Origin of the sequence: Streptomyces sp. NPDC056479 (assembly GCF_042795335.1) — a bacterium.
Lineage (GTDB): Bacteria > Actinomycetota > Actinomycetes > Streptomycetales > Streptomycetaceae > Streptomyces.
Map to the genome: position 1 here is coordinate 476,645 of NZ_JBHTRZ010000004.1, position 230,686 is coordinate 707,330.

The window sequence follows — 230,686 nt, forward strand, 5'->3', positions numbered from 1 at the left end:
CCCTCGCAGTCCTCGCAGGTGGTGGCCACGCTCTGCATGATCGCCAGGTCGGTGTAGATGACGCCGGCGCCGTTGCAGGTGGGGCAGGCGCCCTCGGAGTTGGCGCTGAACAGGGCCGGCTTGACACCGTTGGCCTTGGCGAACGCCTTGCGGATCGGCTCCAGCAGTCCGGTGTACGTCGCCGGGTTGCTGCGGCGCGAACCGCGGATCGCGGTCTGGTCGACGGAGACGACGCCCTCGGGGGCGGGGATGGAGCCGTGGACGAGAGAGCTCTTGCCGGAGCCGGCGACACCGGTGACGGCACAGAGCACACCGAGCGGGATGTCGACGTCGACGTTCTGCAGGTTGTTGGCGGTGGCGCCGCGGATCTCCAGCGTGCCGGTGGCCTTGCGCACGGTCTCCTTGACCTTGGCCCGGTCGTCCAGGTGCCGCCCGGTGACGGTGTCGCTGGACCGCAGGCCGTCGAGGGTGCCCTCGAAGCAGACGCTGCCGCCCGCCGTGCCGGCGCCGGGGCCGAGGTCCACGACATGGTCGGCGATGGCGATCGTCTCCGGCTTGTGCTCCACCACGAGCACCGTGTTGCCCTTGTCGCGCAGTCGCAGCAGCAGGTTGTTCATGCGCTGGATGTCATGGGGGTGCAGACCGATGGTGGGCTCGTCGAAGACGTACGTCACATCGGTGAGCGAGGAGCCGAGGTGGCGGATCATCTTGGTGCGCTGGGCCTCGCCGCCGGAGAGGGTGCCCGAGGCGCGGTCCAGGGAGAGATAGCCGAGGCCGATCTCCACGAACGAGTCGAGGCTGTGCCGGAGCTTGGCGAGCAGCGGCGCGACGGAGGGCTCCTTGAGCCCGCGGGCCCATTCGGCCAGGTCCCGGATCTCCATCTTGCAGGCGTCGGCGATGTTGATCTTGCCGATCTTCGAGGAGCGGGCGAGCTCGCTGAGCCGGGTGCCGTCGCACTCGGGGCACTCGGCGAAGGTGACCGCGCGGTCCACGAAGGCCCGGATGTGCGGCTGCATCGACTCGCGATCCTTGGACAGGAAGGTCTTCTGCAGCTTCGGGATCAGGCCCTCGTAGGTGAGGTTGATGCCGTTGATCTTGACCTTGGTCGGCTCGCGGTAGAGGAAGTCGTGCCGCTCCTTCTTGGTGTACTTCCGGATCGGCTTCTCCTTGTCGAAGAACCCCGACTCGGCGATGACCCGCACGACCCACCCGTCCCCCGTGTAGGTGGGGATGGTGAACGGATCCTCGGAGAGCGACTTCGAGTCGTCGAAAAGCTGGGCGAGGTCGATGTCGGAGACCCGGCCCCGGCCCTCGCAGTGGGTGCACATGCCGCCGGTGCGGCTGAAGGAGACCTTCTCGGTCTTGGTCTTGTCGGCGCCGCGGTCGATGGTGAAGCCGCCGCTGGCGGAGACCGAGGCCACGTTGAAGGAGTACGCAGCGGGCGGACCGATGTGCGGCTTGCCGAGCCGGCTGAAGAGGATCCGCAGCATCGCGTTGGCGTCGGTGGCGGTGCCGACGGTGGAGCGCGGGTCGGAGCCCATGCGCTGCTGGTCGACGGTGATGGCCGTGGTCAGCCCGTCCAGTACGTCGACCTCGGGCCGCGCGAGATTCGGCATGAAGCCCTGCAGGAACGCGCTGTAGGTCTCGTTGATCAGCCGCTGCGACTCGGCGGCGATCGTGTCGAACACCAGCGAGCTCTTGCCGGAGCCGGAGACACCGGTGAACACCGTCAGCCGGCGCTTCGGGATCTCGATGCTGACGTCCTTGAGGTTGTTCTCCCGTGCGCCGTGCACGCGGATCAGGTCGTGGCTGTCGGCAACGTGCGGCTCGGTCATCGTGAAAGTCTCCATCTGCAACTCGGTCGGGAACGTCGCCGGTGAGGGTGCGGGGTGGGCTCAGCCCCGCGCCTGGATACGGACCAGGTTGCCCGCGGGGTCGCGGAAGGCACAGTCGCGGATGCCGTACGGCTGGTCGGTCGGCTCCTGGACCACCTCGGCGCCACTGGCCTGCACCTTCTCGAAGGTGTCGTCGACGTTCGCGGTGGCCAGCAGGATCCAGCCGTAGGTGCCCTTGGCCATCATCTCGGCGATGACGCGGCGCTCGTCGTCGGTGACGCCGGGGTCGGCGGCGGGCGGCGCGAGCAGGATCGACGTGCCCGGCTGGCCGGCGGGGCCGACCGTGATCCAGCGCATCTTGCCCTGCCCGACGTCGGTACGGACCTCGAAGCCGAGGGCGTCGCGATAGAAGGCCAGGGAGGCTTCCGGGTCGTCGTGCGGAAGAAAACTGGCGTGAATCGAGATGTCCATGCCCGTCACGCTAGCCGTGGCACGGGGGCGGCGCTTCTCGATTCCTGACCGGACTCCGAGAGGCCGGACCGGAGGTTCTCAGTCGAGCCCGCGCGGCTTCTGCCGCGCCCTCGCGGCGATCCCGCGAAAGTGGACGGTCATCGCCCGCTGCGCCCCCTCCACGTCCCGGGTACGCAGGGCGGTCACGATGTCGCGGTGCCAACGGGCGGTGACATCGGGAGAGGGGTCGTCCGGGCGGCCGCGGGCGCCGTTCACCCGGCGGAACACCGTCCAGAAAGCGGCCAGCAGCTGCGGCACGAGGTCGTTGCCGAGACAGGCGTAGAGCAGCTCGTGGAACTCGCGGTCCAGGTCGGGAAAGGCCCGCCCCGCGCGCCCCGCCGCCTCCATCCGCGACACGACCACCTCCAGCCGGTCCAGCTCGGCCTCCGTCACCGTCGCCGCGACCCGCCGGATCAGCCCCTCCTCCAGCACCTCCCGCACCTGGAGGATCTCCGAGAGCGCCCCCGAGTCGTCATGGTCGTGCCGGGCGAGCGTGCGAAACGTCAGCCCGTCGATCAGCGGCGTGAGCGAGGCCTGGCCGACATACGTCCCATAGCCGTGCCGGATCTCCACGATGTCGAGGGCCTGCAGCGCCTTCAGCGCCTCCCGCACCGAGTTCCGGCTGACCCCGAGGTCCTCCATCAGCTCCGCCTCGGTGGGCAGGAGGGCGCCGGCCTGGAGCCTGCGGTCGATGATCAGCTGCATGACCTGGCGCTGGATCCGGCTGTTCCTGGACTCCTCGGACGTACGACTGTTCCTGGGCTGCCCGGGCATGCGGCGCATCGTACGCGCACCCGGACGTCCCACGTCCCATGTCTCCCGGAAACTCCCCTGACGGGGGGTCAACTCGCGCCATTTCACAGCGCCATTGGTCCGACCTGTGGCAGATGCGCCATTCGTGTGAGATCCCTTGACCGCCCCCATCACCCCACCTATGGTCGCGCTGACCGTCAGGACGTAGGACGTCGTATCTCCTCACCACTCAGAGATCGTTCCGAGATCGTTCCGAGCTCCCATCAAGCTCATATCCGCTGGAGGAACCGTGCGCGACGTGACCCACGACGTGCCGGCGCTGCACCGCCGGTCGTTCCTGAAGTACACCGGCGCGCTGGGCGCGGCCGCCGCCGTCTCCGCGTCCCTTTCGGCCTGCTCGTCGGGGCCGGAGTCCACCAACGAGACCGGCACGGGCGGTGGCCGGGACCGGACGCTCACCGCGGTGATCGGCTACGGCAACGACGGCAGCTGGGACCCCACCCAGACGGCGTCCGCCTTCTGCATGGCCGCCAACAACCACATCTACGAGGGTCTCCTCGACACCGACCCGATCTCCCGCGAGCCGTACGCCGCGCTCGCCACCCAGGTGCCGGCCGACCCGAATGCCACGTCCTGGAAGTTCACGCTGCGCGCGGGCGCCAAGTTCCACGACGGCAAGCCGGTCACCGCCGACGATGTGGTCTTCGTCTTCGACCGGATCCTCGACCCGAAGACCCAGACCCTCGCCAAGGGCTTCTTCGCGAGCTGGCTGAAGGAAGTCCGCAAGGTCGACGCACAGAACGTCGAGCTGGTGCTCAAGTTCCCCTTCCCGGACGGGCTTTCCCGGCTCACCCTCGCCAAGATCATGCCGAAGCACGTGTTCTCCCAGCCGGGCGGCTGGGACGACGCCATCAAGGGCAAGGCGATCGGCTCGGGGCCGTACCGGCAGGCCGCGCACCACCCGAAGTCCAACACCACGTTCGAGGCGTTCGCCGACTACAACGGCCCGCGCAAGGCGACCTTCAAGAAGATGAACTGGCTGACCATCGTGGACGCGGCACCGCGCGTGGCCAGGATCTCCGGGGCGAGCGCGGGCGCGCAGATCGCGGACAACATCCCGTACGCCAACATCGGCCAGCTGGAGGGCGGCGGGCTGATGGTCGCGGGCGGTGCCGGGATGAACAACCTCTTCCTGATGTTCAACACCAAGCACAAGCCCTTCGACGACGTACGCGTGCGCCAGGCCCTGCACTACGCCATCGACACCGGCAAGATGATCGAGGTCGCCCTGAAGGGGCACGGAAAGTCGTCGTCGTCCTTCCTCAACGAGTCCAACCCCAGCTACCGGCGTGCCAAGGCCGTCTACGACTACGACCCCGACAAGGCGAAGGCGCTGCTGAAGGAGGCCGGGGTCACTGGGCTGAAGGTCGAGATCCTGTCCGTCAACGTGAGCTGGATCGTGGACTGTCTGCCGACCGTCAAGTCCTCCTGGGACGCGATCGGCGTGCAGACCACCCTCAATCCGCAGGAGACGACGGCCGTCTTCACCAAGATGGACCAGAAGCAGGACTACCAGGTGGTCGCCGCCGCCTCGAACCCCAACCAGTTCGGCCTCGACGCGGACCTGATCATGCACTACAACTACGGTCCCGAGAACCTGTGGATGCAGTACACGCGGTGGGCCGACGACTCCGTCGCCAAGGCGCTCTTCAAGGACATGGACCGGGCGACCCAGGAACCGGACGCCGAGAAGAAGAAGGCGATGGTCCAGGACTACATCGACGTGGTCGCCGAGCAGGCGGTGCTCTACCCGGTCGTCCACAACGAGCTGATGACGGCGTGGGACCCGAAGAAGCTCAGCGGGATAAGGGCACAGCCGTACCCCGGCATCAACCTCCTCCAGGCCAAGTGGGCCTAGGAGCCCATACGTGGTCACCGTCGTCAGGATCCTGGCCCGCCGAGTCCTGCTGCTCGCGCCGCTGATGCTCGGCATCGTGCTGTTCGTGTTCCTGGTCATGCGCTTCTCGGACGTCGACCCGGCGTCCGCGTTCTTCCAGGGCGCCAACCCGACGCCCCAGCAGCTGCACGACTTCCGCGAGCAGAACGGCCTGCTGGATCCCCTCCCCGTCCGTTACGTGGCCTTCGTCGGCGACCTGGTCCATGGCGACATGGGCATCAGCACCCTGACCCGGGCGCCGGTCGTCGACCAGGTCATGACCGCGCTGCCGCTCACCATCCAGCTCACCTTCCTGGGCCTGGGCATCGCGGTCGTGCTGTCGCTGCTCGGCGGCGTCACCGCGGCCATCTACCGCGACCGCCTGCCCGACCAGATCATCCGCGTCGTCTCCCTCACCGGGGTCGCGGCCCCCGGCTTCTGGCTGGCGCTGCTGATGATCCAGTACCTCGCCGTCGACCTCGGCTGGTTCCCGACCGGCGGCTACATCAACCCGGGCGACTCCTTCACCGGCTGGCTCAAGACCATGACCCTGCCCGCCCTCGCGCTGTCGCTGCCGGTGGCGGCGCAGCTGACGCGGATCGTGCGCACGTCGGTGGTGGAGGAGCTGGACAAGGACTACGTCCGTACGGCGATCGGCAGCGGGCTGCCGCCGCGGGTCGTGGTCGGCCGGAACGTCCTTCGCAACGCGCTCATCAACCCGCTGACCGTCCTCGGTCTGCGCGTCGGCTATCTGCTCGGCGGTGCGGTGGTCATCGAGACGATCTTCTCCCTGCCGGGTATGGGAAAGCTGATGATCGACGCCGTGAAGAACGGTGACCCGGCCGTCGTCCAGGGCGTCGTCATCACCACGGCGATCGGCTTCGTGGTCGTCAACCTCGTCATCGACATCCTGTATCTGCTGGTCAACCCGCGACTGCGGGAGGCGACGTGACGTTCAACCGCAAGCGCCTGGCCGAGGCTCTGTCCCGGCCGGGCATCCGGCTGCGCGGCTGGCGCAAGCTGCCCACGCTGTCCAAGGTGGCCGTCTGCTTCGTGGCCGTCGTGGTCCTGATGGCCCTGTTCGCCCCGCTCCTCGCCCCGCACGACCCGCTCGACCAGCAGCCGCCGATCGACGGCACCGGACACCCGTCCGCCGAGCACTGGATGGGCCAGGACAGCCTCGGCCGGGACATCCTCAGCCGGCTGATGTACGGCGCCCGCTGGTCGCTGGCGATCGGGCTCGGCGCGACCGCGCTCGCGCTCGTCGTCGGCGCGCTGATCGGCGCCGTCGCGGCGACCTCGCGCAAGGCGGTCGACGAGACGCTGATGCGCTGTCTGGACGTGGTGATGGCGTTCCCCGGCATCGCCCTCGCCGCCGTGCTCGTCGCGGTCTTCGGCGGCGGCATCACCGTCCTGATCTGCGCGATCGCCTTCCTCTTCACTCCGCCGGTGGCACGGGTCGTACGGGCGAACGTCCTCGATCAGTACGGCGAGGACTATGTGACGGCGGAAAAGGTCATCGGCGCCCGCACCCCGCACATCGTCATCAGGCACGTGGCGATCAACTGCGCCGCCCCGGTGCTGGTCTTCTGCACCGTCCAGGTGGCGGAGGCGATCGTCTTCGAGGCGTCGCTGTCCTTCATCGGCGCGGGCGTGCGGCCACCCGACCCGTCCTGGGGCAGCGTCATCGCGGACGGCAAGAACATGGTGCTCACCGGCGGCTGGTGGGCGACCGTCTTCCCCGGGCTGCTGATGCTGGTGACCGTGCTGTCGCTGAACATCCTCTCCGAGGGCGTGTCGGACGCGTGGGCGGCACCTTCGGCGCGCGAGGTCGACGTGAAGGACCAGCACGACCGGCTTCAGGCACCGGAACCCGGCAGCGGCGAGGTGCTCCAGCTGCCGGGCCTGACGCAGGCGGCGGCCCGTCTGCGGTCACGGGCCCGGCCGTTGCCGCGGGGGCGGCAGCCGGTGCTGGCCGTGGAGAACCTGGCGATCGGGTTCGAGGGCCGGCACGGCGGCGTGGACATCGTCGACGGCATCAGCTTCGAGGTGCAGCCCGGTGAGGTGCTTGGCCTGGTCGGCGAGTCGGGCTGCGGCAAGTCGCTGACCGCGCTCACGGTGATGGGCCTCGAGCCGAAGGGCACCCGGGTACGCGGCCACGTCCGCTTCAACCAGCGCCAGCTGGTGGGCGAGCCGATGCGGGTGCGCCGCAAGCTGCTGGGCCACGAGATGGCGATGATCTACCAGGACGCCCTGTCGTCCCTGAACCCGGCGATGACGATCCGCTCGCAGCTCAAGCAGGTCGTGCGCCGTGGCGGCCGCCGCAGCCCCCACGAACTGCTCACCCTGGTCGGCCTCGACCCGGAACGCACCCTGCGCAGCTACCCGCACGAACTCTCCGGCGGCCAGCGTCAGCGCGTCCTGATCGCCATGGCCCTGTCCCGCGATCCGAAGCTGATCGTCGCCGACGAGCCGACGACCGCGCTGGACGTCACCGTGCAGGCGCAGATCATAGAGCTGCTGCTCAGGCTGCGGGAGGAGCTGGGCTTCGCCCTGATCCTCGTCTCGCACGACCTCGCGCTGATCTCGGACGTCACCGACCGGGTGGTGGTGATGTACGGCGGCCAGATCGTGGAGACCGGGGTGACCGCCGACCTGGTGGAGGCGCCGGCCCACCACTACACACGGGGCCTGCTCGGCAGCGTGCTGTCGCTGGAGTCGGCGCAGGAGCGGATGACGCAGATCAAGGGCGTCGTCCCCTCCCCCGCGGACTTCCCGGCGGGCTGCCGCTTCGCGGACCGCTGTCCGCTGGCGAGCGACGTGTGCCGGACCACGGCACCCGTCCTCGCGGGGACCCCGGCGCACACGGCGGCCTGCCATCACCCGGCGATCCTGCTGGCGCCGACGGATCGCTCGGAGACCGAGGCGGTGACATGAGCGCGGATGAGATGAACGCGGACGACGTGACCGTGGCCAAGGTGAGCGCGGGTGATCCGGGCGCGCCCGCTACCGGCACGCTGGTGGAGCTGTCCGACGCGCACGTCGTGCACAAGGCGCGCAGCGGCGGGCTGTTCACCCGGGACAAGGTGTACGCCCTGACCGGCGCCGACCTCACCATCGCGCCCGGCGAGACGGTGGGCGTCGTCGGTGAGTCGGGCTGCGGCAAGTCGACGCTGGCGAAGGTGCTGGTGGGGGTGCAGCGGCCGACGTCGGGGACCGTGGCGTTCCGGGGGCGCGACCTGTGGAACATGACTCCGGGCGAACGCAGGACCGCGGTCGGCGCCGGCACGGGCATGATCTTCCAGGACCCGTCGACGGCGCTGAACCGTCGTCTGCCGGTCCGCCAGATACTGCGGGACCCGCTGGACGTGCACGAGCGCGGCACCAAGCGCGAGCGCGAGGACCGGGTACGGGAGCTGATGTCCCTGGTGGGCCTTCCCAGCGCCCTCACCGACGCCCTGCCCGGCCAGCTCTCGGGCGGTCAGCGCCAGCGCGTGGCCATCGCGCGCGCACTGGCCCTGGACCCCGACCTGGTGGTGGCGGACGAGCCGACGAGCGCGCTGGACGTGTCGGTACGGGCCCAGATCCTCAACCTCCTGCTGGACCTGAAGGAGCGGCTCGGGCTGTCGCTGGTCTTCGTCTCCCACGACATCCAGACGGTACGCCGGATGAGCGATCGCGTGATCACGATGTACCTGGGGCGGATCGTCGAGGAGGCCCCTGCGGCCGATGTCACCGACGCCTCCCGGCACCCGTACACCCGCGCGCTCTTCTCCGCGACCCCCGGTCTGCTGGACCCCATCGACCCGATCCCGCTGGTCGGCCCGGTCCCGTCGGCGACGCGACCGCCGAGCGGATGCCCCTTCCGGACCAGGTGCTGGAAGGCGGACGGGGTATGTGCGGACGTGATGCCGGACTTCTCGGCCGCGTCGGGCCCCGAGCATCGTTACAGGTGTCACCATCCAGTGGAGGAGGGCGAGGCCACCCGCGACCTCGTACGACAGAGCCACAGTTCCAGGGAGCCTTGATCATGATCCCCACCCCGCTCACCGGTGTCGTCCCGCCCGTCTGCACGCCCCTGACACCGGACCGCGAGGTGGACGTACCGTCGCTGCGCAGACTGATCGACCACCTGACGGAGGGCGGGGTGCACGGGCTGTTCGTGCTCGGCTCGACGTCGGAGGTGGCGTATCTGACGGACCGGCAGCGGCGCGTGGTGGTCGAGGCGGCCGTACAGCATGTGGGCGGGCGGCTCCCGGTCCTGGCCGGGGTGATCGACATGACGACGCCGAGGGTTGTGGACCACGTACGGGAGGCAACGGAGGCGGGCGCGGACGCGGTCGTGGCGACCGCCCCCTTCTACGCCCGCACCCACCCCGCCGAGATCGCCCGCCACTACCGCCTGATCGCGGCGGCGTCGCCGGTCCCGGTGGTGGCCTACGACCTCCCGTCCGCCGTCCACACCAAACTCCCCGCCGACGTCGTCCTCGATCTGGCCGCGGAGGGCGTGCTGGCGGGCCTGAAGGACTCCAGCGGCGATCTGGCCGGTTTCCGTGAGGTCGTCATGGGCGTCCGCAACCAGCCCGGCCTCAAGGACTTCAGCGTGCTGACCGGCTCGGAACTCATCGTCGACGCGGCCCTCGCGGTCGGGGCGGACGGCGCGGTGCCGGGACTCGCCAACGTCGACCCCGCGGGGTACGTCCGCCTCGACCGTCTGCACCGCTCCGGCGACCTGGAGTCGGCGCGCGCCGAACAGGAACGCCTGTGCGCTCTGTTCGGCATGGTCACGGTCGGGGATCCCGGGCGGATGGGGGGCAGTTCGTCGGCGCTGGGGGCGTTCAAGGCGGCGCTGTATCTGCGGGGGGTCATCGACTGCCCGGCGACCGCGGAGCCGCAGGTGCCGTTGTCGTCGGAGGAAGTGGAACGGGTGGGGAAGTTCCTGGCCGGCGCGGGCCTGCTGTAGCCGGCTTCCCCGGCCCCCGTCTCCCCGGCCGCGGACCGGCCGGGGAACCTCTGGCGCCCGCTAGCTCAGATCGGTCACCGGCAGTCGGCGGAACTCGATCGTCTCGTACGTGCCCGACGCCCCCGTCTCGTACAGGATCCCGACCGTCTGCCCGTCGAGCCGCACCAGATCCGAGTACGCCGCCCGCCGCTGGGACAGCGTCAGCGCCTTGGTGAACGTCGCCCCGCCGTCCGTGCTGCGCCATACCGCCATCGACTGGCGGGCGGTGGGGACGGAGGGGCCGGAGAAGAGCAACGGGCCCTTGCTGCCCGGGAGTCGGAGGACACTTCCCTCCACCACGGGGACGTCGTTCAGGGACGGCTGGACGGTGTACGGGCGGTCCAGGGTTGCCCCGCCGTCGCTGGAGACACTGTCGAGTCGATTGCCCGCGCTCGTGCCCAGCTGGTCCCGCGAGTTGAAGTACACCCTCCCGTCGGGGAGTTCCGCGGCGGTGGACTCGTTGGCGTTGCTGTAGCCGTCGTACGTGGCGTCCACGAAGCCCAGCTGCCAGGTGCGCCCGCCGTCGTCGCTGTAGATGGCGTGGGCGCCGTAGTACTTCGCCTCCTGACCGGTGTCGGAGGAGCCCGGCGGCGGAGCGATCGAGTGGTTCGACGCAACCACCAGCCGCCCCGCGTGCCTGCCGTGCTGAAGCGCGATCGCATGACCGGGCCCCGTCGCGTACCACCGCCAGTTCGTCGGCTTCACCGCACCCGTGATGTCGCTGGGAGCCGTGAACGTACGGCCGTCGTCGCCGCTGCGCTGGACGAACACCCGGCGGCTCTGCGCCGCCGTGGCCTCGCCCCGCATGATCTGCGCCTCCGTCACATCCCCGCTGTTGTAGGAGGTGACCAGCACGACCGCGCCGGTGTGCGGATCCACCACCGGCGCCGGATTGCCCCGCGTGTCCCCCTCCCCGGCGGCGACCACGCTCAGCGGACCCCAGGTGCAGCCGCCGTCGGCGGACCGTCTGAGGACGACATCGATGTCGCCGGTGTCACCCGCCCCGTCGTGCCGGCCCTCGGCGAAGGCCAGCACCGTGCCCGCTGCCGTCGTGATCGTCGCCGGGATGCGGTAGGTGTCGTAGCCGCCCTCGCCGGAGACGTACGGGACGGAGGTGGTGCAGGCCGTGCCCGCCGAGGCATGGCCCGCGAAGGTGAGCGGTGTGGTCAGGAGTACTGCGGTGGCCAGGAGTGTGCGGCTCAGGATGGTCATCGAGCTCCTTTGACGGAGGGTCAGACATTGACCTGTCCGTCACAGGTTCCCCGGTGTCACCATCCCTGACTCATACGCCACGATGACCAATTGCGCCCGGTCCCGCGCCCCCAGTTTCCCCATGATGCGGCTGACGTGCGTCTTCGCCGTCAGCGGACTCAGTCCCAACGCCTCCGCGATTTCCGTGTTGTTGAACCCGCGTGCGACCAGCGTCAGCACTTCGCGTTCACGCTCGGACAGACATTCGGGCCCGCCCGCCGTGGGCGCGGAGGGGCTGCGCAGGAACCGCTCGATCAGCCGTGCGGTCGGCCCGGGGGACAGCAACGACTCACCCGCCGCGACCGTGCGGATGGCGTCGAGCAGTTCTGCCGGGCGGGTGTCCTTCACCAGGAACCCGGAAGCACCGGCCCGCAAAGCGTCCACGATGTTCTCGTCGGTGTCATAGGTGGTGAGGACCAGCACCCGCACCCCGGCCAGGCCCTCGTCTGCCGCGATCAGCCGGGTCGCCTCGATGCCGTCGAGGTCGGGCATGCGGATGTCCATCAGGACGAGGTCGGCGTCGACGCTGCGGGCCAGTTCGGCGGCCTCCCGGCCGGTGCCCGCCTGGCCGACGACCGCCATGTCCGGGGCCGACTCGACCAGCATGGCGAACGCCTCACGTACGAGCGTCTGGTCGTCCGCCAGCAGGACGCGGATCATCTCTCCCCCTCCGGCCCGGTCCCGGCCGGCAGTACGGCGCTCACCCCGAAACCCCCCTCGTCGCGCGGTCCGGCGTCGAGTGTGCCACCCACGCTGCGGGCCCGCTCACGCATGCCGACGAGGCCGTAGCCGGGGCTCGGCGATCCGGCGGCCGGGCAGGGGCCGTCGTCGGTGACCGACAGGTGCAGGGCGCCCCGCTCCTCGTACAGCTCGATGTGTATGGCCGGTTCGGGCCCCGCGTGCCGGACCGCGTTCGTCAGCGCCTCCTGCACGATCCGGTACGCGGCCGCCCCCACGACGGGCGGCGCCTCGCGCACCCGTACCGCCGACTCGACCCGCGCCCCCGCGAGCCGCGCCGCCTCCACCAGGTCCGGCACTCCGTCGAGCCCGGGGAGCGGGCCGCGTGTCTCGCCGGCGACGCCCGGTGCGCGCAGTACGTCCAGCGTGCCGCGCACTTCACCGCGTGCCGTGCGGCAGGTCTCGGCGATGTCGTCCAGCGCCTTCGCGATCGCCTCGCGGTCCAGCCGCTCCGGGTCCGCGGCCAGCACGTGCGCGGCCACCGACGTCTGCACGCCGATCAGGGTGATGCTGTGGGCCAGCAGGTCGTGCAGGTCGCGCGCGATGCGCAGCCGCTCCTCGGCGACCCGGCGGCGGGCCTCCTCCTCGCGGGTGCGTTCCGCGCGCTCGGCGCGTTCGACGATGGCGGCGACGTACTGGCGGTAGTAGCGCACGTCGATGCCGCAGAAGAGGAACGCGAAGACCCAGCCGGAGATCCGCAGGATCTCCACCGTCTCGTCGGGGTTGGTGAGGGCGTTGAGGATCAGTGTGACGCCGAGGACGGCGGCGCCGGTGAGCAGCGTGCGGCGCACGGTGCCGGTCGCCGCGACCGTGTACAGCACCACCATGGTCGCGAAGATGGGCGCGGCGTGGTTGTTCTCAAGGGCGTGGTACGGGGCGATGCAGACCATGACCGCGAGCAGGACCAGCAGCGGACGGTGGCGCCGCCACACCAGGGGTACGTGGGCCGCGAACAGCAGGGTCCAGCCGAGCGCGTCGGGGCGCAGCTCCTTGTCGCCGAGCAGGGCCATGACGGTGGCGAGAACGGCCCATGCCACGGCCAGCAGCGCGTCGTTGCGCGTGCGGTGCGGGGCGGTCAGGGGGTCGCGGTTGATCGCCGCCATGACCCGCTCGCCGACGCGGGGCCGCACCTGTGTCCTGTTCGACTGCACGGGCTCATCCTCCGCGATGGGGGCGCCCCTCCGGGAGGGAGGGGCGCCGGTCGGATCAGTGGGCGGAGACGGCCACGCGCTCCGGTTCCTTCGGCGGCACGGGCGGTTCGGGCACCCGGGAGAGCGGACCCGGCCACCACATCCGCCGCCCGAGCGCCACACTCGCGCTGGTGACCAGGTAGGTGCGGACGAGGAACGTGTCGAGGAGCACGCCCACCGCGATGACGAAGCCCAGCTCGACCAGCTGCACCAGCGGCATGTTGGTGAGCACCGCGAAGGTGGCGGCGAGGACCAGCCCGGCGGAGGCGATGACACCGCCCGTCGTGCGCAGCGCGGTGAGCGCGGCGGACGCCGGTTCGGCGCCGTTCAGGCACTCCTCGCGCATCCGGTGCATCAGGAAGATGCCGTAGTCGACGCCGAGGGCCACGAGGAACACGAAGGAGAGCAGTCCCAGCCCCGGGTCCGTGCCCTCGAAGCCGAAGACCGGCCCGAAGACGAGTCCGCCGATGCCGAGGGCCGCGCCCCACACGGCGACCACGGCCGCCACCAGGATCAGCGGCGCGACGAGCGAGCGCAGCAGGACGATCAGGATCAGCAGCACGGACAGCAGCACGATCGGCACGACGACCAGGCGGTCGCGGGCGTTGGTGTCCTTGAGGTCGATCTGCTGGGCGCTGGGCCCGCCGACGTAGGAGCCGTCGAGCTTGTCGCGCAGGGCCTCGATGGTGGCGGTCTCCCCGGCGGACTGGGGCGGTGCGGTGGCGAGGACGGAGATCTCGGTCCAGCCGTCTCCGGTACGGCCTTCCTGCGCACTGTCGACGCCGCGCGTGCCCCGGATCGACGCGAGGGTCGCCTCGGCGCGGGCGTCCGGCGTGATGACGCTGATGGGCTGGGTGCCGCGCTCGGGGTAGGCCTTGGCGAGCGTCTCCATCGCGGCGACCGCGTCGGGCTTGGAGGTGAAGGAGTCCTCCTGCTTGAGGTTGCCCGGCAGATTGAGGGTGCCGAGCGCGAGCGCGCCGAGCAGGACCGCGCCGCCGGCCAGGACGGTGAGGGGCCGGCGTCCGGCGGAGCCGCCCATCGCGGTGAACAGCGACCGGCGGGCCTTGGGCGTGCTGCCGAGGCGCGGCACGAGCGGCCAGAACACGCGCCGGCCTAGCAGCACGAGGACCGCGGGCAGCAGCGTCAGCATGGCGAACAGCGCGCACAGCACGCCGACGGTGCCGAGCGGGCCCATGCCCCGGCTGGAGTTGAGGTCGGCGGCGAGCAGGCACAGCAGGCCGGCGGCGACGGTGCCGGAGGAGGCGAGCACGGCGGGCCCGCAGCCCTTGAGCGCGGCGACCATGGCGTCGTAGGGCCGCTCGATGCGCCGTAGCTCTTCCCGGTACCGGGAGACGAGCAGCAAGGCGTAGTCGGTCCCCGCTCCGAACACGAGGATGGTCATGATCCCGGAGCTCTGGCCGGAAACCGACGTCCCGAACCACTGGTTGAGCCCGTAGGCGACGCCCATCGACAGATAGTCGGCCATGCCGGCCACGGCGAGCGGGACCAGCCACAGGAACGGGCTGCGGTAGATGAGGATCAGCAGCAGCGCGACGACCGCGGCGGTGGTGTAGAGCAGCGGCCCGTCCAGCGAGTTGTAGACCTCACTGGCATCGGTGGCGAGCGCCCCCGCCCCACCGACGTCGACGCTCAGCCCGTCGCTCCCCCGCGCGACGTCCCGGACGTCGTTGACGAGCCGGTCGCGCGCCTTCTCGTCGGTTCCCGGCTCGGTGCTCGCGATCGGGTACATCAGCGTGGTGCCGTCCCGGGACGAGACCCCCTCCGGTTCACCGGTGAGCTTGTGCGCGCCCGCGATCCGCTCGATCTGCTCGGCGGCGGCCGACTTGTCGGCGGAGGTCAGCCGGCCGTCCCGGTGGTATACGACGACCATCTCGGTGGCCTCGCCGCCCGGCAGCCGGTCCTGGATCCTGGCCACCTGCGTGGAGTCGGCACTGGCCGGCAGATAGTCGACGGCCCGGTCCCGCTGAACGTCCCCCAACTTCGACGCGAACGGCGACGCGATCGCCAGCACGGCGACCCACAGCCCGAGCACGAGCCAGGGCACGGCCCGCCGTCGCCGAGTACTTGTCCTTGCGGCCCCCATGAGTCGGGCCCCCCTCCGGGTCGGGTGTCTGGGTCGCTTCCAGACTTCCGGGGCGGAGGTGCCGATTCGTCGGGCGGGAGGGCGAGTTGGAGGCTACTGCCGGGGGTGGCCCACGGGCGGCCGTACTCCCTGGGGAGTAACGGCGGCCGTACTACGACGGAGTCCTGGCCGCCGCCGCCAGCAGCCGTGTCACATCCTCGCCGCAGATGGTGAGCGCGGCGCCGACCGTGGCGAGGACGTCCCGCTCGGCCGGGGTGTACGGGCCGTCGGCCAGGGCGATCCGGGCTCCCTGGAGAAGGATCGATTCGCGGCCGGCCGGGGCGAGGTGCGGGGCCAGGGGGTCCAGGGCCTCGTGGAGCTCTATGGCGAGGCCGGCGCCGCAGGGCTCGGAGAAGACCCGGCCGGTGTCGGCGGCGAGGGCCTCGACCAGTGCGTTCAGCTGGTCCTCGGTGCAGTCGTCGAAGCCGGCCGCGCGCACGGTGGCCGCGGCGGTCTCCAGGGAGGGACGCGCGCAGGTGCCGCCCGCCGCCAGGACCGCGAGGGCGACGGTGTGGACGGCGTCGCGGAGCATCGCGGAGAAGCGGGTGGTGGTCGGGTGGTCGAGGACGTCGGTGCCGAAGTGACGGCGGCAGGCCGCGCACTCCACGACCGGCGCGCTCTCGCCGCGCGGCAGCACGGGCACACCGAGGAAGGTGAAGCGGCGATGTCCGGTCAGCCGCTGGTAGTTGCGGTCGCCTCCGCAGCCGGGGCAGAAGAACTCCCCGTCGCCGACGGCCGACCATGCGGTGCGGGTGCCCAGGATGCGCGCAACCCTGACGGCACGGCCGTTTCGTCCCCGTCCTGGCAGCACGTCGCACCTCCGCGAAACCCCGCGGCAACGTCGCCGCGCTTGCGTGATGTTAGCCACATCACGGACGTGGAGTCAGCACCCCGGACGAGACCTTTCCGTGACCTGCACAGGTCAATGGCCGGAAATGAGCGGGCCCCGCCCACCGGAATCCGGTGAGCGGGGCCTTGAAACCGCCGGTCCGGCTGGTCAGCGAGCCGCTCGGTTGACGGCCGAGACGACCGCCTTCAGAGAGGCACGTGTGGTGTTCGCGTCGATGCCGATCCCCCAGAGGACCTTGCCGTCGATCGCGCATTCGATGTAGGAGGCGGCCTGCGCCGATGCACCCTCGCTCATCGTGTGCTCCTGGTAGTCCAGCAGCCGGGCGTCGATGTCGATCTTCGCCAGGGCGTCGAAGAAGGCCGAGATCGGACCGTTGCCGGTACCGGCCAGGACCGTGTCGACGCCGTCGACGGTGGCCTCGACCTTCAGCGTGTCCACGCCGTCGGTGTCCGTCGTCGACTGGCCGTTCTTGACCTGGATCCGACCCCACGGGTTCTCCGGGTTCGGCAGGTACTCGTCCTGGAAGGTCGCCCAGATGTCGCCGCCGGTGACCTCGCCGCCCTCGGCGTCCGTCTTGGCCTGGATGATCTTGGAGAACTCGATCTGCATCCGGCGGGGCAGGTCCAGCTTGTGGTCGTTCTTCAGGACGTACGCGATACCGCCCTTGCCGGACTGCGAGTTGACGCGGATGACGGCCTCGTAGGAGCGGCCGACGTCCTTCGGGTCGATCGGCAGGTAGGGGACGGCCCACTCGATGTCGTCGACCGTGACGCCCTTCGCCGCCGCGTCGGCCTCCATGGCATCGAAGCCCTTCTTGATGGCGTCCTGGTGGGAGCCGGAGAAGGACGTGTAGACCAGGTCGCCCACGTACGGGTGGCGCGGGTGGACCTCCATCTGGTTGCAGTACTCCCACGTACGACGGATCTCGTCGATGTCGGAGAAGTCGATCTGCGGGTCGACGCCCTGCGAGAACAGGTTCATGCCCAGGGTGACCAGGTCGACGTTGCCGGTGCGCTCGCCCTGCCCGAACAGACAGCCCTCGATGCGGTCGGCGCCGGCCATCAGGGCCAGCTCGGCGGCCGCCACGGCCGTACCGCGGTCGTTGTGCGGGTGGACCGACAGCACGACGTGCTCGCGGCGCGTCAGGTTGCGGTGCATCCACTCGAAGCGGTCCGCGTGCGTGGACGGCGTCGAACGCTCCACGGTGGCGGGCAGGTTGAGGATGATCTCGCGGCCGGGACCGGGCTGGTAGACGTCCATCACCGCCTCGCAGACCTCCAGCGCGAAGTCCAGCTCGGTGTCGGTGAAGATCTCCGGGCTGTACTGGTAGCCGAACTCGGTCTCCGGACCCAGCAGCTTCTCGGCGTACTCCACCACCAGGCGGGTGCCGTCCACGGCGATCTGCTTGATGTCGTCCTTGGAGCCACGGAAGACGACACGGCGGAAGACCGGCGCGGTGGCGTTGTACAGGTGCACATTGGCGCGCCTGGCACCCTTCAGCGACTCGACGGTCCGCTCGATCAGGTCCTCGCGGGCCTGGGTCAGTACGGAGATCGTCACGTCGTCGGGGATCGCTCCGGGCTCCTCGACGATCGAGCGCACGAAGTCGAAGTCGGTCTGACCGGAGGCCGGGAAGCCGACCTCGATCTCCTTGTAGCCCATCTTGACCAGTTGGTCGAACATCCGGCGCTTGCGCTCGGGCGACATCGGGTCGATCAGGGCCTGGTTGCCGTCGCGCAGGTCGGTGGAGAGCCAGCGGGGGGCGGCGGTGACACGCCGGCCCGGCCAGGTCCGGTCGGGGATGTCGACCTGGTCGTAGCGGCCGTACTTGTGGATCGGCATGGTGCTGGGCTGCTGGCGGTTCGCCATGTCTGCGGGGCTCCTCAGGATGTCCGGAAGGACGGCCGACGACGCAACGCGAAGCTCCGCGGGGAGGGAGTCGACCTGGACTACAGGCCCTCGCCGCGGCAGCTAAGAAGAAGCAGCCCGAAACGCATGATGCGAAGCATGCTAGCCGAGGCTCTCCGGATGCGGGGCGCTGTATCAGTATGCGGGACCCCAGAGACGAATAGGGCAAAACGTGCGCCATACCACTTCGTCACAGAGAGTGCGGCTCCCTATCCGCATATTTCACCAATCATGGTTGCGGCTAGTGACAGCAAGCTAACGCAGTGCAATGGTGCCGGACATGACGACCAACGGGGGCTTCGAGCCCGTCTTCTGCACCGTCGTACCACCACACGTGCTGGACAAACTGGCCCGCAACGACGACCCGGCACTCTCCGGCCCCGCCCGCCGCACCCTGATGCGCGACAGCGAGCTGCGCGGCAAGCGCCGCGTCACGACCGAGTTCGCCCTCGCGGCCACCCCGGCGGAGAAGGCACCGTCCGACCAGCCGCTGCGCACCATCTACGACGCCCAGCACCGCACGGCCCTGCCCGGCACCAAGGTCCGCGGCGAGGGCGCCGACCCCGGCCAGGACGCCACGGTCAACCGCGCCTTCTCCGGCCTCGGCGCCACCTTCGAGCTCTTCCTCAAGGCCTACCAGCGCCACTCGATCGACGGCGACGGACTGCCCCTGGACGCCACCGTCCACTACGACGAGAACTACAACAACGCCTTCTGGAACGGCGAGCAGATGGTGTTCGGCGACGGTGACGGCGAGATCTTCCTCGACTTCACCATCCCGATCGACGTGATCGGCCACGAGCTCACCCACGGCGTCACCCAGTACACGGCCAACCTCACGTACTACGGCCAGCCGGGCGCCCTGAACGAGTCCATGTCGGACGTCTTCGGCGCCCTCATCAAGCAGTACACGCTCGGCCAGACCGCCGCCGAGGCCGACTGGCTGATCGGCGCCGGCCTGCTCGCCCCCAGCGTCTCCGGCAAGGCCCTGCGCTCCATGAAGGAGCCGGGCAGCGCGTACGACGACGACGTCCTCGGCAAGGACCCGCAGCCCGCGACCATGGACGACTACGTCCGCACCGGCCGCGACAACGGCGGCGTCCACATCAACTCCGGCATCCCCAACCACGCCTTCTACCTGGCCGCCACCGCGCTCGGCGGCCACGCCTGGGAGAAGGCGGGCCAGATCTGGTACGACGTCCTGACCGGCGGCGAGCTGTCGGACCGGGCCATGTTCACCGACTTCGCGGGGCTGACCGTCAAGGCCGCGCGCGAACGCTTCAACGACGGCAGCGAGGAGCTCCAGGCCGTGTCGAAGGCGTGGGAGCAGGTCGGGGTGCGGATCTCCTGAGTCCGTACTAGACAGAGACCCATGCGTATTCAGGTACGGCGCACGGGCGGATTCGCGGGCATCGAGCGGCACGCCGAGGTGGACACCTCGGGGCGGCCCGACGCCCAGGAGTGGCAGGCCCTGGCCGAGAGCGCGGTGGCGTCCGGCCGGGGCACGCCCCCGATCGGGGTTCCGGACGGCTTCAGCTACCAGATCACCGTGGACGGCAGGACGGTGTACTGCTCGGATCCCCGGCTCACCGAGGAGCAGCGCAAGCTGATCTCCAGGGTGCTGAAGGAAGGAGCGTAACGGGCAGTTCACGCCGGGCCGTTGACTTCCGTTACCGCCGGTACGGATGATCCGGCGCATGGCGATCGATGAGCGCGGTGCGCAGAGCCCGATACCCCGTTTCCCGGCCGGCTTCCTGTGGGGCGTCTCGACCTCGGCCCACCAGATCGAAGGGGCGGTGGACGAGCGTGAGCGGTCCGTGTGGGACGCCTTCACGGCCGAGCCGGGACGGGTGAAGGACGGCTCCACGGCCGAGGTGGCCTGCGACCACTACCACCGCTACCGCGAGGACGTGGCGCTGCTGGCCGACCTGGGCGCCGGCGCGTACCGCTTCTCGATCTCGTGGCCGCGGGTCAACTCCCCCAAGGGCCTCGACTTCTACGACCGGCTGGTGGACGAGCTGTGCGCGGCGGGCGTACGGCCGGTGCCGACGCTCTTCCACTGGGATCTGCCGGTCTCCCTGGACTGGCTGGACCGGGACACCGCCGCCCGTTTCGCCGAGTACGTGTCTCTGGTCGCCGAGCGCCTCGGTGACCGCGTCCAGAAGTGGATCACCCTCAACGAACCCGCCGAGCACACCCTGCTGGGCCACGCCCTCGGCACCCACGCACCCGGCAGGCAGCTCCTCTTCGACGCCCTCCCGGTCGCCCACCACCAGCTGCTGGCGCACGGTCTCGCGGTACGGGCCCTGCGCGCGGCCGGCGCGACCGACATCGGGATCGCCAACTCGCACGGGCCGACCTGGCCGGCGTCGCGGGAGCAGGCGGACATCGAGGCGGCCGACTTCTACGACGTACTCCTCAACCGCCTGTTCGCCGACCCCGTGCTGCTCGGCCAGTACCCGGAGGGCATCGGCGAGTTGATGCCCGGCGATGTCGAGGCGGACCTGAAGGTCGTCTCGGAGCCCCTCGACTTCTACGGCGTCAACTACTACGCGCCGACCCGCGTGGGCGCCCCGCAGGGCACCGAGATCGATTTCGGCGGGGTGCGCATGCCAGCCGAACTCCCCTTCTCCGTGCGGGAGATCGAGGGAGTGCCGACCACGGACTTCGGCTGGCCGGTGGTCCCCGAGGGTCTGACGGAGCTGCTCACCGGCTTCCGCGAGCGCTACGGCGACCGGCTGCCGCCCGTGGTCATCACCGAGAACGGCTGCTCGTACGAGGGCGTCGACGACCAGGAGCGGATCGCCTACCTGGACGGCCACATCCGCGCCCTGCACCGGGCGGTGGAGGCGGGCGTGGACGTCCGCGGGTACTTCGTCTGGTCGCTGCTCGACAACTTCGAGTGGGCCGAGGGGTACGCGCGCCGGTTCGGGCTGGTGCACGTGGACTACGAGACGCAAGAGCGGACGCCCAAGGCGTCGTACGGCTGGCTGCGGGACGTGCTCCGGGCGCAGGGATGACGGTCGACGCCCTGGCCGAGCCCACGGACCGGGTCGGCCGGGGCTGGACCGCGGCGCTCTCGCTGGCCAACGTGGCGATCTGGGTGGGCTGGTACGGCCCGCTGCAGATCCTGCTGGCCCGGCAGTCGGAGGACTTCGCGCCCGGCACGGGGATGTCGAAGGAGACCCTGCTGGCCTGGGTGACGGGCGTGGGCGCGGTCGTGTCGCTGGTGGCGAACCCGCTCTTCGGCGCGCTGTCGGACCGCACCACGGCCCGCTGGGGCCGCCGTGCGCCGTGGATCGTGGCCGGCGCGGCGGGCGGCGCGCTGTCGCTGCTGCTGCTCGCCGGGGCGGACGGGCTGTGGACGATGGCGGTCGGCTGGTGCCTGGTCCAGCTGACCCTGAACGCGGCCTTCGCGGCGGTGACGGCGGCCGTGCCGGACCGGGTGCCGCGGCTCCAACGGGGCGTGGTGGGCGGCTGGTTGGGGGCGGCGCAGATCCTCGGGGCGGTCGTCGGTACGGGTCTTGCGACGGCGGCGGGCGGGATCGCGGCGGGGTATGCGGCGTGCGCGGTGTTCGCCCTGGCGGGGGTGCTGCCGTACGTACTGCGGTACCGGGATCTCAGGCTGGGGGTCGCGGACCGGCCGGTGTGGGACCGGCGTTCCTTCGTCCGCGGCTTCTGGCTGAGCCCGCGCCGCCACCCGGACTTCGGCTGGGCCTGGCTGACGCGCTTCCTGATCAACCTCAGCAACGCGCTGGTGATCCTCTACCTCCTGTACTACCTGCGGGACCGCCTCCACCACGACGACCCCGAGCAGGGGGTGCTGATCCTGACCGCGGTGGACAGCGTGGCTCTGCTGGCCACGGTCGTGGTGGGCGGCGTGTGGTCGGACCGTGTGGGGCGCCGCAAGCCCTTCGTGAGGTGGTCCGGGGTGCTGATGGCGGCGGCCACCGCGCTGCTCGCCGCCTGGCAGACCTGGGCGGGCGCGATCGTCGTGGCGGCGTTGCTGGGGGTGGCCCTGGGGGTGTTCATGTCGGTCGACTTCGCCCTGATGACGGACGTCCTGCCGAAGGCCCTCGACCGGGGCAAGGACCTGGGCGTCATCAACGTCGCCAACGCCCTGCCCCAGGTCGCCGCCCCCGCCCTGGCCGCGCCGATCGTCACCTACCTGGGCGGATACCGGGTGCTGTATCTGGTGGCGGCGGCGGTGGGGCTGGCCGGGGCGGTGCTGGTGGGGCGGATCAAGGGTGTGGACTAGGGGTGCGGACCAGGGATGCGGATCACGGTGCGGACCAGAGGGTCAGTCCACGAACTCCCCGTCCACATACACCCAGGCCCCGTCGACCCGCTCGAACCTGCTTCGCTCATGCAGCGAGCCGCCCCGGTAGGAGGCACGGAAGGTCACGGTCCCGGTGGCATGGAAAGCCGACCCGTCCGTCGTGTCCAGGATCTCCAGCCCGGTCCACCGCATCCCCGGATCGAGTTCCAGCCGCTCGGGCCGCGTCCGCGGATGCCAGGTCCGCAGCAGGTACGCCGCATCGCCCTTGACGAAGGCGCTGTAACGCGACCGCATGAGCGCCTCGGCGGTGGGGGCGGCGGTACCGGAGTGGTAGCGGCCGCAGCACTTGTCGTAGGGCTCGGGCTGCCCGCACGGGCAGGAACGCGTGGTCATGGCGGCCATTGTGCAGTGCGCTGTGCAGGGTGACGGGACCCTGACGGATGTCAGGGACCGCGGCACTCGCCGCCGCCGGAGCACTCGCCCTCGTGTTCACCACCGCTCAGAGCGCCGCGGCCGAGGGGCACGGCCGTGGTGGGTACGGCGTGTGGGCCGACGGGGTCGACATCCGCGACGTCAACGAGGGCAACCGCAACCCGTACTGGGTGATGGTCTCGCCGCGAGGCTGGGACAGGTACGGGATCATGTCCAGCTACTACATCGAGAACAGCACCGATTGGATCGACGGCGTACGCGGCCCGGACGGCTGCACGATGCAGGTCCGGTCAGAGCACTCCGGCGTCCCGGGCCGCATAGACCGACGGATACCGGGGCCGGTACCCCAGCTCCCGGCGGATGCGGTCCGTGGAGGTGATCACGAGCCACGGGTCGGGGTCCGTGCGGTCGTACAGTTCGGCCGGGACGTCGACGCCGTTGAGCTGGTGCAGCTCGACCGCGGTGACGGGGGCGTCGTCGGCGATGTTGTAGATGCGGCCGGCGATGCCCGGCGCGTGCAGGATGCGCAGCAGCGCCTGGGCGACGTCCGCGTGATGGCCCATCTGGAGCCGCTGGGTGGCCGCCCAGTTCCGGGCCCACATCAGGGACTGGGCGAGGTGCGGATCGCCCTCGCCGTAGACGAAGGGGAGCCGGCCGACGCGCACGTCCAGGCCCTCCAGCGCGAGCAGTTCCCGTTCGGCCTCCGCCTTGGACTCGGGGTAGGCGCCCCACATCGTCCCGCCGGGCCGGCTCTCGTCGTCCTCGGTCAGCGGGCGGCCCCGTCCGGTGCCGTACACGAGTCCCGTGCTGACCTGCACGAACCTGTGCACTCCGGCCGCCTGTGCGGCGCGGCCCAGCTCCACGGCCGCGTCCCGGTTGACCGCCCATGCCTCCTCGTCCGGCACTCCGCGGAAGGACGCGGCGACGTTGACCACCGCGTCGACCCCGGCCACGGCCTTGCCGAGCACCTCGGCGTCCCGCAGGTCGCCGACCACGACCTCGGCGCCGAGGTCGGCGAAAGGCTCGCCCCGCGCCGGGTCACGCACCAGCACGCGCACCCGCTCCCCCGGCCTGGACTGCGCCAGCAGCCTCGGTACGAAGCGGCGGCCGACCTGTCCCGTCGTACCTGTCACCAATGTCAGCATGATCTGCTCCTCTCGTCACCGACCACCCTCGGACGGGGCCGGTGCGAGCGGGAGAGACCTGTTGATCAGGGGATCGGCAGTCCCTGGATAAGGCGCGCGCCGTGCCGCAGGCTGGAGGGGTGAACCGAGCCGAACTCGCCGACTTCCTGCGCCGCGGCCGCGCCCGGCTGATCCCCTCCGACGTCGGCCTGACAGCGGGCTCCCGGCGCCGTACGCCAGGCCTGCGGCGTGAGGAGGTGGCACAGCTCGCGGGTATGTCGGTGGACTACTACACCCGGCTGGAACAGTCCCGGGGCCCGCGCCCGTCCCGCCAGATGCTGACGGCCCTGGGCCGTGCGCTGCGCCTGACCGACGTCGAGCAGGACCATCTGTTCCACCTGGCAGGCGAGGAGCCGCCGCGACGCGAGACGGCCTCGGCACATGTCCGCCCGGGGCTGCTGCTGATCCTGGACCGGCTGCACGACACCCCCGCGCAGGTGGTGAACGACTGCGGTGAGGTGCTCGCGCAGAACTCGATGGCCAGGGCGCTGGTCGGCGACGTGATGTCCCGCCCGCGGCGCGAGCGCAATCTCATGCGCCTGTTCTTCCTGGACCCGACCGCGCGCACGCTCTTCCCTCCTGAGGACCTGGAGGCCCACGCGCGCACCCAGGTGTCCACCCTGCGCGCGGTGGCCGCGGCCCGCCCCGACGACCCGGAACCGGCCGCGCTGGTCGCCGAACTGCGCGCGGGGAGCGAGGAGTTCGCCCGGCTGTGGGACGAGCACGAGGTGTCCCAACGCAACCGGGCGACCAAGCGGTTCGTGCATCCCCTGGTCGGTCTGCTGGAGCTGGACTGCGAGGTCATGGTCAGCCACGAGCACCACCACCTCCTGGTCGTCCACTCCGCCCGCCCCGGCACGGAGGCCTACGAACGCCTTCGGCTGCTGCGCGTGGTGGGCCTCCAGGACATGTCACCGAGCAAGGCCTGACGACCGGGCCGGCGGCTCGTTTCGGGGCGGTAGTTGACCCGTCGGTAGTTGAGGCCGGAAATCACCCTTGCCGACCCTCGCCCCACGCGCATCAATGGAACCGACGGTTTCCGACGGACCGTCAGATTCGGTCTCGGCTCAGTGTGCCCGCACCCACCTGCCGAGCAGCCCCCCCCACAGAGCACATTCCCCCACCCCCGAAAGGGAGCGATTCCCCATGAGACGAACGCGCATTGGAGCAGGTGCGGCCTTAGCGGCCGGGGTCCTCGCCGTCACCGGCCTGGCCTTCGCACCCGCCGCCTTCGCCGTCACCCCCGCCACCGCCACGATCACCGCCGACTGCGGCAGCTTCGGAGGCGGCGAGGCCACCCTCACGGCGACGCAGGACGGCACCGCCGCCACCGTCACCGTCAACTCCTCCGCGATCACCGCGCCGATCGCGCTCGGGGAGGACTCGATCGCCTCGACGCTCACCCTGGCGAAGGCGGGCGGCGGCACCGTCGCCTTCTCCGGCACCGAGAACCCGGCGATGGCCGCCGGCGACCCCGTCCAGGTCGGCCCGCTCAGCGGCACCGTGGCCTCCGGAGACAGCCTGGAGGCCTTCGGCGGCTCGCTGCAGATGACCGTCTTCGGCATCACCATCACCTGCACGGCGACCGGGCCGCAGTCGCCGGGCCCGTTCGTGTTCGACTGAGGCGCGTGACGCGCTGATGAGGCGCGGTCCCGACGCTGCTACAGCGCGTCGGGGCCGCGCTCGCCCGTCCGTACCCGTACGACCGTCTCGACCGGCACCGCCCAGACCTTGCCGTCGCCGATCTTGCCGGTCTGGGCGGCCTTCACGACGGCGTCGATGACGTCCTCGGCGGCCGCGTCGTCGACGACCACCTCGATGCGGACCTTCGGCACCAGGTCGACCCGGTACTCGGCGCCGCGGTACACCTCGGTGTGCCCGCGCTGGCGGCCGTAGCCGCTCGCCTCGGTCACGGTCAGACCGTGCACACCGATCTCCTGGAGAGCGGTCTTGACCTCGTCCAGCCGGTACGGCTTGACGATCGCGGTGATGAGCTTCATGCCTGCTTCTTGACCTTCTGGGCGGCGGGGACGGAGGAGGAGAGGGACGCGGTGACCGGGGCGCCATGCCCCAGGACCCCGTGATCGTAGGCGGTCTCGGCGTGCACCGTAAGGTCCAGGCCGCTGTGCTCCTGCTCCTCGCTCGCGCGAAAGCCCATGGCCCTGTCGATGACCTTGGCGATGCCGTAGGTGACGAGGAAGGCGTACGCGCCCACGGCCACGATCGCCACCAGCTGCTTGCCGAGCTGCGCGAGCCCGCCGCCGTACAGCAGGCCCTCGGCCCCGCCCGTCATGGTCGCCGTCGCGAAGACGCCGATCAGCAGGGTGCCGATGACACCGCCGACGAGGTGGACGCCGACGACGTCCAGGGAGTCGTCGTAGTTGAACTTGAACTTCCAGCCGACGGCGTAGGAGCAGACGACACCGGCGGCGAGGCCGATCACGAGCGCGCCGAGCAGGGAGACCGAGCCGCAGGAGGGCGTGATGGCGACGAGTCCGGCGACCGCGCCGGACGCGGCGCCCAGGGTGGTGGGGTGACCGTCGCGCTTGTGCTCGACGAAGAGCCAGCCGAGCAGGCCGGTGCAGCCGGCGGCGAGGGTGTTGAGGAACGCGGCGGCGGCGAGGCCGTTGGCGCCGAGGGCGGAGCCGGCGTTGAACCCGAACCAGCCGAACCAGAGCAGACCGGCGCCGAGCACGACCATCGGCAGGTTGTGCGGCCGCATCGCGTCCTTCTTGAACCCGAGCCGCGGGCCGAGGACCAGGCACAGGGCGAGCCCGGAGGCGCCGGAGGTGATCTCGACGGGGAGACCGCCGGCGAAGTCGAGGGCGCCGAGGTGTTCGAGGATCCAGCCGCCGGGGCCCCAGGTCCAGTGCGCGACGGGAACGTATACGAGCAGCGCCCACACCGGCACGAACACCACCCACGCCCCGAACTTCGCCCGGTCCGCTACGGCGCCGCTGACCAGCGCGGCGGTGACGATCGCGAAGGTGAGCTGGAAGGTGGCGAACAGGACGGTGGGGACGGTGCCCTGGACGCTGTCCGGTCCGAGGCCGGCCATGCCGACGTGGTCGAGGCCGCCGATGAGACCGCCGATCGCGTCGTCCCCGAAGGCGAGGGAGTAGCCGCAGGCCAGCCATACGACCGTCACCAGGGCGATGGCGACGAAGCTCATCATCAGCATGTTGAGGACGCTCTTCGTGCGGACCATGCCGCCGTAGAACAGGGCCAGGCCCGGGGTCATCAGCAGCACGAGGGCGGTGGCGGCGAGCAGCCAGGCGGTGTCGCCGGTGTCGACGCTTGCGGCGGCGAGGGGCACGGTGGTCTCCAACGGTGTGGGGGCTCGTCAGAGAGTCACGGGAGTGCGTTTCCGGTTGTGCACGAGTGTGTTTCCGGGGTGTTTCATTGCGCGAGGGTTTCCGGAGGCTCACAGGACGGGGGGTGGGTGGTCGCTCCCTTGTGCGGCAGGGCCTTGTGGATCAGGGAGAATGGGCGCCATGAGCGTTCGCAGCAAGTCATCCGAGTCGTCGGCATCGTCGGAGGCACCCCACCGCGCCGGCTTCGCCTGCTTCGTGGGCCGCCCCAACGCGGGCAAGTCCACTCTCACGAATGCTCTGGTCGGCCAGAAGGTGGCGATCACCGCGAACCAGCCGCAGACGACGCGGCACACCGTGCGCGGGATCGTGCACCGGACCGACGCCCAGCTGATCCTGGTGGACACCCCCGGACTGCACAAGCCGCGCACCCTGCTCGGCGAACGCCTCAACGACATCGTGCGCACCACCTGGGCCGAGGTCGACGTGATCGGCTTCTGCCTGCCCGCGAACGAGAAGCTCGGCCCCGGTGACCGCTTCATCGCGAAGGAACTGGCGTCGATCAAGAAGACGCCGAAGATCGCGATCGTCACGAAGACCGACCTGGTGGACAGCAAGACCCTGGCCGAGCAGCTGATCGCGATCGACCAGCTCGGCAAGGAGCTGGGCTTCGAGTGGGCCGAGATCGTCCCCGTCTCGGCGGTCGGCGACAAGCAGGTGGACCTGCTGGCCGACCTGATCGTCCCGCTCCTTCCGGAGGGCCCTGCGCTCTACCCCGAGGGCGACCTCACCGACGAGCCCGAGCAGGTCATGATCGCGGAGCTGATCCGCGAGGCCGCGCTGGAGGGCGTACGGGACGAGCTCCCGCACTCCATCGCGGTCGTCGTCGAGGAGATGCTCCCCCGCGAGGACCGCCCCGCCGACAAGCCCCTCCTGGACATCCACGCCTTCGTCTACATCGAGCGCCCCAGCCAGAAGGGCATCATCATCGGCCCCAAGGGCAAGCGCCTGAAGGACGTCGGCATCAAGTCCCGCAAGCAGATCGAGGCGCTCCTGGGTACGCCGGTCTTCCTGGACCTGCATGTGAAGGTGGCGAAGGACTGGCAGCGCGATCCGCGCCAGCTGCGCAAGCTGGGCTTCTGAGCCGGGCGGCGGCAGCACATATCGATACAGCCTCGGCCTGCATGTGAAGGTCGCCAAGGACTGGCAGCGCGACCCCCGACAGCCGCGCAAGCTGAGCTCCTGAGCCGCGCGGGCAAGGACGGGCAGCGCCGGCCGCGCGGCGGTAGCCGCACATCGATACAGCCTGGACCTGCATGTGAAGGTGGCGAAGGACTGGCAGCGCGATCCGCGACAGCCGCGCAAGCTGGGCTCCTGAGCCGGGCGGCGGCAGCGCATATCGATACAGCCTGGACCTGCATGTGAAGGTCGCCAAGGACTGGCAGCGCGACCCCGACAGCCGCGCAAGCTGGGCTCCTGAGCCGCGCGGGCAGGGACGGGCAGCGCCGACCGCGCGGCGGTAGCCGCACATCGATACAGCCTGGACCTGCATGTGAAGGTCGCCAACGGCCGGCAGCGGGATCCGTACAGCCGCGCAAGCTCGGCTTCTGAGAGCCGTAACCTCCTCGTCGAAAAGCCCTACGGCAGTGTCAGTCCTGCGGCGTACCCTTGAAATCGCCAGGCCGCCCCTGTGGCGGGCGAGTCGTATCGAGGAGGACGAGCAAGGCCTACGAGCCGGCCCATGACTCAGACACCCACAGCTCACACACCCGCGCAGGGACAGGCGAGAGCACAGTTCACCGTCCCCGCCCAGCACCCCATGGTGACCGTGCTGGGGTCCGGCGACTCCCTGCTGCGCGTGATCGAGAAGGCCTTCCCGGCGGCCGACATCCACGTCCGGGGCAATGAGATCAGCGCGGTCGGCGACTCCGCGGAAGTCGCCCTCATACAGCGCCTGTTCGACGAGATGATGCTGGTGCTCCGCACCGGACAGCCGATGACGGAGGACGCAGTGGAACGCTCGATCGCCATGCTGCGGGCGAGTGAGAACGGGGAGGGCGACGGCCAGGAGACCCCGGCCGAAGTACTCACACAGAACATCCTGTCCTCGCGCGGCCGCACCATCCGCCCCAAGACGCTCAACCAGAAGCGGTACGTCGACGCCATCGACAAGCACACCGTCGTCTTCGGTATCGGCCCCGCCGGCACCGGCAAGACCTACCTGGCCATGGCCAAGGCCGTCCAGGCCCTCCAGTCCAAGCAGGTCAACCGCATCATCCTGACCCGCCCGGCGGTCGAGGCCGGCGAGCGTCTGGGCTTCCTGCCCGGCACGCTCTACGAGAAGATCGACCCGTATCTGCGCCCGCTGTACGACGCGCTGCACGACATGCTGGACCCGGACTCGATCCCGCGGCTGATGGCGGCCGGGACGATCGAGGTCGCCCCGCTCGCCTACATGCGCGGTCGTACGCTCAACGACGCCTTCATCATCCTGGACGAGGCCCAGAACACCTCGCCCGAGCAGATGAAGATGTTCCTCACCCGCCTCGGCTTCGACTCGAAGATCGTGATCACGGGTGACGTCACCCAGGTCGACCTGCCGAGCGGCACCAAGTCGGGTCTGCGTCAGGTCCAGGACATCCTGGAGGGCCTCGACGACGTCCACTTCTCCCGGCTCACGTCCCACGATGTCGTACGGCACAAGCTGGTCGGCCGTATCGTCGACGCGTACGAGAAGTACGACAGCCGTAACGGCACGGAGAACGGCACCCACACGGGCGCCCGTAACAAACGGAAGTAGACCAGCGCGACCATGTCGATCGACGTCAACAACGAGTCCGGAACCGAGGTCGACGAGCAGGCGATCCTCGACATCGCCCGCTACGCACTCGCGCGGATGCGCATCCACCCGCTCTCCGAGCTCTCGGTGATCGTCGTTGACGCCGAAGCCATGGAGCAGCTCCACATCCAGTGGATGGACCTCCCCGGCCCGACGGATGTCATGTCCTTCCCCATGGACGAGCTGCGGCCCCCCTCGAAGGACGAGGAGGAGCCGCCCCAGGGGCTGCTCGGTGACATCGTGCTCTGCCCCGAGGTCGCCGCGAAGCAGGGCACGGAAGCGCCCACCCAGCACACCATGGACGAGGAGCTCCAGCTGCTCACCGTCCATGGTGTGCTGCACCTCCTCGGGTACGACCACGAGGAGCCCGACGAGAAGGCCGAGATGTTCGGCCTGCAGGCGGCCATCGTGGACGGCTGGCGTGCGGAGAAGGGTCTGACCGGCCCCTCCCCGGCCCCGACCGTGTCATGAGCCTCCCCCTCGTCTCCGGCGCCATCGCCCTGGTGGTCGTCGCCTGGCTCGCCGCCTGCGCGGAGGCGGGCCTGGCGCGTGTCTCCAGCTTCCGCGCCGAAGAGGCCGTACGCAGCGGCCGGCGCGGCAGCGAGAAGCTCGCGCTGGTCGCCGCCGACCCGACGCGCTATCTGAACGTGGCGCTGCTGGTGCGCGTGGCCTGCGAGATGGCCGCCGCCGCGCTGGTGACCTACGCCAGCCTGAAGGAGTTCGACAGCACCACCGAGGCCCTGCTGGTCGCGATAGCGGTCATGGTCCTGGTGTCGTACGTCGCCGTCGGGGTCTCCCCGCGCACCATCGGCCGCCAGCATCCGCTGAACACGGCGACGGCGGCGGCGTACGTGCTGCTGCCGCTCGCGCGGATCATGGGCCCGATCCCGTATCTGCTGATCCTCATCGGCAACGCCCTCACCCCCGGCAAGGGCTTCCGGCGCGGCCCCTTCGCCTCCGAGGCGGAGCTGCGCGCGCTGGTCGATCTCGCCGAGAAGGAGTCGCTGATCGAGGACGAGGAGCGCCGGATGGTGCACTCGATCTTCGAGCTGGGCGACACGCTCGTTCGGGAGGTCATGGTCCCGAGGACCGACCTCGTCGTCATCGAGCGCTACAAGACCATCCGCCAGGCCCTCACCCTCGCCCTGCGCTCCGGTTTCTCGCGCATCCCGGTGGTCGGGGAGAGCGAGGACGACGTCGTCGGGATGGTGTATCTGAAGGACCTGGCCCGCAAGACGCACATCTCCCGGGACGCGGAGAGCGAGCTGGTGTCGACGGCGATGCGGCCCGCGTTCTTCGTGCCCGACACCAAGAACGCCGGTGACCTGCTGCGCGAGATGCAGAAGGAGCGCAATCACGTCGCCGTCGTCATCGACGAGTACGGCGGCACCGCCGGCATCGTCACCATCGAGGACATCCTCGAGGAGATCGTCGGCGAGATCACCGACGAGTACGACCGTGAGCTGCCTCCGGTGGAGGAGCTGGGCCAGGACCGCTACCGTGTCACCGCCCGTCTGGACATCACCGACCTGGGCGAGCTGTACGGCCTCGACGAGTACGACGACGAGGACGTGGAGACCGTCGGCGGACTGCTGGCCAAGGCGCTGGGCCGGGTCCCGATCGCCGGGGCGTCGTCCCAGGTCGAGCTGCCCGACGGCCGCGAGCTGCGCCTGACCGCGGAGGCTTCGGCGGGCCGCCGAAACAAGATCGTCACGGTTCTGGTGGAGCCGGTCGGCCGGGCCGAGCCCAAGGAAAAGCGGGACGAGTGACGCATGACCCCTCAGGAACTGCGCACCCTCTGCCTGTCCTTCAACGCCGCCGTGGAGGACTTCCCGTTCAACCCCGAGACCTCGGTCTTCAAGGTCCTCGGCAAACTCTTCGCCCTGACCAACCTGGACGGGCGGCCCCTGACGGTCAATCTGAAGTGCGATCCGGAGGACGCGGTACGGCTGCGCGGGGAGTATCCGGGGCTGATCGTCCCCGGGTGGCACATGAACAAGCGGCACTGGAACACGGTGACGGTCGACGGCGAGCTCCCGGACCGGGTGGTCCGGGAGCTCGTCGAGGACTCGTACGACCTCGTGGTGGCGGGGCTACCTAGAGCCGAGCGGCTCCGTCTCGACCGTCCCTGAGCCGGCCGTCCGCCGGGTGCGCAGGCCGAGGGCGACCAGGGCCGCGGCGGTCAGGACGATCGCCGTGTTCAGGGCCATCACCGTGCGGGTGCCGGACAGCAGGTCGTCGGATGTCGTGGCGAGGACGCCCAGCAGGGGGATGCCGATGGTGAGGCCGAGCTGCTGGGTCGAGGTGACCAGGCCGGTGGCCAGGCCCTGTTCCTCGTCGGGGACGCCGGAGGTGACCGTCACGCCGTAGGAGATGATCGCACCGAGGTGGAACATGCTCGCCAGCGAGACGGCGGCCGTGGCGAGCCAGACGGACCAGGTGTGGGTGTCGAGGAACAGCAGGCCCGCGATGAAGGCGCCCTGGCCCGCGAGCGAGAGCACCAGGGTGCGGCGGGCGCCGAGGCGGCTGACGAAGCGCGGGGTGAGCATGCCCGCGATCACCGACAGGACGCCCTGGACGCCGAAGACCAGGCCCGTCTGCCAGGCCGACAGGTGCAGGATCTCCTGGAGGTAGAGGGTGAGGACGAAGATCACCGTCGACATCATGGAGAAGGTGATCAGGCCGCCCAGGTTGCCCCACGCCACCGTGCGGCGGCGCAGCATGGGCAGGGAGACCAGCGGTGCCTCGGTGCGGGACTCGACGACCACGAACGCGGCCAGGAGCGCGAGGCCCGCGATCAGTGTCGTGATGACGTCGGCGCGGCCGAAGCCGTGGTCGGCGGCCGTCGTCAGGGCGTAGATCAGGGAGAGCAGACCGCCGGTGACGGTGACCGCGCCCGGCACGTCCAGGTGCGGGCGCTGCGGGGTGCGGGACTCGGGCAGCAGGCCGGGCGCGAGCGGCAGCACGACCAGCGCGAAGACCGCGAGCAGGCCCATCGTGGAGCGCCAGCCGAGCGCGTCGGTCAGGATGCCGCCGGCCACCATGCCGATGGTGAAGCCGAGAGACATCAGCGTCCCCGAGATGCCGAGCGCGCGGTCGCGGGCGGGACCCTCGGCGAAGGTGGTCGTCAGCAGCGACATGCCCGTCGGGACGATGACCGCCGCGCCGAGGCCCTGCAGCGCGCGTCCGGCGAGGAAGGACGCCGGGCCCCAGGCGAACGTGGCGAGCACCGAGGCGGCGGCGAACAGGGCGAGACCGGTGAGGAACAGCCTGCGGCGGCCGTACAGATCGCCGATGCGGCCGAACAGGAGCAGGAAGCCGCCGGACGGCAGCGCGAACGCGGTGACCGCCCACTGCAGGGCCGACTGGCTCATGCCGAGGTCGGCGCCCAGCACGGGGAGGGCGACGTTCAGGACGGAGAAGTCGAGCGCGACCATGAACTGGGCGGCGCACAGGACGAACAGGACGAGTTTGTCGCGCGTCGACATCCGGGGGGTGTCGGGCGAGAGGGCGGGAGCGGGAGTGGACGTGGTGGTGTCGATCGCCATGGACAAGAGCCTGCGGGCACCGGAATAGCCGTGGGGAGCGGGAAGTTGTGCTGGTGGTGGTACCACCAGGCAACGGGATGAGGGGGATCCGTACGTGTCCGAGGGCGCGCTGAAAAGCCATCGGCGGCGCGAGCTGCGCGAGTTCCTGATGAGCCGGCGGGCCCGGGTGACACCGGGCGAGGCGGGCCTGCCCGACGGCGGGGCGCGGCGCCGTACACCGGGCCTGCGGCGCGAGGAGGTCGCGGTGCTCGCCGGGGTCGGCGCCTCCTGGTACCAGTGGCTGGAACAGGGGCGGGAGATCTCCGTCTCGCCGCAGGTGCTGGACTCCGTCGCCCGGGTGCTGCGGCTGAGCAACGCCGAGCGCCGCCATCTGTATCTGCTGGCCGGGCTGAATCCGCCGGTGGCCGAAGTGGCGCCCGAGAAGCAGGACATGTGCGACGGGCTGCGGCGGCTGATCGACGCGTGGATGCCGTATCCGGCACACATCATGGACAAGTACTACAACGGCGTGATGCACAACGACGCGGCCGCGACCGTGCTCGGCATGCGGCCCGGCAAGCGGTGGAACTGCCTGCTCGACTTCTTCACCGACCCGATGTACCGGTCGCGGGCGAGGAACTGGGAGGAGAACGCCGCCACGGTCGTCGCGCAGTTCCGCGCGGTCTGCTCGGCCAACCCCGACGACGAGGGCTTCCAGGCCGTGCTGTCCGAGGCGAAGGCGTCCAGCGGGGAGTTCAACGCGCTGTGGGAGCGGCGGGACATCGAGGACGCCGGGCAGATCCGCAAGGAGCTGGAACATCCGCTGGTCGGGCTGCTGTGCATGGAGTCGAGCGTGATGAAGATGCCGGTGCGCCCCGATCTGTCGATCGTCCTGCACACGCCCCTGGACGAGGCGAACACGGCGGCGAAGCTGGAGTGGCTGGCATCCCACGAGGGCCGGCGCGGGGCGATGTACCCCGTGGCCGGATAGGGGCGGTGGCGCTACGTATGCTCAGCTCATGACCGACAACAGCGCGCTCGATCCCGAGGACCGCAAGATCGTCACCCTGGCCCGTTCCGCGCGGGCCCGCAACGGCGTGCCCGAGGGTGCGGCGGTACGGGACGACACGGGCCGTACGTATGTCGCCGGGACCGTCGCGCTGGAGTCCCTGAAGCTGAGCGCGCTCCAGACGGCGGTGGCGATGGCGGTGGCGTCGGGGGCCACGTCGCTGGAGGCGGCGGCGGTCGTGACCGAGGCGGAGAGCGCGTCGGACGTGGACCGGGCCGCCGTGCGGGATCTGGGCGGGCCCGGGACGCCGGTGCTGGTGGCGGGGCCGGACGGGTCGGTGCGGTCGACGGTGACGGCGGGCTGAGGTTCGAAGCGCTGCGACGAACCTGACCGGCGTCTGCGAAATCCCCTCTGGCGTTTGAGGAGCGGGGTACCCGGCTCTGCGGAGGGGCGATCCGACGGGCGATTGTCAGTGCCCGGTGTCAGGCTGAGGGCATACCGGATCGGCGGAAGGGAATCGTCATGATCACCACCGACCAGGCCCCCGGCTCCCCCTGTTGGCTCGACCTCGGCGCCCCCGATGTGCGGTCCTCCGCGGCCTTCTACGGTGCCGTGCTCGGCTGGGAGTACGAGTCCATGGACGAGGGCGAGGAGTTCCAGGGCGGGATGTTCAAGAAGGACGGCAAAACCGTCGCCGGGCTCGGCAAGCTCACCGAGGAGGGGGCGCGGTCGGCCTGGATGATCTACTACACCGTCACCGACGCGGACGCCGCAGCGCAGGCCGTGCAGGGCGCCGGCGGCACGGTGCGGGTGGCGCCGATGGACCTGGAGGACTGGGGGCGGATGGCCCAGTTCACCGACCCGCTGGGCGGGCAGTTCGCCGTGTGGCAGCCGGGGAAGAACTCGGGCTTCGAGCTGGCGGACGAGACGGGCTCGCTGTCCTGGACGGAGCTGTACACGACCGACGCCGCGGCCGCGAAGGAGTTCTACGGCGGCATCTTCGGCTGGCAGTACAACGACATGGAACTGCCCGGCGGCGGAGGCGCGTACACCATCATCACGCCCGCCGGGCTGCCCGAGGAGCGTATGCAGGGCGGCCTCATGGAGCTGCCCGCGGAGAACCTCGCGCTGGCGGCCGGGCGGCCTTACTGGCACCCGGTCTTCAACGTCGACGACTGCGACGCGGCGGTCGCCAAGGTCACCGAGAACGGCGGAAGTGTGCAGATGGGGCCGGAGGACGCGGAAGGTGTCGGCCGGCTGGCGGTGTGCGTGGATCCGTCGAACGCGGACTTCGTGGTCCTGACCCCGGCGACGCCGAGCTGAGCCCGGCCGCCGCCGCTCTCAGGCCGACCGTCCGAAGCCGATCGTCGGCACCGCCCTGCGCAGCGGCCAGGGTCTCCCCGCCTCCTGTGGCACCAGGTCCGCCAGGAACGCGTACCGGCGCAGGGCCTCGGGGTCCTGCCGGTCCAGGGACCGGACCTGGCGCCACCACGCGCCGATCTCGGCCCAGCCCGGGGCGGACAGGGAGCCGCCGAACTCCTGCACAGAAAGGGCCGCGGTCAGGCCCGCGAAGGCCAGACGGTCCTCGAGGGGCCAGTCGGCCAGGGTGCCGGTGACGAAGCCGGCCACGAAGACGTCACCGGCGCCCGTCGGGTCCATCGCCTCCACGGCGATGGCGGGTACCTCGGCCGTCTCCCCGGTTCTGCCGTCCACCGCGTAGGCGCCCTCCGCGCCGAGGGTGACCACCGCCAGCGGGACGTGCGCGGTCAGGGCGTGGGCCGCCTTGCGGGGGCAGTCGGTGCCCGTGTAGCGCATCGCCTCCTGCGCGTTCGGCAGGAAGGCCTCGCAGTGCTCCAGGTCCGCGAGCCCCGCCAGGTCCCACGCCCCGGTGTCGTCCCAGCCGACGTCGGCGAAGATACGGGCGCCCTTGCTCGCGGCCTGGGCGATCCAGGGGGCGCGTGTGCCCGGCACCAGCGAGGCCACGGCGGCCCGCGCGCGGGGCGGGCACTCCGGCGCCGGCTCCTCCGGGGGTGGCTCGTGGCCGTGGGAGACCATGGTGCGCTCCCCCTCGTACGCCATCGAGACCGTCACCGGTGAGTGCCAGCCCGGGACCGTGCGCGACGGCGAGAGGTCGATGCCCTCGCCCTGCTCCAGCGCGTCCCAGCAGTAGTCGCCGTAGTGGTCGTCGCCGAAGGCCGCCGCGAGGGACGTCCGCAGGCCGAGGCGGGCCAGGGCGGTGGCCATGTTCGCCACACCGCCGGGGCTGGAGCCCATCCCGCGCGCCCAGGACTCCGTCCCGCGCACCGGGGCCGAGTCGAGGCCGGTGAAGATGATGTCGAGGAAGACCGTGCCCGTGAGATAGACGTCCCAGGGCGGATCGGCGGGCGCGCGCAGGCCGATGAGGGGGTCGACCTGGGCCCGGCGGTACGGCCCCGTCGCCTTGGCCGACGGCCCCTGGGGCGAGGGTCCCTTTCCGGTGGGCGCGGTGGGCGTGGTCACGGTGCGCTCCCTGACGTGGTGCTGATCTGGCCAGTGTGCACCACGCCACTGACAACGCCACCGCGATCTTGCCGAGCCCCTCGCGTCCCGTCAGCCGGAAAAGCCGCTCACCAGCGCGGTACCTCCGGCGTCACCCACCCCGGCTCGGCGACCCGCATCGCCGCCGCGTCGTCGCGGTCCCGGAGTGAGCCGTCGTCATCCAGCCACCGCCGGTGCAGCTCGGCGAGCCGGTCGCGGTCCAGCTCGACGCCGAGGCCGGGGGCGTCCGGTACGGCGACCCGGCCGCCGTCGAAGGCGAGGCGCTCGGTGAGGACGTCCTCGGACTGCCAGGGGTAGTGGGAGTCGCAGGCGTGGTGGAGGTTCGGGACGGTCGAGGCCACGTGGGTCATCGCGGCCAGGGAGATGCCGAGGTGGGTGTTGGAGTACATGGACACCCCGACGCCGAAGGTGCTGCAGACGGCGGCCAGTTGCCGGGTGTTGCGCAGCCCGCCCCAGTAGTGGTGGTCGGAGAGGACCACCTGCACGGCGTTCTTCGTGAACGCCTCCTTGATCTCCGCGAACGTCGTCACGCACATGTTGGTCGCCAATGGCACCCCGCTGCGCGCGGCGACCTCCGCCATCGCGGCCGTACCGAGGGCCGGGTCCTCCAGGTACTCCAGGACGTCCCCCAGCTCCCGCGCCACCTTCAGCGAGGTCTCCACGGACCAGGCCCCGTTGGGGTCGAGCCGCAGGGGGTGCCCGGGAAAGGCCTCCGCGAGGGCCCGGATCGCCGCGATCTCCTCGTCCGGCGGGAAGACACCGCCCTTGAGCTTGAAGGACGTGAACCCGTACCGCTCCTTGAACCGACGCGCCTGTTCCACCACCCCGGCCGGGTCGACGGCGGCACCCCAGTCGTCCTTCTCCGCGATAACGCCCGCCGGATGGCCGGCCCACTTGTAGAACAGGTACGCGCTGTACTCGACCGTGTCGCGCACCTTGCCCCCGAGCAGCGCGTGCACGGGCAGCCCGAGCGACTTGCCGAGGGCGTCGAGACAGGCCACCTCGAAGGCGGAGACGACGGACAGCCGCAGCTTGTCGGCGGTCTGCACGCCCCGCAGTCCGCCGACGTCGACCTGCCCGGAGACCCGGGTCCCGTCGACTGCCACGGCGTCGGCGACGACGAACAGCCCGTTGAGATCGGAGACTTGACGACCGATCAGCTTCTCGGCGAACGGCCGGGCGAGCTCCAGATACTTGGTGTCGCCGTACGTCTCCCCGACCCCGACGACGCCGCCCGCCGTCTCGACCTCCATGATCAGGCGTGGCGTGTACGGCTGGTGCACGCCCTGGGTGTTCAGCAGCGGCGGGTCGGCGACCAGGATCGGGGTCAGACGGACGTCCGTGATGGTGAGGTTCACAGCGCGGCTCCCACGAGGTGGAGTCCGGCGGTGAGCAGGGTGCGCAGGTCGGCCAGGTCGGCGGCCGACGGGTCGGTGAGCGGGGCGCGTACGGGGCCGACGGGGCGGCCGCGCAGCCGGGCCGCCGCCTTCACCAGGGACACGGAGTATCCGGGCACCCGGTCGCGCAGTTCGACGAACGGGACGTAGAAGTCGCGCAGCAGCTTGTCGACCGTGCCGTGGTCGCCGTCGGCGAGGGCGGCGAAGAAGGCGTTCGCGATCTCGGGGGCGAAGGCGTGCACGGCGGAGGAGTAGGCGGGGACGCCGACGGCCGCGTAGGCGCGGGCCTGGACCTCGGCGGTGAGGGCGCCGTTGAAGAAGAGGAAGTCCTCGGGGGCGGCGAGGGTGAGGCGCTGGAGGCGGTCGAGGTCGCTGTGGCCGTCCTTGAGGCCGATGACGCCCGGGATACCGGCGATGCGCTTCAACGACCCGATGGTGAAGGCGACCTGGCCGCGCTGGTAGGCGATGAGCGGCAGTCGGGTGCGGGCCGCGATGTGCTCCAGCTGGGCGACCAGGCCGTCCTGCGGGGCGGCGATCAGATAGTGCGGCAGGACGAGGAGGGCGTCGGCGCCGGCCTCCTCGGCGATGCGCGCGAAGCGGACGGCCTGCGCCCAGCCGTACCCGGTCCCGGCGACGACGGGCACGCGTCCGCCCGCCTCCTCGACGGCGATCGAGACGACCTGGCGGTACTCGTCCTCGTCCAGCGAGAAGAACTCACCGGTGCCACAGGCGGGGAAGAGGGCCCCGGGGGCGGTGGCGAGCCGGTCGGCGACATAGGCACGGAAGCCGTCCGGGTCCAGCGAGCCGTCGTCGTGGAAGCTCGTGAGCGGGAACGACAGCACTCCTCGCGCCATGCCGTCCCGCAGACGCCGCGTCGTGTCCGTATCGAGGCTCACCCTCGTCATCTCCCTATGTAGACCTCATCCACGTATGAGAATGGAGATTAGATACGCGAACCGGGACCGTCAATGGCGCGGCCGGCCCGATTACCATCGGCCCATGTCAGAGACAGGCGGCGTCCGTGAGGTGAAGTCCGCGGCGCGTACGGTCGAGCTGCTGGAACTCCTCGCCGCCCGCGGCGACCGCCCGGCACGCCTCCAGGAGCTGGCCGACGAACTGGCCGTGCCGCGCAGCTCCATGTACGCGCTGCTCCAGACCCTGATCGCGCGCGGCTGGGTCCGCACCGACGTCACCGGCTCCCTCTACGGCATCGGCATCCACGCCCTGCTCACCGGCACCGGTTACCTCGACTCCGACCCGCGCGTCCGCGTCGTACGCCCGTATCTGGACGAGGCGTCCGACGCGCTGGGCGAGACGATCCACATGGGGCGGCTGGACGGCCGGGACGTGGCGTATCTGGCGACGCGCGAGTCGCACGAATACCTCAGGACGATCAGCAGGGTCGGCCGGCGCCTCCCGGCACACGTGGGCGCGCTCGGCAAGGCGCTGCTCGCCGAACGCCCCGACTCCGACCTCCCCGAGGGCCCGTACCGGGCCCTCACCCCCAACTCCCACACCACCCGCGCCTCTCTTGCCGCGGACCTCGCCGAGGTGCGGGCACGCGGCTGGTCGGTCGACCGCGAGGAGGGCGTCCTCGGCATCGTCGGCTTCGGCTTCGCCCTGCGCTACGACGCCCCGGTCCAGGACGCGATCAGTTGCTCGGTGCCGGTGGCACGGCTGTCGGCGGGGCACGAGGAGCGGATCGTCGCGGTGATGCGGGAGATCAGGGCGAAGATCGAGGCGACGGTTCCCGGCGGGGGCGGGTCGGTGCACTGGCGCAGGTGAGAGCGCCTGTGTAGACCGAGAAGGGCGACGCGAGGGCGACGAACCTACCCGACTTGCCCCACCCCAAACAGAACGTGCCTCAGATCACACCGCTCCCACTTTTTCGCGCGTCCCCTCCCTTGATACAAATTGCCCGCGCGTTCCTGTCCGTCGACGGCCTGCGCCCCTCCCCCTCCTGTGCCGTCCTTTCGCATGCCCTGGGAACGCCCGTGTTCGCCCCCCGCACCACCCCCTGGCCCCTCGTCGCCCTTTTCACGGCCGGGTACCTCGCTCCGTATCTGCTGCCGACGGTCGTCGGCAGGCTCGACTCCGGACTTCCGCTCTCCCCCACCCAGGCGGGCGCCGTCGGCAGCGCGCTGCTGCTGAGTTCGGCGTCGGCGGGCTTTCTGCTTGCCTCCCGCGTCGAGCGGATCGGCGCCCGCGGACTGGCCCGCTTCGGGCTCGCGCTGGCCCTGCTCGGCTACGGCGGCGCGGCCCTCGCGCACTCCGTACCGGCCGTCGTCCTGGGCGTGCTGCTCGGCGGCTTCGGATCCGGTACGACCACCGCGGTCGCCGCCACCCGTATCGCCGCCCAGCCCGACCCGCACCGGGCCACCACGGTCGGCCTGCTCGGCGTCTCCGCCCTCGCGGGCGCCGTCTATCTGACGGTCCCGCACCTCGGTCCCGGCCATGGCCAGCCGCTGGCCGCGATCGCCGTCACCGCGCTCGCGGTATGGCCGCTGACGGGCCGTCTGCCGTCGGGCGCCGCCCCACAGCCACAGGCACGGTCCGCCTCCCGCCTCCCGCACCGGCGCCCCGGCCTGGTCCTCGCCGCCTGCATGCTGTGCTGGTCCCTCGTCCAGAACTCCCTGTGGGGTGTCAGCGGCCGGATCGGGCTGACGCAGGCTCAGCTGACCGAGGCCACGGTCGGCGCGGTGTTCGCCGTGGCGCTCGGCGCCGGGCTGCTGGGCGTGACGGGTGCGGGTGCGCTCGGCCCGCGCCTCGGCCGTGCGCTGCCGATCGGCGGCGGTACCGTCCTCATCGCGGTCTGCATCACGGTGAGCGCGTCCGCCACGGACCTGGAGACCTTCGCGACCGGCGAGATCGCCTGGAACACGCTCTACCCGATCGTCCTGTCGTACGTCATCGGCCTCGCCGCCTCCCTCGACGCACGCGGCCGCTGGGCGGTCCTCGTCGGCTCGGCGTCGTCACTGGGCACGGCTGCGGGACCGCTCACCGGGAGCGTGCTGTCGGCGCGGGCCGGCTTCCCGGCGATGGGAGTGGTCCTCGCGGTGGGGCTGCTGGTGATCGCCGTACCGATGACGGTCGTGGCGCTGGGCCGGCACTCCCGGAAGTCCGTCGAGATCGCCGAAGGCATCGAGGTCGTGGAAGTGGAAGTCGTCGAGTTCCCGCTGGCCACCGTCGAAGCCACCCCGGCCGCACCCGAGCGCCTTACCCCGGCTACTTGAACTCGTAGGCCTCCACCTCGGCCAGGTACCGCGCCCGCAGCTCCTCGTCGTCCTCCAGGAAGGAGGCGAGGAAGGAGTTGCGGGCGAGCTCGCGGAGCCGTTCCCCGGTCAGGCCGAGGGTCTGCCGCACGGCGTCGAGGTTGTCGCCCGCGTACCCGCCGAAGTAGGCCGGGTCGTCGGAGTTGACCGTGCACATCAGCCCGGCGTCGAGCATGGCCGGCAGCGGATGGTCGGCGAGGGTGTCGACGGTGCGCAGCCGCACGTTCGACAGCGGGCACAGGGTCAGCGGCACCCGCTCCCGCACCAGCCGCTCGACCAGCGCCGGGTCCTCCATGCACCGCAGCCCGTGGTCGACGCGCTCGACGCCGAGGACGTCGAGGGCCTCGGTGATGTAGGCGGGCGGCCCCTCCTCGCCCGCGTGCGCGACGCGCCGCAGGCCGAGCGCGGCGGCCGCCTCGTACACCTCGCGGAACTTCACCGGTGGATGCCCGACCTCGGCCGAGTCGAGGCCGATGCCGGTGATCCGGTCGAGATAGGGCTCGGCGGCCCGCAGCGTGTCCATGGCCGACTCGGCGGAGTCGTCGCGCAGGAAGCACATGATGAGCCGGGTGGAGACCCCGTGGTTCGCCTCGCTGCTCCCCAGCGCCCGCCACAGCCCCTCGACGACGGTGCCGAGCTCGACGCCCCGCTTGGTGTGCGCCTGCGGGTCGAAGAAGATCTCCGCGTGCCGCACGCCCTGGGCGGCGGCGCGGGCGAGGTAGGCGTTCGCGAGGTCCGCGAAGTCCTGCTCGGTGCGCAGGACGGCCATCAGCTCGTAGTACAGGTTCAGGAAGGACTGGAGGTCCTCGAACTGGTAGGCCTTGCGGAGCTCTTCGGTGTCGCCGTACGGCAGCTCGACGCGATTGCGGGCGGCCAGCTCGAAGGCGAGCTCGGGTTCGAGGGTGCCTTCGACATGGAGGTGCAGTTCAGCTGTGGGGAGGGGCATCGAAGCATCGTACGGCGAGGTCATCGGCGTTTCGGCAGTGGCACCCGCAGCAGGTCGTGGGCCACGGTCAGCTCCCCGTCGAAGCCGGCTTCGCGTGCCTGCCGCTCGAACTCGTCGGGGTCGGTGTAGCGCTGGCTGAAGTGGGTGAGTACGAGATGCCGTACACCGCCGTCGAGCGCGACACGGGCGGCCTGCCCGGCGGTCAGATGGCCGTGTTCGACGGCGAGTTCGACGTCCTCGTCCAGGAAGGTGGACTCGATGACGAGCATGTCGCAGCCCTCGGCGAGGGTGTGCACCCCGTCGCACAGCCGGGTGTCCATGACGAACGCGAACCGCTGCCCGCGCCGGATCTCGCTCACGTCGTCGAGGGAGACCCCGCCCAGCGTGCCTTCCCGCTGGATCCGTCCGACGTCCGGCCCCTTGATGCCGTGCGCGGCGAGCCGTTCGGGCAGCATGCGGCGGCCGTCGGGCTCGACGAGGCGGTAGCCGTACGACTCGACGGGGTGCGAGAGCCGGGCGGTGTGCAGCGTGTAGGCGCCGGTGTCGGCGATGACGCCGTCCTCGCTGACCGGGGCCTCGGCGAGGTCGACGGTCTCGCGGTAGGCGGTGGCGTACCGCAGCCGGTCGAAGAAGCGCTGCCCGGAACGCGGGTAATGGGCGGTGACGGGGTGCGGAACCTTGTCGAGGTTGATCCGCTGGATGACCCCGGCGAGCCCCAGCGAGTGGTCGCCGTGGAAGTGGGTGACACAGATCCGGTTCAGATCATGGGCGGCCACTCCCGCACGCAGCATCTGCCGCTGAGTGCCCTCGCCGGGATCGAAGAGGATCCCGTCCCCGTCCCACCGCAGCAGATAGCCGTTGTGGTTCCGGTGCCGGGTCGGGACCTGGCTCGCCGTCCCCAGGACGACCAATTCACGTACGGACACGGCGACTTAACCGGGGGGCCACTGCATGCCGCGGCCGCCCAGGAGATGGGCGTGGGCGTGGAAGACGGTCTGGCCGGCGCCGGGGCCCGTGTTGAACACGATGCGGTAGCTCTCCAGCTTCTCCTCGTCGGCGACGGCCTGGGCCTCGCGCAGGACGTCCGCGGCGAGCTCCGGCTCGGCGGTGGCGAGCGCGGCCGCGTCCCGGTAGTGCGCCTTGGGAATGATCAGAATGTGGGTGGGCGCCTGGGGATTGATGTCCCGGAACGCGACGGTGGTGTCCGTCTCCCGGACGATCGTCGCCGGGACGTGGCCCTCGACGATCTTGCAGAACAGGCAGTCGTCCTGGGGTTCCCCTGCCATGGTCCCTCCGGGGGTTGGGCGGCGCTTTACGGTTGGCATCGTATCGTCGTCGGGTGCGGGTGCGTGGGGGTTGATCGCGCCCACGCGGCGCAGCCGCACATCGATACAGCCCCGCGCCCCTAGGTGGGCAAACTGGGCGGCGTTTTCGCGGGCCGCTCCTCCAGTACCTCCAACGCGATCCGGATCGCCTCGTCCAGCTGGGCGTCCCGGCCCGCCGCCCAGTCCTGCGGCCGCTGGACCACCTCCACGTCCGGGTCGACGCCGTGGTTCTCCACGTCCCAGCCGTACCCCTCCAGCCAGATGGCGTACTTCGGCTGGGTGATGAGCGTGCCGTCGACCAGGTGGTAGCGGCTGTCGATGCCGATCACGCCGCCCCAGGTCCGCGTGCCCACCACCGGTCCGAGCCCCAGCGCCTTGATCGCCGCGTTGACGATGTCCCCGTCCGACCCGGAGAACTCGTCCGCCACCGCCACCACGGGCCCGCGCGGAGCGTCCTGCGGGTAGCTGTACGGCCGCATTCCGCGCGGCAGTTCCCAGCCGACGATCTTTCGCGCCAGCTTCTCCACGACCAGCTGGGAGGTGTGCCCGCCGCCGTTCTCGCGGACGTCCACGACGAGTCCCTCCCGCGCCACCTCGACCCGCAGGTCACGGTGGATCTGGGCCCACCCCGGCGCCTGCATGTCCGGGACGTGGAGATAGCCGAGCCGCCCGCCGGACTTCTCATGGACGTACGCCCGCCGGTCCGCCACCCACGCGTGGTAGCGCAACGGCTGCTCGTCGGCGATCGGCACCACGACCGCGTGCCGTGCCTCACCGCCCCCGGCCGGCGAGATCGTCAGCTCGATCGCCTTGCCCGCCGTACCGACGAGCAGCGGGCCGGGCCCGGCCACCGGATCCACCGGCACCCCGGCCACCGCCACGATCGCGTCCCCGGCCCGCACCGCGACCCCGGGCGCGGCCAGCGGCGCCCGTGCCTCGGGGTCGGAGGTCTCCGACGGCAGGATCCGGTCGATACGCCAACTGCCGTCCGCGTGGCGGGAGATGTCGGCGCCGAGCAGCCCCTGCCGGGCCCCGCCGCCGTAGCCGCCGCGCCCGGCGACATAGGCGTGCGAGGTGCCCAGCTCGCCCTGCACCTCCCACAGCAGGTCGATCAGGTCGTCGTGGGTCGCCACCCGGTCGAGCAGGGGGCGGTAGCGGTCCAGTACGCCCGCCCAGTCCACGCCGCTCATGTCCGGCCGCCAGAAGTGGTCCCGCATGATGCGGCCGGCCTCGTCGAACATCTGCCGCCACTCGGCGGCCGGGTCGATCGTCTGCCGTACGCGGGTCAGGTCCACGGTGATGTTCGAGTCGCTGTCGTCGTCGCCGGAGGCCCGCCGGTCGCTGGGTACGACCTTGAGCCTGCCGTCGGTCCACAGCAGCACCCGTTTGCCGTCGCCGCTGACCTCGAAGTCGTCGGCGTCGTCGGCGAGATGCTCGACGCGCCGCTGGGCGAGGTCGTAGCGCTCCAGCTCGGTCTTGGGCTCGGGGTCCTCGGGCGTGGCCCGGGAGGCGCCGAGCGCGCCGCGCACGGGGTGCCGCAGCCACAGCACGCCGTCCTTCGCGGCCCGCAGATGCGTGTAGCGGGCGGCCTCGACCGGGAACGGCACGATCCGGTCGGCGAGCCCTTCGAGGTCGATGCGGGTGGTCGGGGTGCCCTCGCTGTCGGGCGTCTCGTCCTTGTCCGGCGCGTCGAAGGGGCGGCCGTGACGCTGCGGTCCGAAGGGGGACGGGGTGGTCGCGGCGAGGGTGATCAGGTGCGGGCGCGAGCCGACCACGAAGGCGAGGTCGAAGACGTGCTCGTCGTAGACCGGGTCGAAGGCCCGGGTCGACAGGAACACCAGGTGCTTGCCGTCCTGCGTGAACGCGGGCGCGTAATCCTGGAAGCGCAGCGGGGTCGCCTCGGAGACCGAGAGGTCGGTGGTGTTGGCGAGCTTGAGCTGGCTCAGCGGGCGCGGGCCGGGGTGCGACCAGGCCAGCCAGGCCGAGTCGGGCGAGAAGACCAGCCCGGACACATCGCCGTCGGCGCTGCGGTCGACCTCGCGCACCTCGCCGCTCTCCCGCTCGACGAACAGCACCCGTCCGTCGTGCGCGGCGACCGCCGCCCGGCTCCCGTCGGGCGCCATGGCGAGCTCCAGCACCCGGCCGAGCTGCCCGGCGGCCAGCCTGCGCGGGGTGGCCCCGGGCGCGAGGCCGGTCGCGGGGGCGAACTCCAGGGCGTCGTCGCCCTCCGCGTCCGTCACCCACACCACCCACTCCTCGCCCTCCGCGCGGAAGGTGCGCGGCAGCCGGGCCCGTACGCCGGGCTCGGCGGCGAGCGCACGGGCGGGACCGGACCGGTGGGTGACCCAGTGCACGGCGCCCCGGACGGCGACCGCGCTGCCGCGCGCGGTGTGGTCGGGCGCGGCCTCGCCGAACGCGCGGGCGGCGCTCAGCGAGTACGGCTGGCGGTCGGTGCGCTGCCCGCCGAGCCGGATGTCGAGCCGGCGCGGCTCGGCGCCGTCGAGGTCGTCGAGGAGCCACAGCTCACCGGCGGAGGCGTGGACGACACGGGTGCCGTCGCTCGCGGCGTGCCGGGCGTAGAAGCCGTCGAGCGGGGTGTGCCGTCGTAGATCGTTCCCGTCGGCAAGGGAGGAGTAGAGGGCCCCGACGCCCTCGTGGTCGGAGAGGAAGGCGACCCGCTCCCCCACCCACAAGGGGTCTTCGAGGTTCCCGTCCAGCTCCTCGTGCAGCCGTACGAACTGCCCGTCGCCTGCCCGGTCGATCCACAACTTGCCCGCGGTACCGCCCCGGTAGCGCTTCCAGCGGGCCGCCTCCAGGCCCATGGGCGCGGAGGCGAGCACCAGATGCGGCCCGTGGACGACGTCACCGACGGGGCCGTGGGGCAGGACGGTGGCCGGGCCGCCGTCGAGCGGGACCGTGTGGGCCCAGGTGCGGCGGCTGCCCGCCTGGCCCCGGGTGCTGATCGCGAGGATCTGCCCGTCCGGGGTCCAGCCGCGTACCCGGGTCTGCCAACTACCCCAATGTGTAAGGCGCTTGGAGGGGCCGCCGTCGACCGGCGCGATGTGCACCTCGGAGGCGCCGTCCCGGGTCGAGGTCCAGGCGACGGTCGTACCGTCGGGCGAGATGCGCGGCCGGGTGACCGGCACATTGTCGGCGCTGACCCGCCAGGCCCGGCCGCCGTCGAGCGGGGCGAGCCATACGTCGTCCTCGGCGGTGAAGGCGACCAGGTCGCCGTGCAGATGCGGATACCGCAGATACGAGGGCGCGGGGTGTGCGGCCAAGGAGTGTGCGGCCGGATCCGGAACTGACGTCGCGGGCTGTGTCACCCGATCACCCTAAGCAAGGGCGGCGTGCGCGAACAGACCTTTGGATCACTTGGCTCACTTCCCCGAACTCCGGCGGGGGACGTGGTCACTTGCCCTCCGGCCAGCAGTTCGGGTGCTCCTTGCAGTAGACGGTCTTGGTGACGGTCACCGTGACGGTGGGACCGGGCTGCTGACCGTCGCCGGGCGGATTGACCGGCGAGGGCGTGGCGTCGCAGTTGCCCAGCCCGTTCACATGGAACCACTCCTTGCCGTCGATCTTGGCGACGAGGTCCCCGCGCACACAGGAGCCGCTGACGGCCCGGGTGATCCGCCCGGTGACCGTGATGTCCTTGCCGTCTCGGGTCTCCCCCTCGCAGTCGACCTTGACCACGGTGTTCTCGCTGGGCGTCGCCGAACTCTTCTCACCGGCGCCGTCGTACGAGCCGGTGCAGTTGAGCCACTGCACATCGGCCTTCTGCCGCTCCAGCTCCGCGGTCACGGTCTGATCGGTCGTGAAGGCCACGGTCGCGGTGTTCAGCCCACCCGGATCACAGCCGGCCACCCCACCGACGGCGACCGCCACGATCCCCGCGGCACCCGCCACCCGGGCCCCACGCGGCCGACGCCCCGCACGACCCCGAACCCTGCTGAAAGCCCCCATGGAGAGGCAGCCTGCCACTGTCCCCGCCGACGCGGTAGAGCGCATACGGCCACTCCCTGCTCACTCCTTCGCCGCCCGGCGCCGTAGCGTCCCGGCACAAGCACCGGGACGGTGACGTCTGCCGGGAGGTGCTGCATCTGTACCGGGGCGGCGCCCATACGCGGATCGCCTTCCGGGCGGGCGAGGCGGATTCGGGCCGGTATGCCGTCGAGGGCCACTGGTACTCGGGGTGCGTCGCCGACGGACGCGGACTGCTGCCGGGCGAGGGCGGGTTGGACGGCTGGGAACTATTCGGGCCGGTCGTCGGGGCCGTCGATCTCAGCCGCGCAGCAGCAGCCACTCCTGTAGCTCCACCAGGTTGCCCTCCGGGTCCTTGAGGTGGGCGACGCGCATGCGGTCGGTCATCGCGGCGGGGCCGTGCAGCAGGGTCGCGCCGCGGGAGGTGATCTGGGCGCAGTAGCCGTCCAGGTCGTCCACGCGCAGCACCACCAGGGAGCGGTGGCCGGTGGCCGTGTCGCCGAGTTCGCCCAGGACCTCGGCCATCATCCCCCGGTCCTGGAGGGCGATGCCCGCCGAGCCGGTGATGGGGCTGAACTTCTCGTACGGCCCGTTCGTCGCGCCCGACTGCGGCTTGAGGTCGAGGACTTCGGCGTAGAAGCGGTAGCAGGCGGCGAAGTCGCCGACCAGCAGCCGCACTTGGGCGAGTTCCACGACGGACGTCCCTCCCGGGGTCAGGACCAGCGGCCGGTGCGGCCGAGCAGCAGTGCCGTCGCCGCGGTTCCGGCGGTGGAGGTCCGCAGGACGGTACGGCCCAGACGGTACGCCTTCGCCCCCGCCTGCTCGAAGAGGGCCAACTCCTCGGGAGCCACACCGCCTTCGGGTCCGACGACGAGTACGATCTCGCCCTCGGCGGGCAGTTCGGCCGTCGCGAGCGGCTCGCTGCCGTAGTCGCGGTCCTCGTGGAGTACGGCGGCGAAGTCGGCCCCGGCGAGAAGCGCCGCGACCTGCTTGGTCGTCGCCGCGTCCGCGACCTCGGGGAAGCGCACCCGGCGCGACTGCTTGCCGGCCTCGCGCGCGGTGGCCCGCCACTTGCCGAGGGCCTTGGCGCCCCGCTCGCCCTTCCACTGCGTGATGCACCGGACGGCCGCCCACGGCACGATCGCGTCGACACCGGTCTCGGTCATGGTCTCGACGGCCAGCTCACCGCGGTCGCCCTTGGGCAGCGCCTGGACCACGGTGATCCGGGGCCGCTCCGGCGGTTCCTCGGCCACCGCGCCCAGGTCCACCACCAGCCGGTCCTTGCCCTCGGCCGCCTTGACCACACCCTCGGCCCAGCGCCCGTGCCCGTCGGTGAGGACGACCTCCTCGCCGGCCCGCAGCCGCTTCACCGAGACCGCGTGCCGGCCCTCGGGCCCGTCGAGCACGTACTCGCTTCCGGCCGGCGCGGCCCGCTCCAGCGACTCGACGACGAACACCGCCGCGGTCATCGGGCGGCACCGCCCCGGGGGAACGCCGACAACGCTGTCGACGCGGCGTCCAATTCGGCGGCCAGGACCTCCACGAGCTGCCCGGCGGGCAGTTCGCGGGCCATCCGGTGCCCCTGCCCCGCCCACAGGGCCATGCCCTGCGGGTCGCCTGAGGTGGCGGCCTTCTTGCGCAGCGGCGAGGTGAGGTGGTGGATCTCGGGGTAGGCGGCGGGGGCGTAGGGCCCGTGCTCGCGCATGAAGCGGTTGACGAGGCCGCGCGCGGGACGTCCGGAGAAGGCGCGCGTCAGCTCGGTCCGGACGAACAGGGGGTTGGTCAGCGCCTGCTTGTGCAGGGCGTTGGCGCCGGACTCCGGGGTGGCGAGGAACGCGGTGCCGAGCTGTGCGGCACTGGCGCCGGCCGCGAGGGCGGAGGCGATCTGGCTGCCGCGCATGATGCCGCCGGCGGCGACGAGGGGGAGGCCGACCGTCTCGCGCACCTGGGCGATGAGCGACAGCAGTCCGATGCCGGCGCCGTCGGCCTCGGGATTGTCGCGATGGGTGCCCTGGTGGCCGCCGGCCTCGACGCCCTGCACGATCACCGCGTCGGCGCCGGCCCGCTCCACGGCGAGGGCCTCGTCCGGCGTGGTGGCGGTGACCAGGGTGAGGGTGCCGGCCCGGCGCAGGGACTCCAGTACGTCACCGCTGGGCACGCCGAAGTGGAAGGAGACGACGGGCACCGGGTTGTCGAGCAGCACGGCAAGCTTGGCGTCGTAGCCGTCGTCCCGCCCGCTGTCGCGGTCCCCCAGCTCGACCTCGTACCAGGCGGCCTCACCGGCCAGCTGATGTGCGTAGACGTCCACGGCCGAGGCGTCGGCGTACTCCGGCTGCGGCATGAACAGGTTGACGCCGAAGGGCCGCTGGGTCAGCCCTCGCAGCTGCTTGATCTCCTGGTACATCCCGTCGGCGGTTTTGTACCCGGCGGCGAGAAACCCGAGCCCGCCGGCCTCGGACACGGCAGCGGCGAGCTGCGGCACGGAGACGCCGCCCGCCATGGGGGCCTGCACGATCGGACGCGGGAAGAGATCGGTCAGCGCGGAGGACATGACGGCATGTTGTCACGTCCTCCGAACAAGTCCGAATCGGGCCGGTCCCTTGGCACAGGCCAACTGTGGTGGGCCCGTCCGGCGTTTGAACGGCGGGCACACCGCCGACGGTCAGCGGCCGTTGAACGCGTCCTTCAGCCGCGAGAACAGCCCCTGCTGCCCCGGCTGGAACTGCCCCTGCGGCCGCTCCTCACCCCGCAGCTTGGCCAGCTCCCGCAGCAACCGCTCCTGCTCGGGGTCCAGCTTGGTCGGGGTCTGCACCTCGACGTGCACGATGAGGTCGCCGCGCCCGCCGCCGCGCAGATGTGTCACGCCGCGCCCGTGCAGCGGGATCGACTGGCCGGACTGGGTGCCGGGCCGGATGTCGACCTCCTCCAGTCCGTCCAGCGTCTCCAGCGGCACCTTCGTGCCGAGGCACGCCGCCGTCATCGGGATCGTCACCGTGCAGTGCAGGTCGTCGCCGCGCCGCTGGAAGGTCGAGTGCGGCAGCTCGTGGATCTCGACGTACAGGTCACCGGCGGGACCGCCACCGGGCCCGACCTCGCCCTCGCCGGCGAGCTGGATCCGCGTGCCGTTGTCGACACCGGCCGGGATCTTGACCGTCAGGGTGCGCCGGGACCGTACGCGGCCGTCGCCCGCGCACTCGGGGCACGGCGTGGGAACCACCGTCCCGAATCCCTGGCACTGCGGGCAGGGGCGGGACGTCATGACCTGGCCCAGGAAGGACCGGGTCACCTGCGACACCTCACCGCGGCCGCGGCACATGTCACACGTCTGGGCGGAGGTGCCGGGTGCGGCCCCTTCACCGTTACAGGTGTTGCAGACGATGGCCGTGTCGACCTGGATGTCCTTCGTCGTACCGAAGGCCGCCTCGTCGAGCTCGACCTCCAGCCGGATCATCGCGTCCTGGCCGCGCCGGGTGCGCGAGCGCGGACCGCGCTGGGACGCCGTACCGAAGAACGCGTCCATGATGTCCGAGAAGTTCCCGAAGCCGCCCGCGCCGAAGCCGCCGGCGCCCGCGCCGCCCGCCTGGGACAGCGGGTCGCCGCCGAGGTCGTAGACCTGCTTCTTCTGCGGGTCCGACAGCACCTCGTAAGCGGCGTTGATCTCCTTGAACCGCTCCTGGGTCTTCGGATCCGGGTTGACGTCCGGGTGCAGCTCGCGGGCGAGCCGCCGGAAGGCCTTCTTGATCTCTTCCTGCGACGCGTCGCGACGCACGCCGAGCACGGCGTAGTAGTCGGTGGCCACTTACGACTCCGCCAGGATCTGTCCGACGTAACGTGCCACTGCGCGTACCGCTCCCATCGTTCCCGGGTAATCCATGCGGGTCGGTCCGACCACGCCGAGCTTGGCGACTGCCTCGCCGCCCGAACCGTAGCCCACCGAGACCACGGAAGTGGAGTTGAGTCCCTCATAGGCGTTCTCGTGCCCGATCCGCACGGTCATGCCCGAATCCCCGGCCTCGCCAAGCAACTTGAGGAGCACGACCTGCTCCTCCAGCGCCTCGAGGACCGGACGGATGGTGAGGGGGAAGTCATGTCCGAAGCGGGTGAGATTGGCGGTGCCGCCGATCATCAGCCGCTCCTCGTTCTCCTCGACGAGCGTCTCCAGGAGGGTGGAGAGCACGGTCGAGACGGTGCCGCGGTCCTCGATGTCGAAGGCCTCGGCGAGGTCCTCGACGAGCCTGGGCACATCGCTGAAGCGCCGGCCCGCGACCTTGCTGTTGAGCCGCGCGCGCAGATCCGCGAGCGAGGTCTCGCCGAAGGGCGCCGGGCAGTCGATCATGCGCTGCTCGACCCGGCCGGTGTCCGTGATCAGGACGAGCATCAGGCGCGCGGGGGCGAGCGAGAGCAGCTCGACATGCCGGACGGTGGACCGGGTCAGGGACGGGTACTGCACGACGGCGACCTGCCGGGTGAGCTGCGCGAGCAGCCGTACGGTGCGCGCCACGACGTCGTCGAGGTCGACGGCGCCGTCCAGGAAGTTCTGGATGGCGCGCCGCTCGGGCGGGGTCATCGGCTTGACGCCGGCGAGCTTGTCGACGAACAGCCGGTAGCCCTTGTCGGTCGGGATGCGCCCGGCGCTGGTGTGCGGCTGGGCGATGAAGCCCTCGTCCTCCAGGGCCGCCATGTCGTTGCGCACGGTGGCCGGGGAGACGCCGAGGTTGTGCCGCTCGGTCAGGGCCTTCGACCCGACCGGCTCCTCGGTCCCGACATAGTCCTGGACGATGGCGCGCAGCACCTGGAGCCTGCGTTCACTCAGCATCTCGCGCACACCTCCAGAAGTCGTGCCCCTTGGCGCCTTTCCTGGCACTCTGTCCGTCCGAGTGCCAGCCGTCCCCGGCCAAGTGTACGGCGGTGGGGTACGCCCCGGGCAAGGCCGGGCCAGGTCCGCCGTGCTCGGGGACGGTGTCTTGGCTAGCGTCGCCGGGGAGGTCGGGGTGTGTCCACGCGTCGTTCGGTGCGTGCTCTCGGTGCGGCGAGAGTGCGTGCCGGGCGGCGTGGGGACGTGCCCCGAAATCCCTGGTGTCGCTTAGCGTCGCCGTATGACGGTGACTTGGGAAGAGCTGGGGTGGGAGCGGCTGGCTTCGGGGGTCGGTCGGTGCCGGCTTCCGGTGTGGGACTGCACGGCGGGGCTGGTCGTGGGGGACGGCACCGCGTTGATCGTCGACGCCGGGTCGAGCCTCGCGGAGGGCGCGCGGTTGCGGACGCAGGCGCAGTGGCTCGCTGGTCACCGTGTGACTCATCTCGCGCTGACCCATCCCCACTTCGATCACGTCTTCGGGGCGGCCGCGTTCGCGGGCGCGGAGGTCTACGGCCCGGTGGGCATGGACACGGTGTTCGACGGGCGGCACGCGCGCGAGGAGCTGCGTGCGGACGCGGTCCGCAACGGCCTGGACGCGGCCGCGGCGGAGGAGGCCGTGGACGCGCTGATCCGCCCCCACCACCAGGTGAGCGGCGAGTGGACCCTCGACCTGGGCGGCGGCCGCCAGGTCCTGCTGGCGAACGTGGGCCCCGCGCACACGGCCCACGACCTGGTCGTGCTCGTGCCGGGCGAGGTCTCCGGTGACCGCGAGGTGGTCTTCTGCGGTGATCTGGTGGAGGAGTCCGGTGACCCCCAGGCCGGCCCCGACGCCGTACCGTCCCACTGGCCGGCCGCCCTGGACCGCCTGCTGGACCTGGGCGGCGCGGACGCGCTGTACGTGCCCGGTCACGGAGCGGTGGTGGACGCGGAGTTCGTACGGCGGCAGCGGGACGCCCTGGCCGCTCGCTTCGGCGTGTCGCCCTGATCGGAGGACGTGCGGGACGCGCTTCTCCTATCGTCATCCGAATGCGCCAGTACTCTCCGGACCTGACCCCGCCCTGGAAGAAGCCCCAGCCCGTCCCCGAGGTCCCGGCGGAGCCCGGCCTGGTGGTCGAGGAGCCCGGCACGGGGTTCTGCGGCGCGGTGATCCGCTGCGAGGCGGGCACGGTGACGCTGGAGGACCGCTTCGGCAAGCACCGGGTGTTCCCGCTGGAGCCGCGCGGGTTCCTGCTGGAGGGCAAGGCGGTGACGCTCGTCCGGCCGACGGGCGCGGCTCCGGTACGCCCCACTCGTACGGCATCCGGTTCGGTCGCCGTCCCCGGCGCACGCGCACGCGTGGCGCGCGCCGGCCGTATCTACGTGGAGGGCCGCCACGACGCCGAGCTGGTCGAGCGGGTGTGGGGCGACGACCTGCGCATCGAGGGCGTGGTGGTGGAGTACCTGGAGGGCGTCGACGATCTGCCGTCGATCGTGGCCGAATTCGCACCCGGTCCGGATGCGCGGCTGGGCGTCCTGGTGGACCACTTGGTGCCCGGCACGAAGGAGTGGCGCATCGCCGAGTCGGTGACGAGCGAGCACGCCCTGGTGGTGGGCCACCCGTACATCGACATCTGGGAGGCGGTGAAGCCGTCGTCCCTGGGCATCGAGGCGTGGCCGCGGGTCCCGCACGGGCAGGACTGGAAGACGGGCGTGTGCCGGGCGCTGGGGTGGCCGTCGGAGAACACCGGGGCGGTGTGGCAGGCGATTCTGCAGCGGGTGGGGTCCTACAAGGACCTGGAGCCGGAGTTGCTGGGGCGGGTGGAGGAACTGATCGACTTCGTCACGTCGTAGCGCCGAGCGGCGGCAGGGTGCCGAACCTGCTCGTGTCCAGATCGATGCCCAGCCATGGCAGCGGCACCGAATCGCCGAACTTACGGGTCCTCTTCGACAGATAGTCGGCCGAGCGTCCGCTTCCGGCCGGCTCCGACAGCACCAGGCACTTGGCCTTCGAATGGATCGATGATCAGGTACACGGGGACTCCACCGGCTGCGTAGAGCGACCGCTTCTCCACATAGTCCCGGTGAACGCTGGTCTTGGAGACGACCTCCACCAACATGGTCACGGAGCCTGCGAGTACGAGCCGTCCGGGGCCGTCATCGGCGCCGAGCTCCAGGACGACGAGGTCCGGTTGCGGCTCGCTGTCCTCACCGGGAAAGGCCACGTCCTGTGTCTGCAGCCGGTCCCATCCGCCCGGCGGGATCTGATCCTGCACTGCCTGCACGATGCGGTTGTGGACCTTGTCGGGTCCGGCCATCATCACGATTTCCCCGCGGATGAGCTCAGCCTTGAAGCCCTCGGGAACTTCGAGGTTCTCGAATGCCTCGTGCACCCGGCGATCATCCACAGTGGTCATCTCCGTGGCCCTCCACATCCGCCGCGTATGGCCGGCGGCAGCCTACGAACCAGATTAGGGAGCGAACCGACGTTCCGCACCGATTCGCTCGCCCGAGTGATCAGTCCACCAAGTCCCTGACCACCGCATCCGCCAGCAACCGCCCCCGCAGCGTCAGCACCGCACGTCCCTCGTCGTACGGCCCCCGCTCCAGCAGTCCGTCCGACAGCGCGCGGCGGGATGCCTGGAGGCCTGCCTCCCGCAGCAGCTCCAGCGGCGCCCCCTCCCGCAGCCGCAGCTCCAGCAGGATCCGCTCGACCCTCCTGTCCTCCTCCGTCAGGAGTTCACGGCCCGCTCCCGGTGACCGGCCCGCCGCCAGCGCCGCCGCATACGCCCCCGGATGCTTCACGTTCCACCAGCGCACCCCGCCCACGTGCGAGTGCGCTCCCGGACCCGCACCCCACCAGTCCGCGCCCCGCCAGTACAGCTCGTTGTGCAGGCAGCGGGCCGCCTCCGACGTGGCCCAGTTCGAGACCTCGTACCAGTCGAAGCCCGCCGCCGACATCACCTCGTCCGCGATCAGGTACCGGTCCGCGTGCACGTCGTCGTCCGTCATCGGGACCTCGCCCCGGCGGATCCGGCGGGCCAGTTGGGTGCCCTCCTCGACGATCAGGGCGTAGGCCGAGACATGGTCCGGCCCGGCGCCGATCGCCGCCTCCAGTGAGGCCCGCCAGTCGTCGTCCGACTCGCCGGGGGTGCCGTAGATCAGGTCCAGGTTCACGTGATCGAAGCCCGCCGCGCGGGCCTCCGCGACGCAGGCCTCGGGGCGGCCCGGGGTGTGGGTGCGGTCCAGGATCTTCAGTACGTGCTGCTTGGCGCTCTGCATGCCGAAGGAGATCCGGTTGAAGCCGCCCTCGCGGAGCGTGGCCAGATACGCCGGGTCCACCGACTCCGGGTTCGCCTCCGTCGTGATCTCCGCGTCCGGGGCGAGTCCGAATTCGTCACGGATCGCCCCCAGCATCCGTACGAGATCACCGGCGGCCAGCAGGGTGGGCGTACCGCCGCCGACGAAGACCGTGCGGACCTCGCGCGGGTCGTCGCCGAGGACCTTGCGGGCCAGGCGGACCTCGTCGACGAGGGTCTCGGCGTAGTTGTCGCGGGACGCCAGCACTCCACCCGTGCCGCGCAGCTCGGTCGCCGTGTAGGTGTTGAAGTCGCAGTAGCCGCAGCGGGTCGCGCAGTAGGGCACATGCAGGTAGAAGCCGAGGGGGCGGTCGGCCGCGGCGGTGAGCGCGTGCAGCGGCAGCGCGCCGTCGGCGGGGACGGGCTCGCCGTCGGGGAGTGCGGAGGGCATGGGTTCTATTGTCCCGTACCGGCCGGCCTACTCGGCCTGCAGCACCAGCAGCGCCAGATCGTCCTCGGGCGGACGCCCGCCGAACTCGTGCACCAGCCTCCGGATCCGTTCCGCGATCAGCTCGGCGTTCAGCCCGGTGCAGCCGGCGAGCGCCGTCGCGAGACCGTCGCCGTCGTCGAACTGGCGGGAGCCGCTGCGCCGCTCCGTCACCCCGTCCGTCACACACAGCAGGGTGTCGCCGGAGCGCAGCTCGAAGGTCTCGCTGGTGTACGTCGCGTCCTCGACGACCCCGAGCAGGGTCTGCGGCTGTGCGGCGGTGTGCACCTCGCCGTCCTCACCCAGCAGCAGCGGCAGCGGGTGGCCGGCGGAGGCGAGGGTGCAGCGGAGGCCGCCGTCGAAGGGGGTCAGTTCGCCGTAGAGCAGGGACAGGAAGCGGGTCTGCGGCCCGTCGCCCGGAGGGGCCGGGCCGACCAGGGCGCGGGCGGCGGCGTCGGCGGCCTCCGTGGCGTCGTCGAGGAGGAGCTGGTTGAGGCGGTCGAGGACGTCGGAGACCCGGTAGCCCTCGCGGGCCAGCAGCCGCAGCCAGGGCCGTGCGATGCCGATCACCACGGCCGCCTCGGGGCCCTTGCCCTGGACGTCACCGATGGCGAAGCACCAGCGGCCGTCGCCGGCCGGGAACAGGTCGTAGAAGTCGCCGCTCGGACCGCCCTTGTCGCACGGCTCGTAGACGAGGGCGCTGGCCACCCCGGGGATCTCCGCGACGGCGCCGGGCAGCAGTCCGCGCTGCAGGACCCGGCTGATGGTGGCCTGCCGGGCGTACTGGCGGGCCGCGCCGATGGCCAGGGCCACCCGGCGGCTGAGGTCCTCCACGAGCCCGGTGACCTCGTCGGGAAAGCGCACGAGGTCGGCCCGCCCGATGACCAGCGTGCCCAGCGGGTGGCCGCCCGCGATCAGGCGGTACGCGAGCGCCGTGCCGGCCGCGTGGCGTGCGCCGAGCGCCTCGCCGGGCCAGGGATAGGGGACGGGCCCGGTGCGGTGGTTCTCGGGCGGTAGCGGCGGCTCCTTCTCCAGGGCGCTGCGGAGTTCCTCGATGAGGTTCTCGGAGCCGTGCCAGACCCGGGCGAGCCGGGGACCGGTGCCCGCGGTGCCGTCCACCGCCCAGCCGGCGCCGCCCGCCGCCTCGCCGGAGCGGGGATACCCCCAGCGCCCGGCGACCTCGTCCTCCAGCCACACCGCGCACCAGTCCGCGAGCCTGGGCACGATCAGCTGGCCGGCGAGCGCGGCGACGAGGTTCTCGTCGAGCTGCCCGGCGAGCAGGTCGGAGGCCTCCGCGAGGAAGGACAGGGCGCCCCGGTTGAGCCAGTCCCGGTCCCGCTCGGCGCGCTGCGGCTCGGGCGCGAGAATCTCGGCGACGCGCAGCCCGCGCTCCAGCGCGCGCTCCTCGGCGTACGCCTCGATGTCGTCCTTGGCCGCCACCGGGTCCTCGGCGGGCAGCCGCGCCCACACCGTCTTGGCGCCGGTGCGATAGGTGACGCCCCAGGACTCCGCGAGCCGGGACACCAGCCTGAGCCCGCGCCCGTACTCCGGTGTCTCGTACGGCGCCTCCAGCTCTCCGTCGCGCGGGGCCCGCGAGGGGTGGTGGTCCAGGACCTCGACGAGCAGGGCGCCGGTGTCCCGCTCCAGTCGGCAGCTGAGCTCGACCTCGGTACCGGCGTGCACGACGGCGTTGGTGACGAGTTCGCTGACGGCCACGACGGCGTCGTCGACGAGACGGTCGCTGAGGTGCTCGGTGCCGGGCAGACCGGAGGCTGCCCATTCGGTGAGGGCGTTGCGTACGAGGGTGCGGGCGGAGCCGGGGGAGAGCGGACTGCCGGGGAGGGTGGTGCGGGTCACCGCGTCCGCCGTCTCCTGCGCAGGCGCATCACAGGCACGGGTGACGGTCTCCCGTTGCACCGGAATGGCCCCCATCTACAGCTCCCCGAACGGTTCGGACGAATACGCCTCAGCGGACGCCGACAGAGTGACAGACTGGCCACGCCCATAAGCACCGAGTTACCGAAGTGGGCCGCCATGAGTGAGAACCGTGCTACGCGTGTGCTCGAAGACGGACAGAAAGACGGTCAAATTCGAGCATCGGATCTGCGCCCGCTGCTCGCCGCGATGACCGCGGCCCGGGACGGCGACTTCCGCAGGCTCCCGGAGACCGGTGAGGGGGTCGTGGCCGAAATGACCGCGATCTTCAACCAGATCATGGACCGCAGCACCCACTTCAACGGAGAAGCGCAGCGCGTCAAAAGGGAGCTGATCCGGCACGGCCGTCTCGACGAGCGGCTCTCGGCCAGTCCGGGCCCGGGTGACTGGACGAGCCGCGTCAACGACGTGAACCATATTCTCGACGCCCTCGTGGCGCCGGCGGCGAACGCCACGCGTGTGCTCGACGCGGTGGCCGGCGGCGACCTCACCCAGCGCGTCGACCTGCACGACGGCAGCCGCCAGTTACGCGGCGACCTGCGCCGGCTCGGCCGGGCCGTGAACAAGATGGTCGACCAGCTCTCCCTGTTCACCGGCGAGGTGACCCGCGTGGCCCGCGAGGTCGGCACCGAGGGCCGGCTCGGCGGACGGGCCAAGGTGACGGGCCTGTCGGGCAGTTGGCGGGACGTGACCGAGGCGGTCAACGCGATGGCGTCCCGGCTGACGGCCCAGGTGCGGGACATCGCGGCGGTGACGACGGCCGTGGCCCGCGGCGACCTGACCCGCACGGTCACCGTCGAGGCGACCGGCGAGCTGCTGGAACTGAAGCTGACCGTGAACACCATGGTGGACCAGCTCTCCGCCTTCGCCGACGAGGTCACGCGCGTCGCCCGCGAGGTCGGCACGGAGGGGCAGTTGGGCGGTCGCGCCCAGGTGCGAGGCGTCTCCGGGGTCTGGAAGGACCTCACCGACAACGTCAACTTCATGGCGTCGAACCTGACCTCCCAGGTCCGCAACATCGCCCAGGTCACCACCGCCGTGGCCAACGGCGACCTCAGTCAGAAGATCACCGTCGACGCCCAGGGCGAGATCCTCGAACTCAAGTCGACCATCAACACGATGGTGGACCAGCTCTCCGCCTTCGCCGACGAGGTGACGAGGGTCGCCCGCGAGGTCGGCACCGAGGGCAACCTCGGCGGCCGGGCCCAGGTGCGAGGCGTCTCCGGCGTCTGGAAGGACCTCACCGACAACGTCAACTTCATGGCGGACAACCTCACTTCGCAGGTCCGCAACATCGCCCTGGTCTCCACCGCCGTAGCCCAGGGCGACCTCGGCAAGAAGATCACGGTCGAGGCGAAGGGCGAGATCCTGGAGCTGAAGTCGACCATCAACACGATGGTGGACCAGCTCTCCGCCTTCGCCGACGAGGTCACCCGCGTCGCCCGCGAGGTCGGCACCGAGGGCAACCTCGGCGGCCAGGCCCAGGTCCGGGGCGTCTCCGGCGTCTGGAAGGACCTCACCGACAACGTCAACTTCATGGCGCTGAACCTGACCTCCCAGGTCCGCAACATCGCCCAGGTCACCACCGCCGTCGCCAACGGCGACCTGTCGAAGAAGATCACCGTCGACGCGCGCGGCGAGATCCTCGAGCTGAAGGACACCGTCAACACGATGGTCCAGCAGCTGCGCGCCTTCGCCGACGAGGTCACGCGTGTGGCCCGCGAGGTCGGCACGGACGGCCGGCTGGGCGGCCGTGCGCAGGTGCTGGGCGTCTCCGGGGTGTGGCGGGACCTGACCGACAACGTCAACTACATGGCCGACAACCTCACCTCCCAGGTCCGCAACATCGCCCAGGTCACCACCGCGGTGGCCAACGGCGACCTCTCCAAGAAGATCGACGTGGACGCCCGCGGCGAGATCCTGGAGCTGAAGACCGCCATCAACACGATGGTCGACACGCTCTCCTCCTTCTCCTCCGAGGTCACCCGCGTGGCCCGCGAGGTGGGTTCCGAGGGCCAGCTCGGCGGCCAGGCCCGGGTGGAGGGCGTCTACGGCACCTGGAAGCGTCTGACGACGAACGTCAACGAGCTGGCGTCGAACCTGACCACCCAGGTCCGCGCGATCGCCGAGGTCGCCTCCGCCGTGGCCCAGGGCGACATGTCGCGCTCGATCAGCGTGGAGACCCGCGGCGAGGTCGCCGAGCTGAAGGACAACATCAACCTGATGGTGGCCAACCTGCGCGAGACCACTCGCGCGAAGGACTGGCTGGAGTCCAACCTGGCCCGGCTGGCCGCGCTGATGCAGGGCCACCGCGATCTGATGGAGGTCGCCGACCTGCTGCTGCGCGAGCTGACGCCGCTGGTGAACGCCCAGTACGGCGCGTTCTTCCTGGCCGACCCGAACGAGGACAGCGCCACTCTGCGCACCACCGTTCCCACGAAGGGGCTCGCGTTCATCGCCGGATACGGCTCGGCCCAGGGCGCGACCGTCGAGACCGGCGGTCTCCCGGTGCACGGGCTGGTGCGGCAGGCGGCCCGCGAGAAGAAGCGGATCCTCGTCGAGGAGGCCCCGCCGGACTACATCAAGATCAACAGCGGGCTCGGCGAGGCGGCGCCCACCAGCGTCGTCATCATCCCGATCCTGTTCGAGGACAAGCTCCTCGGCGTGATCGAGCTGGCGTCCTTCTCCCGCTTCTCCGATGTGCACCTGGCGTTCTTCGACCAGTTCGTGAACACCATCGCCGTCGCGATCAACACGATTATCGCCAACTCCCGTACGGAGTCCCTGCTCGGCGAGTCCCAGCGGCTGGCCATGCAGCTCCAGGAGCGCTCGGACGAACTCCAGATGCAGCAGGCGGAGTTGCAGCGCTCGAACGCCGAGCTGGAGGAGAAGGCCGCCCTGCTGGCGACGTCGTCCCAGTACAAGTCGGAGTTCCTGGCGAACATGTCGCACGAACTGCGCACTCCCCTGAACTCCCTGCTGATCCTGGCCCGTCTGCTCTCCGACAACCCGGACGGCCATCTCTCCGACCAGGAGGTCCAGTTCGCGACGACGATCCACCGGTCGGGCTCGGACCTGCTCCAGCTGATCAACGACATCCTGGACCTGTCGAAGATCGAGGCCGGCCGGATGGACGTACGCCCGAAGAAGCTGCCGCTGATCAAGCTCCTCGACTACGTCCACGCCACCTTCCGTCCGCTCACCCTGGACCGGGGGCTCGCCTTCGAGGTGTCGGTTGGCGAGGACGTGCCGCGCGAGATGTACTCGGACGAGCAGCGTCTGCAGCAGATCCTGCGCAACCTGCTGTCCAACGCGATCAAGTTCACCGCCTCGGGCCGGGTGGAGCTGCGCGTGGGCCGGATGAAGGACCCCGAGCGCCGCTATGTCCGCGAGAGCGACGACGTGATCGCCTTCGCGGTCTCCGACACGGGCATCGGCATCGCGGCGGAGAAACTCCCGGTGATCTTCGAGGCGTTCCAGCAGGCCGACGGCACGACCAACCGCAAGTACGGCGGCACGGGCCTCGGTCTGTCCATCAGCCGGGAGATCGCGGGCCTGCTGGGCGGCCGTATCGTCGCCGAGAGCGAGCCCGGCACCGGCTCCACGTTCACGCTGTACGTCCCGGTCGTCAGCCCCGGTCACTCCGCGACCGGCCCGACGCCCGAGGACCGTTCGCTGCCGGTGCCGGAGCAGCTGTCGTCGGAGCCGTACCAGGCGACCCACGACGCGGACGACTCATGGCCGACGCCGACCAAGCTGGAGGCGTGGCAGACGGGCCGGGCGGGCCAGGTCCTCCCCGGCCGCCGGGTGCTGATCGTGGACGACGACATCCGCAACGTCTTCGCGCTCACCCATGTGCTGGGCCGGGTCGGCATGCCGGTCCTGTACGCGGAGAACGGCCGCGAGGGCATCGAGACACTGGAGCGCACCCCGGACGTCGAACTCGTCCTGATGGACATCATGATGCCGGAGATGGACGGATACGAGACGATCTCCGCCATTCGCCGCACCCCGCGCTGGACGAACCTGCCCATCGTCGCGCTGACCGCGAAGGCCATGCCCGGCGACCGGGAGAAGTCCATCGCGGGCGGCGCCAACGACTACGTACCGAAACCGGTGGACGTGGATCAGCTGCTCACCGTCGTCTGCGACCTCCTGGACCCCGAGGGCGCGGACGCGGCGGGCCGTGCCGCGCGGCCGGACACCACCGCAGTACCGGGACCGGACACTTCCGAGGGGGAAGAGGTCCCGCCGACCATCACCGAATGAGGCCACTTCACCATGAGCGCTGAGGCTACGACCGACGAGCGTGCCGGCATCCTCCTCGTCGACGACATGGAGGACAACCTGATCGCGCTCGAGGCCGTCCTGGGGTCCCTCAACGAGCCGATAGTCCGCGCACGTTCGGGCGAGGAGGCCATGAAGGCGCTGCTGCGGCAGCGCTTCGCCCTGGTCCTTCTGGACGTCCGCATGCCGGGCATGGACGGCTTCGAGACCGCCACCAACATCAAACGGCTCGACCAGACCAAGGACGTCCCGATCATCTTCCTGACCGGCGCGGAGGACGAGCCCGGCTACGCCTTCCGCGGCTATGCGACGGGCGCGGCGGACTACCTGACCAAGCCGTTCGACCCCTGGGTGCTACGCGCGAAGGTGGCGGTGTTCCTGGACCTGTACCGCAAGAACAGGCAACTGGAGCACCTGCTGAGCCGCGAACACATCCAGAGCAAGAAGCTGAGCACGCAGCTGGAGGCCCTTGAGGCCCAACTCTCCGAGGACACACCCCCGAACCTGCCGGACCTACGTGCAAGGGTCCACGAGATACGCCGACTTGTCGGAAAGGGCTGACCTTGCCTACCTAAGGGGCGCGGGGAACTGCGCGAGCAACCACGGACCACCCGCAGCCGCCGCTGGTCCCCCGCCACCCCTCCGCTACGGCGCTACGCCTCGCGAGAGCCCGCGTACATCTCCTCGATCAGATCCTTGTACTCCCGCTCCACAACCGGCCGCTTCAGCTTCAGACTCGGCGTGATCTCCCCGTGCTCCACATCGAGGTCCCGCGGCAGCAGCCGGAACTTCTTGATCGTCTGCCACTTCTGCAGCCCGGCGTTGAGCTGCCGCACATACTCGTCGACCATCTCGACGGTGGCGGGCGCGGCGACGATCTCCGCGTACGACTTGCCGCCGAGCCCGTTCTCCTCGGCCCAGGCCACGATCGCGACCTCGTCCAGGGCGATCAGCGCCGTGCAGAAGTTCCGGTCGGCCCCGTGCACCAGGATGTTGGAGACGTAGGGGCACACCGCCTTGAACTGTCCCTCGACCTCGGCGGGCGCGATGTACTTGCCGCCCGAGGTCTTGATCAGGTCCTTCTTGCGGTCGGTGATGCGCAGGTATCCGTCCGGGGACAGCTCCCCGATGTCACCGGTGTGGAACCAGCCGTCGCTCTCCAGCACCTCGGCGGTCTTCTCCGGCAGCCCGTGGTAGCCCTCCATGATGCCGGGGCCGCGCAGCAGGATCTCGCCGTCGTCGGCGATACGGACCTCCGTGCCGGGCAGCGGCTTGCCGACGGTGCCGGTGCGGTAGGCCTCGCCCGGGTTCACGAAGGACGCGGCCGAGGACTCGGTGAGGCCGTAGCCCTCCAGGATGTGGATGCCGGCGCCGGCGAAGAAGTAGCCGATCTCCGGAGCGAGCGCGGCCGAGCCGGAGACACAGGCGCGCAGGTTGCCGCCGAAGGCCTCGCGGATCTTGGCGTACACGAGGGTGTCGGCGACCTTGTGCTTGGTGGCCAGGCCGAACGGCGCGGAGTGGGTGCCGGTGCGCCGGAAGTTGTCCTGCGTGACCTTGGCGTACTCGCGGGCGACCTCGGCGGCCCACTGGAAGATCTTGTACTTGGCGCCGCCGGCCGCGCGGGCCTTGGCGGCGACCCCGTTGTAGACCTTCTCGAAGATGCGGGGCACGGCCGCCATGTACGTCGGCTGCACGACCGGCAGATTCTCGATGATCTTGTCGACGCGGCCGTCGACGGCGGTGACGTGGCCGACCTCGATCTGGCCCGAGGTGAGCACCTTGCCGAAGACGTGCGCGAGCGGCAGCCACAGGTACTGCACGTCCTCCGCGCCGACCAGCCCGGTCGCGGCGATGGCCTTCGCCATGTACGACCAGTTGTCGTGCGGCAGCCGTACGCCCTTGGGGCGGCCGGTGGTGCCGGAGGTGTAGATCAGAGTGGCCAGCTGGTCCTTGGTGATCGCACCGACCCGCTGCTTGATCAGCTCGGGGTCCTTCTCCAGCCGGGCCGCTCCGCGGGCCTCCAGCTCGGCGAGGGTGAGCACCCAGTCACCGGTCTCGACGCCGGCTCCGTCGATCACGACGACATGGGTGAGGTTCGGCAGCTCGCCGCGCTTCTCCACCGCCTTGGCCAGCTGCGCCGCGTCCTCGGCGATCAGCACCCGGCTCTCGGAGTCGGAGAGGATGAACGCCGACTCCTCGGCGTTGGTCTGCGGATAGATGGTGGTCGTCGCCGCGCCGGCGCACATGATGCCCAGGTCGGCCAGTATCCACTCGAGCCGGGTCGAGGAGGCGAGGGCCACCCGCTGCTCGGGCTGGACACCCAGCTCGATGAGCCCGGCCGCGATGGCGTAGACCCGCTCGGCGGCCTGCGCCCAGCTCAGCGACTTCCAGTCGTCCACACCCTGCCCCGAGGGGGCCGGTACCGGATAGCGATACGCCTCGGCGTCCGGCGTGGCCGTCACGCGCTCCAGAAAGAGGGTCGCCACACTCGGCGGACGGTTCTCGATCAGTGTCTGTGTGTCGCTCACGACATCCTCCGGGGGCCCGCGACTGTGCGGCTGGTTCCACTCACGTTGTTTAACTCGCGAGTAACTATCGAGCAGGGATCAGAGTAAAGGTCAGCGGCCCACTGCGTAAGTGCCCGCGTGCTGTCACTTCCTCCACAGCGTGCCCAGGACACACACAGGGGCCCACCGCACTTTCGTACGACGGACCCCCGATGCGGCGATTTGCCGGGTGACCCCGTGTTACCTGCGGTTACTTCTTGCCCTTGCCCGACCCCGCGCTGTCATCGCTGCTCAGTACGGCGATGAAGGCCTCCTGCGGAACCTCCACGGAACCCACCATCTTCATCCGCTTCTTGCCTTCCTTCTGCTTCTCCAGCAGCTTCCGCTTACGGGAGATGTCACCGCCGTAGCACTTGGCGAGGACGTCCTTGCGGATGGCGCGGATGGTCTCGCGGGCGATCACCCGGGAGCCGATGGCCGCCTGGATCGGCACCTCGAAGGCCTGCCTCGGGATGAGCTCGCGCAGTTTGGCGACGAGCCGCACACCGTAGGCGTAGGCCGCGTCCTTGTGCGTGATCGCCGAGAACGCGTCGACCTTGTCACCGTGCAGCAGGATGTCGACCTTGACCAGGCTGGAGGTCTGCTCGCCGGTGGGCTCGTAGTCGAGCGAGGCGTAGCCACGCGTCTTCGACTTCAGCTGGTCGAAGAAGTCGAAGACGATCTCCGCGAGCGGCAGGGTGTAGCGGATCTCGACCCGGTCCTCGGAGAGGTAGTCCATGCCCAGGAGGGTGCCGCGCCGGGTCTGGCACAGCTCCATGATCGAGCCGATGAACTCGGTCGGCGCGAGGATCGTGGCGCGCACGACCGGCTCGTACACCTCGTTGATCTTGCCCTCGGGGAACTCGCTCGGGTTGGTGACGACATGCTCCGTGCCGTCCTCCATGTCCACCCGGTAGACCACGTTCGGCGCGGTGGCGATCAGGTCGAGGCCGAACTCGCGCTCCAGCCGCTCCCGGATGACGTCCAGGTGCAGCAGGCCGAGGAAGCCGACGCGGAAGCCGAAGCCGAGGGCGGCGGAGGTCTCCGGCTCGTAGACCAGCGCGGCGTCGTTGAGCTGGAGCTTGTCCAGGGCCTCGCGCAGCTCCGGGTAGTCCGAGCCGTCCAGCGGGTACAGGCCGGAGAAGACCATGGGCTTGGGGTCCTTGTAGCCGCCGAGGGCCTCCGTGGCGCCCTTGTGCTGGCTGGTGACGGTGTCACCGACCTTGGACTGGCGGACGTCCTTCACACCCGTGATCAGATAGCCCACCTCGCCGACGGCGAGGCCGTCGGCCGGGAGCATCTCGGGCGAGTTGGTGCCGATCTCCAGCAGCTCGTGCGTGGCGCCCGTCGACATCATCTTGATGCGCTCGCGCTTGTTGAGCTGGCCGTCGATGACACGGACGTAGGTCACGACACCGCGGTAGGAGTCGTAGACCGAGTCGAAGATCATGGCGCGGGCGGGCGCGTCCTGGACTCCCACGGGCGCCGGGATGTCGGCGACGACCTTGTCCAGCAGCGCCTCGACGCCGAGACCGGTCTTCGCGGACACCCTCAGCACGTCGCCGGGCTCGCAGCCGACGAGGTTGGCCAGTTCCTCGGCGAACTTCTCGGGCTGCGCGGCGGGCAGATCGATCTTGTTCAGTACGGGGATGATCTGGAGGTCGTTCTCCATCGCCAGGTAGAGGTTGGCGAGAGTCTGGGCCTCGATGCCCTGGGCCGCGTCGACGAGGAGGACGGTGCCCTCACAGGCGGCCAGCGACCGCGACACCTCGTACGTGAAGTCGACGTGCCCCGGGGTGTCGATCATGTTGAGGATGTGCGTCTTGCCGGAATCGTGGGTGGGAGCCCACGGCAGCCGCACCGCCTGGGACTTGATCGTGATACCGCGCTCACGCTCGATGTCCATCCGGTCGAGGTACTGAGCACGCATCTGCCGCTGCTCGACCACACCGGTCAGCTGGAGCATCCGGTCGGCGAGCGTGGACTTGCCGTGGTCGATGTGCGCGATGATGCAGAAATTGCGGATCAGCGCCGGGTCGGTACGGCTCGGCTCGGGCACATTGTTAGGGGTCGCGGGCACGCAGGGTCCTGTCTCTTGAGGCGCCTTATGCCTCGGGTCGGATCTATACGTAGGTTCCATGGTCCCATGGGCGGCGACCGGCGACCGTTTTGGGCCGTCGGCCGAGCCACTGGTAGCCTGGGTGGCTGTGTCTCATGCCCTCTCAGCGCGAGACACACTCCAGAAAATCACCGGCACGGGTCCCACACGGCCCCGTGCCAGAACCTGAAAAGGCTCATCAGTGGCGAACATCAAGTCCCAGATCAAGCGGATCAAGACCAACGAGAAGGCTCGGCTGCGCAACAAGGCCGTCAAGTCCTCCCTGAAGACCGCGATCCGCAAGGCCCGTGAGGCAGCTGCCGCGGGTGACGTCGAGAAGGCCACCGAGTACCAGCGCGAGGCCGCGCGGGCGCTCGACAAGGCCGTCTCCAAGGGCGTCATCCACAAGAACCAGGCCGCCAACAAGAAGTCGGCGCTTGCTTCGAAGGTCGTCTCCCTCAAGGGCTGACACTTGATTTGATCGCCGGAGGGAATCGAGCGGGCCCTCTCTCATCCGCTCCCGTCCGGCACCCCGAGCCTGTACGCGGCCTGCGTTCGCCACGCGGGTACGGGCTCCACATCGTGAACCGAAGGCCCCGGCGCCCGCTCTTCCCCAGAGCGGGTGGCGGGGCCTTCGGCATGTCACCGGTTTCGGGCGGCGGTCACGACCAGAAGTCGTCGGCCATGTCGATGTCCGCGACGCATTCGTCGAGATCGGTCATCTTGTCCCCGACGATCCGGAAGACGATGCCTCCGTTCTCGTCGATGTGCTTGTTGCCCCGGTCGGCGGTGAAGCGGTGCACGGACATGGCATGTCCGCGTCCGTCGACAAGAATGTCGCGCAGCTCGACCTGGAACGAGCCGCCGGTCTCCGAGTAGAGCCGGCCGTAGTACCCGTCGAGGATCGAGTCGATCCCCTTGTAATCCCCCGAGAGCGAATGTGAGCCGGGCACATGGTGTGTGCAGTCCCCGGTCATCATGCCGCGCAGGGTGTCCATGTCTCCGCGCTGGAAGGCTTCGTAGCCCTTGCGGACGAGAGCCGCGTGCGGGTGTTCAGCCATGTCTGATCGCCACCTTTCCCAGTCTCCGGCGATGTGGGGCTGATACGCCCGATTCTCCTCTCGCGCCCCTAACCGCGCCCCCTGGACCGAGCGGCCCGCGCGATCGTCACGACCGCCTTCTCCAGGGCGTACTCGGGGTCGTCCCCGCCGCCCTTCACACCGGCGTCGGCCTCGGCGACCGCCCGCAGCGCGACGGCCACTGCGTCGGGCGTCCAGCCCCGCATTTGCTGGCGTACCCGGTCGATCTTCCAGGGCGGCATGCCCAGCTCGCGCGCGAGATCGGCGGGACGGCCGCCCCGCGCGGAGGACAGCTTGCCGATGGCCCGCACACCCTGGGCGAGCGCGCTGGTGATCAGGACGGGGGCCACGCCCGTCGCCAGCGACCACCTCAGCGCTTCCAGCGCCTCCGCCGCCCGCCCCTCGACCGCCCGGTCGGCGACGGTGAAGCTCGACGCCTCGGCCCGGCCGGTGTAGTACCGCCCGACGACGGCCTCGTCGATGGTCCCCTCGACGTCGGCGACCAGCTGACTCACCGCGGACGCCAGCTCGCGCAGATCGCTCCCGATGGAATCGACCAGCGCCTGACAGGCCTCGGGGGTCGCCGACCGTCCGGTCGCGCGGAACTCCTGCCTGACGAACGCCAGCCGGTCCGCCGGCTTGGTCATCTTCGGGCACGCCACCTCCCGCGCGCCCGCCTTGCGCGCGGCGTCGAGCAGCTTCTTGCCCTTGACCCCGCCGACATGCAGCAGCACCAGCGTGATCTCCTCGGCGGGCGCCGCGAGATACGCCGTCACGTCCTTGATCGTGTCGGCCGACAGATCCTGCGCATTGCGTACGACGACGACCTTGCGCTCCGCGAACAGCGAGGGGCTGGTCAACTCGGCCAGCGTGCCCGGCTGCAACTGGTCCGGGGTCAGGTCCCGCACATCCGTGTCGGCGTCGGCGGCCCTGGCGGCGACCACCACCTCCCGCACGGCACGGTCGAGCAGCAGCTCCTCCTGGCCCACGGCGAGGGTCACGGGGGCGAGGATGTCGTCGTTCGCACTCTTCTTGGCCATCGCGACAAGGATGGCACGCGCCACTGACAACCCCCGCCGGCGCCGGAACGCCTATCGGGCTACGGCTCCTCCCGCCACCCGTCCCACTCCCCCGCGAACTCGTCCAGCTCCGCCGGATCCAGCCGCTTGTGCTCGTCCCGCAGCACGACGAGCCACTGCGCGTCCTCGGCATCGTCCTCGCCGGCCAGCGCGTCGCGCACCAGCCGCGGCTCCTCATCTATTGCGAACCGCTCCCCGAGTGCCTCCGCGGCCTCCGCCGCCGCGTCACGGTCGGGCAGCACCAGCACATGTCTCACATCGCTCACGGAAGCCATTCTCAGGCACCCGACGAGGCGCGGACTCCGGCTCAGCCCGTCCGTACGAGCTGCACGTCCAGGTCGACCCGGATACTCGGCCCCACCACCGCGATCCCGCGCGCCAGCATCGTCTGCCAGCTCACCGTGAAGTCGTCCCGGTGCAGCTCGGTCGTGGCCCGGCACACCGCCCGCACCTCGCCCTCCATGCCGTTGCCGAGTCCGAGGTACTCCGTGTCGAGCGCGACCGTCCGCGTCACCCCGTGCAGCGACAACGCCCCCGTCACCTCCCACCGGCTGCCGCCCTTGTGCACGAAGCGCTCGCTGTAGAACTCCAGCGTCGGGTACCGCACCACGTCCAGGAAGTCCGCCGACCGCAGATGGTCGTCACGTATCCGCACACCCGTGTCGACGGACCCCGCGTCGATCACCACATGCATCGCCGACCGCTCGACGGGCTCGGCGATCCGCACCGCCCCCGCGAACGAGTCGAACCGGCCGTGGATCCGGGCCAGCCCGATGTGCCGCGCGGTGAACTTGATCGACGTGTGGGCCGGCTCGATCTCCCAGTCGCCCGGCGCGGGGAGCTCCGGCGGCTGGGCGACCTGGAGGGTCACATCCCCGAGCGCGGCGAGCGCGTTCTCCGCGACCGTCGTGGTCGTCCGGTACGGGGTGTACCCCTCGGCCGACACCGCGAGCCGGTACTCCCCCGCCGGCACGGTGGTCACGAACGACCCGAACGGATCCATCCCCCCGCTGACCACCGTGCGCCCCATGCTGTCGCTCACCGCGAACTCCGCGTGCCGCACGGGCTCGTTGACCGGATCGAGCACCCGGCAGCTCAGCACCCCGGCGCTCGGAGGGGTCTCCAGGGCCGCCAGCGGGCTCGTCGGCGCTTGTTGCTCCGGGCTCGTTCGTCTTCCCAACCAGCGGCCGATCATCCTCGCCACCCCTGTACGCCTCGACGTCACGCGTTGCCGAAGGGGCATTCGACCACCGCCGAGTTTTTCGGGGCAACACGGGATCACATCGTGGGAAACCGGCACATGCGCTGGTTCTACGCATGAGTAGCACCCGTGGGTTCCCGACAGGCACCGGTGCCGATGTGCCGGGCCGCCCGCCGCTGCCCGAATCAGTGGCCCCGGCCGGCCCCGCTCACCGTCGGCACCCGGTCCAGCTCAATCCCGAACCGCTCCCGGTAGACCCTCAGCACCTCCTCGTCCGTGCCCAACTCGCGCTCCTCACGGGTCCCGTCCGCCGCCGTCGCCTTGAACGTGCGGCCGCTGAGCGTGATCCGCCCTCCCTCCTCCGTCACCCGCGAACACACCAGCGACTGCGTGAAGTGCGAGACCGGCGAGGTGCTGTGCCACCATGCCCCGGCCACGAAGTCGCCGAGCGCCCGCGGCCGCCGGTCCAGGCGGTACAGCGCCCTGCCGTCCATGACGACGTCCAGGTCCGTCGCCTCCTCCAGGTCGTGCCCGCCACGCACCCCGGCCGCGTCCGGCCCGGCCTCGACGACCCGGAACACACCCGCCGGATCCAGCTGCTCACCCCGCGCCTCGAACGCCAGCGGATAGTGGCTGTGCGCCCCGAAGCCGACGTCCGCCAGCCACGCGCCCCCGTCCACGGTCCCCACCTTCAGCGCCATGTGGTCGAAGGGGATCCCGAGCCGTTCCTCCTTCCCGTAGACCCGCCCCGCGAGCCGCGTCACATCGAAGCCCAGCACGCCGAGCAACGCCCCGAACACCCCGTTCAGTTCGTAGCAGAACCCGCCCCGCCGCGCGCCCACCACCTTGTCCAGCAGCCGCTTCTCCTCCAGCACGATCTCCTCGCCGAGGTGGATCGACAGGTTCTCGAACGGCACGGTCTGCAGATGGCGCAGTTGCAGCTCACGCAGCACGTCCACGGTGGGCCACGCCGGGTGCTCGACTCCCAGGCGCCGGAGATAGGCATCAACCTCTACGGAATCCATGACCTCAGTCTCCCGCCACGGCGAGCTCCGCGCCCGCACCCGCGACCGCGATCGCGCCGTCCTCGTCCGTCCGCAGCACCACCGCGCCCTGCGCCCGCAGCGCCGCCACGGTGCCGGGGGCCGGGTGCCCGTACGGGTTGTCCTCCCCGCAGGAGATCAACGCCAGCCTCGGCGCCGCGCGGCGTATGAGCTCCGGGTCCTGGTACGCCGAGCCGTGGTGGGCGACCTTCAGCACGTCCACGCCGCCCAGCACCGCCGCCGCCGGCGATCTCAACAGCGCGCGCTGGGCCGGGGGTTCCAGATCACCGAGCAGCAGCAGCCGCAGCCCCGCCGACCGGGCGAGCAGGGTGACGCTGGCGTCGTTCGGGCCGTCCGGGGTCAGGGCCGGGTGCGGTGGCGGCCACAGCACCTGCCAGCTCAGCGAGCCGGCACGCCGCTCCTCCCCGGCCGCGGCCCGCGTCACGGGAATGCGCCGGGCGGCCGCCTCCCTTCGCACGAACTCCGCCTGGTCCTCCGGCTCTTCATGCCCCGTCGTCTCGATCGCGCCCACCTCTCGACCGCGCAGAACGCCGGGCAGGCCCGCCACATGGTCGGCGTGGAAGTGGGTCAGCACGACGAGCGGGATCCTCTTGATGCCCAGCGTGCGCAGGCAGCGGTCGACCAGCGTCGGATCGGGGCCGGCGTCCACGACCACGCCCGTCCCCTCGCCCGCCGCGAGCACCGTCGCATCTCCCTGGCCGACGTCGCACATCGCGAACCGCCACCCCGGCGGCGGCCACCCCGTGACGACCCTGGTCAGGGGTGGTGGCTGTACCACCGCCAGCAGAACCAGCGCCCCGCAGAGACCGCACCACCAGGGGTGCCGCAGCAGCCGACGGCCGACGAGCAGGACGACCACCGTGGCCAGGGCCAGCAGCGCCGCCCCGGTCCAGCTGCCGGGCCAGTCCACTCCCGCGCCGGGCAGTGCGGCGCCGGTCCGGGCGATGTCCGCGATCCACCCGGCCGGCCAACTCGCGCACCAGGCCAGGGCCTTGGACACCGGCATCGCCACCGGTGCCGTGGCCAGCGCCGCGAAGCCCAGCACCGTGGCCGGCGCGATGGCGAACTCCGCGAGCAGATTGCAGGGCACCGCCACCAGGCTCACCCGGGCCGACAGCACCGCCACGACCGGCGCGCACAGCGCCTGCGCGGCAGCAGCGGCCGCCAGCGCCTCGGCCAGCCTCGGCGGCACCCGCCGTCTGCGCAGCGCCGCGCTCCACCGGGGCGCGAGGGTGAGCAGGGCGCCCGTCGCCAGGACGGAGAGCAGGAAGCCGTAGCTGCGGGCCAGCCACGGGTCGTACAGGACCAGCAGCAGTACGGCCGTCGCCAGCGCCGGGATCAGCGATCTGCGGCGCCCGGTCGCCAGGGCGAGCAGTGCGACGGCCCCGCAGGCCGCGGCCCGCAGCACACTCGGGTCCGGCCGGCACACGATGACGAACCCGAGGGTGAGCGCTCCGCCGAGCAGCGCGGTCGCCCGCAGCGAGACGCCGAGGCGCGGTGCGAGCCCACGGCGCTCGGCCCGTTGCGCCAGGCCGGGCGGGCCGATCAGCAGGGCCAGGATGATCGTGAGGTTGCTGCCGGAGACGGCGAGCGTGTGCGTGAGGTCGGTCTCCTTGAACGCCTCGTCCAGCTCCGGGGTGATCCGCGAGGTGTCCCCGACGACCAGCCCCGGCAGCAACGCCCTCGTATCCGCCGGCAGCCCGTCGGTCGCCTCACGAAGCCCACCGCGCAATCGCCCCGCCAGTCGCTGCGCCGCCGACGGCTCCCCCACGACCTGCGGCGCGAAGGCGTCCCGCACCCTCAGCACGGCCGCGATCCGGTCCCCGCCGGACAGGGCGGGCGCAAGCCGCGCGGTCACCCGCAGACGGGTGGAGGGGAGGAGGTTCAGCCAGGGTGAGGGGCGGGCGACGGAGGAAGACCGCGGCGGCTCGTCTGCGTCACCCGAGGGCCCCCTGTCCGCGTCGCGCGGCGACTCGTCTGCGTCGCCCAAGGGCCCCCTGTCCGCGTCGCGCGGCGACTCGTCTGCGTCGCCCAAGGGCCCTCTGTCCGCGTCGACGATCATCAGCACCGGTGCCCGCGTCACCACCGCCGTGCCGTCCGCCTTCTCGACGCGGCGTACGTCCGCGTCGATCAGCACGGAGGTCGGGGCCATGTGATTGCCCTTGACCCGGGGCCGGGTGAGCCGGGGGTCGGCGGTGAGCTCGACCTCTGCGGTCACCGTGGCGTACTCCCGCGCCAGCCCCGGCACCGGCCCACGCCGCAGATCGGCCCCGTGCAGCGCCGCGGAAGCGGCGGCCGCGGCCACGCAGAGGAGCAGAGCGGCGACGGAGGTACGGGGCCAGGTCATGCGTGCGGGCAGCGAGGTCTGCTTACGCGGTCTGGTGAGCCGACCCGGTCGAGAATCCGGTCGGGTCTCCGGTCGGGAATCCGCCCCGGCCCCGGCGGGCCGACCAGCGCCCGTCCCACCCCGCCGCATCAGCAGCAGCACGCCCGCCGCCAGCAGACAGACCACCGCCGTGCCGGTCACCCACTCCGGCGCGGCGTCCAGCATCAGCGCCGCCGTTGCCCAGGCGGCGAGCGCCGGTGGGACGAGGCGTAGGTCCGTCGGTCCTTCCTGCCGGGGGTGTGCGGCGCCGAGACGTCGTCCGGACTCGGCGTGGACAGCGGTACGGGTGGGGGCGAGGTCGGAGGCTCGGAAGTCGCGGCCTTCGTGCCTCATGGCCGTACGAGATTCTGCAGATCGGCGAAACGGCGATCGCCGATGCCGTTGACCTCGCGCAGCTCGTCCACCGAGCGGAAGCCGCTGTGCTGGGTGCGGTAGTCGATGATGTGCTGGGCCAGCACCGGTCCGACGCCGGGGAGGGTGTCGAGCTGGTCCACGGTGGCGGTGTTGAGGGAGACCGGCGCGGTGGGTGCGGCGCCTGGAGCCGCAGCGCCGCCCGTGCCCGCGCCCGGAGCGGTCCCGGGCAGGGCGGCCGGAGCGCCGACGATCACCTGCTCGCCGTCCACCAGGAACCGGGCCCGGTTGAGACTGTCGGTGTTCGTGCCGGGACGCACCCCGCCCGCCGCGCGCAGAGCGTCCGCGACGCGCGAGCCCGCCGGCAGCCGATGGATCCCCGGCTCGCGCACCTTGCCGCCGACGTCCACCACGATCTCGGCCGCGGCCGTGGCTGCGACACCCTGCGCACCGGCACCCGATGCGGTCGCGCCGGCCTCCCCGCCCTGCTCCCCTCCGCCGTAAGGAGCCGCCGCCCGCACCACCTCGGGTGCCCGCACGGGCTGTGCCCGCCCGGCCCAGAAGTGCTGCATCGCGAAACCGGCGGCGAGGACGAGCACCACGGTGAGCGCGACCACGCTCCGCCCGCTCCAGCCCGCATCGCGCCTGCAACCACACCGGCATCCGCTCCCGCAAAGCCAGCCCGGCCCGCGCCTGCCAGTCCCCCGCGCCGCCCAGCTCAGCGCGCCCGGAATCAGCGCCGGCCCCAGTCCCGGCCTCGGCCTCGTGAACCCCCTCAGCCTCCCCGGGACGAGCTCCCTCCCCCCGAGCCGGTGGCCCCGCCCCCGACTCCCTCCACTCCCCCGTCCGTTCGGCGAAGATCACCTCCGCCCGGCGCCGCAACTCCTCAGCCGAGGCATGGCGCTGCCGGGCCCTCCCTCGGACCTGAGCGCCGCGCCGGTGGCGGACCCGGCCGTCGGAGTACCGGCCGCGGCCGGGCCCACTGCTCACCGTCGTCGTGGCTGTGCGTGTACGTGATCGAAGTGCCATGCGACGAGGATCGGACACCTCGCCACACCCGCGATGATCTTGCTCAATTCCCGGGGATTACCGCCCAGTTGTGGATAACCCCGCCACCCACACGAGTGACACACCCACCCAACAGGCAGGTCGGCAAGCCCATCAGCAGGCCGTTCGCAGACCGCTCAACGAGGCGAAACCACAACGCCCAGCAACCCGGGCCCGGTATGCGCCCCGATCACCGCCCCCACCTCGCTCACATGCAGATCCGCCAGCCCCGGCACCCGCGCCCGCAAACGATCCGCCAGCGCCGACGCCCGGTCGGGAGCGGAGAGATGGTGGACCGCGATGTCGACCGGTGCGCTGCCCGCCCGGTCGGCCGCGATCTCCTCCAGGCGGGCGATCGCCTTGGACGCCGTCCGCACCTTCTCCAGCGGGCCGATCCGGCCGCCCTCCAGCTGCAGCAGCGGCTTCACCGCGAGCGCGGAGCCCAGCAGGGCCTGTGCGGCGCCGATACGGCCGCCGCGACGCAGATAGTCGAGGGTGTCGACGTAGAAGTAGGCGGCCGTGCCCCCGGCCCGCTTCTCGGCGGCCGTGACGGCCTCGTCCACCGTGCCGCCCGTCTCCGCCGCCTCCGCCGCGGCGAGCGCGCAGAACCCGAGCGCCATGGCGACCATCCCCGTGTCCACCACTCGCACCGGCACCGGAGCCTCGCGCGCCGCGAGGACCGCCGCGTCGTAGGTGCCGGAGAGTTCGGCGGACAGGTGCAGGGAGACGATGCCGGTGGCGCCCGCCTCGGCGACCTTGCGGTAGTGCTCCGCGAAGACCTCGGGGCTGGGGCGGGAGGTGGTGACGGGACGTCGCTTCTGCAACGCCTGGGCGAGGGAACGGGTGGAGATCTCGGTGCCCTCGTCCAGCGCCCGGCCGCCTACGACCACGGTCAGGGGTACCGCTGTGATGCCGTGGCGCTCCATCGTCCGGGGCGGCAGGTAGGCCGTTGAATCGGTGACGATAGCGACATGGCGGGACATGAGCTGGAGGTTACCTGGCGTAGTGCCCGGGCGGCAGCCCGACCCCGCTCAGCCGGTGAAGCCTTGACCGGAGCGGCTCGTGGTCACGCGGGCTCAAGTCGTGCTCTCCGGGCGGGGTTTCTTCTGCCAGGGATACGTCGGGCGAGGTCCGGGCGGGTTGATGGCGGGCCGTGTGGGCTCCTCGGCCCGCTGCGACTGAGGGGTGTCCGGCCAGGTCTGCTCGGTCGTCGTGCCGGAGTCGGTGGCGGGTGCCTCCGGCCACGGGGGCGGCGTCGACGCCGGACGCTCCGACGACGAGGATCCGGTGGTCGAGGTCGAGGTAGGTGTCGCCGCAGGCTCGGCCGTCGCGGATCCGGTCGCCGAGGTCCCCGTCGTCGGGGACTCCGTCGTCTGCCAGTGCCGCAGGGCGCCGGTCTCCACGTCGATCTGTGCGCTGAGGCTGTCCAGGTCGTCGTCGGCGAAACGGCTCGCGCGGTCGCGGGCCGCCCAGCGCAGGGAGTCGGCGGCCTGGACGATGCGCTCGGTGCGCTCGCGCAGGTCGGGCAGCCGCTCGGTGAGGGTCGCGCGGTCCGGCTCGGACTCCAGGCGGCGGAGTTCGGCGTCCAGTTCGTGCCCGTGTGCGCTGAGGCGGTCGAAGAGGCCGAGGGACTCCTTGAGGGACTCGTCCTCGGTCGCGCCCGCGTGCAGGGCGTCCTGCGTGGACCGCATGGAGGTGCGCAGCTTCAGCCGCAGCTGGGCGATCTCGCCGGCCGGGCCGGTCTGGGCGAAGGACTTGGCCCGCAGCGTGTGGTCCTCGACCGTGCGCCGCGCGTGTGTGATCGTCTCGTCCACCCGGCGCTTGGCCGCGCCGACCACCTTGACCGTGGCGTACGCGCCGAGCACGACGAAAAGCACGAAGAGCAGGGCGAAGACTGCGATCACTGCTTCCACGAGCTCCTCCTCCGACCGGCGGCGCCTCACGCCGCCTCACTCTTCAACGGTAAACGCAGCGGGCAGGCCCGGAGTTCCAGAGAAACCCCGAACCTGCCCGTAGGGGATCACCCCGAGCCAAGATCACCCGGAGCATCCGCCGCCGAAGTCCTACGCCGGAACGATGTTCACCAGCTTCGGCGCCCGCACGATCACCTTCCGGATCCCGGCCCCGTCCAGCGCCGCCACGACCTTCTCGTCGGACAGCGCGACCTTCTCCAGCTCCTCCTCGGAGATGGCCGGCGAGACCTCCAGGCGGGCCTTGACCTTGCCCTTGATCTGCACGACGCAGGTCACGGTCTCGTCCACGACGTAGGCCGGGTCGGCGACCGGGAAGTCCTGGTGGACCACCGAGTCGGTACGGCCCAGCTTGCGCCACAGCTCCTCGGCGATGTGCGGGGCCAGCGGCGCGGCCATCAGCACCAGCGACTCGGCGACCGAGCGCGGTACCGTGCCGCCCGCCTTCGTCAGGTGGTTGTTCAGCTCGGTGACCTTGGCGATGGCCGTGTTGAACCGCATGCCCTCCAGGTCCCCGCGCACCCCGTCGATCGCCTTGTGCAGGGCACGCAGCGTGTCCTCGTCGGGCTCGGCATCGGCGACCGTCACCTCGCCGGTCGTCTCGTCGACGACGTTGCGCCACAGCCGCTGCAGCAGCCGGAACTGGCCGACCACCGCGCGCGTGTCCCACGGTCGGGAGACGTCCAGCGGGCCCATCGCCATCTCGTACAGGCGCAGCGTGTCGGCGCCGTACTCCGCGCAGATCTCGTCCGGAGTGACCGCGTTCTTCAGGGACTTGCCCATCTTGCCCAGCAGCCGGGAGACCTTCTCGCCCTGGTAGTGGTACGCGCCGTCGCGCTCCTCCACCTCTGCGGCCGGCACCGCGATGCCACGACTGTCCCGGTAGACGTAGGCCTGGATCATGCCCTGGTTGAACAGCTTGTGGAACGGCTCCGCGGAGGAGACGTGGCCCAGGTCGAACAGCACCTTGGACCAGAAGCGCGCATACAGCAGGTGCAGCACCGCGTGCTCGGCGCCGCCGACGTACAGGTCGACGCCGCCGTGCGGCTGGCCCTCGCGCGGGCCCATCCAGTACTGCTCGATCTCCGGGTCGACCAGCTTCTCGCTGTTGTGCGGGTCCAGGTAGCGCAGCTCGTACCAGCAGGAACCGGCCCAGTTGGGCATGGTGTTGGTCTCACGCCGGTAGCGCTTCGGGCCGTCGCCCAGGTCCAGCGTGACGTTGACCCAGTCCTCGTTGCGCGACAGCGGCGTCTCGGGCTGGGTGTCGGCGTCGTCCGGGTCGAAGGTGCGCGGGCTGTAGTCCTCGACCTCGGGCAGCTCCAGCGGCAGCATCGACTCGGGCAGCGCGTGGGCGATGCCGTCCTCGTCGTAGACGATCGGGAAGGGCTCGCCCCAGTAGCGCTGGCGGCTGAACAGCCAGTCGCGCAGCCGGAAGTTGACCGTGCCCTCGCCGACACCGGACCGCTCCAGCCAGTCGGTGATGCGCGCCTTGGCCTCGGCCACGCCCAGGCCGTCCAGGGAGATGTCGCCGTTGGAGGAGTTGATGATCTTCGCGTCGTACGACCCGAAGGCGTTCTCCCACGTCGAGGTGTCCGTGCCCCGCCCGTCCGTCGGCTCGACGATGCAGACGATCGGCAGCTCGAAGGCGCGCGCGAACTCGAAGTCACGCTGGTCACCCGCCGGAACGGCCATGATCGCGCCGGTGCCGTAGCCCATCAGGACGTAGTCGGCGATGAAGACGGGGACCTGCTCGCCGTTGACCGGGTTGGTCGCGTACGAGCCGATGAAGACGCCGGTCTTGTCCTTGGCCTCGGCCTGGCGCTCGACGTCGGACTTGGAGGCGGCCTGCGCGCGGTAGGCGGCGACGGCCTCGGCCGGGGTCGCGTGACCGCCGGTCCACACGTCGTGCGTGCCCTCGGGCCAGGCGTCCGGGGTGAACTTCTCGACCAGCGGGTGCTCGGGCGCCAGCACCATGTAGGTCGCGCCGAACAGGGTGTCGGGGCGCGTGGTGAAGACCGTGATGCGCTCGCCGTCCACGGGGAAGTCGACGCGGGCGCCCTCGGAGCGGCCGATCCAGTTGCGCTGCTGCAGCTTGATGGCCTCGGGCCAGTCCAGCTCGTCCAGGTCGTCCAGCAGCCGGTCGGCGTAGGCGGTGATCCGCATGTTCCACTGGCGCAGCTTGGCCTTGAAGACCGGGAAGTTGCCGCGCTCGGAGCGGCCGTCGGCGGTGACCTCCTCGTTGGCCAGCACGGTGCCCAGCCCGGGGCACCAGTTGACCGGGGAGTCGGAGGCGTAGGCCAGGCGGAACTCGCCCAGGACGTCGGCGCGCTCGGCCTCGGTCAGCTCACTCCACGCGCGCGTGTGCCCCGGTACGGCACGCTCACCCGACTCGAAGGCGGCGACCAGCTCGGCGATCGGCCGGGCCTTGTCCGCCTCGTCGTCGTACCAGGAGTTGAAGATCTGCAGGAAGATCCACTGGGTCCACTTGTAGTAGTCCGGGTCGATCGTGGCGAAGGACCGGCGCTTGTCGTGACCCAGGCCCAGCCGGCGCAGCTGGACCTTCATGTTCTCGATGTTGGCCTCGGTGGAGACACGCGGGTGCGTGCCGGTCTGCACGGCGTACTGCTCGGCGGGCAGGCCGAAGGCGTCGAAGCCCAGGGTGTGCAGCACGTTGTGGCCGGTCATGCGCTGGAAGCGCGCGAAGACGTCGGTGGCGATGTAGCCCAGGGGATGGCCGACGTGCAGGCCCGCACCGGAGGGGTACGGGAACATGTCCATGATGAACTTCTTGGGCTTGGCGACCAGCGCGGGGTCGCCCGCCAGGTCACCCTTGGGGTTCGGCGCCGCGTACGTGCCGTCGACGTCCCAGAAGTCCTGCCAGCGTGCCTCGATCTCGGCCGCCATGGCGGCCGTGTAGCGGTGCGGCGCGGCCACCTCGGCGGTGGCAGCGGGGTTCGTCTCGCTCATGATCCTCAAAGCTCCATCGATCGTCTCTGCCAGCGGCTGCGGTTCTCTGGAAACGAAAAATCCCCTCGCACAGGAGGGGACGCCGCGCCGATTCCGACCATCCGGTTCGCCCGGTGGTCGGGACTGATCAGCGCGGCCCGCTAAGCAGAAGGCGTACGGCACGCATGGCGTCAGGGTACCGCAGCGCCGGAGCGGGCCGCGACGGACTTCCGTGGGGCGCATGACGGCGCTCACGAGGGGGCTCACACATGAACAACCGCGCCCCCTCTTCCGTACCTGAGAGTTGTGAAGACCTCGAAAAGCTGAGCAACGTTCAATTGTTACCTGGCGTAACAGTCGCTAAGGGACATCGCCCGCCACTCGCAGCCCGTAGATAACAACGCAATAACTCAAACGCCGTACCCCCCGGTATGGAGCCACTTAGAGTGCGGCAGCGGGACCGCCTTCCCGAACCGCTCGGAGTTGCCCCCATGAACCCTCGTCGTAGTAACAGTTCGCTCCCCAGGACGGGCCGGTCGGCCTCTGGGGTGGCGACCGCTGCTGTTCTGCTGCTCATACCCCTGGTCGTGCTGCTCGGAGGCACCTGGCTCCAGGAGTTCCTCAACTTCGGAGCCGGCGTCCTGTCGCTCGTCTGCCTCACCTGCTCGGTGATCTGGGGCCTCGTCGCCCAGGACCGCATGATCCTCAACACCCGCCAGCGGATCATCGCGCAGGGCATCCACCGGGTCACCGCGGTCGCCTCGATCGCGTTCCTCCTGGTGCACATCGGCGTCAAGCTGGCGCTGGACCACGCCAGCCCGATCGCCGCGCTGATCCCCTTCAGCCTGGTGTTCGCCGGCGGCAGCGAGATCCCGGGCAGCGCCTTCCTGATCGGCCTGGGCTCCCTGGCCGCCCTGCTCATGATCTTCGTCGGCGTCACCGGCGCGCTGCGCAACCAGTTCGCCTCCCCCGCACCGGTCGCCGCGCGCTGGCGCGCGATGCACATGCTGGCCTACCCGGCCTGGTGCGCTGCCCTGATCCACGGCCTGTTCGCCGGCCGCCCGGCGAAGACCTTCTTCATGGTCAGCTACGAACTCTGCGTCGTCGCCGTCGCCGCCGCCCTCGCCCTGCGCGCCTCCCCGCGCCCGGTCAAGCGCAAGGTCGCCGACCGGCTCGCGCAGCTCATCGGCAACGAGCCGGGGGCCCGCGAGGACCTGGAGGAGAGCCGCGCCAGGGCGGCGTCCGGGTCCTCCCTGCCGGGCTACGAGAACCAGCGCCCGGAGCGGGGAAGGCGCGACGACCGCACCGGACCGCTGCCCGGCATGCCCTCCCAGGCGCCCTCCGCCGCGGAGACCACGGGCGGTTTCGCCGCCGCCTACCGAGCCGTCTCACCCCACTCCCGCGCCCGGCAACAGCAGCCGTACGCGGACCAGACCTCACGCATGGACCTGCCCATGGACATGCAGCCGACGGAAGCGATCCCGCGCGTCGACGGCAGCGGGGGCAGCAGCACCGGCAACTGGCCCATCCCTTCCCCGCCGCCGGTCGGCGAGGCGCCCCCGTCCTCCTACGACCCCCTGAACGACACGGGATACAACATCCCCGCCTATGGCAATCCGGGCACCCAGGGCTATGACTCCGGCGCTGCGGGCTACGGCTCGAGTGATGTGTATGACACCGCTGAGACAAACGCCGTCTTCGGTACGTACAACCAGAACGACACGTACAACAACAGCGGTCCCGCCACTGAGACATTCCCCGGTGCCTCCTACGACTTCGACGCACCGGGTTCGGGCGAACCTTGGAACACGCCTTCCGGAGGCTTTAAGTGAACGAGGCCCTGCCCGACGTACCAGAAGTCCGCGTGGTCGGACTTCCCCAGCTCACGTCGGGCTTCGACCTTGTCGAGAGACTCGATCTGCCCATGCATCTCAAGGTGCACGGGCCGCTCGAACCGATGGGCGGCGAGCAACTCGCGAAGCTCGCCGAGAACATCAGCCTGAAGGGCCGCGGCGGCGCGGGCTTCCCCTTCCACAAGAAGCTGCGCGCGGTCGCCGAGTCCGCGATCAAGCGCGGGGTACGGCCAGTGGTCGTGGTCAACGGCAGTGAGGACGAACCGGCCTGCCGCAAGGACACGGTGATGATCAACCGTGCCCCCCATCTCATCCTGGACGGGGCGCTGCTGTGCGCCGAGGCCCTGGGTGCCCGCACGCTCGTGATCGCGGTCACCCGGGAGTCCACCCAGCGCTCCATGGAGGCCGCCCTCGCCGAACGCGGCCTCAGCAACAGCCGTCGGTCCGCGCTGCGCGCCTTCGTCCAGCGCAACCCGGTGCGCATGGTCACCGGCGCCGCCGCCTCCGTGATCCGCTCCATCGACGGCGGCCCGGCGATCCCGGCCGGCCGCAAGGTCAGCGCCTCACAGAACGGCGTCGGCGGCGCCCCGACCCTGCTGTCCAACGCCGAGACCTTCGCCCAGCTGGCCATCGCCGCCCGCATCGGCCCGGAGCGCTACGGCAACACCGGCCTGTACGACGAGCCGGGCACCGTCATGCTCACGGTCTCCGGCGCGGTCGCCCGCCCGATGGTCATCGAGGTCCCCACCGGTGTGCCGCTGCGCTACGTCCTCCAGCTCGCCGGCGCCCCGCCGGTGCCGCAGGGCGTGCTGACCGGCGGCTACCACGGCAAGTGGATCGACGCGGCCACGGTCAACGAGGCGATCGTCTCGCGCAACTCCCTGGACGCGGTGGGCGGCGCGCTCGGCGCCGGCGCGATCCTGCCGATCACTCAGGAGACCTGCCCGCTGGGCGAGTCGCTGCGGGTGGCGCAGTGGCTGGCCGAGGAGAGCGCGGGCCAGTGCGGCCCCTGCTACCTCGGCCTGCCGGCCGCCGCGCGCGGCCTGGAGGACATCCTCAACGGCGGCGGCCCGGCCGCCCTGGAGGCCCTCAAGCAGGTCGCCAAGAACGTGAAGCGGCGCGGCGCGTGTTCGCACCCGGACGGCTCCGCGATGTTCCTGGAGTCGACCATCAAGGCGTTCACCGACGACCTCGCGGCGCATGTCCTCGGCAACGGCTGCGGACGGCCCGTGGAGGGCGTTCTGCCGCTCTTCGAGGGCGGCAGGGCCCCGTCGGGCATCCCGGGCGGCGCCGAGTCGGATGAGAACGGCCCCAGCCGTCAGAAGATCTACGTCGACTGGACGCTGTGCCGCGGCCATGGCCTGTGCGCGGACATCCTCCCGGAGGTCTTCCAACTGGGCGCCGACGGCTTCCCCACCGTCGCCCAGGCGATGGTCCCGCGCTACGCCGAGGCCAAGGCCCTGCGCGCGGTGCGCCGTTGCCCCGCCCTCGCCCTGCGCCTGGAGGAGGACACCCGCGCGCAGGAGTCGTCCCGCAACCTGCCGGTCCTCTCCCAGGGCCGCGGCAGGCGCGCCCTGGGCCGCTGAGACTCAGGGGCCGTCCAACGGGACGGCCCCTGGAACCCGCGGTGTTCGCCCACGAAAAAGATCCCGCCGGATTCCATCCGGCGGGATCTTGCTGTGGAGCTAAGGAGAATTGAACTCCTGACCTCCTGCATGCCATGCAGGCGCTCTACCAACTGAGCTATAGCCCCTTGCTTGGTCCGCCAGGTTTCCCCGGCGGCGACGCCAACATTACCGGTCGACCGGGGACAGCACCAAATCGTTTACCTTCCAGGGCAGTACGACCCGAAATGTCGGAATTTTCGACCCGCGGATCAAGCCGTGACGAAGGAATAGAAGCGCTTGAGCGTGCAGTGTTCTTCGAGGAGGCGGCCGTAGATCGGTTCACCCTCGAGTTCACGGTAGGTCTCGATCGGGTCGCCTTTTATGATCAGCGCCCGCGCGCATTCCTCGCACCAGTACTGGTAGTCGGGGTTCACCGGTTCCATGTCACGGACGATCGGCGTACCGCTGCCGCACCAGTCGCACTTTCGCCTGTGTGCACCCATCGATCAGCTCCAGCTGTGGCCGCAGGCCGTGCACACGTAGGAAATTCCGCCGTTGTCACCGAGCAGCTGGGCGACATGGACGGAGCCGCAGGAAGGGCAGCTGAGGCGGGTGATCGTATCCCGTGTCAATGCTGCATCGAAGAGGTGACCGACCTCTTCGAGGATGCACGCAGGCATCACCACTCCCTCCCGTCAGGGCCGCGCCCCCTTCCGGCCGTTTGATTCTGCCACGGCCGGGCCAATACGGTCAGCGACGCCTCAGTACCAGTCCGGACACAGCAGCCTCCACGGCCGTACGAACCGCGCGAACATGCACCCCACAGCGCCTCCTGAGAGGTATACGCCTCCGGGGCCCAAGTCACTCAAGTCGGACCGGAACAGTTCGACGCGGGTCGACAACACGTGCGAACCGGCCACGCGAGCCCGGCCGTTGATCGGGACACCCGGTGCGGATACCAGAAGATCCCGCCGATCGGACTGATCGGCGGGATCTTGTTGTCTCGCTGTGGAGCTAAGGAGAATTGAACTCCTGACCTCCTGCATGCCATGCAGGCGCTCTACCAACTGAGCTATAGCCCCTTGCCACGCGGCTGAGCCGCATGTTGTCTCGCGTCCCGCTCGGCGGGGCGAACAAGAAGAACTCTAGCCTGTGACCTGCCGGAAAGTGAAATCCGGATTCCCGGGCCGGCGCGGCCGGGACACCCGGCGTCAGTCGTCGTCGCCGAGCACCGGCTCCGGCAGCGTGCCGGCGTTGTGCTCCAGCAGGCGCCAGCCGCGCGCGCCTTCGCCCAGCACGGACCAGCAGCAGTTGGAGAGCCCGCCGAGGCTCTCCCAGTGCCGGGCCTGCAGGCCGAGGAGACGGCCGATGGTCGTACGGATCGTCCCGCCGTGGCTGACCACGACGAGCGTGCCGTCGTCGGGGAGCTTCTCGGTGTGCCGGAGCACCACGGGGGCGGCGCGGTCGGCGACCTCGGTCTCCAGCTCGCCACCGCCCCGGCGCACCGGCTCGCCGCGCTTCCACGCGGCGTACTCCTCGCCGAACCGGGCGATGATCTCCTCGTGCGTCAGCCCCTGCCAGACGCCGGCGTAGGTCTCCCGCAGGCTTTCGTCGTGGGTGACCTCCAGGCCGCTGAGCGCGGCCAGCTCGGCGGCCGTGTGCGCGGCGCGCTGGAGGTCGGAGGCGATGATCGCGTCGGGCTTGAGGCCCGCGAGCAGCCGGGCGGCACGGCGGGCCTGGGAGATGCCCGCCTCGGTGAGAGGAACGTCCGTGCTGCCCTGGAAGCGGCGCTCCACGTTCCAGGAGGTCTGGCCGTGCCGCCACAGGATGACGCGGCGTCCGCGGCCGGACTTGCCCGCGGACACCTCGCCGGTGGCACTCATCGCCACTCACCGCCGAGCTCGGCCGCCTCCTCGGCGGCCTGGTGCTTGGCGTGCTCCGCGGCCTTGCCTCGGGTGGCCCTGGCGTCCTCGGGCAGCTCGAGCTCGGGGCAGTCCTTCCACAGCCGCTCCAGGGCGTAGAAGACGCGCTCCTCGCTGTGCTGGACGTGGACGACGATGTCGACGTAGTCGAGCAGCACCCAGCGGGCCTCACGGTCGCCCTCGCGGCGGACCGGCTTGACGCCGAGCTCCTTCTGGAGCCGCTCCTCGATCTCGTCGACGATCGACTTGACCTGGCGGTCGTTGGGCGCGGAGGCCAGCAGGAAGGCGTCCGTGATCGACAGGACGTCGCTGACGTCGTAGGCGATGATGTCGTGCGCGAGCTTGTCTGCTGCGGCCTGGGCGGCGGTGTTGACGAGCTCGAGGGAACGGTCGGTAGCGGTCACTACAAGGCTTTCGATCGGCGGACACTTGACATCAAGGGTCTCACGGACCGCCGACGGCACCCCACGTGATTATCGGCTCACGTGGGGTGCGCTGCGCGTCTACTCGGACGACGGCTCGTAGTCCTGGCCGAGCACCACCGAGACGTCCGCGTTCCCGGACACCTCGCCCTTGCCGACCGCGTCGGCGGACAGGCCCAGGGTCTTGGCGACCTCGGTGGCGTTGTCCTTGTCGGCGGCGTCGGCGTAGACGACCTTCGAGGTGGCCGCGGTCGACGTGGTGCCGCCCTCCAGGAAGGTGAAGCCGCCGTTCAGCAGCACCACGCGGGCCTTGCCGGTGTTGTCCTTGTCCCCGCTGGCGTTGCGGACGGACACGCGGACCGCGGCGTCCTTGTCGGGGCTCTTGGCGGTGCCGCCGAGGACGTCCTTGACCACGCTGGCGCTCGACTGGGCGCTGAGCGTGCCGTCGTTCTGGACGGGCATCAGGGCGGTCTTGTAGTCGCCGCCCTTGGCGAGGTCGGCGAGCCTGGCGAGGAAGGCGCCGAGGTCCTTGTCGGTCAGCGGCGGCTCGATGATCATGCCCAGCGTCTGCACGGTGGTGGTCGCGCCCTGGGTGTCCGAGGTCAGCTTGCGCAGCATGGCCTGCATGACCTGCCCGAACCGCTCCAGCTGGGCGTTCTGCGCCTCGCCCGAGCCCTGGTAGGTGGCGTAGGCGACGGCCGTCTTGCCGCTGAGGGTCTGGCCCTTGCCCTTGCGCACGAGGGGCGCGGCGCTCTTGGCCTTGGCGTCCGGGTCGGGCACCTCGGCGTTGGTGTCGACCTCGATGTTGCCGACCAGGTCGACGAGGTTCTGCAGATAGGGCGTGTCCAGCCGCCAGGTGCCCTGGATCTCGGTGCCGAGAACGGTGTCGATCGCGTCGCGCGTGCCCGAGGAACCGTCGTCGTCGACCGACTTGGCGAGCGTGGTCGTGCTGCCGTCGTCACCGGTCAGGGCGAGGGAGTTGGGCAGCAGCACGGTCGTGCCCTGCTTGGTGGTGGTGTTGTCGACGAGCAGCGCCGTGGAGGTGCCGCCCTTCTTGGTGTTGTGCAGGTGGATGACGATCACGTCACGCTTCTGGGCGCCCACGGGCGTCGCGGTGTCGGTCTTGTCGTCCGACGAGGTGAGGCCGGGCAGCTTCCCGGCGTACCAGAGGTAGCCGACGCCGCCGGCCGCGACCATCGCCAGCACGACCACGAGGGCGATCACGCGCGAGCGTGCCCGCCGCTTCGCCTCCTCGCGGCGCTCGGTGCGGTTCTCGGTGAACGCCAGCCAGTCGATGACGTCCTCGGAGTCCTGGTCGGGCTCCTCGACGAAGGCGAACTGCTCGGTGCGGTAGTCCCGGTCGCCCCGCTCCTGGCCGACCGGTTCCTCGACCGGTCCGGCCTGCTGCGGGATGTAGGCGGTCTGCTCGGCGACCCGCGGCTGCTGCCCGCTTGCGGCGGTACGGCCATACGGGTCGTACGGCGGCGAGTGCGCGCCCGGCTGCTGCTGGTGGTGCGTGCCCGTGCCGTACGCGTCGTAGGAGGGCGTGGGCGGCTGCTGACCGGTGTCGCCGGCGGCGTAGGGGTCGTACGACTGCACCGGCTGCTGCTGGCCGGTCGCGTACGGGTCGTAGCCGTATCCCTGCTGTGCGTAGGGGTCGTACTGCTGCTGGGGCGGCCGTTGCGGCGGGATCTGCCGGTAGACCGGCCGCCCGTACTCGTCGTAACCCACGAGTTCGTACTGGTCGGCGCCCTGTCCTGCGGCCCCCGCGTCGTATCGGTCGTTCACCGGTAGCCCCTCTCGGCTCACTGCCTCACTCGCCGCGGTACAGCTCACGTTTGTCGATGTAGCGCACGACTCCGTCGGGCACCAGATACCAGATGGGATCTTCCTTTGCGACTCTCGCGCGGCAATCGGTGGACGAGATGGCCAGCGCGGGAACCTCGACCAGCGAGACACCGCCCTCCGGAAGGCCCGCGTCGTCGAGGTGATGGCCGGGCCGGGTGACCCCGACGAAGTGCGCGAGGGAGAACAGCTCCTCGGAGTCGCGCCAGGTCAGGATCTGGCCGAGGGCGTCGGCGCCGGTGATGAAGAAGAGGTCCGTGTCGGGGTTGAGCGCGCGTAGATCGCGCAGGGTGTCCACCGTGTACGTCGGACCGCCGCGGTCGATGTCGATGCGGCTGACGGAGAACTGCGGGTTCTCGGCCGTGGCGATGACCGTCATCAGATAGCGGTCCTCGGCCGGGGAGACGTGCCGGTGGCTCTTCTGCCAGGGCTGGCCGGTCGGCACGAACACGACCTCGTCCAGGTGGAACTGCGCGGCGACCTCGCTGGCCGCTACGAGGTGGCCGTGGTGGATCGGGTCGAACGTTCCGCCCATAACGCCGATGCGGCGCTTTCCGGTGTTCGACGGTCCGTTTCCGGGGCCGGTAGGCATGTCCTGCTCTCCCATGCGTGCAGACCCTACCGGCCCCGCCTGAGAGCTCCGGCCGACCGTGGTGCGGGCGGAGTCAGGGGGCTGGCCGGGACTCAGCGGTCGCGGTTGAAGCGGGTGGTGATCCACAGCAGCAGCAACAGGATGACGAAGGCGCCGCCACCGGTGAGCAGCGGGCTGATGCTGTTGTGGTTGCCGCCGTGCTCCTCACCCTCCGCGGCGAGGGTGGCCAACTGGGCAGCTGCGCTGTGGAAGCTCATCTTCGGCGTGACCTATCGGTGTGAGCGGGATAAAGATGTCGGCTCATGGTAAGCGGGCGCCATGACGGGGATCACGCCGACTCCACCGTTGGGGCGCCTTCGACGACCGGCGCGCAACCTTCCCGACGGTTCAGTCGTCCTTCTGCCTGTAGCCCCGCAACAGGAACCACGCGGTCAGCACACAGCCCACGACCATCACGATCAGTACGACCCGGAGCAGATTTCCCGCCCCCTGCTGCTCGGCTGCGCTCGCGGCCTCGGTGAACCAGACGGCCGCGGGGTTGTGCTCCATGACGCGGAACTCCTTCGCTGTAGTGCCCGTCCAAGGTAACTCCGCCTAGGCTGGGCTCTGCTTCGGGGGCGCAAAGGGCGGAACAAGGCTCCGCAAAGGGCCGAGAGAGACCCATCCAGACGCACATGGGGGAAGACATGTCCGACGGCCACGAGCACAACGGGCACGAGAACGTGCCGAGCAGGCAGCGCAGGCGTTTCCCGGGGATCTCCTCGCGTGCGTACGAACACCCGGCGGACCGCTCGGCCCTGGTGGCCCTGCGCAAGCTCAGCGGCTTCGACACGGTCTTCAAGGCGCTGAGCGGACTGCTGCCCGAGCGCAGCCTCAGGCTGCTGTTCCTGTCCGACTCCGTGCGGGTCTCGGACCAGCAGTTCGCCTATCTCAACGACATGCTGCGGGACGCCTGTTACATCCTGGACCTGGAGAAGGTCCCGCCGATGTACGTCAACCAGGACCCGGTGCCGAACGCGATGTGCATCGGTCTGGACGAGCCGATCATCGTCGTCACCACGGGGCTGGTCGAGCTGCTCGACGAGGAGGAGATGCGGGCGGTGGTCGGCCACGAGGTGGGCCACGCCCTCTCCGGCCACTCGGTGTACCGCACGATCCTGCTGTTCCTGACCAGCCTCGCCGTCCGGGTCGCGTGGATCCCGCTGGGCAACCTCGCGATCATGGCGATCGTGACGGCGCTGCGGGAGTGGTTCCGCAAGTCCGAGCTCTCCGCCGACCGGGCCGGCCTGCTCGTCGGCCAGGACCTCAACGCCTCGATGCGCGGGCTGATGAAGCTCGCGGGCGGCCACCATCTGCACGAGATGAACGTGGACGCGTTCCTGAAGCAGGCCGATGAGTACGAGGCGGGCGGCGACCTGCGCGACTCGGTGCTGAAGATCCTGAACGTCCTGCCGCGCTCCCACCCCTTCACCACGGTCCGCGCGGCCGAGCTGAAGAAGTGGGCCGAGACCCGCGACCACCAGCGGATCATGGACGGCCACTACCCGCGCCGCTCGGAGGACAAGGACACCTCGGTCACCGACTCCTTCCGCGAGTCGGCGTCCCACTACGCCACCCACGTGAAGTCCTCCAAGGACCCCCTGATGAAGCTGGTCACGGACATCGCCGGCGGCGCGGGCGACCTGGGCGGCCGGGTCCGCCGCGGCTTCGGCGGCTTCACGAGCGCACCGCCGAAGGACGAGCCGAGGCAGGACGGCACGGACGGCACGGACGGCACCGGAACCGAGAACTGAACCGACGGCCGGGGCGCTCACACCTTCGGCTGCGACCCCGCCGCCAGCGACCCGCACAGCGCCGTCGCCCCGCCCGTGGCATACGGGTCGGTGCCGGCCGGGCCGCCCTCCTTGGCGGTCTGGCCCGTCAGCAGCGGATGCAGCCGGTTCGTGGAGTCGTCGGCGCAGGACAGCGGCCCGGCCTGGACGTAGGAGACGACCAGCTGGGCCTGGTGCAGTCGCAGGTCCTCACGGTCGAACCGGAAGTGCAGCTCCCGCCGCACGGTGAACAGCGACGCCTCGGCTGCCTTCTCACCGGCTCCGGCCGCCGCGGCCCGCAGCGCGTACACAAACGTGTGATCGGCCGTGACCTCGAGCGTCGACGCGTCGGTCTCGGCGGCCTGGAGCGTCCCCTGCACCCGGATCTTGCGATCGGCGAGCTCGGCCTGCGAGGAGTCGAAGCGAACCAGCCACCCGGTCGGCGCATGCCGCCCGTCCGCGGCCGGATGCCTGAAGCTCTGGTCGAACTGGTCCAGTTGGTCGGGATCCAGCAGCACCCGCACCGGACGGACCTCGTCACCGGTCAGCACCTCGGGATAGAGCGAGGACCGCACGAGATAGTCCTTGGCGATGCTCAGCGCGCTGGTGACCTGACTGTCCGAGAAGTGAGCGGTACGCCGCGCGGCCGGCAGCGGAATCCCCTCCGCGCCGATCCGGAACTGCGCGGCGGGACTGTGCGCGTACAGCAGGTCGGTGTCGCTCGTGCCGGGCACCTCGCCCTCCGGCGCGAGCGGAATGACGGTCATCCGCAGCGGCTCGACGGGCGGCCCGGAACCGGCGGGGCTCTGGTAGGGATGCCGTACACCCATGTAGATCGCCGTACCGAAGGCCACGGCGATCAACAGGACGAGGACGAGAGCCTGCCGCGACAGGCCCCGGCGCATGGGTGGACGGCGGCGTACGGCGGGCGCGTGGTCCGCCATCCGCTCCTGTGCGGAGAACTCCTGAAGGCGGGCAGCACGGACGAACGACTCGTCGAAGACGACGGATCGGTACTCTTCCTCGCCACCTCCGGGGCCGCCCTCGGGTGTCCCCTCAGGTGGGTCTCCAGGCCCTCCCATATCTTCAGGGTAGGTCGCGGAGAGCTCAGGTAAACGCCCTGCTACACGACAAGTTCTGACAGGTTCTCACCAGGATCGTGCGACAGCTCTCCGTAGCGCTCAGGCCCTGGATCGGCTCCGATCAGGGCGTACGCGGAGTCGCCGGGACGGCCGGCGGCGAGGAGTCGGCGGAGGCGGAGGGAATGGCTCCGTTGCCCTGTTCCAGGCCCGTGGACGCCGGTGGCGGGACCTGGTCCCGGCTGCCCGAGGAGGCGCCGCGATAGACCGCCGTGAAGGCCAGCGCGACCATGCCGATGCCCATCACGAGGGCGAGCATCCAGGCGACCGGACGATGCCAGCGGACCTGCTTGCCGTACGTCCCGGGGGCGCCGTAGTGGCCCTCGAGGATGTCCGTGTCGTCCAGATCGTCCAGCTCGGGATCATGGCTGAAAGCGGGGCGGTCGTCGGGGCCGTAGCCCTCCTCGTACCGCTCGCCCCGGCCGTGGGCCCGGCGCGCTTCCGCCTCGGAGGCCTCGGCTCTGGCCTGGGCGGCGGCCAGGAGGCGTTCGACGGCGGTCGGCTCGTGCACCGCGGCCGCCTGTACGAAGGCCTCGTCGAAGACCACGGAGGCGAACTCTTCGTCCGACACCCCGCGGTCGTGGTCGTCGTCGGGCTCCCAGCCGTCAGGGAACGGCGTGCCCCCCACGTCCTCCGGCACGGGATCCAGAGTAGTCCTGGGGGGTCAATTTGGGCAGACGGTATGGAAATTCATCCGCCTTGTGAGACACCCCTCGCGGGCCAGGCCCCAGGGGTACGGAGGCAGTCCGGGGGCGCGTGTCGGACGCATATGCCCTGGCCGCGCGCCATGCGCCCCGAGGCCCGCCGCCGCGCCCCCTGCGAGCCCGAAGACGGCGTGATTCAGCGCCGTACGTGCCCGTCGCCGGTGACGATGTACTTCGTGCTGGTCAGCTCCGGCAGCCCCATCGGGCCGCGGGCGTGCAGCTTCTGCGTGGAGATGCCGATCTCCGCGCCGAAGCCGAACTGGCCGCCGTCGGTGAAGCGGGTGGAGGCGTTCACCGCGACCGTCGTGGAGTCGACCAGCTGGGTGAAACGGCGGGCGGCCTGCTGCGAGGTGGTGACGATGGCCTCGGTGTGCCCGGAGGTCCACAGCCGGATGTGCTCGACGGCCTTGTCCAGCGAGTCCACGACCGCGGCGGCGATGTCGTACGACAGGTACTCGGTCTCCCAGTCCTCGGCCGTGGCCTCGACGACGGTCGCCTCGGAGTCCTTGGCGTACGCCATCACCCGCTCGTCCGCGTGCACGGTCACGCCGGCCTTCGCGAGGGCGTCCAGGGCCCGCGGCAGGAACTCGGGGGCGATGTCCTGGTGGACCAGGAGGGTCTCGGCGGAGTTGCAGACGCTGACGCGCTGGGCCTTGGAGTTGATCAGGATCTCGATCGCCATGTCGAGGTCGGCGTGGGCGTCGACGTAGACATGGCAGTTGCCGGTGCCGGTCTCGATCACCGGGACGATGGACTCCGTGACGACCGTCTGGATCAGCGAGGCACCGCCGCGCGGGATCAGCACGTCGACGAGCCCGCGGGCGCGCATCAGCTCGCGCACGCTCTCCCGGCTCTCACCGGGCACCAGCTGCACGGCGTCGGCGGGCAGCCCCGCCCCGCCCACGGCGTCCCGGATCACCCGCACCAGCGCGCTGTTCGACTCGTACGCCGACGCCGAGCCGCGCAGCAGCACCGCGTTGCCGGACTTCAGGCAGAGGGCGGCGGCGTCCACGGTGACGTTCGGGCGGGCCTCGTAGATGATCCCGACGACACCCAGCGGGACGCGGACCTGGCGCAGGTCGATGCCGTTGGGGAGGGTGGAGCCGCGCACGACCTCGCCGACCGGGTCGGGCAGCGCGACGACGTCCCGTACGTCGGAGGCGATGGCCCGCACGCGCTCCGGCGTCAGCGTCAGCCGGTCGATGATCGCCTCGCTGGTGCCGGCCTCGCGGGCCTTGGCGATGTCCTTGGCGTTGGCCTCGACGATCTCACTCGTACGGACCTCCAGCGCGTCCGCGATGGCGAGCAGCGCGTCGTCCTTCTCGGCCCGCGGCAGCGGCGCGAGGTCGGCGGCGGCGGCCTTGGCGCGGTAGGCGGCCCGGTTGACCGGGGACATGGAGTCGTACGGCGAAAGCGTGGTCATGGAATGAAGGGTAGTGCGGTTGCCCGGCCGGTCCAGCGTGCATTCCGAACCGCGAGACACGCCACCCAGGGCCGCTCAATAGGGATGGACACCCACCGGAGTCGCCGGTGGCGGTCCGTATCCCTCGGCGACGCGCTGGTGGTAGGTCTCCCGGTCGATGACCTCCAGGCCGACGATCTCCCAGGGCGGCAGTCCCGCGCTCTGCCGGTGCTCGCCCCACAGACGCAGGGCGACGGCCGCCGCGTCGTGCAGATCGCGGGCCTCCTCCCAGTAGCGGATCTCGGCGTGGTCGCCCGCATACCGGCTGGTCAGCAGAAAGGGGTGGTCGTGGGCGAGCTGTTCGAGTGCGCGGCGCACCTCCTTCAGCGGGGCCTCCTGGCCGGAGACGCTGAGGGTGACATGCCACAGACGGGGCAGGTCCTTGGGCTCCTCGTAGCGGTCGCCGGCCGCCACACTCGTCAAGGCGCGCTCCTCACCGGCCGCACGGGACGAGGCCCCACCGGCACTGCGGGACGCCGTTCCCGGGCGCACTCGTCTCACGACGGCCTCCTTCACGCAGTGACCGACTCGATGGTCGTACGGAATCTGTCCCTCAGACAAAGTTCAGCAGGCCGCAAGGGCTCGCGGGGCGATTTTGCGGAACGTCCACCTCAGGGCGAACTTTGAAACGGGGCGTTCCCCCTGTTTTCGGCTCCGGCCGGCCTCAGGGCTCCCTCAGGGCTCCAGGATCACCAGATCGTCCCGGTGCACGACCTCCCGCTCGTACTCCGCCCCCAGCTCCCGCGCCAGCTCCCGCGTCGACCGTCCGAGCAGCCTCGGCATCTCCTTGGCGTCGAAGTTGACGAGCCCGCGTGCGACCGCGCGCCCCGCGCTGTCGCGCAGTTCGACCGGGTCACCCGCGCTGAACTCACCCTCGACGGCGGCGATCCCGGCCGGAAGCAGGGACTTGCGGCGCTCCACGACCGCCCGTACCGCACCGTCGTCGAGGGTGAGGGACCCCTGGGGTGTCGACGCGTGCTGGAGCCACAGCAGCCGGTCGGCGGAGCGCTTGCCGGTGGCGTGGAAGTAGGTGCCGGTGTCGCCGCCGGAGAGCGCCTCCGCGGCATGGATCGCGCTGGTCAGGACGACCGGGATACCGGCGGCTGCCGCGATCCGGGCCGCCTCGACCTTGGTGACCATGCCGCCGGTGCCGACGCCGGCCTTGCCCGAGCTGCCGATCTCGACGTGCGCGAGATCCTCCGGCCCTCGCACCTGAGCTATCCGCGAGGTCCCCGGCCTGCTGGGGTCGCCGTCGTACACGCCGTCCACGTCGGACAGCAGGACCAGCAGGTCGGCCCGCACCAGATGGGCGACCAGGGCGGCGAGCCGGTCGTTGTCGCCGAAGCGGATCTCGTCCGTGGCGACCGTGTCGTTCTCGTTGACGATCGGGAACGCGCCCATCGCCAGGAGCTTGTCGAGGGTGCGCGAGGCGTTGCGGTGGTGGGCGCGGCGGCTCATGTCGTCGCTGGTCAGCAGCACCTGGCCGACGCGTACGGCGTAGCGCGCGAAGGAGGCGGTGTAGCGGGCGACGAGGAGGCCCTGGCCGACGCTGGCGGCGGCCTGCTGGCGGGCCAGGTCCGTGGGGCGGCGGCGCAGGCCCAGCGGGGCCAGCCCGGCCGCGATGGCACCGGAGGAGACCAGGACGATCTCCCGCTCCCCGCCGCTGCGGCTCTTGGCGAGGACGTCCACGAGCGCGTCGACCCGGTCGGCGTCCAGGCCGCCGGACGCGGTGGTCAGCGACGAGGAGCCCACCTTGACGACGACCCTGCGGGCCTCGCACACACCCTGCCTTGCCCCTGCCACCTGTGCTGTTTCCCCTCGCGCGGATGCCCGTTGCCTGCACCGGAAATCTACGCGAAGCGGATCGAGCGGCGCGCATCGGTCCAGTCTCCGGACAGCCAAAACGTGACCATTTTCAGCCACCCAAAGCCTTCAAGACACACGCGTGTCGTCTGTACGCTGCCGCGCGTTAACCCCAGCGCAGACTTCCCGCGCCGACCTTGGAGTGACCGCAGTTGCCCACACCCCTGTCCAGCATCCGGGTCAGAGCCCTGGTCACGGTGCTCCTGGCCGCGGCGTTCTGCGCCCAGGCCCTGGCCGCGCTGCGCCCGCACGTCCCGCTGCTGCTCGCCGCCACGGTCGTGTCCCTGGCCGTGGAGGGCGTGCTGTACCGCTGGCACCGCGGTGTGCTGTCGGCGTTCGCCAAGTCGCACGCGGACATCACGGTGCGGCATGTACTGCGGGACCTTCTGCTGGTCGTGGCCCTGCTGCGACTCGGCGAGCAGCACCGCGAGACGCTCTACACCCCGCTGGTCGCGGGCCTGCTGGCGTTCTACGCCCTGCACTGCGCGATCCAGGCGCTCTCGGTGCTGGTCCGGCGCACCCGCACTCCGGCGGTGGTCACCCGCAACATCGACGCCTCCGCGCTGCGTCTGTCCGCCGCCCCGCCGCTCCTGCTGCGCCGCCCCGGCCACCGTCTGCTGGTCTTCGGCCTCCCGGCCACGGCGGGCCTGCTGACCACGGCGGCCACCGACGACCCGCGCTGCGCGGCCCTCGGCGTCGCGCTGTCCCTGGGCCTCGCGCTGCTGGGCCTGTACGACCTCGTCGTACGGCTGCTGCCGAGCCGGCGCCCGGCGGGCGAGCGGGAGACGCTGGACTGGCTCGACGCCTGGCTCGCGGAGTACCGGCCGACGGTCGGGCTGTACTTCTCCGGCGGCGCGTCCTCGGCGTACCAGGCGAACATGTGGCTGGAGCCCCTCGCGGGGATCGACGGACGTCCGCTGATCGTGCTGCGCGAGCGGTTCATGGTGCAGAAGATCGGCCCTACCGACGTGCCGATCCTGTGCCTGCCGAAGGTCTCCACGCTGATGCGTCTGGAGGAGTCCTCGCTCCAGGCCCTCATCCACCCCTCGAACTCCGGCAAGACCTCCCAGGTCCTGCGCATCCCCACGCTCAAGCACACCTTCGTCAACCACGGGGAGAGCGACAAGCTGTCGTCCTGCAACCCGTACGCGAAGGCCTACGACGAGGTGTGGGTGGCCGGTCCCGCGGCGCGGGAGCGGTACGCGCTGGCCGAGGTCGGCGTCGAGGACAAGGACGTGGTGGAGATCGGCCGCCCGCAGCTTGACGCCGTAGCGCCGTACGAGGGAGCGCCGACCGGAGCGCGTACGACGGTCCTGTACGCGCCGACCTGGGAGGGCTGGGACGGCAACCCGGGCAACACCTCGGTGATCGGGGCCGGCGAGAACCTCGTACGGGCGCTGCTGGCGGACCCGGGCGTGCGGCTGCTGTACAAGCCGCATCCGCTGACGGGGTCGGTGGACCCGCGGGCCGGGGCGGCCGATCTGCGCATCCGTGAGCTGATCCGGGCGGCGAACCGGGAGCGGACGGGCGAGCGGCCGCGGGAGACGGGTGAACTCGCCCTTCGCACGAAGGAGTTGGACCGGCTCACCACGACCGACGCGCGGGCGGGCGCCGATCAGGTCGAACGGATGATGCTCCAGTCGGCGCCGGAGCCGGGGCGGGCGGATGCGGTGGCGGCGGCCACGGCGGCCTGGGAGGAGGCGTACTGGGCGTCGCTGCCGGAGGGGGAGCATCAGGTCGTCACCGACGTGCGGCCCGCGCTGCACGCCTGCTTCGACCGGGCGGACCTGCTGATCAGCGACGTGTCGAGCGTGATCAGCGACTTCCTGGCGAGCGGGAAGCCGTACGCCGTGGCGAACACCAGCGGCCTCGCCGAGGACGTGTTCCGCAAGGCCTTCCCGACCGTGCGCGCGGCGACCGTGCTGACGCCGGACGCGGCCGGGATGCCGGACCTGCTGGACGCGGTGCGGCACCCCGAGAAGGACGAACTGGCCAAGGCACGGGCAGAGTTGAAGCGACACCTGCTGGGGCCGGACGAACCGACGTCACAGGTGCGCTTCAACGACGCCGTGCGGGCGCTGTGTTCGGCGGCCCGGGAGCACCGGGCGCGGATGGCGGAGCGGCTGGCGGCGGAGACCGCCACGGAGATCCCGGACCAGCGGCGGTCCGCTACGCCGCCGCAGCCCGCCCGCCCGGCGTAGCCCCGCCCGAGGACCTCAGCACCCGGCGCGCCTTGCGCACCGCACGCCGCAGGAACGAGTCCGCGCCGCCTTCCCGGTAGCCGGGGTAGGCGCGGGCCTGGCGGGGCTCGGCGAGGTACACCGAGTCGGGGATGCCCGCCGCCGCGTCCCGGAAGTGCGGGTAGGCGAGGTAGACACGGCGGCCCTTCTTCTCCAGGAGGGCCGCCGGCTGCTTCTTGGCCTTGACGAACTCCACGACCGGCAGCAGGAGTTCGGGGCGCTGTTCGGCGACCAGGTGCAGCCGCAGCCGCTCGTCGACCTTGAGGCGGCGGGCGATGCCCGGGGTCCAAAAGGTGTCCATGAGGGGCTTCGCCAGTTCGAGCTTGTGCTGCCGGACCTTCTCGCCGTCCTTGGCGTACTTCGGCCCGAACTGCGGCAGCAGGGTGATGAGGAAGGGCCGGAGCATGAGCAGGTCGCGGCGGTCACCCGCGGGAATGTGGTCGGCTATCAGGTTCATCAGGGCGCGCGCGGAGTCGAAGCGCAGGCTGTAGCCGCCGCTCTTCGTCACGTGCTTGCCGTCGTCGCGGCCCACCAGGTAGTAGCAGGTGTAGTCGGCGATCACGGAGACGCCGTCGGCCCGCAGATAGGCCTCCATCGTGAACAGCGCGTCCTCGCCGGTCCACAGGGACTCGTCGAAGCGCATGTTGTGCCGGGTCAGCAGCTCACGGCGGAACAGCTTCTGCGCGCTGAGCGTGAACTTGATGTTGGAGGAAAAAAGGTCCGTCCGCTCCAGCGTCTTGCCCCACATCGACTTGGGCGCGGTGCGGTTGACGCCCTCGATCCGGCCGAGCACCACGTCCGTGCCGCATCTGTCGGCCATCGCGACCATGCGCTCCAGGGCCTCGGGGCCCAGCCGGTCGTCGGCGTCCAGGAAGAAGACGTAACGCCCGGTCGCCTTGCCCAGTCCGACGTTGCGCGGGCCGCTGGGCCCGCCGGAGTTCTCCTGCCGGATGACGGTGACCGGCATGGGCACCCGGGCCGCGAACTCCTCCAGACACTCCCCCGTGCCGTCCGTCGATCCGTCGTCCACGGCGATGACCTCGATGCGCCCCGGGTCGATGGTCTGTGCCTCGACAGAGCCAAGGCACTCGACCAGGTACGGCATCGCTTCGTACGCCCCGATGATCACAGTCACATCAGGCTGCGTGGCGGTCACGTTTCCCCCTTGTCAACGGGATATTTCCCCCGTATCGCCTCATTCGCTACCTGGTAGACGGCTGGGCACTACAAGCGGTTGCCTTATGTTCATGTTTTGGTGAGTCAGATCACATCGCGAACTGACATGGGCTCACGCTATTCGGGAAACGTAAGAGGCCCGCCAGAAACGACGGAGCGGCCCCCGAGGATCGCTCCTCGGGGGCCGCTCCGTCGGGTCCGTGGGTCAGGCGGTCAAGTCGTCCCCGCCCGCCGTCGGTCGCTGCGCGAGCACGGTCGCCGGCTCGGGGTCGGGCTCGGGCTCGGGGTCCGCATCGGCTCCGGCCGCCACCCTCGAGTCCTGGCCGACATTGCGCGTCTCGGCCTTGATCGCCAGGTCAGCCACCGCGGTGTTGAACTGGTCGATGGACGTCGGCTCGTCCGGTCCCAGCAGGTACCGCTTGAGGTCGCCCCGGTCCTCGGCCAGCGAGTCCGCCGCCGGGTCGCGTACGGCGTCCAGCAGCTCGCCCAGCTCGGCCGCGCTGTTGGACAGGATCGTCGCGGCACGCACCGCCGTGTTCGCCCGCTTGAACTCCTCCACGCCCACCTCGGCGGAGTCCGTCACGGCGTACGGCTTGCCGCTGGCGATGAAGTCGGAGACCACACTGGAGATGTCGGAGACCATCGCGTCGGAGACGTTGAAGCAGTCGTACAAACGCGGCTCGGCGCCCGAGATGACACGGTGCTCGTGGCCGGGGAAGGAGCGCCAGTACGCGGTGTTCCACTCGGCGCGCAGCCGGGCGACCTCCTCGTGCCGGGCCAGGTCGACCAGCCCGTCACGGGTGGCCTCGGCCTCGTCGCCGGCATTGTTGCCCTTGCCCTTGCCGGACAGCTCGGCGAGACGGGTCTCGATGCGGGCCAGCTCGGCCTTGGCGGCGGCCTGCGCCGCGACGTCGGCCGTGAAGCGCGGGTCGGTGGCACGCTCGGTCGCGGCCTGCTCGACCAGGGCCACGATCCGGCGGTGCGCGACACCGGCCTCCTTGCTGACGGTGCCGGTGAAGGGGTGCGGCTTGTACAGCACGCGGACCGGCGGGTCGGCGTTGACCAGCTTGTTCACGATGTTCTCGCCGGCCAGCACGATCGAGGTGTTGCCGGGGTTGCCGTCCCAGCCCTCCCAGGTCGGGGCGTACAGCACCGTCGGGCAGCGGCCATCAGCGGCTCCGCCGGGGCCCTCGGGGACACCGCTGAAGCCCTGGATCGGCGCCAGCTGCGGGCGGCCGACCTCGACGATGTCGTCGTCACGGACGCCGACATCGGCGATGGCGTAGCGGTCGCGGCCCGCGCGGCCGGCCGTCCAGACCTCGTCGTAGACCTTGCTGTACGGGTTGACGCTGGCCAGCTTGTCGCTGTCGCCGTGGCCGATGAAGACGTGCTTCATGGTCGGGACACGCAGCAGGTGAATGTTCTTGCCGACGTTCGCGGCATACAGGGCGACGCGCACATTCGTCAGGTCCAGGTTCATCAGGTGCACACCGCCGGGCACGCAGATGACGGGGACCGTGGTGGGCGCCAGGTTGTTCAGGATGACCCGCTCGCGCAGGATGATCAGCGGCCTGGAGTCCAGCTGCTCCATGGTCTCCAGCCACATGTTGACCTGGTACGCGGAGTCCTTGGAGCCGGAGAAGTACAGCACCGTCTCGGGCCGGTACTCGGCCAGCCAGTCGTCGACGGCGGCCAGGACCTTCTCCGCGTTCGGCGGGATCTTCGCGCCGCGCACGTACGGCACCAGCGCCAGCACGTACAGCAGGCCCAGGCCCACCGTGATGCCGATGCCGATGAAGCCGGCCACGGCCGACTCCAGGGCGGCCGAGACGAGGATGCCGGCCACGGCCGCGAGGTCGAGGTGCAGCATCTTCTCGGCGGAGCGGTGCAGCAGCTTCCGGGGCGGGGCGTCCGGGATGCGGATGCGCGCGGCGAGGTCGATGTTGCGGGTGGCGACCGGCATACGGCGGCGGTTGCGGATCAGGGTGACCAGCGCGCCGTGCGGGGCCTGAAGGCCGTAGAAGGCGATGAAGCAGGCGATCGCACCGTAGTAGATCAGGTCGTCCGCGAAGCCGAGCCGGGCCAGCAGCAGGATCAGCAGCAGCTCCCTGATCAGGAAGCGGATCGACAGACCTGCCCGTACCTTGCTCAGGCGGTTGACCAGATAGCTGCCCCTGCGGTGCAGATAGTGGTCCGCCAGGTACGTCACGGCGGCCGCGGCCGCGAAGGCGGGGACGCTCGGGACGAGCGCGGCCAGCATGAGTGCCGGGAAGCCCAGCATCATGAGGGCCGCCGCGGCCAGCTCGGCCGCGCTGCCCACCCGGGCGACGCGAATAGCGGTGGATATCACGGAGAACCTGCTCAGGGAGAGGGGCCGGTCTGAAGGGAGAAGGACTCAGGCCCCTGTGAATTCTCCGTGAACGAAGAAACGCAGAGGCCTGAATTCCATAAGGCTATTGAATCTTGATTATGCCATGCCGTCCTGCCGGTCAAGCACACTGGCCAGCGCCTGCTCGAAGCCGGAGGCCTGTCCTGCGGGCGCGGTCGGGTCCTGCTGGCGGACGTCGATGACATGGCCGGTCAGCTCGGAGAGCAGCACGTCCAGGGAGGTCCGGGCCACTGCCTCGGAGGACAGCAGGGAGCCCGTGGGCTCCTGGCCGAAGGCCTTGGTGCGCATCGGCGTGGCGGTGCGCTCCGGGTTGATGCAGTTCACCCGAATGCCGTCGCCGGCCCACTCGTCCGACAGGGCCTGGGTGAGGTTCACCATGGCGGCCTTGGTCGAGGAGTACAGGCTGTACTCGGCGCGACCGCGGGTGTAGCTGCTGGAGGTGTACAGCAGCAGCTGTCCGTTGGTCTCGGAGAGGTACTTGTACGAGGACCGCGCGATCTGCACCGGGGCGAGGTAGTTGACCTTCAGCGCCTCCTCGATGGTGGCGTTGTCGGTCTCGGCGAGCTTGCCGATGCGCAGGACACCGGCGGTGTTGACGACGTAGTCGATGCGCCCGGTCTCGGCGTACGCCTTGGACAGCGCGTCGTCGACCTCCTCCGGGTTCTCCACGTGGGTGCCGGTGGTGGAACGGCCCAGCGCGTACACCTTGGAGCCGTAGGACTCGGCGAGCTCGGCGATGTCCTTGCCGATGCCGTACGAGCCGCCGAAGACCACGACGGTCTTGCCGGTCAGCAGCCGGCGGTAGGTCTCCTCGCTCACCTGCTCGGGAGTGGCCGTGGAGGCCAGCTGGAACAGCTTGTCGGCGATGAAGACGTCGACCGGCTGGGTGACCTTCATGTTGTACTCGTCGCCCGCGACGACGTGGATCGGCACGTCCGGCAGGTACTTGAGCACGACGGAGCAGTCGTCGGTGGCCTGGAAGTTGGGGTCACCGGCCGCGACCTCGTAGGCCCGCTTGATCGTGGACAGCTTGAAGGCCTGCGGCGTCTGGCCGCGGCGCAGCCGGGAGCGGTCCGGGATCTCGGTGATGAACTCGCCGTCCTCACCGTGCGTGCGCGTGACGATGATGGTGTCCGCGGACGGGATGGCGACATCGACGGCCTGGTAGCGCTCCAGCGCCACGACACAGTCGTCGATCACACGCCGTGACAGCAGGGGGCGTACGGCGTCGTGGAACAGGACGTTGAGGTCCTCGCCCTCGGCCAGGCCCTCGCCGAGGGCGTCGATGGCGCGCTCGGTCGTCTCGTTTCGCGTCGAGCCGCCCTCGATGATCTTCTTGACCTTCGTGAACCCGGCCTTGGCGACGATCTTCTCGATGTCCGGCACATAGCCGGGCGCCATCAGCACGATGACGTCGTCGATCGAGTCGGCCTTCTCGAAGGTGGTCAGCGTGTGCTCGATGACTGCCTTGCCGGCGATCTTCAGCAGCTGCTTGGGGATCGACAGACCCACCCGCTGACCGGTGCCACCGGCCAGGATCACTGCGGTGGTACGGGGCTTGGCTATGCGCTGGGACACAGGTGACCTACCTTGTGGCGACTGGGAACTTGGAAATGGTCCCACTTGTGGTTACCGCAGTGCAAGGTGAGCGTCCCCGGCTGCATATGTGCGCGCAACCTGTCATTCACCTTGTACGCATGGTCAATGGCGAGAGGCCCTCCGAAGGTTCCGGGTAATTGCTGTGAGTAACCGCACAGGTTCAGCGCAGTCGCAGCCGCTTGAGGCAACGGTGCCCGAGCACCCGCACGAGTTCCCCGGACGACGCCTGATGCACCGTGCGCGACTTGGCGGGTGCGGTGTGCCGCACGGGCGCGGCCGCCGCCGCGGCGAGGGCTCCGTACAGCGCCTGGGCAGCAGCCTCGGGAGCGATGAGCGGGTCCGCCTCCGTACGCGTTCCGGGCTTCGGCACGGCCGACAAAAGGCGCATGTCACCGAGGACCCGCACGCCCGTCACCCCGATGCGCTCCGCCATCTCGGCGCCGATCGCGGCGGCGGCCTCGACGGCCCACTGCGGGGTGCGGATCTTCACATCACCGAGACCGGGAGTGCACGTGTTCTTCATATGCATCACGGCGCCGTTTCGGACGAGCTGTGAATAGAGCTCCTCGGGCAGTTCATTGGCGCGGAATTCCTTATTAAGATTCCGCAGCATTTCGGTCTCGGCGAGGGTGAGTGAGCGATTCGCCGCGTCCGGAACGGGACGCAACAGACCTTTCGGCAGCCCGAGCAACGCCTCGAAAGTGCGCATCAGCCCCTCGCGGTGCCGGTCGTCCACCACGACGACGGTGACCCGTTCGGCGCCGGCCACCCGTACCCAGCGCTCGATGAGCCGGTCGTGCCGGTGCCGGCGCCAGAAGCTGGGATTGGGCTTCTCGTACGGGGGCCTGCTGAGCATGTGCTCCAGCCAGTCCTCGTAGCCCATGCGCAGACCGTTCTGCACGTACTGCTGCCACTGCGAGGGCATGATCCGCGCCAGCGGGCGCAGGGTGACCAGGACGTGCACACGGTCGCCGCCGAGCCGTCCGACGATCCGCCCGATCGCCGCGTCGTCGGGGGCGTCGGCGAAGAACTCGCTGCTGATCACCGAGGTGCGCCGGCCCGTGGCGTGCACCTGCTCCAGCAAGCGGTCCCAGTGCCGTTCGGTCGGCTTGGCGTCGCCCATCATCCCGGTGCGGGCGCACACGGCGAGGACCGCCTCCATGGGGTGCCGGGTGGCGGCCGGCCACTCGACGCCGTGCCGGGCCATCTCGTCCTTCGCCGCGAACAGGGCGCCCTGGATCGAGGTGGTGCCGGTCTTGTGCGGACCGATGTGCAGCAGCCGGGTGCCGGTGGGCAGCGGGGTGATCGCGGCGCCGTTCCCCCGGAGTTCATCTCTCGTACAGTCCGTCTCCATGGTCAGAGGACGGTAAGAGAGGTTCCTGAGACTGTGCTGAGAGTGACCTGGGACACGGATGAGTCCCAGGTCTCCCACCAGCCGTCACGGCGGCTACACGACCCCGACGCCCGGCCGGCCCGCCTCGACCCGCAGCCGCGCCAGCGTGCTCGGCGTCGCCGTCTGCTGCCGGACCGTGTCCACGATCCGCACCTGCGCGTCGATCCCGTCACGGCGGACGTCGAAGAGGTGGTAGCCGCGGTGGGCGTCGAGCAGCTTCCAGTGCGGGTTGTCGGGCACGCGCGGGTCCCACTCCTTGTGGAACGCCGCCTGGTCCTGGTCGCCGTTGCTGGAGATGGACGTACCGACGAACTCGGCTCCGACGACGGCGGAGTCCGGGTCGGCGTAGTCGTCCTTGAGGTCGCTGATCATCGTCAGATGGCGGTCGCCGGTGAACACCACCGGGTTGCGGACGTGCTTCAACTCCTCCATCAGCTCGTTGCGTTCGGCCTGGTAGCCGTCCCAGGCGTCGTAGAACCAGAGCTTGCCCGGGCCGACCTGGAGGTCGGTCTCGGCCATCATGATCTGCGAGCCGATCATGTTCCAGCGGGCCGGCGAGTGCCGCAGCCCGTTGATCAGCCACTTCTTCTGCTCGGCGCCCAGCATGGTGAGCGAGGGGTCCTGGGCCGCCTCCTGGCTGGTGACCTGGTCGCTGCGGTACTGGCGGGTGTCCAGCACGCTGAGCCGGGCCAGCCGGCCGAACTCCAGGCGGCGGTACATCTGGATGTGCGGCCCCGTGGGGATGGCGCTCGCCCGGACCGGCATGTGCTCGTAGTACGCCTGGTAGCCGGCGGTCAGCCGGGCCACGAAGGCCTCGTGCGTCTGCTTGTCCGGGTCCTGCGGGATCTCGCCGGCGAAGTCGTTGTCGATCTCGTGGTCGTCGAAGGTCACCACGAAGGGCGCGTTCGCGTGCATCGCCGCGAGGTCCGGGTCGGTGCGGTACTGGGCGTACCGGTTGCGGTACTGCACCAGGCTGTACGGCTCACCCGTGCCCTCGTGCCGGCGCACGCCCGTCGAGGACGGCGTCGACTCGTAGATGTAGTCGCCGACGAACAGGACGAAGTCGGGGTCCTGCTCCAGCATGTCGGCGTACGGCGTGAAGTAGCCGTGCTGCCAGTTCTGGCAGGACGCCAGCGCCATGCGCAGCCGGCCGCCGGAGCTGTGCGGGTGGGGCGCGGTGCGGGTGCGGCCGGTCGGCGAGAGCTGGCCGCCGGCGCGGAAGCGGTACCAGTACGTACGGCCCGGACGCAGCCGCCGTACATCGACGTGAACGCTGTGCCCCAGCTCGGGCCTGGCCTGGGCGACGCCCCGGCGCACCGGTTTGCGGAACCGCTCGTCCTCGGCGAGCTCCCACTCGACCGTGACGGCGGAGTCGGGCATCCCGCCACCGTTGAACGGGTCCGGCGCGAGCCGGGTCCACAGCACGATGCCGTCCGGCAGCGGGTCGCCGGAGGCGACGCCGAGGCTGAACACGCCGTCGGGCAGCGGGGTTTCGGCGGCCCGGGCGGCGCTCGGCAGCCACAACTGGGCGGAGGCCGCGGCGCCGAGCACGGCGGCTCCGGCGGTCAGAAAGCGGCGTCGGTCGGGGGACACGGACCCGTTCTCCTGGGTCATCGGCGAACTCCCTTGCCTCGCTGGCCTCTTGGACACTTCGGATGCTCATGCTTCAGGGCGGTCCGCCCGTTGAACGGCATACTTCGCGTGCATGACAAACAGGGAGACAACAGAAGACCCGTCGCAGGAGCATGGAAACGTGCTCTTACCGCGACGGGTCCGCCGATGGATCAGTGATTGAACCCGGAGCCGAGCTTCGCGTTCGCCGCGACCGTGCCGAGCGTCCCGGCCCCGAAGGTGGACGAGCCGGTGGGGGTGATCCCGGCCGAGGTGGACCTGAACACCCACACCGACCCGGCGTTCGCGTTCTCCCCCGGTGTGCCGACGACGAGTTCGGCACGGCCGTCACCGTTGCCGTCGACGAGGTGGGTGGCGGTGCCGAAGACGTCGTTGCTCTCCGCCGTGCCCGGCACACCGGCGGTGTTCTGGTTGACGCCATTGGCTCCGGTGCCGGTCAGGCCGCCCGTGCCGCCGCGAAGGACGACCGTTCCGCCGACGTTGCTCTGGCCGTCGAAGTCCTCGCCGGGTACGCCGGTCGCGACATCGGCGTACCCGTCGCCGTTGACGTCGGCGACCGAGATGTCGGTCCCGAATCCGTCGCCGCGCTCGGCGGCGCCCGGGACTTCGGCGCTGTCCTGGTTGACGTACCTCGCCTTCGTGCCGACGGGCCCGTTCGCGGAGCCGGGTATGAAGGCGACCCGGCCGCCCTTGGGGATCGGGGTGTCGAGATCGCTGTCGTAGCCGTCGACCGGACGGCCCACGACGATGTCCGCGTACCCGTCCCGGTTCACGTCACCGACGCCGACGGACTCACCGCCCTGCACCCGCAGCCCTCCGCCGTCGCGGACCACGATCCCCTCGGCGAGGCCGTCGGGGGTGCCCCGCCAGTAGGTCACACGGCGGGCGTCGTACTCGTCGCCGTCGTGCATGGTGCCGACGACGTCGTCGATGCCGTCACCGTTCACATCGCCGGTGGCCAGGTCCAGGAACCGGGGGTCCGACTCGTCCGGGACGATCTGCTCGCCGCCGCTCGCGGACCCGTCGCGCCCGAAGGGCCCCTTGACGACCCGCAGTTTGAACAGACTCTCCACGACCACGAGGTCCGCCGCCCCGTCACCGTTGACATCACCGACGGTGAGCTGCCCCCGGGCGCTGAGCCGGTCGTACGTGTTGTGTCCGTACGCCAGCGCGGCTCCGCCCGACAGGCCCTTCGCCCCGCCCCACACGACCTGCACGAGCCCGGTCTCGGCGCCCCCTTCCACGGAGTCCTCGCCGGTGACGCCGACGATCAGGTCCGTGTGGCCGTCCCGGTCGAGGTCGGCGCTGCCGACCGCGCTGCCGAACTGGTCGCCGGTCTCGGCGGAGTCGGTGACGCCGGTGGTGTTCTGGCTGATGACCTGCTTGGACGCGGTCCTGAGCCCGCTCGCCGACCCGTACAGCACGGCGACGTACCCGGCCTGCTTCTTCCCGTCGACGGTGGCGTCGGGCGCCGCGACGGCGAGATCGGGGTAGCCGTCGCCGTTGAAGTCGTCGTGCAGCCGCTTGGTGCTCGGGGCGGCGGCCGGGGCCTCGCCGGCCGCGTTGACCGCGGGGACCGTGAGGGCACCGGCCACGAGCGCGATTCCGGTGGCGAGGACGAGACGTCCGCGTCGGGAGCGGGGGCTGCGGTGATGGGGACGGGCGGCCGGGAGATCCACGTCGACTCCGGGAGTGTGGAGGGCAGTTGGAGCGCGGAGAGATCCAGGATCTTGCTCCGCGCTGCCCAGTACGACTCACCGAAGCGTCAGGGGGTTGCCCTGAGGTACGCCGTGAATTCGCCGGATGTTAACCGGGGCTCGCCCGGCCGCCGCCCTCCTAGAACGGCTCGAAGTCGTCGAACTCCTGCGTCGCCTCGTCCCGCTCGGCCTGCTTGTCCCGCCTGCGCTGGGTCGCCGGGCGAGGTGCCTCGAAGCGGTGGTCCTCGCCGCGCCGACCGAGCATCTCCGCACCGGCCGACATCGTCGGCTCCCAGTCGAAGACGACGGCGTTGTCCTCGGGCCCGATGGCGACGCCGTCGCCGGAGCGGGCGCCCGCCTTCATCAACTCCTCCTCGACACCGAGTCGGTTGAGCCGGTCGGCGAGATAGCCCACCGCCTCGTCGTTGTTGAAGTCGGTCTGCCGCACCCAGCGCTCGGGCTTCTCGCCCCGCACCCGGAACACCGGCTCCCCGTCGACGTCCTCGCGCGTCACGGTGAAGCCCGCGTCGTCGACGGCCTTGGGCCGGATCACGATCCGCGTCGCCTCTTCCTGCGGCTTCGCGGCCCGCGCCTTGGCCACCACGTCCGCCAGCGCGAACGACAGCTCCTTCAGCCCCATGTGCGCGACGGCGGACACCTCGAAGACCCGGTATCCCCGGGCCTCCAATTCCGGCCGCACCATCTCGGCGAGGTCCTTGCCGTCCGGTACGTCGATCTTGTTCAGGACGACCATCCGGGGCCGGTTGTCCAGCCCGCCGTACTCCCGCAGCTCCGCCTCGATGATGTCCAGGTCGGAGAGCGGGTCCCGGTCGGACTCCAGCGTCGCGGTGTCCAGGATGTGCACGAGCACGCTGCATCGCTCGACGTGCCGCAGGAACTCCAGGCCGAGGCCCTTGCCCTGGCTGGCGCCCGGGATGAGACCCGGCACGTCGGCGACGGTGTACACGGTCGAGCCGGCCGTCACCACACCGAGGTTCGGCACAAGGGTCGTGAAGGGATAGTCGGCGATCTTCGGCTTGGCGGCGCTCATCACGGAGATCAGCGAGGACTTGCCGGCGCTCGGGTACCCGACCAGCGCCACATCGGCGACCGTCTTCAGCTCCAGGACGATGTCCTGCAGGTCCCCCGGCTCGCCGAGCAGCGCGAAGCCCGGCGCCTTGCGCCGCGCCGACGCCAGCGCGGCGTTGCCGAGCCCGCCCCGGCCGCCCTGCGCGGCGACGTACGAGGTGCCGTGCCCGACCAGGTCGGCGAGCACATTGCCCGCCTTGTCCAGCACCACGGTGCCGTCGGGCACCGGCAGCACCAGGTCCTGGCCGTCCTTGCCCGACCGGTTGCCGCCCTCGCCGGGCTTGCCGTTGGTGGCCTTGCGGTGCGGGGAGTGGTGGTAGTCGAGCAGCGTGGTGATCGACTGGTCGACGGTGAGGATCACGTCCCCGCCGCGCCCGCCGTTGCCGCCGTCGGGCCCGCCGAGCGGCTTGAACTTCTCACGGTGAACGGAGGCACAGCCGTGGCCTCCGTTACCCGCGGCGACGTGCAGTTCGACGCGGTCCACGAAGGTGGTCATGGTGGGGTGCCTCCAGCACTGCGAAAACAAACGGATACATCTCTTGCGTAACACGCGAAAGGCGGACCCGCCTTCCCGACCGGGAAGTGAGGTCCGCCTCGCGAAACGTTCGGTCGAAGCCTTGAGTCAGAGGACTCAGGCGACCGGAACGATGTTCACGACCTTGCGGCCACGGCTGGTGCCGAACTCCACCGCACCGGCCTGCAGCGCGAACAGCGTGTCGTCGCCGCCACGGCCGACGCCCGCACCGGGGTGGAAGTGGGTGCCGCGCTGGCGGATCAGGATCTCACCCGCGCTGACGACCTGACCGCCGAAGCGCTTCACGCCGAGCCGCTGGGCATTCGAGTCGCGACCGTTCCGAGTGGACGATGCGCCCTTCTTGTGTGCCATGTCTCTTCAGTCCCTTACTTCGCAGCCGCGGGGATCTCAGTGACCTTGATCGCCGTGTACTGCTGGCGGTGGCCCTGACGACGGCGGTAGCCGGTCTTGTTCTTGTAGCGAAGGATGTCGATCTTCACACCCTTGTGGTGGTCCACGACCTCGGCCTGGACCTTGATACCGGCCAGCACCCACGGGTCGCTGGTCACAGCGTCGCCGTCGACAACGAGCAGGGTCGAGAGCTCGACCGTGTCGCCAACATTGGCAGTGGAAATCTTGTCAACCTCAACGATGTCACCGACAGCAACCTTGTGCTGGCGGCCACCGCTGCGCACGATGGCGTACACGCGGATCTCACTCTCTCGCTCGGGAACGGCACCCCCGCAGTCCAGCCGCCCGGCACGCGAACAGCCTCTCCAGGACACCCAGTGCTCCGGAGGACGAGGTTTACGGGGATGTGGCGTGCCTATATTCACGGACACGCCGACGGTCAAGGTTACGGGGCCGCAGCCAACAGGGTCAAACCGGGCCGGGCCCCAAGAGAGTGCGGCCGGTCACAGGGACCGGCCGCACCTCGTATCACTCGCGGTATGTCACCCGCGGTGCGTCACTCGTCGGTGGCGGCCGAGACCGTGGTCTTCTTCGCCGTCGCCTTGGCCGCGGCCGTCTTGGCGGTGGTCTTCGCCGCCTTCTTGGCCGTCGCCTTCTTGGCGGCCGTCTTCTTGGCCGCGGTCTTCTTGGTGGCGGCCTTCTTCGCCGTCGCCTTCTTGGCCGTCTTACGGGCCGTCTTCTTGGCCGGAGCCGCCTCCTCGACGACCTCCTGGCCGGCCGGGGCCTCCGTCACCGCGGACTCCGCCTCCGACGACGGGACGACCACGACGGCGCCCTCCTCGGAAGCGGCCGGCGCGGTGGCCTTGCGCACGGCACGGCGCCGCGGACGGGCCGGAGCGGCACTCTCGGCGACCGCCTCGGCCGGAGCCTGACCGGCCTGCTCGGCCGGAGCCTCGACCGCGGCCTCGGCCGGGGTCTCCCCGACCGTCACCACGGTGGCCTCGGCCCCCGCGGGCGACCCGGCGGGCGCGGACACCTTGCGGGTCGCACGACGCCGCGTACGCCCCTTGGGCGCGGCCTCCTCGGTGACCGGGGCCTCGACGACCGCGTCCTCCACGGCCATCGGCTCGGCCTTCGCCTCATCGGCCGACTCCGGCTGCACCGGACGCTCGATCTCCTCGGCGACGGTCACGTCCTGAGCGGTGGGAACCGCCTCGGCCTTCCTCGGCGCACCCGCCGGAGCCGACACCCGCCGGCCCCCGCGGCGCCGCGAGCGACCGCCGCGTACGGCGGCCTCGGCCTCGGCGACGCTGCCGTACAGCTCCTCGTCCGGCGCGAAGGCCGGCTCGGCCAGCGCGGCCGGCGCCGCGACCTCGGCGGCCACCTCGGCCTCGGTCTCCGCCTCCTCCTCGGCCGTCTCGACCGGCTCGGCGGCGACGGACGCCTCGTGCACATGCTCGGGCCCGGCACCGGCACGCGCGCGCTTCTTGCGCTTGCCGCCGCCACCGCCGCCGGCGGCCGTGGGCTGCTCCATGTGCACGATGACACCGCGCCCGTTGCAGTGGACGCAGGTCTCGGAGAAGGACTCCAGCAGGCCCTGGCCGACCCGCTTGCGGGTCATCTGGACGAGGCCCAGCGAGGTGACCTCGGCCACCTGGTGCTTCGTACGGTCGCGGCCCAGGCACTCCAGCAGACGCCGCAGCACAAGGTCCCGGTTGGACTCCAGCACCATGTCGATGAAGTCGATGACGATGATGCCGCCGAGGTCGCGCAGCCGCAGCTGACGCACGATCTCCTCGGCCGCCTCCAGGTTGTTCCTGGTGACGGTCTCCTCGAGGTTGCCACCCTGACCGGTGAACTTGCCGGTGTTGACGTCGACGACGACCATCGCCTCGGTCCGGTCGATCACCAGCGAACCGCCGCTGGGCAGCCAGACCTTGCGGTCCAGCGCCTTGGACAGCTGCTCGTCGATCCGGTACGTGGCGAAGACGTCGACCTCGGAGGTCCACTTCGACAGGCGGTCGGCCAGGTCGGGCGCGACGTGCGAGACGTATCCGTGGATGGTCTCCCACGCCTCGTCGCCGCTGACGACGACCTTGGTGAAGTCCTCGTTGAAGATGTCGCGGACGACGCGGACGGTCATGTCCGGCTCGCCGTACAGCAGCGTCGGGGCGTTGCCGTTCTTGGCCTTCTTCTGGATGTCCTCCCACTGCGCCTGCAGTCGCTCGACATCGCGGCGCAGCTCGTCCTCGCTCGCGCCCTCGGCGGCGGTGCGCACGATGACGCCCGCGTCCTCGGGGACGATCTTCTTGAGGATGGTCTTCAGACGCGCGCGCTCGGTGTCGGGCAGCTTGCGGCTGATGCCGGTCATCGAGCCCTCGGGGACGTACACGAGGTAACGGCCCGGCAGGGAGACCTGGCTGGTCAGACGCGCGCCCTTGTGCCCGATCGGGTCCTTCGTCACCTGGACGAGCACCGACTGACCGGACTTCAGGGCGGACTCGATGCGCCGCGGGCCGTTGGCCATGCCGAGCGCCTCGAAGTTGACCTCACCGGCGTAGAGCACGGCGTTGCGGCCCTTGCCGATGTCGATGAAGGCGGCCTCCATCGACGGCAGCACGTTCTGGACCTTGCCCAGGTAGACGTTGCCGACGTACGAGGTCGACTGCTCCTTGTTGACGTAGTGCTCGACGAGCACGTTGTCCTCGAGGACGCCGATCTGCGTGCGGTCGCCGTGCTGGCGGACGACCATCACGCGCTCGACGGCCTCGCGGCGGGCCAGGAACTCGGCCTCGGTGATGATCGGCACCCGGCGGCGGCCCTGCTCACGGCCTTCCCGGCGGCGCTGCTTCTTGGCCTCCAGGCGCGTGGAGCCCTTGATGGACTGCACCTCGTCGGACGGTTCGGCCTTCGGGCGGGGCTCACGGACCTTGACGACGGTGCGCTCGGGGTCACCGTCGTCGGGCTCGGTGTCCGCGGAGGTGTCACCGGCACGACGACGACGGCGCCGGCGGCGACGGCTGCTGGAGCTGGACCCGCCGTCCTCGCCACGGGAGTCCTCGGCGTCCTCTTCCTCCTGCTCGGCGGTGTCCTCGGCGTCCTGCTCGGCCTGCGCGGCGGCGTACTCCTCGGACTCCTCGCCATCGGCCTCCGCCTCGGCGGCCTCGCCACGACGGCGACGCCGGCCACCGCGACGGCGACGGCGACGCGAGCCGGTCTCCTCGGACTCGTCGCCCTCGGCGGACTCCTCGGCGTCCTCGGACTCGTCCTCGGCGGCGGCCTCGGTGGCCTGGGTCTCGGCCTCCTCGGCGTATCCGCCGCCACGCCGCCGGCGACGACGTCGCGACGCGCCGGCCGGCTCCTCCGGGAACTCCTCGACGTCCTCGGTCTCCGCCTCGGCGGCGGCCTCAGCGGCGGCGCGCTCGGGCGTCTGGAACTTCGGCTCGGTGAACACGGGCGCCTGGAACACGGCCACGGCGGGCCGCGTCCGGCGCGGGGCCTCGTCGGACGCCTCGTCGGAGGTGTCCTCGGACGCCTTGGCGGCGGCGGTCCGAGCGGGCTCGGCGAATCCGGTCGCGGCTCCTCGGACGACCCGGCGACGGCGGCGGGGAGCGGCTTCCTCGGCGGCCTCGGCCGCGGGGGTCCCGGTCTCGGCAGCCGGGGTCACGGGGGTCTCCGCCGTCACCGGCGTCTCGACAGCCTCGTCGGCAGCGACAGGCTCGGACCCGCGGCGCGTGGCACGGCGCCGGGCCCGACGCGGGGCGGCCTCGGCGGCATCGCCGGATTCGACGGGTGCTTCGGCCTCGGCGGGCGCCTCCTCGGCGGAGACATCGGCGCTCTCCTCGGCGGCGGGGGGCGTGGCAACCCGACGCGTGGCACGCCGGCGCGTACGACGCGGGGCGGCCTCCTCGGCGGCCGCAGGCGTTTCGGCGGCAGCAGAGCTCTCGTCGTCGGCACCGGCGTCCACGGAGACCGCGGTCTCCGCCGCCTCCGGAGCACCGGCGGGCGCAGACGACCGGCGCACCGCGCGCCGACGCGAACGAGGCGGCGCGGCCTCGGCGGCCACCTCGGTGCTCTCTGCGGTCTCTACGGCGGTCACGTCCGGGCTCGCCACCTCGGCGAGGGGCGCGGCGGCCGTCACGGGCACCACGGTCTCGGCGGCTTCGGCAGCGGCGGGCGACCCGGTGGGCGCGGACGCGCGGCGCACCGCACGCCGGCGCGGACGGCCGGCGGGTGCGGCCTCCACCGTCTCAGCGGTCTCTTCGGCGTCGGCGGCCTCAGGAGTCATGCCGGCCTCGACGGCCTCGATGTTCTCCTCAGCCTTCTCTGCCTCTTCGATCACCGCAGCGACATCGGCCGCCTCGGCAGCCGGTATGGCCGGCTCCACGACCTCTGCGGGCTGCGCCTCGGCGGCAGCCACGGGCGGTCCCGCCGGGCGGGACGCGGCGCGACGCCGCCGGCGCGGCGGCAGGGTGTCGCTGGGAGTGTTCAGTTCGGAACCCTCGGTGGGTTCGGTCGGTTCGAGCATGCGGGCGTTTCTCCCGTCAGGCTCCCGGGCGCCGCGCCTGGTCCGGCGGCATGCCGGTGACGTCCGCGGCTCGCGCGGTGCGCGACTGCCGCCGTCCGGGGCGCGGGCGCCGCACGGGAGCTCTCTGTGTCCTGTCTCACCGGTTCCGTACGCCTCATGCGCACGGCCTGGCGAAAGTCTTCTGGTCGGTGCGCTGCCCGACCCAGGTGGCTCCCGAGTACGAGGGCGGCGCTTCGACGTACGTCCCTACGCGGGACCTTCCTTACGCCGACGCCTTCGCGGCGGCAGCGGGCTCGGCCTCGGTTGGGGCCGTCGCTGCCTCGCGGTCGGGCGCGAGCGGGTCGGTCACCGTGCCGGTCTCTTCATCGAACAGCCCCTGCGCCAGCCTGGTCACCGCTGCGGGGACCGGCGGCGCCAGGTCGGCCACGGCGCGGAGACCGGACAGGACGTCGTCGGGTCGAACGGCAGGCGTCACGTGCCGAACAACCAGCCGCAGTATCGCACAGGGCTGGACGGTCGGCCTATCAGCCTGGGAACTGTGCGTTTCCGTTCCGTTGGCGCTTTCCAGGTTTTCCAGGTGGACGACCGCGGGGCGGGCGTCGAAGGTGCGCACGCCGTTCTTGGTCATGCGCTGTACCTCGACGGACTCGGCGGCGTCGAAGGCGGCGACCGCTCGCGCGGCGTCGGCCTGCTCCACGCCGTCGAGCCGCAGCTCCCAGACCGATGCCGTGAGCCGGTCGGCGAGCCCGGAGGTCCGGGCCTCGACCGCCTCGATGACGTCGAGCCCGGCGGGCAGCGATTCGTCGAGGAGCGCTCTCAGTTGCTCCGGGTCACGCGTCTTGGTAAGCGCGATCTCCAGATACTCCGCCTCACTGCCCGTGCCGGTGGGTGCGGCATTGGCGTACGACACCTTCGGATGCGGCGTGAACCCCGCCGAGTACGCCATCGGCACCTCGGCACGGCGCAGCGCGCGCTCGAAGGCGCGCTGGAAGTCACGGTGGCTGGTGAACCGGAGGCGGCCGCGCTTGGTGTAGCGCAGTCGGATGCGCTGCACCGCCGGTGCGGGCGGCGGGCCTTCGGGCTGTCGCTTGCCCAGTGTCGTTCAGTCCTTCGTGAGAGCGGTCGTACTGCTACCAAGAGTACGTGTCTCACGGCCCCGAGGTTCCCGCCCGGCCACCGCTTCCCGCTCTCGGGGTTCCCCGAACAGCATCCGCCGGAAGTCGGCGCGCGCCTGCCGTACCGACTCACGGGCGGCGGTGAGGGCCTGCCGGGTGGCCCGGCCCACGCTGCGTGCGGCCTCGGCGGCGGGCCGCAGCACGGCGTCCCGGACGAAGTGCCCGACGGGCGTGAGTACGGTCCGGTACACCCATCGCACGGGCTCCACGAAGATCCACCGGAAGAGGCCGGCGAGGAACCGCCCGACGGCGAGCGAGATCCGCCCGGCGACCCGCCACGCATGTCCGAGCGCGTCCCAGATCTCCCTGCCGACCACGGCGAGTGCGCGACCGACGGGGGCGAGGACCCAGCGGTACAGCCCCTGCGCGGGCAGTACGAGCAGCACCCGCGCGATCCAGTACAGGGCGATCCCGATTCCGGTGGCGACGGTGCTCACGAGCCACGCGAGGGCCCGCCCCACGGGCGCGAGGATCCACTCGTACACCCACAGTGCGGGGACGACCAGGAGATACCGCAGCAGCCAGGCCACCGCCCCGAAGATGCCGAGCCCGATCGCGGCGAGTCCTGCGCCGAGCCCCTTCAGGACCCACATCACCGCATGCCCGATGGGCGTGAGCACGCGCGCGTACAGCCAGCCCAGCCCGGCCCCGATCCCCCGCGCCACCCACGCGCACGCGTGCCCGACGGGAGTCAGCACATACCGGTACAGCCACACCGCGGGCACGACCAGGAGGACGTTCCCCAGCCAGCCCACCCCTTTGGCGACCGGCACGACGAGGTACCGCCACAGCGCCACGAACGGCCACACGAACACCGCCCGCCCGAGCCACAGCAGGGCCCGCCCCACCGGCCGCAGCACCGTGTCGTTCAGAAAGCGCCCGGCGACGACGAGCGCGTCCCACACCATCCGCACCGGCACGACGAGCACGAACACGACGATCCGCACGGGCACCCGGATCGCGACGACAAGGCACCCTTCCGGCGCTGGTTGCTGCTGGGGCCGAGCCGGTGGCTTCTCAAGGTCCATATACGGGTAGACGCCACAGCCACCCGTACGGATCCCGCCACTCCCGACAAGCGTGGAAGGACCCGTCGGAGGCATCGGAACCGCCGGAACAACACCCGGCCCGAGGCGGGGCGTTCGCGTTTGCGGGATGCGCGGGGCGGGTGAACAGTGGATTCATAGGCCCGGGTCGGAAAACAGGTGATGCCGTACATCGCACAGTGCATCTGGAACCAACATGGCCAGAACCACCAGGCGATACGCCTTGCACAGGGTCCACGCATCTCTCCTTGCCGCGGCACTCGCGTTGCCGGCCGGTGTGACGAGTGCGGTGGCAGCGCAACAGACACCCGGCGGAAGCGGGCCCCATGCCCCCGCTCAGACGACCCCGCCGGACCCGCCCCCGCCCCCGCCTCCATCGACGCCCCCGCCCACCCCGACCGGCCCGACAACGACAGAGCCCCCGCCCGAGCCGCCTCCCCCACCGCCTCCTCCATCGACCGAGTCCACGCCGCCCGAAACGACACCTACGACCGAACCCGACGCTCCTCCGACTGATCCGCCGTCAGATCCCCCCGGCGAAGGGGAAGCCGAAGGGGAGAGGACGACCGACCCCCCGGCGGGGCAGACGCAGGCGCTCGCAGAGACGACGACAGCGCTCAAGGAGAAACGAGGGGAAGTACCGAAGGAGCTCAGGTCGTCCGTCGATACATTGACCGCCACACTCCGGGCAGTTGAGGACCCGGCCACGTCACCCCAGGACAGAGGGGCGGTCATCGACAGTGCTAAAGCGCTGGCCGCGGCACTGGAGGTCATCAGCGACGACAACACACCCGGCAAGCTGCAAGACCGGCTGACCGCGCTGGTGAAGCAGACGACCGCCACCCTGGACGCGGGCCAGGAGCCCGGCGTAGGGCCCGAGGACCGGTCGAGGCTTTTCGTGGTCGTGAAGCGCACGACAGCCGCCCTGGACACGATCGCCGATCCCAAGGCGCCCGAGAAGCAGGGGAAGCAACTGGCGGCGATCGTCAAGGACGTGAACTACGCCTTGGAGCAGAGCAATGGCGCGGGAGAGATGGGCGGCACAGCGATTTTTGTGAGCTCGTCGTTGAGCTTTCTCATCACCTTGAACGCGTCTTCGGAACAGGGGGGCGTATCCCAGGGGCAGTCGAGCGCATCCCAGGAGGCATCTCAGGGGGTGCGGGGAAAGTACGACGAGCAGCAGCAACAACTCGCGGATGCATCAGAACAGGTCAGTCGATCCATGAGGCGGGCCAGCGACCCCAAGGCCTCGTCGGAGGACCGGGCCGACGCCCAGCGAGAGGTGAGCGAGCGGACCACCCACATGAAGGACGAGCAGAAGGAGTCCGCCTCCGATCAGGATCCGCCGGACGCTGCTCTCGGAAAGGCCGCCGAAGTGTGCACCAACGCCATCTTCGGCGTCGTCTCGGACCGGAAGATCTCGAATGGGCTGAAAGGTCTCACCCCCTCCAGCTGGGACAGCACAGGGGTCAAGGACTTCTGGAAGGCCAAGGAAGAGGCCAACGACATGCTCGACGTCCGCGCCCAGTTGCAGAACGACGAGCACGCTCATGGCCCCTTCGCACTCGCGCGTCTCATCGAGAGGCTCGCCGACGTGGTACCGGGGAACGAACTGACCGGGACCGTCGGAAACGCGGCTCTTCATTGCACGCAGACAGCCTTTTACCTGGAGGAGGACGGGATCACGGTGGGGACCTGGCTCACGAGCGCCGGAGGGTAGGACGGCGACGCCGTCGTCACAGACCGGCGGACCTCAGGAGCTCCGCGACGGGCACCTCCGCATCGGTCCGAATAGTCGCGGCCCCGTACCGGTCCAACTCCCTCTTTTCTTCCCTGAGGGCGCCCTTCGCCTCTCTGAAGCGAAGTGACGAAATGGAGGAGATGAACCAGAGTCCGGGCGACCAGACCGCGGTCACAAAGCGCGGTCTGCGCGTCACGTTGATGAGGTTGTTGTTGTGCCGGACACGGCCACTGTAAATAAGCTGCTGCCCGCACCCCAGCCATTCACAGTAGTACTGACCTTCTGTCTTCTGCCACGTATAGTGAGCAGTGCTGAACTCGTCCACATTCAGCTTCCCCCGATCCTTCCTCATATACGCGACCTGCACATTGACGGTGATGGTGTCGTAAGGCGCATCCGTGGGAATCTGAAACACACGCTCAAGGGAATACTCCTGCCCCACCTCGAGCCATTTGCCCGGACCATTGAAATGACCGCTGCTGATGACGGTCTTCCTGAGATCACCGACGTAGAGCTCAGCTTCCCCCACTGGACTCCTGAGCCCTCCCGCGCTGTCCCGCCACTCCGTCAACAAATCATCGTTCCCAGGAAACCTGGAGTAAGTAGCAGTTCTTCCACGGACCGTATAAACATCATTGACAATGTAGACGGGAATTCCGCCGGTGTTCTTCAGATAGAGCGAGAGCGGGACATGGACGAAGGACACCGAACGATCCGCCCGCGATGCCCCGAACTTCGCCTTCAAGCTGAAATGCACAGGTGCCGCTGCGGGTTGGTACATGGTCGAATACGCCAGACTGACACCGGTGAGGAGTGCGGTGGCAACCACTCCGGCCGCGAACCTCTTGGGCCAGGGCACTCCTTTCCAGCATTTTTCCCGCACAAGCAGGACAAGCGCCCAGAGGGACCAGCACCAGAGCGGCAGGAACACCAGCAGATAGGGCGTGTATTCCTTCTCCTCCAGCCACATGAAGAGAAGAAGGCTGTCCGTGGTCAGCGCGATGAGCACGCCAAGCAGAACGACCGCTCCGGAGATCCTGAACTGCCGTCTCCCCCAGTGGTCGAGCGCCATCACCGCGGCCACGCCTTGCACCAGGCCCGACAGTACGAACAGAACCCCGGTGATCCGTTGCGCGAAGGTGAGCGCCCCGACGGCGTCCGGCCATCCCACAGCAGCGCTGAGCGCCATGGAAGCCAGCAGTCCGGCCACCATCAGAACGAGAACCGCACGCCGTCCCCACTGCCGATCGGGCCACGCACTGCTGTCACCCCCACGCCAGCATATGAATGCGGTGTCCTCCAGATCCACATCGTCCGGCAATCCAATACGCCGAAGAATTCTCCGCAACTCACCCACCGACCAGGCACTGCCCACCGTCTCACTGCCCACGGTCACCCGCCGAAGACCACGACTGTCCGGTGCCTCGACGACAACCCACGGGCGCATACTCATGACACCAGGCTCAAACGCACCTCACCTGGGCGCACGTGGGGCTACCCCGTTCGGCAGCCCGGAGCCCCCCGGCGTCCGCGATCCGCTCGACGGGTGGGCGAGCCCACAGCCCCGTAGGGTGGAATGACCGGATCGCCCCGAACGGCAAGGCGCTCGGCGCCATGGAGTGATCATGAGCTTTGCCTACTCATCGATCCACACCCGGCAAGAGGCCGGTGTCCTGTTCGCCACTCTCGACGCCGGACCGCTCAATCTCATCGGAGTCGATCTCGTCCGTGACCTGGTCTCGCTCGTCGACACGCTGTACCGCGACCCCGGTGACGTGCGGGTCGTCGTCATCGAGAGCGCCTCGGCCGAGTTCTTCTCGGCACACGTGGACCTCACGGCGATCCCGGAGTACACCGCGCAAGCCGCGAAGGCCGGGGGTCCCGGGGACGCCTCGCTCGGCATGTTCCTGTACAAGCTGGCGCACGTCCCGGTGATCACCATCGCCAAGGTGCGCGGCCGGGCCCGCGGCGGCGGCAATGAACTCGCCCTGGCCTGCGACATGATCTTCGCGGCCCGTGAGAACGCGATCTTCGCGCAGTTCGAGTCCGGCACCGGCGCCCTGCCCGGCGCCGGCGGACTGCAGCATCTGGCCCGGCGGCTGGGCAGAACACGCGCCATCGAAGCCATCACCAGCGCCGACGACTTCGACGCCGACCTCGCCGAACGCTACGGCTGGATCAACCGCGCGCTGCCCGACGCCGAACTGGACGCCTTCGTAGAGCGTCTGGCCCAACGCATCGCCGGCTTCCCACCCGCGGGGGTCAAGACCGCCAAGCGCGCCGTCAACGACATCACACTGCCTGCCCCGGCGAACGTCCGCTCCGACGCGGTCACGTTCGTCGGCCTGGTCGCGCTGCCCGAAACCCGTGAACGCCTGGACCATCTGGCCGGCCGAGGACTCCAGACACCCGGCGAAGTCGAACGTGACCTAGGCAAGGCGGTGACGGAGTTCGGCGACTGAGGTCGCAGGCCCGGCCCACCCCGAACAGGCTCAAGCACGGGCTTCCATCAGCCTCTTCAGCCCGCCATCCGATTCACGTCCGTCACCCTGCATGTCACCTTCTGCGTGACCTGGTCCATGCCCCCTGCCGAAGTCCTCACCGTCTGCCCCGGTGCGACCGTCAGGGACAGCCCCGCGCCCTCCGACACCCGCGTCCCCTTCGGGTCGACGAACTCGACGCTGATGCCGTACGTCGAGGCCTTCGAACTGTGGTTGTGGATCTCCAAGCCTGCCGACGGCAGCCGTGTCGATGAGTCGACCGAGCAGGACGTGATCTTCACGTCGGCGGATGGCGGATGGCTGGGGTCGTCGCTCTCCCCCACCGCGACCACCACCACGATCACGACGATGACGACCACGGCCGCCAGAGCGCCGAGGCACCCCCAAAGGCACGCCCGCCCCCGGCGCTTCTGCGGCGGCGGGCCGGCAGGAGGCCGTACCCATCCGCCCGAAGGCTGATGCCCTTGAGGCGGGCTCCCCCACTGTGGACCGCTCGTCGGCGGCTGACTCGACGCCACAACGCCCTCCTTCTAGGTGGAGCGGGGCTGGGTGGTCGGGATCCGCGACGTGAAGAACAGCGCCAGCGCGCAGGCGAACGCGAGGATCGCGACCGCGGCACGCAAGCCGTCCAGCCGGGCGTCGGAGTTCGCCTCCAGCGCCGCCTGAGCCACGTCCTCGTTCACGCCCGCCTCGTCAAGAGCGGTCTCGAGCTGAGCGTCCGACAGGAACGTCACACCGTTCTGGAGTTCGACGGCCGCCCGATTCTTGACCTCGGCCGGGATCGCCGGATTCTCTTCGAGACTGGTGAGGAAGGAAGACGCGAGTACACCGATCAGGATCGATCCGGCGAGTGCCGTACCGATCGAGGAACCCAGGTTGGTGACCGCGTTCTGGATGCCGCCGACCTCCGCGCTCTGCTCGTCCGGCACCGCCGAGACGGTGACAGAGCCGAGCTGGGATGCGAGCGCACCTGTGCCCAGCCCGATCAGCAGGAAGGGTACGGTCACGATCTCCGCCCCTGCTCCCTCGTCCAGTGCGGCCATCAGGACCACCGCGCCTGCGAGCAACGCGAGGATTCCGAGCCGCACCACCCGCCTCGGCGAGACGTCCGGGAAGAAACGGGGAATCAGGGTCGCAGCCGCGAGCAGGGTCAGGGAGAGCGGCAGCAGGCGGGCACCGGTCTCGAGCGCGGACATGCCCAGAGCGATCGACAGATAGAGCGGTACGACGAAGAACACGCCCATCAGGACGAAGTACTGGAAGAAGAACATGGTCAGTCCGCCGGTGAGCTGCTTGGTGTGCAGCAGGTCCGGGTCGATGAGCGGATCCCTGTGCCGCTCCACGAGGCGGGCCTCCCAGTGGAGGAAGAGCCAGATCAGCAGCATTCCCGCCAGCATCAGCCACACCACCAGCGAGACTCCGAGCCACGACGGCGCGTCCGGCTTCGGCCGGAACCAGCCCCACTCGTCCGAGCGGAGCACGCCGTAGACGAAGATCCCGAGCCCCAGGGCGCACAACGCGGAGCCGACGAGGTCGATGTGCGAGCGCTCGCGGCCCACGACGTCAGAGATGTGGCGGGCGACCGCCAGAATCGCGAGTACGACGACCACCTCGCCGGCGAACACCCAGCGCCAGGACAGGTACGTCGTGGCGAAGCCACCGATGAGAGGCCCGAGTGCGATCGCCACGGCACCCGCGGCCGCGACGAGTCCGTAGGCGGCAGGACGTCGTTCGGCGGCGAAGTTCCCGGCGACCAACGCCACGATCGCGGGCAGAATGAGCGCCGCCCCGATGCCCTCCAGGAACGACCAGCCGAGCAGCAGCACGGGCAGGTTCGGCGCGAGTGCGGTGGTGAGGGAACCGCATCCGTAGATGCAGCAGCCGATCATGAACGCGCGCCTGCGGCCGATCAGTGCGCCGACCTTGCCACCCGGGATCATGAACATCGCCATCACGAGGGTGTAGGCCGTGATGGCGCCCTGGATCCCGGTCACCGTCGTGCCCACATCGTCGGCCACCGCCGCGATGGAGACGTTCATGACGGAGCTGTCGAGCGCCATCAGGAACTGCCCCGCCGCGAGCGTCCACAGGACGATCCGCGCCCTCGCCGAACCCTCGGCCTCAGTGACCGCACTGGGCGTCATAGGCGAAGCATTGCCACCGCCCGGGGCGTCGTCCTTGACGCGCCGCGGAGTTCAGCCGCTTGGCGCACATGAAGGAGGCACCGGCCCTCAGTCACCCGAGAGCGGGCACGCTCGGAACCAAACAGGTCGTGACGCTGCTAGGGCGCGTATCGAGTCGTGATCATCGGATCGTCCTGGTGAGGTCTTTGATCCAGATCATCGAGGCGTGCAGGTGGAGACTGGCGAGGTAGCTGTCGGGAGTCTTGTCGTATCGGGTGTCTCACCGTCCCAGTTCCGGCCTCCTGGTACGTCACGCTCTGGGGCGGGTGAGGCACGTGGAGCCGACGTGAGCCGACCGGTGCACTGATGTCCGGGCGGGGACTCACGGACATGGCCCGGCACCCGGCTCAGGTTCCGGGGAGGATACGGCGCGTTTCGTAGGCCCACATCGCGATCTCGACCCGGTTGCGGGCGCCGAGTTTGGCCATCAGGCTGGCCAGATGCGTCTTCACCGTGCTGAGGCTGATGTGCAGTGCATCGGCGATCTCGGTGTTGGTCAGCCCGCGAGCGACGGCGAGGAGCACCTGCTCCTCGCGGGCGGTGACGGGTGAGACCGGCTGGGCCGCGGGCCGGCCGGCGGGCAGGTCCGCGAATGCCTGGAGCAGGCGGACGGTGACGCTGGGCGCGATGAGCGCCTCACCGTCGGACGCCGACCGTACGGCCTGCGCCAGAAGGTCCGGTCCCGTGTCCTTGAGGAGGAATCCGCGGGCGCCGGCACGCAGTGAGCCGTAGACGTACTCGTCGAGGTCGAACGTGGTGATGACGACCACGGCCAGCGGGTCGGCGACGCCCGGGCCGGCGACCAGCCGGGTGGCCTCGAGCCCGTCGAGTACGGGCATGCGGATGTCGAACAGGCAGACGTCGGGGCGTAGTTCGCGGGCCAGACGTACCGCTTCCCGCCCGTCGGCGGCCTCGCCGACCACCTCGATGCCGGGCTGGGCGTTCAGCATGATCCGCAGCCCGGTGCGGATGATGGTCTGGTCGTCAGCGACGAGGACGCGGATGGGCACCGCTCTCGCTCCTCGCTCTCGGCAGTTCGGCTTCGACATGCCAGCCCTGGTCGGCGCCGGGGCCGGCTTGTAGTTTGCCGCCGAGCAGGGTCGCGCGCTCGCGCAGTCCGGTAAGTCCATATCCGTCGCGACCCCGGCCGGTGCGCCGGCCGTCGTCGCGCACGCTCACCCGTACCGTGTGCCGTTCCGCGGCGACCCGGACGACGAGCTCGGTCGCGTCGACCGCATGACGCATGGCGTTGGTCACCGACTCCTGCACGATCCGGTAGACGGCCGCGTCCACGGCCGGGGGCAGCGCGTCCAGTTCGCCGTCGAGCCCCAGGTCGACCCTGAGGCGACCACCCGGGGTGCGCACCAGGCGCTCCAGATCCGCGACTCCGGCGGGGGGCGCCAGCTCGGCGCCGACCCCGCGGTCGCGCAGCGCGGCGACCATGACGCGCATTTCCTCCAGCGTGCGCGCCCCTTCCTCCTCGACCCCCTCCAGCGCCTTGACGGCGGCGGACGGGTCGGCGCCCGCGAGCACCCCGCCCGCCTGGGCGATGATCACCATGGCCGACACGTGGTGGGCCACCGTGTCGTGCAGTTCCCGGGCGAGCTGCTCGCGCTCGCGGGAGCGCACCTGCTCCAGCTGCCGCTCGCGAGCGGTCACCCAGAACCGTATGGCAGCCCCGAACACGCCGGGCAGCAGCAGGAAGACGAAGCCCACGACGTTCTCGACGACCGGGGTCTCGTCCGTGACGGAACACAGCGCGGCGGCCGCGAGGATCACCGCGCCGCCCAGCACGATCTCGCTTCCCGATCCCCACCGGGGCAGCGCGTACACGAGCACGAGCACGACCGCGCCGGTGTACAGGCCGACGGGCTCGCGCGGAGCGGCGACCAGCGAGGCCACCTGAAGCAGGATCACCGAGCCGAACGCCCCATTGACCATCGCCAGGGGGCGGGTCCGGCGCCACAGGGGCAGCAGGCACAGCCATACGGCGAACACCACCGCCACCGGCCGCCACACGACGTTCTCGCGCAGGGTGGCCTCCAACACCACACCGCCCAGGCCCGCGGCGAGCAGCACCCAGTCCCGCCACACCCGGGCGGGCGCGTCGGGCGGCCGGGGTTCGGTCCACAGGGTTCGCAGGTCTTCTCGCAGCACGGTTCTCAGCCTAGGGACCGCGGCGTGCCGCGCATCGGCCGAAAGGACGGTTCGTCACTCCGCCCCGGGGCCGACGGATCCGCGGCCCGCGGGCCGATGCCGCGGAGCGCGGAGGCGACGAGCCTCGGCATCGTCGGCCGTACAAGGACGGCCGACGAAGTGGTTGGAGGACCCGATGCTCTCGAAAGCCCTGTTGCGCCTGGGCGCAAGCGCCGCCCGCCATCCCTGGCGGGTGATCGCGGCATGGCTGATCGCCGCCACGCTCGCCGTCCTCGCCGCGATCGCCATCGGCGGGCGGACAGCGGACTCGATGACCGCTCCGGGACTGGACTCCCAACGGGCCGCGCAACTGATCGAGCGGGCCGGCACCGGCCAGGAGGGGATGACCGCCCAAGTGGTCGTCACCCCCCTCGACAACGGTGCGACGTTCTTCGACCACGGCAGCGCGCGCACCGCTCTCACGCGGCTGCAGACCGAGGTGCAGCGGCTGCCGCACGTGCTCGGCACGAGCGACCCGGCGGGGGCACTCGACGCAGGCGGGGACACCGCCGTGCGCGGCGGCCTTGTCTCGGCCGACGGGCGGATCGCGGTCGTCCGGGTGCAGTACCCCGACCAGAGCCGGCTGTCGGCCAAAGACCTCGACGCCCTCGTCGATCTCGGCGACCGGCTGCGCGCCGAACTGCCCCTGCGCATCGAGATGGGCGGGAACCTCTTCTACGCCTTCTCCGACCCCGACGGCGGCGTGAGCGAGCTGATCGGCCTCCTCGCCGCGGCCGCGATCCTGTTCCTGGCGTTCGGTTCGCTCGTCGCCGCCGCGCTGCCGATCGGCATGGCGGTCTTCGGGCTGACCATCGGAGTTGCCACGATGACGGTACTGGCGGGGGTGACGGACGTCCCGACCTTCGCCCCCGTCCTGGGCAGCATGGTCGGGCTCGGAGTGGGCATCGACTACGCGCTGTTCGTGCTCGCCAGGCACCGGGAGTACCTGGCGCGCGGGCTCGATCCCCACGAGGCGGCGGGGCGAGCGGTGGCCACGGCGGGGAGGCCCGTGGTCTTCGCCGGCGGCGTCGTCGTCGTATCGATCCTCGGCCTGGCGGTCGCGGACGTGCCGTTCATGACGGTGGGCGGGCTCGCCGTCTCGATCGTCGTTCTGACCATGGTGGTCGCGTCGGTGACGCTGCTGCCGGCCTTCCTCGGCGCCGCCGGCCCACGCCTGGCCCGGGCCGGCCGGATCGGCCGGGCTCTGCAGACCAGGAAGCTGGGCCGACTCGCACGGCGGCGGGACACGGCGGCGGGTGCCGCCCCCGCCGCCGGGTGGCGGCGCTGGATCGGGCACGTCAGCCGGCACCCGGTGCCGTACGCGATCGGCGCGGCGGGGCTGCTGCTGACCGCGACGCTGCCCGTGCTCGGCCTGCGCGTCGGCCTGCCCGACGACGGCTCACTGCCCCACAGCCGTACCGAGCGCCGCGCCTACGACCTCGTCGCCGAGGGGTTCGGCCCGGGCACCAACGGTCCCCTCGTCATCGCCGCGGACCCCGTCGGTGATCCGGGAGTGCTGGACCGACTCGTCGGGGCGGTCGCGGCGGACCCGGGCATCGCATCCGTCGCGCCGACGCACATCGATCGGGCCACCGGCATCGCGACCCTCGTGGTGTTCCCGACCACCAGCCCTCAGGACAAGGCCACGGCCGACACCATCACCCGGCTGCGCACCGACGTGCTGCCCACGGCGATCGGGCACGGCCCGGCCAGGGCCCACGTCGGCGGCGCCGCCGCGAGCCTGTCCGATGTGGGCCAACGCACCAGCCAACGCCTGCCGGTGTTCGTCGCCGCCGTGCTGGCGATGTCGTTCCTGCTGCTGATGCTGGTCTTCCGCTCGATACTCGTACCGCTCAAGGCGGTACTGCTGAACCTGCTGAGCATCGGCGCGGCCTACGGCATCATGGTCGCGGTCTTCCAGTGGGGCTGGGGAGGCGCACTCATCGGGCTGGAAGCGACGGTTCCGATCGTTTCGTTCATCCCGATGTTCCTCTTCGCCATCCTGTTCGGCCTGTCGATGGACTACGAGGTGTTCCTCCTCTCCCGCGTACGCGAGGAGTACCTGCGCACCGGCGACAACGGCACGGCGATCGTTGAGGGCGTCTCGGGCACCGCCCGGATCATCACCTCGGCCGCCCTGATCATGGTGGCGGTCTTCCTGTCCTTCGCCGTCGCCGAGGACCCCTCCACCAAAATGTTCGGGCTCGGCCTGGCCACCGCGATCTTCATCGACGCCACGGTCGTACGCATGGTGCTGGTACCGGCGACCATGACACTCCTCGGCCGGACCAACTGGTGGCTGCCGAGGTGGCTGGACCGGATGCTTCCCCGCGGCCCGGTCGGCACGGACGACACCGACGCGGAATCCATGGGTGAGGCCCCGCGTCCACGGCTGGTCGACCGTTGACTCAACTCCTGCCCGCCCTTGGCGTCCGGCACCGCAGCGGTATCAGTGGCGCTCCGACTCCCGCGGCCTGCCTGGACGCCAAGATCGGTGAGCCGCATGCCGTCGGGACAGCCGTGCCCATCTATACGGGTGGCTTCCACTTCTTCGCGGCGAGCGGCGGGTCTCATCAGTTCCCGCCTGCGGAGATTGTCAAGATCGACCGGAACCTTCCGCACCACCGGATACAGATCACCACGACCAGCACCAGCGCCTTCCAATAGGGCGCTCAGTCGCACACATTCACGCACCAACAAAAGCCAACGAGCCCCCTGCCCGGTCAGGAAGGGGGCTCGCGGAGCCGCAGAGAGTCACGCGCAAGCCGATACGGACCTCAGACCCACTCCACCTCAGAGACGACGTGCAGCGAAGCCTTAGGGCCCGGCAGCGGCGTCCGAAGGGGCGCTGACGACGCCGACGGGCGAGGGGCTGAAACGCCAGCCGCAGCCAGCGCAGCCGCTGCCTCATCCTCGCTCGCCCCCGCCAGCGCCTCACTCACCCGATCGAGTGCCCCGCTCACGTCAGTGAGAATGACCGCTCGACGCCGGCGCCGGACCACCGTTCTTGACCGTCAGAGGCAGCAGCTTCTTCCCGGTCGGGCCGATCTGGATCGACGTATCCATCTGCGGACACACCCCACAGTCAAAGCACGGCGTCCACCGGCAGTCCTCGACCTCGGTCTCGTCGAGGGAGTCCTGCCAGTCCTCCCAGAGCCAGTCCTTGTCGAGGCCGGAGTCGAGGTGGTCCCAGGGGAGGACCTCCTCGTAGGTGCGCTCGCGGGTGGTGTACCAGTCGACGTCGACGCTGAAGGGCGCCAGGGCCTTGTCGGCGCAGCTCATCCAGCGGTCGTACGAGAAGTGCTCGCGCCAGCCGTCGAAGCGGCCGCCGTCGTCGTAGACAGCGCGGATGACGGCGCCGATCCGGCGGTCGCCGCGGGACAGCAGGCCCTCGACGATGCCGGGCTTGCCGTCGTGGTAGCGGAAGCCGATCGAGCGGCCGTACTTCTTGTCGCCGCGGATCTTGTCGCGCAGCTTCTCCAGGCGGGCGTCAGTCTCCTCGGCGGAGAGCTGCGGGGCCCACTGGAAGGGGGTGTGGGGCTTCGGGACGAAGCCGCCGATGGAGACCGTGCAGCGGATGTCGTTCGAACGAGAGACCTCGCGGCCCTTCGCGATGACGTTCATCGCCATGTCGGCGATCTGCAGCACGTCGTCGTCCGTCTCGGTCGGCAGGCCGCACATGAAGTACAGCTTCACCTGGCGCCAGCCGTTGCCGTAGGCGGTGGCGACCGTACGGATGAGGTCTTCCTCGGACACCATCTTGTTGATGACCTTGCGCATGCGCTCGCTGCCGCCCTCGGGGGCGAAGGTCAGGCCGGAACGGCGGCCGTTCCTCGTCAGCTCGTTCGCCAGGTCGACGTTGAAGGCGTCCACGCGGGTGGAGGGGAGGGACAGACCGATCTTGTCCTCCTCGTACCGGTCCGCCAGGCCCTTCGCGATGTCGCCGATCTCGCTGTGGTCCGCCGAGGACAGGGACAGCAGGCCGACCTCCTCGAAGCCCGTCGCCTTCAGGCCCTTCTCGACCATCTCGCCGATGCCGGTGATGGAACGCTCACGGACCGGACGGGTGATCATGCCGGCCTGGCAGAAGCGGCAGCCGCGCGTGCAGCCGCGGAAGATCTCCACCGACATGCGCTCGTGGACCGTCTCGGCCAGCGGGACCAGCGGCTGCTTGGGGTAGGGCCACTCGTCGAGGTCCATGACCGTGTGCTTCGACACGCGCCACGGGACACCGCTCTTGTTCGGTACGACACGGGCGATACGGCCGTCGGGGAGGTACTCCACGTCGTAGAACGCCGGGATGTACACCGAGCCCGTCTTCGCGAGGCGGAAGAGGACCTCTTCGCGGCCGCCGGGGCGGCCTTCCGCCTTCCACTCACGGATGATCTTCGTCATGTCGAGCACGGCCTGCTCGCCGTCGCCGATGATCGCCGCGTCGATGAAGTCCGCGATCGGCTCGGGGTTGAAGGCCGCGTGGCCGCCGGCCAGGACGATCGGGTCGTCGATCGTGCGGTCCTTGGACTCCAGGGGGATCCCGGCCAGGTCCAGGGCGGTGAGCATGTTCGTGTAGCCCAGCTCGGTGGAGAAGCTGAGCCCGAACACGTCAAAGGCGCGAACCGGCCGGTGGCTGTCCACCGTGAACTGCGGGACGTCGTGCTCCCGCATCAGCGCCTCCAGGTCCGGCCACACGCTGTACGTGCGCTCGGCGAGGACGCCCTCCTGTTCGTTCAGTACCTCGTAGAGGATCATGACGCCCTGGTTGGGCAGCCCGACCTCGTAGGCGTCCGGGTACATGAGCGCCCAGCGGACGTCGCAGGACTCCCACGGCTTGACCGTGGAATTGAGTTCTCCGCCGACGTACTGGATCGGCTTCTGCACATGCGGGAGCAGAGCTTCGAGCTGCGGGAACACGGACTCGGTGACCGCAGCGGCTTCGGCAGGCATCTCGCGAACCTTCGTGAGCTGGACTGAACTGACAGGGGTGACCATCTAGCCTAACGCGATCGCGGACACCCCTTGTCCGTCCGAAAGCTCAGAGGACGTCCGTCCCGCTCTTGATCCCGTCCCAGAACCCGGGCAGCTCGGCCTCCACGGCCGCCGCGCGCTGCTCCTCACGCCCGTACAGCAGCCCGTACGTGAAGGCGCTCTCCCCCGCCGCGTGCGCGACCGCGGACAGCTCGCGCAGGGTCTGGCGGGCCATGACGCTGTCCTGGTGCTCGCCGAGCAGGTTCTGCAGCGACTTCATCGTCTTGACCAGGTCCTTTGCCGGTTTGCCGAGCGCCGGCACGGCCGCCTCCGCCGCGTAGCGGGTGCGCTTGGTCTTCTTGCGGGCCTCGTGGATGGCTACGTCCCGGTCGTGGCCGGGGTCCAGCTCCACCGCCTGCTCGACCAGCGCGGAGACCTTCCCGAAATCCTTCTTCACGGTCTTGGGGAGTACTTTGCCGGGTTTCTGCCCGGCCGCCTCGCGCAGCGGTGGCTCGGCGAGCAGCGCGTCCAGCGTGTTGAGCAGGGCCAGGTAGCGGTCGGAGTCGAGGACCCCGATCAGCCGGCCGCTCGCCCCGCCCGGCCTGTCACCGGCCCAGTGGCTCACCCGCTCGGCGACCGGCCCGGAGACCAGCGTGTGGGGAATCTTTTCGAGAGCCGCGCTCAGGCGTTCGTTCAGCACCTCGCGGTCCCGGTCCACGCCCAGCTCACCGGCGAGCCACTTCAGTTCGTCGCCGATCGGGTCGGTGACCGCCCGGTCCAGGACCTTGCCGAAGGACTTGAAGGTGCTGCGCGTCCGTCGGGTCGCGACGCGCATGCTGTGCACGGAGTCCTCGGCGTCCTGGCGTACGGCGGGGTCCAGCTCGACGATCGCGTCGCGCTGGGCGCGGACGTATGCGAGCACGTGGTCGCCGGCCGTCTCGAGGTCTTCGACGGACTTGGCGGCGAGCTTCTTCGGAGCGGTCTCGGCCAGCGCCCGCGCGAGCTTCGACGCCGACTCGGAAGGCCGTACTCCCGCCTTGCGCAACCGCTTCTCCACCTTGTCGAGGAAGGCCGGGTCGCCGCCGTCGGCCAACTCCACCTCGATCTCGGTCCATTGGGCACTGCCGTCCCCTCCGGCAAGCCGTTGCGCGTGTACGGCGTCCACGCTCACCTCGGCCAGCAGCCCCCCGTCGGCGTCCACGAGGTGGCGCACATCCCGGTCGGAGCGCAGCCGGACCACCGGCACCAGCTCGGCGTCCCGGACCCGGGAGCGGACGAGCCCGGCGAGCGTGTCGGGCAGTTCGTCGGACAGCGGGGCCTGGATCTCGTCCCGCACCCCCTGCGCGACGGGGAACTTCAGATGCCAGCCGGCGTCGGAGCCGCCTGTTCTGCGGCGCAGCGTGATCGATGACGCGGCGAGGCGCTCGTCCGCGGTGTCGTAGTACGTGGCGTCCAGCTCCGCGACACCCTTGTCGACGACGGAAGCCACCCCGGCGACGCCGGTCAGATCGGGCAGGCCGCTGTCGTCGGATTCATACTTCCGCTCGATTTCGCGCTTCGTGTCCGCCATGAACCGAATCTAATCGGAGTCAGGGCGGGATGACAGGGCTTACCAGCCATGAACCGTAGGCAAACGGACGATGACGAGCGGGAACCGGTCTCGAACGGTCCTGCACAAAGCTCACGCCGACATCGGACGCTGCACCCGGATCGACTGCAACAACCCCACCGCCACCCACACCGCGAACATCGACGATCCGCCGTACGACACGAACGGCAGCGGCAGACCCGTCACCGGCATGATCCCCAGCGTCATCCCGACGTTCTCGAACGCCTGGAAGGCCAACCACGCCACGATCCCCGCCGCGACGATCGTCCCGTACAGCTCGGTCGTCTCGCGGGCGATCCGGCACGCACGCCAAAGGATCACGCCGAGGAGAAGGATGATCAGCCCGCCGCCGACGAAGCCCAGCTCCTCTCCCGCGACGGTGAAGACGAAGTCGGTCTGCTGCTCCGGCACGAACTGGCCGGTGGTCTGCGAGCCGTGGAACAACCCCGAACCCGTGAGCCCGCCGGAGCCGATCGCGATGCGCGCCTGGTTGGTGTTGTAGCCCACGCCCGCCGGGTCGAGCTCGGGGTTGGCGAAGGCCGCGAAGCGGGCGATCTGGTAGTCGTCCAGGACGCCCAGCTGCCAGACCGCGATCGCGCCCGTCGTCCCCGCACCGATCAGTCCGAAGACCCAGCGGTTGGAGGCACCGGACGCGAGCAGCACGCCCAGCACGATCACCACCATGACCATGACCGAGCCGAGGTCGGGCATGAGCAGCACGATCAGCATCGGCACGGTGGCCAGGCCCAGCGCCTGCACCACGGTGCGATGGTCGGGATACTGCTTGTCGCCCGCGTCCACTCTCGCCGCCAGCAGCATGGCCATGCCCAGAATGATCGTGACCTTCACGAACTCCGAGGGCTGCAGCGAGAAACCGCCGGGCAGCTTGATCCAGGAGTGGGCGCCGTTGATGGTGGAGCCCAGCGGGGTGAGCACCAGCAGGATCAGGAAGACCGAGAGGCCATACAGCATCGGCACGGCCGTGCGCAGGTTCCGGTGGCCCAGCCACACGGTCCCTATCATCAGCGCCAGTCCGATGCCGGTGTTCAGGATGTGCCGGATCAGGAAGTAGAACTGGTCGCCCTGGTTGAGCTCGGTGCGGTTGCGGGTGGCCGAGAAGACCAGGAGCGCGCCGATCAGCGACAGGGCGATCGCCGCCAGCAGTATCGGCCAGTCGAGCCGGCGGGCGAGCGAGTCGCGGGCGAACAGACGGGTCCAGCCCGCACGCTCGGGCCCGTACCCGGAGACCTGGAAACTGTTGGCGCCGGTCATGTGAGCATCCTCCGGCTTCCCCGCTTACGGCCCCCTCGTCGCCTGCGCCGGGTGTCGCGGTTCTCGGCCGTCGGCGTCGCCACCGTCCCGGCGAGCTGCTGCTCGTCCGGCGCCTTCTCGCCCTCCTGGCCCGCCCGCTGTTCCTTCGCCGGGTCCTTGGAGACCTTCGGCGAGGTGATGGTGCCGTCGGTGCGGACCTTCGGCAGGCTCTTCTGCGGCGTGGACAGCAGCGCGTTCTTCTTGTTGATCGTGCCGTCGTCGGAGACGCCGTACAGCGCGTCGTAGATGTTGCGTACGGCCGGACCCGAGGCGCCGGAACCCGTACCACCCTGGGAGATGGTCATGATGACCGAGTAGTCCTTGGTGTACGTGGCGAACCACGAGGTCGTCTGCTTGCCGTAGACCTCGGCGGTACCGGTCTTGGCGTGCATCGCGATCTTGTCCTGCGGCCAGCCGACGTCCGCGAACCGCCAGGCGGCGGTACCGCGGGTGGCGACGCCGGCGAGGGCGTCGTCCATCTCGGCCAGCGTCTTGCGGCTTATCGGCAGCTTGCCGTGGGACTTGGGCTTGATCTCCTGGACCGCCTTGCCGTCGGCGCTGACCACGGCCTTGCCGACGGTGGGGTCGTAGAGCGTGCCGCCGTTGGAGATGGCGGAGTAGATGGTGGCCATCTGGATGGGGGTGACGAGGGTGTCGCCCTGTCCGATGGAGTAGTTGACGGAGTCACCGGCGCGCATGCGGTTGCCTTCGAGGCAGTTCTCGAAGGCGATCTTCTCGGCGTACGAGCCGTCCTTCTTGCCGTACTTGCACCAGGCGTCCTTGTTGGCCTTCCAGTAGTCCTGCTTCCACTGGCGGTCGGGGATGCGGCCGGTGACCTCGTTGGGCAGGTCGATGCCGGTCTCCGCGCCGAGGCCGAACTGGTGGGCCGTCTTGTAGAACCAGTCGTTCGCGTTCTTCTTCGGCTTGGTGCCGCCGTCCCGCTTCCACTCCTCGTGGGAGAGCCGGTAGAAGACGGTGTCGCAGGAGACCTCCAGGGCGCGGCCGAGGCTGATCGGGCCGTACCCCTTCGACTCGAAGTTCTTGAAGACCTGGCTGCCGATCGAGTACGAGCTGGAGCATTGGTAGGGGCCGTCGAAGGAGTAGCCGGCGTTGACCGCGGCGGCCGTCGGGACGACCTTGAAGATCGAGCCGGGTGCCGACTGTCCCTGGATCGCCCGGTTGAGCAGCGGGTAGTTGGAGGACTTGCCCGTCAGCGTCTTGTAGTCCTTGGCGGAGATGCCGCCGACCCAGGCGTTGGGGTCGTACGTCGGGTTGGACGCCATGGCGACGATGCGGCCGGTCTTGGCCTCCATCACCACGACCGCACCCGAGTCGGCCTTGTACGGCTCGTTGGTGTTGCGGTCCCACTCCTGGCGGGCCTTCTTCATCGCGTCGTTCAGCTCGTACTCGGCGACCCGCTGCACCCGGGCGTCGATGCTGGTGACCAGGTTGGAGCCGGGCTGTGCGGCGTCGGCCTGGGCCTCGCCGATGACGCGGCCCAGGTTGTCCACCTCGTAGCGGGTGACGCCGGCCTTGCCGCGCAGCTCCTTGTCGTACTTGCGCTCCAGACCGGAGCGGCCGACCTGGTCGGAGCGCAGGTACGGCGAGTCGGTGTCCTGGGCCTGCTGGAGCTCCTCGTCGGTGACCGGGGAGAGGTAGCCGAGGACCTGGGCGGTGTTGGACTTGCCGGGGGCCGGGTAGCGGCGGAGGGCCTGGGGCTCGGCGGTGATGCCGGGGAAGTCCTCGGCGCGCTCACGGATCTGGAGGGCCTGCTTGGCGGTGGCCTCGTCGGTGATGGGGATCGGCTGGTACGGCGAGCCGTTCCAGCAGGGCTGGGGCGTCTTGGCGTCGCACAGCCGGACCTTCTCCATGACCTCCTTGGGCTTCATGCCCAGCACGCCGGCCAGCTTGGCCAGGACGGCATCGCCGTCGTCCGGCATCTTCAGCAGGTCGGTGCGGGAGGCGGAGACCACCAGCCGGGTCTCGTTGTCGGCGAGGGGTACTCCGCGCGCGTCCAGGATCGAGCCGCGCACGGCGGGCTGGACGACCTGCTGTACGTGGTTGCCGGACGCCTCCTTGGCGTAGGCGTCGCCCTCCCGGATCTGCAGGTACCACAGGCGGCCGCCGAGGGTGCCGAGGAGCGAGAGGACGAGGATCTGGATGACGATGAGCCGGATCTGGACGCGTGGCGTCCGCCCGGTCTCCGGGATGTTGGTCACTGCGCTGCCTCCCCCTCTCAGTACGAGTACCGGTGCGAGTACCTGTGCGGATACGACTGTGTGCGTTCGAGTGAGGAACGACCGGCCCTCACGACCGGGTTCCTTCTGGACTCACTCTTCCGGGTGAACTCCCCTGCCCTCACAGCCGCTTGACCCCCTTGATGCGCCCGGCGCGGGCCGTGCGGGCCGTGCGCGCCTTCACTTTCAGAGCGCCCAGCCCGCCGCGCTGGCCGCCGATGCGCAGGCCGGTGCCGCCGGAGAGCCAGCCGGAGGAGATGTCGGCCTTCTTCGCCTGGGAGTTGGTGTCGGCCAGCGGGTCGTTCTCCGCGCGCCGGGCCAGTGCCATGATCCCGGGCACGACGAACGGAGCGAGCAGCAGGTCGTACAGGGCGGCCGTGAACAGCAGACTGCCGAGGCCGACATGGCGGGCGGCGGTGTCTCCGACGAGGGCGCCGACGCTCGCGTACAGCATGGTCGCGCCGATCGCGGCGACGACCACGACGACCATCGGCCCGGTGGCCGACTTCAGCCGGCCGTTGTCCGGCTTGATGAGCCCGACGAGGTAGCCGATGACGCACAGCACCAGCGCGTAGCGGCCGGCGGCATGGTCGGCGGGCGGGGCGAGGTCGGCGAGCAGACCCGCGCCGAAGCCGACGAGGGCGCCGCCGACATGGCCGTAGACCATGGCCAGGCCCAGGACGGTGAGCAGCAGCAGGTCGGGGACGGCGCCCGGGAGATGGAGCCGGGACAGGACGCTGACCTGGAGCACCAGGGCGACGACGACCAGAGCGGAGGAGAGCAGGATTCGGTTGACGCGCATGGGGCTTCAGCTCCTACTGCTCTTGCTCGTACTGGTTCTGTCCGTCGTCCGGCGGTGGATCCTCGCCGTCGACCCGGGGTTGCTCGTTCTGACCGTCGGCCTGCGGCTGGTTCTGACCGTCCGCCTGCGGCTGGTCCTGGCCGTCGCCCGGCGTCTCGGCGCCCGGCGTGACGGTGACCGTCACGGTCGGTGTCGGGGTCGGCCGGGGCTTGTCGGGGAGGACCGTGTTACGCGGGTCCTTGGTGGGGGCCTGGACGACGACGCCGACGATGTCGAGCTTGGAGAAGCCGACGTACGGCGTGACGTACAGGGTCCGGGTCAGGTCGCCGCCGGAGGGGTCGACACGCGAGACGTATCCGACGGGGACGCCGGGCACGAACGGCTTGTCGGCCTGCGAGCCGAAGGTGACGAGCCGGTCGCCCTTCTTCACCTCGGCCTTGCCGTTGAGGAGTTCGACGCGCAGCGGGCGGTCGCCCTGGCCGGAGGCGAAGCCGAGCTCGTCGGTGGACTCCATGCGCGTGCCGACGGTGAAGTCGGGGTCGTTGGCGAGCAGCACGGTCGCGGTGTTCGGGCCGACGGTGGTGACGCGTCCGACCAGCCCGTCGCCGTTCAGGACGGTCATGTCGCGCTGGATGCCGTCGTTCGCGCCGGCGTCGATGGTGATCGTCCAGGAGAAGCCCTGAGCCGCCCCTATCGCGATGACCTCGGCGCCCTTGATGCCGTACTGGCCCTTCCCCGCGATCTTCAGCATCTTGTCCAGCTGGTTCAGCCGGCTGCGATCGCGGTCGTCGCTGCCGAGCTTCGCCTTGAGGGCGGCGTTCTCCTGCTCCAGCCGGGCGAGCCGGTCGTGGCGCTCGCCGGAGTCACGGATCGCGGCGACCGCGTTGCCGACCGGGTTCACCGCGGCCGACACGCCGTCCTCGATCGGGCCGAAGACCGTGGCAGCGGCCTGGCGGGCACCGTCGACCGGGGAGTCCTCACCACCGCGGATGTCCACCGTGATCAACGCGAACGCGATGGCGATCAGCAGCACCAGGAGCAGCCGGCTCTCTCGTGTGTCCCTCACGTGCGGCGGCCGTGCCCTTCCTCAGTAGGAATTCGGGAAACCCCCGGTAAAGCCGAGGGCGCTGTATGCGGGATTTGTCTAAGGAGCCTGTGTGCAAGGTTTCGCGGCTCTTCGGGGAGCTTATGCCTCTATATCAACGATCCGCCGTACGAGAGGAGATCATCCCGTACGGCGGAACCGAAGAGTTACGTCATCTGCGCGGCTGGGCGTCGAGCACCTGCTGCAACGCCTCGAACTCCTCGACACACTTGCCGGAGCCGAGCGCCACGCTGTCCAGCGGGTCCTCGGCGATGTGAATCGGCATGCCGGTCTCACGGCGCAGCCGCTCGTCGAGGCCACGCAGCAGGGCGCCGCCGCCGGTCAGAACGATTCCTCGGTCCATGATGTCGCCGGACAGCTCCGGCGGGCACTTGTCGAGGGTCGTCTTCACCGCGTCCACGATCGCGTTGACCGGTTCCTCGATGGCCTTGCGCACCTCGGCCGCGGAGATGACGACGGTCTTCGGCAGCCCGGAGACAAGATCCCGGCCGCGGATTTCGGTGTGTTCGTCGGCGTCGAGGTCGTACGCAGAACCGATCGTGATCTTGATCTGCTCGGCCGTCCGCTCGCCCAGCAGAAGGGAGTACTCCTTCTTGATGTGCTGGATGATCGCGTTGTCCAGTTCGTCGCCCGCGACGCGGATGGACTGGGCGGTGACGATGCCGCCGAGGGAGATGACCGCGACCTCCGTGGTGCCGCCGCCGATGTCGACCACCATGTTGCCCGTGGCCTCGTGGACCGGCAGGCCGGAGCCGATGGCCGCGGCCATGGGCTCCTCGATGATGTGCACCTGCCGGGCGCCGGCCTGGGACGACGCCTCGATGACGGCGCGGCGCTCGACACCCGTGATGCCGGAGGGCACACAGACGACGACCCGCGGACGAGCCAGATACCGACGCTTGTGGATCTTCAGGATGAAGTAGCGGAGCATCCGCTCGGTGATCTCGAAGTCGGCGATCACGCCGTCCTTCAGCGGACGGACGGCAACGATGTTGCCGGGCGTGCGCCCGATCATCTTCTTCGCCTCGGCACCGACCGCGAGGATGCCGCCGGTGTTGGTGTTGATCGCGACGACCGACGGCTCGTTGAGTACGATCCCGCGACCCCTGACGTACACCAGCGTGTTGGCGGTCCCGAGGTCGACAGCCATGTCACGGCCGATGAACGACATTGAGTTCCCCATCAGGATTCGTCTGGCCTTCCCGGGAGCTTTTGATGGCTTGTCAGGTCGGCGAAGTGGGTGCTGTGACGTGAAGGCTTCCATCGTAGACGCGCCTGCACGAACACTGCGGGAGGGTCTTCGCCATTGTCAGCAGATGGCGAGTCGCCTCGCTTGTGGAGACGGGCCATCGGGGGCACTCGTTCCCTCGATCGCCACGCATATGCATTTGGTATGCACTCAAGTGCGGAGATTCAATCTCCGCACCCTCTCCGTTCAACTACGAAGGTGTTACGCACGGCCCGGAAAGAAGATCTTCACTTCACGCTCGGCGGACTCCTCGGAGTCGGAGGCGTGGATGAGGTTCTCGCGGACGATCACGCCGAAGTCACCGCGGATCGAGCCGGGCGCGGCGGCGATCGGGTCGGTCGGACCGGCGAGAGCGCGCAGTCCCTCGATGACCCGCTCGCCCTCGACGATCAGGGCGACGACCGGGCCGGAGGCCATGAACTCCACCAGCGGCTCGTAGAAGGGCTTGCCCTTGTGCTCGCCGTAGTGCTGCTCCAGGGTCTCCTGGTCCAGGGTGCGCAGCTCCAGCGCGGTGATCTGCCAGCCGGCCTTGCGCTCGATACGGCTGATGATCTCGCCGGTCAGGCCGCGGCGTACTGCGTCGGGCTTGAGCAGGACGAGGGTGCGCTGGGTCACGGAAGGGCTCCTTCTTACTGCCGGTGTGCGGTGGGACGAGGTTACAGGGCGTGTCCAGGCGCCCGTTACGCAGCGTCAGGTGTGGAGGAGTCGGCCTGAGCGGCGAATCTCGCCTTCGCCTCGTCGACCTTCTTGCCGTAGTGCACCGAAGCCCACCAAAGTGCCGCGAAGATCGCGCCCAGGAAGAACATCGTGGGAACAATGAAGCCGGACGCGATGAGCGCGATCTGCAGCGCCCAGCCAAGGGCGACGCCACCGGGGCGGGTCACCAGGCCGCACAGCAGCAGGCACAGGAACATCGCGATCCCGCTGACCGTCCACACCGTGGACATGGCGAGGTCGGGATCCTTCATGGCGACCAGACCGGCGAAGCCGATGACGAAGAACTCGCCGATCAGGGTCGAGGAACAGAGCGTACGCATCGTGGGACTCAGCCCTTCCCCAGCAGCAGCCGGGCTTCGCCGACCGTGATGACGGACCCGGTGACGAGCACACCGCCGCCGGTGAACTCGCCCTCTTCCTCGGCCAGTGTGATCGCGGCCTCCAGGGCGTCCGGCAGCCGTGGCTCGACCTGCACGCGCTCGTCGCCGAACACCTCGACGGCGATCGCGGCCAGTTCGTCGGCGTCCATGGCGCGGTGGGAGGAGTTCTGTGTGACGACGACCTCGGCGAAGATCGGCTCGAAGGCCTCGAGCAGCCCGCGCACGTTCTTGTCGCCGCTCGCGCCGACGACACCGATCAGCCGGCTGAAGTCGAAGGCCTCCCCGATCGCGTCTGCGGTGACCCGCGCGCCGGCCGGGTTGTGGGCGGCGTCGAGCACGACGGTCGGAGAGCGCCGTACGACCTCCATCCGGCCCGGTGCGGCGACGGCCGCGAAGGCCTTGCGGACGGCGTCGATGTCCAGCGGCTCGGCCCGTGCGGCGCCGACGCCGAAGAACGCCTCCACGGCGGCGAGGGCGACGGCGGCGTTGTGCGCCTGGTGCGCGCCGTGCAGCGGCAGGTACACCTCGCCGTACTCACCGCCCAGTCCGCGCAGGGTCACCAGCTGCCCGCCGACGGCGACCTGACGTGCGACGACCCCGAACTCCAGGCCCTCGCGCGCGACGGTGGCGTCGACCTCCACGGCCTTCTTCAGCAGCACCTGCGCCGCGTCCACCGGCTGCTGGGCCATGATCACGGTGGCGTCCTGCTTGATGATGCCCGCCTTCTCGGTGGCGATCTCGCCGGGGGTGCTGCCGAGCCGGTCGGTGTGGTCGAGGTCTATGGGCGTCACGACGGCCACGTCACCGTCGATGACGTTGGTGGCGTCCCAGGAGCCGCCCATGCCCACTTCCACGACAGCGACGTCGACGGGCGCGTCGGCGAAGGCCGCGTACGCCATGCCCGTGAGCACCTCGAAGAAGGACAGGCGGTACTCCTGCGAGGAGTCGACCATCTCGATGTACGGCTTGATGTCGTGGTATGTCTCGACGAAGCGCTCGGCGGAGATCGGGGTGCCGTCCAGGCTGATCCGCTCGGTGATCGACTGGACATGCGGCGAGGTGTAGCGGCCGGTGCGCAGATCGAAGGCGCCGAGGAGGGCCTCGATCATGCGGGCGGTCGACGTCTTGCCGTTGGTGCCGGTGATGTGGATCGAGGGGTACGACCGCTGCGGCTCGCCCAGGACGTCCATGAGCGCGGCGATGCGGCTGACCGAGGGCTCCAGCTTGGTCTCGCCCCAGCGGGTCGCCAGGTCTGTCTCGACCTCGCGCAGGGCCTTGTCGACCTCGGGGTCCTCGGGGCGTGCGGGCACGTCGGCCTGCGGCGGGCCGCCCTGGGTGCGCAGGGTGCGGCTGCCGGCCTCGATGACGGCGAGGTCCGGGTCCCGGTCGGTCTCGGCCGCGATGATCTCGTCGAAGGGGTCGTCGCTTTCACTCACGGGCTCAGTCTACGGAGGGGGACTGACAGCGCGCCCAGGGAGTGGGGTGTCGTGGGTCGTCGGGCGGAAGCGGGCCAGTCGTGGCTGGTCGCGCCCACGCGGCGGAGCCGCATATCGATACAGCCCCGCGCCCCTGACGTACGTGAAGGCCCTCGGCGCCTGGCAGCGCCGAGGGCCTTCACAGCCGTACCAACCGCTACGCCTGCGGCAGGCGCTCCAGCTGCGCCGCGATCCGCGCGATGTCCTCCTCCGCCTTCGCCAGGCGGCCGCGGATCTTCTCCACGACGTTGTCCGGGGCCTTCGCCAGGAAGGCCTCGTTGCCGAGCTTGGCGTTGGCCTGGGCCTTCTCCTTCTCGGCGGCGGCGAGGTCCTTCGCGAGGCGCTTGCGCTCCGCCGCGACGTCGATCGTGCCGGAGAGGTCGAGGGCGACCTCGGCGCCGGAGACCGGGAGGGTCGCCGTCGCCGTGAAGGACTCGCCCTCGGGCTGGAGGCGGAGCAGCTGGCGGATGGCGGCCTCGTGGGGCGCCAGCGCCGTGCCGTCCAGCGTCAGCCGCGCGGGCACCCGCTGGCCGGGCTGGAGGCCCTGGTCGGCGCGGAAGCGGCGGACCTCGGTGATAACCGACTGGAGCGACTCGATCTCCCGCTCGGCGCCCTGGTCACGGAAGCCGCTGTCGGCCGGCCACTCGGCGATCACGATCGACTCGCCGCCCGTGAGGGTGGTCCACAGGGTCTCCGTGACGAAGGGGACCACCGGGTGCAGCAGCTTCAGCGTGACGTCGAGGACTTCACCGAGGACGCGCTTGGAGACCTCGGCCGCCTCGCCGCCCGCGATGAAGGTCGTCTTCGACAACTCGACGTACCAGTCGAAGACTTCGTCCCACGCGAAGTGGAAGAGGGCGTCCGACAACTTCGCGAACTGGTAGTCCTCGTAGAACGCGTCGACTTCGGCGACGACGGAGTTCAGACGGGACAGGATCCAGCGGTCCGTCGACGACATCGCCGACGGCTCAGGCAGCGGGCCCTCGACCGTCGCGCCGTTCATCAGCGCGAAGCGCGTCGCGTTCCAGATCTTGTTGGCGAAGTTCCTGGAGCCCTGGACCCAGTCCTCGCCGATCGGGACGTCGACACCCGGGTTGGCGCCGCGCGCGAGCGTGAAGCGCAGGGCGTCGGAGCCGTACTTGTCCATCCAGTCCAGCGGGTTGACCGCGTTGCCGAAGGACTTCGACATCTTCTTGCCGAACTGGTCGCGGACCATGCCGTGCAGGGCGATGGTGTGGAACGGCGGGGTGCCGTCCATCGCGTACAGGCCGAACATCATCATCCGGGCGACCCAGAAGAAGAGGATGTCGTAGCCGGTGACCAGGACGGAGTTCGGGTAGAACTTCGCGAGCGACTCGGTCTGTTCGGGCCAGCCGAGGGTCGAGAAGGGCCACAGGCCGGAGGAGAACCAGGTGTCGAGGACGTCGGTGTCCTGATGCCAGCCCTCGCCGGTGGGCGGCTGCTCGTCGGGACCGACGCAGACGACCTCACCCTCCGGGCCGTACCAGACCGGGATGCGGTGGCCCCACCACAACTGCCGTGAAATACACCAGTCGTGGAGGTTGTCGACCCAGTCGAAGTACCGCTTCTCCATCTCCTGCGGGTGGATCTTGACCCGGCCGTCGCGGACCGCGTCACCGGCGGCCTTCGCGAGCGGGCCGACCTTGACCCACCACTGCATGGAAAGGCGGGGCTCGATGGTGGTCTTGCAGCGCGAGCAGTGCCCGACGCTGTGGACGTACGGCCGCTTCTCCGCGACGATCCGGCCCTCGGCGCGCAGCGCGGCGACGATGGCCGAGCGGGCCTCCAGCCGGTCCAGGCCCTGGAAGGGGCCGTGGGCGGTGATGACGGCGTGCTCGTCCATGATCGTGATGGCCGGCAGTTCGTGCCGCTGGCCGATCTCGAAGTCGTTCGGATCGTGGGCCGGGGTCACCTTGACGGCGCCGGTGCCGAACTCCGGGTCTACGTGCGTGTCGGCGACGACCGGGATCGAGCGCTCGGTCAGGGGCAGCTTGATGAGCTTGCCGATCAGGTGCTGGTAGCGCTCGTCGTCCGGGTGGACGGCGACGGCGGTGTCACCGAGCATCGTCTCGGCACGGGTGGTGGCGACGACGATGGTGTCGTCCCCGTCGCCGTACTTCATGGAGACGAGCTCGCCGTCGTCGTCCTGGTACTCGACCTCGATGTCCGAGATGGCCGTCAGACAGCGGGGGCACCAGTTGATGATGCGCTCGGCGCGGTAGATCAGCTCGTCGTCGTAGAGCCGTTTGAAGATGGTCTGAACGGCCTGGGACAGGCCCTCGTCCATCGTGAACCGCTCACGGGACCAGGCGACACCATCACCCAGGCGTCGCATCTGCCCGCTGATCTGCCCGCCGGACTCGCCCTTCCACTGCCAGACGCGCTCGACGAACGCCTCACGGCCCAGGTCGTGCCGGGACTTGCCTTCCTTGCCCAGCTCGCGCTCGACGACGTTCTGCGTGGCGATACCGGCGTGGTCCATGCCGGGCTGCCACAGCGTCTCGTAGCCCTGCATGCGCTTACGGCGCGTCAGAGCGTCGATGAGGGTGTGCTCGAAGGCGTGCCCGAGGTGCAGGCTGCCGGTGACGTTCGGCGGCGGGATGACGACGGTGAACGGCGGCTTGTCGCTCTTCGCGTCCGCCTCGAAGTAACCGCGCTCTACCCAGCGCTCGTACAGCGGCCCCTCTACGTCGGCCGGCGCGTACTGGGTCGGCAGTTCGGTGTCGGGCGCTGGTGGCTGCTGCTGAGCGTTCTCGGTCACCCGCTCAGTTTAGGGGTGTCCCGGGGGTGTCCCGAAACGCCTTTGTTCTGTAACGGTGGGCACCCCGATGCCGTGCGTTGCCTGTGTCTGCGCCAGGATGTCAGGAACACATAAGCATCTGGAGGGGAACCCAGAAATGAGCTACAACCAGCCGGGCCCGTACGGCGGGCAGCCCCAGCAGCCCGGACCGTACGGCGGGCAGCCTCAGCAGCCCGGTCCTTACGGGCAGCAGCCGCAGGCGCCCCAGCCCGGCTATGGCTACCCCCAGCAGGCTCCGCCGGCCCAGCCCGGGTACGGCTACCCCCAGCAGCCCCCGCAGGGCGTTCCGCCCCAGCAGCCCTACGGCCAGCAGCCGCCCTATGGCCAGCAGCCGTACGGCATGCCACAGCCGCCGGCGCCAGGTGGCGGCGGCAAGAAGACCGGCCTGATCATCGGCGCGGTGGCCGTCGTGGTCGCGATCGGCGTCGGCGCGTACTTCGTCCTCGGCAGCAGCGGCGGCGGCGCGGGCAACCTGGAGGATGACGGGGCGCACAAGTTGGCGACCCCGGAGAAGCTGCTCAGCGAGTACACCCGGGCCAGCAAGCTCGGCGAGGGCATCGGTGGGTCCAACGACACCGCCGAGGACCTGGAGAAGAGCGGCGTCAAGAACGGCGACAGCGTGGTGGGCGTCTACTCGACCGCGGATCTGAGCGGTTACGACCCCAGCGACCCGAGCACCACGCCGGACCTCTCCGAGCTCGCGACGGCCAGGGGCATCACGTACTTCGGCGCCTACGGCGAGATCGCCGACCCCGAGGCGGCGCTGGACAAGTTCTTCACCGACTTCAAGAAGTCGTCTGAGAAGAGCTCCTCCTCCAGCTCCTCCGGCGTGGGCGCGACCGAACTGGTCGGTGAGCCCGAGGATGTCGACCTCGACGGCGCGGTCATGAAGTGCCAGGCCGCCAAGGGCACCGACCCGGCCACCAAGAAGGAGAAGACCGACTGGTTCTGCGCGTGGGCGGACTACAGCACCATCGCGATGGTGTCGCCGGGTGACGCCACCAAGGGCATCGAGAAGGATGTCGCCGTGGACATCACCACGAAGGTCCGCGCGGAGATCCGCGTCAAGGCCTGACGCACTGAAGAGGCCTGACGCCCGAAGCGGCAACTGCGAAGGGGCCCCGGTCGGTTGACCGGGGCCCCTTCGTGTGTCCGTGGTTGCGGCTACGCCGTCTTCTGCTCGCCCGGTCCGCGTCCGCGCGCGTCGCGCGGGATCAGTGTCGGGTTCACGTTCGAGTGGACGACGTCCGCCGTGATGACGACCCGGGCCACGTCCTTGCGGGACGGGACCTCGTACATCACCGACATCAGGACCTCCTCCATGATGGCGCGCAGGCCGCGCGCGCCGGTCTGGCGGAGGATGGCCTGGTCGGCGATGGCCTCCAGGGCCTCGCGCTCGAAGTCGAGTTCCACGCCGTCGAGTTCGAAGAGGCGCTGGTACTGCTTCACCAGGGCGTTGCGGGGCTCCACCAGGATCTGGAGGAGGGCTTCGCGGTCCAGGTTGTGGACCGAGGTGATGACGGGGAGGCGGCCGATGAACTCGGGGATCATGCCGAACTTGACCAGGTCCTCCGGCATGACGTCCTCGAACTGGTCCTTGGCCTCCAGCTCGCGCTTGGAGCGGATCGTCGCGCCGAAGCCGATGCCCTTGGCGCCGGCCCGCGACTCGATGAGCTTCTCCAGACCGGCGAACGCGCCGCCCACGATGAACAGGACGTTCGTCGTGTCGATCTGGATGAACTCCTGGTGCGGGTGCTTGCGGCCGCCCTGCGGCGGGACCGAGGCGGTCGTGCCCTCGAGGATTTTCAGCAGGGCCTGCTGGACACCCTCGCCGGAGACGTCTCGCGTGATCGACGGATTTTCACTCTTCCGCGCGACCTTGTCGATCTCGTCGATGTAGATGATCCCGGTCTCGGCCTTCTTGACGTCGTAGTCGGCCGCCTGGATCAGCTTCAGCAGGATGTTCTCGACGTCCTCGCCGACGTAGCCCGCCTCCGTCAGCGCGGTCGCGTCGGCGATGGCGAACGGGACGTTCAGCATGCGCGCCAGGGTCTGCGCCAGCAGCGTCTTGCCGGAGCCCGTGGGGCCGAGGAGCAGGATGTTGGACTTCGCCAACTCGATGGCGTCCTCGCGGCTTTGACCGCCGCCGTTCTCGCCGGCCTGAACGCGCTTGTAGTGGTTGTAGACGGCGACGGAGAGCGCCTTCTTGGCCGCTTCCTGGCCGACCACATAGCCCTCGAGGAACTCGTAGATCTCGCGCGGCTTGGGCAGTTCCTCCCAGCGGACCTCACTGGTCTCCGCGAGTTCTTCCTCGATGATCTCGTTGCAGAGATCGATGCACTCGTCGCAGATGTACACACCAGGGCCTGCGATGAGCTTCTTGACCTGCTTCTGGCTCTTGCCGCAGAACGAGCACTTGAGCAGATCGCCGCCGTCACCGATGCGTGCCACGGTGTGCTTCCCCTTCGCCTGGGAGACGCCTGGACGTTTTCGAATCCAGCGGCTCCTGGTGCTGCCTTATGTCGACGGTACCTTGCCTGGCCCCCCGTTCGGGCCCCCCTTGGCGCGGTTCACTTTGACGTGCACCGTCCCAAACCGTGCCAAGGGGCAGCAGACAATACCCGGTCCGCGTCAGCGAACGTCGGCGTTGTTCATCTTCCGGGTGGAGATGATCTGGTCGATCAGGCCGTACGACAGCGCGTCCTCGGCCGTGAGGATCTTGTCGCGCTCGATGTCCTCGCGGATCTTCTCGATCGGCGTGGTGGAGTGCTTGGCCAGCATCTCCTCCAGCTGCGAGCGCATCCGGAGGATCTCGTTGGCGGCGATCTCCAGGTCGGAGACCTGACCGCGGCCGGTCTCGCTGTACGGCTGGTGGATCAGCACACGCGCGTTGGGCAGCGCCATGCGCTTGCCGGGCGTACCGGCGGCCAGCAGGATGGCCGCGGCGGAGGCCGCCTGGCCCATGCAGACCGTCTGGATGTCCGGCTTCACGAACTGCATCGTGTCGTAGATGGCCGTGAGCGCCGTGAAGGAACCACCGGGGCTGTTGATGTAGACCGAGATGTCCCGGTCGGGATCCATCGACTCCAGGCACAGCAGCTGCGCCATGACGTCGTTGGCGGAGGCGTCGTCGATCTGCACGCCGAGGAAGATCACGCGCTCCTCGAAGAGCTTCGCGTACGGGTCGTACTCGCGGATGCCCTGCGAGGTGCGCTCCACGAAGCGCGGGATCACGTAGCGGGACTCGGCGGCGGGGCCGGTGTACTCGGCGCGCGTGCGGTCGTACAGGCCGCTGCCGGGGAAGTCGTTCACTGTCTGTCTCCTAGGGGCTGTGGCGGTCGGCTGGGGGCTTGCAGGGGGCCTCAGGCCGCCCCGGTGCCGCCGCCGCCCGGCATCCCGGCGGCCGTCGGGATGACGTCGTCGATGAGGCCGTACTCCTTGGCCTCGAAGGCGTCGAACCAGCGGTCACGGTCCGAGTCGCGGGTGATCTGCTCGATCGTCTGGCCCGTGTGCTGGGAGGTGAGCTCGGCCATGCGCTTCTTGGTGTGCAGCAGCCGCTCGGCGTGGATCTTGATGTCGGAGGCCGAGCCCGCCAGGCCCGCGGAGGGCTGGTGGATCAGGATCTCGGCGTTCGGCAGCGCGAAGCGCTTGCCGGGGGTGCCCGCGCTGAGCAGGAACTGGCCCATGGAGGCTGCCAGGCCCATGGCGATGGTCACCACGTCGTTCTTGATGAACTGCATGGTGTCGTAGATCGCCATGCCGGCCGTGATCGAACCGCCCGGGCTGTTGATGTACAGGTAAATGTCCTTGTCCGGGTCGGCGGCAAGGAGCAGCAGCTGTGCGGTGATCTTGTTCGCGATGTCGTCGTCGACCGGCTGGCCGAGGAAGATGATCCGCTCGCCGAGCAGCCGGTTGTAGACCTGGTCGCCGAGGCCACCACCGATAGAAGGCTCGCCGGCGGCGTAGGGCATCAGATTCGTCACGTCTCCACCTGCTCGTCTTACGACGGCGCCGGGCCGTCTCACGTGTTCCCTGCGGGGGGCCTCCGGCGATTTCACCGACTTCCGGCCCCCATACTCATGGACCCTAACGCGCAGGCTGTGCGGTGCCATCCCGGTTCCTTGAGTGTTCGCCGGGGGCGTAGAGCCGCCGACGGTGGGCGGATGCCTACGCACCGTTGCCCCGCCGGGCCCCGCGCGGCCGCTGGATGCGTCGCGGCCGTTCGCGCGGTTCCCCGCGCCCCTCACCGGCGCTCCCGCAGCCGTACGGCAGAAGGGCCCCGGGGAATTCGCATCCCCGGGGCCCTCCCTACGCGCTATTCGGTGCCGTGGGCTCAGCCCTCGGTCTTCTCCTCGGCGGCCTCGTCGGCGGTGCCCTCGGCGGCCTCGACCGTCTCGGTGGCCTGCTCGACCTCGTCCTCGTCGTCCAGGTCGATGACCTCGCCGTTGGTGTCCTTGACGACGGCCTTCTCGACCACGACGGCCAGGGCCTTGCCGCGGGCGACCTCGCCGACCAGGAGCGGAACCTGGCCGCCCTCGACGACCGCCTGGGCGAACTGGTCGGGCGACATGCCGGAGGAAGCGGCGCGACGCATGAGGTGCTCGGTGAGCTCCTCCTGGTTGACGTTCAGCTTCTCCTGCTTGACGAGCTCGTCGAGGACGAACTGCGTCTTGATGCCCTTGACCGCGGCTTCCTCGGTCTCGGCGTCGAACTCCTCGACCGTTTTGCCCTGGATCTCGAGGTACTTCTCGAGGTCGAGACCCATCTGGCCGAGCTGGTGGTGCTCGAGGTTGTGCTTACGGGTGTTGATCTCGTCCTCGAGCAGCTTCTCGGGGACGGGCACCTCGACCAGCTCGAGCAGCTTCTCCAGGACGCGCTCCTGGGCCTGCGTGGCCTGGTCGTACTGCTTCATGTTCTCGAGGCGCTTGCGGCTGTCGGCCTTGAGCTCGTCCAGGGTGTCGAACTCGGAGGCGAGCTGCGCGAAGTCGTCGTCCAGCTCGGGCAGTTCGCGCGCGGCGACCTGGGTGACCTTGACGGTGACCTCGGCCTCCTTGCCGGCCGCCGAGCCGCCCTTGAGCTCGGAGGTGAAGGTGGCCTCGCCACCGGCCTCCACGCCCTTCACGGCGTCGTCGATGCCGTCCAGCAGCTCGCCGGAGCCGATCGTGTAGGAGACGCCGGAAGCGACGCCGTCCTCCAGGACCTCGCCCTCGACCTTGGCCTCCAGGTCGATGGTGACGACGTCGCCGTCCTCGGCGGCACGCTCGACCGGGGAGGTCGACGCGAAGCGCTCACGCAGGTCGGAGACGGCCTTCTCGACGTCCTCCTCGCTGACCTCGACGGCGTCGACCTCGACCTCGATGCCGGAGTAGTCCGGGATCTCGATCGTGGGACGGATGTCGACCTCGGCGGTGAAGTTCAGCGTCTCGCCGTCCTTCAGCTCGGTGATGTCGACCTCGGGCTGGCCCAGGACGTTGAGCTCGGCCTCGTTGACGGCCTCGGTGTAGAACTTCGGCAGCGCGTCGTTGACGGCCTCCTCCAGCACGGCGCCGCGGCCGAACCGCTGGTCGATGACGCGGGCCGGGATCTTGCCCTTACGGAAGCCCTTCACCGTGACCTGCTGGTTGATCTTCTTGTACGCCGCGTCGAGGCTGTCCTTGAGCTCCTCGAAGGGCACCTCGACAGTGAGCCGAACCCGAGTCGGGTTCAGGGTCTCCACGGCGCTCTTCACGGTTCGGTCTCCTTGTGGCTGACTTCTTGGTTTCTGCCGGAGCCAGACTGGTCCGGCGGATTCGCCGCCCGGAGGACTTCGTGACTTCTGTACGGAGAGACACACGGGCGTGCAGCTTGCATAGTAACGGCAGCGGCGACACGCCCTCAAAGGCGATCAAGGGACGCGATCACACGAGGTCGTCGCGCATCTGGCCGGTCTTCACCGGTCGTGGTCGGGGTGGCGGGATTTGAACCCACGGCCTTCCGCTCCCAAAGCGGACGCGCTACCAAGCTGCGCCACACCCCGTGCTGGTGCGACACGTAGGGTACATGCCCGCAGGCAGCGGGACCGCCGCATTTACGGGGTGTGCGACAAGGGGGGCCGACCCGCTACGATGCATCCTGTGCCGCGGTCATCTGACCTGCGGCGCGTCCTGTGCGGGCGTAGCTCAATGGTAGAGCCCTAGTCTTCCAAACTAGCTACGCGGGTTCGATTCCCGTCGCCCGCTCTGTACGGCTCAGGGCCAGGTCAGAGGTCACATCCTCGGCCTGGCCCTGATCGTTTTCCGGGGGTCGGGGGCGGCGGCTCACAGGTGGCGTACGTCCACCGTGTAGACGCAGCGGATGCCGTAGGGGACGTAGAGCGCGTCGCCGACGAGGACCAGGGGGGCGCCGACGCCGTTGGAGTCTGCCGTGCCGCCGTCGTCCCGGCCCTGGAGGGTGGCCTCGACCGTGCCGGTGCGCAGGTTCAGGGCTGCCAGGCGGCCGCTGGGGGACGCCAGGTAGAGGTGGGTCGCGGAGGCGGTCGGCGGGCCCGAGGACTCCACGGTGGAGTTGCTCTCCCAGAGCCGGCGTCCGCTGTCCGGGGCGAACGCGCGGACGCTGCCGCTGCGGAAGGTGAAGTAGAGCCTGCCGTTCAGCAGGGCGGGGGTCGCGATCTCGGGCTGGGGCTCGGACAGCCGTACGGTCGTCACGATGTGCGAGGTGGCGTTGATCAGGGTCAGGGTGCGGCGGGTACCGGAGGTGTTGAGCACCACCAGGCGTCCGTCGGCCTGTCCGAGGATGTCCTGGTCCTTCCCGACCGTCACGGACCAGCGGGGACGGCCGGTGGCCGGGTCGAGCTGGGCGATGCTCGTGCTGGTCACGTTCTCGCCGGTCCACTTCTGGCACACCAGGTACGCGTTCCGGGCGGCGCTGCGCAGCAGGCACATCCGATCGTCCGGGGCGGGCAGCGGGCGCTTCCAGCGGACCTTGCCGTCGTCGGCGTCCAGCAGGGCGTACTGCTGCCCCTTCGCGCCGTAGACGGCGACGACGCCCTCGGGGACGGCGATGGAGTAGCCCTGGTCGCTGTTGGGCTCCGTGGCCTCCTGGCTGTCGCCGGTGACCGTCTTCCAGATCACCTTGCCGGTGTCGGCGTCGAGCGCCTGGACCGTGTAGCGGTACGGGTTGAGGTCGCCGGCGGTCCGGTCGTCGGCGCCGTAGACGTATACGCGGCCGGCGCGGGCGCCGATGACCGTGCCCAGGTCGCCGCCGCCGAGGTCGTCCGCGGTGTCGTCGATGGGCCGGGCCCAGGTGTTGCGGCCGTCGGCGAGGGCGAAGCGGGTCGCCATGACGTCGTCCCCGGCACACACGAGGGAGCTGCCGGTGGCCGCGCAGCCGCTGAACGGGCCGTCGGCGCCGATCGGGTCCCGGTCGACGCTCGGGTCCTTCGACTTCTTGTGCCAGGCCTGCCATCCGGCGGGCAGCTCACCGTCGGCCGGGGTCGAGTCCGCGTTGACGGACAGGACCGTGAGGGTGGTCGCGGCGGTCAGGAGGAGGGCGCCCAGGGCGGAGACGAGAAGGAGGCGTTTTCGGCGTCTGCGGCGGGAGGCTTCGGGGGCGTCCGGGGTGTGGGCGGCCTCGGGGGTGGGGCGCGGGCCGGGGAGCACGCCGTCGCGCAGGAGGCGTATCAACTCGTCCGGCGAGGGGCGGGACTTGGGGTGTTTTTCCAGGCAGAGCTGGACGAAAGGGAGCAACTCGGACGGGATGCCGTCGAGTTCCGCGTCGCCGTCGACGACGCGTATGGCCGTCTCGTACGGGCTCGGGCTGTCGAAGGGGCCGCGACCGGTCGCGGCGTAGGCGACGACCGAGCCGAGGGAGAAGACATCGGCGGCGGGGCCCACGTCCTGCGGGGACGAGAACTGCTCCGGGGACATGAAGGGCGGCGTGCCCATCACCCGTCCGGTCTGGGTGAGGATGTCGGAGGCGGCGAACTCGGCGGCACGGGAGATGCCGAAGTCGATGACGCGGGGGCCGTCCTCGGCGAGCATGACATTGGCCGGTTTCAGATCACGGTGGACCATCCCGGCGCGGTGGATGTCGCGGATGGCCTCGGCGAGGCCGGCGGCGAGCTCACGCAGTTCCGGCAGCGGCAGGGGGCCGTGGCGGCGGACATGGGTGCCGAGGTCCGCGCCGCGGATGTAGAGCGTGGCCATCCAGGGGCGCGGCGCGTCGGCGTCCGCGTCCACGACGGGGGCGGTGAAGGCGCCGCTGACCTGACGGGCGGCGGCCACCTCGCGGCGGAAGCGGATGCGGAACTCGTCGTCGTCGGCGTACTGCGCGTGCACGACCTTGAGGGCGAGACGGCGGCCGGACGCGGAGCGGGCGAGGTACACGACGCCCATGCCGCCGGAGCCGAGACGGTCCTCGATCCGGTAGCCGCCGACCTCCGCCGGGTCCGTTTCGCGTAGCGCCATCCCGTACGTCCCCCGTCCGCATCGTCGTTCCATGACGTTCGACGATCACGAACGAGGGTATCCGTACCCCTCCGGGCGGCCCCGAGGACCCTAGAACTGGATCGAGTTGATGGTCTCGGCTATCGAGTTGAGGAACCTCTGGATGTCGTCGGCCATGCCGGTCGAGGCCAGGAAGAAGCCGAACAGCACGGCTACGACGGCGGGGCCGGCCTTCAGGGATCCGCCACGGATCAGCACCACCAAGATGATCGCCAACAGCAGTACCACTGACAGCGAAATGGCCACAACAGATCACACCCTCGGTCGGTCCGCTCTCCCGGCCCGGGGACGCAACCCAGCGCACCCCCGCCAGAACCATCGTGCCACCAACCGGGCCCCGCTATGCGGCACGTGACGTTTCGTTCGCCACACCTGTGCTGGATCTGTGCGGACCCTTGACGCGCGCCCACCTCTCGCGTTGGGCCCGTAAAGCATTTGGAGGAGGCGTCCGTACAGAGAATTCGAGGAGATCGTTTCCATCAGCACACAACATGTTCGCCGGTATTTCGAATTCACAGCACGGTGATCATTTCATCGACGTCACCTCCTGGCCATATGCACTACTTAGTCAGGATGAATCCGGACAATGAGGATGACCAACAGGTGTCTGCCAGGTGCATGTTCGTTGTACACGCGTCGTCGCAGGTAATAACCGCTAACGACCTCGGGGGTTTTACGAAATCCCACAGGCAACGCTAGGGTGCCTCAGATGTTCCACGCTGCCTCGTCCCCCGCATACGCAGCAAGGTCCTGGATCGACTTCCCCGGCTTCCGGCGGGAGGGTCTGTGACGGACTCGCTGCGACCGCACGGCAACAACAGAGCGCCGCTCCCCCCGACACAGCAGTCGGCGGACGGAGTGCCGAGTCCGCGCTCACCGCTGAACAAGAAGGCTCAGGGCAACGCCAGAGCCGCGTCCGGCGGTGCCGGCAAGCGCGACGCGTTCTTCGACAACGCCAAGTACCTGGCGATCGTGCTCGTCGCGATAGGACACGCCTGGGAGCCGATCAAGGGCGACAGCCGGATCCTGGAGGCCGTGTACACCGTGGTGTACAGCTTCCACATGCCGGCGTTCATCATCATCTCCGGCTTCTTCTCGCGCAGTTTCGACGCGAGCCCCAGCCGGATGAAGCGCCTGATCACCGGTGTCGCGGTGCCGTACATCGTCTTCGAGACGGCCTATCCGCTCTTCAAGCGCTGGATCGACGAGGACCCGGGCCAGGACATCAGCCTGCTGGACCCGTGGTACCTGACGTGGTTCCTGTGCGCGCTGTTCATCTGGCGGATGACCACGCCCATCTGGAAGATGGTGCGCTGGCCGCTGCCGATCGCGCTCGGCCTCGCCATGGCGGGGACGGTCACCCCGGAGATCGGCGACGACCTGGACCTCCAGCGGGTTCTTCAGTTCCTGCCGTACTTCGTGCTGGGCCTGATCATGAAGCCCGAGCACTTCCACATGGTGCGCACGCGTGCGGTGCGGATCGTGTCCGTGCCGGTGTTCGCGGTCGCGCTGGCCTTCGGGTGGTGGGCGGTGCCGCGGATGAACACCGCGTGGTTCTACCACCGGGACGCGGCGCAGGAGCTGGCCGCGCCGTGGTGGAGCGGGCCGGTGATGGTGCTGGCGATGTTCGGCTGCTCGCTGGTGCTGACGGCCTGCTTCTTCGCCTGGGTGCCGCGTCGGCACATGTGGTTCACGGCGCTCGGCGCGGGCACGCTGTACGGCTATCTGCTGCACGGCTTCGTGGTGAAGGCCGGTGACTACCAGGGCTGGTTCGAGCCGGCCTGGCTGCACCGGCCGCTCGGCGAGATCTTCGTCAGTGTCGTCGCGGCTGTCGGGGTCACGCTGCTGTGCACCTCGCCGGTGCAGCGGATGTTCCGGTTCGCGATGGAGCCGAAGATGGAGTGGGCGTTCAAGCGGGATGCTGCCGAGGTGGCTCGGGAGCGGGAGAAGCGTGAGGGTGTGGCGGCGCGCGAGAAGGTCAACGCCTGACGCATCGTCGAGGATTCACGCCGCCGGGGACTCAGTCTCCGGCGGCGTCTTCGTTTCTGGATCCGTCTGCGTCCGTGACTGCGCCTGCGTCCATGTCTGCGGACAGGCCGAGGAGTGCGTGCATGCGTGCGTACTTCTCGGTCAGTCGGTTCCGGGTCGGCTCGTCGAGGGCCGCGAGGCGTTTCGGGTCGGCGTTGTGGGCGAGGTCCGCCTGCTTCACCAGTAGGGCGCCGTCGGTGGCGAGGATGCGTTGTGCGTAGGCCTCGGGGGGCTCGCCGGGGTGCTTGGTGAGGGCGCGCACGATGTCTTTTGTACGGCGGCTCAGGGCGGCCTCTTCCAGCCACTGTTCGGAGAGTGCGTCGTCCTCTACGGCGTCGTGGAGCCAGGCTGCCGCGATCTGGTCGGCGTTGCCGTGGCGGGTGCGGACGCCTTCGGCTACGGCCGTGAGGTGTTCGGTGTAGGGGCGGCCGGCCTTGTCGGTCTGGTGGGCGTGGGCTGTGCGGGCGATGGCCTCTACTTCGGGCAGGGACAGGTGGTTGTGCGGCGTCTCGGTCACCGGTCCAGTGTCTCGCCCCCGCCGCCCCTACCCGTCCCGTCCTCCAGGGGCTCCGCCCCTTCGACCCCGGGCCCTTCTGGGGGCTGCCGCCCCCAGACCCCCGCTGTCGGCCCTGAACGGGCCTCGTCCTCAAACGCCGGACGGGCTGAAATACCTGGACCGGCGCCGAGAGGTCACGGCCTCAACGCGGGCCCGATCGCAAACGCCGGACGGGCTGGATTGTGCGGGCCGGCGCCTGGAGAGCGGACGCCCCAGCGGTGGGTGGGGGCTGGGGACGGCGCAGGCTCGGTCTCAGGCGCCGGACGGGCTGGAGGGCGCGGGCCCGGCGCCGGGAGGGGACGCGCCCTCAGCGGGTGGGTGGGGGCTGCGGACCGTGCGGACTCAGGAGTAGACGCCGGACGGGGTGGATGGTGCGGGTCAGCGTCTGGAGAGAAGGGCGGGAGGGCCGGATTGCGCGAGTCGGCGTCGGGCGGATCAGGTCGGGCTCAGGGACTGGGCTCTGGTCCGCTCAGCGCGTCGCCGTTGCCGTAGGGCCCTCTCGGCAGATCAGGAGTAGGGCTCGGTCGTCGTTGACGTCCTTTGCCACTGCCTCGATCAGGTGCCAGGCGGCGCCGTGGAAGCCGGCGGCGACGTAGCGGTCGGCTTCGCCTGTCAGGCGGTCTATGCCCTCGACGATGTCTCGGTCGGATGTCTCCACCAGGCCGTCCGTGAAGAGCATCAGGACGTCGCCGGGGCGGAGTGAGCCCTTCACGGGGTCGAACTGGGCGCCGTCGTAGACGCCCAGGAGGGGGCCCTCGGCGGCCTTCTCCTCCCAGCGGCCGCTGCCCGCGCTCAGCTGGAGGCCCGGCGGGTGGCCGGCCGAGTACAGCTCGTAGTCGCCCGAGTCCAGGTCCAGGACCAGATGGATCGAGGTCGCGAAGCCCTCGTCCCAGTCCTGGCGGAGGAGATAGCCGTTCGCCGCCGGGAGGAACGCGTGGGGCGGCAGGCTGCCCAGGAGGCCGCCGAAGGCTCCGGAGAGGAGCAGCGCGCGGGAGGCGGCGTCCATGCCTTTGCCGGACACGTCCGTGAGGACGACCTCCAGCGTGCGGCCGCCGTTCGTGCGGGCCGCCACCACGAAGTCGCCGGAGAAGGACTGACCGCCCGCCGGGCGCAGGGCCATCTCACGGTGCCAACCGTGCGGCAGCTGCGGCAGTTTGCTCTGCACCCGGATGCGTTCACGCAGGTCGAAGAGCATCGTGCCGCCGCGCCGCCAGGGCACGCCGACGCGGCTGCGGAACTGTGCGATCAGCAGACCGAAGAAGCCGCACGCCGCCACGACCAGGACCACGCCGGGGGTGACCCGGGACGGACCCTCCGTGTACGGCCCGAGTTGCACCGACTCCACGATCAGTCCCGTCGCCGCCGCCGCGTACAGGCCCAGCAGGCTCGCCGGGCGCAGCAGCAACCCGCCCGCGACGATCGGCAGCACCAGCGCGGCCGGTGAGAACCACACCGGGTTGGCCATCGTCAGGGCGCAGATCAGCGGCACGGTCAGGAGCAGGCCGGCCAGCGCGACCCAGTCCGAGCCGTCGCCGCGGAAGTAGTCCACGGCGCTTCTGCGCAGGCCGACGCGGACCCGGTGCCAGTGCATTTTCACCCGGGCCATGAACGTCTCGGCCGCCGTGCGCCGCTCTCGTCCTGCTGCCATTAGTTCGGGACCCTATCCATCGGACCAGCTGCTTGGCACGGGAGGTCCCACTTGTCCCCCGTCCGAGGTTCAACTTCACAGTGAACTTCACGGAAAGCGGTCTCGCCGCCGCCAATGGGAAATTCCCTCGCTCGTCCCGCAATGCCCTGGTAGGCATGGTTCATGGCGAAAGACAGTGCGCGCGAGGCCGGCGGTCCCGAGCTGCGGGCGTTGCGGCAGGACGAGTGGGACAACTGGTACGACACGCTCATCCGCGCCTTCGGTGGAGTCCCGGAAGCGGCCGAGGAGCGGGAGTTGTGGGACACGCTCATCGGGTTCGAGCGTTCCGTCGGCGCCTGGGACGGCGACACCTGCGTGGGCACGGCCGGCGCGTTCGACTTCCGGCTCACCGTGCCCGGCGGAGCTTCCGTGCCCGCCGCCGGCGTCACGATGGTCAGCGTGGCCGCCACGCACCGCCGGCGCGGGGTGCTGACGTCGATGATGCGCCGGCAGCTGGACGACGTGCGCGAGTGGGGCAGGCCGCTGGCGATCCTGACCGCCTCCGAGCCGGAGATCTACGGCCGGTTCGGTTACGGCATCGGCAGCTTCCAGGTGAGCGCCGAGATCGACACGACGCGCGTCTCACTGTCGGTGCCGCCCGGTACCGATGACGTAAGACTGCGCTACGCCGTGCCGGCCGACGTCATCGACGCGTGCGAGGCCGTGTACGCGCGCCGGGTGTCCGGCCGGCCGGGGATGCTCGCGCGGCTGCCCGGCTGGGAGCGGCTCGGGCTGCTCGACCCGGAGAGCGAGCGGGAGGGTGCGTCGCCGCTGCAGTGCGTGCTGGCGGAGCGGGACGGGGAGGTCGTGGGGTACGCGCGCTTCCACGTCAAGCCGGAGTGGGACGGCAGCGGGCCCAAGGGCTTCGTGCGGCTGCGGGACACCCACGCCCTCGATCCGGCGGCGGCCGCCGCGCTGTGGCGGTTCCTTTTCGACGTCGACCTGACGTCCACTGTGAAGACGTACGCGCGGCCGGTGGACGAGGCGTGGCAGTACCAGGTGTCCGACATCCGGCGGTGCGCGGTGCGGGTGCGGGACGCGCTGCATGTACGGCTGGTCGACGTGGGGGCGGCGCTCGAGGCGCGGACCTACCAGGCGCCGGTGGATGTGGTGTTCGACGTCGAGGACGCCTTCTGCCCCTGGAACTCGGGGCGTTGGCGGTTGAGCGGGGACACCAAGGGCGCGTCGTGCGAACGTACGACGGATGCGGCCGATCTCTCCCTGTCCGTACGGGAGTTGGGGGCGGCCTACCTGGGCGGGGTGAGCCTCGCGGCGCTGGGGACGGCGGGGCGGGTGCGCGAGGTGCGGCAGGGGGCGCTGGCGGAGGCGTCGGTGGGGTTTGCGTCTGTTGTGCCGCCGTGGTTGCCGCACGGATTTTGAGCCGGGATTCTGCGGCGCGGCTTCTGACCCGCGGTCGAAATCCTTATGGCGTCTGGCAGTTCGGGCACCAGAAGAGGTTGCGGGCGGCGAGGTCGGCGGTGCGGATCTCGCTGCCGCAGATGTGGCAGGGCAGGGTTGCCCTTCGGTAGACGTAGACCTCGCCGCCGTGGTCGTCGACGCGGGGTGGACGGCCCATCGCATCCGGGGTGTGTTCGGGGCGGACGGTGTCGATGCGGTTGTTGCGGACGCCCTCGTGCATGAGGTCCACGAGGTCTGTCCAGATGGCGTCCCACTGGGTGGGGGTGATGTCCTTGCCCGCGCGGTACGGGTCGATGCGGTGCCGGAAGAGGACCTCGGCGCGGTAGACGTTGCCCACGCCCGCGATCACCTTCTGGTCCATGAGCAGGGCGGCGATGGTCGTACGGCTGCGGGAGATCTTCCGGTACGCGGTGTGGGGGTCGGCGTCGTCGCGGAGGGGGTCGGGGCCGAGGCGGTCGTGGATCGCCTGCTTCTCCGGGTGGGTGATCAGGGCGCAGGTGGTGGGACCGCGGAGGTCCACGTACGACGTGGGGTCGGCGAGGCGGAGGCGGACGGTGTCCGTGGGCGGGGGTGCGGGGGCGGGGCCGAAGTTGACCTTGCCGAAGAGGCCGAGGTGGATGTGGATCCAGTCGGTGGCCCGGAACGCCAGGAAGAGGTGTTTGCCGTGGGCCTCGGTGTGGGTCAGTTCGGCGCCGTCGAGGAGGGCTGCGGCGTCGGAGAACTTGCCCTGGGGGCTGGTGACGCGAGGGCTCGTGCCGAGGAATGCGGAGGCGTAGTCCTGGGCCAGCCGGTGGATGGTGTGGCCCTCGGGCACGGTGGCTCCTTGTTCGTCTGCGGGTGGGGTGGGCGGCGCGTGGGGTTTTCGCCCCCGCCGCCCCTACCCGTCCCATCCCCCAGGGGCTCTGCCCCTTCGACCCCGGGTCGCTCCTGGGGGCTGCCGCCCCCAGACCCCCGCTGTCGGCCCTGAACGGGCCTCGCCCTCAACCGCCGGACGGGCTGAAATACCTACTGCTGCGGGTGGTGCGGCGGGATCGGGGGCAGATCGCCGGTCGTTTCGTAGGACGACAGCATGTCGATTCGGCGGATGTGGCGCTCGTCACCGGAGAACGGGGTGCCCAGGAAGGTCTCGACGAACTTGGTCGCCTCCTCCGTGGTGTGCATGCGCGAGCCCACCGCGACGACGTTGGCGTTGTTGTGCTGGCGGCCCAGCGACGCCGTCTCCTCGCTCCAGGCCAGCGCCGCGCGGACGCCCTTGACCTTGTTCGCGGCGATCTGCTCACCGTTGCCCGAGCCGCCGATCACGATGCCGAGGGCCTCGGGGTCCGCGGCCGTCTTCTCCGCCGCGCGGAGGCAGAAGGGCGGGTAGTCGTCCTGTGCGTCGTAGATGTGGGGACCGCAGTCGACCGGGTCGTGACCGGCCGCCTTGAGCCACTCGACGAGGTGGTTCTTGAGTTCGAAGCCCGCATGGTCCGAGCCGAGATACACGCGCATGGAACGAGTGTGACACGGCTGTTTCGGGGCAGCAGCGTCGGGTGCCGATCACGTCAATTGTGACTCGCACTATAGAAGCTCAAGGAAACCTCAAGTAACAATCCCGAATCAAAGGTTCCCGAATCCGTTCTCCTCCGATTCACTGGTCCGACTCGTACACCACACCGAATCCGCTCGTACGAGGACCGCTCCCACGGCGCAAAGGAAATCCGTTCCAATGACTTCGCAGCCGACCCAGAAGACGGCCCAACCGGCCGCCGGCGGCCACGGCCTACAGGCCGGGCTCAAGAACCGCCATCTGTCCATGATCGCCATCGGCGGCGTCATCGGCGCCGGACTCTTCGTCGGGTCCAGTTCCGGTATCGCCACCGCTGGACCCGGCATCCTCCTCTCCTACGCTCTCGTCGGCACGCTCGTGGTGCTGGTGATGCGCATGCTCGGTGAGATGTCGGCGGCCAACCCGACGTCCGGCTCGTTCTCCGCCCACGCCGACCGCGCGCTCGGCAGCTGGGCCGGGTTCTCCATCGGCTGGCTGTACTGGTTCTTCTGGGTGGTCGTGCTGGCGGTCGAGGCGACCGCCGGTGCGGTGATCCTGGAGGGCTGGATCCCGGCCGTCCCGCAGTGGGCCTGGGCCTTGATCGTGATGCTCGTGCTGACCGCCACCAACCTCGTCTCCGTCGGCTCGTACGGTGAGTTCGAGTTCTGGTTCGCCGGGATCAAGGTCGTCGCCATCGCCGCGTTCATCGTGATCGGCGGACTGGCCGTGTTCGGCGTGCTGCCGGGCGTGGACAGCGAGCAGGCAGGGTTGGCGAATCTGACGGACCACGGCGGATTCCTGCCGAACGGGGCAGGTGCGATTCTCACCGGTGTGCTGCTGGTCGTCTTCTCCTTCATGGGAAGCGAGATCGCCACCCTTGCCGCCGGTGAGTCCGAGAACCCGCAGCGGGCCGTCACCAAGGCGACCAACAGCATCATCTGGCGAGTCGCCGTCTTCTACCTCGGCTCGATCTTCGTCGTCGTCACCCTGCTCCCCTGGGACAGCAAGGCGATCGCCAAGGACGGCTCCTACGTCGCGGCGCTCGGTTCCCTCGGGATCCCGCACGCCGGTCAGATCATGAACTTCATCGTGCTGACCTCGGTGCTGTCCTGTCTCAACTCCGGCCTCTACACCGCCTCCCGCATGGCCTTCTCGCTCGGCCAGCGCGGGGACGCGCCGAAGGGCTTCGCCCGCACGACCTCCAACGGCGTGCCGCGCACGGCGATCCTCGCGTCCGTGGCGTTCGGCTTCGTGGCCGTGTTCTTCAACTACAAGTTCCCGGACTCCGTCTTCCTCTTCCTCGTCAACTCCTCCGGTGCGGTCGCGCTGTTCGTATGGCTGGCGATCTGCTTCTCGCAGCTGCGCATGCGCAAGATCATCCAGGCCGAGGCGCCGGAGAAGCTGGTCGTGAAGATGTGGCTGTACCCGTATCTGACCTGGGCGACGGCCGCGCTGATCGTGTTCGTCCTCGGCTACATGCTGACCGACACCGAGCACGACGGACGCAAGACCGTGCTGCTGTCGCTCCTCGTGGCCGCGCTGGTCCTGGTGACCGCGTTCGTGAAGCAGAAGGTCGGCCGCGGGCGGCCGGCAGGCGTCGAGGCGGCCGGCTCGGAAGCGGCTCGCGACGAGGTCAAGACCGGCTGAGGCCGTCGACTGCCGGTGGCCGCCGGCCGGTCCGCCGGTAGCCGGTAGCCGGTAAGGGGTGGTGGGGTGCGGTGTGCACCCCACCACCCCTTCGTCTTTTGCCCGATCGCGTTGCCGCCCGGTCACAGCACCGTGAAGCCGTCCCTCACCTTCTCGTACGTCTTCAGGGCCTGTGCCTCGATGTCCGGGCGGTACCAGGTGTTGATCTGGTACGTCCTTCCGTCCACGGTGAAGCCGAGCAGCCGGGCGTGCCACGGGTCGCCGTTCAAGGTGAAGGTGTACTCCCAGACGACCGCCGGGTGCTCGCGGAAGGTCGTGCGCTCCAGGCGGATCTTGACGTAGTCCTTGCCCTGCTGGGCGTTCTGCTCGGACTGCTGCCAGGAGTCCATCAGGTCGTCACGGGCCAGGGACGACTTGGCGGCGAGTTCCTGAGCGGCGTCCGGTGACGTGTAGTGCACCTCCGAGCCCGTCTGGACGTCCCGCCGCCAGCCCTCGGGGGGCGCCCACGCGAACCCGCCCGCCTCACGGCGCGCGCCCGGCGGGAGGCTCTGCGGCCTCGACGTGCCCTCGACCGTGGACGACGGGGACGCGTCCGGAGAGGACGCGGCCGAGGACGCCGACGGCGAGGAGCTTGCCTGATCGTCCTTCCGCGCCCCGAAGTCGGTCACCAGCACGACCGCGACCACAGCACCGGCGGCCGCGATTCCGGCGGCGGCGACGATGCCCGTACGGCGATACCCGCGCCGGGGCCGGGGGCGGGCCGCAACCGCGGGGCCGGGGAGCTCGCCGGGCGGCATGCCGCCGTACTCCTGGGAACCGCCCGGTGCGCGTCCCGGGCCGGGGGCGGGCCGGCGCTCGGTCATCGCTTCCGAGCGGGAGAGGGAGACGCCGGTGCGGCGGGGGGTGGGGCCGGTGGAGTTGCCGGACGGGGTCGCGGAGTGCACCTCTGAGCGGGACTCGGGGGTGGTGGCCTCTGTGGAGGCGTTGAGGGGGCGAGGGGGGTCTGGGGCGGGGGCAGGGACGGGAGTTGGGGCGGTGGCCGGCCGGGTGTTGATGGTGTGTTGCTCAACTCCAGGCCGTGGGGCCTCGGTTCGCGGATCCTCGGTTCGCGGGTCCTCGCTTCGGATGTCCTTGGTCGGTGCCGGCTGTGGCGGTATCGCGTCGCGTATCTCTTCCGGCTGCCGGGGGTCGGGCGGGGACGGGGGACGGGAGACGTCCAGGAAGGCGGGGGTGGGCGACTCTCTTGGGGGCGTTGGCGTCTGCTCGGGCTCGGGCTCGGGCTCGGCTTCGTGCTCGCGGCCGGACGGGCCTGTCGGTTCCGGCTCGGACAGCGCGCCGGATTCTGGCGCCGGACGACTCACCGGGGCCGGTTCCGGTTCCGGTTCCCCCATCACCGGCATCGTCGGCGTGGGTATCGGATACGCCACCCGTTGCAGGGCCGTCTCCACTTCGTCCAGGCCGGGGCGAAGGGTCGGGTCCTTTTCCAGCAGGGCGGCGAGGATGTCGCGCAACGGGCCTGCCGCGGGCGGGAGTTCGGGCTCCTCGTAGAGGACCGCGTGCAGGGTCGCCAGGGTCGTGTCGCGGGAGAAGGGGGAGCGGCCGGCGAGGGCCGCGCTCAGTGTGGCGCCCAGGGACCAGATGTCGGACGGCGGGCCCTGGGGGCGGCCGGAGATCCGCTCGGGGGCCATGTAGTCGGGTGAGCCGACCAGCATGCCGACCATGGTGAGGGCCTTCGCGTCCTGGATCGCCGCGATGCCGAAGTCCGTGAGGACCACGCGGCCCCGCCCGCGCGTCACCTCCGCCTCCACCAGCACATTGCCCGGCTTGATGTCCCGGTGGAGCACGCCGCGGTCGTGGACCTGCCGCAGTGCCGCCACCAGGCCCACGCCGATCCGGGCCGTCTCGCGCGGCCCCAGCGGGCCCTCCTCCGCCATGATCCGTTCCAGGGAGCGGCCGGCCACCAACTCCATGACGATCCAAAGGCGTTCGCCCTCGTCGACCACGTCGTAGACCCGTACGACGTTGGGGTGGTCGATCCGCGCCGTCGCCCGCGCCTCGCGCAGGGTGCGTTCACGGCGTGTGCGTGTGTCCTCGGGGTCGAGGCCGTCGATGCGCATTTCCTTGACGGCGACCAGTCGATCGAGAATTTCGTCGACCGCCCGCCACACGCGCCCCATTCCCCCCTGGCCAATACTCTCGACCAATCGATAGCGCCCCGTCACCAGTACACCTGGAACCCCGCCACTCCTCGTATTCCCCGGCAATCCACTGCACCCCCCTCGATGCCGCATCGGACATCCGCCATTGAAACACAATGGTCACACTTCGTGCCGTACCAGCATAGTGCGGAGAAATCTTGTGGTAGCTCTTCAAGTACTGCGAATTCAGGCGCAGGCAAGGGGGACGAACATGAGTTCTCGTCGCACGACGGCCATCGCGGGATCGCTGGTCGCGACATCTTTTTCGGCAGTGATGATCCTTTCCTTCACTGCCAGTGCCGACGACCAGGGACCTGGGAGCAGCAAGGGGGGAAAGGTCATCGACGAGGCACCGGCAGGGGTGAAGCTCACCACCGAACTGCCGGAGAAAATCTCGGTGAACAACAGTTCGCAAGAAACCGAGATCACCGCCACGGTGAAGAACGAAGGGACCGAGGACAGCGGAAAGATCCAGCTATTGGTCGTCGGGTTCGACGGCCTGACGGTCAAGAATGTCGAAGGCTGTTCGGCGATCGAGAAAGGCAATCTTCCGGAGGGTTCGAACAGCGGTTTCGCCTGCCCTCTCGACAATCTCCCCGCCGGTGAGTCGAAGTCGTACGCCGTGGCGGCGACGTACGACCTCGGCAAGGAGGGCAAGATCTGCCTGCCCGTCCAGACGGGCGACGGCAAGAAGACGTACTGGCAGCAGGGCCCGGTGCCGTTCGGTACGACGAACCCGTCGCCCGACGCCCCGGCCACCCCGCTGCTGCTCGGTACGGACAACAAGCCGGTCGCACCGGGCGCCGACGAGCTGCCCAAGACCGGCCTCGGCCGTGACGTCCTGCCGCTCGGCGCGGCCGGCGCGACGCTGATCGCGGTGGGTGCGGCCGGGCTGTGGTGGTCGCAGCTGCGGCGGCCGAGGCGGCACGCGGACTGAGCCCCCGGGCTCGCTCTCCGGCGCGGGGACACGAAAAGAGGCTCGTCGGGTCGAAGTCACGGACCCGGCGAGCCTCTTGCGCAGGAGCTACCGCGTCAGCGGTTGATCAGCTTCCAGGCGGTGGGCAGCGCGCCCATCGCCAGCGCCGCCTTCAGGGCGTCGCCGATCAGGAACGGGGTGAGGCCGGCCGCGATCGCGGCGGACGCCGACATGCCGGTGGCCAGGGCCAGGTAGGGGACGCCGACGGCGTAGATGATCGCCTCGCCCAGGACCATCGCACCCACCGTGCGCAGCGCGGTGCGGTCGGCGCCGCGGCGGGCCAGGGCGCCGACGACCGCCGAGGCGAGGATCATGCCGAGGATGTAACCGAAGGACGGGGCCGCGGCGCCGGAGGTGCCGTCCGCGAACCACGGCACACCCGCGATGCCCGCCAGCGCGTACAGCGCGAGCGAGAGGAAGCCGCGCCCGGCGCCGAGGGCCGTGCCGACCAGCAGCACCGCGAGGGTCTGACCGGTCACCGGCACCGGGGAGCCCGGCACGGGCACGGAGATCTGGGCCGCGAGGCCGGTGAGCGCGGCGCCGCCGACGACGAGCGCGATGTCGCGGACGCGGGAAGCCGGGAGCAGGTCGGCGAGGACCTGACCGGGTCGGGCGGGGGCGGCGGCTGCCGTGGTCATGGGGACTCCGCGAGGGTGAAGGCGGTACGGGACCCAGTGACGCTATCCCAGGGGGTTCGGCTCGCTCACCGTCAGTGGTCGACAAAGGCCGGATCACGGGGTTCGTTGGCTCCGGACAAAGGGTGGGGGTTACACCGGGTACGGGGTGATGCCGGTCACTGAGGCAGGGACGTACGACTCACATGACGGTCCCGGAGCCGACTGTAGGAATGCGCCAATCATGTTGCCCGCGTGTGAAGAGCCGTCTCGCCCGTCGGTCGCCGTCTGGGCAGCGGTGGGCCGCTTTGCTAGCTTCGAGCGCATGGTCGCCCAGTCCCGGAACTTCTCGTCGCGTCGCCACGTCGACCTGCGACGCGTGGGCGCGGCCGCCTGTCGCCGTCCGGGGTGAGTCGGACCGCGAAGGCCCCGGTGGCGGTGGCTCCGGTCATGACTCGCCCGCTTCAGACGGCGCAGTGTCGGACCGGCTCCCGAGGAAGTTCCCCATGCCCCGTACCGCGGCACCCACCCTTTCGTCCCCCATCCCCCGTATCGCCGACCGCGACCGGCGCCGGACCAGCGCCAGCGCCGTCCTGCGCTCGGTCCTGGAGCACGGGCCGGTCGCGCGCAGCACCATCGCGCGGCTGACCGGGCTGTCACCGGCGTCGGTGACCGACCACTGTGCCCGCCTCTCCGGTCTCGGGCTCATCCGCGAGGCCGCCGCGCCCCGGCAGTCGGGCGGCGTCGGCCGGCCGCACGTGCCCATCGATCTGGACGACACACGGTTCGTGGTGGGCGGGGTGCATGTGGCGGTGCCGTACACCACGGTGGCGCTGCTCGATCTGCGCGGACGCGTCGTCGCCGAGCGGGAGTTGAAGCACTCGGGGGCCAGGGATCCGTACGGCGTCCTCGCCCGCGCCGCCGACGGGCTGGCCGCGCTGCTGGACGCGGCGCCGGGCAGCCGGCCGCTCGGCGTCGGCTTCGCCGCGGGCGGCTGGGTGGACCGGGACTCCGGGACCGTCGTCGAACACCCGCTGCTGGGCTGGCGCGAGGTGCCGGTGCGGGAGGTGCTCGGCGCGCACACCGGGCTGCCGGTCCATGTGGACGGGCACGCGCGGGCGTTGGTCAACGCGGAGCGGCTGTTCGGGCGGGCGCGCGGCAGCCGGAGCGTGCTGCATCTGTTCGTCGGCAACGTGGTCGACGCGGCGTTCGCCACCCACGACGAGGTGCACCACGGCCCCCGCTCCCAGGCCGGCGCCATCGCCCATCTGCCGGTACCGGGCGGCACGGAGAACTGCGACTGCGGTCGCGTCGGCTGCCTCCAAGCAGAGCTGAGCGAGCGGACGTTGTGCCGGCGGGCGCGCGCGGCCGGGGTCATCGACGGGGTGAACCCGATGCACGTCCTGCGCGCGGCGGCGCACGGCGACGCGGTGGCCGTGCGGCTGCTGACCGAGCGTGCGCGGATGACCGGCCGGGCGGTGGGGCTGCTGCTCGATGTGCTCAACCCGGAGACCGTCGTCGTCACCGAGATCGGGACCCTCAGCCGGGAGGACTGCCTCGGCGCGCTGCGGAAGGCGGTCGGCAGCGAGCGGGCGGCAGCGGTCGTGCCGACGAGTTTCGCGGATTCCGTGCTTGCGGTGGCCGGCGGTTCGGTGGCTCTGGACGTGCTGTACCGGGATCCGTTGGGCACGTCACCTGAGGCTATTTAATTCAGAATCTCGGAATATTGACAGGGATCACCGATGACCAGGAACATGCTGCTCATGAGCCCGTTCGTGAGCTGTCGCACCCACTGTTGCTGACACGTCGCCGCGTGTGAAGCGCTCATTTCCCCCTGCGTGAATTTCTTTTTCCGGCTTTCTCCTGCCCGGAATTCCGCATGCTTTCTTTCTTCCTGAACTCACGGAGTACTCCGATGTCTTCTTCTCCTGTGCCGGGTGTCGACCGACGGCTCTTCCTCACCTCCCTGCTCGGCGCCGCGGCCGGTGTCGCCGGACTCAGCGGCTGCGCCGACAGCAGCGCGGCAGCCGACAACGAGGGCGCCTCGACCGCCCCGCTGGCCAAGAACGTGCCCGCGGGCACGAGCCTGAAGATCGCCTCGTACCAGAACACACAGCAACTCCAGTTCAAACTCGCCAAGTTGGGTGATCCGCCGTTCACGGTCAGCAATTGGTTGAACATCGGCGCCGGGCCCGATGTCATCAACGCCTTCCGGGCCAAGTCCCTGGACCTCGCCAACAACGCGGGCATCCCGCCGATCCAGGCGTACTACCAGGGCTTCGAGGCGAAGATCGTGGCGATCAACATCACCCGCAAGCCCAACTACCTCTTCGCCACCAAGCCCGGCAGCGACATCCGGTCGGTCGACGACTTCAAGGGCAAGCGGCTCGCCTTCTCACAGGGCCAGGCGCAGGGCGTCGTCCTGCTCCGCGCCCTGAAGAAGGCCGGGCTGAAGTACGACGACGTGGAGCTGGTCCCGCTGACCAGCAACCAGTTCCTCACCGCCCTGCAGTCCGGGCAGGTCGACATCGCCCCGCTCGGCAACACCCAGGCCCCCGCCTATCTGACCCAGTACGAGGCCAAGGGTGCCCGCGTCATCACCACCGACGTCGTCGACCTGCTCAATCTGCTGTGGGCCCCGGTCGCGGTGCTGAACGACTCCGCGAAGGCCGCGGCGATCGCCGCCTACATCCCGTACTGGGCCAAGGGCCAGGTGTGGACGTACGAGCACCCCGACGTCTGGAACCGGGAGTTCTACGTCAAGACGCAGAACCTGACCCTCCCCCAGGCCGAGGCGATCACCGAGCTCGCCAACAAGCCGCTGTTCCCGCCGAGCTGGGACGAGGCGATCAAGTGGGAGCAGGAGACCGCCGATCTGCTCGCGGAAGGCGGGTTCGTGAAGAAGTTCGACGTCAGCGAGCTCTTCGACCACCGCTTCGAGGGCATCGCCGCGAAGTCCGTACCGGCCGAGTACCGGAAGTGACCGCCATGACCACGACCACCCTGCACAAGGCCGCCGCCGTCGTCACCTCCGACGAGCGGCCCCGTAAACGCCGCCGCGGGCTCGCCCCAGGCAAACGCCTCCCCGCCGCCCGGCTCGCCGGACCCCTGCTGGTGCTCGCCCTGTGGGCCGTCGCGTCCGCCGCCGAGGCGCTCGACCCCGCCGCGATACCCGCACCCTGGACGGTGGTGGAGACCGGCGCCCAGCTGTGGAGCGACGGGACCCTGATCACCGACATCCTCACCTCGTTGCAGCGGGCCGCGTCCGGCTTCGCGATCGGTCTGACCGCCGGTGTCGTGCTGGCGCTCGCCTCCGGGCTCACCCGCACCGGAGAGGCGCTGATCGACGGCACGGTCAACCTCAACCGGGCCATCCCGACCCTCGGTCTGATCCCGCTGTTCATCCTCTGGCTGGGCATCGGCGAGACCTTCAAGATCGCGATCATCGCCATCGTCGTGTACATCCCGATCTACCTCAACACGCATGCCGCCCTGTCCGGCATCGACAACCGGTTCGTCGAGCTCGCCGAGGTGCAGGGCCTGTCGAAGCTGCGCTTCATCCGGGAGATCGTCATCCCCGGGGCGCTGCCCGGGTTCTTCGTGGGACTCCGGCTCGGCGTGACCGGCTCCTGGCTGGGCCTGGTGGTCCTGGAGCAGATCAACGCCACCAGCGGCCTCGGCTACATGATGTTCCAGGCCACGAACTACGGCCAGTCCGACGTCATCCTCGTCGGCCTCGTCGTCTACGGCATCTTCGGTCTGATCTCCGACAGCACGGTCCGTCTCATCGAACGGAGGGTGCTGTCGTGGCGCCGCACACTGAGCAGCTGACCCGTCCCGCCGTCCAGCTCCGCGCGCTGACCCGCTCGTTCGAGGCACGCACCGTTCTCGACGGCATCGACCTGGACATCCCCGCCGGCCAGTTCGTCGCTCTGCTGGGGCACAGCGGCTCCGGCAAGAGCACCCTGCTGCGAGCGGTCGCCGGTCTCGACCACGAGGTCACCGGCAGCGGACAGCTCACCGCCCCGGACCGGGTGTCGGTCGTCTTCCAGGACTCCCGGCTGCTGCCCTGGCGTCGCATCCTGGCCAACGTCCTCCTCGGGCTGGAGGGCAAGGAGGCGGAGCGGAAGGGGCGCGAGGCCCTCGCCGAGGTCGGGCTGAAAGGCCGCGAGCGCGCCTGGCCCAACGAGCTGTCCGGCGGCGAGCAGCAGCGCGCGGCACTGGCCCGCTCCCTCGTCCGTGAGCCCGAACTCCTGCTGGCCGACGAGCCGTTCGGCGCCCTGGACGCCCTCACCCGGATCAAGATGCACAACCTGCTGAGGGAGCTGTGGGAACACCACCGGCCCTCGGTGCTGCTCGTCACCCACGACGTCGACGAGGCGATCGTGCTCGCGGACCGGGTGCTCGTGCTCGACCAGGGCCGTATCGGCCTCGACCTGACCATCGACCGACCACATCCACGGACGTACCGCGACCCGCTGCTCGGCGAGTACCGCGAGCGTCTGCTGGCCGCGCTCGGCGTAACAGAGGACCACTGATGACCAGACAGCTCCACCTCAACGCGTTCCTGATGAACACCGGCCACCACGAGGCCTCCTGGCGGCTCCCGGAGAGCGACCCGTACGCGCATGTGAGCCTGGCCCACTACGTGCACCTCGCCCGCATCGCCGAACGCGGCACGTTCGACTCCCTCTTCCTCGCCGACGGCCCCCAGCTGTGGAGCAACCTCGCCCAGCGGCCCGCCGGCGCCCTGGAACCGCTCACGCTGCTCACCGCGCTGGCGACGGCCACCGAGCACATCGGCCTGATCGCCACCGCCTCCACGTCCTACAACTCCCCCTACAACCTGGCCCGCAAGTTCGCCTCCCTCGACGTCATCAGCGGCGGCCGGGCGGGCTGGAACATCGTCACCACCGCCGGTGCCGAGGCCGCCCGCAACTTCGGGCTGGACGCCGAACCCGCGCACGCCGAGCGGTACGCCCGTGCCGCAGAGTTCCTCGATGTCGCCCTGAAGCTCTGGGACAGCTGGGAGGACGACGCGATCGTCGCCGACAAGGCGGCCGGGGTATGGGGCGACGACGGCAAGATCCATCCGCCCCGGCACCGGGGGACGTACTTCAGCGTCGAGGGAGCCCTCAACGTCCCCCGCACACCGCAGGGTTACCCGCTGCTGGTGCAGGCGGGGTCGAGCGAGGACGGAAAGGCCTTCGCCGCCCGGTACGCGGAGGCGGTGTTCACCGCGCAGCAGACGATCGAGGACGCGCGGGCCTTCTACGCCGACCTCAAGGCACGTACCCGCCAAGCGGGCCGCGATCCCGGCCACATCAAGGTGCTGCCCGGCATCGTTCCGGTGATCGGCTCGACCGAGGCGGAGGCGCACGACCTGGAGCAGCGGCTGGAGGACCACATCGTGTACACGCACGGGGTGGACCGGCTGGAGAGCCTGCTGCAACTGGAGCCGGGGACCCTGGAGTTGGATGCCGGGCTCCCCGCCGACCTGCCGTCCGAGGACGCCATCGAGGGAGCCAAGAGCCGCTACACCCTCGTCGTCGAACTGGCCCGGCGCGAGCGGCTCACCGTCCGGCAGCTCATCGGCCGGCTCGGTGGCGGCCGCGGTCACCTCACCTTCGCCGGTACGCCCGAGCAGGTCGCCGACGCCATCGAGACCTGGTTCACGCAGGGCGCCGCCGACGGCTTCAACATCATGCCGCCGGTCCTCCCCTCCGGCCTCGACGCCTTCGTCGACCACGTCGTCCCGATCCTGCGCGCCCGCGGCCTGCTGCGCAGCGAGTACGGCCCGCGCCGGACCCTGCGCGAGCGCTACGGACTCCCGCGCCCCGCCAACCAGTACACCGTCCGGGAAAACGCCCTCGTCTGAAAGGACCCGCCCATGTCCGGCATCGAAATCCACAAGGTCACCGGGAACATCGGCGCCCGCGTCGTCGGCGTCGACGTCTCCGGGCCCCTCGGCTCCGACACCGTCGCCGCTCTCCGCGAGGCCCTCAACGTCCACAAGGCGCTCGTCTTCGACGATGTGAACCTCGACGACGAGACCCAGCAGGCCTTCGTCCGCCACTTCGGCGACGTCACCACCGCCCACCCGACGGTCTCCTCCGTCGACGGCGTCCCGAACGTCCTGCCCGTCGACAGCGAGCGCGGCCGGGCCGCCAACCACTGGCACACCGACGTCACCTTCGTCCTCAACCCGCCGCAGGCCACCACCCTGCGCAGCGTCACCATCCCGCCGTACGGCGGCGAGACCCTGATCGCCAGCTCGGCGGCCGCCTACCGCCAGCTGCCCGAGCCGCTGCGGCAGCTGGCCGACACCCTGTGGGCGGAGCACACCAACGACTACGACTACGCCGTGCCGGACGAGGAGGTCGACGAGCGGCAGGCCGCCCAGCGCGCCCAGTTCACGTCGATCAAGTACCGCACGGTCCACCCGGTCGTCCGCGTACATCCGCTGACCGGTGAACGCGGCCTGTTCATCGGCGGGTTCGCACAGCGGATCGTCGGCCTGTCGCCGGGCGAGTCCCGTAGGATCCTCGACCTGCTCCAGGCGTACGTCACCCGGCCGGAGAACATCCTGCGCCACCGCTGGTCCGAGAACCAGCTGGTCGTGTTCGACAACCGCATCACCCAGCACTACGCCGTCGACAACTACGACGGCCTGCCGCGCCGCCTGCACCGGGTGACCGTCGCGGGTGACGTGCCGGTCGGCGTCGAGGGCAAGGCCAGCCACTCGATCGAAGGGGACGCGTCGCACTACACGCCCGTCGCCGCGTAGCGATCTCGTCACTCAGAGTGCGGCAAGTGTCCGCATAGTGGGCAGCCTCTCCTTCTGAACGGAGAGGCTGTCCAGACTGTGGACGTTTTTGCCCTCTCACGCATTGGACGAGCCGCGCCCATGCAGAACAGCACCACCGAGACGCCCGCGAAAGCGGACGACGTCTCCCTCTCCCACGGTCTCAAGCAGCGTCACCTGTCGATGATCGCCCTGGGTGGTGTCATCGGCGCGGGCCTGTTCGTCGGGTCCGGAGCCGGTATCGCCGCCGCCGGCCCCTCGATCGTCATCGCCTATGTCGTCTCCGGCCTCCTTGTGATGCTGGTGATGCGGATGCTCGGCGAGATGTCGGCCGCGTACCCCTCCTCCGGTTCCTTCTCCTCGCACGCCGAGCGGGCGATCGGCCCCTGGGCGGGCTTCACGGCCGGCTGGTCGTTCTGGGTACTGCTCTGCACGGCCGTCGGCCTGGAGGGCATCGGCGCCGCGAAGATCGTCACGACCTGGCTTCCGCACACCCCCGAGTGGGCCTGGGTGGCCCTCTTCATGGTCGTCTTCTGCGGCGCGAACCTGGCCGCGGTGAAGAACTTCGGTGAGTTCGAGTTCTGGTTCGCCGCGCTGAAGGTCGGCGCGATCGCGCTGTTCCTGGTCCTGGGCGGCCTGGCCATCGCCGGCGTCCTGCCGGGCACGGACGCCCCGGGCACCGCGAACCTCACCGGTGAGGGCGGTTTCCTCCCCAACGGCACCGAGGGACTGATCATCGGCCTGTTGGCCTCGGTCTTCGCGTACGGCGGCATGGAGACGGTCACCATCGCGGCGGCGGAGTCGGAGGACCCGGTCAGCGGCGTGGCGAGTGCGGTCCGTACGGCCATGTGGCGCATCGCGCTCTTCTACATCGGCTCGATGGCGGTCGTCGTCACGCTCGTCCCCTGGGATTCCAAGGAGGTCGTCGAGAAGGGCCCGTACGTCGCCACCCTCGACCACCTGGGCATCCCCGGCGCCGGCCAGCTGATGAACGTCGTGGTCCTGGTCGCCCTGCTGAGCGCCATGAACGCCAACATCTACGGCTCCTCGCGCATCGCGTACTCGCTCGTCCAGCGGGGACAGGGCCCGAAGGCACTGGGCCGGGTGTCGGGCGGCGTCCCGCGCATCGCGGTTCTCGCCTCCTCCGTCTTCGGCTTCGTGTGCGTCGTGCTCAGCTACTGGCGCCCGGACGACGTCTTCCCCTGGCTGCTCAACATGATCGGCGCGGTCATCCTGGTCGTCTGGATCTTCATCGCCGTCTCCCAGCTGCGCCTGCGCAGTCGCTTGGAGCGGGAGACACCGGACAAGCTGGTCGTGCGGATGTGGGCCTTCCCGGTACTGACCTGGGTCGCGCTGGCCGGCATGGCGGCGATCTTCGTCCTGATGGCCCGTGAGCCGGACACGCGGGTGCAGCTGTACTCGACCGGCGGGATGACGGCGCTCCTGGCCGTCGTCGGGTACGCGTGGCAGCGGACGCGCGCCCAGGACTGATCAGGCCTCGGCTTCAACCTGCCACTGGGCGAGCCACTCACGATTTTCCACGACGAACGGGTGCTCAGGTCCGAGCACCCGTTCTCTGCGTGCGATGACCTCCCCGAGCGTCACTACGGCATCGTCGATCCTTCCCAGACCACGTTCGACCCGAGCCTTGAGGCATAGGGCGGAAAGAGTCAGCGGGTGGTCAGGTCCCTGGAAACGGGTCCGGTCGGCCAGCACCCTGTGCGCGAGAGGCTCTGCTTCCACGTACCGGCCGAGCACTCTCAGTCCCTCGGCATAGCTGTGCCGCGCGGCCATGGTTGTGACGTGGTCCGGAGGGAAGACCTGTTCACAGGTACGAAGGAGCGTGGCGGCCTCGAGTTCAAACTCATGACCGTCCTCCAGATAGGGCATCAGCTCGATGACGTACGTCCACGTCGAGAGCGTTTCCGGCGATCCCTCCCCCAGCACACGCCGCTGGCCCTCGAGGGCCCGGTAAGCCCACTGCGCGGCCTCCTCGATCCGTTCCCGCAGGAAGAGCGGCCAGGTCAGGTTCAGACAGCTCCGCAGCGTGTCGGGGTGATCCGGCCCGAGCAGGAGTTCGCGGCGCTCAAGAACGCTGCGCTCCAGAGCCTCCGAGGCGGCGTAGTCACCCATCCGGTACAAGGCGAGGGCCTGTACATGCCTGGCTTCCAGGACCAAGGGGTGCTCGTTCCCTAGCACCTCCTCACTGCGCGCCACGACGCCGGGAGCGAGTTCCAGAGCGGCTGCGAAATCCCCTGATTCGAAAACGTGCCGGGCAGTCCGAACGGCTAGCGCGGCCGTCGACTCGCTCGGCGCCCGTCGCAGCAGCGCCGTGGCGTGCGGCGCAAGCAGGGCGAGTCGGCTGCGGACCTGCGGCGACTCAACACCATGCTCAGGCAACGCCGCTTCCAGCAGGTCGGCCGCCGCCTCGGCCAGCGCCGTCGCCTGTGCCTCTGGTACCCCGGCCGCCACGCTGTCGAGCAATACCCCGTGCACCTGTACACACCGGACCCCGCGCGCCTCGACAATCTCGGCCAACGAGTGATCGAGCAACCCCATGAGTGCGGGCTCCAGAGAGTCCGCCTGCAGTCCGGTCTGCGGGCCGTCGAGTTCCACCTGCCCCCGTGCCGCTCCGGCCAAAAGGCTCAAGGGCACTGGGTCCGCCGCCCAGTACGACAGCAACCGCAGCAGCGGTGTCGCCTGCGGCAGTCCGTTGGCCGCGAGGGTGTCAAGGGACAACTGCCAGGTGCGACTGACCAAGTGCCGGGACTCCCCTCTGCCGTACCCTGTGGCACCCCGGTCGACGAGGCCGGTCGACGCTTCGTCGAGCTTGCGGTCGTACTCGTCCATGGTCCACGACTCCAGTAGCTGGTGCGCGAGATGGGAACCGGCGAGGGTGAGTGCCAGCGGGAGCCGACCGAGGCGGGCAGCCACCTTGCGAGCCGACCGCAGGTCCCCGGCGTCCGGTGCGAGGTCGCACAGGACCTGGGCCGCATCGTCCAGCGGCAGGACGCCGATGCCGTGCCGTGTCATGCCTGGCTGACGCCACAGGTGGGTTGTGGCGTGACGCGTGGTGACCAGAACGATGCCCCGGGGACTGATCCGCAGCCACGCCCCGTCCTCCAGGATCGAGGGATCGTCCGCGTTGTCGAGGACCAGAAGCCACGGGTCGGCCGAGTGGTCCAGGTGGTGCCACGCCAGATCGGCGGCCGCCCGCTGGCCGGCTGCCGCGGCAGCCAGTTCGCCCGCCGCCGCCCCGCGGTCGCCGGCCACCGCCAGCATCCCCGCACGCAGCGACATCCGTTCGGAGGCGTTGACCCAGAAGCCGACCCGACCATGGTCGCGAACCGTCTCACTGAAGAGCCAGTACGCAAGAGCGGTCTTGCCACAGCCTCCCAGACCGTGCAGGACGTGGACCTCGCCGCCCGGCCCGGCAGCGGCCGCGCCGAGTACCTCGCGCAGTTCATCGCGGTCGCGCAGGACGCCCGGGGCGCGGCCTACCAGGGGCATGCGCACGGAGTCTGGGACCACGGCCCCGGAACCGACGGCCCGATGGCCGACGAGGGGGGCGGTGCCGACGTCGTAGTGGTGGTGATGCTCCTCGATGTGCTGATCACCGGTCGTCTGGAAGATCCGGCCCTGACCGGAGGCCCGTGCGCCGAATTCGCTCATCGTTCGGTGATGTGCTGGTCGCGGCCGGCCTGGTACACCCGCCCACTGCCGGAGACCTCCGCGCGCAGCCGGACCTCCACCGATGGTTGCCGATCGGGACCTTGTGGGCTCAGCTCCTCGAGGATGCGGCGCAGTTCTTCGGCGACCTCGGGCTGCGCGATGAGCAGCCGGCGCACCCGCGCCTGCCACTCGGCGGTCAGTTCGGACTCGGTGTCGGTGTCGCCCGACTGGCGAGCGAGGAGCAGGTCGTCGCGCGTCGCTTCGAGTTCGCCACCAACTGCCTCCGCTCGGGCGGGCTGGAAACGCTGCCAGAGGGCGACCACGCCGTCGCGAGCCGATTCCCAGGCCTGACCGGCCATCAGCGTCACTACCGTCGTGCCCGCAGTACGGGCGAGTTCGGCGATCTCGGGACCCATGGCACCCCTTCCTACGAGTCCCGATAGTAGTTCGCACCCACCGACGGGCGCACTTCCCCATTCGCGGGCCCGACCGCGCATCACCCCCCTCTTGCTGTTAGCTTGTTGTTGCAAGCTACTTGCAATAAGAGCTCTGAGGGGACCCTCCATGCCCGTCTACACACTCCCGGAACTGCCGTACGACTACTCCGCGCTGGCGCCGGTGATCAGCCCCGAGATCATCGAGCTGCACCACGACAAGCACCACGCGGCCTATGTGAAGGGCGCCAACGACACGTTGGAGCAGCTGGCCGAGGCGCGGGACAAGGAGTCGTGGGGGTCGATCAACGGGCTCGAGAAGAACCTGGCGTTCCACCTCTCCGGGCACATCCTGCACAGCATCTACTGGCACAACATGACCGGAGAAGGCGGCGGCGAGCCGCTGGAGCAGGACGGTGTGGGCGAGCTGGCCGATGCCATCACCGAGTCCTTCGGGTCCTTCGCGGGCTTCAAGGCGCAGCTGACCAAGGCTGCGGCGACCACGCAGGGGTCGGGCTGGGGTGTGCTGGCGTACGAGCCGCTGAGCGGACGGCTGATCGTCGAGCAGGTCTACGACCACCAGGGGAACGTCGGCCAGGGTGCCACGCCGATTCTCGTGTTCGACGCCTGGGAGCACGCCTTCTATCTCCAGTACAGGAACCAGAAGGTCGACTTCATCGACGCCATGTGGGCCGTCGTCAACTGGCAGGACGTGGCCCGGCGCTACACGGCCGCGAAGTCCCGCGCGGACGTGCTGCTGCTCGCGCCCTGACGGAGAACGGCCCTACGAGTCGTCCTGCCTCGTGATCGTCTTCTCACCTTTCACGAACGGCAGGCGGAATGAAGGAAGCCCCCGCGAGGACGTGACTCGCGGGGGCTTCCCATGTGCCGAAGGGCGTCAGGGCTTGCGCCCCACGCCGCCGTGCTGGCCGATCGGACGGGGCTCCTCGTCGGACGGCTCGGGGCGCCACAGCGGGACGGAGACGATGCCCGGCTCCAGCAGCTCCAGGCCCTCGAAGAACGCCTCGATCCTGTCGACCGGGCGCAGGAAGTACGGGACGGCACCGGTCTCGTTGTAGGCGTCCTGGGCGTTCTCGTAGTCCGGGTCGGTGCCCCGGGAGCCGTCGTTGACGCAGAGGTAGCTGCCGGAGGGGAGACCGGCGAGGAGGCCGCTGACGAGGGCGCGGGCCTGGTCGTAGTCGGCGACGTGGCCGAGGATGCCGCTGAGGATCAGGGCCGTGGGACGGGAGAGGTCGAGGGTGCGGGAGGCCGCCTCCAGGATCTTCTCCGGCTCGTACAGGCTCAGGTCCTCGTACGACGTCACGCCCTGCGGGGTCGAGGTCAGCAGGGCGCGGGCATGGGCCAGGACCAGCGGGTCGTTGTCGACGTAGACGATCTTCGACTCGGGGGCGAGGCCCTGGGCGACCTCATGGGTGTTGTCCACGGTCGGCAGCCCGGTGCCGACGTCGAGGAACTGGCGGACGCCCGCCTCCGTCACCAGGTACCGGATGCTGCGGCCCAGGAAGGCGCGGCTGCTGCGCGCGATGGTGACGATGCCGGGGAAGACCGCGGTGTACGCGTCGCCCGCCGCCTCGTCCACGGGGTAGTTGTCCTTGCCGCCCAGCCAGTAGTTCCAGATCCTGGCCGAGTGCGGTACCGAGGTGTCGATCTCCGTCATACGCCCATCGTGCTACGGCGGACCGGGCTCGCACGGCACATTGAGAGAGAGAAGTGCGGCCGATCCGTCTGTTTTTACCAGGAGTTCGGTGATCGCCGCGTTGCGCAACCGGGGGAACACTCTGCGGTACTCCCCTGCCGGGATCGACAGCAGCGTGCACAGCACCAGACGGAAGAGCGTGTTGTGGGCGACGACGAGAACGCGCCCGCCGGGATGGGCGGCGGCGATCCGGCGCAGGGCGGCCGCGCCGCGTTCGGCGGCCGCGGCAGGGTCCTCCGCGTCCGGGAACGGGTGGGCCACCGGATCCGTCCGGAACGCCTCCGCGGCCGCCGCGTCCTCGGCCGCGAACTCCGCGAGCGTACGGCCCTCCAGCACACCGAAGTCGCATTCGCGCAGGCCCGGTTCGCGCTGCGGGGTGAGTCCGAGGGCCCGGCAGGCGGGGTCGGCGGTGGCGACGGCACGGGAGAGCGGCGAGGTCCAGATCGCGTCCACCGGGTGGGCGGCGGCCCAGCGGCCGAGGGCCTCGGCCTGGGCGCGGCCGGTGTCGGTGAGGGCCACGTCGCTGACCCCGGCATAGCGGTTCTCGGCATGCCAGACCGTCTGTCCGTGCCGGGCCAGCAGCAGCGTCGTACCGGTGCTCGTGCTCATGACTGCGCAGTATCCTCGTCCAGCCGGGCCAGCGCGTGCGCCGCGACCGGGGGCGGGAGCCAGCCCCGGGTCGTCAGCTCGTCGACCAGGCGGGCGTACGGCTGGGCGAAGCGGGCGGTGCGGTCGGGGCGGGGTTCGACGGTCGTACGGACGCTGACCATGGCCTCCGCGGCCTCGGCCAGCCCCGGCGCCGCACCCGTGCCGTACGCCGCCAACGCGGCCATCCCCAGGGCCGGTTCGGTCTGCTGCGGCACCCGTGCCGGGCGGCCCAGGACGTCGGCGCGCAGCTGGTTCCAGTACGGGCTGCGGGCGGCACCGCCGGTGAAGGTGAGGGGGCCGTCGAGGGGGGCGCCGAGGTGGTGCAGATAGTCCAGGCACAGGCGTTCCGTGAAGGCGACGCCCTGGAGCAGCGAGGCCCATAGATCGGCGTCCGACTCCGGCTCGCCCAGCACGAGCGCGGCGGCGTCCGGGGCGAGGAACGGGAAGCGCTCACCGGGTGAGACGAGGGGGTAGGTGATCGCGCCGGACGGCTCGTACGCGGCGGCCAGCGCGTCCATGGCCGCCGGATCGGCGCCCGCGAACGCCGCCGTCAGCACGCCCGCACCCACACTGGAGGCCCCTCCGGGCAGCCAGCTCCCGTCCGGCGCCCGGTGGTTGTAGACCACGCCTGTCGGGTCGCGGACCGGGGTCGGGGACGCGCCCTTGAGGACCAGCGTGGTGCCGAGCACCGAGTTCCAGGAGCCGGGGCGCAGGGCGGCGGAGGCGATCTGGGCCGCGCAGCCGTCGGTCATCCCGGCGATGACGGGGGTGCCGGCGGGGATGCCGGTGGCGTCGGCGGCGGTCGCGGAGATCGCGCCGAGCGGGGTTCCGGGGCGTACGACGTCCGGGATCGCCGTGTCGGGCAGGCCCAGCCGGGGCAGCATGGCCGGCCAGGCGTCGCGCTCCAGGTCGTAGCCGGTCTTCAGGGCGTGGCTGGAGTCGGCCGGGGGCAGCTCGCCGGTGAGGAGGGAGACGATCAGGTCCGGCTGATGGGTGATCCGCCCCTGGCCGTAGGACGCGGTCAGCCACAGCGCCTTGGGCAGCGCCCAGGTGTCCTGCACCCCGATCCCCGCCATCCGCGCCCGCGCCCCCTCCGCCGTCGCGCGCCCGTCGTCGTACATCAACGCGGGACTCATCGGCCGCCCCGCCCCGTCCGTCAGCAGCACGGTCCCGGAGGTCCCGCACACCGCGAGCCCGCCGACGCGCGCCTTCGACCGCGCACGCTCCCGCAGGGCGGCTCGGGACGCCACGCACAGCGCCTCCCACCACTCCCCCGGATCCTGCTCGTGCCGCACGCCGTCCCGCCGCCCGGCGAGGGGCGCCGAGCCGCTGCCGAGAACCGTGCCGTCTCCGGTGACCAGCAGGACCCGCACGCTCTGAGTGCCCAGGTCGATCCCCAGCCAGGCCTCATGCTCGTCAGTCATCCGGCCTCCCGCACATCTGGATCCGTGAACTTCACACTCTGCACTGAGATTTTCCCCTGCGCGAGGGATTGACGCCCAACTTCCGCCGTTCCACCCTCTGTTAACGAGTCGACTCGCCGTGTTAACCCGAACACCGGACCGGACCGAGCCCCACGTGGAGGTCACGGATGGACACGCACGCGCACGACCGCCGACGCTTTCTGGCGCTGAGCGCCGCCCTGGCCGCCACGCCGCTCCTGAGCGCCTGCGGTGCCGGGTTCGGCGGGGACGACAGCAAGAGCGACGGCTCGGCGGCGGACGACGTCACCGGCTCCTTCGACTGGAGGCGGGAGAAGGGCACGACCGTCAAGGCGCTGCTGAACAAGCACCCGTACACGGACGCGCTCATCGCCGACCTGAAGTCCTTCACCGAGAAGACCGGCATCAAGGTCGAGTACGACGTCTTCCCCGAGGACAACTACTTCGACAAGCTCACCGTCGACCTGTCCAGCGGCCGGGCCTCGTACGACGTCTTCATGCTCGGCGCGTACATGGTCTGGCAGTACGGGCCACCCGGCTGGCTGGAGGACCTCGGCCCCTGGATGCGCAGCTCCTCGGCCACCGGCGCCGAATGGGACCAGGCCGACTTCTTCCCGAACCTCCTCCAGGCCGACCAGTGGTCCCTGAAGGCGGGCGCACCGCTCGGACAGGGCGGCCAGTACGCCCTGCCGTGGGGCTGGGAGACCAACGTCGTCGCCTACAACACGGACGTCTTCAAGAAGCTCGGTCTCAAACCCGCAGAGTCCTTCGACGAGCTGCGCGAGATCGCCGGGGCCATCAAGCGGAAGGCGCCGGGTGCCGGCTTCGACGGCATGTACGGGATCGCCGTACGGGGATCGAGGAGCTGGGCGACCATCCACCCGGGCTTCATGACGATGTACGCCCGCAACGGGCTCAAGGACTTCACAGTCCAGGGCGGGAAGCTCACACCCGCCATGAACAGCCCGGAGGCCGTCGCCTTCACCGAGGACTGGGCCGGCATGGTCAAGCAGGGCGGGCCGCCGTCCTGGACGTCGTACACCTGGTACCAGTGCTCCAGCGACCTCGGCGCGAAGAAGGCCGGGATGCTGTTCGACGCCGATACGGCCGCCTACTTCCAGGCGGTGGAGGGCGCGAGCCCCGCCTCCGGGAAGATCGCCTTCCATCCCGGTCCCAAGGGGCCGGACGGGTCGCTGGCCACCAACATGTGGATCTGGTCGCTCGGCATGAACGCCAAGAGCAAGAAGAAGAGCGCCAGTTGGCTGTTTCTGCAGTGGGCGACCGGCAAGGAGCATCTGCGCAAGAGCGCGATCACCCACAACCACATCGACCCGGTCAGGAAGTCGATCGCCGACGACAGCGCCTACAAGGACAAGATGAGGCACCTGCCCGGCTTCATCGAGACCTTCGAGACCGTCGTCGACCAGACGAAGATCCAGTTCACCCCGCAGGCCCAGTTCTTCGACGCGACCACCAGCTGGGCCGCCGCCCTCCAGGAGATCTACGGCGGCAAGGGTGCCGAGTCGGTGCTCGACGGGTTGGCGGGCGACCTCGCCGACAAGGTGGACTGACGCGATGGGATGGCGGCTCGCCCTTCGCCCGTACGTCCTGATCGTCCCCGCCCTGCTGCTGACCTGCGGAATCCTCTACCCCTTCGGACTCGGCCTCTACTACACGCTGTTCGACTTCTCGGCGAGCAAGCCGCAGCCGGACATGGTGCGTTTCGAGAACTACGAGACCGTCTTCACTCAGGAGGCCTTCTGGAACTCGGCGTGGGTGACGGTGCTGTACGCGGTGGGGGCGGCCGCCGTGGAGACGGTGCTGGGCGTGACGGTCGCCCTGCTGCTGCACCGGTCGACGCTCCTCGGACGGGTGCTGGAGAAGATCCTCATCCTGCCGCTGATGATCGCGCCGGTGATCGCGGCGATCATCTGGAAGCTGATGCTCCAGCCGTCGGTGGGGGTGGTGAACTACCTGCTCAGACCCTTCGGACTGGGCGGCGTCCAGTGGACGGACACCCCGACGGGCGCGCTGCTGTCGTCCATCGCCGTGGATGTATGGGTGTACACGCCGTTCGTCGCGATCCTGGCGCTGGCCGGGCTGCGTTCGCTGCCCACGTCCCCCTTCGAGGCGGCGGCCGTGGACGGCGCCGGCTGGTGGTACACCTTCCGGCGGCTGACGCTGCCGATGCTGTGGCCGTATGTGCTGGTCGCGGTGATCTTCCGGTTCATGGACTCGCTGAAGGTGTTCGACATCATCTACGCCCTGACCGAGGGCGGGCCGGGCGACTCGACCGTCGTGCTCCAGATCCGGGCCTACCTGGAGGCGATCCGCTTCCAGCGGTACTCGTTCGGCATCAGCTACACGATCGTGCTGTGGGCCGTCGTGTATCTCGCCGCGATGGTGCTGGTGAAGCACCTGGGGAAGATCCAGCGGAAGGCCGCGGAGGTGAAATGACCGTCAAGAAGCGCCTGTTGGGGTGGCTGGCCGACGCCGCCCTCGTCCTCTACTTCGTCTTCGCGCTGTTCCCGATCGCCTGGATGGTGATCCTGTCCCTGAAGCCCACGAACCAGCTCTTCAGCACCTACTTCTCCTTCTCTCCCACCCTCGACGGCTATCGCACGGTCCTCGGCGACAGCGAGGGGATCCCGTTCCTGCGGTTCTTCGTCAACAGCCTGGTGGTGTCGGTGGGAGCGGTCGTGCTGTCGCTCCTGGTCGGGCTGCCGGCCGCGTACGCCTCGGCGCGCTGGCGGTTCAAGGGCTCCGAGAACCTGATGTTCACGCTGCTGTCGTTCCGGTTCGCGCCCGAACTCACCGTGATCATCCCGCTGTTCGTGCTGTACCAGAAGCTCGGTCTGTTCGACACGTACGTCGGCATGGTGTGGGTGCTCCAGCTGGTCACGCTGCCGCTGATCGTGTGGATCATGCGGTCGTACTTCGCCGATCTCACGCCCGAGCTGGAGCAGGCGGCGCTGCTGGACGGCTACACACGCAAGCAGGCGTTCGTGAGGGTGGCTCTCCCGCTGGTCAAGCCGGGGGTCGCGGCCGTGTCCCTGCTCGCCTTCATCTTCGCCTGGAACAACTTCGTCTTCCCGCTGATCCTGACCTCCAACGAGGCCCAGACCGTGACCGTCGGCGCCCTGTCCTTCCTCGGCGGGGACCGGCCCAAGTACAACCTCACGGCCGCCGCCGCGCTCGTCTCCGTCGTACCGCCGCTGCTGCTGGCCCTCACCATCCAGCGGTATCTGGTGCGGGGGCTGTCGTTCGGGGCGGTGAAGTCATGATCCGCCTGAGGGAGATCCGCAAGACGTTCGGCAAGGTCACAGCGCTGGACGGGCTGGAACTGGACGTGTCCGAGGGCGAGTTCTTCTGTCTGCTCGGCCCGTCCGGCGCCGGCAAGACCACGACCCTCAAAACCGTCGCCGGGCTGGAGATGCCCGACGCCGGCACGGTCGAACTCGACGGCAAGGACATGCGCGGCGTCGAGCCCTACGACCGGGGTGTGGCGATGTGCTTCGAGAGCTACGCCCTCTACCCGCACAAGTCGGCCTACGACAACCTCGCCTCGCCGCTCCGCTCCCCACGCCACCGCCTCCCCGCGGCACAGGCCCGGGAGCGGATCGGTGAGATCGCCGAACTCCTCGGCATCTCAGGCCTGTTGGACCGCCCGGTCGGCCGGCTCTCCAACGGCCAGCGCCAGCGCGTCGCCCTCGGCCGTGTGCTGGTCCGCCCGGCCCGCGCCTTCCTCCTCGACGAGCCCCTCTCCCACCTGGACGCCAAACTGCGCCAGCAGATGCGGGCGGAACTGAAGGCGATCGGGGCGGTCCGGCGCACCACCACCCTCTACGTCACCCATGACTCCGTCGAGGCGCTGGCGCTCGGCGACCGGATCGGGGTCATCCGGGACGGACGGCTCGTGCAGACGGGAACACGGGAGGAGATCTGGTACCGGCCCTACGACACCGAGGTCGCGCGGGCCTTCGGACGCCCCCGGATCAACCTGCTGCCGGGGGCCGTCACGGCCGACGGCGGTTTCCGCTCGGCGGACGGCAAGGTCGAGCTGTCGCTCGGCGTCAAGGCCCCCGTCGGGGCGGAGGTGCTGATCGGCGTCCGGCCCCGCGATCTCACCCTCGGCGAGGATCCCGGGCACGAACTCACCGGCACGGTCTATGTCACCGAGGTGCTCGGCCGGTCCGTGGAGGTCACGGTCCGGCTCGGCGAGCAGCATCTGTCCCTGGTCGCCCCGCGCGGCGAGGCGGCCGGGCTTCGGCCCGACGATCCGGTACGACTGTCGGTCCGGCCTGAGAACCTGCTGCTGTTCGAGGCCGACCGGCCGGAGCGTCCAGGACGAAGGATCGCGCGATGAGCAACGCACAGCAGGGCCCCGCCGCCCGTCAGGCCGCCATGGCCGAGCAGGTCCTCGCCGACGGGTCGGCCACGGCCGCCGAGCTGGCCGAGCGGTTCGGGGTGAGCCTGATGACCATCCACCGGGACCTGGACGAGCTCGAACGGCAGGGGATCGTGCGGAAGTTCAGGGGTGGCGTGACCGCGCAGCCCTCCGGGGTCTTCGAGTCCAATGTCCAGTACCGCCTGAAGACGACGCGCGCCGAGAAGGCGGCCCTCGCCGACCACGCGCTGAAGCTGATCGAACCCGGCATGGCGATCATGCTGGACGACTCCACCACCACCCTGGAGATAGCCCGCAGACTGCGGCTCGGTGAGATCACCCCGCTGACGATCGTCACCAACTTCCTGGAGGCGATCAATCTCCTCTCCGACCAGCGCGGCATCCACCTCATGGCCCTGGGCGGCGACTACGACCCGCTGCACTCCTCCTTCCTCGGCGTGTCCTGCGTCGAGGCGATCGAACAGCTGCGGGTGGACGTCTGCTTCGCGTCGACATCGGCCGTGCGCGGGGGTTACGCCTACCACCAGGAGCAGCACATCGTGTCGGTGAAGCGGGCCATGCTCGACGCCGCCGCCCGCAACATCCTGCTGATCGACCACACCAAGCTCGCCCGCGTCGCCCTGCACCGGGTGGTCCCCCTTTCCCGCTTCGACCTGCTCCTCGTGGACGACGGGGCGTCGGCGGAGGCGCTGCGGGACCTGGACGAGCACAAGGTCCGCTACGAGGTCTGCGCGACGAACACCACGGACGGCACGAAGGCGACGAGGGGCGACGATGACCGAGCTGGAGCTACGTGATCTGCGCAAGACCTACCGTGCGCGGGGCCGCCCGTCGGTGGACGCCGTACGCGGTATCGACCTGACCCTGCGCTCCGGCGAGCTGCTGGGCCTCCTCGGCCCCTCGGGCTGCGGCAAGTCCACCACCCTGCGGATGATCGCCGGGCTGGAGACGGTGACCGGCGGGGACATCCTGGTCGGCGGTTCGTCGGTGATCGCGCGACCCGCCCAGCAGCGCAACATCGGGGTGGCGTTCGAGAACTACGCCCTGTATCCGCCGCTGACGGTGGCGGAGAACCTCGCCTTCGGGCTGCGGGCCCGCAAGCGGGCCGACCGGGGTGACGTCGACCGCAAGGTCAAGGAGATCGCCGACCGCGTCGATCTCGCCGCCGTCCTCGACGCCCGCCCCGCGGGCCTGTCCAGCGGCCAGAAGCAGCGGGTGTCCCTGGCCCGCGCCCTGATCCGCGAACCGGACGTCCTGCTCCTGGACGAGCCCCTCTCCCACCTGGACGCCGCCCAGCGCGACACCACGCGCCGCGAACTCAAGCGCATCCAGCGGGACTTGGGACACACCACCATCCTGGTCACCCACGACCAGGAGGAGGCGCTCTCGCTGGCCGACCGGATCGCCGTGATGAAGAACGGTGTGATCCAGCAGCTCGGCACCCCGTACGAGATCTACGACAGCCCCGCCAACCTCTTCGTCGCGGACTTCGTCGGCGAGCCGGCCGTCAACCTGCTCCCCGGCGTGGCGACGGACGACGCCCACGCCCGCCTCTCCGACGCCGTACGGATCGCGCTGCCGGTGCCGGTGGCGGCGGGCCGGGAGGTGGTGGTCGGCATCCGCCCGGAGGACCTGACGCTGACCGGTGAGGGCGACGGCCTCGCCGCCCGGGTGGTGGCCCACGAGCCGCTCCTGGAGTCGGGCATCGCGACCCTCGCCCTCGACGGCGTCGAACGCCCCCTGGTCGTCCTCACCGAACCCGAGGTCCGCCTCGCCCACGACGACCGCGTCCATGTCACCGCCGACCCTGACCTCACCCATGTGTTCGACGCCGAGACGGGAGACTCGCTGCGATGACCAACGGGAACCGTGTGCGCGTGGTGGCCGCCGGCGACCACTTCGTCCTGCCGTCGCTCATCCGGGAGGCGCTCGACCATGAACTCGCCTGCGACATCGGCGAACTGACCCTCGGCTGGCCGCTGGAGCCCTTCGGCCCGGTGGCCGAGGTGACGGAGGCGAGCGACGCCGAGGACGAGCTGATCGAGGCGCTCGCGGGGGCGCAGGTGCTGGTCACCCAGATGGGCCCGGTGACGGAACGCGTCCTCGACGCCTGCCCGGATCTGCGGCTGGTGGTCGTCTGCCGGGGCGGCCCGGTGAACGTCAACCTGGACGCGGCCAAGCGGAACGACGTACGGGTGTGTTTCGCCCCCGGCCGCAACGCCGCCGCCACCGCCGAGTTCACGCTCGGACTGATGCTGGCGGCCCTGCGCCGCATTCCCCATGCCCATGACCTCCTTGCCCGGCAGGGCAGTTGGGAGGGGGCCGCCTACTACACCTACGAGCACAGCGGTCTGGAGCTGGAGGACCTGCCGGTCGGGCTGATCGGCTACGGGGCGGTGGGCAGCAGGGTCGCGCGGGTGCTGTGCGCCTTCGGGGCGCGGGTGATGGTCCACGACCCCTACGTGCAGGGCGAGATCCACGGCCTGCGGGTCGCGTCCCTGGCCGAACTGCTGCGCACGTCGCAGGTGATCACCCTGCACGCCCGCCTCACGGCCGAGACGCGCGGACTGATCGGAGCCCGCGAACTCGCCCTGCTGCCGGAGGGCGCGGTGGTCGTGAACGCGGCGCGGGGGCCGTTGCTGGACGAGGACGCGCTGTGCGACGCCCTGGAGAGCGGGCGCGTGTCGGCGGCGGCCCTCGACACATATGTACGCGAGCCGCTCCCCGCGGACTCGCGCCTGCACACCCTCGCCGACCGCGTGGTCCTGACCCCCCACCTGGGCGGGGCGTCCCGCGCGGTCGCGGAGAAGGCGGCGCGCATCGCCGCCGGGGAAGTGGGCCGCTGGGTGCGCGGGGAGCAGCTGGCGCACTGTCTGACCTGAGCCGGGAGGCGACATGTACGTCGGTATCGATGTCGGCACATCCACCGTGAAGGCCGCCGCCTTCGACGGCTCCGGCCGTGAACTGGCCGTCGCCGCCCGCCCGGTGGGCCTCGCCCTGCACGGCGGGTTCGTGGAGCAGGACATGGAGGAGGTGTACGGGGCGGTCGTCGCCGTCCTCGGTGAGGTCGCCGAACGCGCTCCCGAACCGGTCGAGCTGGCCGGGCTCACCGGGCAGGGCGACGGGGTGTGGCTGGTGGACGCCGAGGGGCTTCCGGTGCGGGCGGCGGCCTCCTGGATGGACGGACGGGCGCACGAACTGGTCGACCGGTGGCTGGCGGACGGCACGTTCGAGACGGTGTTCCGGCGGACCGGGAGCGCGATGTTCCCGGGCTGTCCGGGGCCGCTGCTGGCCTGGCTGGACAGCCATGAGCCCAAGGCGCTGGATGCCGCCAGAGCCTCCCTGTACTGCAAGGACATGGTGTTCCAGCGGCTGACGGGGGCGGGTCCGACGACGGATGTGTCGGACGCTTCGATGCCCTTCCTCGACCCGCGCACACGGACGTACGACAACCGGGTCGTGGAGCTGCTCGGCCTCACCCACCGGCGCGGGCTCCTCGCCCCCGTCACCGACCCGGTCGCCACCGCGCGGACCCGCGGCGAGGGCCTGCCGGCCGGGACGAGGATCGCCAACGGGCCCTACGACCTGCCGGCCTGCGCGCTGGGCGCGGGTGTGACCTCCCCCGGCGACGGGCTGCTCATCGTCGGCACCTGCCTGGCCAGCCTCGTCGCGACCACCGACCTGGACCTGACCGGCGAACCGGCCGGCCTGTACATCAACACAGACCGGCCCGGGCACTGGCTGCGCGCGATGCCGGCGATGGTCGGTACGGCCGCGCTGGACTGGGTGCTGTCCACGACGGGCGTCCGGCACGAGGAGGTCGACGGGCTGCTGTCCGAGACCCCGCCGGGGGCGCACGGAGTGCGGGTGCTGCCGTACTTCGCGCCCTCGGGCGAGCGCGCGCCCTTCGTGGAGCCCCGACTGCGCGCCGAACTGACCGGTGTCTCCCTGGAGTCGACCCGCGCCGATCTGGTCCGGGCGACCTGCGAGGGCATCGGCTACGCCGCCCGGCACTGCCTTCAGGCGGCCGGGCTCACCGGGACGCTGGCCGTGTGCGGTGGCGGTACGCGCAGCCCGGCCTGGATGCGGCTGCTCGCCGACGTCCTCGGGCGCCCGCTCAGGGTCGTCGAGGGCGAGGTGGGCGCGCGGGGGGCCGTGCTGGCGGCGGCGGAGCGGTACGGGGTGGCGCTGGACGCCGAGGCGTGGACGCGGCCGACGGCGGTCGTCGAGCCGGACGAGGCGCGGGCGGCGTACTACGCGAGGGCCTACGAGGACCATCTGGCCCGCCTGACCGAGGCACGCGAGAGGGCACGGCGCACCTGAAGAGCCCTACGAGGAAAGGGAGTTGCATGCACCCGAGACGGAGATCCCTGCTGCTCGCGGCCGCCGGCACCACTGCGGCCGCGGCCGTACCCACACCGGCGACCGCCGACCCCCGCCCTTCGGCGCGGCCGGTCGTCATCGGCCATCGCGGGGCGGCCGGATGGCGCCCCGAACACACGGCGTCCTCCTACACCTACGCCGTGCAGACCGGCGCCGACTGGATCGAACCGGACCTCGTCCCGACGAAGGACCACGTCCTGGTGGTCCGGCACGAGAACGAGATCTCGCAGACGACGAACGTGGCGGCGCACCCGGAGTTCGCGGACCGCCGTACGACGAAGACGGTGGACGGGCGGGCGGTGACCGGCTGGTTCACCGAGGACTTCACGCTGGCGGAGCTGAAGACGCTGCGGGCGGTGGAGCGGCTGCCGCTGGTCCGCAACCGCAACACGGTGTTCGACGGCCGGGACCGGGTCCTCACCTTCCAGGAGGTCGTCGACCTGGCACGCGGGCTGTCGAGGGCGTACGGCCGGACGGTCGCCGTCTTCCCGGAGACCAAGCATCCGACGTACTTCCGCTCCCTGGGCCTGGCCCTGGAGCCGGAGCTGGCGCGGGTGATCCGGCGGAACCGGCTGGACCGGCGCGAGTGTGTCGTGCAGTCCTTCGAGCCGACGAGCCTCAAGCGGATCGCGGCGGAGCGGCTGGGGGTGCCGCTGTGGCAGGCGCTGGGGACCACGGGTGGGCCGTACGACCTGGTCTCGGCCGGTGATCCGACGACGTACGCGGACATGATGACGCCGCCGGGGCTGGCACGGATCGCCCGGTACGCGCAGTGGATCGGGCCGGACAAGTCGTCGGTCCGCGGCACGTCCCTCGTCGCGGACGCGCATGCGGCGGGGCTGCGGGTGGGGCCGTACACCTTCCGTGCGGAGAACCAGTTCCTGCCGGCGGACCTGCGGCGGGGAACCGGAGCGAACGATTTCGGGGACGCGTTCGCGGAGTACGCGCTGTACTACGAGCTGGGGGTCGACGCGGTGGTGACCGACTTCCCGGATCTGGCGGTGCTGGCGAGGAGGGGTTGATGAGGACGTTCAGGCTGTCCTGCCCGACCTGCGGAACCATGCAGGACTTCCGGCCGCTCAACGGCGCGGAGAAGGCGGCGGTCCGCGCGGACAAGGGGGTCCGGTACGTGGACTGGTACTGGCGCTGCACGGCCAAGGGCTGTCTGACGTACTACCGCCACCTCAACATGAGCGACCGCGGCCTCCTCCCCGAGAAGTTCCGCGAGGAGGAGGCGGCCGCTCAGGAGTGACGCCTAGAGGTTGCTGAAGTCCGGCCCCTTCGTCCGCGTCCGCTTGATCTCGTAGAAGCCCGGCACGGAGGCCACGGCGAGGGTGCCGTCCCACAGCCTCGCGGCGTCCTCGCCCTTGGGGGCCGGGGTGACGACCGGGCCGAAGAAGGCGATCTGCTCGCCGTCGGCGCCGGGGACGGCGATGACCGGGGTGCCGACCTCCTGGCCGACCTTGTCGATGCCCTCCTTGTGGGAGGCGCGCAGCTGGGGCTCGTAGGGGGTGTCGTCCCAGTGGTCCATGAGGGAGTCGGGCAGGCCGACCTCCTTCACGGCGGCGGCGACCGCCTCCTTGGTCGGGCCCTCCCCCTGGTTGTGGATGCGGGTGCCGAGCGCGGTGTAGAGGTCGCCGAGGACCTCGGCGCCGTGCTCCTCCTGCGCGGCGATGACGACCCGGACCGGGCCCCACGCCTTGGTCTCCAGCAGCTCGCGGTACTCCTCGGGCAGCTCGTCGAGCTTGTCCTCGTTGAGGACGGCGAGGCTCATCAGATGCCAGCGCACCTCGATGTCGCGGACCTTCTCCACCTCGAGCACCCAGCGCGAGGTCATCCAGGCCCAGGGGCACAGCGGGTCGAACCAGAAGTCGACGGGGGTCTTGTCCGACATGTCTCTCCTCATGAGGCAAGCAGGTCTCAGCTGAACCTCCCGGGGAACACCGCTGCTCGCCCGGCCATTCCCCGGTGCCACGCGGCAGGGGCGCATGGCAGGATCGGGCTGTCCGCATACTGAACACCATCCAGGGAGTGCCACCCGTGCCCGGTGAGAATCTGTCCCGCGACGAGGCCCGGGAGCGGGCCGCCCTGCTGTCCGTCGACGGGTACGACGTGTTCCTCGACGTGCGTTCCGCCCTCGGCGACGAGGACCGGGAAGAGGGGGCGCCGCGCACCTTCCGCTCGGTGACCACGATCCGTTTCCGCTGCGCCGAACCCGGCGCGACGAGCTTCGCGGACCTGATCGCGCCGAGCGTGACGGCCGTCTCCCTCAACGGCAAGGACCTGGACCCGAGCGAGGTCTTCGACGGTTCCCGGATCACCCTGGAGGACCTGGCCGCGGACAACGAGCTCGTCGTCGACGCCCGGTGCGCCTACTCCCGCACGGGTGAGGGCCTGCACCGCTTCGTCGACCCCGAGGACGGCGAGGTCTACCTCTACACGCAGTACGAGCCGGCCGACTCCCGCCGGGTCTTCGCGAACTTCGAGCAGCCGGACCTCAAGGCGCCGTTCCGCTTCGAGGTGCGGGCGCCCGAGGGGTGGACGGTGTGGAGCAACGGGGCCGGTGAACCGGCCGACGGGATCTGGAAGTTCGCGGAGACCAAGCCGATCTCGACGTACATCACCTGTGTCGTGGCGGGCCCGTACCACTACGTCACGGACTCCTACGAGCGCACCCTCGCCGACGGCTCGACGCTGCGGATCCCGCTGGGCGCCATGTGCCGCAAGGGCCTCGCGCCCTACTTCGACGCCGACGACGTCTTCCTGATCACCAAGCAGGGCCTGGACTTCTTCCACGACCACTTCGACTACCCGTACCCCTTCGGGAAGTACGACCAGGCGTTCGTGCCCGAGTACAACCTCGGCGCGATGGAGAACCCGGGGATGGTGACCTTCCGCGAGGAGTACATCTTCCGCGGCAAGGTGACCCGGGCGTCGTACGAGGGCCGGGCCAACGTCATCCTGCACGAGATGGCGCACATGTGGTTCGGCGACCTGGTCACCATGGTGTGGTGGGACGACCTGTGGCTGAAGGAGTCCTTCGCGGACTTCATGGGCACGTTCGCGAACGTCGGCGCGACCCGGTTCAAGGACGCCTGGATCACCTTCGCCAACCGCCGCAAGGCGTGGGCCTACCGGGCCGACCAGCTGCCCTCCACGCACCCGATCACGGCGGACATCCGCGACCTGCAGGACGCCAAGCTCAACTTCGACGGCATCACCTACGCCAAGGGCGCCTCCGTCCTGAAGCAACTGGTGGCGTACGTCGGCCAGGACGCGTTCCTGGAGGGCGCGCGGCGCTACTTCAAGCGGCACGCGTACGGCAACACGCAGCTCGGGGATCTGCTGTCGGTGCTGGAGGAGACCAGCGGCCGGGACATGGGCGCGTGGGCGCGCTCCTGGCTGCAGACGGCGGGCGTGAACTCGCTGACCCCGCAGGTGCTGCTGGACGGCGAGGGCCGGGTGAGCGAGCTGGCGGTCCTCCAGGAGGCGGCCGAGTCGCACCCGGAGCTGCGGCCGCACCGGATCGGCGTCGGGCTGTACCGGCGGGGCGCGGACGGGGCCCTGGAGCGGTACGCGCCGGCCGAGGTGGACGTCGACGGGCCCCGGACGGTCGTGACGGAGCTGGCGGGTGCCGAGGCGCCGGAGCTGGTGCTGGTCAACGACGACGACCTGACGTTCTGCAAGACCCGCTTCGACGAGACGTCGCTGGCGACGCTGCGTACCGCGCTCGGCGACATGACCGACCCGCTGGCGCGTGCCCTGTGCTGGTCGGCGCTGTGGAACATGACGCGGGACGCGCTGCTGCCGGCCCGCGACTTCGTGGGCCTGGTGCTGCGGTTCGCGGGGCGCGAGTCCGACATCGGTGTGCTCCAGATGCTGCACGCGTGGGCGAACTCCTCTCTGGTCCACTACGCGGCACCGCAGTGGCGGCCGCAGGGAAGGCGCCTGGTGGCCGAGGGCGCGCTGCGGGAGCTGCGGGCCGCCGAGCCGGGCAGCGAACAGCAGCTGGCGTGGGCGCGGTTCTTCGCGTCGGCGGCGACCGACGAGCAGGACTTCCAGCTGCTGCGCGGCCTGCTGGAGGGCGCCGAGAAGATCGCGGGACTGGCTGTCGACCAGGAGCTGCGCTGGGCGTTCCTGGAGCCGCTGGCCGCGCACGGGGCGGCCGACGAGTCGGTGCTGGCGGCCGAACTGGCCCGTGACGACACCGCGTCCGGCAAGCGCCACCAGGTCCGCTGCCTCGCCGCCCGGCCGTCCGAGGCGGTGAAGGCGCAGGCGTGGGCGCAGGTGGTGGAGTCGGACGCGCTGTCGAACGCGCTGGTCGAGGCGACGATCGCGGGCTGGGGTCAGCCGTCGCAGCGGGAGCTGCTCGCGCCGTACGCCGACAAGTACTTCGCGGCCATCGAGCGGGTGTGGGCCGAGCGGTCCATCCAGATCGGCATGGACGTGGTCCGTGGCCTGTTCCCGGGGCTCCAGCAGTCGCAGGGCACGCTGGACGCGACGGACGCGTGGCTGGCGGCGCACGCGGACGCGGCTCCGGCGCTGCGGCGGCTGGTGCTGGAGGCGCGGGACGATCTGGCGCGGGGGCTGCGGGGCCAGACGTGTGACGCGACGGCGTCAACCGACTAAGACCTTTGGCCAACGGTCTCCGCCCTGTGTGACCGTTACGGAATTCAGGCAATAGCAGCCGTAACCCCTGGTCCCACCCGATCGGACCAGGGGTTTTCGGTGCCTACTCGGCATCCGAACACCCGTCCTTTAGTGCCATGTTGTCCGTATTTGTCGACGGGCGTGTAACAGCGGTTAGGGGCCGGATCGGGCGCGGGAACCTCCGGGTCATGAACCACAACACCCCGCTCCCCCCGCTGTCCCCCCGCCCCCTGCGTCACCTTTCCGACGTCCGCCGCCGCGTCATGACGACCGCTCAGCTGAAGTCGCACGGCGTCGCACCCGCCGAGATGAGCGAGCAGTGCCGTCCCGGCGGTCCCTGGCAGCAGATCCTCCCCGGCGTCTTCCTGCTCCACCCCGGCCCGCCGACCAGCGAGGAGCGCCTGCACGCGGTGCTCATGTACGCGGCGCGGGACCGCACTTCCGGCGTGCCGTCCCAGCCGACCGCGGACGAGGGTCACGCCGCCCCCGCCTACGCCGAGGGGATGATCACGGGTCTCGCCGCCCTGACGCTGCACGGCTTCTCCGCGACGCCGCCGCTGACCGCCCTGGACACCATCGACGTGCTGGTCCCGCGGATGCGCCGGCTGCGCTCCACGGGCTGCGCCCGCATCCTGCGCTCCGCCGCGCTGCCCACGCCCCAGCAGGTCACCGGCCTCCCGGTGGCCCCGGTCCCGCGCGCCCTGGCCGACGCGGTCGCCGAACTCACGGACGCGAGCGCCGTACGCCGTCTGCTGACCGAGGCCGTACGCGGCGGACACTGCGAACCGGCGTCGGTGGTGCGGGAGTTGAACCAGGCGAAGCTGCTGAGCCGCCCGCACGTGGTGGACGCGGTGGACTCGCTGCTCGCCGAGGGCCGGGCCATCGCGGAGGACCGGCTGTACGCGATGGTCCACGAGTACGGCCTGCCCGACCCGGTCTGGAACGTGGACCTGCGGCTGCCGGGCGGCCCGCACCTCGGCGGCCTGGACGCGTACTGGCCGGAGCAGGCGGTGGCGGTGGAGCTGGACACCCGCGCACCCCGCCAGGACGAGGACGCCCTGTGGTCCGAGTACGCCCGCAAGCGTGAACACCTGGAGCGGCTGGGCATCACGGTCGTGTACGTCACGCCGAAGAAGCTCCGGGACGCGACGGAGCAGCAGGCCGCGGTGGTCCGCACCGCCCTGATGGCGGCGGCGGACCGCGATCCGGCCGCGTATGTCGTGGTGCTGCCGAGGTAGTGACGGACCGCGAAGGCAGCATCAGGAGGGGAGAGGAGGGGCCGCCGGGGCCTTGTACCGGCGGCCCCTCCTCGTGGGTCAGGTGAGGTCGGGGCCGCGCGAGATCTTGCGCGCGGCCGACTTGCCCGTTTTGCAGAACTCCGCCTCGATCACCGCCGCCGTGTCCCCCGACCAGTCCCCGTTGAGGTTGAAGGCGAGGGAGTGGCGGCCGTCCTTGGTCGTGACCGCCTCGGAGATGGAGCCGTGGATGCCGCCGCCGTGGCCCCAGACGGTGACACCACAGGACAGCTCGGACTTCATCAGGCCGAGGCCATAGCCGTTGCGCTCGTCGACGGCGACGGTCGTGGTCATCTCGGCCAGTTGCTTGCGCGGCAGGAGCTTGCCGCGCAGCAGGGCCGTGTAGAAGCGGCCGAGGTCGGTGGAGTCGGAGATCATCTCGCCGGCCGAGTAGGCCAGGGACGGGTTGATCCTCGTGACGTCGTAGGTCGGGCCCGTCGCCGTCTCGGCCAGCTTGGAGTAGGCCCGGCTGCTCGGGCCCGGCACCGTGACGCGGGTGCCCGGGACGGACGTGCCGGTCAGGTGCAGGGGCTTGATGATGCGCTCGCGGACCTCGGCGCCGTAGGGGCGTCCGGTGGCCTTCTCGATCACCATGCCGGCCACGACGTAGTTGGTGTTGGAGTAGTTCCACGAGGTGCCGGGCGCGAAGTCCGGCTCGTGGGTCATGGCCAGGGCGACCAGTTCAGCGGGCTTCTTGGTGTCGTAGCGGTGCTCGAAGAAGCCGTCCTTCAGGAAATAGGTGCGGCCGAAGTCCTCGTCGGCCGTGTAGTTGAAGATGCCGCTGGTGTGGTTCAGGAGCTGGCGGAGGGTGACCCGGCTGCCGTCGTGGCCGTTGCCGCGCACCAGGCCCGGCAGCCACTTGTCCACGCTGTCGTCGAGCGACAGCCGGCCCTCGGCCTCGAGCTGGAGCAGCACGGTCGCGACGACGGTCTTGGTGATGCTGCCCACCCGGTAGCGGTCGTCGGCCGAACGCGGCTTCCCCGTCTTGACGTTGCCGACCCCTGCCGTCGCCGACCAGGTGCCGTGGCCGTCCCTCGCCGTCACCGTCACGCCGGGGACGCCCGCCTCGACCGCCGCCTCGGCGGCCTTCCGGGTCGCCTCGTGGCCGGTGCCCGCGGGCGCCGCCGCCAGCGCGGGGGCCGCGAGGGCCGCCGTCAGCGCCACCGCCGTCGCGGCCACGAGGACCGTGCGGGTCGTACGTACGCTCATGTCTCCCCCTTCTGCACGCTCTCGTCGAGCGTGGTCGCCGGGAGAGACCGGGCGTCGCCTGTGAAGGTTGACGCGGGATGGGGCAGTTGAGCGCGATTCAGCCCTTCTTCAGCACCAGCTCCGTGTTGCGGTCCTTGCGGTCCCCGCCCAGCTTGGTGCTCGCGCCGGGGGCGTTGAGGGACAGCTCGCGGTAGAGCGCGGCCAGGCCCGTCTGGGAGAGGTCGGTGAAGCTGGTGCGGTGCGGGGCCGAGGACTCGATCAGCGTGGTGAACAGCGAGATCGTGCCGTCCTTGTTGTCCACCACCTCGATGATCCGGGCGAGTTGGGGGAAGTCGACGTGGGAGGCGGTGGAGATCTCCCAGAAGGCGTGGCCGCCGGTGCCGGTGTGCGGGGTGACGACGTTCTTGTGGATGTGGCCGTTCACCCAGGCGAGGACGTTGCGGTGGCTGCCCAGCAGCTTCAGCACCTCGGCGCCGCCGACGCGCCGGTCGTTCGGGCGGGCCGGGTCGCGGCGCAGGTTGTCCATCGTCCCGCTGGTGTGATGGCTGAAGACGATCGCGTACGAGTCCTTGTTGTCGCGCAGCGTCTTGTCCAGCCACTTGAACTGGGCCGTCCCGATGGACCCTTCGTAGTGGCCGCCGGCGTCGGTGGTGTCCAGGCTGATGCCGATGACGTCGTCGGCGATCCGGAAGCTGTAGTACTGGGTGCCGGCGTCGAGGTTGGCCGTCGAGTAGCCGTGGCCGACCGGGCCGTGGCCGCGCAGGGCCGGGTCCAGGTGGGCCTGGACGTACTCCTTCGGCGTGAACGGGGCCCGGCTCTCGTCCGGCGTGACCGAGCGCATGGAGCGGGCGTGGGCCTTGAGGAAGTCCTTGAAGACGGTGCCCCTGGGGTCCTTGTCCTGCTTGAGGGAGTCCTGGAGCTTCTTGGCGTCGGCGGCGGAGACGTTCATCAGCTTCTTGCCGCCGACGGCCAGCTCGGTGAGGTAGGAGTCGCTGTGCGAGGCGTAGGTGCCGAGCGGCATCGCGTCGTGGTTGCCGACGGTCGAGTACCAGGGGATGTTCAGGCCGGGGCTGCGCATCTGGCGGATGGCGGCGGCCAGATAGCCCTCGATGTGCGGGAAGCCGAGCTGCTTGTCGGCGTCGCGGACGGTGTCGTCGGCCTGCCAGTACAGCTTCAGACCGCTGTTCTGGACGCCCTCGTAGTGCCGCGGGTCACCGGTGTTGGGGGTGACCCGGCCACCGCTCATCACCGTCAGGAACCACTCCAGCTCGGACTTGCAGTTGTTGTCCGTGTTGTCGCCGGTGGTCATGGCGAAGTGGAGCGGGGCGCCGGTGACGGGGGCGCCCCGCAGCGCGTTGATCCGCTCGACCAGCGCGACGGCGCCCGGCACGGTCAGCGCCTCCTGCGGGCGCCAGGCGTGCACGTCCGTGGAGCGCAGGTACTCCAGGCGCAGCGGGTGCTGGGCGTCGATCAGGTGCAGATCGGTGAGCTGTACGAAGGCGGCGAGCGCCGTGCGCCGGTTCTCGCGGCCCGACTTGGCGGCCGCCAGGTTCTCGCGGACGACCCGCTTCCAGCCGGGGCCGTCGGCGAGCCGGCGGTAGCCGGAGGTGCCCTGTGCGGTGGCGACGCTCGCGACGGTGGTGCCCCGGGTGTACGGGGCGAGCGCGACCGGCACCCTGCGGGAGGCGCCGACGGGCGCCTCAGCGGCGGCGTTGTCTGCGGCGGCGTTCGGCGCGCTGGCGGCGCCGTGAGTGGTGGCGGCCTCACTGTCCGTGGGCCGCAGGGCGTAACCGACGCCCGCGGAGAGGGTCACCGCACCGGTGGCGGCGAGCAGGGTACGGCGGTGGACCCCCAGCGCGGAGCTGGCGACAGAGCGTATGCGCGACATGGCGCGATCTCCCCGAGTGCGAACGCGTCGGCAGTGGTCACGGGCGGTCGCTGTCGCGAACAACCCGTTCACTGTGGATCGTTGGCACCGGGAATGACCTGCGCATGAACATGACGGCAACGGGCAGCGCCGATCACCGTACGTGGATCTTGGGCTACCTTCCGCGTCCACGACCGCTCCTCGAACGGCCGGGAGGTGGTTACTCCGCGTTCATCTTCCGGGGTAGGTGAAGCTACTCCTCGGGCTGAACGGAGGGCTGAACGGAGGGCTGGGCGGAGTCGGGGGAACCCGTCTCCGGCACGATCGCCACGAAGGTGTCCGTGGCCTCGCGGTAGACCGCGAGGGCCTCGGTCTCGACGGCCGGGCGGTACCAGGTGTTGACCTGATACGACTTGCCGGCCGCATTGAAGCCCAGCAGGCGGGCGTGCCACGGGACTCCGTTGAGCTGGAAGGTGTACTCCCAGACGACGGCCGGGTATTCACGGAACGTCGTCGCCTTCAGCTGGATCTTCCGGTAGCGCTCCCCCTGGGAGGCGTTGCGCTCCGAGGTCCGCCAGATCGCGAGCAGGTCCCCACGGTCGAGCGACGACTTGGCCACGAGTTCCTGGGTGCCGTCCGGAGACGTGTAGTGCACCTCGGCCCCCGTTTTCACATCCCTCCGCCAGCCGTCGGGCACGACCCAGGCGAACCCGCCGGACTCCTCGCGCGCCCCCTCCGGCAGCGTCGGCGACGGCGAAGCCCCGACGACTATCGGCAGAGGCGGCGCCGCACCGCCGCCCGAGGCCCATACCGAGACGCCGAGAACCGTGGCGACGACCAGGACCGCGGCAAGGACGAGTGCGCCGACCGGCCTGCGGCGCGCGGCCTCAGCCGGTGCGTACGCGACGCGTGGTTCGGTCCCTGTCAGGGCGATCGGCAGGTCGAGCGTGTAGTGATGCCCGGAGGCGGGAGGCTCCTCCCCCTGCGCCGGGGGCCGCTCGTTCGCGGCCGGCTCCGTCCCGTCGGCCTTCGCCAGGGCGCGCCGATCGCCCGGTCCCGCGGGATCGAAGTCGAGCAGCGCCGCCAGATACCTCCGCCACAACGGCAGGTCCCTGCGCCGCCCGTGCTCGATCAGCCGATCCCGCGCCTCGGGCCGGGCCTGGGTCAGCGAGGTCCGGTAGCGCTGCGCGAGGCGCCCGCTCACGATTCGAGCACCTCCGCACCGCCCGGCACGTCCGTGGGGCCCTGCCCCGTCGGCTCGGCCCGGCCTCCCGCGATCGCCGCCTGCAAGGGCCGCAGGTTGCCGAGCTGCCCCAGCAGGGCCGGCGCCGTGGCACCCACGGCGACTGCGGCGAGGCCGCCCGTGAGCTGCGGGGAGAAGATCCAACCCGCTCCGGCGCCGAGCGAGACGCGGGTGAGGGCCGCCAGCGCGTCGGACGGCGGGTCGACGTACTTGGCGAGCCTCGGCAGCCTGTCCCGCCGTCTGCTCCGGGACAGGGCCCGGTGCCGGGCCTCCTGCCAAGCCGCGATGCGCCCGTAGAGGACCATGATCTCCACGACGAGACCGCCCAAGGCGCCGTATGCGATGGACATCGACCAGCCCATGGCCGTCCCCCTCGGCGATGGCGACGCACGCGGCCGAACCCGCGCCGCGGGCTCAGCATCCCAGAAAGGGGCACCTTCCGGGAGAGAGTTGGCATAGCCGGGCAGACCAGTTACTCCTGGACATCCACCGGCCCGACGACCCGCCCCGCCGCCGGCCGCTCGCGCCACAGGGACAGCCCCTTGTCGACCATGGAGACACGGGTCAGCTCCGGCACCCGGTCCATCGGATGCCAGGCCGCCATGTCGGTGGAGCCGTTGGCCTCGTAGCGCAGTTCGCCGCCGGTGATCCGGGCCGCGTAGACGAGCCGTACGCCGTGGTGGTCGACGCTTCGCCCGAGGCGGCCCGGGACGAGGCGGCGGGAGGAGTCGACACCGAGCAGGCCGGTGGGTTCGACGAGATAGCCGGTCTCCTCCTCCACCTCCCGCACGACCGTGTCGTAGGGAACCTCGCCGTGCTCCATGCCGCCACCCGGCAGGACCCACTCGAAGCCGCCGCCGGGCGCCGGGGAACGGGCGAGGAGGAGCTGTCCGTCACGCACGCATATGGCGTAGGCCGCCACCCTCAACTTCTTCCGCACATACGGACATTAGCGCCTGCGGGTGGCTTGCCCTCCTTTGCGGCTGATATCCCCCGGCTTCGATAGCGGGTTTTCCCCACCCGTCCATTTCGATTCGGTCAACTCTTCCCAAACATCCTTCCCTTGCATAAAGCTGTGCGGTCGTCCGGGATCACATTCCGGACGACCGATGCTCCTTTACCTACAAGGGATGCCGATGATCAACAGCCCCCAGCGCGATCCGAAGCCGGGCGCGAGACGCGCGGCCTGCATAGCCGTGGCGGCCGGTCTCGTCGCGGCGCTGTCCGCGGCCGGGCCGATACCCATGGCCGTCGCCGCGGACCCCGCGCCCGCGGCGACGGACCCGAGCGTCAAGTCCGCCCATGACAAGCTCGGTTCGGACGACGCCGATCTGCTCGCCGAGGCCAAGGCCGGCGGCGACAAGAACGTCACGATGATGATCGCGACCGCGCCCGGCCAGACCGAGCAGGTCGCCGGGGAACTGGACGCGGTCGGCTCTGTGGGCCGTACCTACGACAAGCTGGGCTACGTCCGGGCGACCGTCCCCACCGGCAAGGCCGACAAGGCCATCGCCGCCGCCGCGAAGCTCTCCTCGGTGCACGGCATCGACCTGCGCGAGGAGATACCCCTGGACGACCCCGCCGTCGACACGAAGAAGTCGACGGCCACCGCGACCACGTACCCGGCCCCCGGCAAGCGGACCCCGGCCGAGAACCCGTACAACCCGTCCTTCGAGACGGGCGCCGTCGACTTCGTCGAGGACAACCCGAAGGCGGACGGCCGCGGCATCACCATCGGCATCCTCGACTCCGGCATCGACCTCGCCCACCCGGCGCTGCAGAAGACGACCACCGGCGAGCGGAAGATAGTCGACTGGGTCACCGCCACCGACCCGCTGCTCGACAGCGACCGCACCTGGCGCCCGATGGTGACCTCCGTCTCCGGACCCAGCTTCACCTACGGAGGCAAGACCTGGACCGCGCCGGCCGGTTCCTACCAGGTCAGCACCTTCCTGGAGTCGTACACCACGGGGGGCGACGCGGCGGGCGACGCCAACCGCGACGGCGACAAGACCGACTCCTGGGGCGTCCTCTACGACGCCGCGAACGGCACCGTCCGGGTCGACCTCAACAACAACTTCGACTTCGGTGACGACACCCCGATGAAGCCGTACAAGGACGGCTACCAGATCGGGTACTTCGGCACCGACGACCCGGCCACCGACGTCGCCGAGCGCCAGCCGTTCGTCGTGCAGATCCGCAAGGACGTGCCGATGGACCCGCTGGGCGGGGACTGGGTCGGCCAGAAGCGCGACTTCGTCAACATCGGCGTCATCGAGTCCGAGCACGGCACCCACGTCGCCGGCATCACCGCCGCGAACGGCCTGTTCGGCGGCAAGATGAACGGCGCGGCACCGGGCGCGAAGCTCGTGGCGTCCCGTGCCTGCACCTGGACCGGCGGCTGCACCAACGTCGCGCTCACCGAGGGCATGATCGACCTCGTCGTCAACCGTGGCGTCGACATCGTCAACATGTCCATAGGCGGTCTCCCGGCGCTGAACGACGGCAACAACGCGCGCGCCGAGCTCTACACGCGCCTCATCGACACCTACGGCGTCCAGCTGGTGATCTCGGCGGGCAACTCCGGCCCCGGCGCGAACACCATCGGCGACCCGGGCCTGGCGAGCAAGGTCATCTCGGTCGGCGCGACCATCTCCAAGGAGACCTGGGCCGCCAACTACGGCTCCGCCGTGGAGAAGAAGTACGCGATGATGCCCTTCTCCTCGCGCGGTCCGCGTGAGGACGGCGGCTTCACCCCGACGCTGTCCGCACCGGGCGCCTCGATCAACACCACCCAGACCTGGCTGCCGGGCGGCCCGGTCGCCGAGGCGGGCTACTCCCTGCCGGCCGGCTACTCGATGCTCCAGGGCACCTCGATGGCGTCCCCGCAGGCCGCGGGCGCGTCCGCGCTGCTGCTGAGCGCCGCCAAGGCCAAGGGCATCGACCTCACCCCGGCGAAGCTGCGCACCGCGCTGACCTCGACCGCCGACCACATCAAGGGTGTGCAGGCGTACGAGGAGGGTGCCGGCCTCATCAACATCGAGGACGCCTGGGACTCCATCCGTGACGGTGCCACCGCCCACGAGTACACGGTCAAGGCACCGGTCGACACCGCGATCGACCAGTTCCTGAAGACCCCGGGCTTCGGCACGGGCGTCTACGACCGCGAGGGCGGCCTGAAGGCCGGGCAGAAGAAGACGTACGACGTCACGATCACCCGTACGTCCGGCGCGGACAAGGCGATCCGGCACGAGCTGCACCTGGAGAACAACGCCGGGGACACCTTCCGCATCGTCGGCTCCGACGAGATCGGCCTGGGCCTGAACAAGCCGGTCACCGTCAAGATCGCCGCCAAGCCGGGCTCGGCGGGCATCAAGAGCGCGATCCTGGAGGTCGACGACCCGCGCACCGAGGGCATCGACAAGCAGGTCCTCAACACGGTCGTGGTCTCGGAGCCGCTGAAGTACAGCTACTCCGCGTCCGGTTCGGTGCAGCGCAACAGCACCAAGTCGTACTTCGTGACCGTCCCCGAGGGCGCGAAGTCGCTGGAGGTCGCGATCGGCGGGCTGAAGGACAAGAGCCAGACCCGGTTCATCGCCATCCACCCGTACGGCGTCCCGTCGGACAACACCGGCACCCCGTACTGCTACAACAACTACCTCGACGGCAACGGCTGCAAGCCGGACGTGCGTTCCTACGCCGACCCGCAGCCCGGCGTCTGGGAGATCGAGGTCGAGTCGCGCCGCACGTCGCCGCTGCTCGACAACCCCTACAAGCTGGACGTCACCGTCCTCGGCGCGGCCTTCGACCCGGAGACCGTGACCATCCCCGAGGCCAAGGTCGGCACCCCGACCGCCGCCTCCTGGAAGGTGACCAACCAGTACGCCGCGCTCGACGGCAAGCTGGCCGGCGGCCCGCTCGGCTCGTCGAAGACGGCGCGTCCGACCATCACCGAGGGCGTCACGCAGACCACCACGGTCGACGTTCCCGAGGGCGCCACGTCACTGGACGTCTCCATCGGCAACGTCTCCGACGCGGCCGCGGACCTCGACCTGGTCGTCTACGACGCGGCCGGCACCGAGGTCGGCAGCTCCGCCGACGGTGACTCGGAGGAGGCGGTCTCGGTCGCGAACCCGGCGGCCGGGAAGTACAGCGTCGAGGTGATCGGCTACTCGGTGCCGAGCGGCTCGACGGCCTACGACTACCTGGACGTGTTCTTCTCCGCCGCGCTCGGCACCGTCACGGTCGACGGGTCGCCGGTGAAGCTCGGCACGGGTCAGTCGGCCACGGTCTCCGGCAGCGTCACCGCGCTGGCGGCCGCGCCGGAGGGCCGTGAGTTCTTCGGCCAGGTCCAGCTGCTCAACGCGCGCGGCACGGTCGCGGGCGTGGGCAACGTGAAGATCGAGAAGGTCACTCCGTAGTCCGGAGTACGGCCATGGGGGCGGGCGTCCGTGCGGGCGCCCGCCCCTTGCCGTTCAGCAGCCGAGCTCCCGTGCCTCGGGCAGCGAGGCGGTGAGCCAGGCCCGTTCGGGGGCGATGTCCCCCTCGCCGACGGCCCAGAAGTCGGGCTCGCGGGCGCCCTGCGGGATACCGATCAGCACGGGGTCGCCCTTGCGGAGACCGGGCACGAGGTTCTGGTCGACGTCGAACGTCAGCTCCGGCTCGCCCTTGTCCGGCTTGTAGTAGCGGGTCAGCTGCAGGGTGACGCGCAGCGACTCCGTACCGGGGAGCCGCTCGACGGAGGTGGCCCGGCCTTCGGCCACCAGTCGCGAGCAGGCGAGGTAGTGCGGGCTGCCGAAGTCGGTGCCCGCGGATGCCTGCGCGGTGGCCGCCTGGTCCGCGCTGCTCGCCCCCGCGTCGGAATCGGCTCCGCCCCCGGCCTGCGTCAGCAGCCAGCCCATGCCCACCAGTACGGACCCGGCGGCGGCCACGGCGAGGGAGCCGAGGGCGACGGTGAAGATCGGGCGCCGGGCGCGGGCCGGCCGTCGTACGGGAGTCGGCTCGGGCACCGGTGGCGGTGGCTCGGCGAGCGCGTGCCCGATGATGCCGAGCTGCTCGCGCAGCAGGGCCAGATCGGCGGCCGCGGAGTCGTGCTCGGCCATGAAGGCGGCGTCCGCCCGGGCCTCGCCGGACAGCGGTTCACCGGTGATCGCGGCCATCAGCGCGTCTGCGCCGCGGCCCTGGTTCTCGGCGGTCACGTCACACCACCTCGTCCTCGTGCAGGCGGGCGCGCAGGGCGCGTACCGCCGTGTGCAGCCTGCTCTTGACCGTGCCCTCCGGGATACCGAGCTCCTCGGCGATGTCGCGTACCGGGAGATCGCCGTAGAAGCGCAGGACCAGGACCTGACGCTGGGCGTCGGGCAGTTCGTCCAGGCCCCGGGCGACGGCGAGGGAGAGCAGGCTGGTGTCCTCGCCGGAGGGGTGCTCCAACTGGCGCAGGGAGGCGAGCCGCTCGCCGAGCCGCTCCTGCCGCTTCTTGGCGCGGTGCCAGTCCATGGCGAGGTTGGAGGCGACGACCGCCGCCCACGCCGAGACGTCCCGCGGTGCCTCACGGCCGCTCGCGGCCCGCTCCAGCAGTCGTAGGCGGACCTGCTGTACCCCGTCCGGCAGGTCCGCCTGCGGCACCCCGCCCAGCGCGAGCACCGCCCGCACCCGACGCTCCTGGGCCGCGTCCAGGGGATCGGTGTGATCGTCCTCCTGGGCACGGCGGGCCTTTCTGCGCAGCACAAGCCACCCCCTCACCGCGTTTCCTCTACGACGCCGCAGCGCACGGAAACGTTCGCCCCGGCGGTCGCGAGTTTGCGCGAGGTGTACGTCACACCGCCGCGCGAGCGCAGCACAGCTTGCGGCACGAGCGCCCCGTGGGGCGAATTTATGCAGTTCAGCAGGGGTGCGGACGGGAGTTCCGGAACCGTCCGGCCGGTCGGGGTGTCCCTGTCCGGGGGTATGAAGCGCAAAGAATTGGACAGGCGGACCTGGGTCGGCCGCATGATGGAAAGGCCGCAGACATGCAAGAACGCGTAGAAGGAGTCGCCGTGAGGGTCGGAATCGTCGGAGCCACCGGTCAGGTCGGCACGGTCATGCGCAGGATCCTCAAGGAGCGCGACTTCCCGGTCACCGAGCTGCGGCTGTTCGCCTCGGCCCGTTCGGCGGGCTCGATCCTGGACGGCGTGACGGTGGAGGACGCGTCCACGGCCGACTACTCCGGCCTGGACATCGTGTTGTTCTCCGCGGGCGGCTCGACCTCGAAGGCGCTGGCGCCCAAGGTCGCCGCGCAGGGACCCGTGGTGATCGACAACTCCTCGGCCTGGCGCCGCGACCCCGAGGTGCCGCTGGTCGTCTCCGAGGTGAACCCGCACGCGATCGCCGACCGCCCCAAGGGCATCATCGCCAACCCGAACTGCACGACGATGGCCGCGATGCCGGTCCTGAAGCCGCTGCACGCCGAGGCCGGCCTCGAGGCGCTTGTCGTCGCCACCTACCAGGCGGTGTCGGGCTCCGGTCTGGCGGGCGTGGACGAGCTGTTCGAGCAGGTCAAGAAGGTCGGCGACGACGCGCCCAAGCTGACCCACGACGGCTCGGCGGCGGAGTTCCCCGCCCCGAACAAGTACGTCGCGCCGATCGCGTACAACGTCCTTCCGCTGGCCGGCTCCATCGTCGACGACGGTCTGAACGAGACCGACGAGGAGCAGAAGCTCCGCCACGAGTCCCGCAAGATCCTCGAGGTCCCGGAGCTGAAGGTCTCCGGCACCTGCGTACGCGTCCCGGTCTTCTCCGGCCACTCCCTCCAGGTCAACGCCCGCTTCGCCCGCCCGATCAGCGTGGAGCGCGCCAAGGAGCTGCTCGCCGGTGCCCCCGGCGTGGCCCTCGCCGAGGTCCCGACCCCGCTCCAGGCGGCCGGCCAGGACCCGTCCTTCGTGGGCCGCATCCGCCAGGACGAGACGGTCGAGCACGGCTTGGCCCTGTTCGTCTCCAACGACAACCTCCGCAAGGGCGCCGCGCTGAACGCGGTGCAGATCGCGGAGCTGGTGGCGGCCGAGCTGAAGGGCTGACGCCCGCAGGCACGACGAAGGGGCGCCCGCCGGTGGACGGTGGGCGCCCCTTCGTCGTGCTCAGAGGTCCAGATGCAGTCGAAGCGCGGCGTCGATCTGCGCCATGCGCTGACGGGTCACCGCCCCGAGGGGCCGCAGCAGCCGGTCCGGGGCCAGCGCACGGACCTGTTCGCACTGCACCTTGGAGTCCTTGAGGAGGCCGCCCTCCCCCGCCGGGAGCAACACCTGGAACGGAAAGACGCGCGAGGTGTTCGTGGTGAGGGGAACCAGCGTCACGACGCCCCGCCCGGTGCGCTCGGCCGCCGCGTTGGCACCGTCGTTGGAGACGATCACCGCCGGACGGGCCTTGTTGGCCTCACTGCCGCGCGCCGGCTCGTAGTCGACGAGGTAGACGTCACCGCGCTTCATCGGTCAGCCCGTCCCCCGAGAACTGGTCCCAGAACCCGGCGTCCTCGCTGCCGTCCCACTCGGCGAACGCCTCCGTGTACTCCTGCACCAGATGGGCCCGGCGCAGCAGCTCGATGGCGTCGTGGATCACCGCGGATCTGGACTCCGCCGATTTCCTGGCGACGTACTCGTCGACGAAGGCGACATCCTCCTGGGGCAGGCTCACACTGATCTTCATACCTCAAGGATAACAAGGGTATGACCAGCTTGCCTACCGTCAGTATTACCGTTCGGCCGCTAATCCTTGCGTACCTCATAGAGGAAGCACCCGTACTCCACGGCCCGCACATGGACCAGCGCCACCTCGGGGTCGGCGAACGCCTCCGCGAAGGCCTCCTCGAAGGCTCCCGGGTCCACGAGCCGCCCGCCGAGGATCCGTCCGTCGGCCGAGTACCGGCGGACCGTGCGGTGGGCGTTGGCGAAGGGCAGCGCCTCCCCGTCCGGGCCCCCGCACTCCTCGGCGTGGACGAACACCGGGCCCTGCTCGTCGTACGCCCCGGGATCGGCCCCGTTCTGCGCAGCCCACCGACGCAGCGGGGCGTACGAGACGAGCGCGATCCGCTCGCCGGGAGCGCTGCGGCGCAGGCAGCAGCGCAGGGGTGCCCCGCCCTCGTCGTCGGTCAGGGCGACCGTGCGGCGCCCCGCGTCGTCGGCGGAACGCAGCTCCTTCAGGACGGTCGGTTCGATGGCGCGTGCCAGCTGAGTCGTCATGCTCCCAGCCTCACGCGCACATGGGTCGGCCACCGGCGGTAAACGGACATCGCGCTGTGGACACGTCCCATGGAAGGATGACCGAACCCACACATATCGAGGAGATGACCGCGTGCCTGGCACAAACCTGACTCGCGAAGAGGCGCAGCAGCGGGCGAAGCTGCTGACCGTTGACTCGTACGAGATCGATCTCGACCTCTCCGGCGCGCAGGAGGGCGGCACCTACCGGTCCGTGACCACGGTGCGCTTCGACGTCGCGGAGAACGGCGCCGACTCCTTCATCGACCTCGTGGCACCGACCGTCCACGAGGTGACCCTCAACGGCGACCCGCTCGACGCGAGCGAGGTCTTCAAGGACTCCCGCATCGCCCTGCCGGGCCTGCTGGAGGGCCGCAACGTCCTGCGTGTCGTCGCCGACTGCGCGTACACCAACACCGGCGAAGGCCTGCACCGCTTCGTCGACCCGGTCGACCAGCAGGCGTACCTGTACACCCAGTTCGAGGTGCCCGACGCCCGCCGCGTCTTCGCGTCCTTCGAGCAGCCCGACCTGAAGGCCACCTTCCAGTTCACCGTGAAGGCGCCGGAGGGCTGGACGGTCATCTCCAACTCGCCCACCCCGGAACCCCAGGACAGCGTCTGGGCGTTCGAGCCGACGCCGCGCATCTCGACGTACATCACGGCGCTCATCGTCGGCCCGTACCACTCCGTGCACAGCGTGTACGAGAAGGACGGCCAGAGCGTCCCGCTGGGCATCTACTGCCGTCCGTCGCTGGCCGAATTCCTGGACTCGGACGCGATCTTCGAGGTGACCCGGCAGGGCTTCGACTGGTTCCAGGAGAAGTTCGACTACGCGTACCCGTTCAAGAAGTACGACCAGCTGTTCGTACCGGAGTTCAACGCGGGCGCGATGGAGAACGCGGGCGCGGTGACCATCCGCGATCAGTACGTGTTCCGCTCGAAGGTGACGGACGCGGCGTACCTGGGCCGGGCCGAGACCATCCTGCACGAGCTGGCCCACATGTGGTTCGGCGACCTGGTCACCATGGAGTGGTGGAACGACCTCTGGCTGAACGAGTCGTTCGCCACCTACACCTCCATCGCCTGCCAGGCGCACGCCCCGGGGACGCGCTGGCCGCACGCCTGGACGACGTTCGCCAACCAGATGAAGACGTGGGCGTACCGCCAGGACCAGCTGCCGTCCACGCACCCGATCATGGCGGAGATCCGCGACCTGGACGACGTCCTCGTCAACTTCGACGGCATCACCTACGCCAAGGGCGCCTCCGTCCTCAAGCAGCTCGTGTCGTACGTCGGCCAGGACGAGTTCTTCCAGGGCGTCCAGGCGTACTTCAAGCGGCACGCGTTCGGCAACACCCGCCTGTCCGACCTGCTGGGCGCGCTGGAGGAGACCTCCGGCCGCGACCTGAAGACCTGGTCGAAGCTGTGGCTGGAGACGGCGGGCATCAACATCCTGCGCCCCGAGATCGAGACGGACGCGTCCGGTGTGATCACGTCCTTCGCGATCCGCCAGGAGGCCCCGGCGCTGCCGGCCGGCGCGAAGGGCGAGCCGACGCTGCGTCCGCACCGTATCGCCGTCGGTCTGTACAACCTGGACGAAGCCTCCGGCAAGCTGCTGCGCGCCGAGCGCATCGAGCTCGACGTGGACGGCGAACTGACCGCCGTGGCACAGCTCGTGGGCGAGCGCCGCCCCGACGTGATCCTGCTCAACGACGACGACCTGTCGTACGCGAAGGTCCGTCTGGACGAGCAGTCGCTGGCGTTCGTGACCGAGCACCTCGGCGACTTCGACGCCTCCCTTCCGCGGGCCCTGTGCTGGGCCTCGTCCTGGGACATGACCCGCGACGCCGAGCTCGCCACCCGCGACTACCTCGCCCTGGTCCTCTCGGGCATCGGCAAGGAGTCCGACATCGGCGTCGTGCAGTCGCTGCAGCGCCAGGTGAAGCTGGCGATCGAGCTGTACGCCGCCCCGGCCACCCGCGAGGCCCTGCTGACCCGCTGGACGGACGCCACGCTGGCCCATCTGCGTGCGGCGGAGCCGGGCGGCGACCACCAGCTGGCGTGGGCGCGGGCGTTCGCGGCCGCGGCCCGCACCCCGGAGCAGCTCGATCTGCTGGAGGGACTGCTGGACGGCTCCCAGTCGATCGAGGGCCTGGCCGTCGACACGGAGCTGCGCTGGGCGTTCGTGCAGCGCCTCGCGGCGGTGGGCCGCTACGACGAGACCGAGATCGCGGGCGAGTACGAGCGGGACAAGACCGCGGCCGGCGAGCGTCACGCCGCCACGGCCCGCGCGGGGCGCCCGACCCCCGAGGCGAAGGAAGAGGCCTGGTCGTCGGTCATCGACTCCGACAAGCTGCCGAACGCCGTCCAGGAGGCGGTGATCGCCGGCTTCGTCCAGACCGACCAGCGCGAACTGCTCGCCGCCTACACCGACAGGTTCTTCGAGGTGGTCAAGGGCATCTGGGACGCCCGCTCCCACGAGATCGCCCAGCAGATCGCGGTCGGCCTCTACCCGGCGCTCCAGATCTCCGAGGACACGCTCCGCAAGACGGACGCCTGGCTGACCTCGGCGGAGCCGAACGCGGCGCTGCGACGCCTGGTCTCGGAGTCCCGTGCGGGCGTGGAGCGCGCGCTCAGGGCACAGGAGGCGGATGCGGCGGCGGGGCAGTAGCCGTCGTAGAACGTGAGTGACGGGGGCGCCCGGTGCTGCAGGCACCGGGCGCCCCCTTTCCGGTAACCGGGCCGCCGTCAGGTGAGCCCGGCGGCAACGCCCTCCAAGGCCGACAGCACCTTCCCCACCGCGACCCCGACCTCACTCCCCCTCCGCACCGCCGCCACCACATGCCGCACCGGCCGCTCCTCCCCCAACTCCCGCATCACGACCCCGTCCCTCCCCACCGCGACCATGCGCGGCACCAACGCCACCCCCATCCCCGCCTCCACCATCGCCAGAATCGCCGTCCACCCCGCCGCCGAATGCCCCTGCCGAGGACTGAACCCGGCCGCCTCACAAGCTCCCCGTGTGATGTCCGACCACGGCCCGCTCCCGCCGAAGATCCACTCCTCCCCCGCGAGATCGCCCAGCCGCAGCCCTTGCACGCCTGCCAGCGCGTGCCCCGCCGGCAGGGCGACATCCAGCGGATCCGCCAGCAACGACACCCGCGTGAACCGTGCGTCCCCGACCGCCGGCGCCTGCGCGGCCAGCGACAGTGCGAGGTCGACCTCCCCGCCGGCCAGCAGCTCGTACGCCTCCCCCGCCTCCGCCTCCCGGACCCGTACCACCACCCCGGGCGCCGTCCCCCGCAACGCCCGCACGGCCGGTACGACCAGCGCGGGCACCGCGGTCGAGAAGGCCCCGACCCGGACCTCCCCGACCTCCCCGTGCAGATGCGCCGCCAACTCCGCGTCCGCCCGCTCCAGTTGCTCGAACACGGCCTCGGCGTGACGCAGCACCAGCCGCGCCGCGTCCGTCAGCCGTACCCGCCGCCCCTGTGCCTCCAGCAGCGGCACCCCGAGTTGCCTGGCCAGGTTCGTCAGCTGCTGCGACACCGCCGAGGGCGTCATCCGCAGCGCCTCGGCCGTCGCGGTCACGGTCCCCCGCTCGCGCAACGTCCGCAGGATCTGCAGCTTCCGGATGTCCCACTCGACCATGGCGGCAACCTACGTCACCGGCGCCCCGCCGCCCCCAGGACGACTCCGCCCAGGATCAGGCCCATGCACAGCACCTGGGCCGCACCGGTCGCCTCACCGAGCACCGCCCAGGACAGCAGGGACACGCACACCGGCTGGAGGTGGTAGACGACTCCGGCCCGGCTCGGGCCGACCAGCGCGATCGCCCTGTTCCAGGCGAAGAACGCGACGGCGGACGAGGCGACCCCGACGTAGAGGATCGGCAGGACCGTGCCGGGCGTCGGATCGAAGCCGCCCTGTACCGCCAGGCTCACTCCCTGCGCGGGCAGCAGCAGGGCCGTACCGAACAGGAAGGTGGTGAACAGGAAGGCCGTGCCGCCCAGTTCGGCGGGCTTGCGCCGCAACAGTGCGCTGTACGCCCCGAAGCAGCACGCCGCCGCCACCATCCACAGGTCCCCGACCGCGAAACGGACCCCGCCCGCGCCGCCCCCGATCAGCAGGACGACACCCGCGCAGGCCACCAGCAGCCCCGCGACCCGGCGCCCGCCCAGCCGTACCCCGGCCGCCCGCTCGAACACGGCCATCAGCACCGGCGAAGCGGCCATGATCATGCCCATGTTGGCGGCGGGCGTGGTCAACCCGGCCTGGTTGACGAGGGTGTTGTAGACGGTGACGCCGAGCAGCGCGGCGAGGAGCACGAAGCCGAGGTGACGGCGGATCGACCGCCGCTGCCGCCAGGCCTGCCGCGCCCCGAAGGGGGCCACCGCGGCCAACGCCACCAGCCATCGCCAGAACGCCTGCTGCACCGGCGGCACGCTGTCGTGCAGGGCGCGGGAGGTGACGAAACTCCCGGACCAGACGACGGTGGCGAGGGCGGCAAGCGCGATCCCGAGGGCGGCTGCCTTCGGGATCGGGGTGGTGCGGGGTGCGGTCCTTTCGAGGACGACGGTCACATGGGTCCTTTCGCTGGTCGATGATCTCGGCGGATCCACCGTCGCAGCGCCACACCTGTCGCGTCCATCGAAACTTTTCGACCATTCCTTTCAGGAGAACTGAAAGGTGAGACCCGTCTCGGTCGCCGCCGCGTCCGCGTCGTCCGCCGCCCACGCCACATATCCGTCGGGCCGCACCAGCAGGGCCGTACGGCGGTCGCTCGCCCAGTGCTCCACGTTCGGCCGGTCCTCGCCGGCCCCCGCGCGCCCGGCCGCCTCCGGCGCCTTCGGTGTGATCAGTACGAACCGTCCGCCGCGCAGCGCCTCGTACAGGCGCCGTCCGCTCTCCAGCGCCACATCCGGGACGCGCGTGCCGACGAGGCGGTGGGAGCCGCGCGGGGCCGGGTACCGGTAGCCGATGCCCGAGATCTGGGCCAGGGCCTTGGTCCGGGCGGGCCGGGCCGCGTTGACGAAGGCGGAGACCAGGCCGCGCACGGCGCGCAGTGCCGGGTTCTGCGCGCGGGCCAGCCGGACCAGCCCGCCGCTGCTGCGCAGCACCGACCTGCCGACCGGGTGGCGCTCGGCCTGATAGGTGTCGAGGAGTCCCTCGGGCGCCCGGCCCTTGAGCACCGCCGCGAGCTTCCAGCCGAGGTTGGCCGCGTCCTGGAGGCCGGTGTTCATGCCCTGACCGCCGGCCGGCGAGTGGACGTGCGCGGCGTCCCCGGCCAGGAAGACCCGGCCGACCCGGTACCGCGGCACCTGGCGCTCGTCGCTGTGGAAGCGGGAGAGCCAGCGGGCGTCGTGCATGCCGAAGTCGGTGCCCAGGGCGCGCCGGGTGACCTCCCTGACCTCGTCGAGGTCGAGCGGGGTGTCGTCGGGGACCTCGTGGCGGCGGCTCCAGCCCATGACGCGGTACCAGCCGTCACCGAAGGAGGCGATCATCGCGAAGGCGTCGCCCGCGCCGTTGACGGTGAGCACGCTGTCGGGCCGCTCGGCGAGCCGGACGTCCGCCAGGAACAGGGACTTGATGACGGAGACGCCGGGGAAGGGCAGTCCGAGCGCCTGGCGTACGGCGCTGCGGTGGCCGTCCGTGCCGACGACGTAGGCCGAACGGTGGGTGACGACCGTCCCCTCCGGGCCCCGCACATCCAGGTCGACCCCGTCGTCGTCCTGCCGCAGCCCCACGACCTCGCTCTCGTGCCGGAACTCCACACCGAGCTCCTGCGCCCGCCGCTCCAGCAGCCGCTCGACCTCGTACTGCGGGGTGATGAGCAGGAACGGGAAGCGGGACGGCAGCGTGCCGAGGTCGAGGGAGAGGCGGCGGAACAGGCGCAGCCGGGTGATGGTGCTGCCGGTGGCGATCAGCTCGTCGGCCAGACCGCGGGCGTCGAGCTGCTCCAGGGTGCGGGCGTGCACGCCGAAGGCGCGGGAGAGGTTGCTGATCTCGTGGGGGCGCCGCTCGACGACGGTGACCGGGATGCCGGCGGCGGCGAGGTCACCGGCCAGGAGGAGGCCGGTGGGGCCGGAGCCGACGATGGTCACGGGGTGGGTGTGAGTAGGGGTGGTGCCGGTGCCGTTCATGGTGGCCTCCTCGGTGCCGACATCTGGTTGCCTGCACTTGTTTGCCTACATTCGTTTGCCAACGCTCGTTGGTCAACGATTGTTGGCAACCATAGGACGGCACACCAAGGCCGTCAACAGTTGTTGGCCTACGCCCGTTGACCTACGCTTGTTGGCATGAACCAGAGCAGCCCGAAGCCGCCCGCCCCACCCCGCCGCTCCGACGCCACGCGCACGGCGATCCTCGAAGCGGCGCGCGAGCGCTTCGCGGCCGACGGGTACGAGCGCGCCACCATCCGCGCCATCGCCAAGCACGCGAGCATCGATCCGTCGATGGTGATGCGCTACTACGGCAACAAGGAGGGCCTGTTCGCCGCGGCCGTCGCCATCGATCTGCGGCTGCCCGCCCCGGCGTCGGTGCCTCGCGAAGAGGCCGGCCGGGCGCTCGTGACGCACTTCCTGGACATGTGGGAGGAGAACGAGGTGCTCACGGCCCTGCTCCGGGTCGGCGCGACCAACCAGGCCGGGGCCGAACGGATGCAGGGCATCTTCGCGGACCAGTTGCTGCCGCTCGCCCGCCGGGTGTGCCCCGACCCCGAGCAGGCCCCGGCCCGTGCCGCACTGGTGTCGTCCCAGCTGCTCGGGCTGGCGCTCACGCGCTACGTCCTGCGGTTTCCGCCGGCGGTGGCGCTGGCGCCCGAGGAGATCGTGGCCTGGATGGCGCCCACGGTGCAGCGGTATCTGACGGCGCCGTACCCGGGGTGAGGGTCGCTCGCGGCGGAACGCGTCGAGGGCGCCGGCCTCGTCGTACGTACGGAGAATGCGCGTACACACGACGGGGCCGACGCCCTCGACGGAAGCGGAGATCGGGCGGAAAAGCCCTGATCAGACCGGTCAGACCGCTGGTCAGACCTGTGCCACGGCTTTGCGCCGCGGCTCGGTCAGGCCTTCGCCCTGGCCTTGGCCTTCGGCTGACGGTCCGAGGAGCGGTCCAGGACCATCACGAGGCCAGCGATGACCGCGAAGATCACGATCGGGGCAATGACGAACTGGGCCAGCGTCTCCATGACGGTCAGGCCCTGCCCGGGGTCGTCGCCGTCGTCACGCGTGAGCGCGAGCGCGGGGGACGACATGAGCAGCATCATCAGCGTCGTACCGGCCGCCAGGGCGCCGGCGCGCAGAGCGTTCTTCTTGTCCACGGGGCCAAAAGTACCGAACGCCGCGGAAGGCCGCGCGTCCGGGGGGTGTCCTAGGCCCGGACCTCCCCCCGCAGCACCTCCACCAACGCCCGCACCCTCGGCGACTCCGCCAACTCCTCCAGCGTCACCGGCCTCCCCTCCGCGTCGGCGATCGGCAGCCGCCAGTTCGGATACTGGTCCCAGGTCCCGGGCAGGTTCTGCGGCCGGCGGTCGCCCACCCCGTCCGGGAGCCAGACGCCGACCATCCTCGCCGGGGTGCGCAGCAGGAAGCGGTGGACCGCCTGGATCTCGGCCTCCTCCTCCGAGGCGCAGTGCCCGCCGTGCGTTCCCCGCAGCAGCTCCAGCCGGGACAGCAGGTCGAGCCACTCGCCGGTGTCCGCCGCGGCCTCCGCGCGCTCCTGCTCCAGGGGGCGCGTCAACAGGCCGAGGCCGTCGCGGAGTTCGACGTGTTCGCCGGTGAGGCGGGCCGCGGTGGGCGGCAGGTCGTGGGTGGTGGCGGTGGCGAGGCAGTCGGCGCGCCAGGACTGCGGCGGCAGCGGACGGCCGTCGCCGTCCCAGTCCCGCTCGAACCACAGCACCGAGGTGCCGAGCACACCCCGCGAGCGGAGCCTCTCGCGCACCCCCGGTTCCACGGTGCCGAGATCCTCCCCGATCACCAGGGCACCGGCCCGGGCGGCCTCCAGCACCAGGATCGCGAGCATCGCCTCGGCGTCGTAACGGACGTAGGTCCCCTCCGTCGGCGACCGTCCCTGCGGCACCCACCACAGCCGGAACAGCCCCATGACATGGTCGATGCGCAGGGCGCCGGCGGAGCGGAACAGTGCCCGCAGCAGCCGGCGGTACGGCTCGTACCCCGACTCGGCCAGCCGGTCCGGGCGCCAGGGCGGCAGCCCCCAGTCCTGGCCGCGTGCGTTGAAGGCGTCCGGCGGTGCGCCCACCGACATCCCGGCCGCGAAGTACTCCTGCTGCGCCCAGGCGTCGGCGCCCTCGGGATGCACGCCGACCGCGAGGTCGTGCACGATCCCGACCGGCATCCCGGCCTCCCGGGCGACCCGCTGGGCGGCGGTCAGCTGGTCGTCGGTGAGCCAGGCGAGACGGCAGTGGAAGTCGACCCGGTCCATCAACTCGCCCCGCGCGCGGGCGGTTTCGGCCGACCGGGGATCCCGGAGCCCCTTCGGCCAGCGCCGCCAGTCGGAGCCGTGCACCTCGGCGAGCGCGCACCACGTGGCGTGGTCCTCCAGCGCCTGTCCCTCCCGCGCGAGGAAGTCGACGTACGCGGCCCGCCGGCCCGGCCCGAGCGGGACCTCGCGCACCAGCTCCAGCGCTTCCCGCTTCGCCTCCCACACCGCGTCCCGGTCGATCAACGCCCCCTTCTCCAGCACCGCTTCGCGCAGCCGCCCGGCCCGTTCCAGCAGCCCCCGCACGCGCTCGCGGTCCTCGACGTACGCGAACTCGGGCACGTCCTCGACCCGCAGGTGCACGGGGTCGGGGAAGCGGCGGGACGACGGGCGGTAGGGGGACGGGTCGGTCGGGGCGCCGGGTACGGCCGCGTGCAGCGGGTTGACCTGGACGAATCCGGCGCCGAGCGCCCGGCCGGCCCAGGCGGCGAGTTCGGCGAGGTCACCGAGGTCGCCCATGCCCCAGGAGCGGCGGGAGAGCAGCGAGTAGAGCTGGACGAGCAGGCCGTAGGAACGGCCGGGGGGTGTGGGCAGGCGGGGCGGGGCGACGACCAGGTGGCTGGTCGCCGTACGCCCTTGGGGTGTGGTGACCGTCAAACGGTGGACACCCGGCGGCAGTTGGTCGGCATCGGTGCGGGTCTCGCCCTGCTCGGTCTGGATGCGCAGCCGGGTGCCGGACGGCAGTGCGGCCAGCGCCTCGGGTTCGGTCCCGCTCCAGCACACCAGCGTCGGCGCCAGCAGGCGCTCCCGCAGCTCGCGCTCCCGCGCGGCGAGCGCGGCACGGACGGCGGCGGGCGCGCTGGTGTCGACGCCGAGGGCGCTCAGGGCGCGGGTGAGCGCGGTCGCGGAGGCCGTGACTGTGCGGTCGGCGGACGGCTGGTAGGAGGTGGCCACGCCGTGCAGCTCGGCGAGCCGGGACAGGTCGTCGCAGGGGAGGCCTTCGGGGCCCTCCGGATCCTCGGCAGGGGCTTCGGCCGACCGCTGTCCTGTCATCTACGGCCTCAGGGAGTCCATGTCCATGTCCATACCGAAGTCCATACCCATGTCCCAGGTCGCCGCCTCACTCGTCAGCGGAGCGGCGTCGGCGAGCGGCGGCTCACTGGTGAGGGGCTCGGCGTCGGGGAGGGGAGGTTCGCTGGTGAGGGGGGCTTCGACGCAGGCGCCCTCGGCGCTGAAGACGCAGGCGTGCATCTCCGGCTCGATGGGCGCCTCAGGTTTGGCAAGGGCCGATGCTGTGGGCACGGGGGCCTCCTCTTCGAGTACGGCATAACGGCTTACCGCAGCCCTACCCAGCGGGCGCGTCGGCAGACGTACAGATTGGAACAACGTGCGTGTCATCACACTACGTTCCGCAATATTTTCGTCACTGCGCCTCTGTCGAGACTGATTCCTCGGTCACTATTCACTCAGTACATGTACTCAGTACATAATGATCGGCATGAGCACCCGCCACATCCTGCTGGGCCTGCTCGCGACGGGGCCGAGCCATGGCTACGACCTCAAGCGACGCCACGATGAACGTTTCCCGCAGGCCCGTCCGCTGGCCTACGGGCAGGTCTACACAACCTTGCAGCGGCTGGTCCGCGACGGGCTCGCCGAGGTCGAGGGCGTCGACTCGGACGGCGGGCCGGAGCGGACCATGTACCGCTCGACGGACGACGGGGCGCGCGAACTGGCCGAGTGGGCCGGGGAGATCGCGCCGCCCGCGCCGTTCGTGACGAACGAGATCTTCGCCAAGGTCGTCGTGTCGATCCTGTCCGGCGGTGACCCCGAGGCCTATCTGCAGGCCCAGCGCGCCGCCCACATGGAGCGCATGCGGCAGCTCACGGCGGTCAAGACCGCGCCGGGCGCCGATCTCGCGACGGTGCTCTCGGCGGATTACGCCCTCAACCACCTCGACGCCGACCTCCGTTGGATGACGACCACGGCGGCCCGGCTCACCACCCTGACCGTGGAGGTCGACTCAGCATGAGCAACGAAGGGGACAGCACGGTGCCGCTTCTGGCGGCCCGTGACCTCGTCAAGGCGCACGGCAGGACCGAGGCCCTGCGCGGCGCATCCGTCGAGCTGCGGCAAGGCGAGATCCTCGCCGTCACCGGCGCCAGCGGCAGCGGGAAGTCCACGCTGCTGCACTGCCTGGCCGGCATCGTCCGCCCGGATTCCGGCTCGGTGACGTACGCCGGGGAGCGGCTGGACCAGCTGCCCGAGAATCGGCTGAGCGAACTGCGGCGTACGGAGTTCGGCGTGGTCTTCCAGTTCGGGCAGCTGATCCCGGAGCTCACCGCCCTGGACAACGTGGCGCTGCCGCTGCTGCTCGCCGGTGCCCGCCGGCAATCGGCGCAGGCGAGTGCCGACGAGTGGCTGGAGCGGTTCGGGGTGCGCGGGCAGCGGGAGCTGCGGCCGGGCGAGATGAGCGGCGGTCAGGCCCAGCGGGTGGCGCTGGCGCGGGCCCTGGTCACCGGCCCGAAGGTCGTCTTCGCGGACGAGCCGACCGGGGCGCTGGACGCCCTGGCGAGCGAGCAGGTGATGACGGCCCTGACCTACACGGCCCGCGAGTCCGGCACCGCGATGCTGCTGATCACCCACGACGCCCAGGTGGCGGCGTACGCGGACCGCGAGGTCCGGCTGGCCGACGGCGCGGTGCTGCCGCTGGAGGTGGCGGCATGAGAGCCGATCTCCGGCTGGCCTGGCTGCTCACTCGCGGATCCGACCGGCGCGAGTGGTGGCGGGTCGCGCTCACGGCCATCGGGGCGGCGCTCGCGACCGGCATCGGACTGACGGTCGCCGTGATCGCCGCGATCGACGGGCAGTACTCCGTCTCCGTCGGCGCCGGACTGCTCGACCACCCCAGCGACCGGCAGGGCGTGATCATCGCGCTGTTGCTGCTGCTGGTCCCGGTGCTCGGGTTCCTCGGGCAGTGCGCCCGCGTTGGCGCGGTGCACCGGGACCGCCGGCTGGCCGCGCTGCGGCTCGCGGGGGCCACACCCCGTCAGGTGCGGCGGATCGCGGCACTGGAGGCGGGGCCGGCCTGTCTGGCCGGTTCGGCGGTGGCCACCGTCTTCTCCGTCCTGCTCATGCTGCGCCTGTGGCGGCACCCCGAGCCCCTGGCGTGGCTCGGCATCGCCCTGGTCGCCGTGGCCGTGCCGGTGCTGGGCACGGTCGTGAGCGCGCTGTCGCTGCGCCGGGTGGTGGCCTCGCCGCTGGGCCGGGTGCGGCGGGTGCGGCCGGAACGGGGGCCGGGGCGGGCGTTCCTCGCGGTGACCGGGCTGCTCGTGGTCACGGCCCTGTCCCTGGGGCTGACCACGGTGTTCGGCAACCCCCTCGAATTCGCCTTCGGCCCGCTGGCGGTGTTCGCCCTGTGCCTGCTGATCGGCGTCTCGGCCGTATGGCTGGCGGGCTGGTCGTCCCGGCGGCTGGGCACAGCGCTCGCCGCCCGCGCCCAGCGTCCGGCGGTGCTGATCGCGGCCGAGCGGCTGCGCGACGACCCGTGGGCGGCGGCCCGTACGCATGCGGCGGTGCTGCTGGTGACCGTCGTGGGCACGGCGTTCGCGGGCATCCGCGCGGTGCTGCTGCACATCGTGGAGAACACCGACCACCTGGCGGAGAACAGGTCGTACTACATCACCGGCCTCGATCTCTCCGGCGCCGCGATCCTCGCCGCCCTGGCGCTGATCCTGTCGGCCCTGGCCGTGGGTACCGCGGAGTCGCTGGCCACCCGCCGCCGTGGACTGGCCGCGCAGGCCGCGGCAGGCGTGCCGCGGAGCGTGCTCGGCCGGGCGCTGCTCCTGGAGACCGCGCTGCCGCTCGCTCCGGCGCTCCTGCTCGCGGGCGCCGGTGGCACCGCGATCTACATCGGGTGGGCCTCGCTGATCGACGACGCCGTCGGGTCCATTCCGCTGGTACCGATGCTGGTCCCCGTGGCCGTCTACGCCGTGTGCCTGCTGGCCGCGGGCACATCACTGCCGCTGCTGCGGCGGTCCGTGCGCCCGGCGGAGCTGCGGTACGTGTGAGCCAACCGACCGTGGGAGGCATGAGCTGCCGTACGGCCTGCTCGTGAAGTGACCGCACACCCGGGCAGCCGTCCGGCCCCGAGGGCACGCGGGACCCTCGGGGCCGGGTGGCGCACACCCGGTACGCCGGGTATGCGAAGGCCCGGATCGTCAGGCGGAAATGCCGTCGATCCGGGCCATGGCGTCCTCGGCGCCGTACGGTTGCAAGTACGGCAGCCAGCGCGGGTCCCTATGCCCGGTGCCGATGATGCGCCAGGCGAGGCCGGTGGGTGGAGCGGGTTTGTGGCGCAGCCGCCAGCCGATTTCGAACAGATGTCGGTCGGCCTTCACGTGGTTGCAGCGGCGGCAGGACGCCACCACGTTGTCCCAGACGTGTTTGCCCCCGCGGCTGCGCGGAATGACATGGTCGACGCTGGTTGCGACGCCACCGCAGTACATGCACCGGCCCCCGTCGCGCGCGAAGAGCGCCCTGCGGGTAAGAGGAACGGGCCCACGATAGGGAACCCGGACGAATCGCTTGAGCCGGACCACGCTGGGTGCGGGGACTGTGACGGTTGCGCTGTGCATGAAGGCGCCGGACTCCTCGAGGCATACGGCCTTGTTCTCGAGGACGAGGACGAGCGCGCGGCGGAGCGGTACGACGCCGAGCGGCTCGTACGACGCGTTGAGGACCAGGACATGCGGCACGGATGCCTCCTTGGGCGTCGGCGGCGCGTGGCTCGCGCCGGGACGATCTGTAGTCAGTCTCCCCTCTCGCCTGGTGAAAGCGCCACCATGTCCCGGTAACGGGCTGAGAGTGTTTTCGACCACATCTGATTCATCCCCTGGGCGATGAACGGTTCATCCCACCAGTTCATCCCCAGGTGGGCACGATTCCTCCCTCGAACATGGCGACGATCCGCACACCGATGCCCCGATAGTGTGGTGGACCTGCCCCGCCGGTGACCTTTTCGTGACCTTGATCGACCTTGACCGCCTACCGGTGGGGCGGGCCGCTGCACTGGAGGTACCTGCCGTGTCCCTGTCCGCCGTCCTACTGACCGCCGGTTCGTCACCGTCCCCGACACCCTCGGGGACGACGACCCCGGCGGTCCCCTCGCTCCAGGACGCCCACGAGAGCGCGACACAGGCCGCCGGCTGGGTCGAGCAGAACTGGTCGACCTGGCTCGCGATCGGCCTGCGGGTCCTGCTGATCCTGGTGATAGCGACCGTGCTGAGAGTGGCCGTGCGCCGCGCGATCACCAAGCTCATAGAGCGGATGAACCGCACCGCACAGGCGGTGGACGGCACGGCTCTGGGCGGCCTGCTGGTCAATGTGGAGCGCCGCCGTCAGCGCTCGCAGGCGATCGGGTCGGTGCTGCGCTCGGTGGCCAGTTTCCTGATCATGGGCACGGCCGCCCTGATGGTCCTGTCCACCTTCGAGATCAACCTGGCCCCGCTGCTGGCGTCGGCCGGTGTCGCGGGTGTGGCGATCGGCTTCGGCGCCCGCAACCTGGTCACCGACTTCCTCTCCGGCGTCTTCATGATCCTGGAGGACCAGTACGGCGTCGGCGACTCGATCGACGCGGGCGTGGCCTCCGGCGAGGTCATCGAGGTCGGCCTGCGCGTGACCAAGCTGCGCGGCGACAACGGCGAGATCTGGTACGTCCGCAACGGCGAGGTCAAGCGCATCGGCAACCTCTCGCAGGGCTGGTCCACGGCCGGCGTGGATGTCACCGTCCGCTCCTCGGAGGACCTGGACAAGGTCCGGCTCGCGATCGGCGAGGTCGGCGAGAAGATGAGCAAGGAAGAGCCCTGGAACGAGCTCCTGTGGGGCCCGATCGAGGTGCTCGGCCTGGACAGCGTCCTGCTGGACTCGATGGTCGTGCGCGTCTCGGCGAAGACCATGCCGGGCAAGGCCCTCACGGTGGAACGCGAACTGCGCTGGCGCATCAAGCGCGCCTTCGACGCCGCGGACATCCCGATCGTCGGCCGCGCCCCGCTGATGATCGACGAGGCGATCACGGCCGACCCGACGGCGGGCATGGCCGCCCCCTCGGCCTACGCCAGCGCCACCTCGCCCCAGTCCCAGGCGGCCACACCGCTGGCGCCACCGAGCGTGACGAAGTAGCCAGGCCCCAGTCGAGCCACCGCCGGTGCATGGAGTGCCCGGCCGGTGGCGCGCGCGCCGTCGCTTGAGATACGTCCCGGCGCACGCACGGGTACAACCGGCGGTTGTGGTGGGACAGCGCATCGGTTGTTTGATCCGCGGCTCCTGGCTGGCTTGGATGCTCAGGTAGACGTACGGCCGTCTCGCGTGGGCGGGACGGCGCACGGCCGGGCGGTACGGAGCAGAGGCGGGGCGAGCGGGTCGTGGCGGGGGCGGGCGGGGGGTCGCTGGGGCGGCGGTTCGGGTGGCTGTGGGCGGCCTACGCGGTCAGCACCTTCGGCACCTGGCTGGCCTTCGACGCCTTCTCGTTGATCGCGGTCATCGTGCTGCACGCCGGGGCGACGGAGGTGGCGCTGCTGTCGGCCTCGGGGCTCGCGGTGGGGGCGGCGCTGGCGGTGCCGCTCGGGGCGTGGGTGGAGTTCCGGTCGAAGCGGCCCGTGCTGGTCGCGGCGGATCTGGTCCGGTGCGCGGCGCTGCTCAGCCTCCCCGTCGCGTACGCGCTGGACGCGCTCGGTCTCGGTCAGCTGCTGGTGGTGTCGGTGGCGGTCGCCGCGGCGGACATCACGTTCAACGCGGCGAGCGGGGCGTATGTGAAGTCCCTCGTGCCGCCGGAGGACCTGCTGGTGGCCAACGGCCGCTTCGAGGCCACGATGTGGACGGCCACGGCTCTCGGCCCGCCGCTCGGCGGGGCGGCGGTAGGGGTGTTCGGCCCGATGGTGACGGTGCTGGCGAACGCGGTCAGCTTTCTGCTGTCGGCGCTGGGGATCCGGGCGATCGGCGGTAAGGAAGGGCAACAGATCCGCCCCGAGACCCCGTCGGGTCCACGGGCGCGGGGACTGCGGGCGAGCGACCTTCGGGCGGGCTGGCGGCACATCCTCACCCACCCGACCCTGCGCCCGCTGTTCCTCAACACGGTCCTGGTCAACTCCCTGATCATGGCGCAGGCTCCGATGCTCGCCGTCCTCATGCTCGGCCGACTCGGCTTCGCCCCCTGGCAGTACGGCCTCGCCTTCGCCGTACCGTGCCTGGGCGGCCTGCTGGGCTCCCGGCTCTCCCGGCGCCTGACCGCCCGGCACGGCCGGTACCGGATCCTGCTCGTCGCGGGCACCCTGCGCGCCTGCTGGCCGGTCGGCCTGGCCTTCATCGGACCGGGCACACCCGGCCTCGTCCTCGTCATGGCCGTCGAGTTCGGCCTGATCACCTGCGCGGGCGTCTTCAACCCGGTGCTCGCCACCCACCGCCTCGACCAGACCCCGCCGGACCGGGTGACCCGCACCCTGTCGGCGTGGACCGTCACCGTCAGGACGGCGACCGCGGCCATGACGGCGCTGTCGGGCATGCTGGCGACACTGACCGGCCCGCGCACGGCGATCGCTCTCGCCGGCGTCCTGCTGCTGGCGACGCCGCTCCTGCTTCCGTGGCGCGAGCACGCAGCGCGGGCCGGCGCCCTCAAGTAACGACTCTGTTGCCTGCCGGACCACCTCTCTTGACGCCGACTTCCCACCGGGCTTACGTTCCTCCGCAGCAGATAGGAAACTTTCCTAACAGGGATCGGCCGGGGACTCCTGGATGGACTTCGGTCGTAGATCACTGAGAAGCTGGTCAGCCGAGAGGCAGGTGTCGACCCCATGGCAGGAAACGCCGGTACGCCGGGCACCCCGCGCGTCCTGCGCGCCATGAACGACCGTGCCGCCCTGGACCTCCTCCTGGAGCACGGACCGCTGTCCCGCACGCGGATCGGCAAGCTCACCGGCCTGTCCAAGCCGACCGCCTCCCAGTTGCTGGCCCGCCTGGAGGCCGCCGGCCTCGTGCTGGCGACCGGCACGACGGAGGGCCGCCCCGGCCCCAACGCCCAGCTGTACGAGGTCAATCCGACCGCCGCGTACGCCGCGGGGCTCGACGTCACCCCCGAACGCATCCTCGCCGCCGTCTCCGACATCACGGGCCGCAGGGTCGGGTCGTACGAACTGCCCACCCCCGGCAGACGCCCGTCCCAGCCCGTCGTCCGACAGGTCACCGACGCCCTGGACGGCGCGGTGAAGGCGGCGGGACTGGCCCGCGACGACGTCCACCGGCTCGTCATCGGCACCCCCGGCGCCTTCGACCCCAACACGGGCCGGCTGCGCTACGCCTCCCACCTCCCCGGCTGGCACACCCCCGCGCTCCTGGATGAACTCGCCGCCGCCCTGCCGATGCCGGTCGAGTACGAGAACGACGTCAACCTCGTGGCGGTGGCCGAGCAGCGGCTCGGCGCGGCCCGCGGTCACGAGGACTTCGTGCTGCTGTGGAACGAGGGCGGCCTCGGTGCCGCCCTGATCCTCGGCGGCCGGCTGCACCGCGGCTGGACCGGCGGCGCGGGCGAGGTGGGTTTCCTGCCGGTTCCCGGCACGCCCCTGGTCCGGCAGGTGACGAAAGCCAACAGTGGTGGCTATCAGGAGCTGGCCGGCTCCCAGGCCATCCCCCGGCTGGCACGGGAGATCGGCATGACGAGCGTCCCGTCGACGCCGTACGCCGAGGCCGCCGCCACCCTTGTCGAACGGGCCGCCGGCGAGGACACCGTCCTCAACCGGCTGCTCCTGCAGACCTACGCGACCCGGCTGGCCACCGGTCTGGCCTCCCTGGTCTCCGTCCTCGATCCCGAACTGGTCGTCCTCAGCGGCGCCTCCCTCACCAACGGCGGCGAGGTGCTGCGCGCCCTCGTCCAGTCCGAGCTGGAGGAGCTGGCCGCGTCCCGGCCCCGGCTCGTGGTCGGCGACGTCCGTGAACACCCCGTGCTGCGGGGCGCGTTGGAGAGCGCGCTGGCGACTACACGCGACGAGGTCTTCAACACCTCGCGCTGACCGCCCGCCCCGCCGACTCACCTCCTCACCCACACCTCAGCTCACCCCCCGCCTTCCCTTCACCCACCCCGTCCCGCCCTGGGAGACCTCGCCATGCCCGGAAAGTCCTGGAAAGTCATACCCTCTGCGTCCCGCAAGACCGCGGCCGCACTCGCCGCCTCCGCCTCCCTGGCCCTCCTCGCCACGGCCTGTACGGGCCAGGCGGAGTCCGGTGCGAACGACGACCCCAACGCCAAGACGACGATCACCTTCTGGCACGGCTGGAGCGCGCCCGCCGAGGTCAAGGCGATCCAGGAGAACGTCGACGCGTTCGAGAAGGCCCACCCGAACATCACGGTGAAGGTCGTCGGCAACATCAACGACGACAAGCTCAACCAGGCGCTGCGGGCAGGTGGTTCGAACGGGCCCGACGTCGTGTCGTCGTTCACGACCTCCAACGTCGGCAAGTTCTGCTCCTCCGGCGCCTTCCTCGACCTCAAGCCCTTCATCGAGAAGTCGAAGCTGGACCTCGACAAGCTGATCCCGAAGCCGATGCTGGACTACACCCAGTTCGACGGCACCCGCTGCGCCCTGCCCCTGCTGGGCGACGCCTACGGCCTCTACTACAACAAGGACGCCTTCGAAAAGGCCGGCATCAAGTCCCCGCCGAAGACCTGGTCGGAGTTCGCGCAGGTCGCCAAGAAGCTGACTGTCAGCAAGGGTGACAGTTACCAGCAGCTCGGGTTCATGCCGACGTACCACGGCTACGAGACGGTCGTGGACCACTACATGTCCCAGTGGGACCACGCCTACTTCGACGCCGACGGCAAGTCCAGCATCGCCAAGGACCCGGCCTTCGCCGAGATGTTCACGTACCAGAAGAAGCTGATCGACGACCTCGGCGGCTTCGCGAAGCTGGAGAAGTACCGGAACACCTTCGGCGACGAGTGGGGCGCCAAGCACCCGTTCCAGACCGGCCAGGTGGCCATGCAGCTCGACGGCGAGTGGCGGCTCGGCATGGCGAAGGACGCCGGCGTCGACTTCGAGATCGGCACCGCTCCGATGCCCGTCGCCGACGACGAGGCCGACGAGTACGGCAAGGGCTTCCTCTCCGGCACGATCATCGGCATCGCCCCGCAGAGCGAGAAGCAGAACGCCGCCTGGGAACTGGTGAAGTACCTGACCACCGACACGCAGGCCGTCGTCTCCTTCGCCAACGCCATCCACAACGTGCCCTCCACGTTCGCCGCCCTGAAGTCGCCGGACCTGAAGGTGGACCCCGGCTTCAAGACGTTCCTGGACATCGCCCAGAACTCGCACTCGACGTCGCCGCCGGCCTCCGTCAACGGCTCCACGTACCAGACGACCCTTCAGGACTTCGGCTACCAGTACGAGTCCGGCAAGGTGAAGGACCTCAAGGCCGGTCTGGAGAAGACCGCCCGGCAGATCGACACCGACATCGCGCAGGCGAAGTAGCGCCGTCGATGTCCACGCACACTCTCCGCGCGAAGCGCCGCAGGTCGGCGCTTCGGACGGTGGCCTTCCTGTCACCGTGGCTCATCGGGTTCGGCGTCTTCTTCGCCTATCCGCTGGTGTCCACCGTGTACTTCTCCTTCATGAAGTACGACGGCTTCGGCACACCGGCCTTCCGCGGCCTGGGCAACTGGGCCTACGTCTTCAACGACTACCCGCTGTTCTGGCCGGCGCTGCGCAACACGCTCTGGCTGGTGCTGGTGATGGTGACCTGCCGGGTGGTGTTCGGCCTCGGTATCGGCCTGCTCATCACGAAGATCAAGACGGGCACGGGCGTCTTCCGCACCCTCTTCTACCTGCCCTACCTCGCCCCGCCGGTCGCCGCGACGCTGGCCTTCGTCTTCCTCCTCAACCCCGGTACCGGACCGGTGAACTCGGTCCTCGACGGCCTGGGTCTGCCGACCCCCGGCTGGTTCACGGACCCCGCCTGGTCCAAGCCGGCCCTCACCGCGCTCGCGCTGTGGGGCGTGGGCGACCTCATGGTCATCTTCATGGCCGCGCTGCTCGACGTACCGAAGGAGCAGTACGAGGCCGCGGAACTGGACGGCACGACGGCCTGGCAGCGGTTCCGGTACGTCACCCTGCCGAACATCTCGCCGATCGTGATGTTCGCCGTCGTCACGGGCGTGATCCAGACGATGCAGTACTACACACAGCCCCTGGTGGCCGGAAAGGTCGCCTCCGGCATCATCGGCGGCTCCGGCCAGCAGTTCGAGCCCGGCTACCCGGACAAGTCGACGCTGACCCTCCCCCAGCTCGTCTACAACCTCGGCTTCCAGCGCTTCGACTACGGCTCGGCGTGTGTGGTCGCGCTCGTCCTGTTCGCCCTCGCCATGGCGTTCACCGCGCTGCTGATGCGGCGCCGGGGCGGACTGATCCAGGCAGGTGACTGACCATGACCCAAGTGCTGGACAAGCCGGTGCAGTTGGACACCCCGACCATGGCCGAGCGCACGGCCCGACGCAGGGCCCTCCTGGAATGGATAGCGGTCCACTCCCTCGGCATCGCGGCGGCGCTCTTCTTCACCCTGCCCTTCGTGTTCGTCGTCCTGACGTCGCTGATGAGCGACCAGCAGGCGCTCACCCGCGACCTGGTCCCGGACACCTGGGAATGGAGCAACTACACCAAGGTCTTCGACACCCCCGGCTTCCTGACCTGGTGGAAGAACACCCTGATCTACGCGGGCCTGGGCACGGTCCTCACGGTCGTGTCCTCCATCCCGGTGGCCTACGCGCTCGCCAAGTTCCGCTTCCGCGGCCGGAACCTGTCCCTGATGCTGGTCATCTCGATGATGATGCTGCCGCCCCAGGTGGTCATCATCCCGATGTACCTCTTCTGGGCGAAGCAGCTGGACCTCTCGGGCACCCTCTGGCCTCTGATCATCCCGATGGCGTTCGGGGACGCCTTCTCGATCTTCCTGCTCCGCCAGTTCCTCACGACGATCCCGAACGAGTACCTGGACGCGGCGAAGGTGGACGGCTGCGGCGAACTGCGCACCCTCCTGCGCGTCGTCCTGCCCATGGCGAAACCGGGGATAGCCGCCGTGGCCCTCTTCCAGTTCTTCTACGCGTGGAACGACTACTTCGGCCCCCAGATCTACGCGTCCGAGAACCCCGGCGCCTGGACCCTCTCCTACGGCCTGGAGTCGTTCAAGGGAGCGCACCACACCGACTGGAACCTCACCATGGCCGCCACTGTTCTCGTGATGGCCCCCGTGATCCTCGTGTTCTTCTTCGCGCAGAAGGCGTTCGTCGAGGGCGTCACGCTCACCGGAGTAAAGGGTTGACTCAGCTATGAAACTCACCGTGGTCGGCGGAGGCTCGACCTACACCCCCGAACTCATCGACGGCTTCGCCCGCCTCCGGGACACCCTCCCCATTGAGGAACTGGTCCTGATGGACCCGGCGACGGACCGTCTGGAACTGATCGGCGCCCTGGCCCGCCGTATCTTCGCCCGCCAGGCCCACAACGGCACGATCACCACCACCACGGACCTGGACGAGGCCGTGGACGGCGCCGACGCGGTCCTCCTCCAGCTCCGGGTGGGCGGCCAGGCGGCCCGTGAACAGGACGAGACCTGGCCCCTGGAATGCGGCTGCGTGGGACAGGAGACGACGGGCGCGGGCGGTCTGGCGAAGGCCCTGCGCACGGTGCCGATCGTCCTCGACATCGCGGACCGCGTCCGCCGCACCAACCCCACCGCCTGGATCATCGACTTCACCAACCCGGTCGGCATCGTGACCCGCGCCCTGCTCCAGGAGGGCCACAAGGCGGTCGGCCTGTGCAACGTGGCGATCGGCTTCCAGCGCAGGTTCGCGGCGAAGCTCGGCGTGGCACCCGCCGACATCCACCTGGACCACGTGGGCCTCAACCACCTCACCTGGGAGACCGGCGTCCGCCTTGGCGGCCCCGAGGGCGAGGACGTCCTGCCGAAGCTGCTCAGCGAGCACGGCGACACGATCGCCGCGGACCTGCACCTCCCGCGCGTCCTCCTGGACCGGCTGGGCGTCGTCCCGTCGTACTACCTGCGCTACTACTACGCGCACGACGAAGTGGTACGGGAGCTGCGCACCAAACCGTCCCGCGCCGCGGAAGTGGCCGAAATGGAAAGGAAGTTGCTCACCCTCTACGCCGACCCGTCCCTCGACGAGAAGCCCGAACTCCTCTCCAAGCGAGGCGGCGCGTACTACTCGGAGGCCGCGGTGGACCTGGCGGCCGCGCTGCTGAACAGCGCGGGCAGCCCGTACCAGGTGGTGAACACGTACAACAAGGGCACGCTCCCCTTCCTCCCTGACGACGCGGTGATCGAGGTACAGGCGGCGGTGGGCCGGCAGGGCCCGGTCCCGCTGTCCGTCCCGAGCACGGACCCCCTGTACGCGGGCCTGATGGCCCAGGTGACGGCCTACGAGGACCTGGCGCTGGACGCGGCCCTGCGCGGCGGCCGCGACCGGGTCTTCAGGACCCTGCTCTCCCACCCCCTCATCGGCCAGTTCGAGTACGCCGAGCAGCTGACCGACCGACTGATCGCACACAACCGGGAGCATCTCGCGTGGGCATGACCGCACGTGTCCTCGCCGTAGACGCGGGCAACAGCAAGACCGACGTGGCGGTGGTGGCCGCCGACGGAACCGTCCTGGCCACGGCCCGCGGCGGAGGGTTCCGGCCACCGGCGGTCGGCGTGGAGCAGGCGATGGACACGCTCGCCGAGGCCGTGGAGCAGGCCTTCACGGCGGCGGGCGTGACATCCGTCGACCGAGTCTCGGCCTGCCTGGCGAACGCCGACTTCCCGGTGGAGGAGGAGACCCTGGCGGCCGCGCTGCAGGCACGCGCGTGGGGCACGAGCGTCGAGGTCCGCAACGACACCTTCGCGATCCTCCGGGCGGGCGTGACGGAGCCCCGCGGGGTGGCCGTCGTCTGCGGCGCCGGCATCAACTGCGTGGGCATGCGCCCCGACGGCCGTACCGCCCGCTTCCCGGCCCTCGGCCGTATCTCCGGTGACTGGGGCGGCGGCTGGGGCCTGTCCGAGGAGGCCATGTGGCACGCGGCGCGGGCCGAGGACGGGCGCGGCGCGGCCACGGACCTCGCCCGCGCCCTCCCCGCCCACTTCGGCCTCCCCACCATGTACGCCCTCATCGAGGCCCTGCACCTGGAGCAGATCGAGGAGATCCGCCGTCACGAGCTGACCCCGGTCCTCTTCGCCACCGCGGCGGCCGGCGACCCGATCGCCCGCGACATCGTGGCCCGTCTGGCCGACGAGGTGGTGACGATGGCGACGGTCGCCCTGACCCGCCTCGGCCTGCTGGAGGAGGAGACACCCGTCCTGCTGGGCGGCGGCGTACTGGCGGCCCGTCACCCCCAACTGACCGACGGCATCCAGGACTTGCTGGCCTCGCGCGCCCCCAAGGCGGTACCGAGCGTGGTCACGGCGAGTCCGGTGCTGGGAGCCGCGCTGCTGGGGCTGGACGCGGTGGGGGCGCCCGCGGAGGTCCACGCCCGGCTCCGCCGGCACTTCGAAGGGCGCCGTTCCGTCGTCAGTGGCGGATCAGGCCCGTGCGTTTGACGGTCGCCGGCAGCGGGGTGTGTCGATGACGGTGACCCCGTCGAGGGCGCCGACGGTGTCGGTGAGGAAGGCGTACAGGGCGTCGAGATGCGCGGCGGCGAGGGCGACCACCTCGACCTGGAGCGGATGGTCGACGTTGCCGGTGATCTGGTGGCAGTGGGCCACCTCGGGCAGTTGCGTGTAACAGCACCGGAATCCGTTCCTCCCCCAGTGACCTCGACACCCCCTGCCCCGAACCTGGAACCGAACCGATTCCCCCGGCGTATTCATGGGCAGGGGGTGGTGCGGGGCGTGTTCCGGTGTGCCGAGGCTC

The 230,686-nt window shown here is 70.4% G+C and carries 189 protein-coding genes, 4 tRNA genes and 2 pseudogenes (1 of these 195 only partly in view); 74 read left to right on the top strand and 121 right to left on the bottom strand.

Annotation, left to right across the window (positions count from 1 at the left end; translation table 11 throughout):
* The 3 genes from ACFQ6S_RS18720 to ACFQ6S_RS18730 all read right to left on the bottom strand — a co-directional run.
* Window positions 1-1,835, bottom strand: the 5' portion of a protein-coding gene (locus ACFQ6S_RS18720) for an ATP-binding cassette domain-containing protein (RefSeq protein WP_383410460.1). The gene continues 529 nt to the left of window position 1, outside the view; 1,835 of the gene's 2,364 nt are visible here — the first part of the coding sequence; the start codon lies at window positions 1,833-1,835; its stop codon lies beyond the left edge, outside the window.
* A gap of 60 nt (window positions 1,836-1,895) precedes the next feature.
* Window positions 1,896-2,306 (bottom strand): VOC family protein, encoded by a 411-nt coding sequence (locus tag ACFQ6S_RS18725; RefSeq protein ID WP_383410463.1) that lies wholly within the window; start codon window positions 2,304-2,306, stop codon window positions 1,896-1,898.
* A 78-nt stretch (window positions 2,307-2,384) separates the two neighbouring features.
* Entirely contained in the window at window positions 2,385-3,128 is a 744-nt protein-coding gene (locus tag ACFQ6S_RS18730; RefSeq protein WP_383410466.1) for a FadR/GntR family transcriptional regulator, read from the bottom strand.
* A 259-nt stretch (window positions 3,129-3,387) separates the two neighbouring features.
* Between ACFQ6S_RS18730 and ACFQ6S_RS18735 the strand changes: the two genes are divergently transcribed.
* The 5 genes from ACFQ6S_RS18735 to ACFQ6S_RS18755 are packed head-to-tail and all read left to right on the top strand — an operon-like array spanning window position 3,388 to window position 9,997.
* Window positions 3,388-5,016: an ABC transporter substrate-binding protein gene (locus tag ACFQ6S_RS18735; protein WP_383410469.1), complete on the top strand. Its 1,629-nt coding sequence runs from the start codon at window positions 3,388-3,390 to the stop codon at window positions 5,014-5,016.
* 10 nt (window positions 5,017-5,026) lie between these two features.
* Window positions 5,027-5,986, top strand: a complete 960-nt coding sequence (locus ACFQ6S_RS18740; protein ID WP_383410472.1) for an ABC transporter permease — start codon at window positions 5,027-5,029, stop codon at window positions 5,984-5,986.
* Entirely contained in the window at window positions 5,983-7,971 is a 1,989-nt protein-coding gene (locus ACFQ6S_RS18745) for a dipeptide/oligopeptide/nickel ABC transporter permease/ATP-binding protein (RefSeq protein WP_383410474.1), read from the top strand. Before ACFQ6S_RS18740 ends, ACFQ6S_RS18745 begins: the two co-directional genes overlap by 4 nt.
* A gap of 11 nt (window positions 7,972-7,982) precedes the next feature.
* Entirely contained in the window at window positions 7,983-9,062 is a 1,080-nt protein-coding gene (locus tag ACFQ6S_RS18750; RefSeq protein ID WP_383411287.1) for an oligopeptide/dipeptide ABC transporter ATP-binding protein, read from the top strand.
* On the top strand, window positions 9,062-9,997 hold the full coding sequence (locus ACFQ6S_RS18755) for a dihydrodipicolinate synthase family protein (RefSeq protein WP_383411290.1): 936 nt from the start codon (window positions 9,062-9,064) through the stop codon (window positions 9,995-9,997). The genes ACFQ6S_RS18750 and ACFQ6S_RS18755 overlap by 1 nt, the downstream gene beginning before the upstream one ends.
* Before the next feature lie 60 nt (window positions 9,998-10,057).
* On the opposite strand, the gene ACFQ6S_RS18760 is transcribed toward ACFQ6S_RS18755, so the two are convergent.
* The 6 genes from ACFQ6S_RS18760 to leuA form a co-directional block, all read right to left on the bottom strand.
* The gene (locus ACFQ6S_RS18760) at window positions 10,058-11,248 is read right to left on the bottom strand and encodes an exo-alpha-sialidase (RefSeq protein ID WP_383410477.1); all 1,191 of its coding nucleotides are present in this window, start codon (window positions 11,246-11,248) and stop codon (window positions 10,058-10,060) included.
* Window positions 11,249-11,287: 39 nt separating this feature from the next.
* Window positions 11,288-11,947 (bottom strand): response regulator, encoded by a 660-nt coding sequence (locus tag ACFQ6S_RS18765; protein WP_383410480.1) that lies wholly within the window; start codon window positions 11,945-11,947, stop codon window positions 11,288-11,290.
* A complete protein-coding gene (locus ACFQ6S_RS18770; protein WP_383411293.1) occupies window positions 11,944-13,128 on the bottom strand; it encodes a sensor histidine kinase in 1,185 nt (394 codons plus the stop codon). The genes ACFQ6S_RS18765 and ACFQ6S_RS18770 overlap by 4 nt, the downstream gene beginning before the upstream one ends.
* Window positions 13,129-13,231: 103 nt before the next feature.
* Window positions 13,232-15,319 carry an MMPL family transporter gene (locus ACFQ6S_RS18775; protein ID WP_383410483.1) on the bottom strand — a complete coding sequence of 696 codons (2,088 nt, stop codon included), beginning with the start codon at window positions 15,317-15,319 and terminating at the stop codon, window positions 13,232-13,234.
* A 151-nt stretch (window positions 15,320-15,470) separates the two neighbouring features.
* A complete protein-coding gene (locus tag ACFQ6S_RS18780) occupies window positions 15,471-16,169 on the bottom strand; it encodes a TerB family tellurite resistance protein (RefSeq protein WP_383410486.1) in 699 nt (232 codons plus the stop codon).
* Window positions 16,170-16,355: 186 nt separating this feature from the next.
* On the bottom strand, window positions 16,356-18,077 hold the full coding sequence (leuA, locus tag ACFQ6S_RS18785) for a 2-isopropylmalate synthase (RefSeq protein WP_383410489.1): 1,722 nt from the start codon (window positions 18,075-18,077) through the stop codon (window positions 16,356-16,358).
* Between the two features lie 319 nt (window positions 18,078-18,396).
* On the opposite strand from leuA, the gene ACFQ6S_RS18790 reads away from it, so the two are divergent.
* From ACFQ6S_RS18790 to ACFQ6S_RS18805, 4 genes are read left to right on the top strand one after another with little or no spacing between them, the layout of a single operon-like run.
* Complete coding sequence (locus tag ACFQ6S_RS18790; RefSeq protein ID WP_383410491.1) at window positions 18,397-19,467, top strand: M4 family metallopeptidase; 1,071 nt, start codon at window positions 18,397-18,399, stop codon at window positions 19,465-19,467.
* Between the two features lie 21 nt (window positions 19,468-19,488).
* A complete protein-coding gene (locus ACFQ6S_RS18795) occupies window positions 19,489-19,755 on the top strand; it encodes a protealysin inhibitor emfourin (RefSeq protein WP_383410494.1) in 267 nt (88 codons plus the stop codon).
* Between the two features lie 46 nt (window positions 19,756-19,801).
* Complete coding sequence (locus tag ACFQ6S_RS18800) at window positions 19,802-21,136, top strand: GH1 family beta-glucosidase (RefSeq protein WP_383410497.1); 1,335 nt, start codon at window positions 19,802-19,804, stop codon at window positions 21,134-21,136.
* Window positions 21,133-22,374, top strand: a complete 1,242-nt coding sequence (locus ACFQ6S_RS18805) for an MFS transporter (protein WP_383410500.1) — start codon at window positions 21,133-21,135, stop codon at window positions 22,372-22,374. The genes ACFQ6S_RS18800 and ACFQ6S_RS18805 overlap by 4 nt, the downstream gene beginning before the upstream one ends.
* 42 nt (window positions 22,375-22,416) lie before the next feature.
* On the opposite strand, the gene ACFQ6S_RS18810 is transcribed toward ACFQ6S_RS18805, so the two are convergent.
* Complete coding sequence (locus ACFQ6S_RS18810; RefSeq protein ID WP_383410503.1) at window positions 22,417-22,788, bottom strand: YchJ family protein; 372 nt, start codon at window positions 22,786-22,788, stop codon at window positions 22,417-22,419.
* A gap of 329 nt (window positions 22,789-23,117) precedes the next feature.
* Window positions 23,118-23,972, bottom strand: a complete 855-nt coding sequence (locus ACFQ6S_RS18815; RefSeq protein ID WP_383410506.1) for an NAD-dependent epimerase/dehydratase family protein — start codon at window positions 23,970-23,972, stop codon at window positions 23,118-23,120.
* Between the two features lie 119 nt (window positions 23,973-24,091).
* Between ACFQ6S_RS18815 and ACFQ6S_RS18820 the strand changes: the two genes are divergently transcribed.
* Complete coding sequence (locus ACFQ6S_RS18820) at window positions 24,092-24,940, top strand: helix-turn-helix transcriptional regulator (protein WP_383410509.1); 849 nt, start codon at window positions 24,092-24,094, stop codon at window positions 24,938-24,940.
* A gap of 217 nt (window positions 24,941-25,157) precedes the next feature.
* The gene (locus ACFQ6S_RS18825; RefSeq protein WP_383410511.1) at window positions 25,158-25,634 is read left to right on the top strand and encodes a hypothetical protein; all 477 of its coding nucleotides are present in this window, start codon (window positions 25,158-25,160) and stop codon (window positions 25,632-25,634) included.
* A gap of 38 nt (window positions 25,635-25,672) precedes the next feature.
* Here ACFQ6S_RS18825 and ACFQ6S_RS18830 read toward each other — a convergent pair whose 3' ends face one another.
* Together ACFQ6S_RS18830 and ACFQ6S_RS18835 are read right to left on the bottom strand one after the other, a co-directional pair.
* Complete coding sequence (locus tag ACFQ6S_RS18830) at window positions 25,673-26,011, bottom strand: P-II family nitrogen regulator (protein WP_383410513.1); 339 nt, start codon at window positions 26,009-26,011, stop codon at window positions 25,673-25,675.
* Complete coding sequence (locus ACFQ6S_RS18835) at window positions 26,008-27,327, bottom strand: ammonium transporter (protein WP_383410516.1); 1,320 nt, start codon at window positions 27,325-27,327, stop codon at window positions 26,008-26,010. The genes ACFQ6S_RS18830 and ACFQ6S_RS18835 overlap by 4 nt, the downstream gene beginning before the upstream one ends.
* Before the next feature lie 178 nt (window positions 27,328-27,505).
* Here ACFQ6S_RS18835 and era point away from each other — a divergent pair, with 178 nt between their 5' ends.
* From era to ACFQ6S_RS18860, 5 genes are all read left to right on the top strand, one after another.
* The gene (era, locus tag ACFQ6S_RS18840; RefSeq protein ID WP_383410519.1) at window positions 27,506-28,465 is read left to right on the top strand and encodes a GTPase Era; all 960 of its coding nucleotides are present in this window, start codon (window positions 27,506-27,508) and stop codon (window positions 28,463-28,465) included.
* A gap of 598 nt (window positions 28,466-29,063) precedes the next feature.
* Window positions 29,064-30,122 (top strand): PhoH family protein, encoded by a 1,059-nt coding sequence (locus ACFQ6S_RS18845; protein ID WP_383410522.1) that lies wholly within the window; start codon window positions 29,064-29,066, stop codon window positions 30,120-30,122.
* Window positions 30,123-30,134: 12 nt separating this feature from the next.
* A complete protein-coding gene (gene ybeY, locus ACFQ6S_RS18850; RefSeq protein WP_383410525.1) occupies window positions 30,135-30,632 on the top strand; it encodes an rRNA maturation RNase YbeY in 498 nt (165 codons plus the stop codon).
* The gene (locus ACFQ6S_RS18855; protein ID WP_383410528.1) at window positions 30,629-31,930 is read left to right on the top strand and encodes a hemolysin family protein; all 1,302 of its coding nucleotides are present in this window, start codon (window positions 30,629-30,631) and stop codon (window positions 31,928-31,930) included. Before ybeY ends, ACFQ6S_RS18855 begins: the two co-directional genes overlap by 4 nt.
* 3 nt (window positions 31,931-31,933) lie before the next feature.
* A complete protein-coding gene (locus ACFQ6S_RS18860; protein ID WP_383410531.1) occupies window positions 31,934-32,293 on the top strand; it encodes an MmcQ/YjbR family DNA-binding protein in 360 nt (119 codons plus the stop codon).
* Here ACFQ6S_RS18860 and ACFQ6S_RS18865 read toward each other — a convergent pair.
* Window positions 32,255-33,709, bottom strand: coding sequence for an MFS transporter (locus ACFQ6S_RS18865; RefSeq protein WP_383410534.1), 1,455 nt, complete (start codon window positions 33,707-33,709; stop codon window positions 32,255-32,257). The two genes, ACFQ6S_RS18860 and ACFQ6S_RS18865, sit on opposite strands and share 39 nt — an antisense overlap.
* 148 nt (window positions 33,710-33,857) lie before the next feature.
* Between ACFQ6S_RS18865 and ACFQ6S_RS18870 the strand changes: the two genes are divergently transcribed.
* From ACFQ6S_RS18870 to ACFQ6S_RS18880, 3 genes are all read left to right on the top strand, one after another.
* Window positions 33,858-34,679: a helix-turn-helix transcriptional regulator gene (locus tag ACFQ6S_RS18870; protein ID WP_383411296.1), complete on the top strand. Its 822-nt coding sequence runs from the start codon at window positions 33,858-33,860 to the stop codon at window positions 34,677-34,679.
* Between the two features lie 28 nt (window positions 34,680-34,707).
* Window positions 34,708-35,061: a cytidine deaminase gene (locus tag ACFQ6S_RS18875; RefSeq protein WP_383410537.1), complete on the top strand. Its 354-nt coding sequence runs from the start codon at window positions 34,708-34,710 to the stop codon at window positions 35,059-35,061.
* 158 nt (window positions 35,062-35,219) lie between these two features.
* Window positions 35,220-36,020 carry a VOC family protein gene (locus ACFQ6S_RS18880; protein WP_383410539.1) on the top strand — a complete coding sequence of 267 codons (801 nt, stop codon included), beginning with the start codon at window positions 35,220-35,222 and terminating at the stop codon, window positions 36,018-36,020.
* Window positions 36,021-36,038: 18 nt separating this feature from the next.
* Here the strand turns inward: ACFQ6S_RS18880 and ACFQ6S_RS18885 are convergent, their stop codons facing one another.
* From ACFQ6S_RS18885 to ACFQ6S_RS18895, 3 genes are all read right to left on the bottom strand, one after another.
* Window positions 36,039-37,196, bottom strand: a complete 1,158-nt coding sequence (locus ACFQ6S_RS18885) for a carbohydrate kinase family protein (RefSeq protein ID WP_383410542.1) — start codon at window positions 37,194-37,196, stop codon at window positions 36,039-36,041.
* Between the two features lie 107 nt (window positions 37,197-37,303).
* Window positions 37,304-38,593: a glucarate dehydratase family protein gene (locus ACFQ6S_RS18890; RefSeq protein ID WP_383410545.1), complete on the bottom strand. Its 1,290-nt coding sequence runs from the start codon at window positions 38,591-38,593 to the stop codon at window positions 37,304-37,306.
* The gene (locus ACFQ6S_RS18895; RefSeq protein WP_383410548.1) at window positions 38,590-39,528 is read right to left on the bottom strand and encodes a 5-dehydro-4-deoxyglucarate dehydratase; all 939 of its coding nucleotides are present in this window, start codon (window positions 39,526-39,528) and stop codon (window positions 38,590-38,592) included. Before ACFQ6S_RS18895 ends, ACFQ6S_RS18890 begins: the two co-directional genes overlap by 4 nt.
* A 103-nt stretch (window positions 39,529-39,631) precedes the next feature.
* Here ACFQ6S_RS18895 and ACFQ6S_RS18900 point away from each other — a divergent pair, with 103 nt between their 5' ends.
* Both ACFQ6S_RS18900 and ACFQ6S_RS18905 read left to right on the top strand, forming a co-directional pair.
* Window positions 39,632-40,417, top strand: a complete 786-nt coding sequence (locus ACFQ6S_RS18900) for an IclR family transcriptional regulator (protein WP_383410551.1) — start codon at window positions 39,632-39,634, stop codon at window positions 40,415-40,417.
* A gap of 209 nt (window positions 40,418-40,626) precedes the next feature.
* The gene (locus ACFQ6S_RS18905) at window positions 40,627-41,865 is read left to right on the top strand and encodes an MFS transporter (RefSeq protein ID WP_383410554.1); all 1,239 of its coding nucleotides are present in this window, start codon (window positions 40,627-40,629) and stop codon (window positions 41,863-41,865) included.
* On the opposite strand, the gene ACFQ6S_RS18910 is transcribed toward ACFQ6S_RS18905, so the two are convergent.
* The 10 genes from ACFQ6S_RS18910 to hrcA form a co-directional block, all read right to left on the bottom strand.
* Window positions 41,858-42,850, bottom strand: coding sequence for an adenosine deaminase (locus ACFQ6S_RS18910; protein WP_383410557.1), 993 nt, complete (start codon window positions 42,848-42,850; stop codon window positions 41,858-41,860). The two genes, ACFQ6S_RS18905 and ACFQ6S_RS18910, sit on opposite strands and share 8 nt — an antisense overlap.
* A 20-nt stretch (window positions 42,851-42,870) precedes the next feature.
* The gene (locus ACFQ6S_RS18915) at window positions 42,871-43,776 is read right to left on the bottom strand and encodes a ribonuclease Z (RefSeq protein WP_383410559.1); all 906 of its coding nucleotides are present in this window, start codon (window positions 43,774-43,776) and stop codon (window positions 42,871-42,873) included.
* Window positions 43,777-43,782: 6 nt separating this feature from the next.
* A complete protein-coding gene (locus ACFQ6S_RS18920; protein ID WP_383410562.1) occupies window positions 43,783-44,136 on the bottom strand; it encodes a histidine triad nucleotide-binding protein in 354 nt (117 codons plus the stop codon).
* Between the two features lie 119 nt (window positions 44,137-44,255).
* Window positions 44,256-47,456 carry a S41 family peptidase gene (locus tag ACFQ6S_RS18925; RefSeq protein WP_383411299.1) on the bottom strand — a complete coding sequence of 1,067 codons (3,201 nt, stop codon included), beginning with the start codon at window positions 47,454-47,456 and terminating at the stop codon, window positions 44,256-44,258.
* A 130-nt stretch (window positions 47,457-47,586) separates the two neighbouring features.
* Window positions 47,587-48,084 (bottom strand): hypothetical protein, encoded by a 498-nt coding sequence (locus tag ACFQ6S_RS18930; RefSeq protein WP_383410564.1) that lies wholly within the window; start codon window positions 48,082-48,084, stop codon window positions 47,587-47,589.
* 375 nt (window positions 48,085-48,459) lie between these two features.
* A complete protein-coding gene (locus ACFQ6S_RS18935) occupies window positions 48,460-48,852 on the bottom strand; it encodes a VOC family protein (protein WP_383410567.1) in 393 nt (130 codons plus the stop codon).
* 20 nt (window positions 48,853-48,872) lie between these two features.
* A complete protein-coding gene (locus ACFQ6S_RS18940; protein WP_383410569.1) occupies window positions 48,873-49,628 on the bottom strand; it encodes a 16S rRNA (uracil(1498)-N(3))-methyltransferase in 756 nt (251 codons plus the stop codon).
* A complete protein-coding gene (locus tag ACFQ6S_RS18945; protein WP_383410571.1) occupies window positions 49,625-50,710 on the bottom strand; it encodes a nitronate monooxygenase in 1,086 nt (361 codons plus the stop codon). The genes ACFQ6S_RS18940 and ACFQ6S_RS18945 overlap by 4 nt, the downstream gene beginning before the upstream one ends.
* 111 nt (window positions 50,711-50,821) lie before the next feature.
* Window positions 50,822-51,958 (bottom strand): molecular chaperone DnaJ, encoded by a 1,137-nt coding sequence (gene dnaJ, locus ACFQ6S_RS18950; RefSeq protein WP_383410574.1) that lies wholly within the window; start codon window positions 51,956-51,958, stop codon window positions 50,822-50,824.
* Complete coding sequence (hrcA, locus tag ACFQ6S_RS18955) at window positions 51,959-52,975, bottom strand: heat-inducible transcriptional repressor HrcA (RefSeq protein WP_383410577.1); 1,017 nt, start codon at window positions 52,973-52,975, stop codon at window positions 51,959-51,961.
* Between the two features lie 280 nt (window positions 52,976-53,255).
* On the opposite strand from hrcA, the gene ACFQ6S_RS18960 reads away from it, so the two are divergent.
* Window positions 53,256-53,999, top strand: a complete 744-nt coding sequence (locus tag ACFQ6S_RS18960) for an MBL fold metallo-hydrolase (protein ID WP_383410580.1) — start codon at window positions 53,256-53,258, stop codon at window positions 53,997-53,999.
* A gap of 41 nt (window positions 54,000-54,040) precedes the next feature.
* The gene (locus ACFQ6S_RS18965; RefSeq protein ID WP_383410583.1) at window positions 54,041-54,844 is read left to right on the top strand and encodes a DUF3097 domain-containing protein; all 804 of its coding nucleotides are present in this window, start codon (window positions 54,041-54,043) and stop codon (window positions 54,842-54,844) included.
* Here ACFQ6S_RS18965 and ACFQ6S_RS18970 read toward each other — a convergent pair.
* From ACFQ6S_RS18970 to ACFQ6S_RS18980, 3 genes and pseudogenes are all read right to left on the bottom strand, one after another.
* Window positions 54,834-55,407 (bottom strand): annotated as a pseudogene (locus ACFQ6S_RS18970) (Uma2 family endonuclease). The gene ACFQ6S_RS18965 and the pseudogene ACFQ6S_RS18970 overlap by 11 nt on opposite strands.
* Window positions 55,408-55,507: 100 nt before the next feature.
* Window positions 55,508-56,740, bottom strand: a complete 1,233-nt coding sequence (gene hemW / locus ACFQ6S_RS18975) for a radical SAM family heme chaperone HemW (protein WP_383410585.1) — start codon at window positions 56,738-56,740, stop codon at window positions 55,508-55,510.
* Window positions 56,741-56,767: 27 nt separating this feature from the next.
* Window positions 56,768-58,708 carry a SpoIIE family protein phosphatase gene (locus ACFQ6S_RS18980; RefSeq protein ID WP_383410588.1) on the bottom strand — a complete coding sequence of 647 codons (1,941 nt, stop codon included), beginning with the start codon at window positions 58,706-58,708 and terminating at the stop codon, window positions 56,768-56,770.
* A gap of 192 nt (window positions 58,709-58,900) precedes the next feature.
* Here ACFQ6S_RS18980 and ACFQ6S_RS18985 point away from each other — a divergent pair, with 192 nt between their 5' ends.
* Both ACFQ6S_RS18985 and ACFQ6S_RS18990 read left to right on the top strand, forming a co-directional pair.
* The gene (locus tag ACFQ6S_RS18985; RefSeq protein ID WP_383410591.1) at window positions 58,901-62,980 is read left to right on the top strand and encodes a HAMP domain-containing protein; all 4,080 of its coding nucleotides are present in this window, start codon (window positions 58,901-58,903) and stop codon (window positions 62,978-62,980) included.
* A gap of 12 nt (window positions 62,981-62,992) precedes the next feature.
* Window positions 62,993-63,559 (top strand): two-component system response regulator, encoded by a 567-nt coding sequence (locus ACFQ6S_RS18990; RefSeq protein WP_383410593.1) that lies wholly within the window; start codon window positions 62,993-62,995, stop codon window positions 63,557-63,559.
* Window positions 63,560-63,651: 92 nt separating this feature from the next.
* Here ACFQ6S_RS18990 and ACFQ6S_RS18995 read toward each other — a convergent pair whose 3' ends face one another.
* Together ACFQ6S_RS18995 and lepA are read right to left on the bottom strand one after the other, a co-directional pair.
* Window positions 63,652-65,526: an AMP-dependent synthetase/ligase gene (locus tag ACFQ6S_RS18995; RefSeq protein WP_383410596.1), complete on the bottom strand. Its 1,875-nt coding sequence runs from the start codon at window positions 65,524-65,526 to the stop codon at window positions 63,652-63,654.
* Between the two features lie 229 nt (window positions 65,527-65,755).
* Window positions 65,756-67,624: a translation elongation factor 4 gene (gene lepA / locus ACFQ6S_RS19000; protein ID WP_383410599.1), complete on the bottom strand. Its 1,869-nt coding sequence runs from the start codon at window positions 67,622-67,624 to the stop codon at window positions 65,756-65,758.
* A gap of 220 nt (window positions 67,625-67,844) precedes the next feature.
* On the opposite strand from lepA, the gene rpsT reads away from it, so the two are divergent.
* A complete protein-coding gene (gene rpsT / locus ACFQ6S_RS19005; RefSeq protein WP_383410602.1) occupies window positions 67,845-68,111 on the top strand; it encodes a 30S ribosomal protein S20 in 267 nt (88 codons plus the stop codon).
* A 193-nt stretch (window positions 68,112-68,304) separates the two neighbouring features.
* Here the strand turns inward: rpsT and ACFQ6S_RS19010 are convergent, their stop codons facing one another.
* From ACFQ6S_RS19010 to leuS, 10 genes and pseudogenes are all read right to left on the bottom strand, one after another.
* Window positions 68,305-68,703, bottom strand: a complete 399-nt coding sequence (locus tag ACFQ6S_RS19010; protein ID WP_383410605.1) for a nuclear transport factor 2 family protein — start codon at window positions 68,701-68,703, stop codon at window positions 68,305-68,307.
* A 68-nt stretch (window positions 68,704-68,771) separates the two neighbouring features.
* On the bottom strand, window positions 68,772-69,761 hold the full coding sequence (gene holA / locus ACFQ6S_RS19015) for a DNA polymerase III subunit delta (protein ID WP_383410607.1): 990 nt from the start codon (window positions 69,759-69,761) through the stop codon (window positions 68,772-68,774).
* Window positions 69,762-69,820: 59 nt separating this feature from the next.
* A complete protein-coding gene (locus ACFQ6S_RS19020) occupies window positions 69,821-70,066 on the bottom strand; it encodes a hypothetical protein (RefSeq protein ID WP_383410610.1) in 246 nt (81 codons plus the stop codon).
* A 41-nt stretch (window positions 70,067-70,107) separates the two neighbouring features.
* On the bottom strand, window positions 70,108-70,995 hold the full coding sequence (locus tag ACFQ6S_RS19025; RefSeq protein WP_383410613.1) for a YceI family protein: 888 nt from the start codon (window positions 70,993-70,995) through the stop codon (window positions 70,108-70,110).
* A gap of 191 nt (window positions 70,996-71,186) precedes the next feature.
* Window positions 71,187-72,026, bottom strand: a complete 840-nt coding sequence (locus ACFQ6S_RS19030) for an arylamine N-acetyltransferase (protein WP_383410616.1) — start codon at window positions 72,024-72,026, stop codon at window positions 71,187-71,189.
* A 4-nt stretch (window positions 72,027-72,030) separates the two neighbouring features.
* Window positions 72,031-74,784 carry a ComEC/Rec2 family competence protein gene (locus ACFQ6S_RS19035; RefSeq protein ID WP_383410619.1) on the bottom strand — a complete coding sequence of 918 codons (2,754 nt, stop codon included), beginning with the start codon at window positions 74,782-74,784 and terminating at the stop codon, window positions 72,031-72,033.
* A pseudogene (locus ACFQ6S_RS19040) lies at window positions 74,781-75,831 on the bottom strand (helix-hairpin-helix domain-containing protein). The gene ACFQ6S_RS19035 and the pseudogene ACFQ6S_RS19040 overlap by 4 nt, the downstream one beginning before the upstream one ends.
* A 155-nt stretch (window positions 75,832-75,986) precedes the next feature.
* Complete coding sequence (locus ACFQ6S_RS19045; protein ID WP_383410622.1) at window positions 75,987-76,832, bottom strand: DegV family protein; 846 nt, start codon at window positions 76,830-76,832, stop codon at window positions 75,987-75,989.
* Window positions 76,833-76,925: 93 nt separating this feature from the next.
* Window positions 76,926-77,762 carry a hypothetical protein gene (locus ACFQ6S_RS19050; RefSeq protein WP_383410624.1) on the bottom strand — a complete coding sequence of 279 codons (837 nt, stop codon included), beginning with the start codon at window positions 77,760-77,762 and terminating at the stop codon, window positions 76,926-76,928.
* A 150-nt stretch (window positions 77,763-77,912) separates the two neighbouring features.
* Complete coding sequence (gene leuS, locus ACFQ6S_RS19055; protein ID WP_383410627.1) at window positions 77,913-80,786, bottom strand: leucine--tRNA ligase; 2,874 nt, start codon at window positions 80,784-80,786, stop codon at window positions 77,913-77,915.
* Between the two features lie 470 nt (window positions 80,787-81,256).
* Between leuS and ACFQ6S_RS19060 the strand changes: the two genes are divergently transcribed.
* Together ACFQ6S_RS19060 and ACFQ6S_RS19065 are read left to right on the top strand one after the other, a co-directional pair.
* Window positions 81,257-82,597 (top strand): cytochrome b/b6 domain-containing protein, encoded by a 1,341-nt coding sequence (locus tag ACFQ6S_RS19060; protein WP_383410630.1) that lies wholly within the window; start codon window positions 81,257-81,259, stop codon window positions 82,595-82,597.
* Window positions 82,594-84,204, top strand: coding sequence for an NADH-ubiquinone oxidoreductase-F iron-sulfur binding region domain-containing protein (locus tag ACFQ6S_RS19065; RefSeq protein WP_383410633.1), 1,611 nt, complete (start codon window positions 82,594-82,596; stop codon window positions 84,202-84,204). The genes ACFQ6S_RS19060 and ACFQ6S_RS19065 overlap by 4 nt, the downstream gene beginning before the upstream one ends.
* Window positions 84,205-84,298: 94 nt before the next feature.
* On the opposite strand, the gene ACFQ6S_RS19070 is transcribed toward ACFQ6S_RS19065, so the two are convergent.
* The 9 genes from ACFQ6S_RS19070 to ACFQ6S_RS19110 all read right to left on the bottom strand — a co-directional run bounded on the left by ACFQ6S_RS19070 (window position 84,299) and on the right by ACFQ6S_RS19110 (window position 89,555).
* A tRNA-Ala gene (locus tag ACFQ6S_RS19070) sits at window positions 84,299-84,371 on the bottom strand.
* A gap of 123 nt (window positions 84,372-84,494) precedes the next feature.
* Complete coding sequence (locus ACFQ6S_RS19075) at window positions 84,495-84,728, bottom strand: hypothetical protein (protein WP_003976229.1); 234 nt, start codon at window positions 84,726-84,728, stop codon at window positions 84,495-84,497.
* A 506-nt stretch (window positions 84,729-85,234) separates the two neighbouring features.
* Window positions 85,235-85,307: transfer RNA gene (locus ACFQ6S_RS19080), tRNA-Ala, on the bottom strand.
* A gap of 129 nt (window positions 85,308-85,436) precedes the next feature.
* Window positions 85,437-86,108 carry a histidine phosphatase family protein gene (locus ACFQ6S_RS19085; protein WP_383410636.1) on the bottom strand — a complete coding sequence of 224 codons (672 nt, stop codon included), beginning with the start codon at window positions 86,106-86,108 and terminating at the stop codon, window positions 85,437-85,439.
* On the bottom strand, window positions 86,105-86,551 hold the full coding sequence (rsfS, locus tag ACFQ6S_RS19090; protein ID WP_383410639.1) for a ribosome silencing factor: 447 nt from the start codon (window positions 86,549-86,551) through the stop codon (window positions 86,105-86,107). The genes ACFQ6S_RS19085 and rsfS overlap by 4 nt, the downstream gene beginning before the upstream one ends.
* A 99-nt stretch (window positions 86,552-86,650) precedes the next feature.
* A complete protein-coding gene (locus ACFQ6S_RS19095) occupies window positions 86,651-88,357 on the bottom strand; it encodes a LytR C-terminal domain-containing protein (protein WP_383410642.1) in 1,707 nt (568 codons plus the stop codon).
* Window positions 88,358-88,382: 25 nt separating this feature from the next.
* Complete coding sequence (nadD, locus tag ACFQ6S_RS19100) at window positions 88,383-89,021, bottom strand: nicotinate-nucleotide adenylyltransferase (RefSeq protein WP_383410643.1); 639 nt, start codon at window positions 89,019-89,021, stop codon at window positions 88,383-88,385.
* A 77-nt stretch (window positions 89,022-89,098) separates the two neighbouring features.
* Entirely contained in the window at window positions 89,099-89,263 is a 165-nt protein-coding gene (locus ACFQ6S_RS19105; protein WP_383410646.1) for a hypothetical protein, read from the bottom strand.
* Window positions 89,264-89,393: 130 nt separating this feature from the next.
* Window positions 89,394-89,555, bottom strand: coding sequence for a hypothetical protein (locus ACFQ6S_RS19110; protein ID WP_383410648.1), 162 nt, complete (start codon window positions 89,553-89,555; stop codon window positions 89,394-89,396).
* 125 nt (window positions 89,556-89,680) lie between these two features.
* Between ACFQ6S_RS19110 and ACFQ6S_RS19115 the strand changes: the two genes are divergently transcribed.
* Window positions 89,681-90,799 (top strand): M48 family metallopeptidase, encoded by a 1,119-nt coding sequence (locus tag ACFQ6S_RS19115; RefSeq protein ID WP_383410650.1) that lies wholly within the window; start codon window positions 89,681-89,683, stop codon window positions 90,797-90,799.
* Between the two features lie 17 nt (window positions 90,800-90,816).
* On the opposite strand, the gene ACFQ6S_RS19120 is transcribed toward ACFQ6S_RS19115, so the two are convergent.
* The 5 genes from ACFQ6S_RS19120 to proB form a co-directional block, all read right to left on the bottom strand.
* Window positions 90,817-91,899, bottom strand: a complete 1,083-nt coding sequence (locus ACFQ6S_RS19120; protein ID WP_383410653.1) for a hypothetical protein — start codon at window positions 91,897-91,899, stop codon at window positions 90,817-90,819.
* Window positions 91,900-92,020: 121 nt separating this feature from the next.
* A complete protein-coding gene (locus ACFQ6S_RS19125) occupies window positions 92,021-92,596 on the bottom strand; it encodes a hypothetical protein (RefSeq protein WP_383410655.1) in 576 nt (191 codons plus the stop codon).
* Between the two features lie 200 nt (window positions 92,597-92,796).
* Entirely contained in the window at window positions 92,797-94,083 is a 1,287-nt protein-coding gene (locus tag ACFQ6S_RS19130; protein WP_383410658.1) for a glutamate-5-semialdehyde dehydrogenase, read from the bottom strand.
* Window positions 94,084-94,158: 75 nt separating this feature from the next.
* The gene (locus tag ACFQ6S_RS19135) at window positions 94,159-94,614 is read right to left on the bottom strand and encodes a hypothetical protein (protein WP_383411302.1); all 456 of its coding nucleotides are present in this window, start codon (window positions 94,612-94,614) and stop codon (window positions 94,159-94,161) included.
* Between the two features lie 183 nt (window positions 94,615-94,797).
* Window positions 94,798-95,925, bottom strand: coding sequence for a glutamate 5-kinase (proB, locus tag ACFQ6S_RS19140; protein WP_383410661.1), 1,128 nt, complete (start codon window positions 95,923-95,925; stop codon window positions 94,798-94,800).
* 212 nt (window positions 95,926-96,137) lie between these two features.
* Here proB and ACFQ6S_RS19145 point away from each other — a divergent pair, with 212 nt between their 5' ends.
* Window positions 96,138-98,186 carry a hypothetical protein gene (locus ACFQ6S_RS19145; protein ID WP_383410664.1) on the top strand — a complete coding sequence of 683 codons (2,049 nt, stop codon included), beginning with the start codon at window positions 96,138-96,140 and terminating at the stop codon, window positions 98,184-98,186.
* Here ACFQ6S_RS19145 and ACFQ6S_RS19150 read toward each other — a convergent pair.
* The 12 genes from ACFQ6S_RS19150 to ACFQ6S_RS19205 all read right to left on the bottom strand — a co-directional run bounded on the left by ACFQ6S_RS19150 (window position 98,155) and on the right by ACFQ6S_RS19205 (window position 116,856).
* Entirely contained in the window at window positions 98,155-99,381 is a 1,227-nt protein-coding gene (locus tag ACFQ6S_RS19150) for a glycosyltransferase family 2 protein (RefSeq protein WP_383410666.1), read from the bottom strand. The two genes, ACFQ6S_RS19145 and ACFQ6S_RS19150, sit on opposite strands and share 32 nt — an antisense overlap.
* Window positions 99,382-99,606: 225 nt before the next feature.
* Window positions 99,607-101,751: a hypothetical protein gene (locus tag ACFQ6S_RS19155; RefSeq protein WP_383410669.1), complete on the bottom strand. Its 2,145-nt coding sequence runs from the start codon at window positions 101,749-101,751 to the stop codon at window positions 99,607-99,609.
* A 117-nt stretch (window positions 101,752-101,868) separates the two neighbouring features.
* Window positions 101,869-103,368 carry a D-ribitol-5-phosphate cytidylyltransferase gene (locus tag ACFQ6S_RS19160; protein WP_383410672.1) on the bottom strand — a complete coding sequence of 500 codons (1,500 nt, stop codon included), beginning with the start codon at window positions 103,366-103,368 and terminating at the stop codon, window positions 101,869-101,871.
* A 181-nt stretch (window positions 103,369-103,549) separates the two neighbouring features.
* Window positions 103,550-104,743 carry a hypothetical protein gene (locus ACFQ6S_RS19165; RefSeq protein WP_383410675.1) on the bottom strand — a complete coding sequence of 398 codons (1,194 nt, stop codon included), beginning with the start codon at window positions 104,741-104,743 and terminating at the stop codon, window positions 103,550-103,552.
* Between the two features lie 93 nt (window positions 104,744-104,836).
* Window positions 104,837-106,396 (bottom strand): alkaline phosphatase D family protein, encoded by a 1,560-nt coding sequence (locus ACFQ6S_RS19170; protein WP_383410678.1) that lies wholly within the window; start codon window positions 106,394-106,396, stop codon window positions 104,837-104,839.
* A 170-nt stretch (window positions 106,397-106,566) separates the two neighbouring features.
* Window positions 106,567-108,093, bottom strand: a complete 1,527-nt coding sequence (locus ACFQ6S_RS19175) for an FG-GAP-like repeat-containing protein (RefSeq protein WP_383410681.1) — start codon at window positions 108,091-108,093, stop codon at window positions 106,567-106,569.
* A gap of 157 nt (window positions 108,094-108,250) precedes the next feature.
* A complete protein-coding gene (gene obgE / locus ACFQ6S_RS19180) occupies window positions 108,251-109,696 on the bottom strand; it encodes a GTPase ObgE (RefSeq protein WP_383410684.1) in 1,446 nt (481 codons plus the stop codon).
* Window positions 109,697-109,831: 135 nt separating this feature from the next.
* On the bottom strand, window positions 109,832-110,086 hold the full coding sequence (rpmA, locus tag ACFQ6S_RS19185; RefSeq protein ID WP_383410687.1) for a 50S ribosomal protein L27: 255 nt from the start codon (window positions 110,084-110,086) through the stop codon (window positions 109,832-109,834).
* Window positions 110,087-110,100: 14 nt separating this feature from the next.
* Window positions 110,101-110,421, bottom strand: coding sequence for a 50S ribosomal protein L21 (gene rplU / locus ACFQ6S_RS19190; RefSeq protein WP_200303235.1), 321 nt, complete (start codon window positions 110,419-110,421; stop codon window positions 110,101-110,103).
* Window positions 110,422-110,681: 260 nt separating this feature from the next.
* On the bottom strand, window positions 110,682-114,653 hold the full coding sequence (locus tag ACFQ6S_RS19195; protein WP_383410691.1) for an Rne/Rng family ribonuclease: 3,972 nt from the start codon (window positions 114,651-114,653) through the stop codon (window positions 110,682-110,684).
* A 262-nt stretch (window positions 114,654-114,915) separates the two neighbouring features.
* On the bottom strand, window positions 114,916-115,707 hold the full coding sequence (locus tag ACFQ6S_RS19200) for a TIGR03936 family radical SAM-associated protein (protein WP_383410694.1): 792 nt from the start codon (window positions 115,705-115,707) through the stop codon (window positions 114,916-114,918).
* A gap of 48 nt (window positions 115,708-115,755) precedes the next feature.
* Complete coding sequence (locus tag ACFQ6S_RS19205; protein WP_383410696.1) at window positions 115,756-116,856, bottom strand: hypothetical protein; 1,101 nt, start codon at window positions 116,854-116,856, stop codon at window positions 115,756-115,758.
* A gap of 688 nt (window positions 116,857-117,544) precedes the next feature.
* Between ACFQ6S_RS19205 and ACFQ6S_RS19210 the strand changes: the two genes are divergently transcribed.
* Window positions 117,545-118,594, top strand: coding sequence for a hypothetical protein (locus ACFQ6S_RS19210; protein WP_383410699.1), 1,050 nt, complete (start codon window positions 117,545-117,547; stop codon window positions 118,592-118,594).
* A gap of 16 nt (window positions 118,595-118,610) precedes the next feature.
* On the opposite strand, the gene ACFQ6S_RS19215 is transcribed toward ACFQ6S_RS19210, so the two are convergent.
* Window positions 118,611-120,068 carry a Yip1 family protein gene (locus ACFQ6S_RS19215; RefSeq protein ID WP_383410702.1) on the bottom strand — a complete coding sequence of 486 codons (1,458 nt, stop codon included), beginning with the start codon at window positions 120,066-120,068 and terminating at the stop codon, window positions 118,611-118,613.
* A gap of 172 nt (window positions 120,069-120,240) precedes the next feature.
* Here ACFQ6S_RS19215 and ACFQ6S_RS19220 point away from each other — a divergent pair, with 172 nt between their 5' ends.
* Window positions 120,241-121,077, top strand: a complete 837-nt coding sequence (locus ACFQ6S_RS19220) for an enoyl-CoA hydratase/isomerase family protein (protein ID WP_383410705.1) — start codon at window positions 120,241-120,243, stop codon at window positions 121,075-121,077.
* Between the two features lie 56 nt (window positions 121,078-121,133).
* Here ACFQ6S_RS19220 and ACFQ6S_RS19225 read toward each other — a convergent pair whose 3' ends face one another.
* The 4 genes from ACFQ6S_RS19225 to ACFQ6S_RS19240 all read right to left on the bottom strand — a co-directional run bounded on the left by ACFQ6S_RS19225 (window position 121,134) and on the right by ACFQ6S_RS19240 (window position 125,456).
* Window positions 121,134-121,475 carry a hypothetical protein gene (locus tag ACFQ6S_RS19225; RefSeq protein ID WP_383410708.1) on the bottom strand — a complete coding sequence of 114 codons (342 nt, stop codon included), beginning with the start codon at window positions 121,473-121,475 and terminating at the stop codon, window positions 121,134-121,136.
* A gap of 171 nt (window positions 121,476-121,646) precedes the next feature.
* Window positions 121,647-123,260, bottom strand: a complete 1,614-nt coding sequence (locus ACFQ6S_RS19230) for an MFS transporter (protein ID WP_383410711.1) — start codon at window positions 123,258-123,260, stop codon at window positions 121,647-121,649.
* A gap of 386 nt (window positions 123,261-123,646) precedes the next feature.
* A complete protein-coding gene (locus tag ACFQ6S_RS19235; protein WP_383410713.1) occupies window positions 123,647-124,309 on the bottom strand; it encodes a response regulator in 663 nt (220 codons plus the stop codon).
* On the bottom strand, window positions 124,284-125,456 hold the full coding sequence (locus ACFQ6S_RS19240; RefSeq protein WP_383410716.1) for a sensor histidine kinase: 1,173 nt from the start codon (window positions 125,454-125,456) through the stop codon (window positions 124,284-124,286). Before ACFQ6S_RS19240 ends, ACFQ6S_RS19235 begins: the two co-directional genes overlap by 26 nt.
* A gap of 175 nt (window positions 125,457-125,631) precedes the next feature.
* Between ACFQ6S_RS19240 and ACFQ6S_RS19245 the strand changes: the two genes are divergently transcribed.
* Window positions 125,632-127,902: an MMPL family transporter gene (locus ACFQ6S_RS19245; RefSeq protein WP_383410719.1), complete on the top strand. Its 2,271-nt coding sequence runs from the start codon at window positions 125,632-125,634 to the stop codon at window positions 127,900-127,902.
* Window positions 127,903-128,459: 557 nt separating this feature from the next.
* Here the strand turns inward: ACFQ6S_RS19245 and ACFQ6S_RS19250 are convergent.
* The 11 genes from ACFQ6S_RS19250 to ACFQ6S_RS19300 all read right to left on the bottom strand — a co-directional run bounded on the left by ACFQ6S_RS19250 (window position 128,460) and on the right by ACFQ6S_RS19300 (window position 144,127).
* Window positions 128,460-130,439 carry a TIGR03960 family B12-binding radical SAM protein gene (locus ACFQ6S_RS19250; RefSeq protein ID WP_383410721.1) on the bottom strand — a complete coding sequence of 660 codons (1,980 nt, stop codon included), beginning with the start codon at window positions 130,437-130,439 and terminating at the stop codon, window positions 128,460-128,462.
* 88 nt (window positions 130,440-130,527) lie between these two features.
* Window positions 130,528-132,030 carry a CHAD domain-containing protein gene (locus ACFQ6S_RS19255; protein ID WP_383410724.1) on the bottom strand — a complete coding sequence of 501 codons (1,503 nt, stop codon included), beginning with the start codon at window positions 132,028-132,030 and terminating at the stop codon, window positions 130,528-130,530.
* 111 nt (window positions 132,031-132,141) lie between these two features.
* A complete protein-coding gene (gene rodA / locus ACFQ6S_RS19260; protein WP_383410727.1) occupies window positions 132,142-133,341 on the bottom strand; it encodes a rod shape-determining protein RodA in 1,200 nt (399 codons plus the stop codon).
* Window positions 133,338-135,599 carry a penicillin-binding protein 2 gene (mrdA, locus tag ACFQ6S_RS19265; protein WP_383410730.1) on the bottom strand — a complete coding sequence of 754 codons (2,262 nt, stop codon included), beginning with the start codon at window positions 135,597-135,599 and terminating at the stop codon, window positions 133,338-133,340. Before mrdA ends, rodA begins: the two co-directional genes overlap by 4 nt.
* Before the next feature lie 139 nt (window positions 135,600-135,738).
* Window positions 135,739-136,419 (bottom strand): rod shape-determining protein MreD, encoded by a 681-nt coding sequence (gene mreD, locus ACFQ6S_RS19270; RefSeq protein WP_383410732.1) that lies wholly within the window; start codon window positions 136,417-136,419, stop codon window positions 135,739-135,741.
* A 13-nt stretch (window positions 136,420-136,432) separates the two neighbouring features.
* Window positions 136,433-137,485: a rod shape-determining protein MreC gene (gene mreC, locus ACFQ6S_RS19275; protein WP_383410735.1), complete on the bottom strand. Its 1,053-nt coding sequence runs from the start codon at window positions 137,483-137,485 to the stop codon at window positions 136,433-136,435.
* Between the two features lie 190 nt (window positions 137,486-137,675).
* Window positions 137,676-138,695: a rod shape-determining protein gene (locus ACFQ6S_RS19280; protein ID WP_004931372.1), complete on the bottom strand. Its 1,020-nt coding sequence runs from the start codon at window positions 138,693-138,695 to the stop codon at window positions 137,676-137,678.
* A gap of 279 nt (window positions 138,696-138,974) precedes the next feature.
* Window positions 138,975-139,388, bottom strand: a complete 414-nt coding sequence (gene ndk / locus ACFQ6S_RS19285) for a nucleoside-diphosphate kinase (protein WP_030052239.1) — start codon at window positions 139,386-139,388, stop codon at window positions 138,975-138,977.
* Between the two features lie 65 nt (window positions 139,389-139,453).
* Window positions 139,454-139,810 carry a DUF4233 domain-containing protein gene (locus ACFQ6S_RS19290; protein ID WP_147999241.1) on the bottom strand — a complete coding sequence of 119 codons (357 nt, stop codon included), beginning with the start codon at window positions 139,808-139,810 and terminating at the stop codon, window positions 139,454-139,456.
* Between the two features lie 8 nt (window positions 139,811-139,818).
* The gene (locus ACFQ6S_RS19295; RefSeq protein ID WP_383410739.1) at window positions 139,819-141,306 is read right to left on the bottom strand and encodes a bifunctional folylpolyglutamate synthase/dihydrofolate synthase; all 1,488 of its coding nucleotides are present in this window, start codon (window positions 141,304-141,306) and stop codon (window positions 139,819-139,821) included.
* A gap of 196 nt (window positions 141,307-141,502) precedes the next feature.
* Window positions 141,503-144,127: a valine--tRNA ligase gene (locus ACFQ6S_RS19300; protein WP_383410742.1), complete on the bottom strand. Its 2,625-nt coding sequence runs from the start codon at window positions 144,125-144,127 to the stop codon at window positions 141,503-141,505.
* Window positions 144,128-144,263: 136 nt separating this feature from the next.
* On the opposite strand from ACFQ6S_RS19300, the gene ACFQ6S_RS19305 reads away from it, so the two are divergent.
* Window positions 144,264-145,241, top strand: a complete 978-nt coding sequence (locus tag ACFQ6S_RS19305; protein WP_383410745.1) for a hypothetical protein — start codon at window positions 144,264-144,266, stop codon at window positions 145,239-145,241.
* 89 nt (window positions 145,242-145,330) lie between these two features.
* Here the strand turns inward: ACFQ6S_RS19305 and clpX are convergent, their stop codons facing one another.
* From clpX to ACFQ6S_RS19330, 5 genes are all read right to left on the bottom strand, one after another.
* Window positions 145,331-146,617, bottom strand: a complete 1,287-nt coding sequence (gene clpX / locus ACFQ6S_RS19310; RefSeq protein WP_274238923.1) for an ATP-dependent Clp protease ATP-binding subunit ClpX — start codon at window positions 146,615-146,617, stop codon at window positions 145,331-145,333.
* A 180-nt stretch (window positions 146,618-146,797) separates the two neighbouring features.
* Entirely contained in the window at window positions 146,798-147,478 is a 681-nt protein-coding gene (locus ACFQ6S_RS19315; protein WP_383410748.1) for an ATP-dependent Clp protease proteolytic subunit, read from the bottom strand.
* Window positions 147,479-147,528: 50 nt separating this feature from the next.
* On the bottom strand, window positions 147,529-148,137 hold the full coding sequence (locus ACFQ6S_RS19320; protein WP_383411305.1) for an ATP-dependent Clp protease proteolytic subunit: 609 nt from the start codon (window positions 148,135-148,137) through the stop codon (window positions 147,529-147,531).
* 362 nt (window positions 148,138-148,499) lie between these two features.
* Window positions 148,500-149,894: a trigger factor gene (gene tig, locus ACFQ6S_RS19325; RefSeq protein WP_383410751.1), complete on the bottom strand. Its 1,395-nt coding sequence runs from the start codon at window positions 149,892-149,894 to the stop codon at window positions 148,500-148,502.
* Window positions 149,895-150,105: 211 nt separating this feature from the next.
* Window positions 150,106-150,182 (bottom strand) — tRNA-Pro (locus ACFQ6S_RS19330).
* Window positions 150,183-150,313: 131 nt separating this feature from the next.
* On the opposite strand from ACFQ6S_RS19330, the gene ACFQ6S_RS19335 reads away from it, so the two are divergent.
* Window positions 150,314-150,384: transfer RNA gene (locus ACFQ6S_RS19335), tRNA-Gly, on the top strand.
* Between the two features lie 78 nt (window positions 150,385-150,462).
* Here the strand turns inward: ACFQ6S_RS19335 and ACFQ6S_RS19340 are convergent.
* The gene (locus tag ACFQ6S_RS19340) at window positions 150,463-152,610 is read right to left on the bottom strand and encodes a PQQ-binding-like beta-propeller repeat protein (RefSeq protein WP_383410754.1); all 2,148 of its coding nucleotides are present in this window, start codon (window positions 152,608-152,610) and stop codon (window positions 150,463-150,465) included.
* Between the two features lie 90 nt (window positions 152,611-152,700).
* Complete coding sequence (locus ACFQ6S_RS19345) at window positions 152,701-152,895, bottom strand: hypothetical protein (protein WP_030044846.1); 195 nt, start codon at window positions 152,893-152,895, stop codon at window positions 152,701-152,703.
* A gap of 540 nt (window positions 152,896-153,435) precedes the next feature.
* Here ACFQ6S_RS19345 and ACFQ6S_RS19350 point away from each other — a divergent pair.
* Complete coding sequence (locus ACFQ6S_RS19350) at window positions 153,436-154,638, top strand: acyltransferase family protein (protein ID WP_383410757.1); 1,203 nt, start codon at window positions 153,436-153,438, stop codon at window positions 154,636-154,638.
* Window positions 154,639-154,669: 31 nt separating this feature from the next.
* Here ACFQ6S_RS19350 and ACFQ6S_RS19355 read toward each other — a convergent pair whose 3' ends face one another.
* A complete protein-coding gene (locus ACFQ6S_RS19355; RefSeq protein WP_383410760.1) occupies window positions 154,670-155,194 on the bottom strand; it encodes an HD domain-containing protein in 525 nt (174 codons plus the stop codon).
* A gap of 508 nt (window positions 155,195-155,702) precedes the next feature.
* Window positions 155,703-156,881, bottom strand: a complete 1,179-nt coding sequence (locus ACFQ6S_RS19360; protein ID WP_383410763.1) for a PP2C family protein-serine/threonine phosphatase — start codon at window positions 156,879-156,881, stop codon at window positions 155,703-155,705.
* A gap of 162 nt (window positions 156,882-157,043) precedes the next feature.
* Here ACFQ6S_RS19360 and ACFQ6S_RS19365 point away from each other — a divergent pair, with 162 nt between their 5' ends.
* Window positions 157,044-158,300, top strand: a complete 1,257-nt coding sequence (locus tag ACFQ6S_RS19365; RefSeq protein WP_383410765.1) for a GNAT family N-acetyltransferase — start codon at window positions 157,044-157,046, stop codon at window positions 158,298-158,300.
* A 43-nt stretch (window positions 158,301-158,343) separates the two neighbouring features.
* On the opposite strand, the gene ACFQ6S_RS19370 is transcribed toward ACFQ6S_RS19365, so the two are convergent.
* Window positions 158,344-159,153: an Fpg/Nei family DNA glycosylase gene (locus tag ACFQ6S_RS19370; protein ID WP_383410768.1), complete on the bottom strand. Its 810-nt coding sequence runs from the start codon at window positions 159,151-159,153 to the stop codon at window positions 158,344-158,346.
* A 191-nt stretch (window positions 159,154-159,344) separates the two neighbouring features.
* Window positions 159,345-159,830, bottom strand: a complete 486-nt coding sequence (locus ACFQ6S_RS19375; protein ID WP_383410771.1) for a ribose-5-phosphate isomerase — start codon at window positions 159,828-159,830, stop codon at window positions 159,345-159,347.
* 217 nt (window positions 159,831-160,047) lie between these two features.
* Here ACFQ6S_RS19375 and ACFQ6S_RS19380 point away from each other — a divergent pair, with 217 nt between their 5' ends.
* Window positions 160,048-161,514, top strand: coding sequence for an amino acid permease (locus ACFQ6S_RS19380; RefSeq protein WP_383410774.1), 1,467 nt, complete (start codon window positions 160,048-160,050; stop codon window positions 161,512-161,514).
* 122 nt (window positions 161,515-161,636) lie between these two features.
* Here the strand turns inward: ACFQ6S_RS19380 and ACFQ6S_RS19385 are convergent, their stop codons facing one another.
* The gene (locus tag ACFQ6S_RS19385; protein ID WP_383410777.1) at window positions 161,637-163,691 is read right to left on the bottom strand and encodes a protein kinase; all 2,055 of its coding nucleotides are present in this window, start codon (window positions 163,689-163,691) and stop codon (window positions 161,637-161,639) included.
* Window positions 163,692-163,923: 232 nt separating this feature from the next.
* On the opposite strand from ACFQ6S_RS19385, the gene ACFQ6S_RS19390 reads away from it, so the two are divergent.
* The gene (locus ACFQ6S_RS19390; RefSeq protein WP_383410780.1) at window positions 163,924-164,649 is read left to right on the top strand and encodes a hypothetical protein; all 726 of its coding nucleotides are present in this window, start codon (window positions 163,924-163,926) and stop codon (window positions 164,647-164,649) included.
* Between the two features lie 95 nt (window positions 164,650-164,744).
* Here ACFQ6S_RS19390 and ACFQ6S_RS19395 read toward each other — a convergent pair whose 3' ends face one another.
* Window positions 164,745-165,326, bottom strand: coding sequence for a biotin transporter BioY (locus ACFQ6S_RS19395; RefSeq protein WP_383410783.1), 582 nt, complete (start codon window positions 165,324-165,326; stop codon window positions 164,745-164,747).
* Window positions 165,327-165,808: 482 nt separating this feature from the next.
* Here ACFQ6S_RS19395 and ACFQ6S_RS19400 point away from each other — a divergent pair, with 482 nt between their 5' ends.
* From ACFQ6S_RS19400 to ACFQ6S_RS19430, 7 genes are all read left to right on the top strand, one after another.
* Window positions 165,809-167,011: an ROK family protein gene (locus ACFQ6S_RS19400; protein ID WP_383410786.1), complete on the top strand. Its 1,203-nt coding sequence runs from the start codon at window positions 165,809-165,811 to the stop codon at window positions 167,009-167,011.
* A 206-nt stretch (window positions 167,012-167,217) separates the two neighbouring features.
* Window positions 167,218-168,285: an ABC transporter substrate-binding protein gene (locus ACFQ6S_RS19405; RefSeq protein ID WP_383410789.1), complete on the top strand. Its 1,068-nt coding sequence runs from the start codon at window positions 167,218-167,220 to the stop codon at window positions 168,283-168,285.
* Between the two features lie 5 nt (window positions 168,286-168,290).
* Window positions 168,291-169,133, top strand: a complete 843-nt coding sequence (locus tag ACFQ6S_RS19410) for an ABC transporter permease (protein WP_383410792.1) — start codon at window positions 168,291-168,293, stop codon at window positions 169,131-169,133.
* Window positions 169,109-169,840, top strand: a complete 732-nt coding sequence (locus tag ACFQ6S_RS19415) for an ABC transporter ATP-binding protein (RefSeq protein ID WP_383410795.1) — start codon at window positions 169,109-169,111, stop codon at window positions 169,838-169,840. The genes ACFQ6S_RS19410 and ACFQ6S_RS19415 overlap by 25 nt, the downstream gene beginning before the upstream one ends.
* On the top strand, window positions 169,840-171,180 hold the full coding sequence (locus ACFQ6S_RS19420; protein ID WP_383410798.1) for an LLM class flavin-dependent oxidoreductase: 1,341 nt from the start codon (window positions 169,840-169,842) through the stop codon (window positions 171,178-171,180). The genes ACFQ6S_RS19415 and ACFQ6S_RS19420 overlap by 1 nt, the downstream gene beginning before the upstream one ends.
* A 12-nt stretch (window positions 171,181-171,192) precedes the next feature.
* Window positions 171,193-172,089 carry a TauD/TfdA dioxygenase family protein gene (locus ACFQ6S_RS19425; RefSeq protein WP_383410801.1) on the top strand — a complete coding sequence of 299 codons (897 nt, stop codon included), beginning with the start codon at window positions 171,193-171,195 and terminating at the stop codon, window positions 172,087-172,089.
* A 120-nt stretch (window positions 172,090-172,209) separates the two neighbouring features.
* Window positions 172,210-173,598 carry an amino acid permease gene (locus ACFQ6S_RS19430; protein ID WP_383410804.1) on the top strand — a complete coding sequence of 463 codons (1,389 nt, stop codon included), beginning with the start codon at window positions 172,210-172,212 and terminating at the stop codon, window positions 173,596-173,598.
* Here ACFQ6S_RS19430 and ACFQ6S_RS19435 read toward each other — a convergent pair whose 3' ends face one another.
* Complete coding sequence (locus tag ACFQ6S_RS19435; protein WP_383410807.1) at window positions 173,599-175,617, bottom strand: tetratricopeptide repeat protein; 2,019 nt, start codon at window positions 175,615-175,617, stop codon at window positions 173,599-173,601.
* 158 nt (window positions 175,618-175,775) lie between these two features.
* Window positions 175,776-176,195, bottom strand: coding sequence for a hypothetical protein (locus ACFQ6S_RS19440; protein WP_383410810.1), 420 nt, complete (start codon window positions 176,193-176,195; stop codon window positions 175,776-175,778).
* A gap of 148 nt (window positions 176,196-176,343) precedes the next feature.
* On the opposite strand from ACFQ6S_RS19440, the gene ACFQ6S_RS19445 reads away from it, so the two are divergent.
* Entirely contained in the window at window positions 176,344-176,985 is a 642-nt protein-coding gene (locus ACFQ6S_RS19445) for a superoxide dismutase (protein WP_383410812.1), read from the top strand.
* A 126-nt stretch (window positions 176,986-177,111) separates the two neighbouring features.
* Here ACFQ6S_RS19445 and ACFQ6S_RS19450 read toward each other — a convergent pair whose 3' ends face one another.
* The 3 genes from ACFQ6S_RS19450 to ACFQ6S_RS19460 are packed head-to-tail and all read right to left on the bottom strand — an operon-like array spanning window position 177,112 to window position 180,002.
* Complete coding sequence (locus ACFQ6S_RS19450; RefSeq protein WP_383410815.1) at window positions 177,112-177,891, bottom strand: SAM-dependent methyltransferase; 780 nt, start codon at window positions 177,889-177,891, stop codon at window positions 177,112-177,114.
* Between the two features lie 12 nt (window positions 177,892-177,903).
* Complete coding sequence (locus tag ACFQ6S_RS19455) at window positions 177,904-178,539, bottom strand: histidine phosphatase family protein (protein WP_383410817.1); 636 nt, start codon at window positions 178,537-178,539, stop codon at window positions 177,904-177,906.
* A complete protein-coding gene (locus ACFQ6S_RS19460; protein ID WP_383410819.1) occupies window positions 178,536-180,002 on the bottom strand; it encodes an FGGY-family carbohydrate kinase in 1,467 nt (488 codons plus the stop codon). Before ACFQ6S_RS19460 ends, ACFQ6S_RS19455 begins: the two co-directional genes overlap by 4 nt.
* Window positions 180,003-180,169: 167 nt before the next feature.
* Here ACFQ6S_RS19460 and ACFQ6S_RS19465 point away from each other — a divergent pair, with 167 nt between their 5' ends.
* Genes ACFQ6S_RS19465 through ACFQ6S_RS19510 form a run of 10 tightly spaced genes read left to right on the top strand, consistent with a single transcriptional unit; the run spans window position 180,170 to window position 190,063 of the window.
* The gene (locus ACFQ6S_RS19465) at window positions 180,170-181,591 is read left to right on the top strand and encodes an ABC transporter substrate-binding protein (protein WP_383410822.1); all 1,422 of its coding nucleotides are present in this window, start codon (window positions 180,170-180,172) and stop codon (window positions 181,589-181,591) included.
* A 4-nt stretch (window positions 181,592-181,595) separates the two neighbouring features.
* Window positions 181,596-182,477: a carbohydrate ABC transporter permease gene (locus ACFQ6S_RS19470; protein WP_383410825.1), complete on the top strand. Its 882-nt coding sequence runs from the start codon at window positions 181,596-181,598 to the stop codon at window positions 182,475-182,477.
* Window positions 182,474-183,304 (top strand): carbohydrate ABC transporter permease, encoded by an 831-nt coding sequence (locus ACFQ6S_RS19475; protein WP_383410828.1) that lies wholly within the window; start codon window positions 182,474-182,476, stop codon window positions 183,302-183,304. Before ACFQ6S_RS19470 ends, ACFQ6S_RS19475 begins: the two co-directional genes overlap by 4 nt.
* Window positions 183,301-184,386 carry an ABC transporter ATP-binding protein gene (locus ACFQ6S_RS19480; protein ID WP_383410831.1) on the top strand — a complete coding sequence of 362 codons (1,086 nt, stop codon included), beginning with the start codon at window positions 183,301-183,303 and terminating at the stop codon, window positions 184,384-184,386. Before ACFQ6S_RS19475 ends, ACFQ6S_RS19480 begins: the two co-directional genes overlap by 4 nt.
* Window positions 184,383-185,225 carry a DeoR/GlpR family DNA-binding transcription regulator gene (locus ACFQ6S_RS19485; protein ID WP_383410834.1) on the top strand — a complete coding sequence of 281 codons (843 nt, stop codon included), beginning with the start codon at window positions 184,383-184,385 and terminating at the stop codon, window positions 185,223-185,225. Before ACFQ6S_RS19480 ends, ACFQ6S_RS19485 begins: the two co-directional genes overlap by 4 nt.
* Window positions 185,203-186,285 carry an ABC transporter ATP-binding protein gene (locus ACFQ6S_RS19490; protein ID WP_383410837.1) on the top strand — a complete coding sequence of 361 codons (1,083 nt, stop codon included), beginning with the start codon at window positions 185,203-185,205 and terminating at the stop codon, window positions 186,283-186,285. The genes ACFQ6S_RS19485 and ACFQ6S_RS19490 overlap by 23 nt, the downstream gene beginning before the upstream one ends.
* Entirely contained in the window at window positions 186,282-187,310 is a 1,029-nt protein-coding gene (locus ACFQ6S_RS19495) for a 2-hydroxyacid dehydrogenase (RefSeq protein WP_383410840.1), read from the top strand. The genes ACFQ6S_RS19490 and ACFQ6S_RS19495 overlap by 4 nt, the downstream gene beginning before the upstream one ends.
* Before the next feature lie 13 nt (window positions 187,311-187,323).
* Window positions 187,324-188,751 (top strand): FGGY family carbohydrate kinase, encoded by a 1,428-nt coding sequence (locus ACFQ6S_RS19500; RefSeq protein WP_383410843.1) that lies wholly within the window; start codon window positions 187,324-187,326, stop codon window positions 188,749-188,751.
* A gap of 26 nt (window positions 188,752-188,777) precedes the next feature.
* Complete coding sequence (locus ACFQ6S_RS19505; RefSeq protein WP_383410847.1) at window positions 188,778-189,833, top strand: glycerophosphodiester phosphodiesterase family protein; 1,056 nt, start codon at window positions 188,778-188,780, stop codon at window positions 189,831-189,833.
* On the top strand, window positions 189,833-190,063 hold the full coding sequence (locus ACFQ6S_RS19510) for a hypothetical protein (RefSeq protein WP_383410850.1): 231 nt from the start codon (window positions 189,833-189,835) through the stop codon (window positions 190,061-190,063). Before ACFQ6S_RS19505 ends, ACFQ6S_RS19510 begins: the two co-directional genes overlap by 1 nt.
* Window positions 190,064-190,066: 3 nt before the next feature.
* On the opposite strand, the gene ACFQ6S_RS19515 is transcribed toward ACFQ6S_RS19510, so the two are convergent.
* A complete protein-coding gene (locus tag ACFQ6S_RS19515) occupies window positions 190,067-190,705 on the bottom strand; it encodes a DsbA family protein (RefSeq protein WP_383410852.1) in 639 nt (212 codons plus the stop codon).
* Window positions 190,706-190,851: 146 nt separating this feature from the next.
* Between ACFQ6S_RS19515 and pepN (ACFQ6S_RS19520) the strand changes: the two genes are divergently transcribed.
* Complete coding sequence (gene pepN, locus ACFQ6S_RS19520; RefSeq protein ID WP_383410854.1) at window positions 190,852-193,440, top strand: aminopeptidase N; 2,589 nt, start codon at window positions 190,852-190,854, stop codon at window positions 193,438-193,440.
* Between the two features lie 209 nt (window positions 193,441-193,649).
* On the top strand, window positions 193,650-194,699 hold the full coding sequence (locus tag ACFQ6S_RS19525) for a hypothetical protein (RefSeq protein WP_383410857.1): 1,050 nt from the start codon (window positions 193,650-193,652) through the stop codon (window positions 194,697-194,699).
* Window positions 194,700-194,777: 78 nt separating this feature from the next.
* On the opposite strand, the gene ACFQ6S_RS19530 is transcribed toward ACFQ6S_RS19525, so the two are convergent.
* The 5 genes from ACFQ6S_RS19530 to ACFQ6S_RS19550 all read right to left on the bottom strand — a co-directional run bounded on the left by ACFQ6S_RS19530 (window position 194,778) and on the right by ACFQ6S_RS19550 (window position 200,015).
* Window positions 194,778-195,965 (bottom strand): serine hydrolase domain-containing protein, encoded by a 1,188-nt coding sequence (locus ACFQ6S_RS19530; protein WP_383410859.1) that lies wholly within the window; start codon window positions 195,963-195,965, stop codon window positions 194,778-194,780.
* A 97-nt stretch (window positions 195,966-196,062) separates the two neighbouring features.
* Entirely contained in the window at window positions 196,063-197,853 is a 1,791-nt protein-coding gene (locus ACFQ6S_RS19535) for a TIGR03767 family metallophosphoesterase (protein ID WP_383410862.1), read from the bottom strand.
* Between the two features lie 232 nt (window positions 197,854-198,085).
* A complete protein-coding gene (locus ACFQ6S_RS19540) occupies window positions 198,086-199,036 on the bottom strand; it encodes a hypothetical protein (protein ID WP_383410865.1) in 951 nt (316 codons plus the stop codon).
* Window positions 199,033-199,425, bottom strand: a complete 393-nt coding sequence (locus tag ACFQ6S_RS19545; protein WP_383410868.1) for a hypothetical protein — start codon at window positions 199,423-199,425, stop codon at window positions 199,033-199,035. Before ACFQ6S_RS19545 ends, ACFQ6S_RS19540 begins: the two co-directional genes overlap by 4 nt.
* A 122-nt stretch (window positions 199,426-199,547) precedes the next feature.
* Window positions 199,548-200,015, bottom strand: coding sequence for an NUDIX hydrolase (locus ACFQ6S_RS19550; RefSeq protein WP_383410870.1), 468 nt, complete (start codon window positions 200,013-200,015; stop codon window positions 199,548-199,550).
* A 196-nt stretch (window positions 200,016-200,211) separates the two neighbouring features.
* On the opposite strand from ACFQ6S_RS19550, the gene ACFQ6S_RS19555 reads away from it, so the two are divergent.
* Window positions 200,212-203,496, top strand: a complete 3,285-nt coding sequence (locus ACFQ6S_RS19555; RefSeq protein ID WP_383410873.1) for a S8 family serine peptidase — start codon at window positions 200,212-200,214, stop codon at window positions 203,494-203,496.
* A gap of 54 nt (window positions 203,497-203,550) precedes the next feature.
* Here ACFQ6S_RS19555 and ACFQ6S_RS19560 read toward each other — a convergent pair whose 3' ends face one another.
* Both ACFQ6S_RS19560 and ACFQ6S_RS19565 read right to left on the bottom strand, forming a co-directional pair.
* Window positions 203,551-204,273, bottom strand: a complete 723-nt coding sequence (locus tag ACFQ6S_RS19560) for a hypothetical protein (protein ID WP_383410876.1) — start codon at window positions 204,271-204,273, stop codon at window positions 203,551-203,553.
* 1 nt (window position 204,274) lies between these two features.
* Complete coding sequence (locus ACFQ6S_RS19565; protein WP_383411308.1) at window positions 204,275-204,802, bottom strand: RNA polymerase sigma factor; 528 nt, start codon at window positions 204,800-204,802, stop codon at window positions 204,275-204,277.
* A 308-nt stretch (window positions 204,803-205,110) separates the two neighbouring features.
* Here ACFQ6S_RS19565 and ACFQ6S_RS19570 point away from each other — a divergent pair, with 308 nt between their 5' ends.
* A complete protein-coding gene (locus ACFQ6S_RS19570; protein ID WP_383410880.1) occupies window positions 205,111-206,127 on the top strand; it encodes an aspartate-semialdehyde dehydrogenase in 1,017 nt (338 codons plus the stop codon).
* Window positions 206,128-206,187: 60 nt separating this feature from the next.
* Here ACFQ6S_RS19570 and ACFQ6S_RS19575 read toward each other — a convergent pair whose 3' ends face one another.
* Genes ACFQ6S_RS19575 through ACFQ6S_RS19585 form a run of 3 tightly spaced genes read right to left on the bottom strand, consistent with a single transcriptional unit; the run spans window position 206,188 to window position 207,285 of the window.
* Entirely contained in the window at window positions 206,188-206,535 is a 348-nt protein-coding gene (locus ACFQ6S_RS19575; RefSeq protein WP_383410883.1) for a type II toxin-antitoxin system PemK/MazF family toxin, read from the bottom strand.
* Window positions 206,522-206,752: a ribbon-helix-helix domain-containing protein gene (locus ACFQ6S_RS19580; protein ID WP_383410886.1), complete on the bottom strand. Its 231-nt coding sequence runs from the start codon at window positions 206,750-206,752 to the stop codon at window positions 206,522-206,524. Before ACFQ6S_RS19580 ends, ACFQ6S_RS19575 begins: the two co-directional genes overlap by 14 nt.
* A 59-nt stretch (window positions 206,753-206,811) precedes the next feature.
* The gene (locus ACFQ6S_RS19585; protein WP_383410888.1) at window positions 206,812-207,285 is read right to left on the bottom strand and encodes a DUF1203 domain-containing protein; all 474 of its coding nucleotides are present in this window, start codon (window positions 207,283-207,285) and stop codon (window positions 206,812-206,814) included.
* A gap of 112 nt (window positions 207,286-207,397) precedes the next feature.
* On the opposite strand from ACFQ6S_RS19585, the gene pepN (ACFQ6S_RS19590) reads away from it, so the two are divergent.
* Window positions 207,398-209,974 (top strand): aminopeptidase N, encoded by a 2,577-nt coding sequence (gene pepN / locus ACFQ6S_RS19590; RefSeq protein WP_383410891.1) that lies wholly within the window; start codon window positions 207,398-207,400, stop codon window positions 209,972-209,974.
* A gap of 77 nt (window positions 209,975-210,051) precedes the next feature.
* Here pepN (ACFQ6S_RS19590) and ACFQ6S_RS19595 read toward each other — a convergent pair whose 3' ends face one another.
* From ACFQ6S_RS19595 to ACFQ6S_RS19605, 3 genes are all read right to left on the bottom strand, one after another.
* Window positions 210,052-210,954: a LysR family transcriptional regulator gene (locus ACFQ6S_RS19595; protein WP_383410894.1), complete on the bottom strand. Its 903-nt coding sequence runs from the start codon at window positions 210,952-210,954 to the stop codon at window positions 210,052-210,054.
* A gap of 14 nt (window positions 210,955-210,968) precedes the next feature.
* Complete coding sequence (locus ACFQ6S_RS19600; protein WP_383410897.1) at window positions 210,969-211,886, bottom strand: DMT family transporter; 918 nt, start codon at window positions 211,884-211,886, stop codon at window positions 210,969-210,971.
* A gap of 90 nt (window positions 211,887-211,976) precedes the next feature.
* Window positions 211,977-213,446: an FAD-dependent monooxygenase gene (locus ACFQ6S_RS19605; protein ID WP_383410900.1), complete on the bottom strand. Its 1,470-nt coding sequence runs from the start codon at window positions 213,444-213,446 to the stop codon at window positions 211,977-211,979.
* Between the two features lie 156 nt (window positions 213,447-213,602).
* Between ACFQ6S_RS19605 and ACFQ6S_RS19610 the strand changes: the two genes are divergently transcribed.
* The gene (locus ACFQ6S_RS19610) at window positions 213,603-214,190 is read left to right on the top strand and encodes a TetR family transcriptional regulator (protein ID WP_383410901.1); all 588 of its coding nucleotides are present in this window, start codon (window positions 213,603-213,605) and stop codon (window positions 214,188-214,190) included.
* A gap of 176 nt (window positions 214,191-214,366) precedes the next feature.
* Here ACFQ6S_RS19610 and ACFQ6S_RS19615 read toward each other — a convergent pair whose 3' ends face one another.
* From ACFQ6S_RS19615 to ACFQ6S_RS19625, 3 genes are read right to left on the bottom strand one after another with little or no spacing between them, the layout of a single operon-like run.
* Entirely contained in the window at window positions 214,367-214,624 is a 258-nt protein-coding gene (locus tag ACFQ6S_RS19615; RefSeq protein WP_383410903.1) for a hypothetical protein, read from the bottom strand.
* A gap of 50 nt (window positions 214,625-214,674) precedes the next feature.
* Window positions 214,675-216,795, bottom strand: a complete 2,121-nt coding sequence (gene malQ / locus ACFQ6S_RS19620) for a 4-alpha-glucanotransferase (protein WP_383410906.1) — start codon at window positions 216,793-216,795, stop codon at window positions 214,675-214,677.
* Complete coding sequence (locus ACFQ6S_RS19625) at window positions 216,796-216,993, bottom strand: hypothetical protein (protein WP_383411311.1); 198 nt, start codon at window positions 216,991-216,993, stop codon at window positions 216,796-216,798.
* 247 nt (window positions 216,994-217,240) lie between these two features.
* Here ACFQ6S_RS19625 and ACFQ6S_RS19630 point away from each other — a divergent pair, with 247 nt between their 5' ends.
* Genes ACFQ6S_RS19630 through ACFQ6S_RS19640 form a run of 3 tightly spaced genes read left to right on the top strand, consistent with a single transcriptional unit; the run spans window position 217,241 to window position 219,812 of the window.
* Complete coding sequence (locus ACFQ6S_RS19630; RefSeq protein ID WP_383410909.1) at window positions 217,241-217,774, top strand: PadR family transcriptional regulator; 534 nt, start codon at window positions 217,241-217,243, stop codon at window positions 217,772-217,774.
* Window positions 217,771-218,469: an ABC transporter ATP-binding protein gene (locus ACFQ6S_RS19635; RefSeq protein ID WP_383410912.1), complete on the top strand. Its 699-nt coding sequence runs from the start codon at window positions 217,771-217,773 to the stop codon at window positions 218,467-218,469. The genes ACFQ6S_RS19630 and ACFQ6S_RS19635 overlap by 4 nt, the downstream gene beginning before the upstream one ends.
* Window positions 218,466-219,812: an FtsX-like permease family protein gene (locus tag ACFQ6S_RS19640; RefSeq protein WP_383410916.1), complete on the top strand. Its 1,347-nt coding sequence runs from the start codon at window positions 218,466-218,468 to the stop codon at window positions 219,810-219,812. Before ACFQ6S_RS19635 ends, ACFQ6S_RS19640 begins: the two co-directional genes overlap by 4 nt.
* Window positions 219,813-219,962: 150 nt before the next feature.
* On the opposite strand, the gene ACFQ6S_RS19645 is transcribed toward ACFQ6S_RS19640, so the two are convergent.
* Window positions 219,963-220,499 (bottom strand): HNH endonuclease, encoded by a 537-nt coding sequence (locus ACFQ6S_RS19645; protein ID WP_031476758.1) that lies wholly within the window; start codon window positions 220,497-220,499, stop codon window positions 219,963-219,965.
* A gap of 328 nt (window positions 220,500-220,827) precedes the next feature.
* Here ACFQ6S_RS19645 and ACFQ6S_RS19650 point away from each other — a divergent pair, with 328 nt between their 5' ends.
* From ACFQ6S_RS19650 to ACFQ6S_RS19685, 8 genes are all read left to right on the top strand, one after another.
* Window positions 220,828-221,922 carry a mechanosensitive ion channel family protein gene (locus ACFQ6S_RS19650; protein ID WP_383410920.1) on the top strand — a complete coding sequence of 365 codons (1,095 nt, stop codon included), beginning with the start codon at window positions 220,828-220,830 and terminating at the stop codon, window positions 221,920-221,922.
* A gap of 242 nt (window positions 221,923-222,164) precedes the next feature.
* Window positions 222,165-223,418 carry an MFS transporter gene (locus ACFQ6S_RS19655; protein WP_383410921.1) on the top strand — a complete coding sequence of 418 codons (1,254 nt, stop codon included), beginning with the start codon at window positions 222,165-222,167 and terminating at the stop codon, window positions 223,416-223,418.
* A 171-nt stretch (window positions 223,419-223,589) separates the two neighbouring features.
* Window positions 223,590-224,801 (top strand): ROK family transcriptional regulator, encoded by a 1,212-nt coding sequence (locus ACFQ6S_RS19660; protein ID WP_383410924.1) that lies wholly within the window; start codon window positions 223,590-223,592, stop codon window positions 224,799-224,801.
* Between the two features lie 93 nt (window positions 224,802-224,894).
* Window positions 224,895-226,256 carry an ABC transporter substrate-binding protein gene (locus ACFQ6S_RS19665; RefSeq protein ID WP_383410927.1) on the top strand — a complete coding sequence of 454 codons (1,362 nt, stop codon included), beginning with the start codon at window positions 224,895-224,897 and terminating at the stop codon, window positions 226,254-226,256.
* 8 nt (window positions 226,257-226,264) lie between these two features.
* Window positions 226,265-227,206 (top strand): carbohydrate ABC transporter permease, encoded by a 942-nt coding sequence (locus tag ACFQ6S_RS19670; RefSeq protein WP_383410930.1) that lies wholly within the window; start codon window positions 226,265-226,267, stop codon window positions 227,204-227,206.
* Between the two features lie 2 nt (window positions 227,207-227,208).
* Complete coding sequence (locus tag ACFQ6S_RS19675) at window positions 227,209-228,099, top strand: carbohydrate ABC transporter permease (RefSeq protein ID WP_383410933.1); 891 nt, start codon at window positions 227,209-227,211, stop codon at window positions 228,097-228,099.
* A gap of 7 nt (window positions 228,100-228,106) precedes the next feature.
* The gene (locus ACFQ6S_RS19680; protein ID WP_383410935.1) at window positions 228,107-229,372 is read left to right on the top strand and encodes a 6-phospho-beta-glucosidase; all 1,266 of its coding nucleotides are present in this window, start codon (window positions 228,107-228,109) and stop codon (window positions 229,370-229,372) included.
* Window positions 229,363-230,373 (top strand): N-acetylglucosamine kinase, encoded by a 1,011-nt coding sequence (locus tag ACFQ6S_RS19685; RefSeq protein WP_383410937.1) that lies wholly within the window; start codon window positions 229,363-229,365, stop codon window positions 230,371-230,373. Before ACFQ6S_RS19680 ends, ACFQ6S_RS19685 begins: the two co-directional genes overlap by 10 nt.
* Here the strand turns inward: ACFQ6S_RS19685 and ACFQ6S_RS19690 are convergent.
* Window positions 230,356-230,538: a hypothetical protein gene (locus ACFQ6S_RS19690; protein ID WP_383410939.1), complete on the bottom strand. Its 183-nt coding sequence runs from the start codon at window positions 230,536-230,538 to the stop codon at window positions 230,356-230,358. The genes ACFQ6S_RS19685 and ACFQ6S_RS19690 overlap by 18 nt on opposite strands.
* Window positions 230,539-230,686: the final 148 nt, after the last annotated feature.

Excerpts from the sequence above, each read along its gene's own strand:
- ACFQ6S_RS19025 (WP_383410613.1), bottom strand. The coding sequence starts at position 70,995 with ATGATCGGCCGCTGGTTGGGAAGACGAACGAGCCCGGAGCAACAAGCG.
- ACFQ6S_RS19250 (WP_383410721.1), bottom strand. The coding sequence starts at position 130,439 with ATGCCTGCCGAAGCCGCTGCGGTCACCGAGTCCGTGTTCCCGCAGCTC.
- ACFQ6S_RS19120 (WP_383410653.1), bottom strand. The coding sequence starts at position 91,899 with ATGGGAGGGCCTGGAGACCCACCTGAGGGGACACCCGAGGGCGGCCCC.
- ACFQ6S_RS18770 (WP_383411293.1), bottom strand. The coding sequence starts at position 13,128 with ATGGCGGCGATCAACCGCGACCCCCTGACCGCCCCGCACCGCACGCGC.
- ACFQ6S_RS19435 (WP_383410807.1), bottom strand. The coding sequence starts at position 175,617 with ATGCCCCTGGTAGGCCGCGCCCCGGGCGTCCTGCGCGACCGCGATGAA.
- ACFQ6S_RS19105 (WP_383410646.1), bottom strand. The coding sequence starts at position 89,263 with ATGAGCTTCCACAGCGCAGCTGCCCAGTTGGCCACCCTCGCCGCGGAG.
- ACFQ6S_RS18790 (WP_383410491.1), top strand. The coding sequence starts at position 18,397 with ATGACGACCAACGGGGGCTTCGAGCCCGTCTTCTGCACCGTCGTACCA.
- ACFQ6S_RS19085 (WP_383410636.1), bottom strand. The coding sequence starts at position 86,108 with ATGAGTGCCACCGGCGAGGTGTCCGCGGGCAAGTCCGGCCGCGGACGC.
- ACFQ6S_RS19395 (WP_383410783.1), bottom strand. The coding sequence starts at position 165,326 with ATGACCACGGCAGCCGCCGCCCCCGCCCGACCCGGTCAGGTCCTCGCC.
- ACFQ6S_RS18855 (WP_383410528.1), top strand. The coding sequence starts at position 30,629 with ATGAGCCTCCCCCTCGTCTCCGGCGCCATCGCCCTGGTGGTCGTCGCC.
- ACFQ6S_RS19525 (WP_383410857.1), top strand. The coding sequence starts at position 193,650 with ATGAACCACAACACCCCGCTCCCCCCGCTGTCCCCCCGCCCCCTGCGT.
- ACFQ6S_RS18910 (WP_383410557.1), bottom strand. The coding sequence starts at position 42,850 with ATGCCCCTCCCCACAGCTGAACTGCACCTCCATGTCGAAGGCACCCTC.
- ACFQ6S_RS19255 (WP_383410724.1), bottom strand. The coding sequence starts at position 132,030 with ATGGCGGACACGAAGCGCGAAATCGAGCGGAAGTATGAATCCGACGAC.
- ACFQ6S_RS18810 (WP_383410503.1), bottom strand. The coding sequence starts at position 22,788 with ATGACCACGCGTTCCTGCCCGTGCGGGCAGCCCGAGCCCTACGACAAG.
- ACFQ6S_RS19405 (WP_383410789.1), top strand. The coding sequence starts at position 167,218 with ATGTCTTCTTCTCCTGTGCCGGGTGTCGACCGACGGCTCTTCCTCACC.
- era (WP_383410519.1), top strand. The coding sequence starts at position 27,506 with ATGAGCGTTCGCAGCAAGTCATCCGAGTCGTCGGCATCGTCGGAGGCA.
- ACFQ6S_RS19530 (WP_383410859.1), bottom strand. The coding sequence starts at position 195,965 with ATGAGCGTACGTACGACCCGCACGGTCCTCGTGGCCGCGACGGCGGTG.
- ACFQ6S_RS18860 (WP_383410531.1), top strand. The coding sequence starts at position 31,934 with ATGACCCCTCAGGAACTGCGCACCCTCTGCCTGTCCTTCAACGCCGCC.
- ACFQ6S_RS19490 (WP_383410837.1), top strand. The coding sequence starts at position 185,203 with ATGACCGAGCTGGAGCTACGTGATCTGCGCAAGACCTACCGTGCGCGG.
- ACFQ6S_RS18960 (WP_383410580.1), top strand. The coding sequence starts at position 53,256 with ATGACGGTGACTTGGGAAGAGCTGGGGTGGGAGCGGCTGGCTTCGGGG.
- ACFQ6S_RS18985 (WP_383410591.1), top strand. The coding sequence starts at position 58,901 with ATGACCGCGGCCCGGGACGGCGACTTCCGCAGGCTCCCGGAGACCGGT.
- ACFQ6S_RS19360 (WP_383410763.1), bottom strand. The coding sequence starts at position 156,881 with ATGGCAGCAGGACGAGAGCGGCGCACGGCGGCCGAGACGTTCATGGCC.
- ACFQ6S_RS18805 (WP_383410500.1), top strand. The coding sequence starts at position 21,133 with ATGACGGTCGACGCCCTGGCCGAGCCCACGGACCGGGTCGGCCGGGGC.
- ACFQ6S_RS19460 (WP_383410819.1), bottom strand. The coding sequence starts at position 180,002 with ATGACTGACGAGCATGAGGCCTGGCTGGGGATCGACCTGGGCACTCAG.
- ACFQ6S_RS18845 (WP_383410522.1), top strand. The coding sequence starts at position 29,064 with ATGACTCAGACACCCACAGCTCACACACCCGCGCAGGGACAGGCGAGA.
- ACFQ6S_RS19505 (WP_383410847.1), top strand. The coding sequence starts at position 188,778 with ATGCACCCGAGACGGAGATCCCTGCTGCTCGCGGCCGCCGGCACCACT.
- ACFQ6S_RS18900 (WP_383410551.1), top strand. The coding sequence starts at position 39,632 with ATGTCAGAGACAGGCGGCGTCCGTGAGGTGAAGTCCGCGGCGCGTACG.
- ACFQ6S_RS18795 (WP_383410494.1), top strand. The coding sequence starts at position 19,489 with ATGCGTATTCAGGTACGGCGCACGGGCGGATTCGCGGGCATCGAGCGG.
- ACFQ6S_RS19030 (WP_383410616.1), bottom strand. The coding sequence starts at position 72,026 with ATGGATTCCGTAGAGGTTGATGCCTATCTCCGGCGCCTGGGAGTCGAG.
- ACFQ6S_RS18760 (WP_383410477.1), bottom strand. The coding sequence starts at position 11,248 with ATGACCATCCTGAGCCGCACACTCCTGGCCACCGCAGTACTCCTGACC.
- ACFQ6S_RS18730 (WP_383410466.1), bottom strand. The coding sequence starts at position 3,128 with ATGCGCCGCATGCCCGGGCAGCCCAGGAACAGTCGTACGTCCGAGGAG.
- ACFQ6S_RS19380 (WP_383410774.1), top strand. The coding sequence starts at position 160,048 with ATGACTTCGCAGCCGACCCAGAAGACGGCCCAACCGGCCGCCGGCGGC.
- ACFQ6S_RS18725 (WP_383410463.1), bottom strand. The coding sequence starts at position 2,306 with ATGGACATCTCGATTCACGCCAGTTTTCTTCCGCACGACGACCCGGAA.
- ACFQ6S_RS18940 (WP_383410569.1), bottom strand. The coding sequence starts at position 49,628 with ATGACCGCGGCGGTGTTCGTCGTCGAGTCGCTGGAGCGGGCCGCGCCG.
- ACFQ6S_RS18980 (WP_383410588.1), bottom strand. The coding sequence starts at position 58,708 with ATGGGGGCCATTCCGGTGCAACGGGAGACCGTCACCCGTGCCTGTGAT.
- ACFQ6S_RS19455 (WP_383410817.1), bottom strand. The coding sequence starts at position 178,539 with ATGAGCACGAGCACCGGTACGACGCTGCTGCTGGCCCGGCACGGACAG.
- ACFQ6S_RS19575 (WP_383410883.1), bottom strand. The coding sequence starts at position 206,535 with ATGAAGCGCGGTGACGTCTACCTCGTCGACTACGAGCCGGCGCGCGGC.
- ACFQ6S_RS19420 (WP_383410798.1), top strand. The coding sequence starts at position 169,840 with ATGACCAGACAGCTCCACCTCAACGCGTTCCTGATGAACACCGGCCAC.
- rodA (WP_383410727.1), bottom strand. The coding sequence starts at position 133,341 with ATGACCGGCGCCAACAGTTTCCAGGTCTCCGGGTACGGGCCCGAGCGT.
- ACFQ6S_RS19430 (WP_383410804.1), top strand. The coding sequence starts at position 172,210 with ATGCAGAACAGCACCACCGAGACGCCCGCGAAAGCGGACGACGTCTCC.
- ACFQ6S_RS19010 (WP_383410605.1), bottom strand. The coding sequence starts at position 68,703 with ATGGCTGAACACCCGCACGCGGCTCTCGTCCGCAAGGGCTACGAAGCC.
- ACFQ6S_RS19375 (WP_383410771.1), bottom strand. The coding sequence starts at position 159,830 with ATGCGCGTGTATCTCGGCTCGGACCATGCGGGCTTCGAACTCAAGAAC.
- ACFQ6S_RS19305 (WP_383410745.1), top strand. The coding sequence starts at position 144,264 with ATGAGCTACAACCAGCCGGGCCCGTACGGCGGGCAGCCCCAGCAGCCC.
- ACFQ6S_RS18965 (WP_383410583.1), top strand. The coding sequence starts at position 54,041 with ATGCGCCAGTACTCTCCGGACCTGACCCCGCCCTGGAAGAAGCCCCAG.
- ACFQ6S_RS19115 (WP_383410650.1), top strand. The coding sequence starts at position 89,681 with ATGGGGGAAGACATGTCCGACGGCCACGAGCACAACGGGCACGAGAAC.
- ACFQ6S_RS19465 (WP_383410822.1), top strand. The coding sequence starts at position 180,170 with ATGGACACGCACGCGCACGACCGCCGACGCTTTCTGGCGCTGAGCGCC.
- ACFQ6S_RS19365 (WP_383410765.1), top strand. The coding sequence starts at position 157,044 with ATGGCGAAAGACAGTGCGCGCGAGGCCGGCGGTCCCGAGCTGCGGGCG.
- ACFQ6S_RS18775 (WP_383410483.1), bottom strand. The coding sequence starts at position 15,319 with ATGGGGGCCGCAAGGACAAGTACTCGGCGACGGCGGGCCGTGCCCTGG.
- ACFQ6S_RS19045 (WP_383410622.1), bottom strand. The coding sequence starts at position 76,832 with ATGTCCCGCCATGTCGCTATCGTCACCGATTCAACGGCCTACCTGCCG.
- ACFQ6S_RS19060 (WP_383410630.1), top strand. The coding sequence starts at position 81,257 with ATGAACCCTCGTCGTAGTAACAGTTCGCTCCCCAGGACGGGCCGGTCG.
- obgE (WP_383410684.1), bottom strand. The coding sequence starts at position 109,696 with ATGACCACCTTCGTGGACCGCGTCGAACTGCACGTCGCCGCGGGTAAC.
- ACFQ6S_RS19580 (WP_383410886.1), bottom strand. The coding sequence starts at position 206,752 with ATGAAGATCAGTGTGAGCCTGCCCCAGGAGGATGTCGCCTTCGTCGAC.
- ACFQ6S_RS19625 (WP_383411311.1), bottom strand. The coding sequence starts at position 216,993 with ATGCACGCCTGCGTCTTCAGCGCCGAGGGCGCCTGCGTCGAAGCCCCC.
- ACFQ6S_RS18880 (WP_383410539.1), top strand. The coding sequence starts at position 35,220 with ATGATCACCACCGACCAGGCCCCCGGCTCCCCCTGTTGGCTCGACCTC.
- rpmA (WP_383410687.1), bottom strand. The coding sequence starts at position 110,086 with ATGGCACACAAGAAGGGCGCATCGTCCACTCGGAACGGTCGCGACTCG.
- ACFQ6S_RS19670 (WP_383410930.1), top strand. The coding sequence starts at position 226,265 with ATGTCCACGCACACTCTCCGCGCGAAGCGCCGCAGGTCGGCGCTTCGG.
- ACFQ6S_RS19205 (WP_383410696.1), bottom strand. The coding sequence starts at position 116,856 with ATGGACCTTGAGAAGCCACCGGCTCGGCCCCAGCAGCAACCAGCGCCG.
- ACFQ6S_RS19665 (WP_383410927.1), top strand. The coding sequence starts at position 224,895 with ATGCCCGGAAAGTCCTGGAAAGTCATACCCTCTGCGTCCCGCAAGACC.
- ACFQ6S_RS19425 (WP_383410801.1), top strand. The coding sequence starts at position 171,193 with ATGTCCGGCATCGAAATCCACAAGGTCACCGGGAACATCGGCGCCCGC.
- holA (WP_383410607.1), bottom strand. The coding sequence starts at position 69,761 with ATGGCCAAGAAGAGTGCGAACGACGACATCCTCGCCCCCGTGACCCTC.
- ACFQ6S_RS19445 (WP_383410812.1), top strand. The coding sequence starts at position 176,344 with ATGCCCGTCTACACACTCCCGGAACTGCCGTACGACTACTCCGCGCTG.
- ACFQ6S_RS19675 (WP_383410933.1), top strand. The coding sequence starts at position 227,209 with ATGACCCAAGTGCTGGACAAGCCGGTGCAGTTGGACACCCCGACCATG.
- ACFQ6S_RS19605 (WP_383410900.1), bottom strand. The coding sequence starts at position 213,446 with ATGAACGGCACCGGCACCACCCCTACTCACACCCACCCCGTGACCATC.
- ACFQ6S_RS19340 (WP_383410754.1), bottom strand. The coding sequence starts at position 152,610 with ATGGCGCTACGCGAAACGGACCCGGCGGAGGTCGGCGGCTACCGGATC.
- ACFQ6S_RS19475 (WP_383410828.1), top strand. The coding sequence starts at position 182,474 with ATGACCGTCAAGAAGCGCCTGTTGGGGTGGCTGGCCGACGCCGCCCTC.
- ybeY (WP_383410525.1), top strand. The coding sequence starts at position 30,135 with ATGTCGATCGACGTCAACAACGAGTCCGGAACCGAGGTCGACGAGCAG.
- mreD (WP_383410732.1), bottom strand. The coding sequence starts at position 136,419 with ATGCGCGTCAACCGAATCCTGCTCTCCTCCGCTCTGGTCGTCGTCGCC.
- ACFQ6S_RS19480 (WP_383410831.1), top strand. The coding sequence starts at position 183,301 with ATGATCCGCCTGAGGGAGATCCGCAAGACGTTCGGCAAGGTCACAGCG.
- ACFQ6S_RS18920 (WP_383410562.1), bottom strand. The coding sequence starts at position 44,136 with ATGGCAGGGGAACCCCAGGACGACTGCCTGTTCTGCAAGATCGTCGAG.
- ACFQ6S_RS19640 (WP_383410916.1), top strand. The coding sequence starts at position 218,466 with ATGAGAGCCGATCTCCGGCTGGCCTGGCTGCTCACTCGCGGATCCGAC.
- ACFQ6S_RS19555 (WP_383410873.1), top strand. The coding sequence starts at position 200,212 with ATGATCAACAGCCCCCAGCGCGATCCGAAGCCGGGCGCGAGACGCGCG.
- ACFQ6S_RS18830 (WP_383410513.1), bottom strand. The coding sequence starts at position 26,011 with ATGAAGCTCATCACCGCGATCGTCAAGCCGTACCGGCTGGACGAGGTC.
- ACFQ6S_RS19075 (WP_003976229.1), bottom strand. The coding sequence starts at position 84,728 with ATGGGTGCACACAGGCGAAAGTGCGACTGGTGCGGCAGCGGTACGCCG.
- ACFQ6S_RS18815 (WP_383410506.1), bottom strand. The coding sequence starts at position 23,972 with ATGCTGACATTGGTGACAGGTACGACGGGACAGGTCGGCCGCCGCTTC.
- ACFQ6S_RS19385 (WP_383410777.1), bottom strand. The coding sequence starts at position 163,691 with ATGGGGCGCGTGTGGCGGGCGGTCGACGAAATTCTCGATCGACTGGTC.
- ACFQ6S_RS18865 (WP_383410534.1), bottom strand. The coding sequence starts at position 33,709 with ATGGCGATCGACACCACCACGTCCACTCCCGCTCCCGCCCTCTCGCCC.
- ACFQ6S_RS19320 (WP_383411305.1), bottom strand. The coding sequence starts at position 148,137 with ATGCCCTACGCCGCCGGCGAGCCTTCTATCGGTGGTGGCCTCGGCGAC.
- ACFQ6S_RS18870 (WP_383411296.1), top strand. The coding sequence starts at position 33,858 with ATGAGCCGGCGGGCCCGGGTGACACCGGGCGAGGCGGGCCTGCCCGAC.
- ACFQ6S_RS19510 (WP_383410850.1), top strand. The coding sequence starts at position 189,833 with ATGAGGACGTTCAGGCTGTCCTGCCCGACCTGCGGAACCATGCAGGAC.
- ACFQ6S_RS19110 (WP_383410648.1), bottom strand. The coding sequence starts at position 89,555 with ATGGAGCACAACCCCGCGGCCGTCTGGTTCACCGAGGCCGCGAGCGCA.
- nadD (WP_383410643.1), bottom strand. The coding sequence starts at position 89,021 with ATGGGAGAGCAGGACATGCCTACCGGCCCCGGAAACGGACCGTCGAAC.
- ACFQ6S_RS19220 (WP_383410705.1), top strand. The coding sequence starts at position 120,241 with ATGAGCTTTGCCTACTCATCGATCCACACCCGGCAAGAGGCCGGTGTC.
- ACFQ6S_RS19290 (WP_147999241.1), bottom strand. The coding sequence starts at position 139,810 with ATGCGTACGCTCTGTTCCTCGACCCTGATCGGCGAGTTCTTCGTCATC.
- ACFQ6S_RS19635 (WP_383410912.1), top strand. The coding sequence starts at position 217,771 with ATGAGCAACGAAGGGGACAGCACGGTGCCGCTTCTGGCGGCCCGTGAC.
- ACFQ6S_RS19130 (WP_383410658.1), bottom strand. The coding sequence starts at position 94,083 with ATGACCACGCTTTCGCCGTACGACTCCATGTCCCCGGTCAACCGGGCC.
- ACFQ6S_RS18825 (WP_383410511.1), top strand. The coding sequence starts at position 25,158 with ATGAGACGAACGCGCATTGGAGCAGGTGCGGCCTTAGCGGCCGGGGTC.
- ACFQ6S_RS19450 (WP_383410815.1), bottom strand. The coding sequence starts at position 177,891 with ATGACGGAGATCGACACCTCGGTACCGCACTCGGCCAGGATCTGGAAC.
- ACFQ6S_RS19660 (WP_383410924.1), top strand. The coding sequence starts at position 223,590 with ATGGCAGGAAACGCCGGTACGCCGGGCACCCCGCGCGTCCTGCGCGCC.
- ACFQ6S_RS19440 (WP_383410810.1), bottom strand. The coding sequence starts at position 176,195 with ATGGGTCCCGAGATCGCCGAACTCGCCCGTACTGCGGGCACGACGGTA.
- ACFQ6S_RS18800 (WP_383410497.1), top strand. The coding sequence starts at position 19,802 with ATGATCCGGCGCATGGCGATCGATGAGCGCGGTGCGCAGAGCCCGATA.
- ACFQ6S_RS19500 (WP_383410843.1), top strand. The coding sequence starts at position 187,324 with ATGTACGTCGGTATCGATGTCGGCACATCCACCGTGAAGGCCGCCGCC.
- leuA (WP_383410489.1), bottom strand. The coding sequence starts at position 18,077 with ATGGCGAACCGCCAGCAGCCCAGCACCATGCCGATCCACAAGTACGGC.
- ACFQ6S_RS19585 (WP_383410888.1), bottom strand. The coding sequence starts at position 207,285 with ATGACGACTCAGCTGGCACGCGCCATCGAACCGACCGTCCTGAAGGAG.
- ACFQ6S_RS19245 (WP_383410719.1), top strand. The coding sequence starts at position 125,632 with ATGCTCTCGAAAGCCCTGTTGCGCCTGGGCGCAAGCGCCGCCCGCCAT.
- hrcA (WP_383410577.1), bottom strand. The coding sequence starts at position 52,975 with ATGCTGAGTGAACGCAGGCTCCAGGTGCTGCGCGCCATCGTCCAGGAC.
- ACFQ6S_RS19170 (WP_383410678.1), bottom strand. The coding sequence starts at position 106,396 with ATGACCCAGGAGAACGGGTCCGTGTCCCCCGACCGACGCCGCTTTCTG.
- ACFQ6S_RS19390 (WP_383410780.1), top strand. The coding sequence starts at position 163,924 with ATGAGTTCTCGTCGCACGACGGCCATCGCGGGATCGCTGGTCGCGACA.
- ACFQ6S_RS19035 (WP_383410619.1), bottom strand. The coding sequence starts at position 74,784 with ATGAGGCACGAAGGCCGCGACTTCCGAGCCTCCGACCTCGCCCCCACC.
- ACFQ6S_RS19545 (WP_383410868.1), bottom strand. The coding sequence starts at position 199,425 with ATGTCCATCGCATACGGCGCCTTGGGCGGTCTCGTCGTGGAGATCATG.
- ACFQ6S_RS19410 (WP_383410792.1), top strand. The coding sequence starts at position 168,291 with ATGACCACGACCACCCTGCACAAGGCCGCCGCCGTCGTCACCTCCGAC.
- ACFQ6S_RS19680 (WP_383410935.1), top strand. The coding sequence starts at position 228,107 with ATGAAACTCACCGTGGTCGGCGGAGGCTCGACCTACACCCCCGAACTC.
- ACFQ6S_RS19230 (WP_383410711.1), bottom strand. The coding sequence starts at position 123,260 with ATGACGCCCAGTGCGGTCACTGAGGCCGAGGGTTCGGCGAGGGCGCGG.
- ACFQ6S_RS19630 (WP_383410909.1), top strand. The coding sequence starts at position 217,241 with ATGAGCACCCGCCACATCCTGCTGGGCCTGCTCGCGACGGGGCCGAGC.
- ACFQ6S_RS18945 (WP_383410571.1), bottom strand. The coding sequence starts at position 50,710 with ATGTCCTCCGCGCTGACCGATCTCTTCCCGCGTCCGATCGTGCAGGCC.
- ACFQ6S_RS19195 (WP_383410691.1), bottom strand. The coding sequence starts at position 114,653 with ATGCTCGAACCGACCGAACCCACCGAGGGTTCCGAACTGAACACTCCC.
- ACFQ6S_RS19280 (WP_004931372.1), bottom strand. The coding sequence starts at position 138,695 with ATGTCGTTCATCGGCCGTGACATGGCTGTCGACCTCGGGACCGCCAAC.
- ACFQ6S_RS18990 (WP_383410593.1), top strand. The coding sequence starts at position 62,993 with ATGAGCGCTGAGGCTACGACCGACGAGCGTGCCGGCATCCTCCTCGTC.
- ACFQ6S_RS18765 (WP_383410480.1), bottom strand. The coding sequence starts at position 11,947 with ATGATCCGCGTCCTGCTGGCGGACGACCAGACGCTCGTACGTGAGGCG.
- ACFQ6S_RS19515 (WP_383410852.1), bottom strand. The coding sequence starts at position 190,705 with ATGTCGGACAAGACCCCCGTCGACTTCTGGTTCGACCCGCTGTGCCCC.
- ACFQ6S_RS19595 (WP_383410894.1), bottom strand. The coding sequence starts at position 210,954 with ATGGTCGAGTGGGACATCCGGAAGCTGCAGATCCTGCGGACGTTGCGC.
- ACFQ6S_RS19535 (WP_383410862.1), bottom strand. The coding sequence starts at position 197,853 with ATGTCGCGCATACGCTCTGTCGCCAGCTCCGCGCTGGGGGTCCACCGC.
- ACFQ6S_RS19215 (WP_383410702.1), bottom strand. The coding sequence starts at position 120,068 with ATGAGTATGCGCCCGTGGGTTGTCGTCGAGGCACCGGACAGTCGTGGT.
- ACFQ6S_RS19485 (WP_383410834.1), top strand. The coding sequence starts at position 184,383 with ATGAGCAACGCACAGCAGGGCCCCGCCGCCCGTCAGGCCGCCATGGCC.
- malQ (WP_383410906.1), bottom strand. The coding sequence starts at position 216,795 with ATGACAGGACAGCGGTCGGCCGAAGCCCCTGCCGAGGATCCGGAGGGC.
- ACFQ6S_RS19610 (WP_383410901.1), top strand. The coding sequence starts at position 213,603 with ATGAACCAGAGCAGCCCGAAGCCGCCCGCCCCACCCCGCCGCTCCGAC.
- ACFQ6S_RS19400 (WP_383410786.1), top strand. The coding sequence starts at position 165,809 with ATGCCCCGTACCGCGGCACCCACCCTTTCGTCCCCCATCCCCCGTATC.
- ACFQ6S_RS19165 (WP_383410675.1), bottom strand. The coding sequence starts at position 104,743 with ATGGAGACGGACTGTACGAGAGATGAACTCCGGGGGAACGGCGCCGCG.
- ACFQ6S_RS19495 (WP_383410840.1), top strand. The coding sequence starts at position 186,282 with ATGACCAACGGGAACCGTGTGCGCGTGGTGGCCGCCGGCGACCACTTC.
- hemW (WP_383410585.1), bottom strand. The coding sequence starts at position 56,740 with ATGCCCTCCGCACTCCCCGACGGCGAGCCCGTCCCCGCCGACGGCGCG.
- ACFQ6S_RS19470 (WP_383410825.1), top strand. The coding sequence starts at position 181,596 with ATGGGATGGCGGCTCGCCCTTCGCCCGTACGTCCTGATCGTCCCCGCC.
- ACFQ6S_RS18750 (WP_383411287.1), top strand. The coding sequence starts at position 7,983 with ATGAACGCGGACGACGTGACCGTGGCCAAGGTGAGCGCGGGTGATCCG.
- leuS (WP_383410627.1), bottom strand. The coding sequence starts at position 80,786 with ATGAGCGAGACGAACCCCGCTGCCACCGCCGAGGTGGCCGCGCCGCAC.
- ACFQ6S_RS18875 (WP_383410537.1), top strand. The coding sequence starts at position 34,708 with ATGACCGACAACAGCGCGCTCGATCCCGAGGACCGCAAGATCGTCACC.